We start from the raw sequence: 230,686 nt of genomic DNA on the forward strand, positions 1-230,686 counted from the left end.
GCAAGGTCCACATCGAGGTCCGCACCGCCGGTGACGCGACCACCTGCACCGCCTCGCTCGCCTCCTACCTGGCGCACGGCGCCACCTTCGCCTCCTCCGGTGAGCAGGTCTTCGTCGACTTCGACACGGTGACGGTCAAGCCCGGCACGACCGATTCCCTCGACATCGCCGTCCCGGACAAGGGCTGCTTCGCGCAGATCGACCTCTACCGGGGCGCCGTGAAGTTCGACGGCAAGCTGGACGCGAACGACGGCTTCGAGCACGGTGAGCTGCCGAAGGGGCCGGACCGTCCGGTCATCAAGGACAAGCTGATCGCGGCCTGGAACGGCGGCACGAGGGACTGCACCGCCGACACCCCGGCCGAGGAGCCGGCCCCCGAGCCGTCCACCTCCGCCCCGGAGCCGTCGGAGCCGTCGGAGCCGTCAGAGCCCGCCGAGGACACCGCTCCGCCGTCCTCCGAGACGCCGGGCGGGCCGTCCACGACGCCCGGCGCCGACGCGCCCGACCAGTCCCCCTCCGAGCCGGCCACCGAACCGGGCGCCTCGCCGAACGGCGGCAGCGACAACCTCGCGGAGACCGGCGCCGACAGCAACACCGGCCCGTTCGCGATCGGCGCGGCGGTTCTGCTGGCGGGCGGCGCGGCGCTCGTCGTGGTCACCCGCCGCAAGCGCACCGGCGCCGGCACCGACAGCCGGTAACCGGTAGCGCCCGCATACACGCCCGGCCCGTTCCCCCGCGGGCCGGGCGTTCGGGTCCGGGGCGGACAGCGGGCCTACCGCTGCGCTCCGGACCCTCCTCCCGCCACGGTCGCCAGATAGAGCCGCACGTAGCGCCGTACGTCCACGTCCAGCCCGACGTCCACCAGGCACTGCGCGCGCGTGCCCTCGTGCAGTTCGGACTCGCCGATCCGGGGGCGGCGGTCGACCACGGTCTGGCCGCGGGCCGGGCCGGGGCCCAGGGAGACCTCGACGGGGAGCCGGTGGGTGGTCAGGCCCTCCGGATCGACGACCGCGCACAGCGCACCCGCGTCGCCGAGCCCGCCCGCGTCCTCGGTGGGGTCGTCGGGGACGCTGCCGGGTGTCGCGGGCCGGTGGGCCAGCAGGTCACCGGCCAGCCGGGCGCCCGGTTCGGTACTCGCGCGCAGCCCGCGCACCTCGGCCGCCGGGACGACGACCCGGTGGAACACGTCCAGGCCGTACATCGTGATCGGCACCCCCGCGGTGAGCAGGATCGCGGCGGCCTCCGGATCGTGCCAGACGTTGAACTCGGCCACCGGGGTGGCGTTGCCGGCGCCCGCCGCGCCGCCCATGAACACGATCCGCTCGATGTTGCGGGTGACCTCGGGATGCGTCCGCAGCAGCAGCGCGATGTTGGTCAGCGGGGCGGTGGGCACCAGGGTGACCGGGCGCGGGGAGGCGAGGATCTCGCGGCGCAGCAGGGCCACCGCGCCCACGTCCGCCGGGAGGCGCCGCGGGGCGGGCAGGCCGAGGTCGCCCATACCGTCGTGGCCGTGGACGTGACGTGCGGAACGCGGCGCCTCGATCAGCGGGCGCTCGGCGCCCCGGGCGACCGGAATACCGGGCGCGCCCGCCTGTTCCAGCACGGTGAGCGTGTTGCGGACGACGCCGTCCACGTCCGTGTTGCCGGCCACACAGGTCACCGCGCGCAGGTCGATCCCCGGATGGCGGACGGCGAACAGCAGGGCCAGGGCGTCGTCGACACCCGTGTCGCAGTCGATGATCACCGGGATGGGCAGACGGTTCGGCACGGCGCGTACTCCTTCGGGGCGGGGCGGGGCGGAGAAAAGCCAGGAGCGGGGACCAGGGGCAGGAACCACGGACGGGGACCACGGACAGGAACCACGGACGGGAACCACGGACGAGAAGGGAACACAAAGGTGACACAGCGGAGCCGCGAAGGGGGCGGGGACGGCTTCCCCCGCGCGCTCACCCGGACGGACCGCCGCGCTGGTGGGGCGGGCGGCTCGGTGGTGCCGTAAGAGCACGTCCCGACCCTGGGCGAGCAGAACACAGCCGCAGCCCGGCTCCACCAGGAGGCACCCCCGATGACGCACGCCCAGGCCGCCGCCCGTGCCCTTCTCGCCTCCGCGCTGTCGGTGTCCGCGCTGCTGACCACGGCCGCCTGTTCCGTCGGCGGGCAGGACGGGACGGTGGTGCCGTCGGCCGTCTCCACCCCGGCTCCGGCCTCGCCGTCCTCCGCCGCGCCGGCCGTCGAGCAGCCCTCCGCGTCACCGCCCGACGCCGGGCTGAGCGAGGAACAGGTCCGGGCCGCACTGATCACGGAGACGGACCTGGGACAGCCCTGGGTGCCGACGCGGGGCGCGGCGACCTGGCGGGACGGGCTGCTCAAGGCGAGCACGAAGAACGCCGACTGCCGGCGTCTGCTCGACGTCCTCTACACGGAGGAGCTGTTCGGCACGCCGACCGGACCGCGGGCCGTGGTCACCCTGGACGACGCCTACAACGGCGCCCAACTGCGCTACCAGGTCGCCGCGTACCGGCCCGCCGACGTGGACCGCACACTGAAGTGGCTCGGCGGACTGCCCGAGAAGTGCGGGGAGTTCAAGGCGACGACCAAGCGGGACGGCGTGCAGGAGGCCGAGGTCGACGCGCTGCGGCTGCCGGAGATCGGGGACGCCCGGCAGGCGTTGCGGGTCAGCATGACCGGCAAGGCGCCCGACGGGGAGTCGACACATCTCACCCTGGACGTCGCGGTGGTCCGCATCGGCGAGGACACCATCACCCTCACCAACGGCGGCTTCGGCGAGGTTCTTTCCGAACTCACCCAGGTGATCGCGGAGTTCGGGGCGGACCGGCTGGCGGAGATCAGGAAGCAGGGGCGCGCGGAGGTCTGACCGCGTTCCGGTCACCCCGTTCCGGTCACCCGGTTCCGCTCAGCCCAGACGGTCCACGGCCTCCTTGGCCTCGGCCAGGCCCGCTCCGGTGGCCTCGCGGTAGGCCTTGACCGCCTGGATCCTCTTGCCCTCCCGCACGAGCGCGACGATCTCCTCCCGGCGCGGGACCTCCTCGTGCAGGTCCAGGTGCTCGAGTACGAGGTCGAGCTTGCGCTCGAGACGGGCGGCACGGCGGTCGGCCCGGGAGATCTCGACCTTGATGGTCAGAATGCCGAGGAACACTATGAGGAAGGCGACCATGTCCATTCCGGCAGCTTAGGCAACCGGGGCGGCACTTTCCGAAGGGTTTCGGCTTCTGCGCTTCCGCTCAGACCGGGGGCTGGGCGGGGGCCGACCCCAGGGTCGTGGTGCCCGGGGCCGCGCGGTGGCCGAGACCGGTGCGATAGGCGTCCAGGGCGGCCTCGACGCGGCCGGTGCGGCGGAGCAGGTCGCCGAGGAGGCGGCACAGGTCGGCCAGGTCGCCGGCCGCCCCCGCACGCTCCAGCAGGCCCATCGCGCGGACGTAGTGCTCCTCGGCCTGCTCGGTGTCGCGCACGTCCTCGGCGATGATGCCGAGCAGCCGGTGCGCCGCCGCCGCGTGCACCGCGCCCCGTTCGGGGGAGAGACCGCCGAGCACGTCCCGCAGCAGGCCGGCCGCCTCCCGCGAACTGCCGCGCCGGTGCAGTACGTCGGCCAGCTCCACGGTGACCTGACTGCTGTAGAGGACGGCACGGGTGGCCGACAGCATCTCCAACGCCTGACGCAACTCGCCTTCCGCCAGATCGAGTTCGCCGTTCTGCGCATACACGTACCCGCGCATCCAGTGGCAGTTGGCGAGCTCCGTACGCAGGCGCAGTCCGCGGTACAGCTCGGCCGCCTTGGCCAGCGAGGCGTCGGCCTCGGCGATCCGGCCCTCGGCGAGCAGGGTGCGGGCGACCGACCGGTGCATGCGCGCCACCAGCGCCGGGTCACCGGCCTGCGGGGCGAGCGTCAGTGCGAGCTCCGCCGCCTGGGCGGCACGCGCGTGTGCACCCATGTCCATGTACGGGCCGATCACGCTGGCGTAGAGCAGCAGCAGCGCGTCCGGGTCGTGCAGCCCGGACCGGTTCAGCTCGTCGATGGTGGACTCCAGCAGGTAGACCGCGTACCGGAGTTCGCCCGCGAGGTAGTGCGCGACGGCCCGTCCGCGCAGCGCCGGCACCCGGGCCGGCAGCGGGGCGTCGGCGAGACGTTTCTCTGCCCGTTCGAAGTACTCGCGGCCGGGCTCCAGTTCACCGGCCTCCAGCGCGCACTCACCGAGCCCGAGCAGCGCGGCGGCCTGCTCCTCGGCGAGGTCCTGCGCCTCGGCCTCGGCGAACAGCCCGGAGTACTGCCGCACCGCCGCCGCGGCCTCACCCAGGGCGAGGGAGCGCTGGGCCTCGGTCAGCCGGAGCCGTAACTCGGTGACGAGCCGCGCCGAACGCCCGGTCGCCAGTTCGTCGAACGTGACTCCGAGCCGGTCGGCGAGATGCCGCAGGGCGTCGTCGGAGGGCCGCACCCGTCCGGCCTCCAGCGTGGAGACGTAAGCAGGGGTGTACACCGGCTCGGCCAGCTGTTTCTGGGTCAGCCCGCACTGCACGCGCAGCCGCTGCACCCGGCGCCCGATGACGTCCGGATCGTCACGCTCCCCCACCGCCAACTCCCCCTGTGCCTCTTGCCGTTCGAGACCGACAACCCCTAGGTTAAACCGCGGATTAAACCCGCTTAACCCGTCGCTGTTGCGAGGTCGCCGTGCTGGAACGCATTCGCACCACCAGGCGTTACGCCAGAGGCTTCGTCGCGGCCGTCGCCGCGGTCGTCGCACTGGTCCTGGCAGCCAACGCGGGCCCGTCCAAGGCCACCCACGCCGAGGAGTCGGAGCAGCGCACCACGGCCCCGGTGGAGGCCGCCGTCCGCTAGGGTCCGTCAGCTCTACGTCTGCAACTGGCTCAGCTGCCGCCATACGTGCTCCAGGGCCCCCTGCTGCCGTCCGGGCACGCGGGCGCGCAACTCCGCCAGCAGTAAGCCGAGTTCACGGGCCCGTACCGGATCCTCGATCCGGCCCCACTGGTGGTGCGCCCGGTCCACGGCCGTCTCGACGACGGAGGCGTCCACCGCCTGGCCGGTGTTCAGCCGTGCGGCGGCCACCGTCAGCCAGGTACGGCAGCTGAGCGCCGCGTCCCCGGCCAGCATCGCCAGATCGGCACGGACCTCGGCCCAGTGCAGCGCCTCCTCGGAGGCGGGTCCGTACGCGAGGACGGCACTGTGCTCGTGCCGCGCGGCGAGCGCGTCGGCGTCCGCGTGGCGGCCGGACCGCACGGCCGCCGTGATGGCCGCGTGCGGGTCCCCCGGGGCGGGCCCGGACCCGCATCGCGCCAGGACGAGACCGGGGTGCGCGCTCTCCGCGGCGACCCGGGTCAGCGCCTGCTGGTGCAGTTCCTCGTTCGACGGACGCCGTCCGCTGCGCAGCAGCGTCGCGACCGCCTTCATGTACGCCGGCACCGCGACCGTACGACGGGAGGGCGGCGGCGCGACGCGGCCGTACACGGCGGTGTCACGGCCGGAGTCGAGCACGAACGACGTCGGCGGGGCCGGCACCGGGGTCTGCGGGAGGGGCTGCTGGTGGGGCAACAGCCGGGGTGTCCGCGGGGAGCACAGTGCCTGCCAGGTCTCCGGGTCCGCGTACAGGTCGAGTATCAACGTCGTGGCGCCCGGGGGCCGCAGCCGCAGCTCCTCCCGGAACCAGTGCCACGGGAACGCCGTGTAGCGCGCGGTCGACGCGGTGGTGCGGGCCAGCGCCAGATGGGGCAGGCGCTGGCGGCGGTCGAGCAGCAACTGTCCGGCGACGTACACGGTGAGCGGGCCGGGAGCGGTCGCGGCGGCGCGCAGCCGGGTCAGGACGGCCTGCGGCTCGAGCGGGTCGGCGAGTTCGACGACGTTCGCGGTGTCCGTGCCGGACAGCACCGCGGGCGGTACGGCCGCGAGGACGGGAAGCACCGACGCCGCGTCCACCAGCCGCCCCCGTCCCAGCGGCGAGGCCGCCAGCAGCAGCACGGTCCCGGGCGTGGTCCCTGACACGGTTCCCTCCCTCTGTCGATCACCCGGTCGATCGGCCTGTCGATCGCCCCGTCGATCACCCAGACCAGCACCGTAACCGCTGTGGCTCCCGCCGGGGGGCTCAGATCCGTGAACGTCCCCCTTCGGGACGTCCGCCCGCGGGCGCGCGGATTCGGCGGACGGCGAAGACGGTCGTGTCGTCGGTCAGCCGGCCGCCGGTGTGCCGGAGCGTCCCCTCCCTCACGAAGGCGGTCAGCCGGTCCGGTTCGGCGAGGCCCGGGTCCCGCGTGACCGCCCGCGCCACCTCCTCGGCGAGCCGGTAGAACGCCCCGTGGGCGTCCCGCGCCTCGGTCACCCCGTCGGTGACCATCAGCAGCGTCTCGTCGGCGGCCAGCGGCAGCCGGTGCACACGCACCGGAGCGGGGTCCAGCTCGCGCAGACCCAGCGGAAGACCACCGGTCACGGCCAGCGACCGTACGCTGCCGGGCCCCACGACCAGCGGTGGTTCGTGGCCGAAGACGACGGCCTCCACCGTGTCGGAGGGGGCCGTGGGGAAGCCCAGCAGCACGGCGGTGGCGAAGCGGTCGACCTCGGCCCGGCCGAGGGCCCTGGTGTAGTCCCGGTGAGACCGCATCCGCTCCTCCAGCCGCTCGGCGACGGTCGTCAGCCGCGGCTCGTGGCAGCCCGCCTCGCGGAACGTGCCGAGCAGCACCGACGCCGTCTCGACCGCGCCCAGCCCCTTGCCCTGGACGTCCCCGACGAGGACCCGGGTGCCGTACGGGCCCGGCTGGATGTCGTAGAAGTCACCGCCGACCCGGGCGCCGACCTCCGGGCTGAGGTAGACACCCGCGTGCTCCAGGCCGCCCCAGAGCGGCGGCAGGGGGCGCAGCACCGTACGGCGGACCGTGTCGGCCACGTCCCGCATGTACAGCGCGCGCCGTTCACCACGCACCCGGACCGCGCACGCCAGCGTCGCCAGGGCACCGCCGACGGTGACGAGGATGAAATCGGGCAGCCCCGTCTGGAACTGGTGCGGCCAGGCGCTGTCGACGACCGAGAAGGTGCCGATCGCGAGCGCCGCGAGCACGATCGTGCCCCACACCCCGCAGATCGCGGCGGCGATGCCCGGCACCAGCACGATCCAGGAGATGATCCGGAACTCTCCACCGGTGTGGTAGTCGGCCACCGCGATGACGACCAGCAGCAGGAGCGGCGGCACCCAGGCGACACCGCGTCCTCGTACCCGCAGCATTTCGTACCGGTGCACGGCGTCCCCGCGACCGGCCCGGGAGTACCGGTCGTCTCCCTTGCTGCCCTGGTGCACCGCCCCAGCGAAGCACGCGGCCGTACGGCACGCATCCGGTCGGTACGCCGACTTGCCGACGGCCCCGTACCGGTGTGCTCTGGAGGAGCAAGCGAGGAGAAGCCCGTCCAGGGGAAGCTGAGAGAGGAGCACTCTCATGGCTCATGCGGCACCCGGACCCAGGACCGTGAGCAGGCGGCCCGGCACGATCCACCTCTTCAGCGACCGGACCCACCGCGTCGCCAAGCTGGCGGTGCCCGTCGTCCTCGGGCTCGTCTACGGCTACTGGGCGGCGGCCAACGCCCGCTACGGCGGGCCCATCACCGGTTGGAACGTCCTGTTCGGGTTCCTCACCGCGCTGGTGTTCGCCGTCCTGTACGCGGCCCTGCTGAGCGTCGCACCGAAGCTGCGCCGCGAAGCGCACGCGGTGTTGTGGGGCGCCTTCTCCGGCATCGCGGTCGGCTTCCTCGTCAACCAGTCCCACACGAGCGTGCTGCGGTCGGCGGCGCTGGGGGTGGCGACCGCGGTGGTCGTCTTCGCGTTCCTGTTCTACCGCTACTACACGCACGAGGACGCGAAGGGCCACCGCATCGAGTGACACGGCCTCGTCCGCCCCGGCGGCCTCCTTCGCGGCGGCCGTCGGCTCCTTCGCCGCTGTCTCCGGTCCGGCGTCGGGGGCGTCCGGCACGGGGGCGGGTGATCCGGGCACTCCTGGCATCCGGGTACTCCGGATGCCAGGAGTGCTCGCGCGTCCGGCCGTCGACACCTTGGCTGGAGAGATGTCTCCCGCCGCCGAACCGCCCCGCCGCGAGCCGGCCCCCGCACGCCTGCGCAACGCCCTGTCGGCGGTGCTCGTCGCCCTGGCGTGCCTGCTCGTGCCCTGCGGCGCGCTCGCGGCCTGGGCGGCGTACGGGCTGGCCGACACCGGGCGGTACGTCGACACGATGGCACCGCTGGCCGCCGACCCCGGTGTACGCGACGCGGTCGCCGAGGCCGTCGGGGACGAGGTCCTGCGGGAGCTGGACCCGGGGCCGACGCGCAGCACGTTCGAGCCGTTCGTACGGGAGGCGGTCCGCTCGTTCACCCGCACCGAGGCGTTCGCCACGGCGTGGGAGGCGGGGAACCGGGCCGTCCACGACGCCGTCCTGCGCGCCCTGCGCGACGAGCGGGCGGTCCCGGGCCCGGTCACCGTCGACCTCGCGCCCGTCACCGCCCGGGTGAAGCAGCGACTCGTCGCCGATCACATGCCGTGGGCCGAGCGCATTCCGGTCCGGCACACCGAGGTCGCGGTGGTGCCGGCGGGGGAGGTGGCCGGGCTCCGGCAGGGGTACCGCGTCCTGGACGCCGCCGCCCTCCGGCTGCCGCCGACGGCCGTCGTCCTGGACGCCGTCGGGATCGCCGTCGCCGTCCGCCGCCGCCGCGCGGTCACCACGACCGGGCTCGGCATCGCGCTGGGCGGCGGTCTGCTCGCCGTCGCCGTCGTCATCGGCCGCCACCTCACCCTGGCCGACCTGCCCGAGCGGGCCCACCGGCCCGCGGCGGGCGCGGTGTACGACGCCCTCACCGCCGCGTTGCGCACCGCGTCCTGGCTGTTGCTCGCGCTGGGCCTGGCGGTGGCCCTCGGCTCCTGGCTGACCGGGCTCCGCGGTCGTCGCACCGCCCGGCACGGCAGCCGTGCCCTGCGACGCGGCGGAACGACGGCGTCTCCCACGGCCGCCCCGCCCCGGGCGCGGGTCTGAGCACGGATCGCCGCAACCTCCCGTCGTGCGCCCTCGTCCTTGAGGGAGGATCTCCGTGCATCCCGGTGCATCCCACCCGCGAGCGGAAGGCCGGACGTTGGACACTGCGACTGCCGAGTGGGCGGCCACCGAGGACGGCGCCGGACGCCACGGCGGCGGGCGGCGGTTCGGCGCGTGGTGTGCGGCGCTGCTCTTCGCCGGGGTGAGCGTCGTCGTCGGCTGCCGGACCGTCGGCACCGACGGCATCACCCCGGTGCCCCAACTGCTCGCGTTCCTGCCCTGGCTGCTCGTACCCACCGCCGCCGGGCTGCTGTGCACCGTGCTCGCCCGGTGGTGGACCGGCGCGGTGTGGGGCGTCGCCCTGCTCGGGCTGCTGGCCTGGTTCATCGAGCCGTACGGGAAGACCGGCGAGCCCGTCGGGCCCCCCGTCGCCGAACTGCGGGTCATGACTTCCAACGTCGAGTTCGGCCGGGCCGCCGAAGGGCTGGTCGACGCCGTGCTCCGGGAGAAACCCGACCTGGTGTTCGTCCAGGAGTGCGAGTACACCTGCGACGCGGTGCTGAAGCGGGAGCTGACGGCCGCCTATCCGCACCGGCGGGCCGTGGCGGGCGGCGGCTCCGAGGGCTCCGTCATCCTCAGCCGCTTCCCGCTCGAGGGCACCGACGGCGTCCCCGGCACCATGGGCATGCCCGGCGCCGTCGCCGACGTCGACGGGCACGCGGTACGGCTCCAGCTCGCCCACCCCATGCCGCCGCTCCCCGGCCAGGTGGACGTCTGGCAGCGCGAGCTCGGCAGGCTGCGCGACGCGGCCGCCGCGGACCGGACGACCCCGACGGTGCTCGCCGGGGACTTCAACGCCTCCCAGGACCACGCCGCCTTCCGGCGCATCCTCGACACCGGCCTCAGCGACGCCGCCCGGCTGGACGGCTCGTACCGGATTCCGACCTGGCCGGCCAGGACCACTCCGACGTTCGGCGCCCAGATCGACCACGTGCTGGTGTCCGAGCGGTTCGCCGCGGACCGGGCCCGCTTCCTCGACCTCGCCGACACCGACCACCGGGCGCTGGTCGTCGACCTGACGCTGCACCGCGGCGGCTGACCCGGACCCGGCCCCCACCGCGCCCGGAGACGGCCGGGGTGCGGGCCCCCACGGGGGCCCGCACCCCGGCCGTGTGCGTACCGGTGTCCGCCGACCCGGTGTCCGCCGGCGACGGCGTCAGACGCCGATGTCCTGCCCGTCGGCACGCCACACGGCGACCACGGACGGCCGGACGTACGTGCCGGGTCCGTCGGGCCAGCTGCTGCCCGGGTTGTCGACCGACGCCCCGTCCACCTCGCCCGGGTGCTGCACGGCGATCAGCACCCGCCGGTCCTGGATGATCGGGCCGCAGGTCTCCGCGCCCCTCGGCACGGTCAGGAACTGCTTCAGCTCACCGCGCCGCTCCCCGCGCGTGGCGACGCCGAAGAGCCCGTCGTGCGAACCGAGGGCGGCGCCGTCGGTGGAGATCCACAGGTTGCCGTGGTCGTCGAAGGCGACGTTGTCCGGGCAGGAGATGGGGCTGACGGAGTCCTTGGGGAAACCGGCGAAGTACGTCGCCGGGTCCTGCGGGTCGCCCGCCACCAGGAACAGCGACCAGGCGAACTTCGTGCTCTCCGGCCGGTTCCAGCGCTCGGTCAGCTCCAGGACGTGGCCGTGCTTGTTGGCGTTGCGGGGGTTGGCCTCGTCCGCCTTGGGGTTGGCGTCGACACCGCGCCGGGAGTTGTTGGTGAGGGCCACGTACACCTTGCCGGTGACCGGGTTGGGCTCGACGTCCTCGGGCCGGTCCATCTTGGTGGCGCCCACCTTGTCGCCGGCGAGGCGCGTGAAGACGAAGACCTCCTCGGCCGTCATGCCCTCGACGTGCGAGACGGCGCCGTCGGCGGTGGCGGTGGCCAGCGGGATCCACTGGCCGCTGCCGTCGAACTCGCCGTCCTTCGGAAGCTTGCCGGTGCCGTCGATCTCGATGGCCGGCGAGTCACCGGTCAGCTTGGCGACGTACAGGGTGCCCTCGTCGAGCAGCGTGAGGTTGTGCTCGCGCGCGGCCCGGCTGTCGCCGTTCCTCATCGGCTTGCTGCCGACGAACTTGTAGATGTAGTCGAACCGCTCGTCGTCACCGGAGTAGATGACCGGCCGACCGTCGTGCGTCAGCCGCACGGTCGCGGCCTCGTGCTTGAACCGGCCGAGCGCGGTGCGCTTGCGCGGGGTGGAGTCCGGGTCGTACGGGTCGAGTTCGACGACGTACCCGAAGCGGTGCACCTCGTTGGGCTCCTGCGCGAGGTCGAAGCGCTTGTCGAAACGCTCCCACTTGCGGTCGGTGGCACCGGTGCCGACCCCGTACCGCTTGTCGGTGGCGCTGCTGCCGTTGGCGAAGTACTGGTTGAAGTTCTCCTCGGCGTGCAGCGTGGTGCCCCACGGGGTCGTGCCGCCGGCGCAGTTGTTGAGGGTGCCGAGCACCTTGGTGCCGCTCGGGTCGACGGAGGTCTTCACCAGGTCGGACCCGGCGACGGGACCGGTCAGGCGGAACTCCGAGGTGGCCGTGAGACGCCGGTTGAGGTGGTGCCGGGTGACGGGCGTCAGCTTGCCGCTCTTCTTGTCCTCCTCGACGACGACCACCACGAGCCCGTGCGCGGCCCAGGCGATCTCCACCTGCTCACGGGTGGGGTTCTCGGAGTCGTAGTCGCGGAACATGAGGATCTCGTCGGTGTACTCGTGGTTGGCCACGAGCACCTGCCGTCCGCGCTCACCCTTGAGGGGGAGCAGCGCGAGGAAGTCGACGTTGTATCCGAACTGCCCGGCCTGCGCCGCGGCGGTCTGGTTCTCGGGATCGAAGGCGGGCGCTCCGCGCAGGATGGGCTCGCCCCAGCGGATGACGACGTTCTGGTCGTAGCCCGCCGGGACGGTGACGGTGTCTGCGGTGTTGGGCGGGACCGGCGTGAACCGCAGACCGCGGGCACCCTTCGCCTTGTTGTTGCCGTGGCCGTGGCCCTTCCCGGCCGCGGGCGCAGCCTGGGCCTCGGGGGCACCGGCGAGGCTGACGGCGCCGGCACCGGCCGCGACGACCGTGACGGCGGCGGCGGCCCGCATCATCGAACGGCGGCTGAGGGCGTCGGAGATGACGTCACCGACGTACTCGTTGGAGCTGGTGTTGGGCACCTCGTGGAAGCAGGCGTCACCACACCGGAAACGACAGGTCATGGCGGACCGGCCGCCGGGATGCGAACCGGACGGCGTTCCGATCAACGGCAGCAGCTTGCGCACGTGTTCTCTCCTTGGAAACCCGGGGTGTCAGCGTGACCATAGGGACACATATGTGCGGTAGCCGGGCGCCGGAGTGAACGGAGAGTGAACCTGCGGCAGCATGAAGGGAGTTGCCGGAATCACGGCACGATGGCCCGCTCGGGCCGGATGCCGCCCTTGACAAGTGCGACGCCCGACACCCGACCCTACCCAAGATCACCCACAAGGGCCGCTAACCTTACGTGTCCGTCCTGGCCAGGGATTGACGGGCTACAACTCATGCGAAGGGTTGCGCACATGGGCATTCTCACTCTCCTGCGGAACGCGTTCGGTCGGTCACGCAGGGCGAGCACCGCAGAGGCGGAGGGTGCGACGCCGGTCGCCGGAACGGACGGTGCGGAACAGCCCGCCCGTGCGGACGAGGCGACCGCGGCCACCCCGACGCCGCCCGATCGGACCGACGAGCCTGCCGCGGCCGCGTCAGCGGCCCCGAGGCTTCCGTCCCCCTCCCCCGAACCGACACCCACGCCGACGCCGACGCCGAAGGCCGAAGTCTCCGTCCCGGAACCCCGCACCGACGAACACGACCTCGTCTCGGCGGCCTTCGACAACGTGACGCCCCCGACCCCCACCGCCCCGGCCCCCGAGCCCGAAGCGGAGGTCGAGGCCGAGGCAGCCGAGCCCGAGGCCAAGCCCGAGCCCGAGGCCAAGACCGAGCCCGAGGCGAAGACCGAAGCCAAGCCCGAGCCCGAGGCCAAGACCGAGGCCAAGACCGAGCCCAAGGCGGAGGTCGAGCCCGAGCCTGAGGCGGAGGCGGAGGTCGAGCCCGAGCCTGAGGTCACCCCCGAGGCGAAGACCGAGGTCAAGCCCGAGGCCGAGGTCACACCCGAAGCCAAGGTCAAGCCCGAGCCCGAGGTCACACCCGAAGCCAAGGTCAAGCCCGAGCCCGAGGTCACACCCGAAGCCAAGGTCGAGCCCGAGCCCGAGGTCGAGCCCGAGGCGGAGGTCACCCCGGAGGCGAAGACCGAGGTCGAAGCGGAGGCCGAGGTCGGACCCAAGGCGGAGGCCAAGCCCGAAGCCAAGCCCGCACCCGCACCCGAGCCCGAAGCTGAGGCCGCACCCGCACCCGCACCCGCAGCTGAGGCAGCACCCGAGGGCGCGGCCGAGGCAGAGAGCGCGCCCGAGGCCCCCGAGGCCGAGGTCACGGCGGCACCCGTAGCCGAGCCGGCGCCTCAGCCCGAGGTCACGGCAGAGCCGGAAGCGAAGCCCGAGCCCGAAACCGAGCCGGAACCTGCGACGGCCGCCGCCCCGGAAGCACAGCCGGAACCGGAGCCCGCACCCGCCGACGGCGAGGACACCCCGCAGGGGCCACTCGCACCCGACGACGAAAGCCGCACGGGTGGTGCGGGTGGGAACCACACCGAGGCCGAAGCCGAGGCCGAGCCGACCACCCCCTCGCTGCCGCAGGCACTCACCACCGCCCACACCGCCGCCGCCACCACCCTCGCGGAGCACGACCTCACCGGCACCCGCGCCGCCGTCTACCTCGTGCTCGACCGCTCCGCGTCCATGCGCCCGTACTACAAGGACGGCTCCGCACAGGCCCTCGCCGAGCAGACCCTCGCCCTCGCCGCCCACCTCACCAGCGACCCCGAGACCACCACGGTCAAGGTCGTCTTCTTCTCGACCGAGGTCGACGGCACCGGCGAGCTCACCCTCACCGACCACGAGAACAAGATCGACACCCTGCACGCCTCCCTCGGCCGCATGGGCCGGACCAGCTACCACGCGGCCGTGGCCGAGGTCCTCGCCCTGCACGACAAGGCCGCCCCCGCGGGCACCCCCGCCCTGGTGGTCTTCCAGACGGACGGCGCCCCCGACGCGAAGACCCCCGCCACCCAGGCCCTCACCGAGGCGGCGAAGACCCACCCCGCGGTCTTCTTCTCCTTCGTCGCCTTCGGCGACCCGGAGAACAAGGCCTTCGACTACCTCCGCAAGCTCAAGACGCCGAACACTGCCCACTTCCTGGCCGGCCCGTCCCCCCTGGAACTCACCGACAAGGAGCTCTACGAGGCCGTCCTGAAGTCCTGGCGCCCGTAGCCCCACGGGGGACACCCCCGGCACGTCCCGCGCCGCCCGCTTCTCAGCACGTAGAACGAGAAGCGGGCGGCGCACCCGTGTCGGCTACGATTTGAAGGTTCCGTACGTTTCGACCTGGGAGCAGCCACCGATGGCTCGACACCTCATCACCAGCGCCCTTCCCTACATCAACGGGATCAAGCACCTGGGCAACATGGTGGGGTCCATGCTCCCGGCGGACGTCTACTCCCGTTACATGCGCCAGCGCGGCCACGAGGTCCTGTACATCTGCGCGACCGACGAGCACGGCACCCCCGCCGAACTGGCGGCGAAGGAGCAGGGCCTCCCGGTCGACACGTTCTGCGCGCAGGCTCACGACGCGCAGAAGGCGGTCTACGACGGCTTCAACCTCGCCTTCGACCACTTCGGCCGCAGCTCGTCGCCGCAGAACGTCGAGATCACCCAGCACTTCGCCCGCCGTCTGAACGAGAACGGTTTCATCGAGGAGCGCTCGATCCGGCAGGTCTACAGCCCGGCCGACGGCCGCTTCCTCCCGGACCGCTATGTGGAGGGCACCTGCCCCCACTGCGGCTACGACAAGGCCCGCGGCGACCAGTGCGAGAACTGCACGCGCGTCCTGGACCCGACCGACCTGCTCGACCCGCGTTCGGCGATCTCCGGCTCCACGGACCTGGAGGTCCGCGAGACCAAGCACCTCTTCCTCCTCCAGTCGAAGCTCCAGCACGAGGTCGAGGAGTGGGTCGCCCGGCACGAGGAGGAGTGGCCCCATCTGGCGGCCTCCATCGCCCGCAAGTGGCTGACCGAGGGCCTGCACGACCGTTCGATCACCCGCGACCTGGACTGGGGCGTCCCGGTGCCGGCCGACACCTGGCCGGAGCTGGCGGCCGAGGGCAAGGTCTTCTACGTCTGGTTCGACGCCCCGATCGAGTACATCGCCGCGACGAAGGAGTGGGCGGACTCCGCGCCCGAGGGCGAGACGCGGGACTGGAAGTCCTGGTGGTACGAGGCGGACGACACCGTCCGTTACACGGAGTTCATGGCGAAGGACAACGTCCCCTTCCACACGGTGATGTTCCCGGCCACCCAGCTGGGAGTCCGCGAGCCGTGGAAGAAGGTCGACTACGTCAAGGCCTTCAACTGGCTGACGTACTACGGCGGCAAGTTCTCCACCTCCCAGAAGCGGGGCGTCTTCACCGACCAGGCGCTGGACATCCTCCCGGCGGACTACTGGCGGTACTTCCTCATCGCCAACGCGCCCGAGTCGGACGACTCGTCCTTCACCTGGGAGCACTTCACCGCCACGGTGAACAAGGACCTGGCCGACACCCTCGGCAACTTCGTCAACCGTGTCCTGTCCTTCTCCAAGAAGCGCTTCGGCGAGGAGGTCCCGGCGGGCGGCGAGCCCGGCGAGGCGGAGACCCGGCTCGGTGAGGAGATCGCGGGGCTCCTCGCGGAGTACGAGTCCCAGATGGAGGCGAAGCAGTTCCGCAAGGCGGCGGCCTCGCTGCGCGCCCTGTGGTCCGCGGGCAACTCCTACCTGGAGGAGAAGGCCCCCTGGCTGGAGATCAAGACCGACCAGGACGCCGCCGCCCTCACCCTGCGTACGGCGATGAACCTGATCCGCCTGTACGCGGTGGTGTCGGAGCCGTTCATCCCGACGACGGCGGCGGCGATGCGCCAGACGTTCTCCCTCGCCGACGACACGGCGACCTGGGTCACCGCCGAGGAGGCCCGCGCTCTCACCTCGGTCCCCGCCGGCACCCCCTTCACCGTCCCGCCGGTTCTCTTCGCCAAGCTGACGGACGAGGACCTGGAGGCGTACAAGGAGCGCTTCGGCGGCGAGCCGGAGTCCGCGTAACGACCGCGCACCACCGACGTCAGGGCCCGGGAACAAAGGTTCCCGGGCCCTGACGCGTCCGTTAGCGTCGCGGGTACGACCACTCACGCAGGGGGAGCGCCCATGGCACTGTTCGGCAACGCGCACAGCATCGACCCGGCGTCGGCTCAGCAGGACTACGCCCGCCTCCTCGGCCACGGCGAGCAGGTGCACGCTGCCTACCTGCTGATCCGCGACACCATCCTCTTCACCGACCGACGCCTCATCCTGATCGACAAGCAGGGCATCACCGGCAAGAAGACCGAGTACCACTCGATCCCGTACCGCAGCATCACCCACTTCGCCGTCGAGACCGCCGGCCACTTCGACCTCGACGCCGAGCTGAAGATCTGGATCTCCGGCACCCCGGCCCCGGTGGAGAAGACCTTCACCAAGGGCGTCGACATCTACGAGGTCCAGGCCATCCTCACCCAGTTCGTGGCCCGCTGACCCGAGCATCCGGGAGCAGGTCAACACCCCGCCTCCCTGGAACGTTTCTCCAGCTCCCGAACGGGTGAATGCCTCTGCATATGCCCCACGCCGGGATCATGGGCCCGCCAGGCTCACTCCCATGGTCACATCGACACATGAGGTCTCCCACCGGCTCTTCCAAGAGCACCCGGAAGCCCTCACACCCGTCTTCGAGGCGCTGCGGCTTCCCCCACCCGTGCGGGAGGACTTCGGCGAAGTCTCCACCGACGCCACGGAGATCCGGCCCCTCGAGCGCCGCATCGACACGGTGCTCAAGTTCGAGCCCGACATGGGGGAGAGCTTCCTGCTCGCCGTCGAGTCCCAGACCAAGGTGGACCCGGACAAGGCGAGAAGCTGGTCCTACTACGTCGCCTACCTGAGCGCGAAGTTCGACATGCCGGTGCTGCTGGTAACCGTCTGCCGGGACCGGGCCACGGCATCCTGGGCGACGGGTCCCTTCGAATGCGCCGTGGGTCCGTGGTCGACCCAGACCACACGCCCGTTCGTCCTGGGACCGCAGACCGTCCCGAAGGTCACCGACGAGTCGGTGGTGGCCCGCCAGCCGGCCCTGTCGGCGCTCTCGGCCATCGTCCACAGCGAGGACCGCAGGGCGGACGCCATACTGGAAACGGTGGCCCGCGGATTGGCGTCCTTCCCGTCGAGCATCATGGCGTACTGGTTCGAGCTGGTGGAAATCGGTCTGGAGAACACTCCGTCCAAGAAGAAATGGAGAGAGCTGATGGGCGTCGGCACCCAATTCCCGGGAAGCGGAACCCTGATCGAGGAGTCGTACCTGGGAGGCAAGGCCGAAGGCAGGGCCGAGGGAAGGGCCGAAGGCAGGGCCGAGGGAAGGGCCGAGGGAAGGGCCGAAGGCAGGGCCGAGGGAAGGGCCGAAGGCAGGGCCGAGGGAAGGGCTGAGGGAAGAGCTGAGGCCATCCTGCGTGTGCTGGAGGTGCGTGGGATCACGGTCTCCGACAGCGTCCACGAACGCATCACCACCTGCACCGACCTCGACACGCTCACCGCCTGGTTCGATCGCTCCTTGACGGCCACCACGGTCGAGGACGTCCTCACCGAGAGCCCGAACGCGTCGGCAGACACCTCCGAACAGCAATGAAGACGTGCCGCGTGATGCAGGACCCGGAACTGAAGGCGGAGTTCTGGGACGTCTGTACCGCCCTGTTCAAAGCCGTGATCAGGGGACTTCCCACGGATGCCGCCAGAACGATCTTCCGTGAAAGGTTCACGGATATCGGTGGCCGCGCGGGCATGCCCCCCGAAGAAATCGATCACATGTGCCATCTCTTCAAGCTCTGGCTCCAGAGGTGCATGGACGAGTACGCAAAGAAGTACCCAGAGGAAAACGTGAAAACGTCAGAAACAGCCTGAACCCGTCCTGAACGACGGCGAGGGCCCGGAACCTGATGTCGGACATCGGTTCCGGGCCCTCGCCGCTGTGGACTACTTCGGCTGCGGCTTGCGCACCGAAAGGTGGAGTTCCTTCAGGCGGGCCTCGTCCAGTTCCGTCGGCGCGCCCATCATCAGGTCCTGGGCGTTGCCGTTGAGCGGGAAGGCGATGGTCTCGCGGATGTTGGGCTCGTCGGCGAGGAGCATCACGATGCGGTCGACGCCGGGCGCGATGCCGCCGTGCGGCGGGGCGCCGAAGCGGAACGCGCGCAGCATGCCGGCGAACTGCTCCTCGACGGTGTCGCGGTCGTAGCCCGCGATCTCGAAGGCCTTGAGCATGATCTCCGGCTCGTGGTTCCGGATCGCGCCGGAGGACAGTTCGACGCCGTTGCAGACGATGTCGTACTGCCAGCCCAGGATGTCCAGCGGGTCCTGGGTCTCCAGGGCCTCCAGACCGCCCTGCGGCATGGAGAAGGGGTTGTGGGAGAAGTCGATCTTCCCTGTGTCCTCGTCCTTCTCGTACATCGGGAAGTCGACGATCCAGCAGAAGCGGAAGACGTCCTCCTCGAAGTGGCCGGCCCGCTTGGCGGCCTCCACCCGGACCGCGCCCATGATCTTGGAGACCTCGTCGAACTCACCCGCGCCGAAGAACACCGCGTGCCCGGCAGTGAGCCCCAGCCGCTTGGTCAGCTCCGCGACGTTCGCCTCGGTCAGGAACTTCGCGATCGGGCCGGTCAGTGAACCGTCCTCGGTCACCCGCACCCACGCCAGGCCCTTCGCGCCCTGCGCGACGGCGTAGTCGCCGAGCTGGTCGAAGAACTTGCGCGGCTGAGCGGAGACGTCCGGCACCGGCAGCGCACGGACGTGCTTGCCGGCGAACGCCTTGAACTCCGAGCCCTCGAAGACGTCGGTGATGTCGACGAGCTCCAGCTTGGCGCGCAGGTCCGGCTTGTCGGAGCCGTACTTCAGCATCGCCTCGCGGAACGGGATCCGCGGGAACGGCGAGGTCACGTGCCGTCCGTTGCCGAACTCCTCGAAGAGCTCGGTCATGAGCTTCTCGATGGGCTGGAAGACGTCCTCCTGCTCGACGAACGACATCTCCACGTCGAGCTGGTAGAACTCGCCCGGCGAGCGGTCCGCGCGGGCGTCCTCGTCGCGGAAGCAGGGCGCGATCTGGAAGTAGCGGTCGAAGCCGGAGATCATCAGCAGCTGCTTGAACTGCTGCGGGGCCTGCGGCAGCGCGTAGAACTTGCCCGGGTTGAGACGCGACGGGACGACGAAGTCGCGGGCACCCTCGGGGGAGGTGGCGCTGAGGATCGGCGTCGCCATCTCGTTGAAGCCCAGTGCCGTCATCTTGTGGCGGATGGCCGAGATCACCGACGTGCGCAGCAGGATGTTGCGGTGCATGCGCTCGCGGCGCAGGTCCAGGAAGCGGTACTCCAGGCGCCGCTCCTCGTTGACCCCGTCCTCGGTGTTGATCGTGAAGGGGAGGGGGGCCGCCGCGCCCAGCACCTCGACCTCGCCGACCTCGACCTCGACCTCACCGGTCGGCAGCTCGGCGTTGACGTTCTCCGTGCCACGGGAGACGACCTTGCCGTCGATCCGGACGACGGTTTCCTTGGAGAGCCGGTCGAGGGTCTCGTAGGAGGGCGTGCCCGGGCGGGCCACGAGCTGCGTGATGCCGTAGTGATCGCGCAGATCGATGAACAGGATGCCGCCCAGGTCGCGCCGATTGTGCAGCCAGCCGCTCAACCGGACGTCGGTGCCGACGTCAGTGGCGCGGAGCTCGCCGCAGGTGTGGGACCTGTACCGATGCATCGTCGTTCATCCAGCCTTCGCGGATCGGGGTCTTGGTGTCGGGGTCTTTGTTTCACGTGAAACTCCCCCAAGCCTACCGGCCACCCCAAGATCACTTGCCCCGGACGATCCGCCGGTCACACAAACAGCGCCGGTGGCGCTTTTCCATCGAATATTCATAAAGTGGGGCAATGCGAACAGGCGAGCCCTTGCCGCCCATGGCGGATGTCCTCGCCCTCCTCGACACCGGCAGGTGGCACTGGGACACGGCAACCGGACTGGTCGTGGTCGACGGGGTGGCGGCGCGACTGCTGGGGCTGCCCGCCGAGGAGACCACCCTCACTGAGCCCCAGGTCCGGTCCCGGCTGCACCCGGTCGACTGGAACGAGATCACCGGGGTGGTCCAGCTCGCCGTCACCGAGGGCACGCTCGCCGAGGTGCGCATCCGGGTCATGGACGACCAGGGGCAGGTCGTGCGGGTGGTGCGCAGCCGCTCCAAGCCGACCTTCGACCCCCTGCGCAAGGCGTACGTACTGACCGGCACCCTTCAGGAGGTCACCGAGCCGACGCCGGGCACCCCCGCGGGACGCAGGACGGTCATCGGTGAGTGGCGCCGGTCACGGGAGGCGTTCCTGCTGGACGCCGGCCGGGCACTGGCCGAGGCGCGCTCGACACAGGAGGTACTGCGGGTCGCGGCCAACCTGGCGATGCCGGGCTTCTCACCGGACGGGTCCGCGTTGTTCGGCGTCGCGGGCGACCAGCTCACCGTCATCGGCCACCACGGGCACGAACCCGGCGCCGAGGGCTCGTTCCACATGCCGCTGGACACCGCCTACCCGGCCGCCGAGGTGATACGGACGGGCCGCGCCGTCTATCTGTCCAGCCCGGAACAGTACAAAGCCCACTACCCCCTCACCTGGCCGCTCGCCGAGCGCTTCGGCCGTCAGTCCTGGGCGTTCCTGCCACTGGTCGTGTCCGGCCGCACGATGGGCACCTGGCTGGCGGCCTTCGCCCACCCGGTCGCCTTCACCCCCGACGAGCGGTCGGTGCTGACCACCGTGGCGCGGATGCTGGCCCAGGCACTGTCCCGCGCGGGCACCGCCGAGAGCGAGCGGGCCCTCACCGACGGCCTGCAGCGCTCGATGCTGCCGAAGCTCGGCCCGCAGCGCATCCCGGGAATGAGCGTCGCCGCCCGGTACGTCCCCACCGGCGGCGGCCTTCAGGTCGGCGGCGACTGGTACGACGTCATCCCGCTGCCGAGCGGACGGTTCGCCCTGGTCATCGGGGATGTGCAGGGCCATGACGTCCAGGCGGCCGGGATCATGGGACAGCTGCGCACAGCCCTGCGGGCGTACGCCGCCGAGGGGCACCGCCCCGACGCCGTGCTCTCCCGCGCCTCCCGCTTCCTGTACGGGATCGGCGAGGCCGATCCCTACGAGCTGCGCTTCGCGACCTGCCTGTACGTCGAGGTCGACCCCGTCGGCGGGGTGCTGGAAATCGCCCGCGCGGGCCACCCCGACCCGGCGGTCCGCATGCCCGACGCGACCGTGCTGACCCGGCCGACGGCCGGCGGGCTCCCGCTGGGCATCGACCCGGACGCCGACTACCCCACCACCCGCATCGTCCTGGAACCCGGCGAGACCATGCTGGTCTGCACGGACGGTCTGATCGAGACCGGCGGCCATGACCTGGACACCGGCTGGCAGCGGCTGCGCGACATCCTCGAACACCACCGGGGCGGCCTGGAGGAGCTGGCCGACGCCCTGGTGCAGGCCGTCCACGGCCCCTCCTCGCACCACACCACCGGCCCCCTGATCGACCGCCGCGAGGACGACATCGCCCTGCTGCTGCTCTCCCGACAGAGCCACGGCACCGAACAGGACCCGGTGGGGCCGCCGTGGGTGCGCCGCACCATGCTGACGGTGGAGCAGGCCGAGCCGGAACGGGTCTCGGAGGCCCGGCAGCACCTGCGCGAGCTGCTGCACGACTGGTGCTCACCGGACCAGGTCGACTCGGCGGTACTGCTGCTGTCGGAGATGCTCACCAACGTCCTCGTGCACACCGACACCGACGCGCTGCTCGTCGCCGAGGTCGTCGACGGGCGGGAGGGACGCCGGATGCGGATCGAGGTCACCGACGCGGGCGACGACCTCCCGCACCGGCGCACACCCGGCGAGCTGGCGTCGTCCGGCCGCGGCCTCCTCCTGATCGAACTCCTGGCCCACACCTGGGGCGTCGATCCCCGGGGCAAGGGGAAGAGCATCTGGTTCGAACTGCACGAGCCGCACGAGCCGCACGCCGAGCCGGACACCGCCGCTCAGCGGAGGGCCGGGCCCTCACGGTGACACCGGCGGCGGAGCCTGCTCCCCCGGTGCGGTGTGGCGCCGGCGCAGTTCGCTCAGGACGCCGACGGCCGCCGCCGTCAGCGGCACCGCCATCAGCATGCCGACGATCCCGGCGACCGAGGCACCCGCGGTGATGGCGAGCATCACGACCGCCGGATGCATCTGCACGGTGCGGCTCTGGATCATCGGCTGGAGCACGTGCCCCTCCAGCAACTGCACCGCGAGCACCACGCCGAGCACCCACAGGGCGATGACGAACCCCCGGTCGGCCAGCGCCACCAGCACGGCCACCGTCCCGGAGATGAACGCCCCCAGGTAGGGGATGTACGCCCCGACGAAGACCAGCGCGCCCAGTCCGACGGCGCCCGGCACCTTGAGGACGAGCAGCCCGACGGTGATGCAGAGTGCGTCGATGAGCGCGATGAAGGTGGTCCCGCGCATGAACCCCTCGACCGCCTGGAAGGCCCGGCGGGCCATGGCCATCACCGTCTCCCCGGAGCCGGGCGGCACCAGCCCGCGCAGTGTGTCGGCGGCGCGGTCGGAATCACGCAGGAAGAAGAACACCAGCAGCAGCGCGAGCACCGCCATGGCGATCGCCTGGCCCACCACGCTGACCCCGCTGAGGACACCCGACGCGGCCGTACCGCCGAACTTGGACAGCAGTTCGCGCGCGTTCCCCGCGATGTCGTCCAGCGAGGTACCGGCCGCCCCGAAGTGCCGGGTGAGATCCCGCGCCGCGATCCTGAGCGAGGCGATGATCTGGTCCCCGGAGTCGATCAGCGCGGACACGACGATGTACACCGCGCCGCCGACCACGGCGACGACCGCGACACACGTGAGCCCCGCCGACAGGGACCGCTGCACCCCGGCCCGCACCAGCCGCCGGTGCAGGGGCAGCAACAGCGCCGTACCGAGGAGGGCCAGCAGTACGGGGATCACGGCCGCCCGGAACTGCACGCACAGCAGGATCCCGACGTAGCCGACCCCGGAGACGAGCAGGGCGACGGCACACCAGGCGGCGAGACGCCGGACGGATTCGGGCAGCAGCGGAGGCGGAGAGGAGTCCTGCACACCCCCACACGATCACGCCCGGCACCCCCTGTCCAACTCCGTTCCCGCCCGGCCCCCGCCCCGGGAACGGAGAGTGGCCCCGCCCGGAATCGGACGGGGCCACCCCACGCACTCGGCCGGTCAGGACTCCCGCGGTCCCGAGCCCTCCATCCCGTGCACCGCCGGGATCGTGCCCAGACGGCCCTTCTGGAAGTCCTCGAACGCCTGCTGGAGCTCCTCGCGGGTGTTCATCACGAACGGGCCGTAGTGCGCCATCGGCTCACGGATCGGCCGGCCGCCGAGGAGGACGACCTCCAGGTCCGGCGTGTTCGAGTCCTGCTTCTCGTCCGCGCGGACGGTCAGCGTGCCACCGGCGCCGAAGACCGCAGTCTGGCCCAGGTGGATCGGCCGGCGCTCGGTGCCGACCGCGCCGCGCCCGGCCATGACGTACGCCAGCCCGTTGAAGTCCTCGCGCCACGGCAGGGTCAGCTCCGCGCCCGGCGCGAGCGTCGCGTGGATCATCGTGATCGGCGTGTGCGTGATGCCGGGGCCCTCGTGGCCGTCCAGCTCACCGGCGATGACGCGCAGCAGCGCGCCGCCGTCGGGGGAGGTGAGCAGCTGGACGCTGCCGCCGCGGATGTCCTGGTAGCGCGGCGCCATCATCTTGTCCTTGGCCGGGAGGTTCACCCACAGCTGCAGGCCGTGGAAGAGACCGCCCGACATGACCAGCTGCTCCGGCGGCGCCTCGATGTGCAGCAGACCCGCACCGGCCGTCATCCACTGGGTGTCACCGTTGGTGATGGAGCCGCCGCCACCGTTGGAGTCCTGGTGGTCGAAGGCGCCGTCGATGATGTAGGTGACGGTCTCGAATCCGCGGTGCGGATGCCAGGGGGTGCCCTTGGGCTCACCCGGCGCGTAGTCCACCTCACCCATCTGATCCATCATGATGAACGGGTCGAGATGGCGGTAGTTGATCCCGGCGAACGCCCGGCGCACCGGGAAGCCCTCACCCTCGAAACCGCTCGGCGCGGTCGTGACGGTGAGCACGGGTCGTGCCACGGCGTCGGCGGGCGCGGCCACACGGGGCAGCGTCAGCGGGTTCTCGACGGTCACTGCAGGCATGTCGGTACCTCCTCTTGTACGGCCATCTTAGTTGAACGTTGAACTTCCCGCCACTCCCAACGGAGAAAGCCCGGAGGGCATTCCCTCCGGGCTGCAGAGATTCCGGGGCGGGCGGGGGTCACCCGCCCGGCACGTGACGACGGCGGTCACGGTGGCGATCACAGCGATCACGGCGCCGACGGCTACGACCGCGGCGTTCAGCCATACATGCGTCGCATCGCGAACTCGACCATCTGCTCGACGGCCTTCGCGTCGAACACCATCCGGTGCTCACCCTCCATGTCGAGCACGAAGCCGTAGCCGGTGGGCAGCAGGTCGATCACCTCGGCGCCGGTGATCACGAAGTACTTGGACTCCTTGCCCGCGTACCGCCGCAGCTCCTTCAGCGAGGTGAACATCGGGATCACCGGCTGCTGGGTGTTGTGCAGGGCGAGGAACCCGGGATTGTCGCCGCGCGGGCAGTACACCTTGGACGTCGCGAAGACCTGCTGGAAGTCCTCGGCGGCCACCTGGCCCGTGGTGAACGCGCGCACCGCGTCCGCGAGCGAGGGCGGGGACGGCTCCGGGTACAGCGGCGGCTGCTGCCCGTAGCCGCCCGGCATCTGCTGCTGCTGTTGCGGCGGGACGTACCCCTGCTGTGCCCCTACGTTCTGGTCGTAGCCGTACATGCGCGCAAGCGTACCGAGAGCACCGGAGCCCCGGGCCGGTACGGGCGGGTACGGGCCCACCGAAGGCACTTCGGCGTCTCGCGACGCCGGTGCGGGCCGCCCGCCGGCCACCGCCGGAGCGCGTAACGCGTCACAGATGACCGGATCAGGCTTGCTTCTTATTACCGGCGGGTAGCATAGTCGTAGCTACTTGCTGGTATGCAAACCCGTGCGAGGAACGAAGTGCCTCGCCGATCTCTCTACGGAGCCGGGAGCCGTCACCATGGGGCACTACAAGTCCAATCTCCGCGACATCGAGTTCAACCTCTTCGAAGTGCTCGGACGCGACAAGCTGTACGGCACCGGGCCGTTCGAGGAGATGGACGTCGAGACCGCCAAGAGCGTCCTCGAGGAGCTGACCCGCCTCTCGGAGAACGAGCTGGCCGAGTCCTTCACCGACGCCGACCGCAACCCGCCGGTCTTCGACCCGGAGACCAACACCGCACCGGTTCCCGCGTCCTTCAAGAAGAGCTACCAGGCCTTCATGGACTCCGAGTACTGGCGGCTCGGCGTGCCCGAGGCCGTCGGCGGCACCACGGCGCCCCCGACGCTGATCTGGGCGTACGCCGAGCTGATCCTGGGCGCCAACCCCGCCGTGTGGATGTACTCGTCCGGTCCCGCCTTCGCCGGGGTCCTGCACGACGAGGGCAACGACACCCAGAAGAAGATCGCCCGGATCGCCGTCGAGAAGCAGTGGGGCTCCACCATGGTCCTCACCGAGCCGGACGCCGGCTCGGACGTGGGCGCCGGCCGCACCAAGGCCGTGCAGCAGGAGGACGGCTCCTGGCACATCGAGGGCGTGAAGCGCTTCATCACCTCGGGCGAGCACGACATGTCGGAGAACATCCTCCACTACGTGCTCGCGCGTCCCGAGGGCGCCGGACCCGGCACCAAGGGCCTGTCGCTCTTCCTCGTCCCGAAGTACCTCTTCGACTTCGAGACCGGCGAGCTGGGCGAGCGCAACGGCGTCTACGCCACCAACGTCGAGCACAAGATGGGCCTGAAGGCGTCCAACACCTGCGAGATGACGTTCGGCGACCGGCACCCCGCCAAGGGCTGGCTGATCGGCGACAAGCACGACGGCATCCGCCAGATGTTCCGCATCATCGAGTTCGCCCGCATGATGGTCGGCACGAAGGCGATCTCCACCCTCTCCACCGGCTACCTCAACGCGCTGGAGTACGCCAAGGAGCGCGTCCAGGGCCCGGACCTCGCCGACTTCATGGACAAGGCCGCGCCCAAGGTCACCATCACCCACCACCCCGACGTGCGCCGCTCGCTGATGACGCAGAAGGCGTACGCGGAGGGCATGCGCGCGCTCGTCCTCCACACCGCCTCGGTGCAGGACACCATCGCGATCAAGGAGGCGGCGGGCGAGGACGTGTCGGTGGAGCACGCGCTCAACGACCTCCTCCTGCCCATCGTCAAGGGCTACGGCTCCGAGAAGGGCTACGAGCAGCTCGCCCAGTCGCTGCAGACCTTCGGCGGCTCCGGCTTCCTGCAGGAGTACCCGATCGAGCAGTACATCCGCGACTCCAAGATCGACACCCTGTACGAGGGCACCACGGCGATCCAGGGCCAGGACTTCTTCTTCCGGAAGATCGTCCGCAACCAGGGCGCGGCCCTGAACTCGCTCGCCGAGGACATCAAGCAGTTCCTCGCCCTCGGCACCGGCGGCGAGCAGCTGGCGGGCGCCCGCGAGCACCTGGCCAAGGCCGCCGTCGAGCTGGAGGCCATCGTCGGCCTGATGCTCACGGACCTCGCGGCCACCGAGAAGGACGTCAAGAACATCTACAAGGTGGGCCTGAACACCACCCGCCTGCTGATGGCCTCCGGTGACGTGATCGTCGGCTACCTGCTGCTCAAGGGTGCCGCGGTCGCCGCCGACAAGCTCCAGACGGCCTCCGCCAAGGATGTCGCCTTCTACACCGGCAAGATCGCCGCGGCGAGGTTCTTCGCGGCCGAGGTCCTGCCCGGCGTCACGCTGGCCCGCAAGGTCGCCGAGGGCGTGGACCTGGACCTGATGGAACTGGACGAGGCCGCCTTCTAGGGCCGCCTGCAAAGATCCTGCGACAGACCGCGCGAGCCCGAACGGGATCGAACGAGCCCGAACGGGATCGCCCGCGTCCGCACGTGACCGCCGGAGCCCGTCCGAGGGCCCGCTTCCACACCGGGGAAGCGGGCCCTCGCCCTCGTTAAGGTGAACCCATGAGCGAACCCTCCCCCTTCGGCCGCGGCCACACCGACGACCTCATGTCCTTCCTCGCCGCCTCCCCCACGCCGTACCACGCGGTGGCGAACGCCGCCGAGCAACTGGAGAAGGCAGGCTTCCGGCAGGTCGCGGAGACGGACGCCTGGGACGGGACGTCGGGCGGCAAGTACGTGCTGCGCGGCGGCGCCATCGTCGCCTGGTACGTCCCCGAGGGCGCGGACCCGCACACCCCGTTCCGGATCGTCGGCGCCCACACCGACTCCCCCAACCTGCGGGTGAAGCCGCGGCCCGACAGCGGGGCGCACGGCTGGCGCCAGGTGGCCGTGGAGATCTACGGCGGTCCGCTGCTCAACTCCTGGCTCGACCGCGACCTGGGTCTGGCCGGCCGGCTGTCCCTGCGGGACGGCTCCACCCGGCTGGTGAACGTCGACCGGCCGCTGCTGCGCGTCCCGCAGCTCGCCATCCACCTGGACCGCTCGGTCAACGCCGACGGCCTCAAGCTCGACAAGCAGCGCCACATGCAGCCCGTCTGGGGCCTGGGCGACGACGTGCGCGACGGCGACCTCATCGCCTTCCTCGAGGAGACCGCGGGCATCCCCTCCGGCGAGGTCACCGGCTGGGACCTGATGGTGCACTCCGTGGAGCCGCCGGCGTACCTGGGCCGCGACAAGGAGTTGCTGGCCGGCCCCCGCATGGACAACCTGCTGTCCGTGCACGCCGGTACGGCCGCACTGACGGCGGCCGCGGCGGCCGGGGCCGGACCGTCCGGACTTTCCCATATCCCCGTCCTCGCCGCCTTCGACCACGAGGAGAACGGCTCCCAGTCCGACACCGGCGCGGACGGACCGCTGCTCGGCAGCGTGCTGGAGCGCTCGGTGTTCGCCCGCGGCGGCTCGTACGAGGACCGGGCGCGCGCCTTCGCCGGCACCGTCTGCCTCTCCTCGGACACCGGTCACGCCGTCCACCCCAACTACGCGGAGCGGCACGACCCGACGCACCACCCGCGTGTCGACGGCGGCCCCATCCTCAAGGTCAACGTCAACAACCGCTACGCCACCGACGGTTCGGGCCGGGCGGTGTTCGCCGCCGCCTGCGAGAAGGCGGGCGTGCCCTTCCAGTCGTTCGTCTCCAACAACGCCATGCCGTGCGGCACCACCATCGGCCCGATCACCGCGGCCCGGCACGGCATCCGGACGGTCGACATCGGCGTGGCCATCCTGTCGATGCACAGCGCGCGCGAACTGTGCGGCGCCCAGGACCCGTTCCTGCTGGCGAACGCGCTGGTGGCGTTCCTGGAGTCGTAGCCGCGGGCGGCCGACGGTCGGTCGACCCGCCGGTGCTGCATGAGTGACGGCCGACCGGGTACCCGGGTGCAACCGGAAGGACCGGGCAGGAAGGCGGCACTCATGGGCCTCGGCGGATGCATCATCCTCATCGCCGTGGGAGCGATTCTCACGTTCGCGACCGACTGGGACATGCAGGGCGTCAACGTGAACCTGGTCGGCGTCATCTTCATGGTCGTCGGGCTGATCGGTGTGGCGGTCTTCAGCAGCATCGCCCGGCGTCGGCGGGTCGTCGTACCGCCCGCCACACCGGTCGTCGACGACACCCGCCCGCACGGCCGCGACGGCTACAGCGACGGGTACGGAGTCTGACGGGGCGTCGGCGGCCGGCTCCGGCAATCGGCCCAGCGGCCGCGTCGGAGAACGGGAGAGAGGGCACCCCTGGTGTCATGAGATTCCTCGTACGCGACCGGATCCTCGGGATCGGTGACGACTACTGGATCGAGGACGACCGGGGCAACAGGGTCTTCCTCGTCGACGGCAAGGCCATGCGGCTGCGGGACACCTTCGAGCTGAAGGACGTCCAGGGCCGCGTCCTCATCGACATCCGCGAGAAGATGTTCGCCCTGCGGGACACGATGGTGATCGAGCGGGACGGTGAGGCGCTGGCGACGGTCCGGCGCAAGCGGCTGTCCCTGCTGCGCAACCACTACCGGGTCGCCCTGGCCGACGGCTCCGAGCTGGACGTCAGCGGCAAAATCCTCGACCGTGAGTTCGCCGTCGAGTACGACGGCGAACTGCTCGCCGTGGTCTCGCGGCGTTGGCTGCACGTCCGGGAGACCTACGGCGTCGACGTCGTGCGCGAGGACGCGGACCCGGCCCTGCTGATCGCGGTGGCGGTGTGCGTGATCCACCTGGCGGAGAAGGAGCGCGAGGACCGCGTGGGCTGAGGACCGGACCCCGCTGCCGTTCGGGTCAAGGTCGCGGGGCCGGGGCCGGCAGCCCCAGCACCCGGTCCTTCAGGGCCGGGAACTGCTCGCGGGTCTTCGCGACCCTCGCCGGGTCGAAGTCGACCGTGAGGACCTGCTCGTCGGGACCGGCCTCCGCGAGGACCTCGCCCCACGGATCGACCACGATCGAGTGACCCGCCTGCGGGACCCCGGCGTGCGTCCCGGCCGTTCCGCACCCGAGGACGAACGCCTGGTTCTCCACGGCTCGCGCCCGGGCCAGCAGCGTCCAGTGGGAGCGGCGGCGGTCCGGCCAGCCCGCCGGGACGACGAGCGTCTCGGCACCGGCGTCGACGAGCGAGCGGAAGAGTTCGGGGAAACGGAGGTCGTAGCAGGTCGCCAGCCCGAGCGTGGTGTGCGGCAGCGGCACCGTCACCAGTGCGTCGCCCGCGCTCATCAGCACGGCCTCGCCCCTGTCGAAGCCGAAGCGGTGGATCTTGCGGTAGACGGCGGCCAGCTCACCGGAGGGGGAGAAGACGAGCGAGGTGTTGTAGAGCGGCCCGTCGTCCGCGTCGGAGCGGCCGTCGGGGGCACCGCGCTCGGGGACGGAGCCCGCGTGCAGCCATACACCGGCGTCGCGCGCGGCCTCGGCCATCGCCTGGCGGGTCGGCCCGTCGAGGGGTTCCGCCGCGCGCCCGAAGTCCTCGTGGGCGAACGCGCCCGTCGTCCACAACTCCGGCAGGACGACGAGATCGGCTCCGGCCTGTTCCCGTACCAGAGCGGCGACCCGACGACGACGCGATTCGACCGATTCATCCCCGTTCACGGCGACTTGGAGCAAAGAAGCGCGCACAATACCACCGTCCTGGCATTCGACTTGTCGGCACGGCCTACGATCGTCACACGAAAGCACTGCCGGGGTGCCTCACGACAGCGTAACTTGGGGCCCTCCCGGTTCGAGCGAAGCCGAGAACCTGGGGAGTCCCGAGACGCCCGCCGAGTGCAGCCACCACCCACTGGCACCGCCGCCGCCACCTGCCCGTGTACCGACCGCCGAGGGGTCCCGTTCCGTGAGCCTGCATCCCACCCTCCAGCCCTACGCCGACGCCTGGAACCACTCCGTCGAGGCGATATCCGAGCTGGTGCAGCCGCTCGTGGAGGCCGACTGGAACCGGCGGACGCCGTGCCCGGGGTGGTCGGTCCGTGACGTGGTCTCCCACGTCATCGGGCTGGACTCCGAGATGCTGGGCGACCCCCGCCCCATCCACACGCTGCCGCGCGACCTGTTCCACGTCACCAACGAGCAGCAGCGCTACACGGAGATGCAGGTCGACGTGCGCCGCCACCACACGGCGCCGGAGATGACCTCCGAGCTGGAATACATGATCATCCGCCGCAACCGCCAGCTGCGGAACGAGTCGCGGGACCCGGCCGCGAAGGTGCGCGGCCCGTTCGGCACGGAACTCACGCTGGAGGAGTCCATGCGCCGGCACGCGTGCGACGTGTGGGTGCACGAGCAGGACCTGCGCGCGGCCCTCGGCCGCCCCGGCAACCTCGACTCCCCCGGCGCGCACGTCGCCCGCGACGAGCTGCTCGCCGAGCTGCCCCGGGTGGTGGCCGATCTGGCGCAGGCGCCGCGCAGCTCGGCCGTGGTCATCGACGTCCACGGACCCGTGGAGTTCCTGCGCACCATCCGCGTCGACATCCAGGGCCGCGGCACGCTGGAGACCGCCCCGGCGCTCGGCCCCGCCGTCACCCTCACCCTCGACTGGGAGACGTACGTCCGCATGGCCTGCGGCCGGGTGACGCCGGAGGCGGTGTCGGACCGGGTGAAGGCGGAGGGCGACCCGGACCTGGCGGCGGCGATCCTGCGGCACTTCGCGGTGACTCCGTAGGGTCCCGCGCAGACACGGCGTGCCGGGCCCGGAATGCCGTTCCCCGGACCCTGCACGCCGTCCACAGCCGCACGCGGCCTCACACCGGCACGTGCACGCTCTCCACCCGGCCGGCGACGAGCCGCTCCCGCTCCCTGTGCGCCGCCTGCCCGCGCAGCCGCAGGATCTGGACGAGCCCGAGGGCCTGGAGGACGAAGACGGCGGAGAAGGCGACGGCGTAGTCGCCGCCGGTGGCGTCCAGCAGGACGCCGACGGCCAACAGAGTCGTGATCGAAGCGGTGAAACCGCCCATGTTGGTGATGCCGGCCGCGGTCCCCTGCCGCTCCGGCGGATTCACCGGGCGGGAGAAGTCGAAGCCGACCATCGAGGCCGGACCGCAGGCACCCAGCCCCGTGCACAGCACCACCAGCAGCCACATCGGCGCCGTCTCGGCGGGATGGAACAGCACGGCCGCCCACAGCAGCGCCGTCGCGCCCACGGTGATGAGCACCAGCGGCAGCCGCGCACCGTGGTTCCGGGCGATGACCTGGCCGTAGACCACCCCGAGGACCATGTTGGACAGCACCACGAGGGTGAGGAGTTCACCGGCCGTGGCCCGGGACAGCCCCTGTGCCTCGACGAGGAACGGCATGCCCCACAGCAGCAGGAACACCATCCCCGGGAACTGGGTGGAGAAGTGCACCCACATCCCGAGCCGGGTCCCCGGTTCCCGCCAGGAGGCCGCGATCTGACGGCGCACATAGGCGGCGCCCTGGTGCGGGGCGGGCTCCGGCTCGTGGCCCTCGGGATGGTCCTTGAGGAACAGCACGAGCAGTACGAGCACCACGACCCCGGCGAGCGCACTGCCCGCGAAGGCGGCCGTCCAGCCGATGCCGTGCAGCAGCCGGGCCAGGACCAGCGTGGAGACGAGGTTGCCCGCCATCCCGGCCAGCGCGGCGAACTGCGCGACCAGCGGACCGCGCCGGGCCGGGAACCACCGGCTGCCCAGCCGCAGCACGCTGATGAACGTCATGGCGTCCCCGCAGCCGAGCAGGGCGCGGGAGGCGAGCGCCATGCCGTACGTCGGGGAGAGCGCGAACCCGACCTGCCCGACCGTGAACAGCACGGCGCCGATGCCCAGCACCTTCTTGGTGCCGAGCCGGTCGACCAGCAGGCCGACGGGTATCTGCATGCCCGCGTAGACCAGCAGCTGGAGGATGGAGAAGGTGGACAGGGCGGAGGCGTTGACGTCGAAGCGGTCGGCCGCGTCGAGACCGGCCACGCCCAGGGACGTACGGAAGATGACCGCGACGAAGTAGACCGCCACACCCACCCCCCACACCGCGAGGGCGCGTCGTCCGCCCTGGGGGTCCCCGGGCGGACGGGCGCTCGGGGCGACGTTGTCCGCGCGGGTCATCGCACTTCTCCCCGGGCCAGGTGGGAGAACCAGCCGACATGCCGGTTGACCACGCCGGCGGCCGCCTCCGGGTCCCCCGAGCGCAGCGCGTCGAGGATCTCCTGGTGCTCGGCGAGGGTCTTGGCGACGCGGTCGGGGTGCGACTGCATGACGGCGACGCCCATGCGCAGTTGGCGGTCGCGGAGCTGGTCGTAGAGGCGGGAGAGGATCTCGTTGCCGCCGCTGCGGACGATCTCCGCGTGGAAGCAGCGGTCGGTGACGGACGCGGCGGCGAAGTCACCGGCGGCGGCCTGTTCCCGCTGCCGGGCGAGCAGCCCCTCCAGTCGCTCGATGAGCCCGGGGGGCGCGGGCACGGCCTTGCGCACCGCGTGTTCCTCGACGAGCAGCCGGGTCTCGACGACGTCGGCGATCTCCTGCGCGGAGACGGGCAGGACGAGGGCGCCCTTCTTCGGGTAGAGCCGGATCAGCCCTTCGGCCTCCAGCCGCAGCAACGCCTCCCGCACCGGTGTGCGCGAGACCCCGACGGCCTCGGCCAGCTCACCCTCGGTCAGGAGCGTGCCGCCCTCGTAACGGCGGTCGAGGACGCCCTGCTTGACGTGGGTGTAGACGCGATCGGCGGCAGGGGGTTGCTTCACAGGGGCCAGACTCATGCCGACAGGATAGATACAACACGTACCCATGGAAGCATTCGTCCACGATGCGGATCCCGAAGTCACCCGCCCCCCAGGGCCTGCCCGACGGATCGCGCCGGACGGGCCCTCGCGCACAACCATCCACGCCAGGTGTGCGTCAGAGATGTGCGGCCCCTGTCGGCCGCGCCTCAACTCGGCCGCACCACTAGGGCATTCAACGCAATCGGGGTACCTTACTTGAATACCGTCATTCAGGGCATCCGTATCCGCAGAGCCGTCGGCGTCGTCGTGACCACTGGCGCCGTGCTGGCCTCCGGAGCCCTCCACGCGGCGCCCGCGCAGGCCGCCGCCGCGCCCACGATCGCCGCCAAGGGCGGCTACGTGATGAACAACGGGACCGGCAAGTCCCTCTACACCAAGGCCGCCGACACCCGCCTCTCGACCGGCTCCACGACGAAGATCATGACCGCGAAGGTCGTGCTCGCGCAGAAGAACCTGAACCTCGACGCCAAGGTCACGATCCAGATGGCGTACAGCGACTACATCGTGGCGAACAACGCGTCGTCCGCCCGGCTGATCGTCGGCGACAAGGTCACCGTGCGCCAGCTGCTGTACGGGCTGATGCTGCCGTCCGGCTGCGACGCCGCGTACGCCCTGGCGGACAAGTTCGGCACCGGCTCGACGCGGGCCGCGCGCGTGAAGTCCTTCATCGGCAAGATGAACGCCGACGCGAAGAACCTGGGTCTGAAGAACACCCACTTCGACTCGTTCGACGGCATCGGCAAGGGCAACAACTACTCCACGCCGCGCGATCTGACGAAGATCGCGAGCAGCGCGATGAAGAACGCCAACTTCCGCGCGATCGTCAAGACGAAGAAGTACACGGCGAAGACCACCACGAAGACGGGCAGCACCCGCACGATGGCGCCGTGGACCAACACCAACGGTCTGCTCAGCAGCTACAGCGGCACGATCGGCGTGAAGACCGGCTCGGGTGCGGTGGCCAAGTACTGCCTGGTCTTCGCCGCGACGCGGAACGGCAAGACCGTCATCGGCACGGTCCTCGCCTCCACCTCGTCCACCCAGCGCGAGACGGACGCCAAGAAGCTCCTGGGCTACGGCTTCAGCAAGGCCTGACCCGCGCCGAAGCACGCACACGGACGCACGCGGGGGCTCACCCACGCCGGGTGAGCCCCCGTCACATGCGGGTTCACGGGGAGGAAACCAGGATCCGCGGGTCGGGTGAGCCGCCGACGGACTCCTCGGCTTCCCGGGCGAGGCGGCACAGTTCGTCGGCCAGGACCTCGATCCGGGATCCGGAGACCGGTGGGATCCGGCACAGCCGGATCATGAGTTCGCATCGCCCGTGCCTGTTCCGGATGGGGGCCACCAGGCTTGCGCCCTGGTACCGCCCCTCCGGTTCGAGGTCCACCGGCCGGAGATCCTCCCCCGCGGCCCGGAACATCGCCTGGATCTCACGTTGCCTCGCCGGCGTGACCCCCTCCACTCCGTACTCTGTCAGCGCGGGAAAGAGCAGCGTGTCCCGGGTGTCCCCGGCGTAGGAGCCGGCCCAGCCGTGCTCGCGCGCATGGTCCAGACGCTCCCGGGACGTGCGCAGCAGCTCCTCGCCCGCGGACCTCGCCCTGTTCATCCACTGCTCGACCTCCGCTTCGGGAGCGCCGATCAGGAACACCTCGCCGAAGGGGGGCGTGAGCGGCCACTTCGAACCGAGGAGCGTGGACGTCGGCACGTCCGGGCCGGCGACCGTCGCCACGGCCACCGCGTGGTCGGCGACCTTGGCGTAGACGGTCACCTCCCCGTGGGCCGTGTGCGCGAGGCGCCGCATGCCGTCGCGGATGTGCTGCACGGTCTGCACGCTCTCGGCCACGATCGCGTCGCTCGGCGCGACGAAGGACCCCGGGACGAAGCCGCCGAACCCGCCTTGGAAGAACAGCAGCGGGGCGACCGGACGGTGGACCTCCAGACTCTCGACCAGGCCGGTCACGAAGTAGTGGTCCCCTGCCGGGGTGCAGGCCTCGAGACTGCAGTCGATGCTGCACACCACGTCCGGCAGGACCGGCGACCCGTTGCCGGAAGGCGACCACGCCAGTCCCTCGAACCTCTTGCCCGCGGGCCGGGACAACGCCCTGCAGACGTCTTCCTGGTCGTGGGCGAGGATGTTGACGGTGAAGCGCCCCGACTCCCTGATCGCGGCGAAGCTCGCGGAGTCCCGCGCGGGCAGGAAGCCGACCAGGGGCGGATCGAGGGACACCGAGTTGAACGTGCCCACGATCATCCCGAGGGGTTTCCCGTCCGCGTCGGTACTGGATATCAGGGCCACCCCCGTGGGGTGGTGCCCGAGGGCCTGCCGGAAGGCGGCGGAGTCCACCGCGCCGCCGCTCACGGGTGACTCGCTTCGAGTTCGGGGGTCGCGGCCAACGCGCGGATCTCCTGGGGCCAGGGCGTGGCCTCCCCGCTGGAGCGGTCGGTCAGCACGAAGACGGATCGCGACGACGCGACCAGCCGCGTGCCCACCAGCATGCGCTGCGCGAGTCCCAGCGAACTGCGACCGACGCGGTCGAGACGGGTCTCGGTGGTGATCGTCGCGGGGTGGTGGACCTGGCCCTTGAAGTCCACCTCAAGCCGGACCAGCGCGATGATCGGCTCGAATCCCACCGCCGGCCTCACCTGCTCGTTCATGAACGCGTAGCGCGCATTGGCGAGGATCTCGGTGAACGCGGTGTTGCCCATGTGGCGTTGGAAGTCGAGGTCGCTCACCCGGAGCGTGTCCTTGACGATGTGTGCACGGGGCTCCGAGCGCCCGGTGCTCGACTGATCGGTCATCGGTATCCTCAGCCGGCCTTCGCGGCCTTGACGGAGGCGCCGAACTCCTTCAGCGCCTCGGCACGGTACTCACGCATCTCTTCGTTCGCCTCCCGGCCCCGCACGAGGCCCTCGGCCAGCGGGAGGTCCGCGACCGCGTGGAACAGCCGCTTGGTGGCCTGGAGCGACATGGGCACCTGTCCCGCCAGGGTCTCGGCGGTCTTCACGGCCTCGGCGAACTCCTCGCCCTTCGGGACGACTCGCGTGACCATGCCCATCCGCTCGGCTTCCTCGGCGTCGACCAGGCGCCCGCTGGCCACCAGCTCGAAACCCGCCTTGCGGCCGAGCTGCTTGGTCAGGTTGGCCATCACCACGGCTGCGACGAGACCGTGCTTGATCTCGGGGTAGCCCATGCGCACGTCGGCCGACGCGATGGTGATGTCGCAGGCCAGGGCCAGCCCGCAGCCGCCGCCGACGGCGTAGCCGTGAATGGCGGCGATCACCGGCTTGGAGATCTCGGGAATGGTCTTGTGCAGACCGTAGGTGAGTCCGGCGCGGTACTCGACGCGTTCGGTGTTGTCGGGCGTGAGCTCGGCGAACTCACCGGTGTCGGCACCCGTGCAGAAGGACGTTCCCGCCCCGCGCACGACCACCGCACGGATCTCGTCGTCCCGGTCGGCTCCCCGGAGCTCCTCGATCAGGCGCTCGTAGAGCGCGCTGTCCATGGCGTTGAGCTTCCTGGGACGGTTGAGGGTGAGCACCAGCACATGGCCCAGGCGCTCGACAATGAGGTTGTCTTCCATGGTTCAGCCTCGTTCGTGCTCTAGTCGATGGAGAAGAAGACGGACTCGCGCTCGCCCTGCAGTCGGATGTCGTACCGCAGGTGCCGCTCGACGTCGGTCCGCTGTGCGATCAGGTGGGGCCGCCTGGCCTCCGGGACCTGCCGCAGGATCGCGTCGGACCGGTTGGCCTGTTCCTCGTCGGGGAAGTACACCTTCGTCGCCAGCGGCCCGGCCAGGCCGCGTGTGAAGAGGAAGATGCTCAGGTGCGGCGCCAACCGGTTGCCGTCGGGCAGCGTCACCGGTTCCGGCTTCCGCACGACGGCGCGGAAGCGGCCCTCGAGGGTGCGGACACGGCATGCCTGCTCCCGGCTCCAGAGCTCGAGGAACGCGCCGTAGCCGACGTGGTCCCCTTGACCGTCCAGGACCGTGCCCTCGATCACGACGGCACTCGGATCGTCCTCGGCGACGGTCTGGGTGATGCCGGGCGGGGTCATGGCGAAGCCGAACAGGGGGCCGCAGGTCTGCGCGGGGGTGAGAATCATGACCATCCCTCACTCGAACGGGGTCGCGGCCGAGCCGCGGAGCACGATGTCGAACCGGTACGCCAGCGCCGAGGGGTTCCTGGTCAGCAGGGCGCCGGGGTCGGTCCGCTCCGGCGGGGGGACGACCGCGCCGCTGCCGTCGACGGTGGCCAGCGTGCGCTGGGGACCGAACGACTGAGCGATGGAGTTCTCCTCGTCGAGCCTGGCGATCAGGCGTTCCTGGCCTCGTCGGTCCGGGACGGCGTTGATCATGCGGTCCATGCGGATCAGCGGGTCGCCCTCGAAGTACATCTGCGTGACGAGCCGGCCGGCAGCCCCGGCGCCCAGCACGGAGAAGTGGATGTGGGACGCCCGCCAAGCACGCGCGCCGTCCTTGAACATCGCCGGGTACGGGCCCGGACGGATCGTCACGAAGCGGTAGGCGCCGCGGCTGTCGGTCAGGCAGCGGCCCGCGCCGTAGAAGTTGGCGTCGAGCGGGAAGCCCGACACGTCCATCGAGTCGCGGTAGCCGCCGGCGGCGTTGGCCTGCCAGATCTCGACCAGGGCGTTCTTGACCGGGATGCCGCCGCTGTCGGTGACGGTTCCGTGCACGATGACCCGGGTGCCGATGGGGTCCGAGACGCCCTGCACCGTGAGGTCGTGGTCGAAGGCGCCGAGCTTCAACTGCCCGAAGGCGGGGCCCGGCAGGTGGTGGAACCACTCCTTGTCCAGGTGGACCGGTGCCGCCAACGGCACGCGCAACGTGCTGACGCTCGAGTTGGAGTCCGCCAACGGCGGATCGAACGATTCGATCATGAGGTTGCCCTCCCCAGTGCTTGTGCGGCGATGGCCCGGATGCTGACGCTCTCGTCCGTCAGGTGGTGACGCGCGGGACTGGTTCCGCGGTCCAGCAGCCTCCTGGCCGTCAGGAAGGCGCCGGGGTCGTTCAGTGCCTCGACGGCCCTCAGGTCGTCCCCGCGGTAGTGCCACAGCGAGAAGCCCGCACCGTCCTCCGCGGTTCTCCTGATGACGTGGTCGCCGTCGCCGGTCAGGCCGACGATCTGCAGTCGGACGTCGTACTGGTCCGACCAGAACCAGGGCGCCGGCCGCGGGGGCACCGTGCGACCGGCGATGTGGGCCGCCGCCGCCTTGGCCATGTACTCCGCGTTCTGGACCGACTCCAGGCGGAGTCTGCCGCCCTGCCAGGCGAAGTTGGCGCAGTCGCCCACCGCGTACACCGACGGGGCGCTGGTCCGGCCGAGTTCGTCGACGGTGATGCCGTTGTCGACCGTGATGCCGGCCTGAGCGGCGAGTTCGGCCTCCGGTTCGGCGCCGATCCCCAGCAGGACGAGGTCGGCGTCGATCCGCGTCCCGTCGGTGAGCACGCCGGCGACCACGCGGCCGTTCTCTCCGTCCAGCGACCTCAGTTCGCGGCCTTCCAGGATCTCGACCCCGTTGCGCAGGTGCTCCGAGCGGAGATGGTCGGCGGCCTGCTCGCTGACGACTCGCTGGAGCAGCCGGTCACGCTCGACCACGGTGACGTGACGTCCGAGGCGGGCCGCCACCGAGGCGAACTCGAGACCGATGAAACCGCCACCGAGAACGAGTACCGACTTCGCCTCGTCGAGTGCCCCGGACAGGGCGTCGGCGTCGGCGAGTGTGCGCAGCACGTGCACACCCTGAACTCCGTCGAGCAGCGAGTCGGGCAGTCGTCGGGCCCGCGCACCCGTCGCCAGGACCAGGTTGTCGTAGCGAAGAGTGCTGCCGTCCGCCCGGACCACGATCTGCCGGGCGACGTCGATCCGGGCCACCCGTTCGCCGGTGCGCAGGTCGACCTCGGGCTTCGCGCGGCCGGCGGGTGTGCCCAGCGTGAGGTGCTCCTGCCCGATCTCTCGCAGCAGGTAGCGCTTGGACAGGGGCGGGCGCTGGTAGGGGACGGCTGCTTCGGCGCCGATCAGGGTGATCGGCGCGTCATAGCCCGCGGCGCGCAGGTGCATGGCCGTGGTGTGGCCGGCCTGTCCGGCGCCGATGATCGCGGTTCCGTGTGTCATGGCGCGGCGTCACCAGGCCGGCGGTACTTCGACGGTGATTCCGTCCAGCTCGGGCCGGGCGGAGATCTGGCAGCTCAGACGGCTGCCGTCGCGTCGAGGAGCGTCGGCGAAGTCCAGCAGGTCGGCCTCGATCGGGCCGGGCTCGCCGGTCCGGTGGTCGGACTCGACGTAGACGTGGCAGGTGGCGCACATCATCCCGCCACCGCATTCACCGACGATGCCGGGCACGCCGTTGGCCACGGCCGCCTCCATCAGGTTGACGCCGTCGCCGACCTCGGCGGTGATGCGCTCGCCGTCGGCGGTGATCCAGGTCACCTCAGCCATGGTCAGAACCTCCAAGCCGGACCAGCAGACTCTGCGGACCGCGGTGGGCCATCGTCTTCGTCCATGCGGGTCGTTGTTCCTTCACCAGCTCCATGCCGGGGAAGGCGTTGATGAGTTCTTCCAGCACGATCTTCATTTCGATGCGTGCCAGAGGGGCGCCCATGCACACGTGGATGCCGTATCCGAAGGACAGGTGACCTCGTGCGTCGGGGCGGTGGATGTCGAAGTCCGACGGCCGTTCGTACCGGTCCTCGTCGTGGTTCGCCGATGCCAGGCTCAGCAGGACCTTGCCTCCTGCGGGGATGGTCACGCCGCTGAGTTCGACGTCCTCGAGTGCCCTGCGCCGCCAGGTCATGACCGGGGTGCTGTGCCGGAGGACTTCCTCGATCGCACGCGGGATCAGTGCCGGGTCCGCGACCAGTTCCTCCCAGGCCCCGCGGTTCTCCAGCAGCGTGAGGATGCTGATGGTCAAGCCGTTGGTCACGGCCTCGTGACCGGCCAGCAGCAGCGCGAACACCAGACAGACGATCTCGTTCTCGGTCAGTACCGAGTCGTCGCCCCCGCGGAGTTCCAGCAGCTTGCTGGGGTAGTCGTCGCGCGGTGCCCGCTTGCGGTCCTCGACGATCTCCCGGCAGAAGTGGAAGAAGTCGTTCAGCTCATGGCCGGCATCGATCATTTCCTGCCGGGTCGGCTTGCCCCAGATCATCGTGGCGCGGTTGAGCGCCCAACGCTTGATCATCAGAGGGTCCACGTCGTCGACACCGAGGAGCATGAACACCACGCGCGCTGGCATCTCGTGGGTCAGTTCGGCGACGATGTCGACCTCGTCCTTGCCGCGCAGGCCGGTCACGTACTCCTGCACCAGCGCGCGGATCCGCGGCTCGTACTCGCGATAGCGCTTGGGGTTGAGGAACTGGCCGGCGCTCTGCCGGATCCGGGTGTGCCGGGGCCGGTCCGTGTTGGACTGCACCGGTTCGACGGTGAAGTCGTTGTCGGTGAGGAACCGGGTCAGTTCCTCGGGGTAGCCCTCCAGCGAGTCCAGGACGTTCGAGGCGGAGAACCGCTCGGGGTCCTTGAACACCGAGAGGACGTCCTCCCGTTTCGTGACGACCCAGTAGTCGGTCTCCTCGTTGTAGAACACCGGCGCCTCGCGACGGGCCGTCGAGAAGAACTCGTAGGTGCCGTCGTGGTCGAACGGCCTGAAACCACTGGTCACGGGGCATCGTGCGGCCGCCGGTCGCTGATCCACCACCGCCATCCGTCTCCACCCTCCCTCAGCGGCCGCGACGGCCGCTTGTTGTTTCGTCAACAGGCGGCCGAGTCTGTCCCGGCGCTTGATGATTTGTCAACGGATCTCGGTGGCCGAGGCGACCACAGGGCCCGGTCGCCGCACGATCGCGCCGGTCAGGAGGCTGCCGCAGCCCGCCGACCGGCCACGGGCGAGACCCGCGGAAGCCCTGACGCGCTCCGGCCCGCGGACGGATGGCCCTTTTCCGGCAGTTGTCAAATTGACTCTTGACAAGTCAAGGGCGGGGGGAGAGCGTGTGCCCTTGATCACTCAACACCTTGCTGAGCCGCGCTGTCCCGTGTCCGGAACGAGCCTTCTCGTGTCGCGGCTCATCGTCGGTTCGGGGGCGGCACTTCCGTAGCGGTATCCAGTCGAGAGAGGACGTCATGGGAGCGAATCAGACCGCTGAGCCCAAAGCGTCGGTCGCCCCGGCGGCCGGCCCCGCTCCGGGGGGCGAGGAGAAGCAGCGCCGCCGGGTCGTCTACGCCACGCTGGCGGGTACCACCATCGAGTGGTACGACTTCCTGGTCTACGCGCAGGTCGCGGCCCTGCTCTTCGGTGACCTCTTCTTCAGCGGGCTCGGCCAGTGGAGCCAGCTCACCGCCCTGGCGACCGCCGGGGTGAGCTTCTTCTTCCGGCCGCTCGGCGCCATCGTCTCGGGCTATCTGGGTGACCGGTTCGGCCGTCGCATCGTCCTGGTGCTGACGCTCGGGCTGATGGGCGTGTCGACCACACTGGTCGGCCTGCTGCCGACGACCGCGGCCATCGGGATCGCGGCCCCGGTCCTGCTCATCCTCCTGCGCTGCCTCCAGGGGCTCTCCGCCGGTGGCGAGTGGGGCGGCGCGGCCATGCTCGCCGTGGAACACGCCAGGACCGGCCACCGCGGGCGGATGGGATCCTTCCCGCAGATGGGCGTGCCGCTCGGGATGATGCTCGCCATCGTCGTGATGGGCTCCTTCAACGCCCTGCTCGGCAAGGAGGCCTTCGACGCGTGGGGCTGGCGCCTGCCGTTCCTCTTCTCCGTCGTGCTGGTCGTGGTGGGACAGTACGTGCGGTCCCAGGTCGCCGAGTCGCCGGTCTTCACCGAACTCGAGGAGTCGAAGGCCAAGGCGAAGACGCCCCTGCGCGAGCTGCTGAGCGCCCACGGCACCAAGGTGCTGAAGGCCGCCGCCACGATGGTGGGCAACATCGCCGCCGGCTACATGATCGTCGGCGGCTTCGCGCTGGCCTACGTGACCAGCGCCCACGACCTTCCTCGCGCTCAGGTGCTGCTGTGGCTCTTCGCGGCCAGCGCCGTGTGGATCGCGTTCACCTACGTCGGCGCGCGGTGGAGTGACCTCTCCGGCCGACCGGTCGTCTACAAGGTCGGCTACTCAATACTGTTCGTGCTGCTCCTCCCCCAGTTCTGGCTGCTCAGCCAGGGCGCCGGGCTGGGCGTCGGCGTGGCCCTGCTGACCCTGGCGGTGCCGCTGGGCCTGACCTACGGCCCCCAGTCGGCACTCTTCGCGGAGATGTTCCCGGCCAGGATCCGGCTCTCCGGGGTGTCGCTCGCCTACGCCGTCGGAGCCGTCCTCGGCGGCGCGTTCGCGCCGATGATCGCCGAGGCGCTGACGCAGGGATTCGGCACGGTCATCGCGGTCGCGCCGTACTTGATGGGAATGGCGCTGATCAGTCTGGTGACGGCCTTCTTCCTCACCGACCGCTCCGCGGAGCCGCAGGAGTCGATGGCCGACCACTGAGCCACAGCCGCTGCCGCGGGCATCCGGGGCGCTCCTCCGCATCGGAATTCCGTACCGGGATCCGAGCGGTCCACGGAGCGCCCCGGATTGCTGTTGACAACACAACAAGATGACCTGAGGATGTTGTTGACACCACAACAACTTGATTGGTTCGCGCCGGGTTCTCCAGTGCCCGGGCCCAAGCCGCTAGGAGAAAGCTGTGGGAGTTCGGGGAAACGAGGGAGCGGGTAAGCCGCTCGGAATGCTTCCGGGCCTGAAGGTCGTCGAGATGGGCCAGAACCTGGCCGCCCCGTACGCCTCGTTGATTCTCGGTGACCTCGGTGCCGAGGTCATCAAGGTCGAGAAGCCCGGCGGAGACGACGCGCGCGGCTGGGGCCCGCCGTTCGTGGGCGACAGTTCGGTCAGTTTCCACATGATGAACCGGAACAAGCGGTCCGTCGTGCTGTCGCTGGACGACGAGGCCGACTACAAGGTCTTCCTCGACCTCATCCGCGACGCCGACGTCTTCATCCACAACCTGCGTCCGGGCGTCGAGAACAAGCTCGGGGCCGACGCCGAGACGCTCAGGGCGGTGAACCCCCGGCTGATCTACTGCTCGATGTCGGCGTTCGGTCACACCGGTCCGATGGCGAACCGTCCCGGCTACGAGCCGCTGCTGCAGGCGTTCTCCGGCCTGATCGCCATCAACGGGGACCCGAGCGGTCCGCCCTCCCGGGTGGGTCCGTCGGTCGTCGACCTCGGCACGGGCATGTGGACCGTGATCGGCGTGCTCGCCGCGGTCCTGGAACGCCGGTCGACGGGGGTCGGCGGTGAGGTGAGGACCTCATTGCTGGAGACGGCAGTCAGCTGGGCGGGACGGCACATCGCGGACTACGGGGCGACCGGCGCCATCCCGCCTCGGGTCGGCACCGGCCACAACTCGTTGACTCCCTATGGTGCGTTCGAGGCAGCGGACGGCCCGTTCATCATCGCCGCGGGCAACGACCGCCTGTTCGCCAAGCTGGCCGCGGCCCTGGAGAGGCCCGAGTGGGCGAGCGACCCCCGCTTCGCCACGAACGCCGCGCGCAACGAGAACAGGGCCACACTGCTTCCGCTCATCTCCGAACTCGTCGGCCGCAGCACCGTCGCCGACTGGATCGCGTGTCTGGAGCGCGCCGGCGTCCCGTGCGCACCCATCCATTCGATCCCGCAGGTGCTGGAGCACCCCCAGACCGAGGCCATGGACATCATCCTGGACAACGCCGACGACCGGCTCAAGCTCACCGGACTGCCCCTGAGCATCAACGGCGTGCGAGCGGGCTTCGGCACCACTGCGCCCGCGCTCGACGAGTACCACGACGAACTGGTCGACTCCGCGTCGGCACCGGAGTCAGGAAGCGCACAGTGACCGGCAGCCGCACCCACATCGCGACCTCCGACGCGACCTCGATCACCGTCCGCGGGAAGGACCTGTGCGAGGACCTCATCGGCCGGCACAGCTTCACGGACATGATCTACTTCCTGTCCGTCGGCCGGATGCCCACGCCGCCCGAGGCACGGGTTCTCGACGCCTGCCTGGTCACGCTCATGGAACACGGATGGACCCCGACGTCGATCATCACCAGGCTGGCGGCCGACAGTGTGCCCGACGACGTGCAGGTGGCGATCGCCGCGGGGCTGCTCTCGGTCGGGCCGGTGTTCGCCGGGACCATGGAGGGCTGCGCCGAGCTGCTGGTGGAGGGTGTCGAGAGCGGCGAGGACCCGGACACCTACTGCAAGCGCGTGGCGCAGGAGTACGTGAGCGCCAAGCGGCCCGTTCCGGGATTCGGGCACCGCTTGCACAAGCCGGACGACCCGCGCGCGGTCACCCTCCTCGAGGTGGCCGAGAAGAACGGGATCACCGGCCGCTACGTCGACCTGCTGCGGCGGCTGAGCCGCGAGGTGGACGCGGCCCGGGGCGGCCGTCACCTCACCATCAACGCCACGGGTGCCATCGCCGCGCTGTTCCTGGAGATCGGGATCCCGCTGAAGGCCGGTCGCGGACTCGCCGTGGTGTCCCGGGCCGGCGGCTTGCTCGGCCATGTGGTGGAGGAGTTCGCCCAGCCCTCCGCCCGCACCATCTGGCAGCTCACCAGGGAGGGCATCCCGTACTCGGATCCCCAGGAGACCACGCATGACTGACGAGTTGGGCGATCGGTACACCTCGGCCGAGGTGCTCGCTCTCTACCGGGAGCACGATGGCACCCTGACCGACCTGGTGGCCGGCCGGGCCGCGGCGGATCCGGACCGTCCGATGCTGGTGTGCGGTGAGCGTTCATGGACGTGGGCCGAAGCCACCGACGCGGCGCGCCGGCTTGCCGGTCATCTCCGGCACAGGGGGGTGGAGGCCGGGGACCGGGTGCTCGTCATGGGCCGCAACAGCGACTGGCATGTACTCGCCCTGCTGGCCGCTGCCGGGCTGGGTGCGGTGTTCGTACCCGTCAACCCCGACTTCAAGGTGGAGGAAGCGGCCTACGTGCTCCGTCAGTCGGGTGCCCGGGCGATCCTCTGCGACGAGGCCGCCGAACCGGTCGCCGAGGCCGCACGCGACGACGCCGACAGCTCCGCCTGGATCCAGCGGCTCGACGGCGGGCTCCTCGACGCCGAACCGATCGAGCCGGTCGGCGGTGACCGGCAGGCTCCCTGCGTCATGATCTACACCTCGGGTACCACCGGTTTCCCGAAGGGCGTCCTGCACAGCCAGCAGAGCGTGATCGCCGCCGGAGAGAGCTTCGTGGAGCGGGTGCGACTGCAGCCGCACGACCGGGTGCTCACCGTCCTTCCGCTGTTCCACGTCAACGGTCTGCTCTATTCCGTGGCCGGAGCGCTCGCCGCCGGTGCCACCCTCCTGCTGGAACCGCGTTTCTCCGCCTCGCGCTTCTGGCCCACGGTCAAGCGGCTCGGTGCGACGCAGGTCAACATGATCGAGGCGATCAGCGCGATCCTGCTCAGCCGGCCCGGCGACGAGTACGTGCCCGACCACGGTCTGCGCAAGATCTACGGGATCCGGCAGGCGAGCACGCGGGCGTTCCGGGAGCGGTTCGAGGTACCCCACCTGGTGGGCGGGTACGGCATGACCGAGATCCCCGGCATCCTGAGCACGCCGTACGACGCGGAGGCCAGGCCGGGCAGCATGGGCCGGCTCTGCCGGCACCCTGATCCCGCACGGCCGTGGGCGCAGTGCCGCATCGTGGACGAAGCCGGTGCGGACGTTCCCGACGGCGAGACCGGGGAGCTCTGGGTACGGACGCCCATCGTGATGCTGGGGTACTTCCGCGAACCCGGACAGACGGCCGACGCCTTCGAGGGCGACTGGTTCAGGACCGGCGATCTGGTGCGACGGGACGAGGACGGCTGGTACTACTTCGTCGCGCGGAAGAAGGACATCATCCGCCGGCGGGGCGAGAACGTCTCCGGGGCCGAGCTCGACAGGGTGGTCGCCGAGCATCCGGAGGTGGTGCTGGCGGCCGCGGTCGGAGTGCCGTCCGAGATGGGCGACGAAGACATCCTGCTGGTCGCCACGCCCCGTGCGGACTCCCTCCTGACCGAGCAGGAGGTCGCCGACTTCTGCGGCGCCCGGCTGGCCCGGATCAAGCGGCCCCGCTACGTCCTTCTCACCCGGAACATGCCGCTCACACCGACCGGGAAGGTCGCCAAACACCTCCTGAGGGCGGACGCCACTCTGCGCGACCGGGCCCGCGAGGTCGACGTCCCCGCCGATCAGCAGCCGGCCCGGCCCGGGCCCAGGTGAACCCCTCACACGTCCCGTCAGTGGACCTGCCACAGCAGCCTCGCACGACCGCGGAAAGGAACGCCCCATGACCGAGCTCCTCGCGCTGCACCCCGACCGGTTGACCGGTGACGTCGAACCAACCGGAGACATCCACGCGTTCCTCCTGGGCGACTTCAGCACCTCGCCGATGGTGCGGCGGGCCCGGGACCTGGTCCCGGTCCTCAAGGAGCGAGCGGCGCGGCAGTCCCGGCAGGACCGGCTGCTGCCCGAGACGATCGCGGACATGCAGCGGGCCGGCTTCTTCCAGATGCTGCAGCCCCGCGCCCACGGCGGGTACGAGCTCACTCCCATCGAGTCCTTCGAGGTGACCTCCATCCTCGCCGAGGGCGACCCCTCGGTGGGGTGGGTCCTGGGCGTGGTCGGCATTCACCACTTCCACCTGGGTTTCTTCGACGAGCGCGCACAGTCCGACGTCTGGTCCTCGGACACGACCACCCTGATCAGCTCGCCGTACGCACCCCAGACGGCCAGGCGGGTGGACGGCGGATACCGCCTGTCCGGACGGTGGTCCTTCTCCTCCGGCAGCGACTACTGCGACTGGGCGCTGCTCGGGGCCAACATCGAGGGCGAACCGACCCCCGGACCGGGGCCGGTCGGCAGCCACGTGCTGCTGCTCCCGCGCGAGGACTACGAGATCGTCCACAACTGGGACGTGTCCGGTCTGCGGGCCACCGGCAGCAACGACATCGTGGTCGAGGACGCGTTCGTTCCCGACCACCGGAGCCTGACCTGGACCGAGGTGCACCAGAGAACCGCACCGGGCCTGGCGCTCAACACGGGGCTGCTGTTCAGGCTCCCGTTCTTCCAGGTCTTCTCACGGGCCACCCAGGCACCGACGGCGCTCGGCGCCCTGAAGGGCATGGCGGACGCCCTGGTGGAGTTCAACAGGGGCAAGCGCCGGCCCAGGGTCGACCCGGCCACCGCCCTCGCGCTGGCCGAGGCCTACTCCTTCGTCTCTGAGGCGAAGGGGCGGCTGTACGCCAACTACGCCGCGATGATCTCCGAGGCCGGCGGAGGCGCCGAGGTCAGCGACGAGCGACTGGAGGAGTTCCGCTTCCAGTCCGCGCACATCCCCGCACGCGCGGCCCGGTACGGCACCGAGCTGTACCGCGTCGCGGGCGGCACCGGCATCTACAACGCACAGCCGTTCGGGCGTTATCTGACGGACCTCATGGCGACGCAGACCCACGCGATCAACAACTACCAGGCCCGGGCGACGGACTGGATCGGCCCACTCCTCGACACCACGGGGACCGTCGTGCCGACACCGCTGGGCGTGGTCAAGGACCAGCAACGTCCCGCCTGAGGCGGTGTTCCGGCCGGGGCCGGTGCCATTCCCGTGGCACCGGCCCCGGCTTGCCGTCACTCCGGCAGGTTCTCGGCGTTCTCGCCGAAGAGCCTGAGCATCTCGTTGAACTTCTCCACGTCCTGGGGAGTGAATCCGGCGAGCACCTGCTTGTGGCGTTCCAGAGCCGACCTGAGGATCCGGTCGTGGAGTTCGTACCCTGCGGGCGTGAGGTGCCACAGCCGGTTGCGCGGGTTGTTGCCTAGGACCTTGGCTTCCGCCAGGCCGAGCTTGGCGAGCTTGCTCAGGGACCGGCTGACCGCGCCCTTGTCGTAGCCCACGGCAGGGCTGGCGGCGGTCACCGGGACGTCCGGTTCCTTGCAGAGCATCACCAGCATCCGCCACTCCATCGCGCTGATGCCGAACTCGTTCTGGTAATGCCGGGAGAAGCTCCGGTTGAACCGGTTGGCGGCCCACACCAGGAGGACTGTCGGGTTGTCGGCCAGGTTCAGAGTCTTGGACTTCTCCCCGTCGCCCCCCTCGACCTCCTCGACAAAGAACTCATCGAGCTCGTCGCCCATGGGGTGGCCTCCCGGAGTCTTGTCGATGCGAGACGGCTGTCTCACATCCGTGGCTGCGCGGTCTCTCCTGCTCGGGAAACAGTCTAGGCAGGCCATGCGGCCTGCCCCGCTTCCCCATTGTGATGATCATGCCGCTCCTGAGGTGACCGTGGGAAGGGCTCGGTCGTGACCGGCGCGCCGGGTCTCCTGGCCGACGGTGCCGAGCACGCCCGGGGCGGTGGGCCGGCGAAGAGGGCGGTGCCGGACCTCGCCGGCTCAGATCCGCCCCGTCACGGCCTGACACAACGACAGGAAGTCCGTGCGGAATCGCTCCGCACGGACTTCCTCCTCGGTCACGCCGCACGTTCCTCGATCACGCCGCACGACTCCCGGGAGTCGCCAGTGGCACCGCGCTCGGACTGATCAACGCGGACACGACGGCACGGATGTCCTGGACCGCGGCGAGGTCCGAGGTCATCCTCTTCAGGTCCCGCACCTGTTCGGGCTGCAGGCCCCAGGGGGCGTAACCCACACAGTCGTCGAACCCTCGCGCGTGGTCCTCGGGAGTGAGCGGGTTGCCCGGATACCCCGGACCGATCTCCAGGGTCCTGACCCATCGGCCCCCGTCAGCGGTGCGCAGCTCGAACCGCGACGCCGAATGACCGGTGAGTGCGGGGTCGAAGTGCACGTGGATCCGCGAGATCATGGCGGACGCGCCCAGTTCGGCGACCTGTTCGGGTTCGAAGTGCTCGATCGACGACGTTCCCCGCTCCAGAGCGTTCGCAGCGCAGTACTGCGCACTGAACTGGGCGTTGACCCGCGGGTTGGTACCGGCTTCGAAGGGTTTGCCGATGAGCTTGAAGGCGAAGTCGGGCAGGAAGACGTCCACCCGCTCGATCTCCCGCGTGTTCACCGAGTCGTCGCTCAGCGCCAGGAGGGCCGACTCGGTGATTCCCTGGGTGAGCCCGCAGCTCGGGTACTTCTTGAAGAAGATCCCCTCCAGGTCGTAGTGACGACCGATCCGGTCGGCGAACGACTCCGGGGAGCGCTCGCCCCGTGCGTACAGTCGCGCGTACCCGAACGGGCCGGAGATGAAGTGCCGGGGCCCGGTCAGTCCGGCCTGGGCGAACTGCACGCTCTGAACGGCCGAGGCCGCGGTCCATCCCTGGATGAGCCGCACCGCCAGGGACGCGTCGACATTGCTCTGGAAACTCGCCGAACAGCGGTTGAAGGAGAACGCCAACGCGTGCAGCGTGTGCTCCGCGTCGAGACCGGCGGCCCGCGCCGCGGCAGCGGTGGCTCCCATCAGGCCGGCGACGCCCGTCGGATCCAGCCCCCCGTACTGCTCCTCGGTGAGGTTGAACCGCACACCTGCCTCGAGACCCACGGCCAGCGCGGCCAGGAGCTCGGCCCCGGTGCAGCCTCCACGCAGCTCCGCGGCGGCGAGCGCCGCGGGCACGACCGAGGACCCGAGGTGCAGTCCGGGCACCATGGTGTCGCAGTAGTCCAGCGCACGCGCCATGGAGCCGTTGAGCAGCGCGGCGCTCTGGGCCGTCAGGTGGTCTCCGTGGACGAAGGACCTGGCCTCCGCTCGCCCCCCTTGGGTGACGACCAGCTGCCGGAGTTCGGCGATCCCGTCCTGCGCGGCTCCCGCGACCGCGGTGCCGCACACGGTCCTCAGGACCTGGTGGGTGACGTCGAGCACCTCCGCGGGGATGTCGGCGGCTTGCGTGTGAGCCACGAAGCGGGCGATCCGCTCCTCGGGATCGAGGGTGGAGTCAGGCGGTGCGATGTGGTTGTTCGCCGTGGTGTTGCCCATGGGTTTCCCCTCTCCCTCAGAGGTGCGGAAGTGACTTGGATGCGGTCCGTCCCACCGAGGCGACGCTGAGCAGGCCGATCAGGGCGACCAGGATGATCCAGCCCGCGGGGCTGGTGTCGTACCCGGTGCTCTGCACGAGGCTCTCGGCGATGAACGGCGCGGTTCCGCCGGCGACGATCGCCCCGAGGTTGTATCCCAGCGCGATGCCGGTGAAGCGGACCTTCGTCGGGAAGAGTTCGGCCACCAGCGCCCAGGTGGGCACCTGCACCCATCCGCTGAAGAACATGAAGACGAAGTAGACGAGGCCGATCGCCAGCAGGCTGCTCGTGTGGGACAGGACGAGGAACGCGGGCCAGGCGATCACCATGAACGCGAGGTATGCGGTGACCAGGACGGGCTTCCGGTCGAACCTGTCCGAGAGCAGGCCGGGCAACGGGTAGGTCATGGCCGCGAGCGCGATGCCCGCCGCGGCGGTCCAGGACACCGCGGTGGGCGAGACGTTGCCCTTCAGCTCCAGGAAGATCCCGAAGTAGGTGAGCCCGATGTAGACGGTTCCGTTCAGGGCGACCGAGAGGCCGAGCACGCGCAGCACCGAGACCGGGTGGTCCCGGATCACCGACATGAGCGGGCGCTTCTCCACGGCCGCTCCGTCGCGACGCTCCTCGAGTTCCTTGAACTTCGGGCTGTCCTCGATGCGCAGCCGCGCCCACATGGCCAGGACGGCGAAGACGGCCGACAGCAGGAACGGAACCCGCCACCCCCAGGACGCCATCTGCTCCGGGCTGAAACCGAGGCGGACCGCTCCCACCACGGCCGCGGCCACGGCGAAGCCGAGCGTCGCCCCGATCGCGGTCGAGCTGCCGTACAGGCCGCGGCGGCCGGGAGGCGCGAGCTCGGCGACATAGGTGGCGGCGCCGCCGATCTCGCCGCCGGCGGCGAATCCCTGCACCAGACGCACCAGGACGATCGCCACCGTCGCCGCGATACCGATGTCGGCGTGCGTGGGCAGCAGGCCCATCGCGACGCAGGCAACGGACATGATCAGGACGGTCGCCACGAGCGAGAAGCGCCGGCCCCGCTTGTCGCCGAGGATGCCGAAGAACCATCCGCCGACCGGCCGCACCACGTAGGACGAGGCGAACAGGGCCAGCGCCGCCAACGTCGCCGTGGCCGGGTCCTGCTGGGGGAAGAACAGCGGTGCCAGGGTCAGCGCGAGGAAGCCGTACACGCTGAAGTCGTAGTACTCGATCACCGTGCCGACACCGCCGGCGACGGCGGCTCGCCGAGCCATGCTCGGATCGCCGGCTTCGGTTCTGCGCTGTTCCTCGAGGTTCGAGGTGATGGTCATGGGCTCTCCTCGCCAGTCCGCGCTGACCACGGGATGGTTCGTTTCAATCACCTGACGGTTCTGTGGCGCGTGTCACGGATGGAATCACGAGGAACTCGCCACGTCAATGGATATTCAATCCACCAGATGGTTTACATGAACCATCTGGTGGACCTATGCTGGCGGCATGACATTGCCCTCAGCGGCCGCCGCAGCCGACGGCGGCGTACGCAGCGTGACGCGCGCCTTCGACCTTCTGAGAGCGTTCGACGGCGAGCACAGGGTCCGCTCACTGCGTGAACTCGTCGAGTTCACCGGGCTGCCCAAGTCGACGGTCGTCCGTCTGCTCAGCACGCTCAGCGCTCCGGGGATCATCACCAGCCCCGGCGAATCGACCTACAGCGTCGGCCCCGCGTTCCTGCGGTGGGTCAAGCTGGCCGAGGCGATGTGGGAGGTGGGCGCCGAGGCCCGGCAGGTGATGACGGCCCTGCGCGACGAGTGCGGCGAGACGGTGAACATCTACATCCGCCAGGACCTGCACCGCATCTGCGTGGCCCAGGTCGAGGGCACCACGACCGTACGGAGCGTGGTGCGGGTCGGTGAGCCGTACCCCATGACCGGGGGTGCAGCGGCCAGAGTGCTTCTCGGTGGCTGCCCGGACACCGTGCTGGACGCCCTGTCCGAACAGGACGCACGCGTCGACGCGAGGGACCTGCGCACCGGGGCCGCGAGCACCCGCGAGGCCGGCTTCGCCATCACGCACGGCGATCGCGAACTGGGCGCCTCCGCGGTGGCGGCTCCGATCACGGCCGCCGACGGTCGTCTTCTCGCCGCGCTCTCCATGAGCGGCCCCACCTCGCGGTTCACCGCTGACCGAGTCACCCAGTACGTCGACGCCGCAACCAAAGCAGCCCGGCAGATCAGCGCCGTCGGGCTCGGCACCGTGGAGGCCTTCCTGTGACCGCAGACCTGCTCGAGGGCGTTCGAGTCCTGGACATGACCAACGTGCTCGCCGGACCGTTCGCCGGTTATCAACTCGCCCTGCTCGGCGCCGACGTGATCAAGGTGGAGACACCCGGGAGCGGTGACCTGGCCCGCCAGCTCGGCGCCGACCCCGAACTGAGCGCCGCGCGGATGGGCGTGTCCTTCCTCGCTCAGAACTCCCAGAAACGGTCCGTGACGGTCAACCTCAAGACCGACGGCGGCAAGAAGGTGTTCGAGCAGCTGCTGGCCGATGCCGACGTGCTCCTGGAGAACTTCCGCCCAGGGGTCCTCGAGCGCCTCGGCTTCGGCTGGGAGCGACTGCGGGAACTGAACCCCCGCCTGGTCTACTGCGCCGTCTCCGGCTTCGGCGCCACCGGGCCGATGCGCGGTCGCCCGGCGTACGACCAGGTGATCCAGGGCCTCTCCGGCATCATGAGCGTGACCGGTGACACCCGGTCCGCGCCCTTGCGCGTCGGCTACCCGGTGTGCGACAGCTTCGGTGGCCTCGCCGCCGCCATGGCCGTGTGCGCCGCTGTCGTCAGGCAGCGGCAGACGGGGCAGGGCGCCTGTCTCGACACCTCCATGCTGGACGCGGCCATCACCTCCATGGGCTGGGTCGTCTCCAACCACCTGGTGACCGGCCAGGAGCCCGTACCCATGGGCAACGAGAACATGACCTCGGCGCCGTCGGGCAGTTTCGCCACCGCTGGCGGCATGCTCAACATCGCGGCCAACAAGCAGGAACAGTTCGAGACGCTGTGCAAGGTCCTCCACCGCGAGGAACTCATCGCCGATCCCCGCTTCGTCACCCGCGAGGACCGCAAGCGCAACCGTGAACTCCTGCGCGACGAGCTCGAGATCTCGCTCAAGGAGAAGACCGCCGTCGAATGGGACGAGGTCCTGCTCGACACGGGTGTTCCGGCCGCTCCGGTGATGTCGGTCCCCGAAACGCTCACCTCGGCACAGGTCGAGCACCGGGAACTGGTCTCCGAGGTGCCGATGCCCGTCGCACCGGCCGGAACCGTCCAGGTCCTGGGACTGCCCACCCATGTCGACGGTCAAGCGGTGAGGCCCTCATCACCACCACCCGCACTCGGCGAGCACACCGAGGAGATCCTGCTCGAGATCGGGTTCACCACCGAACAGATAGAGGACTTCCGCAAGGAGGGAGCCGTATGAGAACCCGACCGGACACCACCGACAGCGCAGGCGCGGGCCGCAACGAGCCCGTGGACCGGACCTCGCCGGCCCGCGCCGCGGCACTCGACGCCGTGACCTCCCGCAAGGTGGCCGACTGGTGGACCACCGAGGTGTCGGACATCGAGCCCGGCGTCATCCGGTTCCGCGGATACCCGGTCCAGGACCTCATCCGCCGGGCCAGCTTCGTGGAGACCATCTGGACCATGGTCCGCGGCTCGATGCCGTCCCCCGCCCAGGCGGCCCTTCTGGAGAAGGCACTCGTGGCCGCGGTGGACCACGGACCCCAGGCGCCCTCCATCGCGGCGGCCCGTATGGCCGCCACGTGCGGTGTGGGGTTGCACGGCGCGATGTCCACCGGTGTCGGACTGCTCGGGGACGTCCACGGGGGCGCCGGGCAGCAATGTGTCGAACTGCTGCAGCGCCTGGTCGCCGCCAGTGGAGGCGGCGAGGGCGCCGACGGCGGTGCCTCCCCCGCCGTGGTCTCCCTTCAGAAGGCCGTTGCCGCCGAGGTCGCCGCCCACCGCGAACGCCGGGCCTACATCCCCGGGTTCGGCCACCGGTTCCACCCCCGCGACCCGCGCCGGGACCCGCTCCTCGAGTTCGTCCAGGAAGCCGTCGACGCCGGGGTCGTCGCCGGTCGTCACCTCGCCGCGGCCCAGGAGTTGGAAGCCCAGCTGTCGGTCGGCCGGGAGCGCCCCGTCCCGATGAACATCGACGGCGCCACCGCCGTGATCTACGCCGAACTCGGCTTCACCGCCGAACTCGCCCGGGGACTCTTCATCCTGTCGAGGTCCGTCGGCGTGCTGGCCCACAGCTGGGAGGAGTCCCAGAGCGGCCGCCGCATCAAGGGCCCGATGCCTCCGCCACTCCTCCCGACGTACACCGGCCACGCGGAACGGGCGTGGGCCGCCGGGACCGCCGAGACCACGGACACGCCGTGAGCACGCCGTCCACCGCGCCGGACGCGTTCGGGTGCCTCAGGGAACTGCCGGTCGAGGGCGCACCCGGGGTTCCCCTGCGGTACTACAGTCTGGCCGACGCCGAGGCCAACGGCGCCGGACCCCTCGGTGACCTGCCCTGGTCGCTGAGGACGTTGGTGGAGGGCGTCCTGCGCCACCAGGGGCATCCGCAGGTGCTCCCCGAGCATGTACGTGCGATCACTCGACGTGACGCGTCCGCGGCGGTTCCGTTCTTCCCCGGCCGTGTCCTCCTGCAGGACGCGTCCGGCATTCCGGTCCTGGCCGACCTGATCACCCTGCTCGAGCGGGCCGCCGCCGACGGCCTGGACGGCTCGGCGCTCGAACCGGTGCTGCCGCTCGACCTGGTCGTCGACCACGCCCTGGAGGTGGACGAGTACGCGAGCGGGGCCGCGGCGCCACGGAACATCGACCTGGAGTACGCGCGGCACCACGATCGCTACCGGTTCCTGCGGTGGGCCCAGGAGCGGCTTCCCGGACTTCGGGTCGTGCCTCCCGGCGTGGGCATCTGCCACCAGCTGAACCTCGAGGTCCTCGCCCCGGTGGTGACCACCGAGGAATCCGGCGGCACGCGGATCGCCGCGCTCGACGCACTGGTCGGAACCGACTCGCACACCACGATGATCAACGCGCTGGGCGTCACCGGGTGGGGGGTGGGAGGCATCGAGGCCACCGCCGCCGCGCTCGGTCAGGCCATCATGATCCGCGTGCCGCGCGTCGTCGGTGTGGAGCTCACCGGCAGACTCGCCCCGGGGGTCTTCGCCTCCGACCTGGCCCTGACCTTGGCCGAACGGCTGCGTGAGCTGAACGTCGTGGGGTCCATCGTGGAGTTCCACGGCCCGGGCCTGTCCTCCTTGTCGGTGCCCGACCGCGCGACGGTCGCCAACATGGCTCCGGAGTACGGCGCGACCATGGCGTGGTTCCCGGCCGACCGCCGCACCATCGCGTACCTGGCGACCACCGGTCGTTCGCCCGAACAGGTCCACCTGACCGAGCAGTACTTGAAGGCACAGGGCCTGCTGCACGGTCCGACCGCCCCGGTCCCGCGCTACGACACCGAGGTGACCGTCGCACTGGACTCGATCTCGACCACCCTCGCAGGTCCCGCGCGGCCACACGAAGCACTCAGCCTGGCCGAGGTCCCCGCATCCCGTGGCGCCGCCGGACCTCAGGACGGCGACGTGGCCATCGCGGCGATCACGAGCTGCACCAACACCTCGAACCCGCGCTCCCTGCTCGCCGCGGGCCTCCTGGCGCGCAACGCGGTCGAGGCGGGTCTCCGACCGCCGGCATGGACGAAGACCTCACTGACGCCGGGCTCCAGGTCGGCGGCGGACCTCCTGGCTTCGGCCGGTCTGCAGAAGTACCTCGACGAACTCGGCTTCCACGTCGCGGGATTCGGGTGCGGCACCTGCATGGGCAACTCCGGGCCCCTGAGTCCGGCACTCGACGCGACGGCGCGGGCCGAGGACACCGCCCTGGCCGCGGTCCTCTCCGGAAACCGCAACTTCACCGGCCGCATCCACCCCGAGGTCGCGCACGCCTACCTCGCCTCGCCTGCCATGGTCGTGGCCTACGCGCTGGCGGGCAATGTACGGACGAACCTGGAAGTCGACCCCCTCGGTCATGCCGCCGACGGCTCACCGATCGTGCTCGCCGACCTCTGGCCGGACGAGGATGAGATCGACGAGCTGCTGTCCGCCCATGAGGCCGCTTCGCTGGGTCGTGGAGCCCTCCGGCCCCTGACCACCGAGCGATGGCTGGCGCTCGACCATCCACGGGACGACACCTACCCCTGGGACGGCGAAGCCGGCAGCATCCGACGGCCCCCGTTCACCGACGCGGACCTGACCAGGCCGGCGGTCGACGGGGAGTTGCTCGGCGCCCGTCCGTTGCTGGTGCTCGGCGACGCGGTGACCACCGACCACATCTCGCCGGTCGCGCGGATTCTGCCCGACTCCGCCGCGGGCCGATGGCTGATCGAGCGAGAAGTCGACGAGCGGGCCCTGGGCACCTTCAGCTCCCGCCGCCTCAACCACGACGTCATGATCAGGGGCGGCTTCGCGAATCCGCGCCTGGCCAACCACCTGGCCCCCGACCGGGAAGGCGGCTGGACCCGTACCGCACCCGACGAGCCGCCGGTACCGATCCACGTCGCAGCCGAGTACCACCGCCGTCGGGGCACCCCGCTCGTCGTCGTGGCGGGCGACCTGTACGGAGCGGGCTCCGCACGCGACTGGGCGGCCAAGGTCACTCGGCTCCTCGGCGTGCGCGCGGTGCTGGCACGGAGCTTCGAACGCATCCACCGCACCAACCTGGTCGCCCTCGGCGTCCTGCCGGTCCAATGGGACGGCCCGTCCCCCGACCTGTTCGACGGCACCGAGGAGATCGACCTCCTCGGCATCGACGACCTCGCCTCCTCGACGAACGCCACCGTCCGGGTCCGTCGCGGCAACCACGTGCTGTGGCACGGCGCCGTCACCTGTCGCATCGACACCCCTTTGGAACTGGACTGGCTCCGCGCCGGCGGACTGTTCGGACACCTGCTGTCCACGCAGTCGCACAGCAGGGACGTCTCCGCGTAAACGGCCCACGCACAAGGGGCCCACCCCTTCCGGTGGGCCCCTTTCCCCTGCCTCACCTTGCCGTCCGCCATGCACACTCCTGTCGGCCGGAACAGCGGTTTCGATCATCTTCGCTCGCAGTCGTGAACATCCTCGAAGTGGCTGGCATATTCACTCCGCCCCGCTCTACGTTCCGCAGCGGAGGTGGTTCAGATGAACGAACCCAGCAAACGACCGAAGCATGCCGAGCGGCATGAGGCGATCGACGTCAGCGACTTCGTGTACGCGGCTACCGGCGCCCGGGTGCGGAGGCTGACCATGCCGGACGGGACGCACTGGTTTCCGGCGGTGGATGTCTGCAAGCAGTTGGGCTACACCACGCCCCGAAAGGCGCTCCTCGACCATGTCCCGGAGGAGCATCGAGACAATCTCGAGACAGTGACTGGAAGTCACTGTCTCAGCATTCCCGCAGGTAGGAGCTGGCGACGAGACCTGCAACTCATCGATCTCCAAGGTCTGATCCTGCTCGTCAACGCCTGCACCAAACCGGCCTGCGCGCCCTTCAAGCAGTGGGTCGCCGAAGTCATCGAGACCGTGCAGCGCGAGGGGTCCTACTCTCTCGACGAGGCCGAGGTGCAGTCACCCGAGCCGGGTGCCCCCATCGCCTACGCCATGCCGGAACAGGTCGCCGAGGCCATCGTCCGGCTGGAAGCGCACAACCTTCAGCTGGATGAGGAGCTGGCCGACGGGCAGCGCGAATCGATCGCTTTGCACAAGGAGACGCTGGCCCTGCAGAGGGAGATGCTGGCCGCACAGCAGGGCACGCTCGCCGTACAACAGGCGACTCTCGCCGTGCAGCAGTCGACCCTGGCCGTGCAGCAGGCCATGGTCCGGGCGATGGAACGGATCGCGGACCGGTTCGACACCCTCGTTCTCGACCGCCGGCCGCCCGAGGTCCACCTCACCGCGCTGCCCACCACCGAAACGGTCCTGGCCGACTGGCGGCAGCGGCTGTCCGTGACGGAGGACGTGTGGACGGTGGCCGTGGTCATCGCCCCGGTACTCGTCGAGAAGGGTGAACTGCGCGAGCCGCTGGAGTCGATCGCCGCCCGTACGGGACTTTCCGTGCACCGCGTCAATGAATTCCTCCGGCTGCTGCGCAAGCACGCCTGCATCCACTCGCGGGGCGGGACCGAGGACGGGGCTCCGGTGTACGTGCTCCATCAGGTCTGAGAGACCGGTACGGCAGGAGGGGCGTCGCAATCCGAAGTTGCGGCGCCCCTCCTGTGATGAACCTAGTGGTTCGTGGGCGTCACGCCCAGCTGATCAACCGTTTCGGCTGTTCCAGGATCGCGGCCACGTCGGCCAGGAACTTGGAGCCGAGTTCGCCGTCGATCAGGCGGTGGTCGAAGCTCAGGGCCAGGGTGGTGACCTGACGGGGCTTTACCTTGCCCTTGTGGACCCACGGCTGGAGCTTGATCGCCCCGACGGCGAGGATCGCGGACTCGCCGGGGTTGAGGATCGGCGTGCCCGTGTCGACGCCGAAGACGCCGACGTTGGTGATCGTCACGGTGCCGTTCTGCATCGCGGACGGGGAGGTCCTGCCCTCCCGTGCCGTGGACACCAGCTCGCCCAGGGACTCGGCGAGCTGGGGCAGCGTCTTGGCGTGGGCGTCCTTGATGTTCGGGACGATCAGGCCGCGCGGAGTGGCCGCCGCGATGCCCAGGTTGACGTAGTGCTTGACCACGATCTCCTGGGCCGCCTCGTCCCACGAGGCGTTGACCTCGGGGTTGCGCCTGATCGCGACCAGCAGGGCCTTGGCGATCAGCAGCAGGGGGCTCACCCGCAGGCCGGTGAACTCCTTGTCCTGCTTGAGCTCCTCGACCAGCTTCATCGTGCGCGTCACGTCGACCGTCACGAACTCCGTGACATGCGGCGCCGTGAACGCCGAGCCGACCATCGCCGCCGCCGTCGCCTTGCGGACGCCCTTGACCGGGATGCGGGTCTCGCGCGCCGTGTCGTACGACACCGGGGCCGGGGCGGCCTGGACGGCAGCCGGGACCTCGGGTGTCGGCACTGCGGATGCCGGGGTCGCGGCCACCGCCGCGTGGACGTCCTCGCGGGTGATGATGCCGTCCGGACCGGTCGGGGTGACCGTCGCCAGGTCGACGCCGAGGTCCTTCGCCAGCTTGCGTACCGGCGGCTTGGCCAGCGGGCGTTCCCGAGGGGCGGTGGGGGCGCCGTAGCCGTTCAGTTCCACCTGGACGGACGCCACCGCCTGCTGGGCAGCGGCGTCCGGGGCCGCCTTGCGCAGGCGGCGGCGCGTCGAGGACGTCGCCACGCCGTAGCCGACCAGGACCGGCTGCCGGCCGCCCGAACCCTCGGCCTTCGGCTCCTCCGGCACCGGCTCGGCGACCGGGGCGGGTGCCTCCTCCGCCGCCGGTGCCGCACCGCCCTGGACGTCCACCGCGATGATGGACGTGCCCACGTCCACCGTGGTGCCCTCGGGGAAGTGCAGCTCGCGGACCACGCCGGTGTAGGGGATGGGGAGTTCGACGGCGGCCTTCGCCGTCTCGACCTCGCACACCACCTGGCCGTCGGTGACCGTGTCACCGGGCTGGACGTACCACTTGAGGATCTCGGCCTCGGTCAGTCCTTCGCCCACGTCCGGCATCTTGAACTCGCGTACGGACGCGTTCGTCATCGTCGTCACGACCCTCTCCCTCAGTACGCCAGCGAGCGGTCGACGGCGTCCAGCACCCGGTCCAGGTCCGGGAGGTAGGACTCCTCCAGGCGGGCCGGCGGGTACGGGGCGTGGTAGCCGCCCACCCGCAGGACCGGGGCCTCCAGGTGGTAGAAGCAGCGCTCCGTGATCCGCGCGGCGATCTCCGCGCCCGAACCGAAGAACACCGGTGCCTCGTGGACGACGACCAGACGGCGGGTCTTCTCCACCGACGCCTGGATCGAGTCGAAGTCGAGCGGGGAGACCGAGCGCAGGTCCAGCACCTCCAGGGAGCGGCCCTCCTCGGCGGCGGCGTCCGCGACCTCCCGGCAGAGCTTCACCATCGGCCCGTAGGCCGCCAGCGTCAGGTCGGTGCCCTCACGGACCACGCGCGCGGTGTGCAGCGGTCCGGGGATCGCCTCGGTGTTGACCTCGGCCTTGTCCCAGTAGCGCCGCTTGGGCTCGAAGAAGATCACCGGGTCGTCGCTCTGGATGGCCTGCTGCATCATCCAGTACGCGTCCGAGGCGTCGGACGGGGAGACCACCTTCAGGCCCGCCACATGGGCGAACAGCGCCTCCGGGGACTCGGAGTGGTGCTCGACCGCGCCGATGCCGCCGCCGTAGGGGATGCGCACGACGACCGGGAGCTTCACCTTGCCCAGCGAACGGGCGTGCATCTTCGCCAGCTGCGTGACGATCTGGTCGTACGCCGGGAAGACGAAACCGTCGAACTGGATCTCGACCACCGGGCGGTAGCCGCGCAGGGCGAGGCCGATCGCCGTGCCGACGATGCCCGACTCGGCGAGCGGGGTGTCGATGACGCGGCTCTCGCCGAAGTCCTTCTGCAACCCGTCCGTCACCCGGAACACGCCGCCGAGCTTGCCGACGTCCTCGCCCATGACGAGGACCTTGGGGTCGGTGTCCAGGGCACGGCGCAACGACTCGTTGATCGCCTTGGCCAGGGCCATGTTCTTGGACGTCACGGTCTCCGCCATGTCACTTACCCCCGTCCGTGTCGTCGAACGACGCCTGGTAGGCGGCGAACTGTGCCCGCTCCTCGTCGACGAGGGCGTGTCCGTCCGCATACGCGTTCTCGAAGATGGCGAAGTGGTCCGGGTCCGGCATGGCGCGGACCACTTCGCGCACTCGTTTGCCCAACGTCTCGCTCTCGCTCTCCAGTTCCGCGAAGAATCCCTCGTCCGCGTGGGGTGCGGACTCCAGGTAGCGGCGGAGGCGCAGGATCGGGTCCTTGGCCTCCCAGGCGGCCCGCTCGTCGTCGTGACGGTAGCGGGTGGGGTCGTCGGAGGTGGTGTGGGCGCCCATGCGGTAGGTGAACGCCTCGATCAGCGTCGGCCCCTCACCGCTGCGGGCCCGCTCCAGGGCCCACCGGGTGACGGCGAGGCTCGCCAGCACGTCGTTGCCGTCCACCCGCACGCCCGGGAAGCCGAAGCCCTGCGCGCGCTGGTACAGCGGGACGCGGGACTGCTTCTCGGTCGGCTCGGAGATCGCCCACTGGTTGTTCTGGCAGAAGAACACCACCGGGGCGTTGTAGACCGCGGAGAAGGTGAACGCCTCGGCCACGTCGCCCTGGCTGGAGGCGCCGTCGCCGAAGTAGGCGATCACCGCGCTGTCCGCTCCGTCCTTGGCGACGCCCATCGCGTAGCCCGTGGCGTGCAGCGCCTGGGAGCCGATGACGATCGTGTACAGGTGGAAGTTGTTGCCGTTCGGGTCCCAGCCACCGTTGTTGACGCCGCGGAACATGCCGAGCAGGTTGGTCGGGTCCACCCCTCGGCACCAGGCGACGCCGTGCTCGCGGTAGGTGGGGAAGACGTAGTCGTCGTCGCGCAGCGCCCGGCCGGAGCCGATCTGCGCCGCCTCCTGGCCCAGCAGCGAGGCCCACAGGCCCAGCTCGCCCTGGCGCTGCAGCGAGGTCGCCTCGGCGTCGAAGCGGCGGGTGAGCACCATGTCGCGGTACAGGCCGCGGAGGTCCTCGGCGGTGATGCCCTCGACGTACTGGTCGAACTCGGCGTTCTCGACGCGCTCGCCCTCGGGCGTCAGCAGTTGCACGAGGTGGGGCTCGGCGCTCTTCACCGCGCCGCCGGCCTTCTTCGCGGCGGTGGCCTTCTTGGCCGTGGCGGGCTTCTTGGCCGTGGTGGCCTTCTTTGCCGCGGCGGTCTTCCTGCCAGTGGTGCTGGTGGTGCGTTTGGTGCCGGTGGCGCCGGCGTTGCTTCCGGCGCTGCGTCGCGATGCGTGCGCGGCAGTGCTCTCCACGGTCACGTGTGCTCCTCCGTCGGTCCGACCCCCGGGGTTGCCGGTAGGTCTGGGGTCCTCCTCCAGCTCGTCAAGGCCTGGGGGAGGCTCACCTCTTCTCGACCACGGGCACGGGGTGGGTGCCGCTCGGCCGGGAACAGGCGTGACAGGTGCCCCGGCGAGCGACCTGCAACAAGCACGTTACCCAGTGCGCCACATTTCTGTGAAACCCTTCCTGACCTGGGATTTTGCTTGGATTTCCAAGTAAATCGGAAAGACCGGGAAGGCGCGCTGGTCACAGCCTTGCAGGAGGCCGGAGCAACGGCACGTTATCCCGGGGACCCCGGGCTCGGGAAGGGTTGAGTGTCGCACCCCGCTCCAGAATGAGCATGTAATGCGACTAATAGGCACCAAGCGAGACGATCCCCAGCTCACAGGGGTGTGTGAGGGTCGGCCGTCCGGCGGGGTGTCGCGCTTACGTGGACCGCCCCGCGCTTCACGCGCCCCCCACTGGGCGCAGCGGCACGCCGAGCGGCGTCCGCCGCGCGGGGCACGCGGGGTGTGCGCGGTGGCGTCCACCCGTTCAGCCTGCTCGGTCGGGGCGGGGCGCGGACCCACTGCGGTGCGCCGCGTGGGGTGGGGCCGCCTCAACGGCCACCGGAGGCACTCACGGGGCGGGGCGGGCACGAGGCCCGCCCTCGGTCAGCCGCCGGTGGTGACGCCCGCGTCCGTGCCGCCGTCGGCGCCACCGTCGGCACCTCCGTCGACGCCGCCCGCCCCCGGGTCGGTCTCCGGCGGTGGCGGCGGTTCCTCGTTCGTCTCCGTCTCCGTCGGCGTGGTCGGGGCGTCCGTCGGGTCGTCCGTCGGGGTCTCAGGCTGCGACTGATCCTGCGACGGTGTCGGGTTGTACGACGGGGGCCAGTTGTTGTTGCCGCCGGACCCGTTGCCGTAGCCGTTGCCGGTGCCGGTGTCCGTGTTGCCCGGCGCCTGCGGCTCCTCGGTGGCGTCGTCGCTCGGCGACTCGCTGGGCTTCTTCTCCTTCTCCTCGCCGGACTGCGAGGAGCTCGGGGACTTGGTCGGCAGGTCGGATTCCTTGTCCGCGCCATCGTTGTTCAGCGCCAGTGCGACACCCGCCGTGATGGCGATCACCGCGAGCACCGCGAGGATCCACAGCTTGCCGCGGCCGCTGCCCCGGTTGCCGCCGCCCTCGAAGCCGCCGTCGTCCCCACCGCCGTACCGGTTGGGCAGGATCGGCTGCGGGATGGCCGCGGTGCCGGTGGCGTCCGGGTGCGGCATCGCCGTCGTACCGGCGAAACCTGCCGACGGGGTGTGCCGGCCGTCGTGCATGTCCACCACGCCGGTGTTCCAGGTGCCGGTGTGGCCGCCCTGGTCGTAGAGCATCTGCAGCCCGTACTGGACCAGCCCGCGCATCTCCTCGGCCGTCTGGAAACGGTCGTCCGGCTCCTTGGCGAGTGAGCGCATGACAAGCCCGTCGAGCTCCGGCGGGCTGGCGTCCGAGACCTCCGACGGGGGCGTGGGGATGTCCTGGACATGCTGGTAGACCACGGACAGCGGCGTCTCACCGGTGAACGGGGGCCGCAGCGCCAGGAGTTCGTACAGCATGCAGCCGGTCGCGTACAGGTCGGACCGGTGGTCGACGGCCTTGCCGAGCGCCTGCTCCGGCGAGAGGTACTGCGGGGTGCCCATGACCATGCCGGTCTGCGTCATCGTCGTGGACGCGCCGTGCATCGCGCGGGCGATGCCGAAGTCCATCACCTTCACGGCGCCGTTGTTGGTGATGATGACGTTGGCGGGCTTGATGTCGCGGTGCACGATGCCGTGCTGGTGCGAGTAGGCCAGCGCCTCCAGCACACCGGAGACGATGATCAGCGCCTGTTCGGGGCCGGGCGCCTCGGCGTTGAGCAGGAGATCGCGGATCGTGCGGCCCTCGACGATCTCCATGACGATGTACGGCACGGCCTGGCCGCCCACCGTGTCCTCACCGGAGTCGTACACGGCGACGATCGCATGGTGGTTGAGACCGGCCACCGACTGCGCCTCGCGCGTGAAACGCGCTTTGGCGATCGGGTCCTCGGCGAGATCGGCACGCATCAGTTTGACCGCGACCGTACGTCCGAGGCGCACGTCCTCGGCGGCGAACACCTCGGCCATGCCACCCCGGCCTAGTCGGTGCGTCAGCCGGTAACGGCCATCGCCGATGAGCCCGCCGTTACCCCAGTTGTCCGGCGCGTCCGACATTCCGCCGCCAGTCGCCTCGGGGTCGGACGGGCCCTGAGCGCGCTGCTGCTGTGCCATCGGTCCTCGCCGTCGTTTCTGCCCGCGGTGCGCGCGGTGTTGTCACGGTCTCCGTCGGCCACGCTACAGCCTCTGCGGGGGCCTCCGGTCCGAGACGGGTTGCCAGGACCAGCACGAGACGGACCGGCCATGAAACCCGTTCTCCGTATCGTCATGCAAATTCTGGGTACCAGGTGGTGCTTCGGCCACACCTCCCCGGTAACGCTTCCGCGACGCTTCTTTTCCGTACCGTCACGGAACGGGCCCCCTGCTTGACGTGTCAGTGGCCTGCGGCAGACTTGGCCGGGAATAGCGCATTCGATCTACTGAGATCCACGAGGCATCGGTCGACGACGGCAGCGCCGGAGAGGCTACGGGGGACGCGGAACATGAGCCAGGACGGCGCACAGGGCCACAACGCGGGGCGGGCGCTCGCCGGCGGCCGCTACCAACTGCGGGACCTGCTCGGCCAGGGCGGCATGGCCTCGGTCCACCTCGCGTACGACAGCGTGCTCGACCGCCAGGTGGCCATCAAGACCTTGCACACGGAACTCGGCCGGGAGCAGGCCTTCCGCGAGCGCTTCCGCCGCGAGGCCCAAGCCGTGGCGAAGCTCACGCACACCAACATCGTCTCGGTCTTCGACACCGGCGAGGACGAAGTGGACGGCATGACGACGCCGTACATCGTCATGGAGTACGTCGAGGGCCGCCCGCTCGGCTCCGTGCTCGACGAGGACGTACGGCAGCAGGGCGCGATGCCCGCCGACAAGGCGTTGAAGATCACCGCCGACGTGCTGGCCGCCCTGGAGATCAGCCACGAGAAGGGCCTGGTCCACCGGGACATCAAGCCGGGCAACGTGATGACGACCAAGCGCGGCGTGGTCAAGGTGATGGACTTCGGCATCGCCCGCGCCATGCAGTCCGGCGTGACGTCGATGACGCAGACCGGCATGGTCGTCGGCACCCCGCAGTACCTGTCGCCCGAGCAGGCGCTCGGCCGGGGCGTCGACGCGCGCTCCGACCTGTACTCGGTCGGCATCATGCTCTTCCAACTGGTCACCGGGCGGCTCCCGTTCGACGCGGACTCGCCGCTGGCCATCGCGTACGCGCACGTGCAGGAGGAGCCACCGCTCGCCTCCTCGGTCAACCGCGCGCTGCCCCCGGCCGTCGACGCGCTGATCGCCCGCGCGCTGAAGAAGAATCCGAACGAGCGTTTCCCCAGCGCCGAGGCCATGCGCGGCGAGTGCCTGCGGGTGAGCCAGTCCTTCCAGGCGGCCCCGCCGAGCATCGTCCCCGGTACCCACGGGCAGAGCGGCTCGGGCGTCGGCTCCGCGGTGTTCCCGCCGGTCGACCAGTCGTCGGCGCCGGGGGCCCAGGGCAGCGTCCAGACTCCGTACCAGCCGGCCCCGCACCCGAACCCGTACGGCACTCCGGCCCCCGCGCCGTCCGCGCCGTCTGTGGGGTACGGCTATCCGCAGCAGGGCGGCTACCAGACGCCCCACCCGTCGCCGTACGCCCCGCAGCAGGGCGGCCCGTCGACCCCGCCGCCGTACAACCTGACACACCAGAACCCGGCTCCGGGCGGTTCGGGCCGCGGCAGGAACAACAAGCCGGTGATCATCGGCTCGATCGTCGTGTCCGTGCTCGCCGTCGGCGGCCTGGTCGCGGCGCTGCTCTCCAACGGCGGGGGGAACGGCGACGACCGGGGCGGCGGGGGCAGCACCCCGTCGGCGTCCGCGTCCGCCGAGAAGGCGGCCGACTACCGGGGGCCCGATCCGTCCAGGACGATCGACCCGGACGAGTGCACGGAGCCGAAGGAGTCGTACAACGACCCCGACAAGATCAAGATCCCGAACCTGAAGTTCAAGTACATCAAGTCGGTCAAGGAGTGCTTCCAGGAAGCCGGCTGGGACCTGGACGTGCGCGACGTCGACGAGAACACCTACGGCGAAGGAGCGGTCATGAACCAGTTCCCCGCCGCCGGCACGGACGTCGACCCCGATGACATGCCCAAGATCCAGCTCTACGTCTCCACGGGCAACCCGCCGTCCGCCTGACCGGGTACCCCCGGGTACGGCTCAGGTGAAAGGGGCCCGGCTTCCGGGCCGGACCCCTTTTGTGTTCATGGGCTGTGTTCATGTATCGCGGAGTTCATGTATCGCGGGGTTCGTGTGCCGCGTGGATCCATGTACCGCGCCGGGCGACTACAGGTACGGACCACCCGCGCGGCCGCCCATCGGGGGTTCCTCCTGGCCGCCGTCGCCCATGCCCGGCGGGAGGGCGCGGCGCATCTGCTCCAGCTGGGCACGCGCGGCCATCTGCTGGGCGAAGAGCGTGGTCTGAATGCCGTGGAAAAGGCCCTCCAGCCAGCCCACCAGCTGGGCCTGCGCGATCCGCAGTTCGGCGTCGCTCGGGGTCGCCTCGTCCGTGAAGGGCAGGGAGAGCCGCTCCAGCTCCTCGACCAGTTGCGGCGCGAGCCCGTCCTCCAGCTCCTTCACCGAGCTGGCGTGGATCTCCTTGAGCCGCGCCCGGCTGGCCTCGTCCAGAGGAGCCGCGCGTACCTCCTCCAGCAACTGCTTGATCATGCTGCCGATCCGCATGACCTTCGCCGGCTGCTCCACCTGCTCCGTCACCGGAACCTCGCGGGAGTCCTCGTCCCCGGTGCCGCCACCGAGCGCCATGCCGTCCTGGCCGACGACCAGTACCTGCGGATTGTCCGGCGACCGTTCGTTCCTCGGCATCTCCATACGGCCATTCTCTCGCACGTCCACCGCACGCTTCCGGGCCCCCCTGACGGAGGTATCCGTAATGCCGGGTGCGCGGAGGAATGGGAACCTGTGGGAGTCCATCCGGCCCATCTAGCCGGCGGTGCGAACGGGCACCGGCCCGGCGCGGGAGGTCACGGCCGTGACTCCATGGCTGCGTGTAGTGGGGGCAAGGGTCGCCCTGCGAGCGGGCGTCGTGCTCGGAGTGGCGGCAGGGGCGGGGGTGGTGATGCCGTACGGCCCCGCCCCGGCGCCCTTCGGTACGACTGCGGCTTTCGGGGCCGAGAGGGCGGGCACCGAAAGCCAGGAGGCACCGGACGAGCACACGAACGTGCCGTCCCTCGAGCCCTTGCCCTCTCCTTTCCACGGACCCCTCTCACCGCTCTCACCCCTCTCGTCTCTCTCGTCCTTCTCTCCCTTCTCACCTTTCTCGCCCCTGTCACCCCTGTCGCCCCTGTCGCCTCCCTCGTCTGCGGATTCGCCGTCGTCGGCGCCCTCCGCCAAGCCCTCCAGGGCAGGAAGCCGGCCGGGGGAAGGACGGAAGCGGCCGGGGCGGGAGGTGCCCCAGACCGCGGAGACGAGCGAGGAGACGGGGAAGGCCGGCGAGCACAGGGAACCCGGGAAATCCGGGAAATCCGAAGAATCCCGGAGGCCCGGAGAGGCGGATCCGCGTGGCGGACACGACGGCGGACCACGTGACAGCGGAGGCGAGGCCGACCGCGGCGGTGTGAGCGCGGTGCCGGAGTCCTCCGGCCTCGGGGAGGGCGCGCGCGCCGGGGAGCCGAAGGAGGCAGGCATCGGCGTTCTGCCCGAAGCGTCGGACGCCGCGGATGCCGCACGCGTGCCCGAGGAAGGCGGCGTCGGCGCCACCCGTCGGGCGCCGGAGTCGGGGGAGGCCGTTCCGGTGCCCTCCGGGACGTCGCGGAGTCCCGCGTCGAACACCGCCACCGGCGCCGAGCCCATGGTGCGCATCCTGCCGATGGGGAGTGGGCTGGTCCTCATGGGGCTCGGTCTGGGGCTGGCGTTCGTGGGCCTGAGACTCCGGCGGAGCTGAAGCCCCGGGCCCACGAATCCAGTGGTCCGGCGGCTCTACGGCGCGACCAGCAGCACCTTGCCGACGTGGCCGCTCTCCTCCACGACACGGTGGGCGTCGGCCGCCTCCGACATCGGGAGCTCGCGGTCGACGACGGGGCGGACATGACCGTCGGCGATCAGGGGCCACACGTGTTCCCGGACGGCCGCGACGATTGCCGTCTTCTCCTCCAGCGGCCGGGCGCGCAGGGACGTCGCGCTGATCGCGGCGCGCTTGCGCAGGAGGGCGCCGATGTTCAGTTCGCCCTTGACGCCGCCCTGCATGCCGATGATCGCGAGCCGGCCGTTGACCGCGAGGGCCTGGACGTTACGGTCCAGGTACTTGGCGCCCATGATGTCGAGGATGACGTCCGCGCCCGCGCCGTCGGTCGCCTCCTTCAGCTCGGCGACGAAGTCCTGTTCGCGGTAGTTGATCAGGATGTCGGCACCCAGTTCGGCGCAGTGGTCCAGCTTCTCCTTGGTTCCGGCGGTGACGGCGACCTTGGCACCGACGGCCTTGGCGAGCTGGATGGCCATGGTGCCGATGCCGCTGGACCCACCGTGCACGAGCAGGGTCTCGCCGGGGCGGAGGTGGGCCACCATGAAGACGTTCGACCAGACCGTGCAGACGACCTCCGGGAGCGCCGCCGCCTGCTTGACGTCGAGCCCCTCCGGGACGGGGAGCAACTGTCCGACCGGCACGGCGACCTGCTGGGCGTAGCCGCCACCGGCGAGCAGCGCGCAGACCTCGTCACCGACCGCCCACCCGGTCACACCGGGTCCGAGTGCGGTGATCCGCCCGGAACACTCCAGGCCGGGGTAGAGGGAGGCACCGGGCGGGGGGTCGTAGAAGCCCTGCCGCTGCATGATGTCGGCGCGGTTGACGGCACCGGCCACCACCTCGACAAGCACCTCGCCCGGGCCGGGGACGGGATCAGGGACCTGCCCCCACACCAGCGCCTCGGGCCCACCGGGTTCGGGAATCGTGATCGCATACATGGGGGCGACGGTACTCCCCGGCCTGCTCCACCCGCGCCGCCCGCGCACCATCGGCCGGTCGGCTCGGGTCGATGGGCGGAGGCAGATCCGTCGTTGGACCGGTTCTCGGGAAAACCATGTGCGGGAGCGATGAATTCGCGCGACGGTGATGGTCTCTCCATGCGTAGCCCAAGCATGCGGAAGGACCCCAGCATGAGCACGCAGACGTCCGACCTGGCGATCGAGACCGCCGGCCTGGTCAAGACCTTCGGTGAGACACGGGCCGTGGACGGGGTCGACCTCGCCGTACCGGCCGGCACGGTGTACGGCGTCCTCGGACCGAACGGCGCCGGCAAGACCACCACCGTGAAAGTGCTCGCCACCCTCCTGCGACCGGACGGCGGCGACGCGCATGTCTTCGGTCACGACGTCGTGCGCGAGGCCGACACGGTACGCGGCCTGGTGAGCCTCACCGGACAGTACGCGTCCGTGGACGAGGACCTCACCGGAGCGGAGAACCTGATCCTGCTGGCCCGGCTCCTCGGCCACCGCAAACCGGCCGCCCGCACCCGCGCCGACCGGCTCCTGGAGGCCTTCGGCCTGACGGACGCGGCGGCCAAGCAGGTCAAGCACTACTCGGGCGGCATGCGGCGGCGTATCGACATCGCCGCGTCCATCCTCAACACCCCCGACCTGCTGTTCCTCGACGAACCGACGACCGGCCTGGACCCGCGCAGCCGCAACCAGGTGTGGGACATCGTGCGCGCGGTGGTCGCCCAGGGCACCACCGTGCTGCTGACCACGCAGTACCTGGACGAGGCCGACCAACTGGCGTCCCGGATCGCCGTCATCGACCGCGGGAAGGTGATCGCCGAGGGCACCAAGGGCGAGCTGAAGGCGTCCGTCGGCACCGGCTCCGTACATCTGCGGCTGCGCGATCCGGACCACCGGCCCCGCGCGGCGGACCTGCTGCGCCGGGCACTCGACGCACAGGTGCAGCTCGAACCCGACCCGGTGACGCTCACCGCCCGCCTGGGGGCGGCCGCGCACCACGACACCGCCGCCGAACAGGCCGCTCGCGCGCTGAGCGAACTGGCCGCGGCCGGCATCACCGTCGACAACTTCTCGCTCGGCCAGCCCAGCCTGGACGAGGTATTCCTCGCCCTCACCGGCCATGACACCCACGCGTCCGGATCGGGCTCGGGCCCCGGCTCGGGGCGGGGACCGAGCTCCGGATCGGGCTCGGGCTCCGGTGGCGACCACTCCCACAACCCGAAGGACGAGGTGGCGGTATGAGTACCGCGACGACGGCCACCGAGAGCGCGGAACTCGCCCCGGTCCGCACCGACTCCCTGGCCGAGCTGCTGGTCGCCGAGGAGCGCCCGCCGCGGCCCAGCGCGTGGTCGGCCTCACTGACCTTCGGCTGGCGCGCGATCCTCAAGATCAAGCATGTGCCGGAGCAGTTGTTCGACGTCACCGCGTTCCCGATCATGATGGTGCTGATGTACACGTACCTCTTCGGCGGGGCGCTGGCCGGCTCGCCCAAGGAGTACATCCAGTTCCTGCTGCCCGGCATCCTGGTGATGTCGGTCGTGATGATCACGATGTACACCGGTGTCTCGGTCAACACGGACATCGAGAAGGGTGTGTTCGACCGGTTCCGCACCCTGCCGATCTGGCGTCCGTCGACGATGGTCGGCTATCTGCTCGGCGACGCCCTGCGGTACACCATCGCGTCGGTCGTGATGCTCACCGTGGGCGTGATCCTCGGCTACCGCCCGGACGGCGGGGTGGCCGGCGTGCTCGCGGGGATCGTGCTGCTGGTGGCCTTCGCGTTCGCGTTCTCGTGGATCTGGACGATGTTCGGGCTGATGCTGCGCACCGAGAAGTCGGTCATGGGCGTCAGCATGATGGTGATCTTCCCGCTCACCTTCCTGTCCAACGTCTTCGTCGACCCGCGCACCATGCCGGGCTGGCTCCAGGCGTTCGTCAACAACAGTCCCGTCACGCACCTGGCGTCCGCGGTGCGCGGGCTGATGGCGGGTGACTGGCCGGCCGACGAGATCGCCTGGTCACTGGGCTGGTCCGCCCTGTTCGTCCTGGTCTTCGGACCCATCACGATGCGGCTCTACAACCGCAAGTGACGCGGGCTCCGCGGACGGTCCGGGTCCCGGGGCCCACACCGTCCGCGGGGCACGCGCTCAGTCCCGGGGGAGCGGGCGCATGTCGGGCGCCACCTGCCTTGCCGGGGTCACCCGCACGATCGTGATCAGCCGGTCCGTCAGCTCGAGCGTCCCGACGTTCTCGTCGTCGTAGCCGAGCACCCGGTGTCCGCGCAGGACGCTCACCACCAGATCGTCGATCTCCCGCGGCGTCCTGCCCACCTCGGCCTTTATGACCGGCCGTTCGACCATGTCGAGCCCCGTGCCCTGCTGGATGAGGTCCTCCATCACCATGCCGGCCGCGGGACTGAGCACCGACAGACCGAGCAACCGGCCTGCCGCGCTGGCGCTGGTGATGACCGCGTCGGCGCCGGACTGTTTCAGCAGCGGAGCGTTCTCCTCCTCCCGCACCGCGACCACGATCTTCGCGCCGCGGTTGAGCTGTCGGGCCGTCAGCGTCACCAGTACGGCCGTGTCGTCGCGCTGCGTGGCGATGATGATCTGTTTCGCCCGGTACACCTCGGCCCGCTTCAGCACCTCGCTGCGCGTCGCGTCCCCTATGACGCCCGCGTATCCGTCGGCCGCGGCGGCTTCGATCGCCTTGCCGCTGGGGTCGACCACCACGACCTGCTCCTTGCGGAGCCCCGTCGCGCAGATGGTCCGTATCGCGGACCTGCCCTTGGTGCCGAATCCGACGACAACGGTGTGATCACGCAACGTGGACCTCCAGCGGTTCAGTCGCCACTCCTCCCGGGTGCGTTCGGTGAGGGCTTCGAGGGTGGTACCGACCAGGATGATCAGGAACATCACGCGCAACGGCGTGATGACGAAGATATTGGTCAGCCGGGCGCTGTCGCTGACCGGCGTGATGTCGCCGTATCCCGTGGTGGAGAGGGTGACGGTCGCGTAGTAGAAGGCATCGAGGAAGTCGAGGGTGCCGTCGGCGTTGTCGTTGTAGCCGTCGCGGTCGAGGTACACGATCAGCGCCGTCAGCACGAGGAGGAGCAAGGCGATGGACAGCCGTTTGGCGACCTGGCGGATCGGGTGCTCGACCACCTTCCTCGGCAGTTTCACCCGATGCGTCACCAAGTGCTCGTCCGCCTGGCGGGCGATGACGTCCTGACCCGGAAGTTTCACGTGAAACACACCCCGACTCCCCCGGACGCCCAGGGGAGGTCGAGCAGTTCCGTCTCCTGCCGGGGCCGTGTGCCGCCCGGCGGTACGACGGCGAGGGCATCGGCCGCCGCGATGCCGCGCAGCATGGCGGGACCGTTGTAGAGCAGCGGCAGGGCGATGTCCCCGCGCAGCACGACGGGGATGAGCCGGGTGTCGTGCGGATGTCCGTGGACCGCGTCCCGCAGCGGCATCGTGTACGACTCGGGAGCCGGGCGGGCCGCGAGGGTACGCAGCAGGGGTTCGGCGAGCGTGAGCAGTCCGGAGACGGCGGCAAGGGGGTTGCCGGGCAGACCGACGAGGTGCTGGTTCTCCTTGGTGCGGGCCAGGAGCATGGGGTGGCCGGGGCGCACCTCGACCCCGTCCACGAGGAGTTCGGCCCCGATGCGGCTCAGCGTCGGGTGGACGTGGTCGACCGGGCCCGCGGCAGTGCCTCCGGTGGTGACGACGACATCGGCGTCGGACCTTGTGATCGCCTTGTGCAGCGTGTGCGCGTCGTCGCGGACCCGGCGGACCGCGGTGACCTCGGCGCCGAGCGCGCGGAGCCAGGGCGGCAGCATCGGGCCGAGTGCGTCCCGGATCAGCCCGTCGTGCGGAAGGCCTTCCGTGAGCAGCTCGTCGCCGAGGACGAGGACCTCGACGCGGGGCCGGGGGAATGTGCTGAGCGTGTCGTATCCGGCGGCCGCGGCGAGGCCCAGCACGGCGGGCGTCACCAGGGTGCCGACGGACAGCAGCTGGTCGCCGCTGCGGCATTCCTGGCCGCGGGGACGGATGTCCTGACCGTGCGCCACCGTGGCGGGGGGCCCGGCCTGGGCCGCGCTGCCGCCCCGGGTCGCGGTGGCGTGCAGGCGGCCCTTGGCGTCGGTGCGGCCGTGTTCGCTGCGGAGGACGGCGGTGGTGTCCGGGGGGACACGGGCGCCGGTGGCGATACGGACGGCTTCGCCGTCGGTGAGCGGCGTGTGCGCGGCGTGCCCGGCGAGGACGCCTTCCTCCCGCACGGTCCAGGGCCCCGGGCCGGAGACCGCCCAGCCGTCCATGGCCGAGGTGTCGAAGGAGGGCAGGTCGGTGAGGGCCGCGAGGGGGGCGGCCAGGGTGAGGCCGAGGGCGGCGTCGAGCGGCACGGAGGCCGGGGCGCGGTGGGTGGCACGGCCTCCGGTGCCGGGGCGGGCGGTGCCGTTGCGGCCGGCGCGCTCGGCGATGGCGCGGGCGTCGGTCCAGGGGACGCCGTGGCGGCGCGGGCGGCGCGTGGAGGGGGTGTGCCCGGAGGCACCGGGGGTGCGGCCGGAAGCTTCGTTCACGAGGGCGAGAGCCTCCTCGACGTCGAGGTCATCGGCGTCCTCGCCGTTCTCGGCGTTCTCGGTGTCCTCGTCGGCTCGGGCGTCGGGCGCGGTCATCGGGTGTCCGGGCTCGCGCCGGGGGCGGCGTCGGGGGTCTCCTCGGCGGCCCAGCGGGTGGCGAGGGCTGCGGCCTTGCGGACGGCCTCGGCCACGGCTTCCCGGTCACCGCCCGCGCGGGCCGCCGCGTAACCGACGAGGAAGGTGGTCAGCGGCGCCGCCGGCCTGGCCACGCCGTGGGCGGCGTCACGGGCGAGGTCGAGGAGTGCGCCGGTGTCGACGTCCAGATCGATGCCCAGCTCATCCTTGACTGCGGTAATCCATTCTTCCAACACGTGTCCATGCTCCCTGATGCGTGCTCTGGCGGCGGCGATGTCGTCCCAGGTGTCGCAGTCGAAGGACGCCACCGGGCCGAAGATCCGGGTGAGGTCGAGCGAGCCGGTCAGCCGGCGCAGCGGCAGTCCGGCCAGTCGGCCGTGCCGTTCGCCGAGCGCGGCGAGTTCGCGGCGCAGGGCCGCCGTGCGGTACGCGGCCACGAGTGGCTGGTCCCGGCCGTCGGCGTCAGTCAGTACGACCCCGTCGGCCGGGCTCGTCCGGAGGGTGGTCAGCAGTTCGTCGACCGTGCGGCCGTCGAGGAACGGCAGGTCGGCGGAGAGCAGCACGACGTACTCCGCGGTGCTGAGCCGGATCCCGGCGTCGAGCGCGGCGAGCGGTCCGCCGCCCGGCGGCTCCTCGCGCGCCCAGAGCACAGGCCGGAGGACGGGGCGGGGTTCGGCCACGACCACGGTGGTGCGGGCGTCGGCGCAGGCCGCGAGCACCCGGTCGAGCAGCGCCCGACCGCCCACCCGCACGCCGGGCTTGTCCGCGCCCCCGAGCCGTCGGGCACCGCCACCGGCGAGCACGAGGGCGTCGTACGCGGCGGGCTCGAGCGGCGCCGCACCCGGTGCGGGGTCCCGGTCCCGGTCCCAGTCCCGGTCCCGGTCTCGGTCTCCAACGGCATCGGGTCCGGCACCGGGAGCACCCGGGAGCTCGTACTCGGTCACCCCTCGAGTATGCGTGCCCCCGCGATCACAGGGAACGCGGGGGCACGATGTCCGGGAACGGGCTCGGTGGGGAGAACCGGACCTCACAGCGTCCGCAGCAGCACCGCCGGTTGCTCCACACAGTCCGCCACGTAGCGCAGGAAACCGCCCGCCGTGCCGCCGTCGCAGACCCGGTGGTCGAAGGTGAGCGAGAGCTGCACGACCTGTCGCACCGCCAACTCGCCCTCATGGACCCAGGGCTTGGGGACGATGCGGCCGACGCCGAGCATGGCGGCCTCGGGGTGGTTGATGATCGGGGTGGAGCCGTCGACGCCGAAGACGCCGTAATTGTTCAACGTGAAGGTTCCGCCCGTGAGTTCCGCGGGCGTCAGCGCCCCGGACCGGGCCACCTCGGTCAGCCGGGCGAACTCCGCCGTGAGCGACTCCGCGTCCCGCGTGTGCGCGTCCCGGACGACGGGGACGACGAGTCCCCGCTCGGTCTGCGCGGCGAAGCCCAGATGCACGGCCGCGTACCGGACGACCTCCCTGGCCTCCGTGTCCACGGAGGAGTTGAGCTCGGGGAAGCGGGCCAGCGCGGCGGTGCAGATCCGGGCCAGCAGGGCGAGCACGGAGATCTTCGGACCGCCCGAGGCGTTCATCGCGGCCCGCGTCCGCATCAACTCGGTCGCGTCGGCGTCCACCCAGCAGGTCGCGTCCGGTATCTCGGTGCGGCTGCGGGAGAGCTTGTCGGCCACGGCACCGCGGACGCCCTTGAGGGGGACGCGGACGACATCCGGGACCGCGGTACCGGCGGCCGGCATGTGGGCCTGCACCGCAAGCGCGTGCGGCTCGGTGGCGGCCGTCCGGTCCTTGCGGACCTGCTGCGTGCCGGCGGCCCGGAGCGCGTGCTCCACGTCCGCCCGCAGGATCAGCCCCTCGGGCCCGGAACCCGTCATCCCCCGCAGGTCCAGGCCGTTCTGTCGGGCCAGTCTGCGCACCAGGGGTGAGATCACGGGGACCGGCCCGTCCAGCGCCCCCGCCGTGGACGCGGTAGGCGTGGCGGACGCGGTACGCGTGGCGGGCACCGGCTGTCCCGGCCGCACCCTGCGGCGCCGGGCCGGAGCCTCCGAGGTGCCGTACCCCACCAGGACGTTGCCGGAGGCCTCGCTCGGGGCGGCGGACGGGCGGTCCTCACCCGGCGGCCGGTCGGCGTCCGGTCCGCCCACGGCCACCGTGAGCAGCGGCGCGCCCACCGGCAGCTCGGTGCCCTCCTCGCCGAAGCGGGCGGTGACCACGCCCCCGTACGGGCAGGGCACGTCCACCATCGCCTTGGCCGTCTCGACCTCGACGACCGGCTGGTCGACGGTGACGACATCGCCCACCTCGACCAGCCAGCGCACGATCTCCGCCCCGGTGAGCCCCTCACCGAGGTCGGGGAGCTTGAACTCCAGCACCTGTGCCATCAGCTCTCGGCCTCCCACTGCAGACGCCCCACGGCGTCCAGGATCCGGTCCACGCCGGGCAGGTGGTGGCGCTCCAGCATCGGCGGCGGATACGGGAGGTCGAACCCGGCCACCCGCAGCACCGGTGCCTCCAGATGGTGGAAGCAGTGCTCCGTGACCCGGGCCGCGATCTCCCCTCCGGGACCGCCGAAGCCGCCCGACTCATGGACGACGACCGCGCGCCCCGTCCGCCGCACCGAGGCGCACACCGTCTCGTCGTCGAACGGCACCAGGGAGCGCAGATCGACGACTTCGAGGTCCCAGCCCTCGGCCCGGGCCGCCTCGGCCGCCTCCAGGCAGACGGGAACGGACGGCCCGTACGTGATGAGCGTGGCGCTCCGGCCGGAGCGCCGCACCACCGCACGGCCCATCGGTTCGACGGATGCAGGCCGCTCCGGGTCCCAGGAGTCCTTCGACCAGTACAGCCGCTTGGGCTCGAGCAGGACGACCGGGTCGTCGGAGGCGATGGCGGCGCGCAGCAGCCCGTAGGCGTCCGGGACGGTCGCGGGCGTGACCACATGGAGCCCCGGAGTCGCCATGTAGTACGCCTCGGAGGAGTCGCTGTGGTGCTCGACGCCGCCGATGCCACCCCCGTAGGGGATACGGATGGTGAGCGGCAGGGGCATCCTGCCGCGCGTGCGGTTGCGCATTCTGGCGACGTGCGACACCAGCTGCTCGAACGCCGGGTAGGCGAACGCGTCGAACTGCATCTCCACGACCGGCCGCAGGCCGTACATCGCCATGCCGACGGCCGTGCCGAGGATGCCCGCCTCGGCCAACGGGGTGTCCGTGCAACGGTCCTCGCCGAACTCCTCGGCGAGTCCGTCGGTGATACGGAAGACACCGCCGAGGGTGCCGACGTCCTCGCCCAGGACGTGCACGGACGGGTCCTCGGCCATGGCGTCGCGCAGCGCGCGGGTGAGCGCCTGCGCCATGGTGGCCGGCTTGGCGGCGACGGTGGTCATCGCTGCGCCCCTTCCGGCTCGGCCCCGGCCTCGGCCGCCAGCTCGGCCCGCAGCTGCTCCCGCTGCTCCAGCAGCTGGGGGGTGGGCTCGGCGTAGACGTGGGCGAACAGGTCCATGGGGTCGAGCTCGGGATCCTGGTTCATGCGTTCCCGCAGGTCGGCGGCCATGGTTTCGGCGTCCTGGCGGGCGGCGGCGACGCGGTCGTCGTCGAGGAGACCGCGCCGGGTCAGCTCCTGTTCCAGAAGTACGACGGGGTCGTGCTTCTTCCAGGCCTCCACCTCGGCGTCACCGCGGTAGCGGGTCGCGTCGTCGGCGTTGGTGTGGGCCTCCACGCGGTAGGTGATCGCCTCGACCAGGGTCGGGCCGCCGCCCGCACGCGCGTGGCGTACGGCGTCGGCCAGGACCTCGTGGACGGCGGCGGCGTCGTTGCCGTCGACCAGCCGGCCGGGCATGCCGTAGCCGACGGCCTTGTGGGCCAGCGACGGGGCCGCGGTCTGCTTGGCGAGCGGTACGGAGATCGCGAAGCCGTTGTTCTGGACGAGGAAGACGACCGGGGCCCGCCACACGGCGGCGAAGTTCAGCGCCTCGTGGAAGTCGCCCTCGCTGGTGCCGCCGTCGCCGACCATGGCCAGCGCGACCACGTCGTCGCCCTTGAGGCGGGCGGCGTGCGCGAGCCCGACGGCGTGCGGCAGCTGGGTGGCGAGCGGAGTGCTCAGCGGCGCGACCCGGTGCTCGTAGGGGTCGTAACCGGTGTGCCAGTCGCCGCGCAGCAGGGTGAGCGCCTGCACGGGGTCCACTCCGCGTGCGACGACGGCGAGCGTGTCGCGGTAGCTCGGGAAGAGCCAGTCCTGCTCCTTCAGGACCAGCGCGGCGGCGACCTCGCAGGCCTCCTGGCCGGTGCTGGAGGGGTAGACCGCGAGACGGCCCTGCTTGGTGAGGGCGGTGGCCTGCGCGTTGTAGCGGCGGCCCCTCACCAGTTCCGCGTACAGCCGGCGCAGCAGCTCCGGATCGGCCCGGTCGGCCTCCTCGGTGCCGAGCACCCGGTACGGCTCCGCGTCGGGCAGCAGCGGCGCGGGGTCGGTACGGGGCTGCCAGGCGGGCGGCGGGGTCGGCCGATAAGCGCCCCGCTGCTCCATGACCGTCATGACGGCACCTCCTCGTGGGAGCGGCTGTGGAGGCGCGGCGTCTGTGACGCGCCTCACCAACCGATTGTTCGGTCGCCGATGCATTTTGGCTACGGGTGGTACCAGGCTGTGGACAAACGGTTCTCCACAGCCTGAGATGGACGCAGTACGTCCATGACGGAGAGGCGGGGCGCGTGTCGTCTGAACAAATGGCCGAAGGACCGGGGGGCACCGGAGCACTGCCGCCCGCACGCCCCCTGGACGCCATAGACCAGAACATCCTGCGCATGCTCCAGGCGGACGGCCGGGCCTCGGTCCGGTCGGTCGCCGAACGGGTCCACGTCTCGCGCGCCAACGCCTACGCCCGGATCAACCGGCTCGTGGAGGACGGCGTCATCCGCGGCTTCGGGGCCCGCGTCGACCACGAACGCGCCGGCCACGGCACGTCCGCGTACATCACCCTGAAAATCGTCCAGAACACCTGGCGCACGGTCCGCGAGCAGCTCAGACAGCTCCCCGGCGCCTCCCACATCGCCCTGGTGGGCGGCGACTTCGACGTGCTGCTCCTGGTGCACACGCCGGACAACCGGACGTTGCGCGAGCTGGTGCTGACCCGGCTCCAGGCGATCCCCGAGGTGCTCAGCACACGCACCCTGCTGGTGTTCGAGGAGGAGGACCTGGAACCGCAGGGCTGAAGCGGGGGCGGCCGCAGGACGCCGTCCCGGTCAGGCCTCCCTGCGCAGTCCTGAGAAGGCGAGCTGAACCACCGCGTCGGCCACTTCGCGCTCGCTGGTGCCGCGTCCGTCGGGCCGGTACCACTCGACGAGCGAGTTGACCATCCCGAAGACCAGCCGGGTCGCCAGGCGCACCTCTATGTCGCCGCGCACGTCCCCTTCCGCCGCCGCGGCCTTCAGCAGGGCCGCCACCCGGTGGTCGAACTCGCGCCGCCGCTCCAGGGCCCACCGCTCGGTGTCCGTGTTGCCGCGCACCCGCAGCAGCAGCGTCACGTACGGCAGCTCCGCGATCAGGACCTCGACCATGCGCCGTACGACGTACTCCAGCCGCTCGGCGGCCCGCCCCACGCGCGCGTGCTCCTCGTCGAGGATGCCGAAGAGACCGTCCAGCGCCCGGCTCACCGCACGCCGCAGCAGTTCCTCCTTGCCCGCCACGTGGTGGTATATCGACGACTTGGAGATGCCCGCCGCCCTGGAGAGGTGCTCCATCGAGGTGCCGTCGTAGCCACGCTCGTTGAACACCCGCACGGCGACGGACAGCAGGGTCTCCGGGGTGTACGTGTCGCGCCTGGCGGTGGTCATGAGGTGCCCTCCCGCTTGTCCGAGGTGTAGGCGTGGCGGTACAGCGCGAGTGACGGCGCGTAGCGGCCGGACGGGTCGCACTCGTGCAGGTTGTCCAGCACGGAGCAGGCCCAGGTGCCACCGAGCCGCCGACTCCACTCCAACGGCCCCAGCGGGTAGTTGACGCCCAGGCGCATCGCGGTGTCGATGTCCTCCTCGGTGGCCACGCCCTTGGCGACGGCCTCGTGCGCCAGGTCGATGATCCGCGCCACCGTGCGCGCGACGATCATGCCGGGGACGTCGCCGATGACGCTGACCTTCTTGCCGAGCGCCTGGAACAGGCCGGTGGCCTCGGCGACGGTCTGCGGGGAGGTGTCCTGGGAGTGGGAGAGGGCGATCCGGCCGGCCTCGCGGTAGTCGAGGGCGAGATCGAAGTAGACGACGTCGCGGAACTCCACCGACGTCTGACCGTCCGCGAGCACCAGCTGACCACCGCCGGGCAGCACCAGCCGGGTGCCGTTGTCCTCGTCCTCCGCGCGGACCTGGATGCCCGCCTCCCGGATCAGTGCGAGCAGGTCCGAGGCGGGGCCCAGATCTCCCTCGGCCACCACGTACGCGGGTGGCGCCGCCTGCTCCGCGGTGTGCGGCTCGAAACGCCCGGCGCCGTCCGTGCGGTCGGAATCGGAGCCGGAGCCGGAGCCGGAGCGGGCAGAGTGATCGGAGTGATCGGAGTAGTCGTACCATCCCCGGCCGCTCTTGCGACCGAGACGGCCGGACTCGACCAGCCGGCGCTGGGCCAGGGAGGGCGTGAAGCGCACGTCCTGGAAGAAGGCCTGCCACACCGAGTGGGTGACGGACTCGTTGACGTCCTGCCCGATGAGATCGGTCAGCTCGAAGGCGCCCATGCGGAAGCCTCCGGACTCGCGCAGCACCGCATCGATCGTGGCCGGGTCGGCCCCCTGGGACTCGTACACCGCGAAGGCCTCGGCGTAGAAGGGCCGGGCGATCCGGTTGACGATGAAGCCGGGGGTGTCGGCGCAGGCGACCGGCGTCTTGCCCCAGGCGCGGGCCGTCTCGTACGCGCGCGTGGCGTGCGCGACCTCGGTGGCGAAGCCGGAGACGACCTCGACGAGCGGCAGCAGCGGGGCCGGGTTGAAGAAGTGCAGGCCCACGAAGCGCCCGGGGACCCTCAGTGCGCCACCGATGGCGGTGACCGACAGGGACGAGGTGTTGGTGGCGAGCAGGCAGTCGTCGCCGACGACGTCCTCCAGCGCGCGGAACAGCTCCTGCTTGACGTCCAGACGCTCCAGGACGGCCTCGACCACCAGGGCACAGTCCGCGAGTCCCGCGAGGTCGTCGACGGGCCGCAGGCGGGCCCGGGCCGCGTCCCGGTCGGCGGCGGTGAGCCGCTCCTTGGCCACCAGCCGGTCGAGCCGGGCCACGATCCCGTCGGCCGCCTCCCGGGCCCGGCCGGGAACGGCGTCGTACAACCGCACGGGATGACCCGCGACCAGTGCTACCTGGGCGATGCCCTGGCCCATGGTGCCGGTGCCGACGACGGCCACGGGGCTGCTGAGGTCGAGTGCTGTCATGTGCGCGATCCTCCCGCACGAACCGGTCCACAGATGCGGCGGACCCCTTGTCCCGACCGATCGTTCGGTTACTCTAACCCTGACCGCCCGTGTTCCGACATCCCCCGCCCATGCTTGGGCCCGGCCCACGAACTCGACGAGGAGTTGGTCCCCGATGGCCGCCGAACTCACCGCGCAGCAGCTGATCACCCAGCACCGGCCCACCCTGGACCGGGCGCTGGAGGCGATCCGCACCCGCGCGTACTGGTCCCCGCACCCCGAGCACCCCAAGGCCTACGGGGAGCACGGCAGCCTGGACCCGGCGGCGGGCAAGGCCGCCTTCGACGCCCTGCTCGGCACCCGTCTCGACCTCGGCCAGCCCGGCACGGACGACTGGGTGGGCGGCGAGACCTCCCCGTACGGCGTCGAGCTGGGCGTGAGCTACCCGCACGCGGACCCCGACGTGCTGCTGCCCGCCATGCGGGCCGGGATGCGGGCCTGGCGGGACGCGGGCGCCGAGACCCGGGCGGTGGTCTGCCTCGAGATCCTCAAACGGATCAGCGACCGGACGATGGAGTTCGCCCACGCGGTCATGCACACCTCCGGCCAGGCGTTCATGATGGCGTTCCAGGCCGGCGGCCCGCACGCGCAGGACCGCGGCATGGAGGCGGTGGCGTACGCGTACGCCGAGCAGACGCGCACCCCCGACACCGCGGAGTGGACCAAGCCGCAGGGCAAGCGCGACCCGCTGACGCTGACCAAGCGGTTCACCCCGGTCCCGCGCGGCATCGGCCTGGTCATCGGCTGCAACACCTTCCCGACGTGGAACGGCTACCCCGGCCTGTTCGCCTCCCTCGCCACCGGCAACGCGGTCCTGGTCAAGCCGCACCCGCGCGCGGTGCTGCCCCTCGCGCTCACCGTCCAGGTCGCGCGCCAGGTGCTCACCGAGGCCGGTTTCGACCCGAACCTGGTGGCCCTGGCCGCCGAAAGGCCCGGCGAGGGCGTCGCCAGGACGCTCGCCACGCGCCCGGAGATCCGGATCATCGACTACACCGGCTCCACGGAGTTCGGCGACTGGCTGGAGGCCAACGCCCGCCAGGCGCAGGTCCACACCGAGAAGGCCGGCGTCAACACGGTGATCGTGGAGTCGACCGACGACTACCAGGGCATGCTCGCCAACCTGGCGTTCTCCCTCTCGCTCTACAGCGGCCAGATGTGCACCACCCCGCAGAACCTGCTGATCCCGCGCGACGGCATCACCACCGACCAGGGCCCCAAGTCCTTCGACGAGCTCGCCGCCGATCTGGCGAAGGCGGTCGACGGCCTGCTCGGCGACGACGCGCGCGCGAACGCGCTGCTCGGCGCGATCGTCAACCCCGGCGTCAAGGCCCGCCTGGAGGCCGCCGCCGGTCTCGGCGAGGTCGCCCTCGCCTCCCGGGAGATCGCCCATCCGGAGTTCCCGGACGCGGTGGTCCGCACCCCCGTGATCGTGAAGCTGGACGGCTCGAAGCCGGACGCCGAGGCCGCCTACATGAGCGAGTGCTTCGGACCGGTCTCCTTCGCCGTCGCGGTCGACTCCGCCTCGGACGCGGCGGAGCTCCTGCGGCGCACCGTCCGCGAGAAGGGCGCGATGACCGTCGGCGCGTACACGACCTCCCCCGAGGTCGAGGAGGCCGTGCGAGAGGTGTGCCTGGAGGAGGCGGCCCAGCTCTCCCTCAACCTCACCGGCGGGGTGTACGTCAACCAGACGGCCGCGTTCTCCGACTTCCACGGCTCCGGCGGCAACCCGGCGGCCAACGCGGCCCTCACCGACGCGGCGTTCGTGGCCAACCGCTTCCGGGTGATCGAGGTACGCCGGGAGGCGTGACGGACGGTGCGGCGACCGCGGGCGCGCGGACCCCGCCCGGACAGGCCCTAAGCGGGTGCGCCCCCGGTGGCGCTCCAGTGGTACAGCGTCATGGCCACACTGGTCGCGAGGTTGTAGCTGGAGACCTGGGGGCGCATCGGGAGCGCCACCAGGTGGTCGGCCCGCGCGCGCAGTTCCGCCGAGAGCCCGCTGCGCTCCGAGCCGAAGGCGAGCAGTGCGTCGTCCGGCAGTTTCAGCGCGCGGATGTCGTCACCCTCCGGGTCGAGCGCGAACACCGGGCCGGCGGGCAGTTCGTCGACGGGCAGCCGCTCCACGGCGGTCGCGAAGTGCAGTCCGGCCCCGCCCCGCACGACCGTGGGGTGCCAGGGGTCGAGGGTGCCGGTGGTGACGACACCGGTCGCCCCGAAACCGGCGGCCAGCCGGATCACGGCCCCCGCGTTGCCCAGGTTGCGCGGGAGGTCCAGGACCACCACGGGGGCGGTGCGCGGGGTGTGCGCCAGCCTCTCGAGGTTGCCCGCGCGGGAGGGCCGTACGGCGAGGGCGGCGACGGCGGTGGGATGCGGGCGCGGGACGAGCGAGGCGTACGTCTCGTACGGCACCTCGGCCAGCAGCGCCGCCAGCGCGTCCCGGACGTCCGGGGCCAGCTCGTCCGCGAGGGCGAGCGCGGCGGCCCGGTCCGCGGTGACCGCCACCTCGACCTCCGCCCCGAAGCGCACGGCGTGCTTGAGGGCGTGGAAGCCGTCGAGCAGGACGGCGGTACCGCTCCGCCGGTGCCAGCGGGTCACGGGACCGGCGTCCCGGTCGGGGGCGTGGGTCCCGGGGGCGGAGGCGGGGTCGGGGGCGGTCATGACGTGCAGCCTACGTGCGGGGGCCGGGTGCCTTCCCCGGCGCGGGGGTGGCCGGCCGGTCGGCCACCCGCTTTTCCGAGTCGGCGGACCGGGGCCCCGGGACAGACGGACCGCCCGCGCGGGTGCGGGGCCGCCGTCCGCGGGCCCTCGCCCACTCGTACGCGCGGGTGGAGCCGTCGCCCAGGCGGCGCAGGAACGTCGTCGGCAGGAAGACGGCGTCGGCCGCGATCATCGCCAGGGAGAAGAAGGGCAGTCCCAGGACGACGGCGATCACGGCGTGCTCAGTGATCACGAGGACCAGGAACACGTTCTTGACCCGCCGGTTGAACAGGGTGAACGGGAAGGCGACCTGCACGGCGACCGTCCCGTACGTCACCAGCATCACCAGGGTGCCGCTGGCGGTCAGCAGGTCGCCGAGGGCCGGCCAGGGGGAGAAGTACTCCAGGTGGAGCGGGTAGTGGACCGCGGTGCCGTCCTGCCAGCGGGAGCCCTGGATCTTGTACCAGCCGGCCGTGGCGTAGATCAGACAGGCCTCGGCCATGATCACCAGCAGGGCCCCGTTGTGCACGACGTTGGCGACGACGTCCAGCAGGATGCGCGGCTGCGGGGTCCTCGCGCGCCGCCCCACCAGCCACCACAGCGCCTGCACCACCCAGACGGCCCACAGCAGCGCCGGTATGAACCAGTCCCCGTCCATCCGGCCGGCCAGGGTCGCCACGAGCAGCAGGAAGCCCAGCACACCCCACAGCGCGGGGCCCACCCGGTCCCGCGGCCGCTCCCCACACGCGCGTGCCCGCTCCTCGCGCCGGGCGCGCCGCGCGTCCAGCGACCACACCTGGCCGCAGCGGGTGAACACGAGGTAGATCGACATCAGGTGCAGGACGTTGTCGCCGCCGTCACCCATGAAGACACTGCGGTTCTGCAGCGACAGCACGCCCACCATGAACAGCACCGACATGGTGCGGGTGCGCCAGCCCAGCAGCAGCAGCGCGCTCCACACCACCGCGAGCGCGTAGCCCGCCTCGAACCAGCCCTGGCCGTCCGACCACAGCAGCGCGGTGAAGGCGCCGTTGGACCCGACCAGCTGATCGGCGAGATCCCAGTTCCACGGGCCGTCGGGACCGTACAGCTCCTGGCGGTGGGGGAACTCCCGGAGCAGGAACAGCAGCCAGGTCGCACTGAAGCCGATCCGGATCACGGCGGTCTGGTACGGGCCGAGGGCGGCGTCGGTGACCCGTGCGACGGCCCCGGGGGCCATGGGGGAGAAGCGGTTCACCCGATGCCTCCCCGGGCCTCGTCCTCCGGCACCGGCCACCAGGGCAGGGTGCGGTGCACCGGCTTCGTCGAGACCTGCTCCTCGCTCCACCGGGGCGGCGGCACGGCGGCGGTGCGGGAGCGCACCTGGATCCGGTCGACGACGTCGCCCGGCCCGGCCGCGTCCGACCGTCCGAGCCGCATCACCATGATCCGGCGCAGATACGACTCGGCCAGCGCGCCCCGCATGCCCACCGGACGATCCTCGTCGTCGTGCGTGGCGACGAAGAAGTCCCAGGCGCGGCGCAGCTCGTTCTGCTGGGTGTGGCTGGGCAGGAGGTTGCCGTCGATGGCCCGGCCGTCCTGGGCGGACAGGTCGTACCAGCCGGTGGTCCGCACTCCCCCGTCCGCCGTCAGGATCTCGGCGCGGACCTGGACGGAGATGTTCTGCTGCAGCGGATTGGGCGCGAACAGCTTCCAGTTCTGCTCGAACTCCGGGTAGATCCAGTCCTCGATCGCCGTGCCGTGCTCCTTGGAGACCGTGTTCGCGGGCGCGACGTGCAGGAACGTCATGCCGAGATGCACGCAGACCACGATCGCGACGACCCCGAGGGCCACCGCGGCGGCGATCCGGTGACGCAGGGAGAGGGCGGCCACGCCGGTGGCCGGCTCGGACGGCGGGGTGGGGCCGCCCGGTTCCGTCGGTCCGTCCGGCCCCTCCGGCCCGGCCCGGCCCTGCCGGGCGTGCGAGCCCTCGTCGTACGCGTTCATCCCGCCCCGTTCCCACATTCCCGGTCCGTGTCCCGGTCGCGGCGCCGTCGTACCGCCCGCACACCGCTTCGCGGCTTCACCGTGTCGCACGGGAACGGTACTCAGCACCGGCCGCCGGAGCACAGCCCCGGAGGTCATCCACAGCTGTTGACACCTTGCGGCGGCCGTCTCACCATGGAATCGCACGAACCGAACGATCGGTCGGGAGCGTGTTCCGGGAAGAGCCCAGGTCGAGAAGAAGCCAGGTCGAGAAGAACCAAGGTCGAGGGGGACCTCATGGCGACAGCAGCCGCTCGCGGCACGGTCGGCGGCCGTACGCACGACGCACCGGACGGCGCCGGTGACGGCGCCGGTGATCCGCTCGTCGGCAGCGCGGGACACGAGCGTGCCTTCGACGCGGCCGTCGCCGCCGACGAGAGGATCGAACCGCGCGACTGGATGCCCGACGCCTACCGCGCCACGCTCGTCCGGCAGATCGCCCAGCACGCGCACTCCGAGATCATCGGCATGCAGCCGGAGGCCAACTGGATCACCCGCGCGCCGTCGCTGCGCCGCAAGGCGATCCTGATGGCCAAGGTGCAGGACGAGGCCGGACACGGCCTGTACCTCTACAGCGCCGCCGAGACCCTCGGCACCAGCCGTGAGGAGCTGCTGGACAAGCTGCACTCCGGCCGCCAGAAGTACTCCTCGATCTTCAACTACCCCACGCTGACCTGGGCCGACGTCGGTGCGATCGGCTGGCTGGTGGACGGCGCCGCGATCACCAACCAGGTGCCCCTGTGCCGCTGCTCGTACGGCCCGTACGCGCGCGCCATGGTGCGCATCTGCAAGGAGGAGTCCTTCCACCAGCGCCAGGGCTACGAGCTGCTGCTGGCCCTGAGCCGCGGCACCCCCGAGCAGCACGCGATGGCCCAGGACGCGGTGGACCGCTGGTGGTGGCCGTCCCTGATGATGTTCGGCCCGCCCGACGACGAGTCGCAGCACTCCGCGCAGTCGATGGCCTGGAAGATCAAGCGGCACTCCAACGACGAGCTGCGCCAGCGCTTCGTCGACATCTGCGTCCCCCAGGCCGAGTCGCTCGGCCTCACCCTCCCCGACCCGGACCTGCGGTGGAACGAGGAGCGGGGGCACCACGACTTCGGCCCGATCGACTGGGCCGAGTTCCGGGACGTCCTCAAGGGCAACGGCCCGTGCAACGAGGAGCGGCTGAGCCGGCGCAGGCGCTCCCATGAGGAGGGCGCCTGGGTCAGGGAGGCGGCAGCGGCCCACGCGGCCAAGCACGCGAACGGCGAGACAGGAGCGACCCGTACATGACCGACACCGACTGGCCCCTGTGGGAGGTCTTCGTGCGCTCCCGCCGGGGGCTCTCCCACACCCACGCCGGCAGCCTGCACGCCCCGGACGCGGAGCTCGCCCTGCGCAATGCCCGCGATCTGTACACCCGCCGCGGTGAGGGCGTCTCGATCTGGGTCGTACCGTCGTCCGCGGTCACCGCCTCCTCCCCGGACGAGAAGGACCCGTTCTTCGAACCGGCCGCCGACAAGCCCTACCGGCACCCGACGTTCTACGAGATCCCCGAGGGGGTGCGGCACCTGTGACGACGCCACCCAGCGCCCCCGCACAGACAGCCTCCGAGGACACCGCCCGCACGACGGCCGCGCTCGCCCTCGGCGACGACGCCCTGGTGCTCTCCCACCGCCTGGGCGAGTGGGCGGGCAACGCCCCGGTGCTGGAGGAGGAGGTAGCCCTCGCCAACATCGCGCTGGACCTGCTGGGCCAGGCCCGGGTGCTGCTGTCGACGGCCGGCGACGAGGACGAGCTGGCGTTCCTCCGCGAGGAACGCGCCTTCCGCAACCTCCAGTTGGTGGAACAGCCGAACGGCGACTTCGCCCACACCATCGTCCGCCAGCTGTACTTCTCCACCTACCAGCATCTCCTGCACACCGAGCTCGCCGCGGGGGACGGCCCGTTCGCGCCGCTGGCCGGCAAGGCCGTCAAGGAGGTCTCCTACCACCGCGACCACGCCGAGCAGTGGACCCTGCGGCTCGGCGACGGCACGGACACCAGCCGGGCCCGGACCCAGCGGGCCGTGGACGCCCTGTGGCGGTACACCGGTGAGATGTTCCAGCCGGTCGAGGGCCTCGACATCGACTGGCCGGCCCTGGAGACGGCCTGGCTGGAGCGGATCGCCCGGGTACTGCTCCGGGCCACCCTCACCGTGCCCGAGGGACCGCGCGTCGGGGCCTGGGCGGCCGGTGCCGGCCGCCAGGGACTGCACACCGAGTCCTTCGGCCGGATGCTCGCCGAGATGCAGCACCTGCACCGCAGCCACCCGGGGGCGACATGGTGACCACGGCGCCCACCACCCCGCTGGAGGCCGAACTCCTGGAACTGGCCGGTTCGGTGCCCGACCCCGAACTGCCCGTGCTGACCCTGCGCGAGCTGGGCGTGGTGCGCGCGGTGCACGCGCGCGGAACGGACGCCGTCGAGGTCGAGCTGACCCCCACGTACACGGGGTGCCCGGCCGTCGAGGCGATGTCGGCGGACATAGAGCGGGTCCTGCGCAGACACGGCGTGCGTGAGGTCACCGTCCGCAGGGTGCTCGCGCCCGCCTGGTCGACCGACGACATCACCGAGGAGGGGCGGCGCAAGCTGCGGGAGTTCGGCATCGCCCCGCCTCGTGTACGGCCGCCGTCCGGCGCGGTCCCGGTGGGCCTCGGGCCGACCCGCACCCGCGACCCGCTGGCCGGCGCCCCGCCGGCCGGCGAGGCGTCCGCCGCTCCGGAGCCGGTGCGGTGCCCGTACTGCGGCTCCGCCGACACCGAACTGCTCAGCCGTTTCTCGTCCACGGCGTGCAAGGCGCTGCGCCGGTGCCTGGCCTGCCTCGAACCGTTCGACCACTTCAAGGAGTTGTGATGGCGCGCTTCCACCGGCTCCGGGTGGCCGCGGTAGAGCGGCTCACCGACGACTCCGTGGCCCTCACCCTCACCGTCCCCCCGGAACTGCGCGAGCAGTACCGCCACGCCCCGGGCCAGCACCTCACCCTGCGGCGCAGGGCCGACGGCGAGGACATCCGGCGCACCTACTCCATCTGCTCCCCGGCGCCCGACGGCCAAGGGCCCGGCACACTGCGGGTGGGGGTGCGGCTGGTCGACGGCGGGGCCTTCTCGACGTACGCCCTGAAGGAGATCGGCGTCGGGGACGAGCTGGAGGTGATGACCCCGGCGGGCCGGTTCACCCTCCGGCCCGCGCCCGGCCGGTACGCGGCGATCGTCGGCGGAAGCGGCATCACGCCGGTGCTGTCCATCGTCTCGACCCTGCTGAGACGCGAGCCCGAGGCCCGGTTCTGCCTGATCCGCAGTGACCGCACGGCCGCCTCGACGATGTTCCTGGAGGAGGTGGCCGACCTGAAGGACCGCTACACCGAACGGCTCCAGCTGGTGACGGTGCTGTCCCGGGAGGAGCAGCAGGCAGGGCTGCCGTCCGGGCGGCTCGACCAGGAGCGGCTTACCGCGCTGCTGCCGGCGCTGCTGCCCGTGGAGCAGGTGGACGGCTGGTTCCTGTGTGGCCCGTACGGGCTGGTGGAGGGGGCGGAGCGGGCTCTGCGCGGCCTGGGTGTGGCCCGCTCCCGCATCCACGAAGAGATCTTCCACGTGGACACCGGCACACCGGTCGCCCCCGCGGCACCGGCCCCCGCCCACAGCACGGTCACCGCCCTGCTCGACGGGCGCGGCGGCACCTGGCCCGTCCAGGACGGCGAGTCCCTGCTGGAAACGGTGCTGCGCAACCGCCCCGACGCCCCCTACGCCTGCAAGGGCGGGGTGTGCGGAACCTGCCGTGCCTTTCTCGTCTCGGGCGAGGTGCGGATGAACCGCAACTTCGCGCTGGAGTCGGAGGAGACCGAGGCGGGCTACGTACTGGCCTGTCAGTCGCATCCGGTGACGGAGAGGGTGGAGCTGGACTTCGACCGCTGACGCCCGTCGCCCGCTTCCGGAGCCTGTTCCGGCATCCGGACTACAGGACGTGTCCGGGCTGCCCGTCATCCGTGACCACGGAGCGCCCCGACGACTCCCACACCTGCATCCCGCCCGCCACGTTCACGGCGTCGATGCCCTGCTGGACCAGATACATGGTGACCTGGGCGGAGCGCCCGCCGGAACGGCAGATGACATGCACCCGGCCGTCCTGCGGGGCCGCCTCGGTCAGCTCGCCGTACCGGGCGACGAACTCGCTGATCGGGATGTGCAGCGCCCCTTCGGCATGGCCGGACTTCCACTCGTCGTCCTCACGGACGTCCAACAGGAAATCGCCGTCCTCGAGGTCCGTGACCCCGACCGTGGGCACCCCAGTCGCAAAACTCATGCCCCCGACGCTACCGGAAGCAACCGAGCCGGACTTCACACCGCGGGGCGGCCGGGGTTCCGGCCGCTCCACATCTCAGCCCTGCAGGGCCGCCAGCTCCGCCTCGCGTTCGGTCACCTGGGCGCGCAGCTGCTCGGCTATCTCCTCCAGGAGACCGTCCGGGTCGTCCGGGGCCAGTCGGAGCATCGAGCCGATGGCGCCCTCCTCGAGTTCCTTCGCGACCAGCGTGAGCAGTTCCTTGCGCTGGGCGAGCCACTCGAGCCGGGCGTAGAGCTCGTCGACGGCACTCGGGGCCTGCTCCTTCGGCTTCGGGCCCGCGGCCCATTCCTCGGTGAGCTCGCGCAGCTCCGCCTCGCTGCCGCGGGCGTAGGCGGCGTTGACACGGGTGATGAACTCCTCGCGGCGGCGGCGTTCCGGCTCCTCCTGCGCCAGGTCCGGATGCGCCTTGCGGGCGAGGTCGCGGTAGAGCTTGCGGGCCTCCTCGCTGGGCCGCACCCGCTCCGGGGTCCGGACCGGCTGGTCCGTGAGCATGGCTGCGGCCTCCGGGAAGAGACCGTCGCCGTCCATCCAGCCGTTCAGCAGCTGCTCCACACTGGGGATCGGCAGCAACCGGGAGCGCGCGTCCTCGGCCAGCCGACGGTCCTCGGGATCACCGGTGCGGTCCGCCTTGGCCTCCAGGATCCGGGCATCCAGTTCCTCGAGGCGCAGATACATGGGGCCGAGCCGCTGCTCGTGCAGCCGGGAGAAGTTCTCGACCTCGATGCGGAAGGTGTCCACCGCGATCTCGAACTCGATCAGCGCCTGCTCGGCGGCTCGCACGGCCTGCTCCAGCCTCGCCTCGGGCCGCTGCGCACCACCTTCGGCCGTCACCTGCTGCTCCGCACCGGCGCCGCCACCACCCTGCTCACCCTCCGAGGTCGTCACCCGCACAGCGTAGGCCACCACCGCCGCCCCCGGAGCCCACCCGGCCCGCTCCCGGCACCGGCCCGGCCCGCCGAACCGCAGGCCGGATCACCTGCCAGCCCCCCCTGTCGACCCACCGACGGGGCATCGGAAACGGAACGCGGACACCCGGTCCTGCCCCACGCCGCCCCGCTGCTCAGACCCCCGTCTCCGCCGCGATCCGACCCGACCGCACCGCCGCCACCAGGTCCGCGTGGTCGGCCTCCGTACGGTCGGCGTAGCGGAGCGCGAAGTCGGCCATCGCCTCGTCGAGCTCGTCGTTCTTGCCGCAGTAGCCGGCGATCCGGCGGGGGTCGGCGCTGTGGGAGTGGGCACGGGCCAGGAGGGCGCCGGTCATGCGGGCGTAGTCGTCGACCTGGTCGGCGGCCAGGGCCGTCGGGTCGACGCTGCCCTTGCGGTTGCGGAACTGCCGGACCTGGAAGGGCCGCCCCTCGACGGTCGTCCAGCCCAGCAGGTTGTCGCTGACCACCTGCATCCTCTTCTGGCCCAGGACCACGCGCCGGCCCTCGTGGTCGGCGTCGGGGACGTCGAAGCCGGCCGTCAGCAGATGCGGGACCAGCGCCGAGGCGCGGGCCTCCTTCACCTGGAGGACCAGGGGCTCGCCCCGGTGGTCCAGGAGCAGCACGACATACGAGCGGGTGCCCACGCTGCCCGTGCCGACCACGCGGAACGCCACGTCCTGCACCGCGTGCCGGGCCAGCAGCGGAAGCCGGTCCGGCTGGAGGGTGCCGACGTACTCCTCCAGGGAGTGGGCCACCGCGGCGGCCTCGGCGTCGTCGACGCGCCGCAGTACCGGCGGGGCGTCGACGAAACGACGTCCGCCGTCCGCCGTCGCCTCGGTGGACTTGGCCGCGAAACGGCCGCTGGTGTTGGCGCGGGCCTTCGCGTAGACCCGCTCCAGGGTGCCCAGCAGATCGTGCGCGTCGGTGTGGGAGACCAGCTCCTCGTCGGCGATGGCGTTCCAGGCGTCCAGCACCGGCAGCTTGGCCAGCAGCCGCATCGTGCGGCGGTAGGCGCCCACCACGTCACGGGCGGCCTTGCGGCAGGTGTCCTCGTCCGCGCCGACCTCCCGTCCCGCGAGCACCAGCGAGGTGGCGAGCCGCTTGACGTCCCACTCCCAGGGGCCCCACGCCGTCTCGTCGAAGTCGTTCAGATCGATGACCAGTCCGCCGCGCGCGTCGCCGTACAGGCCGAAGTTGGCCGCGTGCGCGTCGCCGCATATCTGCGCGCGGATCCGCGTCATGGGGGTGCGGGCCAGGTCGTGGCCCATGAGGCCCGCCGCGCCGCGCAGGAAGGCGAACGGTGTCGCCGCCATCCTGCCCACACGTATCGGCGTCAGCTCGGGCAGCCGGCCGCGGCTGGACTCCTCGACCGCGCTCACCGCGTCGGGGCGGGAGGGGTCCAGGTCGAGAGCGGCGTGGGCGCTGCGGGGGACCAGCCGGCGCAGGGCCTTGCCGTCCTCCTTGGCCGAGCCCTGGGGCGGCCATGCGGCGAAGCCCCGTACACGCGGCAGCCGCCGCACCTCACCGGCCGCCCGGCCGTCCGGTCCCGTCCGCGCAGGCATCCCTTCCGTACCGGTCCCACCGTCAACGATCTCGGTCACAGCAACCGCCTCCCCCGTACGCCCACACGTACGCCCGTACACACGCTCGACCACGCGCACGCATCGACAACCGACACGAACGACCGTCGGCCCTGCGTCGACACAGGAATCGGCGCAGGCCAAGAGATCAACCGTGCCGACCGTACAACTCCATGGGCGAAACGCGTCAGGTCCTGTGGACGACTCCGGGGCTGTGGACGACCCCCTCACCCACACGCGCCCCTGCGACTGCCCGCCACAACTGCCGACCTCGGCCTCACCGTGCCCACGCCCACGCCCGCCTACCCCGCCTCGGCGACATCTCCCCCGACCGGTTCCAGCCGTCCCTCCGCGAGGGCCCGCTGGGCGCGGTCCACCGAGATGTCCAGCCGGGCCAGCACCGCCGGGACCGCGATGCCCGGCAGCATGTGCTGGAACAGCACGACGACCCGGTGCTCCAGATCCTGCCGCTGGCAGCGCAGTTGCGAGAGGAGCTGCACCCCCGAGTAACTCGCGACCAACAACTCCGCCGTCTCCGTCGCTTCGACGTGCGGCAGCAGTTCACCCCCCGCCTTCGCCTCGGCCAGGGTCCGGGTGGTCTGGTCGATCCACATACGGAACGCCGGGGTCCGGTCCAGGCCCAACGCCCCTTGGTCCAGGGCCAGTCCGACACTGGCCCGCACCAGCGGATCGGTCCGCAGCCGCAGGGCCAGCACCAGACCGGAGTCGACGAGTTCCTGGAGCTTGCTCGACTGGGGCGGCAGGGTGACCGCCAATTGCTCCTCGAAGATGCCGAGCGCCAGCTCCTCCTTGGAGCCGAAGTGGAAGTACAGGGCGCCCTTGGTCACCCCGGCCCGGTCCAGGATCTCCCCGATGGTCGCGGAGGTGTAGCCGCGTTCGTCGAAGACGGCCGCGGCCGCGGCCAGAATGGTCCGCCGTGTGCGGATCGCGCGCTCCTGTCGCGCCATCGGGTGCCTCCTGATCTCCGTGGATCTCATGGATCGCCGTGAAGTCGCCGCGCGGGCGCCGTGCATGATGCCGTGCGGGCGCGTGGGCTCGTCTCCAACGGTATGGATCACCCTTGAAAAAAACCGGCTCGTCCGTATCTTAGTGCGAAAGTCGACCGGATCCAGGCCGTCCAGCCGTCCAGCCGAGGGGTTGCCATGCCGCAGTCAGGTCCCTCAAGTACGACCACGGAGGATCAGACCGAACAGGGGGGCGAGCCCGCAAACGCGGCCGGCCGGGCTGCCGGTGCCCACACCGGCCCCGGCACCACCAGGGTCACCGAGCGACTCGCGCACCGCACCCGCGCGGCGGACGTCTTCCCCACGGACTGGATACGCCTCTCCGACCTCGCCTTCCGCGTCACCGCGCACTGGCCCGCCGACCACTCCTTCTTCGGCCCGGCCGACGACCGCCACCAGGACCCGATGATCATCGGCGAGACCCTGCGCCAGACCACGATGGCCCTCGCCCACGCCGAGTTCGGCACCCCACTCGACACACACTTCGTCATGTGGGATCTGTCGGTCACCGCGGACCCCTCCGGACTGTTGCTCGCGGACGCCGCCGAGCCGGTCGCCATCGACGTCGTCTGCTCCGAGGTGCGCCGCCGAGGACGCGGTCTGAGCAGCATGCGGACCACCATGGATTTCCGCCGCGCGGGAGGGCTCGTCGCCCGGGGCACCGGCAGCACCGGCTGCACCTCACCGGCCGCCTACCGGCGCCTGCGGGCCCGGCAGTTGGACGCCATGGACAGCGCGATACCCCTGCCGCCCCCCGTCGCCCCCGAACTGGTCGGCCGCGACCGTGCGCAGGACGTCGTCCTCGCCCCCGCCGACCGCCCCGGCACCTGGCTCCTGCGGGTCGACACCGGCCACCCCGTGCTCTTCTCCCGGCCCAACGACCACGTCCCCGGCATGGTCCTGTTCGAGGCGGCCCGCCAGGCCGCGACCGCGGCATCCGGCAGGCGGTCCTTCCTGCCGACCGACATGGCCGTCTCCTTCAGCCGCTACGCCGAACTGGACAGCCCCTGCCTGCTCGAAGCCGAAGTCCTCGACAAGGACAAGGCCGACGCCGACGCCGACGCCGACGCCGACGCCGAGAACGGCGAGGTGACCGTACAGGTCTCCGGCCGGCAGGACGACATGCCCGTCTTCACCGCCACCCTCACCTCAGCACCTCACGGCCGCACCCCGGACCACGCCCCGGTACGTTCGCCGCTGTGACGCTGAGAACGGTGAACCTTCTGATCACGGGCGGCACCGGCTTCATCGGCAGCCGGGTCGCGGCGGCCGCACACCGACGCCCGGACACCCACGTCCGTCTGCTGTCTCGCCGAACCCTCAGCACACCCGTCGAGACCGTACCCGGCGATCTCGCCGATCCCGCGTCCCTGTACGGCAGTTGCACCGGCGTCGACGTACTCGTCCACTGCGCCTCACGCGTGAGCGGCGACCCGGAATCGCTCGCGGCGGTCAACGACCGGGGCACGAGAGCCCTGGTGGAGGAAGCGGTGCGCAGCGGGGTGCGCCGCATCCTCCACGTGAGCACCGCCGCCGTCCACGGCCGGGGCCCCTTCCACGGCGTACGGCCGGGCGAGGCCCCCGTCGCCCCCGCCTCCGCCACCAGCCGCACCCGTGCCGCCGCCGAGCGGCACGTCCTCGACGCGGGCGGCCTGGTGCTGCGACCCCACCTGGTGTACGGCGAGGGCGACCGCTGGATGGTGCCCGGAGTGGTCGAACTCCTGCGGGAGCTGTCGGCGACCGTGACGGGCTGCGAAGCCCTGCACTCGATGATCGACGTGGGCACCCTGGGCCGCGCCGCCGTCACCGCGGCGCTCTCCCCGGCCCTCGAGCCCGGTGTCCACTACGTCAACCATCCGGAGCCCGTATCCGCGTCGGCCCTGCTCGCGGCCGTGTGCGCCCAGGTGGAACAGCCCGCCGAGGGGGCCACGGTGGACGTCACGACCGCCTACGCGCGAGCCGCCGACTCGCCGCGCGCCCTGCACCACCTCGGCATGCTCACCGTCGACCACTGGTTCAGGGACGACACCTTCTGGAGCACCCTGAACTGCTCCCCGGGCGACGCCTTCGCCCACGCCTTTCCCCGTGCGGCCTCTTGGTACCGGTCGTTCGTCGGCGCTCCCTGACCGGCTCCCCCGCGGGCCGGCCCGCGCTCGTGCCCGTCCGTCACCCCGTCGTCGAACCAATCCGTCGGTTTGTCGACCGGGACAAGAATTCGCATCACGCCTGCTGCCGCAACCGCAGTCACGGGCTCAGACGTGATGGAGCGCCCTGGCTTCTGTGGATCCTGGTACGCGTCAAGCCGATTCCCGACGCGGAGTGCCATGAGATTTCCCTCACAGGTTCTGGACCGCATCCCACCGCGCCCGCGCCCGGTCGTGTTCGCCGAGATCCCTCAGCGGGCGTGACAGCAGGACCGCCACGGCCTCCTCGCCGCAGCGGTCCGCCGGCCACAGTGAACCAGCCGCCGATCACCCTGCCCGTCAGCTCAGGTCGGCTCGGTTCGCGTCGAGGGCCGGTACCAACAGCGTGCCGCTCGGTTCCTGCTCCTGCTGGTGGAGGAAGGCCGTGTCGGCGAGAGCGTTGACGGCGGTGTTGAACCGCTCCATCGAGGTGGGCTGGTCGGGACCGAGGACGTACTCCTTGAGCGTGTGCCGGTCGAGTGCCATCGGGTCATGGCGTGGCTCTCGCACCGACCGCAGGATCTCCGGCAGTCGGGTGCAGGCCCGGTCGAGGAGATAGGCGCCGCCCGCAGTGGTGTAGGCGGCACGGAATTCCTCGTCGGGCAGATCATTGGCGTTGGTCAGGACGTACGGCTTGAGACTCGCGACGAAGTCGGCGACGACGGATGAGACGTCGCTGATGAGGATGTCCGCCTGGTTGAAGCACTCGTACAGGGTGGGCAGTTGACCGGTGATCACCTGGTGGCGGAGGGGGCCGGTGCGGCTCCAGAAGAGGTGGTGCCATTCAGCTTCCAGTGCGTGCCACTCGTCGGAGCCGGTGTGGTCCGGCAACCGCGCGTCACGCGTCTGCTGGGCGTCGTCGCCGGTTCGGTTGCGGCCGGCGAGTTCGTTGAGCCGTTCCCTGATCTCCCGCATCCGCGGCTCCGGCTCGGCGTCGAGGTCGGGCAGGGCGTCGGCGGACTGGCGTCGGCGGTTGTCGGCGTCGAGCATCTCACGGATGGCCTGGTCGGCGGCTGCGGCTTCGGCGGAGCGCTTGCCGGTCAACGGATGCGGTTTGTACAGGACCCGCACGCCCTCGTCGAGCAGGGCACTGACCAGGTCCGTACCCATGGGGATCAGGGAGGTGTGGCAGTCGTCGTCGCTCCAGCCTTCCCAGGTCGGCGCGTACAGCACGGTGGGCAGCGGACCGGGTACGTGCTCGGCGTGCAGTCGGATCGGGGCCAGCTGGGGACGGCCGACCTCCACGATCGCGGCGTCGTCGATGGCGTGCCGGATCCGCTGGTAGCGGTCGCGGCCTGCGCGTCCGGCCACCCAGATCTCGTCGTACACCTTGCTGACCCGGTTGCTGCTGGCGAGCTTGTCGCTGTCGCCGTGGCCGATGAAGACGTGCTTGGCCTCGGCGACGCGCAGCATGTGGACGTTCTTGCCCGCGTTGCCCGGGTACAGCACCACCTTCAGTTCGGGCAGGTCGAGTTGGGCCAGGTCGTCGGCCCTGGGCACGCACACGACCGGGAGGCGGGTGCGGCTGAGGTAGGAGAAGGAGGCACGTTCCCGCAGGATGATCAGCGGACGGCGGTCGAGGTTCTCCAGGGTTTCGATCCACATGTTGACCTGGTACATGAAGTCCCGGGAGACCGCGGCGAAGCTGAAGTACAGGGCCACCTCCGGCCGGTAGTCGGCCAGCTGCCGGTTGAGTGTGGCGATGATCTCCTCCCGCTGCGGCGTCCGGCGGGCCGTTCGCACCTGTGCGGCCAGTGCCAGCAGCAGGAGAGCGGACAGGCCGAGGCTCACCGCGTATCCGGCCTTGGTGAAGGACCAGCCGGCGGTCGCCAGACCGGCGAGCAGCCCCGCGTGCATCGGCAGGTCGAGGTGGAGCATCCGGCGCAGGTAGCGGCGGAACAGCAGGGGCGGCGGAGCCTTGGGGATGCCCGCGTCGCTCATGTCCATGTTGCGCACGGCGACCGGGAGCGTCCGCTCCCGGCGGACGATGCGGTGCAGCGCGGTGTAGAACACGAGTATCCCGAACTGGGCACCCACCACGAACAGTCCGGCGGCCAGCACGGACTCGGGCGCCTCCATGCGTACCGCCAGCATGAGAAGCAGCACGTCACGGGCCAGGAAGCGCGTGACCCGGTCCACCCTGAGCGCGGCCAGCCGACGGATGAAAGCGGGCTCGACGCGGTGCAGCCACGCGTCCGCGACATAGCTGACGGCTGACGCGGCGATGAACCCCCACAGATGAGGGAGCAGAGCGAACAACGGTAGCGCCGCATAGCTCGCCCCGAGCAGAAGCGCCAGCGCAAATCCGCCCCATGTGTGTATGCGCAGCGCGGCACGCAGCGGTTGGAGCATGGTTGCTCGATGTCCCTTCCAGGATGCGGCTCGGAAGCCGGCCGAGAGTTGGGTAATACATGTGTTCGACATGTAGATGGGGTGAATGGTTGCGTAACGAGAGGTAACTTTCTCGGCACGTGAATCGGGCGGACCCGACGCACCCGCTTCAGGACCTGCGTGACGCTCGGTCGACCGTCATGCGTACGCCCCCGTGTCCATCGCCTGCGGTCGGATTCGACGGCGCGCGGGCCCGCGGTGCGGGAGTCGGGGGATGCGGCGCCCGCGTCCATTGGATTGCCGTGATCACCGCGCCACCACGGCCGGATCCCGGAGAACCCGGAGAACCCGGAGAAAAGGACACGAGGCGCGGGCACCCGAAGTCGCGTCGGACGCCTGAAGGGGTGGCCTGCGCGGCAGCTGTGCACCGGGCGGGATCCGTGTACCGGCATCGGGCGGGGAAGGGCCCCCACGCCCTCAGGTCGGCGAGGAAGGGCCGAACAGCGGCACAAGCCAGGAGTGCCGTGGCCGAGAAGCCGGTCCGGGCGAGCGGGACGAGCATGGTCACGGGAAAGGCCACGAGGCTGACCAGGCCTCGCCGCCGACGCGTACGGCTGTGGTCCACCATGATCCGGGCGCAGGGGAGACCGACCTCACGTCGGGTCTCGACCGGCTGCCGGAGTCGGTTCGCGCCGGGCCGCGCACCGGGCGGTTGGCCGCCCTGGAGCACGGCGGGACACCGCTGGGCGGGTGCGTGCGGCCCGCTCCCACGCGTCCGGCAGGCGTCGAAAGGCGAAGCAGGTGCGGGGGCTGCCCTCGAGCGAGAGCGAGGACGCGGCCGCGAGCCGGGCGAACACCGACGAACCACGGCCAGACGAAGCAGGGGCCCCGCCCGTGAGATACCTCACGGGCGGGGCCCCTGCTTCAACCAGGCTGCGCCTCGCCCCACAACCCTCAGCCAACGAGAAACGGGCCCCTGCCGTGACTTCCGTCACCTGCAGCGACCCGTTCCGCCGTTTTCTCGTTGTGCGCGAGGGGGGAGTTGAACCCCCACGCCCTTGCGGGCACTGGAACCTGAATCCAGCGCGTCTGCCTATTCCGCCACCCGCGCATTGGGTGTGTCCTCGGCCCCGCCCTGTAGTGGTTCGGCGCCTTCCGACACCAGAACATTAGCACGCTGATCGAGGTGGATTCACATCCCTTTCCACCCGCCCCGGACCCCACCCGCCCGAGCAGCACCGCCGCGCGGTGACGTCACACCTCGAACAGAAACGGTGCCGCGTCCCGGACACGCACGCATGGACAGGTGTCAATGGGTATGGATGGGCATGGATGCGCATGGAACTGTCCCCATCCCCTCCAGCAGAACCACTTCACGTATCAACCTCGTACCGGTAGCCCCCGTCTCCCCAGGTGCCGGACGGAGTGCACAGCCGCGTGCGGGACACTGGTCCACAGTCCCCTCTACGATCCATGGCAGGGCGGCTCGCACGAGCACGGCCGAAGGAGTTCGAAGGGGCCCCCGGAGGGAACTCCGAGGGAGCTCCGTCAGGCGTCGACACCGGCCGGCCGGGCAAGCAGGGGGAACCAGCCGATCGACCGGGGCGTGGATACGATCAGTAAGCAGTACCAGGTAGACGGTGCACGGACCGGCGCACCGGGCAGTAGACGCAGTGGACAGGGCAGTACACAGGACGGCGACGACGGAGGAGGTGCCCCATGGGAGTCCTGAAGAAATTCGAGCAGCGGCTCGAAGGCCTGGTCAACGGCACCTTCGCCAAGGTGTTCAAGTCCGAGGTGCAGCCCGTGGAGATCGCGGGAGCACTCCAGCGGGAGTGCGACAACAACGCGACCATCTGGAACCGCGACCGCACCGTCGTCCCCAACGACTTCATCGTCGAACTGAGCACCCCCGACTACGAGCGGCTCAGCCCGTACTCCGGGCAGCTCGGTGACGAACTCGCCGGCATGGTGCGCGACTACGCCAAGCAGCAGCGCTACACCTTCATGGGCCCCATCAAGGTGCACCTGGAGAAGGCGGAGGACCTCGACACCGGCCTGTACCGGGTGCGCAGCCGTACGCTCGCCTCCTCCAGCAGCCAGGCGGGCCCCACCGGCCCCGGCCCCGCGGGCCCCGGCACGGGCTCCCCGCCCACCGGCCGCCCCGGCGGCTACGGCTACCCGCCGGTCGCTCCCGCGGGAGCCCCGCCCATGCCGGCCGCGCCGCCGCCCGGCGGCCGCCCCGGCGGCTACGGCTACCCGCCGGCCGCGGGCGGCCAGCGGCCCCCCGCCGCACCCCCGTCCGCCGGCCGCACCCGCTACTGGATCGAGATCAACGGCAACCGCCACCAGATCTCCGACGCGACGCTGGTACTGGGCCGCAGCACCGAGGCCGACGTACGGATCGACGACCCCGGCGTCTCCCGTCGGCACTGCGAGATCCGGACCGGAACGCCCTCGACGATCCAGGATCTCGGGTCCACCAACGGCATCGTGGTGGACGGACAGCACACCACCCGCGCTACGCTCCGCGACGGCTCGCGGATCGTCGTGGGCAGCACCACCATCATTTACCGGCAAGCCGAAGGGTGAAGCGGGGGCAATGTCAGAGCTGACCCTCACGGTCATGCGGCTGGGTTTCCTGGCCGTACTGTGGCTGTTCGTGATCGTGGCCGTGCAGGTCATCCGCAGTGACCTCTTCGGTACGCGGGTCACCCAGCGCGGAGCACGCCGGGAGGCCACCCGGCCGCAACAGAGCGCCCGGCAGGCACCGCCGCCGCAGCGCCAGCAGTCCGGGGGCGGCCGCCGCGGCCGCAACGCCCCCACCAAGCTGGTCGTGACCGAGGGCACCCTCACCGGCACCACCGTCGCGCTCCAGGGCCAGACCATCACGCTGGGCCGGGCGCACGACAGCACGATCGTGCTGGACGACGACTACGCCTCCAGCCGCCATGCCAGGATCTACCCGGACCGCGACGGCCAGTGGATCGTCGAGGACCTGGGCTCCACGAACGGCACGTACCTGGACCGGTCCCGGCTGACGACACCCACACCGATTGGACCGGGTGCGCCGATCCGCATCGGCAAGACCGTCATCGAGCTGCGGAAGTAGTGCTACACCAATGACAGAACGCGAGCGGAGCGAGCACGCGGTGGGGGTCCCGACCCAGGGCCCCGGCGCGCTCCCGACCGGAGGGTGGGCAGTGTGGCTCGACACGACCGGCTGTACCCGGAGCCGACGGGCGAGGTGCGCATGAGCCTGTCCCTGCGCTTCGCCGCCGGATCACACAAGGGGATGATCCGGGAGGGCAACGAGGACTCCGGTTACGCCGGTCCCCGCCTGCTCGCCATCGCCGACGGCATGGGCGGCGCCGCGGCCGGCGAGGTCGCCTCCTCCGAGGCCATCTCCACCATCGTCGCGCTCGACGACGACGTTCCCGGCTCCGATCTGCTCACCTCCCTCGGTACGGCGGTGCAGCGCGCCAACGACCAGCTGCGCATGATGGTCGAGGAGGACCCCCAGCTCGAGGGCATGGGCACCACCCTGACCGCCCTGCTGTGGACCGGCCAGCGCCTCGGCATGGTGCACGTCGGCGACTCCCGGGCCTACCTCCTGCGCGACGGCGTCCTCACCCAGATCACCCAGGACCACACCTGGGTGCAGCGGCTGGTGGACGAGGGCCGGATCACCGAGGAGGAGGCGACCACCCACCCGCAGCGGTCCCTGCTCATGCGGGCCCTCGGCAGCGGCGAACACGTCGAACCCGACCTCTCCATCCGCGAGGTCCGGGCCGGCGACCGGTACCTGATCTGCTCCGACGGCCTGTCCGGCGTGGTCTCCCACCAGACCCTGGAGGAGGCCCTGGCGGGCTACCAGGGTCCCGAGGACACCGTGCAGACCCTGATCGAGCTGGCGCTGCGCGGCGGCGGCCCGGACAACATCACCGTGATCGTCGCCGACGTCCTCGACCTCGACACCGGTGACACCCTGGCCGGCCAGCTGTCCGACACCCCGGTCGTGGTCGGCGCCGTCGCCGAGAACCAGAACCAGCCGCACGACGGCAGCGCCATGCAGACCCCGGCCGGCCGCGCCGCCGGTCTCGGCCGCCGGCGCGGCCAGGGCGGCGGCGGGGGCGAGTTCGGCCCGCCCGGCAGCGGCGACGTCACCGGCTTCATCCAGACCGACGGCTTCGGCTACGACGAGAACGACTTCGTCAAGCCCCGCAAGAGCCGAAAGTGGATCAAGCGCTCCTTCTTCAGCCTGCTCACCCTCGCCGTCCTCGGCGGCGGCGTGTACGGCGGCTGGCGCTGGACGCAGACCCAGTACTACGTCGGCACCAACGGCGAGCACGTCGCGCTCTACCAGGGCATCAGCCAGGACCTGGCCTGGGTCTCGCTGTCGAAGGTCGAGAAGGACCACCCCGAGATCGAACTCAAGTACCTGCCGCCCTACCAGCGGAAGCTGGTCGAGGCGACCATCGCCGAGGGCGACCTGCACGGCGCCCGGTCGAAGATCGACGAACTCGCGGTACAGGCCTCCGCGTGCAGGAAGGAGGCCGAGCGACGCGCCGCCGAGAGCGAGAACAACGCGAAGACCGGCGAGGGCGAGGCCGGAGGCACCACGGGAACCACACCCGCTTCCTTCACGTCCAACACGCCGACGCCGAACCCCTCGGGTTCGACCGAGGCTCCGCAGAAGTCCACGCCCCAGTCCACGACCGCACCTACTCCCAGCCCCGGCCCCAGCCTCTCGGAGGAAGAGCAGAAGGTCGTCTCGCTGTGCGGTAAGCAGTAGGCAAGCCGTGAGAGGCCCTGTCACACGATGAGCAGTACTACCAACCCATCGGCGCAGCACACGTCCACGATCGGCGCGATCGGGGCGCCGAGCCGGCGCAACACCGAGCTCGCGCTGCTGGCGTTCGCCGTCGTCATCCCGGTCTTCGCCTACGCCAACGTCGGACTGGCCCTCAACGACGAGGTCCCGACGGGCCTGCTGGGCTACGGCCTCGGCCTCGGCCTGCTGGCGGGCATCGGCCACCTCGTCGTACGGAAGTTCGCGCCGTACGCGGACCCGCTGCTGCTGCCGCTGGCCACCCTGCTCAACGGACTCGGGCTCGTCGCCATCTGGCGGCTGGACCAGTCGGAACTGCTGCAGCGGATCCACCAGGCGGGCACCGCCGCCCCCAGACAGCTGATCTACACCGCCATGGGCATCGCGCTGTTCGTCGCGGTGCTGATCTTCCTCAAGGACCACCGCGTCCTGCAGCGCTACACCTACATCTCCATGCTCGGCGCGCTGGTCCTGCTCCTGCTGCCGCTGGTGCCCGGCCTCGGCCAGAACATCTACGGCGCGAAGATCTGGATCAAGATCGGCAGCTTCACCATCCAGCCCGGTGAGTTCGCCAAGATCGTCCTGGCGATCTTCTTCGCCGGCTACTTGATGGTGAAGCGCGACGCGCTCGCCCTGGCCAGCCGCCGCTTCATGGGCCTCTACCTGCCCCGCGGACGCGACCTCGGCCCGATCCTCGTCGTCTGGGCGATCTCGATCCTCATCCTGGTCTTCGAGACCGACCTCGGCACCTCGCTGCTGTTCTTCGGCATGTTCGTGATCATGCTGTACGTCGCCACCGAGCGGACCAGCTGGATCGTCTTCGGCCTGCTGATGTCCGGCGCCGGCGCCGTCGGCGTGGCCAGCTTCGAACCGCACGTCCAGCAGCGTGTCCAGGCCTGGCTCGACCCGATGAAGGAGTACACCCTCAGCCGGGCGGGCCAGGGGGGCCACTCCGAACAGGCCATGCAGGCCCTGTGGGCCTTCGGCTCCGGCGGCACCCTCGGCACCGGCTGGGGCCAGGGCCACTCCGACCTCATCCGCTTCGCCGCCAACTCCGACTTCATCCTCGCCACCTTCGGCGAGGAACTGGGCCTGGCCGGCATCATGGCGCTGCTGCTGCTCTACGCGCTGATCGTGGAACGCGGCGTGCGCACCGCCCTCGCCGCCCGCGACCCGTTCGGCAAGCTGCTCGCCATCGGCCTGTCCGGCGCCTTCGCACTCCAGGTCTTCGTCGTCGCCGGCGGCGTCATGGGCCTGATCCCGCTGACCGGTATGACGATGCCCTTCCTGGCGTACGGCGGTTCGTCCGTCATCGCCAACTGGGCACTGATCGGCATCCTGCTCAGGATCAGCGACACCGCCAGGCGCCCGGCCCCCGCACCCGCCACCAACCCCGACGTCGAGATGACCCAGGTGGTCCGCCCGTGAACAAGCCCCTGCGCCGAATCGCGATCTTCTGCGGCCTCCTCGTCCTCACCCTCCTCATCCGCGACAACTGGCTGCAGTACGTCAAGGCGGACGAGCTGAGGACCGACGAGCACAACCGCCGGGTCGCCATCGAGCGGTACGCGTCCCCGCGCGGCGACATCATCGTCGGCGGCGAGCCGATCACCGGACACGCCACCACCAAGGGCGACTTCAAGTACAAGCGCACCTACAAGGACGGCGCCATGTGGGCGCCGGTCACCGGTTTCGTCTCGCAGGCCTTCGGCGCCAACCAGCTGGAGTCCATCGAGGACGGCATCCTCACCGGAAACGACGACCGCCTGTTCTTCCGCAACACGCTCGACATGCTGACGGGCAAGAACAAGGAGGGCGGCAACGTCGTCACCACCCTCAACGCCGACGCGCAGAAGGCCGCTTACCAGGGCCTGAAGAAGCAGGGCGGCAAAGGTTCGGTCGTCGCCCTCGAACCGTCCACCGGCAAGATCCTGGCGCTGGCCTCCTTCCCGTCGTACGACCCGTCCGTGATCGCCGGCGACGGCAACTCCGACGCCGAGGCGTGGCAGAAGCTGCAGAAGAAGAACAACCCCGCCGACCCGATGCTGAACCGGGCGCTGCGCGAGGTCTACCCGCCCGGCTCCACCTTCAAGGTCCTCACCGCCGCCGCCGCCCTGGAGGAGGGGCTGTACAAGAGCGCGGACGAGAAGACCGACACGCCGCTGCCCTGGGTCATGACGGGCACCACGACCGAGCTGAAGAACGACGGCGACCTCCCCTGCGAGGACGCCACCCTGCGCGAGGCGCTCCGGGTCTCCTGCAACACCGTCTTCGGCAAGATCGGCGCGGACCTCGGCAACGACACGATGCTCGAGTACGCCAAGAAGTTCGGCTTCACCGAGGAGCAGTTCGTCCCGGTCCGCTCCAGCGCCTCGGTCTTCTCCGACGACATGGAGCCGTCGCAGACCGCGCTCTCCTCCATCGGCCAGTTCAACACCGCCGCCACCCCGCTGCAGATGGCCATGGTCACCGCCGCCATCGCCAACAACGGCACCCTGATGAAGCCGTACATGGTCGACGAACTCCAGGCCCCGAGCCTCGACACCATCGAGAAGACGGACCCGGAGAAGCTGAGCGAGCCGATGTCGGCGGAGAACGCGCAGATACTCCAGTCGATGATGGAGACCGTCGTCTCCGAGGGCACCGGCAGCAACGCGAAGATCGAGGGCGTCACCGTCGGCGGCAAGACGGGTACCGCCCAGCACGGAGTGGACAACAGCGAGAACCCCTACGCGTGGTTCATCTCCTACGCCAAGGGCGAGGACGGCAGCTCGCCGGTGGCCGTGGCCGTGATCATCGAGGACGACGACGCCGTGCGCGGCGACATCTCCGGCGGCGGCCTCGCGGCCCCGATCGCGAAGAGCGTGATGGAGGCGGTCGTCAAGGGCAAGCAGTGACCCCGGTCACGTCTGCTTCACATCGGTGCACGTTGCGGTACCGGTCCTGTATCGGCTGACGTACTTGGCCAGGTCACACAAAGCGAGCCGGGTACGGTAGGGCCCGGACGGCAGCCACCGGCCGCACGAACGTGCCGACCGGGACCGACGGAGAGGGCTGGTAGTTAGCTATGGAAGAGCCGCGTCGCCTCGGCGGCCGGTACGAACTGGGCCACGTGCTCGGCCGCGGTGGCATGGCGGAGGTCTACCTCGCGCATGACACCCGCCTCGGCCGCACCGTTGCTGTGAAGACGCTACGCGCCGACCTCGCGCGCGACCCGTCCTTCCAGGCCCGGTTCCGCCGGGAGGCCCAGTCGGCCGCCTCGCTCAACCATCCCGCGATCGTCGCGGTCTACGACACGGGCGAGGACTACATCGACGGGGTCTCCATCCCGTACATCGTCATGGAGTACGTCGACGGCTCCACGCTCCGGGAACTCCTGCACAGCGGACGCAAGCTGCTGCCGGAGCGGACGCTGGAGATGACCATCGGCATCCTCCAGGCACTGGAGTACTCGCACCGGGCCGGCATCGTCCACCGCGACATCAAGCCGGCGAACGTCATGCTGACGCGCAACGGCCAGGTCAAGGTCATGGACTTCGGCATCGCCCGCGCGATGGGCGACTCCGGCATGACGATGACCCAGACCTCCGCGGTCATCGGCACCGCGCAGTACCTCTCGCCCGAGCAGGCCAAAGGCGAACAGGTCGACGCCCGCTCCGACCTCTACTCCACCGGCTGCCTGCTGTACGAACTGCTGACCGTCCGTCCCCCGTTCGTCGGCGACTCCCCCGTCGCGGTCGCCTACCAGCACGTCCGCGAGGAACCACAGGCACCGAGCGTCTTCGACCCCGAGGTCACGCCCGAGATAGACGCGATCACGCTGAAGGCGCTCGTCAAGGACCCCGACTACCGCTACCAGTCGGCCGACGAGATGCGCGCCGACATCGAGGCCTACCTCGACGGCCAGCCGGTCGCGGCCACCGCGGCGATGGGCGCGGTCGGCTACGGCGGCTACCCCGACAGCCAGGCGACGACGGCTCTGCGCACGGACGCCGGCGCCGCCACCTCGATGCTGCCGCCCATGAACCCGGACGACGGCGGCTACGGCTACGACGAGCGTCCCGGCAGGCGCCGCCAGCAGCAGAAGAAGAACAACAACACCTCGACGATACTGCTGGTCGCGGCGGGCGTCCTGGTCCTGATCGGCGCGATCCTGCTCGGCCGCTCGATCTTCAGCGGCAACGGCGGCGTGGGCAACGATGACGTCCCGGTCCCGAACTTCATCGGCAAGACGGAGACCGAAGCGGAGAAGCTGGCCACCAACTCCGAGCTTGTCCTCGAGTTCACCTCGAAACCCTGCGAGAACCAGACCAAGGGCAAGATCTGCTCGCAGGACCCCGAGAAGAACACGGACGTCAAGAAGGGGGACACCGTCAACCTGGTGGTGTCCACCGGGGCGCCCAAGGTGGTGGTGCCGAGTGTCCTCGGCGACACCATCGACGACGCCAAGACGGAGCTCGAGGGCGACAAGTACGAGTTCGTCGTGGAGACGAAGGAGAAGGAGGCCCCGGAGAACCCGGGCACCGTCCTCGCGCAGGACCCGCCTCTCGGCGAAGAGGTGGAGAAGGGCACCACCATCACCCTCACCGTCGCCAAGGCGGTCGCCAGGTCGACCGTCCCGGACGTCCTCGGCCAGACGTGCGACCAGGCCAGGGCGCAGGTGACCGCCAACGAGCTGGTGCCGAGCAGCTGCACCGAGCAGGAGGTCGACGACCCGAACCAGGTTGGCAAGGTCATCCAGACCACGCCGCAGAAGGGCCAGCAGGTCGACAAGAACTCCCAGGTGCAGATCGTCGTCGGCAAGGCCAAGGAGGCCGAGAAGGTCGCCGTCCCGAACGTCAACGGCCAGTCCCTCAAGGACGCCCAGAAGATGCTCCAGGACGCCGGGCTGGCGGTCGGTGAGATCAAGGGCTCGCCGGACCCCAACTCCTTCGTTCTCGGCGCCGACCCCAGCCAGGGCAATCCGGTCGACAAGGGAACGGCGGTCACCCTGATCACCGTGGATCGGGGCGGCAACAACGGCGGCAACAACGGCGGCCCCGGCGGCATCTTCGGCGGGCTCACCGGCGGCAACAGGGACGACTGACCCCTCCCGGACCGGCCCCGAACACGCCGGAGCCCCGGCGCCCTCTCCGGAGGGCGCCGGGGCTCCGGCTTACCACGTATGGGTATGTACAGAACTGACCCCCTTCAAGAAGGTCAGTGGGATCCAGTGAGGCTCCCGAGCCTCCCTCTGCGGTGCCCTCAACGCGCTGAACTGCGGCAATCCGGAAGTGACAACGCGTCACCCCCGTCGGCCAGTTGCCCACAAGCCCACCGGAGCCCCCTCTCACCCACCCACAGCGGAGTCCCGGCCCTTGAACGCACGTCCTCACCCCGCTCGTGCCTTCGCGTGTCACAGCTCGTTGATCGGGTGGGGTGGCGCACTGAGTTCCGCCCCGACCACGAGACCCGAAGGGGCAGGCGATGATCAAGGAATCCGTACTGCTGGAATCGCCGTCGCTGCGCAGCAGCGTGCTGGACCGCACGGGCGTGCTCGACAGGGTCAAAGCCCTCTCGCTACTGCCGGACGGCATGCACGTGACAACGGCGATGGTGGCGGCGTACTTCGGTGTCACCACTGAGGTGATCCGGCAGCTCAAGGCACGGCATCGCGGGGAACTCTCATGCAACGGAATGACGACGCTCCAAGGCCCTGAGCTCGCACGATTTAAGCGTGACGTCCTGTCACTCTTTCCTGGAAGTTATCCACAGCCTCGGTCGAGCCTCACTCTCTACTCCCGGCGAGCCGTGCTCAATGTCGCGATGCTTCTCCGCGACAGCCATGTCGCCCGTCAGGTGCGTGCGTATCTCCTGGACATGGAGCACCTGGCCCATACACAGCCTGTGGACAACCCGGTCCCGACAGAACCCGTCAGCCTCGATGACCGCATCGACCAGCGCATCACCCACATCCTCGGCAGGACGGTCGTGCCGATGTTCAACACCTTGATCGCCACGTCCGGTGAGCACCGCCGCGAGCTCCTCGAACTCCGCGAGGACATCGAGAACGTCGAACGCAGGCTGTGCTGGCACCACAAGCGCCTCGCCACCCTGGAAGGGGAGGCCCCCGCGGAGAATGTCAGGTCGACACTCAAGGCGATGACCTGGCAGGCGTTCGAACAGCATGTCGCCGACCTGCTGCGGCGCGACGGCTGCACCGATGTCGTCGTACGGCAGGCCCGCAGCGACAGGGGCATCGACATCACCGGCCGCACCGCGGACGGGCGGACCGTGGCCGTCCGGTGCAAGAACCGGTCCGGCCGTTGGACCGTGCCCAGTGCCGACATGCAGAAGTTCGCGGGCGCGACGTGTGCCATCGACCGTGTGGATCTCGCGCTCTTCGTCGCCACCTGCAACTTCAGCCACGAGTCCCAGGCGATCGCCGATCTGACCGGAGTCGTCACGGTCAATCGGGAAGAAGTGGAAGTCTGGACCGCCGGAGTGCGTCTCAAGGCCCTGCGGTAACGACGAATCACGGAGGCCCGAAGCCGCAAAGGCAAGTTGCGGCTTCGGGCCTCCGTCATGTTAGGGGACTGAGGTCCTGCAGAACCTCAGTCAGCGCAGTTCCTTCGGCGGGGTCCGGTCCTTGTCGACCTTCTCCGTCCGGACCAGTTCGCCCCAGACGATGTAGCGGTACGTGCTGGTGTACACCGGGGTGCAGGTCGTCAGGGTGATGTAGTGGCCGGCCTTCTTGCGGCCGGACTCCTCGGGGATCTTGGAGAGGACCTCGATGTTGTACTTCGAGGTCTCGGGAAGGATCGCGTAGGTCTTGTAGACGTACCACGTGTCCTTCGTCTCGAAGACGATCGGGTCGCCTTCCTTGATCTTGTGGATGTCGTGGAACTTGGCCCCGTGACCGTCCCGGTGCGCGGCCAGCGAGAAGTTGCCCTTCTTGCCGGACGTCGGCAGGGTCGCCTTCACCGGGTCGGTGTAGTAGCCGGCGACACCGTCGTTGAGCACCTCCATCGTGGTGCCCTTCTCGATCAGGATGTCGTTGCCCATCGCGGGCACGTGCAGGAAGCCGATCCCGTCCTTGCTGTCGTAGGAGGCGGGGTCGGCGCCGGTGCCGGCACCGGGCCCCTGGGCCCAGTTGTCACGCACCTTGTCCGCCTGCTGGCCCGCCGCGCGGTCGGCGAGCACGTTCGTCCACCACAGCGAGTAGACGACGAACAGGCCGAGCAGCAGGCCCACGGTGATGAGAAGTTCCCCGAGCGCGCCCACCACGATCGCGACCGGTCCCATGCGGCGGCGCGCCGGAGGCGACGGCGACGCGGACATGGCGGTGTGCTCTTCGGTGTCGTCGGCGGTCACTGCCACGTTTCCTCTGCCCTTAACTGACGAGCGCATCCGGCTTGCCCTTGCTGCGCGGCCGTTCCTCGTCCATCTTGCCCCAGACGATCATGCGGTACTTGCTGGTGAACTCCGGCGTACAGGTGGTCAGCGTGATGTAGCGGCCGGGTTCCTTGAAGCCCGATTCCTTCGGGACCGGTTCGAGCACGCTGATGTTGCTCGGCGAGGTCACCGGCAGGATCGACGCCATCTTGTAGACGAAGTATGTGTCCTGCGTCTCCACCACGATCGGGTCGCCCGGCTCCAGCCGGTTGATGTACCGGAACGGCTCCCCGTGCGTGTTGCGGTGGCCCGCGACCCCGAAGTTGCCCTCCTTCGCGTCGGGCATCGCCGTCTTCAGGGCGCCCTCCGCGTAGTGGCCCACCATGCCCCGGTCGAGCACCTTCTTGCTGTCGATCCCCTCGGCGATCGGCACGACCACGTCCAGCCGCGGAATGTGCAGCAGCGCGAAACCCTTACCCGGTTCGAACGCCCCCGGGCTGCGCTTGCCGCTGGCCCAGTCGCTCTGGAGGTCGCTCGCCTCCTGGCCGGCCTGTGCCTGCGCGCGCACATTCGTCCACCACAGCTGGTAGGTGACGAACAGCAGCATCAACACGCCGCAGGTGATGAACACCTCGCCGATCCCCCGGCTCGCGACGACGGCGGCACTCGGTTTCCGCTCCCGGGCCCGCCGCCGCGCCTCCACCCGCGAGAGCGGCGCCTGTGGCGCGTCATGGCCGTGGGGTGCGTCCAGGGCCTCGGCGGGCCGATTCGCGCCGCCACGGCGCGCCTGACGCTTCTTGGCGGCCTTCCTGCGCGCCGCCCGGCCCCCGGGAGCCGCGGAAGCCGCCGAGGACTCCCCGCCCGAGCCGTGCGTCGTGGACCCCGTGACCGCGTCGTGCTCCGCACCCGCGTCGTACTCCGCGCGCTCCGGTGGATCGGGGATCCGCAGCGCCACCGTCTCCTCGTCGACGGGCGGCAGGTACGCGGTGCCGTCGTCGGCCCCGGCAGCACCGCCCCCGACCGCGCCCGCGCCGCCGTAGGAGTAGGCGCCCTGCTGAGTGGTGTCGTACCAGCCGCCGTCCCCGAACGTGCCGGGCGCCCCGTACGGCTGCTGCCCGTACGGGGTCCCCTGCTCGCCGCCGGCACCGTACGAGGAACCGTCCGTGAAGGACTGCCCGTATCCGGCACCGGACTCGCGCTCGGGGCGCAGCGCGGTCACGCCGACGACCTGCCCACCACCGGGGCCAGCCCCGCCGACCTCGCCACCGCCCCGTCGTCCCCGCACTCCGCCAGCCAGTTGGCGAGCATCCGGTGCCCGTGCTCGGTGAGCACCGACTCGGGATGGAACTGCACTCCCTCGACGAGCAGTTGACGGTGGCGCAGACCCATCACGATGCCGTCCGGCGTCCGGGCCGTCACCTCCAGCTCCGCCGGTACGGTGGCCGGCTCGGCCGCCAGGGAGTGGTAGCGCGTCGCTGTGAACGGTGAGGGCAGACCCGCGAAAACGCCCTTGCCCTCGTGCTCGACCGGCGAGGTCTTCCCGTGCAGCAACTCGGGCGCACGGTCCACCACACCGCCGTAGGCCACCTGCATGGCCTGCATACCGAGGCAGACGCCGAAGACGGGCACTCCGGCCGACGCGCAGTGCCGCACCATGTCCACACAGACACCGGCCTGTTCGGGAGTACCCGGCCCCGGGGACAGCAGCACGCCGTCGAAGTTCTCCTGCGCGTGCGCCGTCGACACCTCGTCGTTGCGCAGGACCTCGCACTCGGCACCCAGCTGGTACAGGTACTGGACCAGGTTGAAGACGAAGCTGTCGTAGTTGTCGACGACGAGAATGCGCGCGCTCACTGGTTGTCCACCGTCACATCGTTGAAGGGCAGCAGCGGCTCGGCCCAGGGGAAGACGTACTGGAAGAGGACATAGACCACAGCGATGACCAGCACGAGTGAGATGAGCGCCTTCGCCCACCCGTTCCCCGGCAGATGCCGCCAGATCCAGCTGTACATGCCGTCCCTTCCGTCGCACCACGGCACCGGACCCACGCCGTTCGTCACCAGACTAACGGCGTAATGCCTCAGGTTTCCCGGCCTCCACAGGCTGCGTGAGGTCCGGATGCGCCCGGACGGTCAGCCGATGGCCGCGCCCCCGTCCCGGTTCGCGCGTCGTCAGCGTCGGACGGCGGCCGGAACACGTGCATCCGGAAGTACGTGGCGCAGGGTCGATCACCTCGATGTCCGCGGCACGGTTTTGCACGGACGGGGCTCACCGGCGGCTCCCGGAGCCCGCTCCGGGAGCCCGTCCGGTCCGGGGCCCGACCCCGTGGGCTCTACTGCACGGGCTTCGCGTGGTGCAGGTCCACTGTGCCCGAGTAGCCGGGCAGGGTCACCGACCCCTCGTCCTCGACCTTCCAGCCGAGCCCGTAGACGTTGACGTACACCATGTAGTTCTGGATCGACGGGGAGGCCGCGAGCGCGTTCTTCAGCTTCTCCGGATCGCCGACCGCCGTGATCTTGTACGGCGGTGAGTAGACGCGGCCCTGGAGGATCAGGGTGTTGCCCACACAGCGCACCGCACTGGTGGAGATCAGCCGCTGGTCCATGACCTTGATGCCCTCGGCGCCGCCCTGCCACATCGCGTTCACCACGGCCTGGAGGTCCTGCTGATGGATGACCAGGTAGTCGGGCTGCGGCTCGGGGTATCCGGGAAGCTTGGCGGTGGCGTTCGGTGGGGCGTCGTCGAGCGTGACCGTGATGGCCTCGCCCTTGAGTTCCCGCGTGCCCGCGCGGTGCTCCAGCTCGGCGAGCTGGTCGTCCTCCGCCTCGGTCCTGCCGTCGTCACGCTCGGCGAGGGACTCGATGTCTCCCCGGAGCGCCCCGTTGGTCTCCTCCAGCACGCCGTTCTTGTGGCTGCGCTCATGAATGAGGTCGGACAGCTTCAGCAGGGAGTCGTCCGTGCGGATGTTGGTGCCCTTCGCCGTGTTGAAGCTGGTGAAGAAGAGGAGACCCGCGAGGGCGAACACACCCGCGGTGAGCATCCGGACGGGCCGGAAGCCGCGTCGGCGGACAGGACTGGATTCCGTCCCTGGGGAGTCGGCAGAATTGCTCAACGTACCCTTATCTCCTTCGGCGCCACGGAAGCACTACGCTAACTGACGCCCGGGGGAGCGCTCGGAGTCCCCTTGCAACCGCCCCGAGCACGACCCAGTTCCCTGCGCGGCCACGCAGCGCATCGACAGGAGAGACCCTCGTGCCGAAGTCACGTATCCGCAAGAAGGCCGACTACACGCCCCCGCCGGCGAGGCAGACGACCGATCTCAAGCTGACCAGCAGCTCCTGGGTCGCCCCGGTGATGCTGGCCCTGTTCCTGATCGGCCTGGCCTGGATCGTCGTGTTCTACGTCACCGACGGCAAGCTGCCCGTCGACGCGCTGGGCAACTGGAACATCGTGGTGGGCTTCGGATTCATCGCCGCCGGCTTCGGCGTCTCGACGCAGTGGAAGTAGCGCCGAGCAGTACGGCCCTGCCTCAGCCCTGCCCTGGACCGCCCGGCGGTTCAGGGCAGAGTTGTCCACCGGCTCCGGGCAGGACTGTCCACCGAGTTATCCACAGGCGCGTCCACAGCATGGGGAAAAGAAACGACGATCTGTGGATAACCTGCCGGAGATTGACGCCGGTATGACAGAAGCACCAACCACCAAAAGTGCGTTCACGCGTCGCTGACCTGCGAAAACACGAGTCAGTGACAGTAGGCACAGATGTTCCTGCACACTGTGCACAAGATCCGGCACAGACTGTGGACAACCGGTGCTCAGGCGAGCTGGGCCGTCCTCAGCAGGGTCATCAACACGACCACGGCAAGAACCAGTGCACAGGTTCCATACTGGATCAGAGCCCGCCGCTCGCGCGAGGCGTGGACCATGGCGTACCCGATCACCACACCGGCGACGAGCCCTCCGACATGGGCCTGCCAGGCGATGTCGAAGCCCGGGCTGAAGGTGAAGACCAGGTTGATCACCAGCAGGGCGATGATCGGCCGTATGTCGTAGTCGAGTCGGCGCATCAGGACGGCCATCGCACCGAACAGCCCGAAAATGGCACCGGAGGCACCGAGTGAGGCCGTGGTCCCCGGGGCCAGCAGATAGGTCAGCGCACTGCCCGCCAGGCCCGAGATCAGGTACAGCGCGAGATAACGGGCCCGGCCCAGAGCCTGCTCGAGCGGGCCGCCGAGCCACCACAGACCGAGCATGTTGAAGCCCAGGTGCCAGATCGCCTCGTGCGTGAACATCGAGGTGACCAGGCGGTACCACTCACCCTCGGCGACGCCCTCGACGGGGCCGAGCGGCGGCCAGGTCCCGATCAGCACGAGGCGGTCCGACAGCGACGGCCAGGCATGCACCGCGATGAACACCGCGATGTTGATCCCGAGCAGGATCTTGGTGATCAGCCGGGGGTCCCCGGCGACGGTGCCGCCGGCGATCGTGCGGGGCATCGAGGCGGTGGGCGCGTGCCCTGCGCCCGGGCCTCTCCCACGGACGCATTCGGGGCACTGGAAACCGACCGAGGCGCTGACCATGCACTCGGGGCAGATCGGGCGCTCGCAGCGGGTGCAGCGAATGCCGGTCTCGCGGTCCGGGTGGCGATAGCAGACCGGGAGACTGCGGGCGTCCTGCGGGCTGCCTGCAGCCTGGTCGTCCATGGGGTCCCCTCGGTCGTGTGGAAAAGCCCCGCCCCGCCCATCCTTACGGATGAGCGGGGCGATTGGTTCCCTCTGGCGGCTTTCGCGCTCCTGGGAGCAAGGCCGTACTCGGCCCTTGCGGTGTTCTCAGCCCTCGCGGATCTCGACCGACTCGATGACGACGTCGTTGACCGGACGGTCGGTCCGGGGGTTGGTCTGCGTAGCCGCGATGGTGTCGATCACCTTCTGGCTCGCGGCGTCGGTGACCTCGCCGAAGATGGTGTGCTTGCGGTTCAGCCACGCCGTCGGGGAGACGGTGATGAAGAACTGCGAACCGTTGGTGCCCGGACCCGCGTTGGCCATGGCCAGCAGGTAGGGCTTGTCGAAGCGCAGGTCCGGGTGGAACTCGTCCTCGAACTGGTAGCCGGGACCGCCGGTGCCGTTGCCCAGCGGGTCACCGCCCTGGATCATGAAGCCGCTGATCACCCGGTGGAAGACCGTGCCGTCGTAGAGCTTGTCCGTGGACTTGGCGCCCGTCTCCGGGTGAGTCCACTCCCGCTCGCCCTTGGCGAGCTCGACGAAGTTCTTGACGGTGATCGGCGCCTGGTTCGGGAAGAGCCGGACCTCGATGTCACCGTTGTTGGTCTTCAGGGTGGCGTAGAGCTGATCAGCCACGATGTGCCTTCCGTTGTCTTTCCGTAACCCCCCGATCCTCGCACGGACGGGGCGCCCAGTCGCCCGACGCCCGTTCACGGACGGGCAACGGGGTCGAACCACTTGCAGAAAACCGGGTGAGTCCTTCCGTGTCGGGGGCACTCGGGAACGGTCCGTGGCATTGTCGACGACAAGCTCCCGTTCTCCCGCATTCATCCGCTATTGCAGTCGATCACTGCCATCGGCACCCGTATGCCCCTCCGCGCATGCCCGGCGGCGAGGTGGCAGGCATGATCCGTAAATGGGTGGACAGTCGAAAAACGTACGCCACCGAGGAGGAGGAACCGTGACCCGCATCGATAGCGTGCGCGCCGCGACTGATTCGGCGAAGGACAGCGTGCTGCATGCCGCGGAAGTGGTGGCGCCCTACGCCGACACGGCCAAGGTGAAGGCCGCGCACTACGCACAGGAGGCGCGCGTACGGCTGGCGCCCAAGGTGACCCAGGCTGCGGGGCAGGCCCGCGTCCAGTACGGCGCCCATGTGCAGCCGTATCTGGAGCAGGCCCGGAGCCATGTGCCGCCGAAGGTCGATCTGGCTGCTCATGAGGCTGCCGTCCGGGCCCGCAAGGCCGCCCAGCAGGCGGCGGACTACTCCCGGCCGAGGATCGAGCAGGCCAGGGCCGCCGCTGGTCCGGCGCGGGACGAGGCCGCGGCCCGCAGTGCGGCGGTACTGGCCGCACTGCGCGGTCAGGTCTCGGCCAAACAGATCGAGAAGCTCGTCCGCAAGCAGCGGCGGCGCGCGAAGGCCGGCCGGGCCGCGAAGGTGCTCGTGGTCCTGGGCGCCGTCGTCGGCGGCGCGTTCGCCGCCTGGAAGTGGTGGGACAAGCAGGCCAACCCGGACTGGCTGGTGGAACCGCCGGCCGCGACCGATGTCGGGGAGCCGGGCACGCTGTCGTCCGTGGACGGCAGCCGCGGCTCCAGCCTTGATCCCGAGGTCCGGGCGAAGGAGGCCGAGGAGGAGGCCGCCAAGCGCGACGAGCAGCCCTGATGCTCGGGCGGCATCGGAAGATCTCGGTGCCGGCGGTCCACGACATCCCTCGTCTGCGGTACCAACAGCCTGGTGGGGCGGGAGACTTCAGCGTCTTCTGCCGCGCCGGGCTGTTTCACGTGAAACAGCCCGGTGAGCCGGGGCTCCGGTCCTGAAGCCGGGCCCCGAACACTCCCCGGAGCCGTGACGCCGGGCTCCCGGAGCTACTGAGCAAGAACCCCTCCCACCTGCTTTCCGCAGGTGGGAGGGGTTTCCTTGTGGAGCCTAGGGGAGTCGAACCCCTGACATCTGCCATGCAAAGACAGCGCTCTACCAACTGAGCTAAGGCCCCGTGTGTGAAGCGTCCACCAGGAACAAGCACATCCGGGTGGGCGCTCGAAACAAGAGTACCGGGTCCCCCGGGGGGTTCCGCAAAAAGATTGGGGGTCCCCGTGACCAACCACTCTCCGTAAGATGCTCGGCGTGGTTCGCTACAGCGAACCACGGTTCTTGGGGAAGCGATGGGGAGACGCCATGGACGCCGCACAGCAGGAAGCCACCGCAAGAGCGCGGGAACTGCAGCGGAACTGGTACGGGGAGCCGCTGGGGACGCTCTTCCGTAAGCTCATAGACGACCTGGGCCTCAACCAGGCTCGTCTCGCTGGGGTACTGGGACTGTCCGCGCCGATGCTGTCGCAGCTGATGAGCGGTCAGCGGGCGAAGATCGGCAACCCCGCGGTGGTCCAGCGGGTGCAGCTGCTGCAGGACCTGGCGGTCCAGGTCGCGGACGGCAGTGTCAGCGCGGCCGAGGCGACCGAGCGCATGGAGGAGATCAAGAAGTCCCAGGGGGGCTCGGTGCTCAGCAACACCACGCAGACGACGAGCGGTTCGGGCGCACCCACGGTCAAGCGTGTGGTGCGGGAGATCCAGTCACTGCTGCGTTCGGTGGCCGCTGCCGGCGACATCATCGACGCCGCCGACGCCCTCGCCCCGACCCATCCCGAGCTGGCAGAGTTCCTCCGGGTCTACGGCGCCGGCCGCACCTCCGACGCGGTCGCGCACTACCAGTCCCACCAGAACTGATCCCCCGGCCGCAGTCGAGACAGGGGCAGAAGGGGTAAGCAAAGGGGTAAGGCAAGGGGAGACCCCGCTGGGGGAGGAGCGACGCACAGCCATGGGTGAGGTCTTTGCCGGCCGGTACGAACTGGTCGACCCGATCGGACGCGGGGGTGTCGGTGCCGTCTGGCGTGCCTGGGACCACCGCCGTCGCCGCTATGTGGCGGCCAAGGTCCTGTTGCAGAGCGACGCCCACTCCTTGCTCCGTTTCGTGCGCGAGCAGGCTCTGCGGATCGATCACCCCCATGTGCTCGCCCCCAGCAGCTGGGCCGCCGACGACGACCAGGTCCTGTTCACCATGGACCTGGTCGCCGGCGGTTCACTGGTTCACCTCATCGGCGATTACGGTCCCCTGCCGCCGGCGTTCGTCGGTGTCCTGCTCGACCAGCTGCTGGCGGGGCTCACCGCGGTGCACACGGAAGGCGTCGTGCACCGCGACATCAAGCCCGCCAACCTGCTCCTGGAAGCCACCGGTACGGGCAGACCACGGCTGCGGGTGTCCGACTTCGGTATCGCCATGCGGCTCGGTGAACCGCGCCTGACCGAGACCGACCTGGTGGTGGGCACGCCCGGCTATCTCGCGCCGGAGCAGCTGATGGGCTCCGAACCGGACTTCCCCGCGGACCTGTTCGCGGTGGGCCTGGTCGCGCTGTATCTGCTGGAGGGCGCCAAACCGGACGCCAAGGCGCTCATCCAGCACTTCGCCGAGCACGGGACGCCCGGGGCTCCCCAGGGCATCCCCGACCCGCTGTGGCAGGTCGTGGCCACCCTGCTGCAGCCGGACCCGCAGGCACGGTTCCGTACGTCCACGGGGGCGCGCAAGGCCCTGGCCGCGGCCAGGGAACTCCTCCCGGCGCCCGGCCCCGACGACGAGTTGATCGAGATCTTCGACCAACTAGGCCCGCTCCCCCCGGGTTTCGGCCCCGAAGGCCCACTGAAGGCGGCTTCGGGCGTGCGCTCGGCCCCGAACCCTCCGGGAGGGGTGGGACAGCACCCGGAGAGCGGGGAGACGGACCGCCCGCCCGGGGTCGGAGCGGCAGGCGCCCTGCTCGGGGCCTCCGGGCGTGGCGACTCCCCCTCCCGTTCCGAACCGGGCCACGGCGGCACCTCCTCCCACGGCGGCGGGGTCGACCGCCAGGTTCCCGCGAGCCGGCCCACCGCGACCGGTGTCGCCGGCACCGGCCCGGCCCCGGCTGCCCCTCCGCGACAGCCCTCCATGTCGGACACCGGCAGCTTTCATCTGCCACCGCCCCAGGCCACGGTCACGTCCTCTCCCGCGCCCGCTCGACCGCCCCACGCGCACACCCCACCGGATCAGGGGCAGGGACGGGTACCGGAACAAGTGCACGTCCGGGAACAGTCCCAGGGCTCAACACCGTCCCAGCCTCCGCACGACGTGCGGCAGGTGACCCACGCCGACCGCACTCACCCGCTGCGCTCCCCCCTGTTCCCGCCGTCGTTCCCACCGTCGGCTTGTCCCGGTCCCGCGTCGCATCGCGCCGATGCCTCCACTGCCGAGTACACCGCCCGTGTCCCGCAGGCTCCGTCTTCGGGCAGGGCGGTTTCACGGCACGGGGCGACCGGTCGGCGACGACGACGGCGCCGCCCCGGCCCTCCCGCACGGGTGGTCGTCCCTCTCCTGCTCCTGGCGCTGACCTGCTATGCCGTGGGATTCTGGGCCCTCATGCGGATCTGATGCCCGGATCGTCCTGGGAGACGGTTCTTCGTCGAGCGGCCGCCGTCCACACGGCGAGTGCCACCAGCAGTGCGCTGCCGGTTCCGATACCGCCCACCGCGAGGGCCGTCATCGCGGTGCCGCCGCCCGTGGAACGGCCCCGGGTCGCCTCCTCGCGGTCCTGCGCGGTGACCGCGAAGATGTCCGCCGGGGCGGACTCCCCCGCGTACTCCGGCCCGTCCTGTGCCGTCCCGCTGACCCGCACCCGCAGCGTCAGCGGGACGGGTCCGTCACCGAAGTCGTCCGCCACCTCCGCCGTGAGGTGCGCGACGAGGTAGTAGGAGCCTGCGAAGCGCATCGCGTCGACCTGAGCGCCGGTGGCATGGCGATTGGCGTACGCGACGCGGGGGAGCGGGGGGAGGCTGCCCGACTTCTGTCTGCCGTCGTAACCGATGCCCACGTCCGCGACATGCCCGCGTACGGGGTTGTAGAGGTCCAGGTCCAGGGCGGCGGGGACGAACCCGGTGCCGCCCGAGCTCGAACTGCCCAGCTCGGCGGTGGCGTGGAACTGCCGTCCCCAGTCGAGGGGAACCTTGTAGAAGAGCGTCCGGCCGGGCCGGATGTCGTCCCGCCAGACCCCCTCACCGAGCGGGGTGGCCTCGGCGAAACCGACGCCGCCCGCGCGCTGTTCGGCCTCCCCGGTGACGGGCTGGGGCGAGGCGGAGTTCCACTCCTCGGGCGCGGTCGTCACACCGGTCCGTTCCAGCCGCGGTTCCGACGCGGTGGTGAGTTCCAGCTTCCAGGTGTCGGGGGAGGCACCCTTTCCGTCCGGATCGGCGCGTTCGACGGTCACGTAGTACGTGCCGGCTTCCTGGCAGAGGGATTTCCTGGGGGAGATCTCGCGCACGGCCGACGCGGCGACCGGGTGCGGGCTGGCGGCGGCGCCGAAGGTCGCGGTGTCCACGTCACAGGAGCGGCCGTCCGCGTCCTGCACGGACACCTTGACGCCGTCGATGACGGCGGCGCTGCCATCGCCCGGGGGGACGGCGGTGGCGGAGACGTAGACGTTCGAGTCGGCGTCGAGTTCCAGGCGGTAGTGGATCCTGCCGCTCGCCGGCAGAGTGCTCCGGTAGGTCCGACCGGCTTCCAGCCGTACGGCGTCGGCGGTGCTCCCTGCCCCGTCGATCCGTTGCGCACCCTCGGTGAAGGCATACCCCTCAGGAGCTCCAGGAGCCCCGGAAGCAGCGCGGAGGGCCTTGGGAGTCCCGACATTCCCGGAGGCCCGGGAAACCGCCTCGGCGGCCCCGGTCGTCGGGGAAACAGCAGAGGCGCCGGAAACAGCAGGGGCGCCGGAGGCAACAGAGGCGCCCGGCGCCCCCAGCAGCATCACCGACGCGAGCGCCACCACGCCCGCGCGCAGGGCAGCCGGGGTCCGACCACGTCCCACCCGGGCGTGCCGCCCCCACGCCATACACCGCCGTCCCCTCACGCGCCACCCCTCGTCGTCGCCCGGACGTCGCACCGTGCCCCATCCTGCCCCGTGGACAAGGCCCGTCGGCAAGGCCTCACGACACACAAAACCCCGACCGCGAGCGCGGCCGGGGGTCTGTTCAGCGTCGTGTGTCGGTACTCACGAACCCGTGGGCACGGAGTCAGTCGCCTCCGTCCACAGATCCTGCTCGGCGCGATCCGCCTGGATCTGGCGGTACACGAGGAGCCCGCCGATGGCGGCCAGTGCGACCAGGAGAAGCTTCTTCACCGCGCGACCTCGTCTTTCTTGACGTAGGGGACCTCTGGCGCCCGACTATACACACCGGCCGATACCGATCAGTGACCTGTGTCGGCCGCGCAACTCCCCATCTTTACTGTGCAGTAGGAGCGGAACACATCGACCGGGCCAGAGGGTGACCACATCCGCACGGTCGGTGAATTTGACCATCTCCCTCCGCACTCTTTCACTTTTCTCCCCTCTTGCGACCATCCGGGTGGTGTTCATCTGAACATCGACGCGCCACGGACGTTGGTCCACCACTTCGCGGCCCACATACACATCATGAGGAAAGTACGCAAATCGCCCGACCCGAAAGTGAGGGGCCATGGCCCGGAACAAGGTCATGAAGCTGTGGACCGCCATCGTCACCGCCTTCCTCGCGCTGTGCACGGCGCTCGGACTCATCACCACGACCGCCTCCGCCGCGGCGGTATCCCAGACCGAGACGACCCGCAACAGCAAGAGCGCCCCGGACGTGACGGCGCCGGCCGCGTCCGTCCGGCCCTGGACCCATACGAGCGCCCTGCCCCCCACGATGAAACAGCGCATCCGCGCGGAGGCCCACGGAGGATCCCCCAGGTGCCGCCACCGCCCGCTCGCGGGCCCGTCGGCCCCTGACCCGGCATCCGCCCCCTGCTCCGACGACACCACGTCCCCCGCAGCGCCCCGCACCGGCCACCTCCCGCTCCAGCGCTGAGCTGCCGGGCCCGTGGAGGCCCACTGCCTCACCACACCCCCCGTGCCGTTTCCGGCTCCCCGAAGTCCCGGCGAACTCGCGTACAGCCCCAACGGCACGCGAAAGGCCCGGTCGCTCGGCAACGAGCAACCGGGCCTTCCCCATGCCCGCACCCACCGAACGCGCCAGGGCCCGGCCGCCACCACACCCCGCCCCACCGGCGAACGGTCCGGAGGGATCGGAGCCCCGCCCCTCCCCACACCGGCACTCACACCCCGCGCAAGCGCACGGAGCAGACCGGGAGGGACGAGGTGAGGGCCGGCGGGCCGAGACGAGGCACGCCAGGGCGAACGCAAAAGACCCCCGGCCGCACCGGCCGAGGGTCTCATGGTGATGTGGGGCTAACAGGATTTGAACCTGTGGCCTCATCCTTATCAGGGATGCGCTCTAACCAACTGAGCTATAGCCCCGCCGCGCTCTGCGGTGTGTGTTCCGCGCGCTGACTCCTGAAGATTAGCGCACGACCCGGGCAGTCCCAAAATCGGTTGTCGGGGGACCGTCAGAGCAGGCCGGGAAGCCGCCGGGCGCCGCTCACTCGTCCTCGGCCAGCGTGAGCTCGACGCCGCCCACGAAGCCCGCGGAGAGGTTGTAGATGAACGCGCCGAGGGTCGCCAGAGCCGTTGCCAGGACGACGTCGATGACCGCGATGATCGACGTGAAGAGCAGCACGTTGGGCAGCGACAGGAACGACTGGAGGTCGAAGCCGTTCGACTCGTTGGAACCCGTCGCCTCGGAGATCGTGCCGCCGACCGTCGAGAAGACGCCCATCGCGTCCATGACCATCCACAGCACCGCGGACGCGACGATCGTGCAGATGCCCAGGGCGATGGAGAGCAGGAAGCTGACCTTCATCACCGACCAGGGGTCGGCCTTGGCCACCCGCAGGCGCGCCTTGCGCACGCGCGGTGTGGTGCGCGCCCCGGTGCGCGGGCGGCGTACCGCGCCGCCCGGGCCCTCTGCCGTACCTGCCTGCGCCTGGTAGGCCTGCGGCGGGTGGTACGGCCCCGCCTGCTGCTGCGGCTGCCGTTCCCCCGGCAGCGGTGAGGTCGTACGATCAGCGGCGCCCTGCCCGGGCGTGCTCTGCTGTTGACCTCGGGTGTCCGTCACAGTTCCCCCCTGGGATCCATGTCTGTCGGACGAAGGCGAGTCCTTGCCGGGCGACTTGATCGCTTTCAGGTTGGTCGTGTGCGGATCTGTCGCCCGCGTGGCAGAGCCACGGCCACCGCCGTCCGTGCCCGTACTGGTACCGGTCGGCCCGGTGCCCGTGGCTCCGCTCACGCTGACTCACTCCTCGTGCTACTCGGCCGAGGGCGCCTCACCCTCGTCCGTGCCGGTGGTCACGGCACCTTCGTCGGTCTCGTCCACGGCCACGTCGCCGTCGACTTCCTCCGCCTCGCGTCCCGCTTCGGCGTTACGCGCGATGCCGACCACGGCATCGCGCTTGCCCAGATTGATCAGTTGGACGCCCATGGTGTCACGGCCCGTCTCCCTGACTCCGCTGACCTGCGTGCGAATCACACCGCCCGACAGCGTGATGGCGAGGATCTCGTCGGTCTCCTCGACCACCAGCGCGCCGACGAGAGTCCCACGATCCTCAACGATCTTGGCAGCCTTGATGCCGAGACCGCCGCGACCCTGGACGCGGTACTCGTCGACAGCGGTCCGCTTCGCGTACCCGCCGTCTGTGGCAGTGAACACGAACGTACCGGGTCGAACAACATTCATCGAGAGCAGCTCGTCCCCTTCGCGGAAACTCATGCCCTTCACGCCCGAGGTCGCACGGCCCATGGGCCGCAGAGTCTCGTCCGTCGCGGTGAACCTGATCGACTGCGCCTTCTTGCTGATCAGTAGTAGATCATCATCCGCCGAGACGAGTTCAGCCCCGATCAGTTCGTCGTCGGAACCGTCCTCCTGCTCCCGCAAGTTGATCGCGATCACGCCACCCGAGCGGGGTGAATCGTAATCCTTCAGCGACGTCTTCTTGACCAATCCCGCCTTGGTGGCCAGAACCAGGTAGGGCGCCGCCTCGTAGTCGCGGATGGCGAGGATCTCGGCGATCGACTCGTCCGGCTGGAAGGCCAGCAGGTTGGCCACGTGCTGGCCGCGTGCGTCCCGGCCGGCGTCGGGCAGCTCGTACGCCTTCGCCCGGTAGACCCGTCCCTTGTTGGTGAAGAACAGCAGCCAGTGGTGCGTGGTGGACACGAAGAAGTGGTTGACGATGTCGTCTTCCTTGAGCTTCGCTCCGCGTACGCCCTTGCCGCCGCGCTTCTGGGCCCGGTAGTCGTCGGTCTTGGTGCGCTTGATGTAGCCGCCGCGCGTGACCGTGACGACGATGTCCTCCTCGGCGATCAGGTCCTCGATGGACATGTCGCCCTCATAGGGCACCAGCTTGGTCTTGCGGTCGTCACCGTACTTCTCGACGAGCGCGGTCAGCTCCGCGCTGACGATCCCCCGCTGACGGATCGGGGAGGCGAGGATCTCGTTGTACTCGTTGATCTTCGCCTGGAGTTCGTCGTGCTCCTGGACGATCTTCTGACGCTCCAGTGCCGCCAGCCGGCGGAGCTGCATCTCCAGGATCGCGTTGGCCTGGATCTCGTCGATCTCCAGGAGGTCCATCAGGCCCCCGCGCGCGATCTCCACGGTGTCGCTGCGCCGGATCAGCGCGATGACCTCGTCGATGGCGTCCAGGGCCTTCAGCAGGCCGCGCAGGATGTGCGCGCGCTCCTCGGCCTTGCGCAGCCGGAACCGCGTACGGCGGACGATGACCTCGATCTGGTGGTTCACCCAGTGGCGGATGAACGCGTCCAGGGAGAGCGTGCGCGGGACACCGTCGACCAGCGCCAGCATGTTGGCACCGAAGTTGGTCTGCAGCTCGGTGTGCTTGTAGAGGTTGTTCAGGACGACCTTGGCGACCGCGTCCCGCTTGAGCACGATGACCAGGCGCTGGCCGGTGCGGGACGACGTCTCGTCGCGGACGTCCGCGATGCCGCCGATCTTGCCGTCCTTCACCAGGTCGGCGATCTTCTGCGCGAGGTTGTCCGGGTTGACCTGGTAGGGCAGCTCCGTGACCACCAGGCACTGGCGGTTCTGGATCTCCTCGACCTCGACCACCGCGCGCATGGTGATCGAGCCGCGGCCCGTCCGGTACGCCTCCTCGATGCCCTTGCGGCCCACCACCAGGGCGCCGGTCGGGAAGTCAGGGCCCTTGATGCGCTCGATGAGCGCATCGAGCAGCTCCTCGTTCGAGGCCTCGTGGTTCTCCAGGTACCACTGGGCACCGGTGGCGACCTCACGCAGGTTGTGCGGCGGGATGTTGGTCGCCATACCGACCGCGATACCGGCCGATCCGTTGATCAGCAGGTTCGGGAAGCGTGCGGGCAGGACGGTCGGCTCCTGCGAGCGGCCGTCGTAGTTGTCCTTGAAATCGACGGTCTCCTCGTCGATGTCGCGGACCATCTCCATCGACAGCTGCGCCATCTTGCACTCGGTGTACCGCATGGCTGCCGCGGGGTCGTTGCCCGGGGAACCGAAGTTGCCGTTGGAGTCCACCAGCGGCATCCGCATCGACCACGGCTGCGCGAGGCGGACCAGCGCGTCGTAGATCGAGGAGTCGCCGTGCGGGTGGTAGTTGCCCATGACGTCGCCGACGACGCGGGCGCACTTGTAGAAGCCGCGCTCGGGGCGGTAGCCGCCGTCGTACATGGCGTACAGCACACGGCGGTGGACGGGCTTGAGGCCGTCACGGACATCGGGCAGCGCACGCGAGACGATGACGGACATCGCATAGTCGAGGTACGAGCGCTGCATCTCCGTCTCGAGCCCGACGGGCTCGACGCGCATGCCGGTCGCGTCCGCGTCCTCGAGAGGCGTGACAGGAGTGTTCTCGTCGGTCATTGCTGGTGAAGGTCCTTCCTGGTGCGGTCAGCTGAGACCGACTCAGATGTCGAGGAAGCGGACGTCCTTGGCGTTGCGCTGGATGAACGCGCGGCGGGCCTCGACGTCCTCGCCCATCAGGACCGAGAACAGGTCGTCGGCCTGGGCGGCGTCGTCGAGGGTGACCTGGCCGAGGACGCGGTGCTCCTGGTCCATCGTGGTGATGCGCAGTTCCTCGGCGTTCATCTCGCCGAGGCCCTTGAAGCGCTGGACGGAGTCCTCGCGGATGCGCTTGCCGGCCTGGCGGCCCATCTCGATCAGTGCGTCGCGCTCGCGGTCGGAGTACGCGTACTCGAAGTCGTCCCGGCCCCACTTGATCTTGTAGAGCGGAGGACGGGAGAGGTACACGTGTCCCGCCTCGACCAGCGGCCGCATGAACCGGAACAGGAACGTCAGCAGCAGGGTGTTGATGTGCTGGCCGTCGACGTCGGCGTCCGCCATCAGGATGATCTTGTGGTAGCGGAGCTTCTCGATGTCGAAGTCCTCGTGCACACCGGTGCCGAACGCGGAGATCATCGCCTGGATCTCCTGGTTCTGCAGGATCCGGTCGATGCGCGCCTTCTCGACGTTGAGGATCTTGCCCCGGATCGGGAGGATCGCCTGGTACTGCGGGTTCCGGCCGGACTTGGCCGAGCCGCCGGCGGAGTCACCCTCGACGATGAAGATCTCGCACTTGGTGGGGTCGTTGGACTGGCAGTCGGAGAGCTTGCCCGGCAGGGACGCCGACTCCAGCAGGCCCTTGCGGCGGGTCAGGTCGCGGGCCTTGCGGGCCGCCACCCGCGCGGTGGCCGCCGCGATGCCCTTGCGGACGATGTCCGCGGCCTCGTTGGGGTTGCGGTCAAGCCAGTCGTTGAGGTGTTCGTAGACGACCTTCTGAACGAAGGTCTTCACCTCGGTGTTGCCCAGTTTGGTTTTGGTCTGGCCCTCGAACTGGGGCTCGCTCAGCTTGACCGAGATGATCGCGGTCAGTCCCTCGCGGATGTCGTCACCCGTGAGGTTGTCGTCCTTCTCGCGCAGCAGCTTCTTCTCACGCGCGTACTTGTTCACCAGGTTGGTGAGCGCCGCGCGGAAGCCCTCTTCGTGCGTACCGCCCTCGTGGGTGTGGATGATGTTGGCGAAGGAGTACACGCCCTCGGTGTAGCCGCCGTTCCACTGCATGGCGAGCTCGAGGGACAGCTGCTTGTCCTTGTCGTCGGCCTCGAGGTCGATCACGGTGGGGTGCACCGGATCTCCCTTGCGGGAGTTGAGGTACTTCACGAAGTCGACGATGCCGCCCTCGTAGTGGTACGAGACGCTCTTGACCTCGTGCTTCTCGTCCTCACCCGCCTCGTCCGCCCCGGCGGTGGCCTTCGCCGACTCGCGCTCGTCGGCGAGGTTGATCCGCAGCCCCTTGTTGAGGAACGCCATCTCCTGGAAACGCCGGGAGAGCGTCTCGAAGGAGTAGTCGGTGGTCTCGAAGATGTCCGGGTCGGCCCAGAAGGTGACCGTCGTCCCGGTCTCCTCCACCTCCTCGTGCCGGGCCAGCGGGGCCGTGGGGACGCCCATCTTGTAGTCCTGCGTCCAGCGGTGGCCGTCACGCTTGATCTCGACGGAGATCCTGCTCGACAGGGCGTTCACCACGGACACACCGACGCCGTGCAGACCGCCGGAGACCGCGTAACCGCCGCCGCCGAACTTGCCGCCCGCGTGCAGCACGGTCAGCACGACCTCGACGGCCGGCTTGTTCTCCGAGGGGACGATGTCCACCGGAATGCCCCGGCCGTTGTCGACGACCCGGACGCCGCCGTCGGCCAGGATCGTCACATCGATCGTGTCCGCGTGTCCGGCCAGCGCCTCGTCGACGGAGTTGTCGACGACCTCCTGCACCAGGTGGTGCAGACCTCGTTCACCGGTCGAACCGATGTACATGCCGGGTCGCTTGCGGACCGCGTCCAGACCCTCGAGGACGGTGATGGCACTGGCGTCGTACGAGGCGGTGACCTCGCTGTCGAGGGCGGTCGCCTCGCTGTTCACGCCGGTGTCGGTGGACGGGATGTTCTCGTTGGGGTTGCCGGAATCGGCCACGAAGCGCCCTTTCTGGCACACCACGAGCCAGGCTCGGCGGCGGGTTGCCGGAGCGGCTGCGGCATGTTGCGTTGGTAAGCCTTGATCAGCGTTGCTCAGCTTTTCCCGGGCGGTCCCCACGGTCGGGGCGGGATTGCTTCCAGTCTACCGGTAGCTCGGACATTGATGGGGGTTTGCCGGTGCCTGAGTCCGCATGTGCCGCCCTCAACCGGTCTCGTCCGACTCCCGGTATACGGATGGGGGCTCCAAGAGGCTCACGAGGGCACCCAGCGCTTCCGAGCGCCAACCCTTGGCTACTTAGGAGTCAGGTGGCGATTCCGCACCCCGTCCGGCCATACGACGAAAGGGGCACCAGTGGACCGAACGCACTCCCGAAAAGCCCTGATGTGACGTCGATCACCTTGTTGTGGACGGCTTGAAACAGGGCTCCGGGTCACCCGTACGTGTCCCCGGGACCGGTGCTCCCGGGAGCCCGCAGAGGGCCGTAGCGGCGTGCGGGGCCACCCGGTCCATTGACCTTGATCAGCTTCACCGTGCCGTGGCCCAGGTCCTCGTTCAGCCGGGCGACCAGGGTCGGGGCGAGCAGCCGCAGGTTCGTCGCCCAGGCCGTGGAGTCGCAGCGCACGAACAGCACCCGCTCGTCCTCGTCGTAGCGCTCCGGTTCACAGTGCTTGGCCACGTCCGCACCGACGATCTCGGGCCAGCGCCCCATCACACCGCCCACCGCGGCCGGGGCCTCCCAGCCACGCTCGGTGAGCAACCGGTTGATCGCCGCACCGAGCGCCATGGGATCGCGCCGGTCACCGCGCGCGCCGGAGCGCAGGCCACCGCGCCGTGCCTGCTTCTTCTGCTGCGCCGCATCCCCCCGCGCGCGCGCCGCCTCCTTGGCCGCGCGCAACGCCACACGCGCCAGGTCGACCCCCGAGGGCTCAGGAGCCGCCCCGGGCATCCCCGCGGGAGGGCCGTCGGGCCGGCCGGGCTCGCTCATACCCGCCGCACCGCCCCCTCGGCCACGACGAACCGCGTCCCCGACAGCGCATGGGGAACGTCGTCGTCGACGGCCGCGGTCACCAGGACCTGCTCCCCCGGCGCGACGAGCTCGGCGAGGCGCTCGCGGCGGCGTGCGTCCAGCTCGGCGAAGACGTCGTCGAGCACCAGCACCGGCTCGTTGCCCTCGGCACGCAGCAGGTCGTAGGAGGCCAGACGCAGTGCCAGGGCGTAGGACCAGGACTCGCCGTGGGAGGCGTAGCCCTTGGCCGGCAGCTGACCGAGCTTGAGCAGCAGATCGTCCCGATGCGGGCCGACCAGGGTGACGCCCCGGTCGACCTCCTGCTTGCGCGCCTCGGCGAGAGCCGCCGACAGCTGCTCGAACAGGTCCTCGCGTGTGTGCGCCTCACCGGGCGCCGACGGCTTGTACTCCAGGGCGACGGGCCCACCGCCCGGCGCGAGCTGTTCGTACGCCTTGTCGGCGAGTGGCTGGATCGCGGCGATCAGATCCAGACGCTGAGCCAGCAGTTCGGCACCCGCACGCGCGAGATGCTGGTCCCAGACGTCGAGGGTGGACAGATCCATGGTGCGCCCGCCGTGCCGACGGGCCAGCGCGGCCGACTTCAGCAGCGTGTTGCGCTGCTTGAGGACCCGGTCGTAATCGGAACGGACACCCGCCATGCGCGGGGAACGGGCCGTGATCAGATCGTCCAGGAAGCGGCGCCGCTCGCCGGGATCACCCTTCACCAGGGCGAGATCCTCGGGCGCGAACAGCACGGTGCGGACGATCCCCAGCACGTCCCGGGGCCTGACCTGCGAGGATCTGTTGATACGGGCGCGATTGGCGCGACCCGGATTCAGCTCGAGCTCGACGAGCTGCTGCCGCTCGCCCTGCCGGACCTGGGCCCGGATGATCGCGCGGTCGGCACCCATACGAACCAGCGGGGCGTCGGAGGAGACACGGTGGCTGCCGAGTGTGGCGAGATAGCCGACCGCCTCGACGAGATTCGTCTTGCCCTGCCCGTTGGGGCCGACGAACGCCGTCACCCCCGGGTCGAGCGGGACTTCGACCCGGGGATAGGAACGAAAATCGGCCAGCGACAGATGCGTGACGTGCATGGTCGTGCGCCGACCTCCCCCGGCGTTGTGGACCGTCGTACGGTCCTGCGGACGGACAGCCAGGGACGTCCCGTGACTGCTTCTACGGCTGTGCTGTGGCCTCTCTCGGCCGCTCTGTGGATAGTTTTTCGAACCAGCTCTTCGGACCAGCTCTTCGAACTACTTCTTCTCGACCGCGTGACCGCCGAACTGGTTGCGCAGCGCCGCGATCATCTTCATCTGCGGCGAGTCCTCCTGACGGGAGGCGAACCGCGCGAACAACGACGCGGTGATCGCCGGCAGCGGGACCGCGTGGTCGATCGCGGCCTCCACAGTCCAGCGTCCCTCACCGGAGTCCTGTGCATAACCCCGGAGGTTGTCCAGGTGCTCGTCCTCGTGAAGCGCGTTCACCGCGAGATCGAGGAGCCAGGAGCGGATGACGGTGCCCTCCTGCCAGGAACGGAAGACCTCCCGGACGTCGGTCACCGAGTCGACCTTCTCCAGGAGCTCCCAGCCCTCGGCATAGGCCTGCATCATCGCGTACTCGATGCCGTTGTGGACCATCTTGGCGAAGTGGCCCGCGCCGACCTTGCCCGCGTGCACCGAGCCGAAGTCGCCCTCCGGCTTGAGGGCGTCGAAGACCGGCTGCACCTTGGCGACGTTCTCCTTGTCGCCGCCGTACATCAGCGCGTAGCCGTTCTCCAGGCCCCAGACACCGCCGGAGACACCGCAGTCGACGAAACCTATGCCCTTGGCCGCCAGCTCCTCGGCGTGCTTCTCGTCGTCCGTCCAGCGGGAGTTGCCGCCGTCCACGACGACATCACCGGGCTGGAGCAGCTCGGCGAGCTCATCGATGGTCGACTGCGTCGCCTGGCCGGCCGGGACCATCACCCAGACCACACGCGGGCCCTCGAGCTTGCCCACAAGTTCTTCCAGGCTGTGGACATCGGCGAGGTCCGGGTTGCGGTCGTATCCGACGACGGTGTGGCCCGCGCGGCGGATCCGCTCACGCATGTTGCCGCCCATCTTGCCGAGGCCGACGAGACCGAGCTCCATCAGTTGTGTTCCTTAGGTTGCGACGTGGCATGGCGGCACGGACGTGCCGCGGCACTTACGTACCGACACGACCCTAAACCCGGGCGCTCACGCACATCTGTGGGCATACGCGCTCATGCGCACGCCCTCACCTGCGGCTTCGTTCACAGCCACTTCCGGGTCCGGCTCTGACCGGTATCCACGATCCGGTGTCCACCGGACCCGGAAGGACTGTGCACAACTGTGGACTGCCGGAGGCAGCCGCCGACGGGTGGTGCGGCGTCAGCCGCTGAGCCGCACCGGCATGATCAGGTACTTGTAGGCGTCGTCCGCCTCCGCGTCCACCGCAGGCCTGCCGCTGAGCAGCGCGGGCTTGGTGGACGTGGTGAACGACAGCTGCGCCACCGGGGAGTCGATGGCGCTCAGACCGTCCAGCAGGAACGTCGGGTTGAAGGCGATCGAGATGTCATCGCCCTCCAGCTGGGCGTCGACCCTTTCCACAGCCTGTGCGTCGTCACTGGAGCCAGCCTCCAGGATGAGCACGCCCTGCTCGAAGCTGAGCCGCACCGGGGTGTTGCGCTCGGCGACCAGGGCCACGCGCTTGACGGCCTCCACGAAGGGGGCGGTCTCGATGACGGCGACGCTGTTGAACTCGGTCGGGAACAGCGTGCGGTACTTCGGGAGGTCGCCCTCCAGCAGCCGCGTGGTGGTGCGGCGGCCCGCTCCTTCGAAGCCGATCAGGCCCTCGCCCGCGCCCGAGCCGGACAGCGCGAGGATCACCTGGTCGCCGCTGGTCAGCGCCTTGGCGGTGTCCAGGAGCGTCTTCGCGGGCACCAGAGCGACCGCCGAGGCCTCCGGGTCCTCCGGCTTCCACAGGAACTCGCGGACCGCGAAGCGGTAACGGTCGGTGGAGGCCAGCGTCACCGTGTCGCCCTCGATCTCGATGCGTACACCGGTCAGGACGGGCAGGGTGTCGTCCCGGCCGGCCGCGATGGCGACCTGCTGCACGGCGGACGCGAAGACCTCACCGGGGACGGTGCCCGTCGCGTTCGGCATCTGGGGCAGGGCCGGGTACTCCTCCACCGGCAGGGTGTGGAGCGTGAACCGCGAGGAACCGCACACCACCGTCGCCCGTACACCGTCTGTGGAGATCTCCACCGGCCGGTTGGGGAGCGCGCGGGAGATGTCGGCGAGCAGACGGCCCGAGACGAGGACGGTGCCCTCCTCCTCGACCTCCGCCTCCACCGAGACCCGTGCGGAGACCTCGTAGTCGAAGCTGGACAGGCTCAGCTGCCCCTCCTCGGCCTTCAGCAGCAAGCCGGCGAGGACCGGCGCCGGCGGACGGGCCGGGAGGCTGCGCGCAGCCCAGGCCACTGCCTCCGCGAGTACGTCGCGTTCCACCCGGATCTTCACCGTAAGCCGCCTCCTGCTGTTGCCGGCGTTCTCACGCCCTGCTTCGCCTTCGTCGTCTGCCTCGGTGTCGTCGGCCTCTGTGAGGGAAGGACACCGGGGACCAGTCTGACGCACTGCACTGACAGTAGGTGCCTCTCGGGGTCAAGTCGTGACGAGCGGCAGTCGGCGTCGAACCGGCGAGTTGTGCACAGGACCCTCTTCGAAACGGATTCCTCACTCTCTCTAGTTGGGAGTAGTAGTAGGGCCTGTGGATACCGTGGATAACCTTGTTTTCCCAGCTCAGGGCCAAGATTTTGTCCACCGGCCCTGTGGGTGGAGGCGGTGGACAACTCGGGGTTTCTGTGGAGAACAAAAAGTTCTGCACACTCCGTGCACAGGGAGGGGCGGGTTCTCCCCAGCTCCGTCCCCAGGTTTGCCGGTCTTTCCCACAGGCGGCCTCGGCACCTTGCTGTGACGCCTTTCACTCGACCCGGTGAGGAGGCGCGTGGCGTTGCCGAACAGTGGACAAGCGTGTGGAGAAGCGCCTGATCATTGGGGACAACTGGCTTCAGCCTGTGGGTTGCTGGTGGAAAACTTTGTGCACAGGCTGTGGATCATTGCTTCGTCCACAGCCTGTGGAGATCGTTTGTCCACGGATCCACAGGCGGTTGACCTGGCTCGATGGTGCCCCAACAGGCGGGGCTGTGGACAGTTTCGGGACAACTTCACAGTCCCCAGGATGTGGACGGGAGAAAGTTGCCACATCTGTGGAGGACAGCCGTAACCCGGGGCCGAAATCGAACAGTGGACGGGACGCCGAGGGCCGCGAGGGCCGGCCCTCGCCGGTCGGCAGGCGCACGAAGGCCGGTCGGCAGGCGCACGAAGAAGGGCGCCCCCGGATTGTGGTCCGGGGGCGCCCTTCTTCGTGCGCCTGAGGGCGCTCAGCCGGCCTTGATGCGGTTGGTGAGCTCGGTGACCTGGTTGTAGATGGAGCGCCGCTCCGCCATCAGGTTGCGGATCTTGCGGTCCGCGTGCATCACCGTCGTGTGGTCGCGGCCGCCGAACAGCGCGCCGATCTTCGGCAGCGACAGGTCCGTCAGCTCACGGCACAGGTACATCGCGATCTGCCGTGCGGTCACCAGGGCGCGGCCGCGCGAGGTGCCGCACAGGTCCTCGACCGTGAGCCCGAAGTAGTCGGCGGTCGCGCTCATGATGGCCGTCGAGGTGATCTCCGGCGCGGAGTCGTCGCCACCGGGGATCAGATCCTTCAGGACGATCTCCGTCAGCCCGAGGTCCACCGGCTGCCGGTTGAGCGAGGCGAACGCCGTCACCCGGATCAGCGCGCCCTCCAGCTCGCGGATGTTCCGCGAGATCCGGGAGGCGATGAACTCCAACACCTCGGGCGGGGCGTTGAGCTGCTCCTGCACCGCCTTCTTGCGCAGGATCGCGATCCGTGTCTCCAGCTCCGGCGGCTGGACGTCGGTGATCAGACCCCACTCGAAACGGTTCCGCAGCCGGTCCTCCAGCGTCACCAACTGCTTGGGCGGCCGGTCACTGGAGAGCACGATCTGCTTGTTGGCGTTGTGCAGCGTGTTGAAGGTGTGGAAGAACTCCTCCTGCGTCGACTCCTTGTCCGCGAGGAACTGGATGTCGTCGACGAGCAGGATGTCCATCTCCCGGTACCGCTTGCGGAAGCTGTCGCCCTTGCCGTCGCGGATGGAGTTGATGAATTCGTTGGTGAACTCCTCCGAGCTCACGTACCGCACCCGCGTGCCGGGGTAGAGACTGCGCGCGTAGTGGCCGATGGCGTGCAGCAGGTGGGTCTTGCCGAGCCCGGACTCCCCGTAGATGAACAGGGGGTTGTACGCCTTCGCGGGTGCCTCGGCGACCGCCACCGCCGCCGCGTGCGCGAAGCGGTTGGAGGCACCGATGACGAACGTGTCGAAGAGGTACTTCGGGTTCAGCCGCGCGGTCGGCTCACCGGGGCCGGTCGCCGGCGCGGGCTGCGCGGCCAGCGGGCCGGGCGCCCCGCTCGTGGGCAGGTTCGGGCCGACGGGGCCGCCGCGGTGGACGTGCCCCGAGCCGGACGGGGGCTCGGGGAGCTCGCGGCGGGCGGCGTCGCGCTGGTCGTAGTCACCGCGGTCGTAGCCGCCACGGTCGTAGTTGCTGCGGTCGTACTCCGCGCGTGACGTCTCGTAGTCGGAGCGCTGCTGCTCGTAGGAGGAGCGTTCCATCGGCTGCGGACGGTAGTCCTGCGAGGGCGCGCCGCCGTAGCCGTCCTGGGAACCGTAGGCGTTCTGCGAGGGCGAGGCGTACGGGTCGCGGTCGGGGAAGCCGAGGCGCTGTTGCTGCCAGCCGTACTCGTCCTGCCCCGGTCGCGGCCAGGAGCTGGGCTCCGGGCGCTGGTACTCCGAGGGGTAGGCGGGGCGGGCGGTGGGGAGCTGGTCGCCGGGCGGTCCGGGGTCCTGGTCGGTGCGGCGCCGGCCGTAGCCCTCGTACTGCTCGTGCTCCTGGCGGTCCGGTCGCTCCTGCCGGGTGGGAGGGAGCTCGGGCTCCTCGTAGCGCGGCTGAGGGCGGGCGACCGGCGGGGCGGGGGGCTCTCCCGCGGAGTCGTCGACGGTGATGGCGATGCGGATGGGGCGCCCGCACTCGCGGCTCAGGCTTTCGCTGACGATCGGCGCGAGGCGGCCCTCGAGCACGCCCTTGGCGAACTCGTTCGGTACGGCGAGCAGCGCGGTGTCGGCGACCAGCGCCAGCGGCTGGCAGCGCCGGATCCAGTGTTCGTCCTTTCCTTCGACTCCCTGGCCCCGGCCCTCACCGAGCAGCTCTTCCAGTACGCGTGGCCACACTGCGGCAAGATCGGCAGGTACGTCAGCCACAGGGCACGCTCTCTCACAGGTCCCTCGAACGTGTGATTCGGGGACGGGTCGGGGTTGTAAAGGGGGTGGTCGAGGGACAAAGGAACGAATCGGAGTTCCGTCACGGTAGTCAGGGCGGCCGGTGTGGTTCAAGTCGTTGTCCCCAGCCTGTGGACAAGTGTCTCCCCGCGACTGCTGGTTTGACCGAAGGACGCAGCCGCGCGTACCGTGACGAGGTCGAGTTGTCGATGGCTGCTGCCGCCTGCCTCCGATGGGCACAGATCACGCAAGATGATCGGTCAGCGGTGCACTCGGGCGTAACGCGAGCTACTCGTGGGCGCACGGTGACAGCCAGGACGGCACCCCGCAATCAACGACATCTTTCTGGAGCCCCCGAGTGAGCAAGCGCACCTTCCAGCCGAACAACCGTCGTCGCGCGAAGACCCACGGCTTCCGGCTGCGTATGCGCACCCGTGCCGGCCGCGCGATTCTCGCGTCCCGCCGTGGCAAGGGTCGCGCCCGCCTGTCCGCCTGATCCCGATCAGGTCATGACGTCGTGCTGCCCACCGACAACCGGCTGAGGCGGCGCGAGGACTTCGCGACCGCGGTACGACGAGGACGCCGGGCTGGACGCAGGCACCTCGTCGTACACCTTCGCAGCGGTGTCACGGACCCGCATGTGTCTGGGGAGAGCGCTCCCTCGACACGTGCGGGTTTCGTCGTGAGCAAGGCTGTGGGGGGAGCGGTCGTGCGGAACAAGGTGAAGCGCAGACTTCGCCACCTGATGCGCGATCGAGTGGCCCTGCTGCCCCCCGGTAGCCTGGTAGTCGTACGAGCGCTGCCCGGAGCGGGCGACGCCGACCATGCACAACTGGCCCAAGACCTGGATGCCGCTCTGCAGCGGCTGCTGGGAGGGGGCACGCGATGAAGTACCCGCTGCTGGCTCTGATCAAGCTCTATCAGTGGACGATCAGTCCGTTGCTGGGGCCTGTATGCAAGTACTACCCGTCGTGTTCCCACTACGGCTACACGGCCATCGACCGGCACGGTGCCATCAAGGGCACAGCACTCACAGCCTGGCGCATCCTGCGGTGCAATCCGTGGTCGCTGGGTGGTGTGGACCATGTCCCGCCGCGCAAGCGCCCGCGGTGGCACGAAATGCTGCGTGACGCCTGGCGTGCACGCAAGGGCGGGCCTGCCTCCGCCGAACCGGCCACCGAAGGACAGACTTCTTCCGTAAGTCCGACGGGCCCTTCGAGTCCGGCCGCAGAGACCTCGCCCCATGCCCAAGGAGCATGATTAGTGGACACGATTGCCAGCCTCTTCAGCTTCATCACGACACCTGTCTCCTGGGTCATCGTCCAGTTCCACTCCGTGTACGGGGCCATCTTCGGCCCCGACACCGGGTGGGCCTGGGGCCTGTCCATCGTGTCCCTGGTGATCCTGATCCGTATCTGCCTGATCCCGCTCTTCGTGAAGCAGATCAAGGCGACGCGCGCGATGCAGACGCTCCAGCCGGAGATGAAGAAGATCCAGGAGCGCTACAAGAACGACAAGCAGCGTCAGTCCGAAGAGATGATGAAGCTGTACAAGGACGCGGGCACCAACCCGCTCTCCTCGTGCCTTCCCATCCTGGCGCAGTCTCCGTTCTTCTTCGCTCTGTACCACGTGCTCAACAGCATCGCGTCCAACGACACCATCGGCGTGATCAACGAGCGTCTGCTGGAGAGTGCGCAGAAGGCGCACATCTTCGGCGCCCCGCTCGCGGCGAAGTTCACGGACAGCGCGGACAAGGTCGAGGCCCTCAACGCCTCGCTGACCGATGTGCGGATCGTCACGGCCCTGATGATCGTCTTGATGTCGCTGTCGCAGTTCTACACGCAGCGCCAGCTGATGACGAAGAACGTCGACACCACGGTGAAGACGCCGTTCATGCAGCAGCAGAAGATGCTGATGTACGTCTTCCCCGTCATCTTCGCCGTCTTCGGCATCAACTTCCCGGTCGGTGTCCTCGTCTACTGGCTGACCACCAACGTGTGGACCATGGGCCAGCAGATGTACGTCATCCACAACAACCCGACGCCGGGCTCCAAGGCGCAGGCCGCATACCTGGAGCGCCTTGCCAAGCACGTCGCCCACCACGGCAAGACCCGTAATCGCCGTGAGCGCACCATCGTCAAGACCATCATGGCCAAGGGCCGGGACCGCAACGAATACGAGCGCAAGTTCATCAACGGTCTGAGCAAGGCGGGCCTCGTGGCCCAGGCCGATGGCGCGGTGATCAAGGGCGATGCCACGGCCGCCGCGCAGGCCGAGGACGGCTCTCCGGCCACGACCCAGACCGCGAAGCGTCAGCAGCCCAAGCGGCAGACCAAGTCCCAGCGTCAGGGCGGTGCGGCGAAGGCGGCTGGTGAGCCCACCTCGCTGACCAAGACCGAAACGCCCCAGGACGACGTCGACTCCGCCGCCGCTGCCAAGAAGGGCAACGCGAAGTCCGGCGGAAGCACCCGCAGCAGGGCCCAGTCCGGACAGCGCAAGGGCCCGCAGCGGCCCAAGTCCCCGTCCAAGAAGTAAGAAGGAGTCCATCCCGTGACGGAAGGCACCACCTCCACCGCTGCCGAGGGCGCAGACACCCTGACCCGCCTGGAGCAGGAAGGTGAGATCGCAGCGGACTACCTGGAGGGTCTGCTCGACATCGCCGACCTCGACGGTGACATCGACATGGACGTCGAGGCCGACCGTGCCTCCGTCTCGATCATCAGCGACTCGGCCGGCCGTGACCTGCAGAAGCTGGTCGGTCGGGACGGTGAGGTGCTGGAGGCGCTCCAGGAGCTCACGCGTCTGGCCGTGCACCGGGAGACCGGGGACCGCAGTCGGCTCATGCTCGACATCGCGGGGTACCGCGCCAAGAAGCGGGCCGAGTTGTCCGAGCTGGGCGCGAAGGCCGCCGCCGAGGCCAAGAGCAGTGGTGAGCCCGTGAAGCTCGCCCCGATGACGCCGTTCGAGCGCAAGGTCGTGCACGACGCGGTCAAGGCCGCCGGCCTGAACAGTGAGTCCGAGGGCGAGGAGCCGCAGCGCTTCGTCGTCGTGCTTCCCGCCTGAACGGTTCCACGTTCCACCGGCCCCGTCTGTTGCGCAGGCGGGGCCGAATTTTGTCAGCCTGATAGTTCTGTGGTGCCGGCACTCGAGGCCGGCACGCTACGGAAGGACGGTCCCCCGTGACGGAGGCAGCAGAGCTTCCCCCCGCGCCCGAGCAGGCTCGTGAGGTGTTCGGCGATCGCTTCGCGGACGCGGTGCGTTATGCGGAGCTGCTTGCTGAGGCGGGCGTTCAGCGTGGTCTGATCGGCCCGCGGGAGGTGCCGCGCCTGTGGGAGCGGCACCTGCTGAACTGTGCGGTGCTCTCGGAAGTCGTGCCCGAAGGCGTCACGGTGTGCGATGTCGGTTCAGGTGCCGGTCTGCCGGGCATCCCATTGGCGCTGGTCCGTGAGGATCTCAAGATCACGCTGCTGGAACCACTGCTGCGGCGTACCACCTTCCTGACCGAAGTCGTGGAGCTGCTGGGACTGGACCATGTGACGGTCGTGCGTGGCCGGGCCGAGGAGGTCATGGGCACGATGTCTCCGGTGCACGTGGTGACCGCACGAGCCGTGGCGCCGCTCGACCGCCTCGCCACGTGGGGCATCCCCCTCCTTCGGCCGTACGGAGAGATGCTCGCGCTCAAGGGTGACGCCGCCGAGGAGGAGCTGAAGAATGCGACCTCGGCGCTGAGCAAGCTCGGTGCCGTGGCGACATCGGTCGTGCATGTGGGTGAGGGGGTGGTGGATCCGATGTCCACAGTGGTGCGGGTCGAGGTGGGGGAAAGTCCCGGCGGTGTGCGCTTCGCGGCGAAGCGCGCGAAGGCTGCTCGCACCGGGCGTGCGCGGCGCCGACGCGGATAGGGGCGTGGTCTGCCGGGCAGCAGGACATCCGATGGGCAGGCTTACGCCCGGAAGGGGTGGACGTACTCCACACAAGTAGCCGAACCGCCGTGGACCGGAGTGTCGTGGCAGTGCGGCCCCGGCTGCTGTGCATCGTGTTTCACGTGAAACGTCGCTCCCTGCTGCACGGCATCATCAGTCGCGGTCGCGCCGCGGCCGAGCCCCGCGATCGTAAGCCTCTCGGTTCACGCGGAGAGGGTCCTGTTCCCAACGAGACTTCGCCCCCCTCAGGGGGTACGGAGTTGTCCACAGAAGTGGATTTCTCCACAGAACGTCAGGCCTCACTGGTTCACGACCCCGAAGGCATGGGAGGCTCTGTTCATTGCGAGCTTGAAGTCGAGGAGAGTGAATCCACCTTGCGGTCCGACGCCAACATCGCGGGACCGATGACCGACCCGGTCCCCGGTCCCCGTGCCGAATCGATGGGGGCAGATGTTTCACGTGAAACACCGCCTCCTATGGACGACGCTCCCATCGGCCGTGCTGCCCAACTGGCGATGGATGCACTGGGCCGCGCAGGTGAGGGCCTGCCACGGCCCGAGCAGACACGCCTCATGGTGGTCGCCAACCAGAAGGGTGGCGTGGGCAAGACGACGACGACCGTCAACCTCGCCGCGTCACTTGCGCTCCATGGCGCTCGGGTCTTGGTGATCGACCTCGACCCCCAGGGCAACGCCTCTACGGCTCTGGGGATCGACCATCACGCCGAAGTTCCCTCCATCTATGACGTATTGGTCGAGAGCAGGCCGCTGGCAGAGGTTGTCCAGCCGGTCCCCGACGTGGAGGGTCTCTTCTGCGCACCCGCCACGATCGATCTCGCCGGCGCGGAGATCGAGCTGGTGTCGCTGGTGGCGCGGGAGAGCCGACTGCAGCGTGCCATCCATGCCTACGAGCAGCCGCTGGACTACGTCCTCATCGACTGCCCTCCGTCCCTCGGCTTGCTGACGGTCAACGCGATGGTGGCGGGACAGGAGGTCCTGATCCCGATCCAGTGCGAGTACTACGCCCTGGAGGGCTTGGGGCAGCTGCTCCGCAATGTCGATCTGGTGCGGGGCCACCTCAACCCCTCCCTGCACGTGTCGACGATCCTGCTCACCATGTACGACGGCCGGACGCGCCTCGCGTCCCAGGTTGCGGACGAGGTGCGTAGTCACTTCGGCGACGAAGTATTGCGGACAAGCATTCCTCGCTCTGTGCGCATCTCGGAGGCGCCGAGTTATGGGCAGACGGTGCTGACCTACGATCCTGGATCGAGCGGTGCCCTCTCCTACCTTGAGGCGGCACGCGAAATCGCGCTGAGGGGCGTTGGCGTCAGCTATGACGCATCGAACGCACACATCGGTGCACAGCAGAACGATCCGAGCATGGTGGAGGGCGTCCAGTGAGTGAGCGACGGAGGGGGCTGGGCCGTGGTCTTGGCGCACTTATCCCAGCTGCCCCGACAGAGAAGGCGGTCACCCCGACTGTGACGGGAGGTGCAGCTTCTGCCTCTTCCGCTGCGCCTCAGGTGCTGCCGAACGAGCGCGGGGTGGCCGTGGCCAAACTGGCCGCGCTTCCCTCTGTTCCACGTGAAACAGAGGAGTCGTCGACGCCTGGCGCAGCGGAGATGCCCATGCCTCCCCTGGGAGCACACTTCGCGGAGATTCCCCTCGAATCCATCAAGCCGAACCCGCGTCAGCCGCGCGGAGTCTTCGACGAGGATGCGCTGGCAGAACTTGTCACGTCCATCAAGGAGGTCGGCCTCCTCCAGCCCGTCGTCGTGCGGCAGGTCGGGCCCACGCACTACGAGCTCATCATGGGTGAGCGCCGTTGGCGGGCGTGCCGTATCGCGGGGCTCGAAGCCATCCCGGCGATCGTGCGGGCCACGGAGGACGAGAAGCTCCTCCTGGACGCCCTTCTGGAGAATCTGCACCGTGCCCAGCTGAATCCGCTGGAAGAGGCAGCCGCCTACGACCAGCTGCTGAAGGACTTCAACTGCACGCATGATCAGCTGGCGGACCGCATCGGCCGTTCCCGCCCGCAGGTTTCCAATACCCTGCGCCTGCTGAAGCTCTCGCCGAGGGTTCAGAGCCGGGTGGCTGCCGGAGTACTCTCCGCCGGGCACGCGCGGGCCTTGCTCTCCGTGGAGGACTCCGAGGAGCAGGACCGGCTGGCCCATCGGATCGTGGCCGAGGGTCTCTCGGTGCGGGCTGTCGAGGAGATCGTGACCCTGATGGGGTCCGGGCCGCAGAAGTCGCCGCGATCCAAGGGACCGAGGGCGGGTGCCCTGGTGTCTCCGGCGCTGTCCGATCTGGCCACCCGTCTTTCGGATCGTTTCGAGACGCGGGTGAAGGTCGACCTGGGCCAGAAGAAGGGGAAGATCACCGTCGAGTTCGCCTCTATGGAGGACCTCGAGCGCATTCTTGGCACCCTCGCTCCTGATGAGGGGCCGGTTCTGCAGAAGAGTCTTGTGGACGACGACTCCATGGAAGATTCCTGAGGCTTCGGCTCGGTCAGTCGAACAGCCGACCGTGGGCGGATCGTGTCCGGTATATCCCGGAAACGATCCGCCCTTTGCTTTCCGGCGGTATCGGCGGAATCGCTTCATGGATACGATGCGGTGAGACAGGGTGTGTCCACCGCCAGCACCTGAATCTCTGAGCGCAAGGCAGGACCATGCGAATGATGAGCCGCACCGGACGGGTGGGAGCGGGGCTGGCGATTGCCGCCTTCGGAGGGTTCATCGGCAGCCTGCTCAAGGAGCGGCACGCTCTGGCAGTCGCTCGTGAGGCAGCAGGCGGAGGAAGCGAGGAACAGGCTTCATGGGGCGTCGGCTCGTACCGCTCACGCTGGACAACCTTCAAGACCTTCCCCAGCGCTGTCGCTCGTGTGTCTTCTGGGAGCTCGACCCCGTCAGTGGTGAGACAGCAGTAACAGCGGGGACGTCAGCGGTCGAGAAGGAGTCGTGGATCTCGGCTGTGCTGCTGGACTGGGGGTCCTGCGGAAGAGTCGTCTATGTCGATGACATCCCCGTGGGTTTCGTTCTCTACGCCCCGCCTGCCTATGTGCCGCGTGCCATGGCGTTTCCCACGAGCCCTGTGTCGTCCGATGCCGTGCAGCTGATAACCGCGTTTATCGTGCCGCGCTACCAGGGACAGGGCCTGGGGAGAGTGATGGTGCAGACGGTGGCGAAGGACCTGTTGCGTCGAGGAGTCAAGGCGATCGAGGCCTTCGGCGACGCGCGTTGGAAAGAACCGGCCTGTGTTCTACCCGCTGACCACCTCTTGGCCGTGGGGTTCAAGACGGTACGTCAACATCCCGCGTATCCCCGGCTCAGACTGGAGCTGAGGACAACACTGTCGTGGAAGGACGATGTCGAGATGGCGTTGGACCGGTTGCTCGGAGCCGTTCAGAAGGAGCCGGTGTTGCGCCCCCTCTGATGCGTCGCGCGCTGGTGTACGTCATGCGAATGGGCCGACCCAGATGGGTCGGCCCATTCGTGTTTCACGTGAAACGTGCGCCGCCGACGAGACGGCCGACGCTCATTCGCTGATGAATTCTTCGAGGTCGCGGACGATCGCGGCCTTCGGCTTGGCACCGACGATGGTCTTGGCGACCTCGCCACCCTGGTAGACGTTCAGGGTCGGGATGGACATGACGCCGTACTTGGCGGCCGTACCCGGGTTCTCGTCGATGTTCAGCTTGACGACCTCGATCTTGTCCCCGTACTCCGAGGCGATCGCTTCGAGGGAAGGGGCGATCTGGCGGCACGGACCGCACCAGGCGGCCCAGAAGTCCACCAGGACGGGCTTGTCACTCTTGAGGACGTCCTGGTCGAAGGAGTCGTCAGTCACATTCTTCAGGGTGCCGGCCACGGCGGGCTCCTTAACTGGTTGGTGCGTGGTGAGGGTGGAGGTCAGACAGAGGTCTTCTCGGGCTCGGCCTGCTCCCCGTCCGCGAGAGCGGCAAGGAACCTCTCGGCGTCGAGGGCGGCAGCACAGCCCGTACCGGCCGCGGTGATCGCCTGGCGGTAGGTGTGATCGACCACGTCACCGGCACCGAACACTCCGGTGAGGTTCGTACGCGTCGAAGGCGCATCGACCTTCAGGTAGCCCTCTTCGTCCAGCTCCAGCTGACTCTTGAAGAGCTCCGTGCGAGGGTCATGCCCGATCGCGATGAACAGGCCGGTCACCGCCAGGTCCGAGAGTTCGCCGGTCTTGACGTTCCGCAGCTTCAGACCCGAGAGCTTCTGGTCGCCCTGGACCTCTGCGACCTCGCTGTCCCAGACGAACGAGATCTTCGGGTCGGCGATGGCACGCTCCTGCATCGCCTTCGAGGCCCTCAGAGTGTCGCGGCGGTGGACGACCGTGACGGACTTGGCGAACCGCGAGAGGAAGGTGGCCTCCTCCATTGCGGTGTCGCCGCCGCCGATGACGGCGATGTCCTGGTCCTTGAAGAAGAAGCCGTCACACGTGGCACACCACGAGACACCACGGCCGGCGAGGGCATCCTCGTTCGGCAGGCCGAGCTTGCGGTGCTGCGAGCCGGTGGCGACGATGACGGCCTTCGCCTTGTGGACCGTTCCTGCGGTGTCCGTGACGGTCTTGACCTCTCCGGTCAGGTCGACGGCGACCACGTCGTCCGGAATGAGCTCTGCCCCGAAGCGCTCTGCCTGGGCGCGCATGTTGTCCATGAGCTCGGGGCCCATGATGCCGTCCTGGAAGCCGGGGAAGTTTTCGACATCGGTGGTGTTCATCAGCGCACCACCGGCGGTGACGGCGCCCTCGAACACCAGGGGCTTCAGCGACGCACGGGCGGTGTAGAGGGCTGCCGTGTAGCCGGCCGGCCCCGAACCGATGATGATCACGTTACGGACGTCGCTCACGGCTTGTTTCCTCGTCTCTGGTCTGTGTCATCCGACCGGTGGGAGCTTCTGTCGGAACTCTCACCTCACCCAACGGATCCTAAGGGGCGAGCATTCCCGCTGTGCCTGAGCACACCGATGGAGCTGACAGACGCGGTTCCCGAGCGGGCGCGGGCAGGCGCACACCGTACGAGATACCACTCAGGACGGAGACGAAGCGTCGACTGTCAGCCGCGGGTGTAAGAGCTCTTCAGTAGAACCTTCGCCGTGGTGACAGAGGACGGATTGCCGACGCAGGCGGTATCGACGATGTAGGCAGTCACACGGGTGTCGTCGGAGGGGTGGGGAAGCAGTACCAGGAGAGCTTTTCGCCCCTTGTAGATGCCCTGCTCTGTGGCGAGCGCGGCGTCATTGCGACCGATTCCCTCACGGACGCATGCCGGGACCGTGGGTTGCTGGAAAACCCTGGGGCTGGCGGCTTCGGCCTCCGACTCCATTTCCAAGGTCTGCGGCATGCGGGAAGATGCGCCCTTCCGCTGGTTCTGCGTGAGGAGATCGGAGACCTGCTTCCCCAGCTCACCCTCGGAGAATGTGTCCGAGGCCGTCTGATGAACGCCGCCCGGGCCCGTTTCGTCGTTCTGGGACGTCAGGAACAGCGTGCCGAGCCCCAGAGCCGCAACGGTGAACACGGTCCCCAGCACAGCGGCCTTGCGGCGGCCGCGTTGCATGCGGTCCTTGCGACCTGGACCGGTCGTGGAAGGGCGCGGGCGCCCCGCGGGGCGGTCCGTCGGCGTCGATGTTTCACGTGAAACATGCGCGCGGTCCTCATCGGATGGGGAAGGGGAGACGCCGGCTGGCTCTGCGACGTTCTCTGGCCCCGGCGCCCTGGCCTGCAGCAGCGCTTCCGCGGCGAGCGCGGCATCGATACGGCTTGCCACCTCGGCAGGCATACGCGGTGGACCCGGCATCGTGCCAAGCAGTCCCCGGATCTCTTCCAGCGACGCATGGACGTCCGCGCAGAGGTCGCATTCGTCCAGGTGTCGGCGCACAGCGGCGGTTCGAGCGGGTGGCAGGAGCCCTTCGGTGAGGTCGGAGATCTCTGCGATGTCCGGGTGCTCCGTCATGCCTGGTGTCGATGTCACGCTGTTCCACCTCCGCCCTTCACTGCCGCTGGGTCACTCGGCCCCGTCCCCGGTGGATCCGCTCGATGCGGTCCCGCTGCAGGTGGGACGGATGCCTCCTGCGTCCGGTTCCTTTTCCCATCCTGCTTCCTGCTGTCATCGCTCCCGTCCGGCCGTAGATGTTGCAGAAGGGGCAGGAGCCTGGCTCTGCCTCGGGCGCAGCGGCTCTTCACCGTGCCGGTGGGCACATCGAGGATGCGGGCGGCCTCCGCGACGGGGTAGCCCTGCATGTCCACCAGTACGAGAGCCGCCCGCTGATCGGGTGGGAGAGTTCCCATGGCCGCTATGAGCTGACGGTGCAGATCGTTGCGCTCCGCAGGAGCCGAGGCGGACTCGTGGGGCTCCAGTAACTGCTCCAGGCGCTCTGTGTCGTCGACAGGGGAGGTTTTCCGGGATGCGGCCTTGCGCGCACGGTCCAAGCACGCGTTCACCGTGATCCGGTGGAGCCATGTCGTGACGGCCGACTGACCTCGGAAGGTGTGGGCGGCCCGATAGGCGGAGACAAGAGCGTCCTGAACTGCGTCAGCGGCCTCCTCGCGGTCCCCCAGCGTCCGCAGGGCCACCGCCCACAACCGGTCCCGGTGTCGGCGTACCAGTTCGCCGAAAGCTTCGGGATCGCCCTCCACATGGCGGGCGAGGAGGTCCTGATCGCTTGTGTCGCGGTGCGTGGTGCCGTCCGGCATCGGACCCCCCTCCCCTCGCTCGGTGAGACGTCAGCCGGTGAACTTCAGGTCGGTGATGGCCTGCTTGTATCCGGCGCTGCTGTAGCCGTCGGCGGGCGCGTTCGGGACGGCCGTGATCCACAGCAGTACGTACTGCGTCTTCACCGAGTCCGACACCTTCACGTCCAGAGACCCAGTACTGGTCGTGGCGGATCCGAGCTTCTTCATGCCGTCGATCCCGGTCGAAGGGGACAGCGAGTCCGTGGCGTAGAGGTGCACCGTCGTGTGGTTACCGGTGTACCGGAGTCCTATCGACGCCGTCGAGATCTCCTTGGCCGAGCCGAGGTCGTAGACGATGCCCACTCCGGGTTTGTAGGGCGCGAGCGTCGGACCGGCGTTGTACTTCTTGGTCCGCCAGTAGGTCGAGTCGTCGTTGTCGTAGGTCTTGGCGACATCACCGGGGGCCTGGGCCGAACCCGTCGCTACGTACTCCTGAGCGTCTTGGATCGTGAGCGGCTTGGACGGCTTGGGTTTTTGGGGGCTCTTGTCGTTGCCGTCCGTCGTCTGCGTCCTGTTCGTGTCGTCCGCGCTGCCGCCCTGGTCGATCAAGGCGTCTGCGAGCTGCCAGCTGCCCAGGCCGAGCGCGGCGATCAGCAGCGCTGACACGGCCCACTTCAGTGCCTTGCCCGTACGGCTCTGCAGCGGTGGTGGCGGGGCCGGCACCGGTTGGGTGACGCCCAAACCGGGCGCCGGCCGTCCGTAGGAGCCCTGCTGGTACGTCGTGCGCTGATACTCCGGCGGGGTGGTGAAGACAGGTTCCGGCGGGCGGATGCGGGGCATCTCGCCGATCGCCTTCACCAGTTCCTCCGGCGTGGTGCACGGGGACTCGTGGCGGGAGGCGGTGGCGCCGTCGTTGGCCAGCGCCCGCATGGCGAGTTCGGACAGGCCGCGGTGGACACCGGCCCGCACCTGGTCGGGCGGGATCAGACCGATGTCCTTCGGCAACCCTGACAGACCGTATGCGTCGATCTCGTACGGCCAGCGCTGGGTGAGCGCCGCGTACAGCAGGGCACCGATGGATTCGGTGTCGGTGCGCTGCGGGGTGTCGGATTCGATGCCGCGCAGTGCCGCGTTCACGGCGAGGCCCCGAATGCGCCACTGGCCCGTCGAGGTGCGCAGGACCGCATTGGGGTTCAGCCGCAGATGGGCGAGTCCCTCGCGGTGGGCCGCGGCCATGGCGGAGGAGATCTGACTGGCCATCTGGTAGGCGTCGTACACCTTGAGCGGGCCGACCGCCAGGAGCGTGGTCAACTCGGTGGCGTCGGGGAGCCATTCGTGTACGACGTAGACGACGTCGTTCTCCTCGACGGCGTCCAGGACCTGAACGAAGCGGGGGTCGCCCAGCAGGGCGGAGGCGCGGGCCGAGGCCAGGACGGAGCGGGCACGGGAGTGGTCCGCGGGCAGGATGTGCACACCGACGGCGCGGCGGAGCTTCTCGTCCACGGCACGCCAACTGCTGAATCCGTCCAGACGGGTGACGCACTCTTCGAGACGGTAGCGTCTGGCGAGCTTGTGACCGCTGTGCAGTTCGAGCGGCGACGTCGTCCCGGAACCGTCGGTCCCGGTGTTCTCCTGTGCTGCGTCGCTGTCCGTGTCCTGCTCCCGGTTCTTGACCACCCCGTCGGCCGTGGACTGGTCCGCCTGCGCGGTCAGCGGCTGCTCGCCGCTGTTGTCTGCCACGTCGACGGCAGCTGTGCTCCGTTCCGCCACCGTCGTTCCCTGCCTCCCCATCCATCGCGCGTCGGCCGACCGCCCTCGCGCGTTGTCCGACGCCAAAACCAATTGTGCCCACAGTCCGCCGCTATGCACGACACACAAGGGCTGACGATGGTTGTGCGGTTACCCGTGACTCAGCGTCCCAGGCGTCCGCGGACCATACCGACCAGCGAGTTGACCTCCACGATGCGCATCCGGCGGGCGGCGACGAAGAAGACGCCGAGCAGGACGGCCCCACCGGCCAGCAGCGCGGCGAACGAAGCTCCGGCGCCCTGACCGAGACTGTGCCCGATGCCGTAGCAGACCGCACCGCTGAGCAGCGCGGCCGGAACCGAGGCGATGCACAGCCGGGCGTACGTCCGCAGTACCCGGGCACCGTCCAGGTCCCCGCCCAGCCGCTGGCGCAGCCGGCGCCAGGCGACACCGACGCCGGTCACGTAGGCAAGGCCGTACGCGGCGGCCATGCCGACCACGGCCCAGCGGGCCGGGAGAACGAAGAAGCAGACGGCCGAGGCGATCGCGTTGACCGCGGCCACGATGACCGTGTTGTAGAAGGGGGTCCGGGTGTCCTCGTAGGCGTAGAAGGCACGCAGGACGACGTACTGCACGGAGTAGGGGATCAGGCCGAGGCCGAAAGCCATCAGCATGTAACCCATGTTGGTCGCTGCGCTGATGCCCGAGGAACCGAAGATCAGGGTGCACATCGGGATGCCGAGCGAGATGAAGCCGAAGGCGATCGGCACGATCGCGACGGCTGTGGTGCGCAGGCCCTGGGAGATGTCGTCCCGGACGGCGCCGCTGTCGTCCTCTGCCGCCGAGCGGGAGATGCGGGGCAGCAGGGCGGCCATCAGCGAGACGGTGATGATGGCCTGCGGCAGGCCCCAGATCAGCTGGGCGTTGGCGTAGGCGGCGAAGCCGGTGCCCTTGACGCCGGAGTTAAGGAGGGCAGCGGTGGACAACTGGATCACCACCAGCGCGCCCGCCTGGTTGGCGAGCACGAACAGGATGGTCCACTTGGCGAGCCTCGCCGCCTTCCCCAGACCGTGACCCCTCCAGTCGAAGCGCAGACGGATACGGAATCCCGTCTCGCGCAGGTACGGGATCATGGCCAGGGCCTGGACGACAAGGCCGAGCAGGATACCGATGCCGAGGAGACGCTGGCCTTCCGGCGGAATGCTCGTGACGGTCATCTTCGAGTCGGCGGCGGTGCCGTAGACGTAGATGAACGTACCGAGTGTCACGATGATGACGATGTTGTTGAGGACCGGGGTCCACATCATCGCGCCGAACCGACCGCGTGCGTTGAGGATCTGTCCCATCACCACGTGTACGCCCATGAAGAAGATCGAGGGCAGGAAGTAGCGGGTGAAGGTGATGGCGACCTCGTTGGCCGCGGGGTCGGAGGCGACCGGGTTGGACAGTGCACGCACGAGGAGTGGCGCGGCGAGCCACGCGACGACGGTGAGTGCGGCCAGGGCCGCCATCACGAGGGTCAGTAGTCGGTTGGCGTACGCGATGCCACCGTCGGCATCGTCCTTCATGGCGCGGACGAGCTGTGGCACGAAGACGGAGTTGAGGCCGCCGCCGACGGTGAGAATGTAGATCATGGTCGGCAACTGGTATGCGACCTGGAACCCCTCGCCGAGGAGGCCCAGACCGAGTGCCGAGACGATCAGCGCGGAGCGGATGAATCCCGTGAGGCGCGACACCATCGTGCCCGCCGCCATCACGGCACTGGACTTCAGCAGCCCTCCGGCCCGGCCGCCTTTCTTCGTGGGCGGCACGGGAGCCGGTTCCGGTGCGGGAGGCTCGGCGGTAGGCGGTGGTGTGGCTCCCGCGTAGTGGCCGGGCGCCGCGGAGGCCGGGCCGGGTACCGGAACCGACTCGGGGGACTGCCGACCGGCCACCGACTGGTGGCCGGGACGCCCACCGCCGTGCTGTTCGGCGTGGCCGTCCTGCTGCTGATCGCGGAACAGGTGGGCGAAGGCGTCCGGCTCACGGCGCTGGTCTCCGGCCTGGCCGACCAGGTCGTCCACACCCACGAACTGCGTCGTGCGCGGATCATCCCCGTATGGGAGGTATTGGTTCGGAGTGTCCGGTTCCGGCGCCGGGGCCTGAGCCCATACCCGTGGGTCGGGTGCGTGGGGCGATCGGGGAGGCTGCCCGTACAGCGGCTGCTGAGGGGGGTACGTGCCCGGTGGGGGCGGGGGGTGCGCCGCGCGGTCGTACAGGGCTTCCGCGACCGGGTCCTGGGCGGCGATGTCCTGCGCGCGGTAGGGGTCCTGGTCGTAGGCGTCCTGGAGATACGTATCAGCGGGCGGCTGCGGAGCCTGGTCGTGCCCGGGCGGCGGACCCTCGGGCGGGTCCGACTCGGGGTGGCCCGAGTTGCCCGCGGCATGGCCGCGGTCACCGTCGTACGGCGCGTTCATGGTTACCCCACCTCATCGTCCCTGGCCCACCCGGCCACGACATCCTCAACGGTCCACTCTCTCACCCGTGCCGGACGGGTCTGCGCTTTCCGGTGCGGTGTCCGACGCCGGGTCACTCGGCTGCTCCGGGGCGTCCGTTTCCGAACCGTCCTCCTGCTCCTTGGTGAGACGTACCGCGGGGGCGTCCGGGTTCTGCGGACCTTCGGTGCCCCCGTCCAGCGCGGGCTTCTCCTCCTGGACCTCGCGGGCCGCGGCACGTTTGCGCTGGGTGTACATCCTGAAGCCGGCAAGGACGAGCAACAGGACACCGCCGCCGATGACCAGCATCACCGTGGCGGTGATCTCGGTGACCTTGACGTCGAAGGTGACCGGCTCGCCGTACTTCTGGCCGTCCTGCGTGTACAGCTGGGCGATCACCGTTGCCCGGCCGTTGGCGTTGGCGGACGTGGTGAACTTCACCGACTGGCTGTGACCGCCCGAGACGGTGACCGGCTGTTCCTCGTAGGCGGCACCCCTGATCTCGAGGCGGGTCGGGTTGGTCGAGGTGAGCCGCAGAGTCAGGTGCTCGACGCCCTGTACCAGGTTGTTCTGGACGGTCACTGGGATCGTGGCACTGCGGCCGGACAGTTTCGTCTCCGACTTCTCGATCAGCTTCACCTGGTCGAGAAGTCCGTCGAGGTATGCCTCGACCCCGCTGCGGTAGGTTGCCGCCTCGGCGATCCGGCCGCGCCATGAGACGGACATCCCCCGGTTCAGGGCCCGACCGAACGGGGTCACCACCCGGGACGGGTCGGAGAGGATCACCTGGAACTTGTCGAGCTTGGCCTGTGTCCTCGCGATCTGCTCGAACGCCGACTGCGGCAGCTCCTGCTTGCGCAGCGAGGAGGGATACGAGGAGACCGAGGGAACCTCGGTGGTGGCGGCGGGGTCCGGCTTCGCCTTCGCGGCGGCGGTGAGGTCCTGGGACTCCGACCAGTTTCCGTCCTGGACGGCCTTCAGTGCCTCGGCCATCGCCTGGGCCTGGCTCGCGGAGGGAGTGCGCTGCGGGGCCACGACGATGCTGCGCTGCCGACCGGTCTGGAGGCTGAGCGTCAGGCTCTGCGCGAGGAACCGCTGCACCGCGGACGTGGAGGTGGAGGCCTTGGTCATATCGCCCTGGAACAGGGTGGACAACCGGGCGTCCGCGACCACCGCCGTGGTGCCGCCCCCGATGGGGCGTGCGGCCGAAGGCGTGTACGACAGGTCACCGGTCTCCCGGAAACTGTCGCTGCGGGCGATCACTTTGTCGGCACCGGCGGACGTGGCGACCTTGACGATGGAGGGGTCCACCGCGCCGTTGACGGGCCAGGCGAAGTCGGTGGTCGGTTTCACGTGGAGTATCGACCCCACTGTGTCGACGACGACATCCGTGGCCTCCTTGAGATGGCTCAGGGAGCCGGTGACCGACGTGCCGTTGTGGGCGAGGGAGGCGAGATCCGGATCGCCGAAGGGCAACGCGACGACCTCGTTGTCCGCCACCGCGCTCTGCACCTGGGCGAGCCACCTCTTGGCGACAGCCTGGTGACGGCCCGCCGTGGTGGCGTCACCCTCACTTCGGACTTCGTAGCTCTCGGTCATCGCGTCGACGGACGCCAGCAGGTCCGGATCGACCACCCAGGTGACATCGAGGTCCTTGCCCAGTGCCACCATCCGGTCCAGACGGCCACCCGGGGCGATCTCCTTGGCCAGGTCGCCGTCACGGAGGACCGGGGTCTGCTGTTCGTCCGAACCGGTCTCCGCCGTCATGTGGACCGTGGAGATCAGCGGCCACAGAAACGTCGTTCTCGTCTTCTTGTCGGATTCCTCGGGCTGCCACGGCAGGAACGCGCGCCGGACACCGAGGGTCTGTTCCCACGGCTGGGCGGAGGTCTGCCCGGAGAGAGCCACCGCCAGCTGGTAGACGCCGTTCTTTCCGAGGCTCAGCTCGTCCGCCGGCACGGAGATGCTGAAGGGCTGCGAGACGCCCGGAGCGAGGCGTTCGAACTCCTGGGAGTACTTGTCGTCGATCTCCGGGCCGACGGCGCCCTGGACGTCGTCACTGTTCCTGGCGACGGTCTCGATCCCGGAGCGGGTGTCCAGCAGGGGGCCCACACGCAGACCGACGTGGGCGTCGGTGACCGCTTTCCCGCCCTTGTTGGTCACCGTGCCGGACACAGTGACGGTGTCTCCCTCGGTGGGGGTGCTCGGGGTGAGCGAGTTCACGGAGACGGAGACCGAGCCCGCACCGGAGGGAGCCTGCCGGGTGCTCTGCGCGGTGGCGTCCGCCGGAGACGCGGCGGGCAACTGGAGCAGGCCGGCCAGCAGGGGTACTCCGGCGAACAGGGTTCCGGTGCGCCGCAGCCAGCGGCGGGCAGGTGAGGCACTCGTCCCCTGGAAGTCTGCCGCCTCGGCCACGCGCTCGCCCGTCCCTTGTCGTCGTCAGTGGTCGTCGGAATGTACGTCCACGCATGGTAACGAGGAGCGGAGGGGCTGAGTGCCGCGGACCGGTCCGCAAGATCGGGGAGAGTGCCGCCCTGCCCTCTATGTGGCTGTATAAGAGGAGCGCGTCCCGTGCCTCGGGTGCAGGCCTCGTGCGGGTCTCGCCGGAGGTGACCGTGCCTGCCCCAGGGGGAGCCTCCGGCCGTCCGGGCCACGTACCCTTTTCTGTTGTGCCGAACGTCAACGAACAAACCAGTGCCCTGAGCCAGGTGCAGGACCAAGCAGTCAACGAACTGCTGCGGGTCGCCCCTGTCGCCGACGACCTCGCCCGCCGCTTCCAGGAGGCCGGGTTCTCACTCGCCCTGGTCGGCGGTTCGGTCCGGGACGCTCTGCTCGGCCGGCTCGGCAATGACCTCGACTTCACGACCGACGCCCGCCCGCAGGATGTTCTGAAGATCGTCCGCCCGTGGGCGGACGCCGTCTGGGAGGTGGGGATCGCCTTCGGCACCGTCGGAGCCCAGAAGGATGTCCGCGTCGGAGACGTTGACCGAAGCTTTCAGATCGAGGTGACGACCTACCGCTCGGAGGCGTACGACCGCACGTCACGCAAGCCGGAGGTGGCGTACGGCGACTCCATAGAGGAGGACCTCGTCCGCCGTGACTTCACGGTCAACGCGATGGCCCTCGCGCTTCCCGCGAAGGAGTTCATCGACCCGCACGGCGGCCTGGACGATCTCGCGGCCCGTGTGCTGCGCACACCGGGCACCCCTGAGGCGTCCTTCTCGGACGATCCGCTGCGGATGATGCGAGCCGCGCGCTTTGCCGCTCAGCTCGATTTCGAGGTGGCTCCCGAGGTGGTCACGGCCCTGCGGGAGATGGCCGGACGCATCGATATCGTCTCGGCCGAACGGGTCCGGGACGAGCTGAACAAGCTGGTCCTGTCCGCTCACCCCCGCAAGGGGCTGACGCTGCTCGTCGACACCGGGCTCGCCGACCACGTGCTGCCTGAACTGCCGGCCCTGCGTCTGGAGAGCGATGAGCACCACCGGCACAAGGACGTCTATGAGCACACGCTGATCGTCCTGGAGCAGGCGATGGCGCTGGAGGACGCCGGCCCCGACCTGGCACTGCGCCTTGCGGCTCTGCTGCATGACATCGGCAAGCCGCGCACGCGCCGTTTCGAGGGCGACGGCCGGGTCTCGTTCCACCATCACGAGGTCGTGGGCGCGAAGATGACGAAGAAGCGCATGACGGCCCTCAAGTACTCCAACGAACTGGTGAAGGACGTCTCGCGCCTGGTCGAGCTTCATCTGCGTTTCCACGGCTACGGCACGGGAGAATGGACGGACTCCGCCGTCCGTCGCTACGTCCGGGACGCGGGGCCACTTCTGGATCGGCTGCACAAGCTGACCCGCTCGGACTGTACGACGCGTAACCGCCGCAGGGCGGCCGCGCTGTCCCGTGCGTACGACGGCCTGGAGGAGCGCATCGCCAAACTCCAGGAGCAGGAGGAACTGGACTCCATCCGCCCGGACCTCGACGGCAACCAGATCATGGAGATCCTCGGCGTCAAGCCCGGACCGGCGGTCGGCCAGGCGTACAAGCACATGCTGGAGCTTCGTCTGGAGAATGGCCCGATGGAGCGTGACGCGGCGGTGGCGGCCCTCAAGGAGTGGTGGGCCGAGCAGCAGGGCTGAGAGCGGGGGCGGGGGTTGCGTTTCACGTGAAACATAGCCCCGTGGGCATGCGTGGGGGGCGGTGTTTCACGTGAAACACCGCCCCCCATGTGGTCTGAGTGGAGGTGTTACTTCACTTCCTTGAGGCAAAGGACCACGTTGTGGCTGCTGCTGCCCGTCTGGTAGTACGAGATCGTCGCTTCCTCGACGGCTTCGCACTTGCTGTCGTCACTGGTGTTGTCGAACTTTTCGACGACCTTGTACTGAGCATCGCTTGAAGAGCAGTCGACCGTCTTGAGGTCCGGACTCGTTTGTGTGCCCTCGTTGTGCATGCAGCTCCCCACAGACGTGGTCTCTGCGTCCGTCTGCCCGAAGAACCACTTGCCCAGGGCTATGAGGACCGCGACGACGATGAAGCCGACGATGCGCAGCAGCTTCTTGTTGAAGCGCCCGGCGGGAGCCGGCGGGGGAACCGGGGTGCCCTGCGTGGGGAAGCCAGGCTGGCCGGCCTGCTGGGGGAAACCATCCTGGGGCGGGTGCGGAGCCTGGCCCTGGGGCTGGCCGTAGGGCTGCTGCTGACCCTGGGCGAACGGGTTGCCCTGAGGCGGCGGAGTGGTCACTTGGAGGTCCCCCTGGAACGTGAGTGCGTGGCGCGAAAAGCGCGTTGATAAGACGCACGTAAGGTATCGGGTGTCACTGACAACGCCATGCCGTGCTGGAGCTCTGTGGCATTGATGTGACACTTACCGGCGCTCAAAATGGCTGATAGCCACAGCTACTGCTCCGTAGATAACGGCGATCGTTACCACCAGTGGGACCGACCGACCGTCCGGTGGCAGCATCAGGGCGGCCACCGCGGCGGCACCGACGAAAGCCACGTTGAACAGGACGTCGTAGAGGGCAAAGATCCGGCCTCGGAAACCGTCCTCGACGGAGGACTGGACGATGGTGTCCGTGGCGATCTTCGCGCCCTGGGTGGTCAGTCCCAGGACGAACGCCCCGATCAGCAGGGGGCTGGTGGCGAAGGGCAGTCCGAGCGCGGGCTCCAGGACCGCGGCGGCCACCGCGCACAGCATGATCCAGCGGCCGGGCCCGAACCGCCCCGCGGCCCAAGGAGTCACGACGGCCGCAACGAAGAAGCCGGCGCCGGACACACCCAACGCCAGTCCCAGAAGGGCGAGTCCCTCGTCCGTGGTGTCGGTCAGGGCGTACCGGCACAGCATCAGCAGCATGACGAGCATGGCGCCGTAGCAGAACCTCATCAGGGACATCGCGGTGAGTGCCCAGGCTGCCTCCCTGCGCGGAGATGCGGCAAGGTGGCGCAGGCCTGCCACCAGATCGCGAGCGGTGCCGGTGAGCGCCGTGGCGAGCCGTGGATGTACCAGTGCCCGGTCAGGACCGAGCAGTTCCTTCGCGATGCGCAGCGACGCCAGGGCCGCACACAGGTACAGCGCCGCGCCCACGAGCACCACGGCGGCGTCGGAGTCGGCGACGACCAGGCGTACGACGAAGGCCAGACCACCGCCCGCGGTCGCGGCGAGCGTGCCGGCCGTCGGCGAGAGGGAATTGGCGACGACCAGCCGTTCGGAGTCCACCACGCGTGGCAGGGCGGCGGACAGGCCGGCGAGGACGAAGCGGTTGACGGCGGTGACACACAGGGCCGATACGTAGAGAAGCCAGTCCGGGACCTGGCCGAGGATCAGGACGGCGGTCGCCGAGGCCATCAGCGCGCGCAGCAGGTTGCCGTACAGGAAGACCTGACGGCGGCGCCAGCGGTCCAGCAGGACACCGGCGAAAGGGCCGACCAGGGAGTAGGGGAGTAGCAGGACCGCCATCGCGGAGGCGACGGCTGCGGCAGACGTCTGTTTCTCCGGCGAGAAGACCACGTAGGCGGCGAGGGCGACCTGGTAGACGCCGTCGGCGCCCTGAGAGAGCAGCCGGACGGCGAGCAGGCGTCTGAAGCCCTGGAAACGCAGCAGGACGCGCAGGTCACGGACGACGGCCATGAGCCACAGCCTCACATACGGGGAGGGTCCCCGGGTCACACGACCCGGGGACCCTCAACTGCCCACAGAGGGGAGGTTCTAGCGCTCGACCTCGCCCTGGATGAACTTCTCGACCTTGACGCGGGCGTCGTCGTCGAAGTACTGCACCGGAGGGGACTTCATGAAGTACGACGAAGCCGACAGGATCGGGCCGCCGATGCCGCGGTCCTTGGCGATCTTCGCGGCGCGCAGGGCGTCGATGATGACACCCGCGGAGTTCGGGGAGTCCCAGACCTCGAGCTTGTACTCCAGGTTCAGCGGGACATCGCCGAAGGCGCGGCCCTCGAGGCGCACGTAGGCCCACTTGCGGTCGTCCAGCCAGGCGACGTAGTCGGACGGGCCGATGTGCACGTTGTTCTCGCCGAGGTCCCGGTCGGGGATCTGGGAGGTGACGGCCTGCGTCTTGGAGATCTTCTTGGACTCCAGGCGCTCGCGCTCGAGCATGTTCTTGAAGTCCATGTTGCCGCCGACGTTCAGCTGCATCGTGCGGTCCAGGACGACGCCGCGGTCCTCGAACAGCTTCGCCATGACGCGGTGCGTGATGGTGGCGCCGACCTGGGACTTGATGTCGTCACCGACGATCGGCACGCCGGCCTCGGTGAACTTGTCCGCCCACTCCTTGGTGCCGGCGATGAACACCGGGAGGGCGTTGACGAAGGCGACCTTGGCGTCGATGGCGCACTGGGCGTAGAACTTCGCCGCGGCCTCGGAGCCGACGGGCAGGTAGCAGACCAGGACGTCGACCTGCTTGTCCTTGAGGACCTGGACGACGTCGACCGGCTCCTCCGCGGACTCCTCGATGGTGGCCTGGTAGTACTTGCCGAGACCGTCGAGGGTGTGACCGCGCTGGACCGTCACACCGGTGCTGGGGACGTCGCAGATCTTGATGGTGTTGTTCTCGGAGGCGCCGATGGCGTCAGCGAGGTCGAGGCCGACCTTCTTGGCGTCCACGTCGAAAGCGGCGACGAACTCGACGTCGCGGACGTGGTAGTCGCCGAACTGGACGTGCATCAGGCCCGGCACCTTGGACGCCGGGTCGGCGTCCTTGTAGTACTCGACTCCCTGCACCAGCGATGCGGCACAGTTGCCCACGCCGACGATGGCTACGCGAACCGAACCCATTCCGGTTGCTCCCTGTGTATACGAGTGAGGCCCTGAAGGGGGACTCACGTGGCGGTGTCGTCGGGCGAATCCGGCCGGGGGTGGTCCCCGGACCGGGGCAGGTCGCCCGACGTTCCAGATGTGGTGTCCTGTCGAGGAGTCGCCCCGGAGGCGGGACCCTCGGGGTCTCGCCCGGCCCGCTCGCTCTCGATGAGCTCGTTCAGCCAGCGCACTTCCCGCTCCACGGATTCCATCCCGTGACGCTGGAGCTCGAGCGTGTAGTCGTCGAGACGCTCCCGGGTCCGGGCCAGTGAGACCCGCATTTTCTCCAGGCGCTCCTCCAACCGGCTGCGGCGGCCTTCCAGCACACGCATGCGTACGTCGCGTGACGTCTGCCCGAAGAAGGCGAACCGCGCGGCGAAGGTCTCGTCCTCGTACGCGTCGGGGCCCGTCTGGGAGAGCAACTGTTCGAAGCGCTCCTTACCATCGGCCGTCAACCGGTAGACGATCTTGGCGCGACGGCCCGTGAGCGGAGCGGCGAGGGCGTCCTCTGTGGTGTTCCCCGGTTCCTCGATCAACCAGCCGTTGGTGACCAGCGTCTTGAGGCAGGGGTAGAGCGTCCCGTAGCTGAAGGCACGGAACACACCCAGTGACGTATTGAGTCGTTTGCGCAGCTCATAGCCGTGCATCGGAGACTCGCGGAGCAGGCCGAGTACGGCGAACTCGAGGATCCCGGAACGCCGGCTCATCGTCGCCTCCTCTCTGCCGCGGTCGTGCCGTGACGACCTCGTGGCTGGCTCATCGCTGTCTTTATGCCGAGCTGATGTATCGACTCGATACATCACGACGATAGAACGGCGGTCCGGCTGGGACAAGGGGGAGGGTGGTGAACGGGATCACATCACCGATGCAATCCGAGCAAGTTGCCTGATTTGAGACGAACTTCTGCGCTCGACGGGTTTTGACGATGCGTAGTCTGTGCGCCATGCACAACACACCGGGAACCGAGTGACGCCTGGGGGCGTCCTCGTCCCCGGTGCAGTACGGGATGAATGCGGAACCCACCGCATCCGTACTTCGGGGGGACCGGAAACCAGCTGCCGTTTCCAGGCGCGCGAGACGCGCCTGCCCGAGGAGTAGTCGTTCGATGAGCGAGCACCGTCGCAAACCACCGCAGCCGCAGGGTGGCGGACGTGCCGCGGCCCGACGCGGCCAGTCAGGCTCGTCCTCCGGCCGCCGCGCGGCGCCGCGCGGCGCCACCGGGTCTCCGTCCGATTCCTATGGGTCGGACTCCCACGACTCGGGTGGTGAGGGCCACAGTTATGGAAGCCGCGCCGAAGCGCGACGCGCGGCACAGAGAGGCGGGGGCCGCCGGGCCGGTTCCACCGGGCCAGGCCGGGGCCGGGCGGCGCCTCCCGGCAAGAAGCGGATCATCGACTATCCGCGCCACGACAAGTACGGCTGGCGCCGCTGGATGCCGTCCTGGAGGCTCGTCAGCGGTCTGTGTATCGCGTTCTTCGGCAGCATGGTCGCTGCCGCGGGGATCGGGTACGCGATGGTGGGCGTTCCTGACGAGGCCAAGACCGCCAAGGCGCAGAACAACGTCTACTACTGGTCCGACGACTCACAGATGGTCGCCACGGGTGGTGAGCGCAACCGCCAGATCATCAAGCTCGAAGAGATCCCCAGGGCGATGCAGCTCGCGGTCATCTCCCAGGAGAACAAGACGTTCTACGATGACAGCGGCATCGACCCCAGGGGCATTGCTCGCGCCGTGTTCAACATGGCCAGAGGCGGAAATACGCAGGGTGGTTCCACGATCACCCAGCAGTACGTCAAGAACGCCATGCTGGACGACCAGTCGCAGACCCTCTCCCGCAAGGTCAAGGAGATGTTCGTCTCGATCAAGGTGGGCACCACCAAGGAAAAGAAAGACATCCTTGCGGGCTACCTGAACTCGGCGTACTACGGACGTGGGGCCTACGGGATCCAGGCCGCGGCCCAGGCCTACTTCGACAAGAAGGCCATTGATCTCAACGAGGGCGAGTGTGCCTTCCTGTCGGCGGTCCTCAAGGGAGCCACCTACTACGACCCGGCCGGCGCCAGCTCCATCGACCCGGTCAACGCCACCCCTGCGAAGAACAAGAAGCGTGCCCTGCTCCAGATGCAGGACACGCTGAAGAAGATGGTCGAGTACGGGCATCTGGATCCCTCGATCAGGGCCAAGTACACCAAGCTGCCCAAGGTGCAGAACCCCCGGTCGAACACCGCGCTGAGCGGGCAGATCGGTTACCTCGTGGACCTCGCCAAGGCGTACATCGTCAACCACAGTGAGGAAACCGGTATCACCGAAAGGCAACTGGAACAGGGCGGCTACTCGATCTACACGACCTTCGACAAGAAGAAGGTCGCGGCACTCGAGGAGTCGGTCCAGAAGGTCTACAAGAAGAACATCAAGCCCGAGGAGCGCCCCGAGAAGGACACCCACGTCCAGTTCGGCGGGGCCACGGTGGACCCGGCGACCGGCGCGATCGTGGCCATCTACGGCGGTACCGACGCGACCAAGCACTTCACCAACAACGCCGACGAGACCGGTGCCCAGGTCGGCTCGACGTTCAAGCCGTACGTACTGGCGGCCGCCATGAAGTGGGGCGTCCGGGACCCCGACGGGCTCCCGGACCAGGCCCAGGACGAGCGGACGAAGGTGTCCGAGAAGAGCCTGTACAGCGGCAAGAACAGGCTCAAGATCAAGGAGTACGACGGGTCGATCTGGCAGAACGAGAAGGGCGAGCAGTGGGAGCAGGTCAATGACGGCGACCGGACGTACGGCACCGCGCCCGACTACAAGATCGATCTCCGTGAGGCGATGCGGGAGTCGGTGAACTCCTCCTTCGTCCAGCTCGGCGTGGATGTCGGCCTGGACAAGGTGAAGGAGTCCGCGGAGGATTCCGGGCTTCTGGAGAGCAGCCTCGCCGGAACGAACTACCCGTCGTTCTCCCTCGGTACCTCCAGCCCCAGCGCGATCCGGATGGCGGGTTCGTACGCCACCTTCGCGGCCAGTGGCGAGCAGCGTGAGCCGTTCTCCGTCAAGAAGGTGACGAGCAAGGACGGCACGGTCTATACGCACAAGACCCAGACCGAGCGGGCGTTCACCTCTCTGGTCGCGGACAACGTCACGGACGTCCTGAAGACCGTCGTCGAGGAGGGGACCGGCTCCAACGCCCAGCTCGAGGGCCGTGAGGTGGCCGGCAAGACCGGTACCACGGACGGCAACAAGTCCGCCTGGTTCGTCGGCTACACCCCGCAGCTGTCCACCGCGATCAGCATGTTCCGGTACCCCGACGACGAGACCATCAAGAACCGCGAGTTTCTGAAGATGTTCGGCACGGGCGGCCAGAAGAAGATCCACGGTGCCTCGTTCCCGTCCGAGATCTGGGCGGACTACATGGAGGACGCGCTGAAGGGTAAGGAGTCGGTGCCGTTCCCGACGCCGAAGCCCATCGGCGAGATCGTCAACGACACTCCGTCGCCGACCCCCACTCCTTCCCCCACCGAGACCGAGGAGGAGACTCCGTCGCCGTCTCCGTCGACCTCGGAGCCGGAGCCGGAGCCCAGCACCCCCACGCCGAGTGAGACCGACACCTGTAGGCCGTTCGACTTCCGCTGCAAGGAGGAGGACGACACGGGTGGCACCGGACCGGGTGGCGCGGACGTCGGTGGGACGGACGGCGGGGTGACCAGCTCACCGTCGGCCTCGGAATCGGAAGAGGAAGGCAACAACCGCGGCAACGGCAACGGCGGCGGGAACAACGGCGGTCTCTTCGGAGGCCCGGCCGGGTAACCGCCCGCTTGCCCGACTTGGGTGTTTCACGTGAAACAAGGGCCGTCGTACCCATGGGTACGGCGGCCCTCGGCGTAGTCCCGGCACGTACGGCAGGATGTGCGGCATGCCCAGTGGAGAATCGACGCAAGCGAGCGTCCGTGAGCCGGAGCCGGTGGAACCGACCCGGGAGGACAAGGTCGCCGAGGCCGGCAGCGAGCTGATCGGTGGTCCACTCGGGCGGCACGCCCTCCTCGGGACGTCCTGGTGGAGTCCGGTCCGGGTGATCGTGCTCGTGGCGATCGGTTTGTTCACCCTCGGCCTGGTACAGAAGGCGCCCTGCTACAACGGCGCGTGGTTCTTCGGCGCCGGTTCCCAGTACACGCACGCGTGCTACTCGGACATCCCGCACCTCTATCAGGGGCGGGGCTTCGCCGACGGCCTCGTGCCGTACTTCGACCAGCTCCCCGGCGACATGCAGTACCTCGAGTACCCGGTGCTGACCGGTGTGTTCATGGAGGTCGCCTCCTGGCTCACGCCCGGCAGCGGCAGCATCCAGGACCAGGAGCAGTGGTACTGGATGGTCAACGCCGGGATGCTCATGGTGTGCGCGGCCGTCATCGCGGTCTGTGTGACCCGCACGCACACCCGGCGGCCTTGGGACGGTCTCCTGGTCGCTCTGGCGCCCGCCTTCGCCCTGACCGCGACGATCAACTGGGACCTGCTGGCGGTCGCCCTGACGGCCGCAGCGATGCTCATGTGGTCGCGTGGCCGCCCTCTTGCCTTCGGGGTCCTCCTGGGCCTTGCCACGGCCGCCAAGCTCTACCCCGTGCTTCTCCTGGGGCCGCTGCTGGTGCTGTGCTGGCGCGCCGGCCGCTGGCGGGAGTACGGAACCGCCCTGGGCGGTGCGGTCGTCGCCTGGGCCGTGGTGAACGGACCAGTGATGTTCTTCGCTTTTGACGGCTGGTCGAAGTTCTACACGTTCAGCCAGGAACGGGGCGTCGATTTCGGCTCCTTCTGGCTGATCATCGCCCACAACTCGTCCGACCCGCTGAGCACCGACACCGTGAACACACTCGCCACAGCACTGATGGTGCTGTGCTGCGCGGGTATCGCCGCACTCGCCCTCATGGCTCCCCGCCGACCGCGCTTCGCGCAGCTCGCCTTCCTGGTCGTCGCGGCGTTCATCCTCACCAACAAGGTCTACTCGCCTCAGTACGTCCTGTGGTTGGTGCCCTTGGCCGCTCTGGCCCGGCCGAAGTGGCGGGACTTCCTGATCTGGCAGGCTTGTGAGGTGGCCTACTTCCTCGGCATCTGGATGTACCTCGCGTACACGACCAGCGGAGACGACCACAAGGGACTTCCCGCCGACGGTTACCACTGGGCCATCGGCCTGCATCTGCTCGGGACGCTCTATCTGTGCGTCATGATCGTGCGCGACATCCTGCTGCCCGAGCGGGACCCGGTGCGCCGCTCCGGTGACGACGATCCTTCGGGAGGGGTGCTCGACCGAGCCGAGGACGTCTTCGTGCTCGGTCCCGCCGCCCGCCCCGCACGGAATGTCGCACACTTCGACGGGCCACGGGTCAAGTGGGGCGGAGCAGGCGTCACCAGTGGTTCACTCTGAGCGAACGGCTGGTGGTGCTCGCCCTGGGGACAAGCGAGAGGCATGAGAAAGGCCGGGCACGGGAGTACCGTGCCCGGCCTTTCTCGCTGTCCGGACGCCTGCTCAGGCGTCTCTCCCGCGTTCTGCGCTCCTCGTCCACCCACCGTCGCTCAGCGGTCGAGGATTCGGTCGAACTGCGTGGTGGTGTGCCGCAGATGGGCCACCAGTTCCTCGCCGACCTGAGGTTCCGGTGCCTCCGCGGGCACGAACAGGATCGACACCTGCATGTGCGGCGGTTCGGCGAACCAGCGCTGCTTGCCGCCCCAGACGAACGGAGAGAGGTTCCGGTTCACCGTGGCGAGTCCGGCGCGGGCAACGCCCTTGGCGCGCGGCATGACACCGTGCAGGGCCTTGGGGGCCTCCAGACCCACCCCGTGCGACGTACCACCCGCCACGACCACCAGGAAGCCGTCGGACGCGGCCTTCTGCTGGCGGTAGCCGAACCTCTCCCCCTTGGCGATGCGCGTGACGTCCAGGACGGCACCGCGGTACTCGGTGGCCTCGTGGTCCCCCAGCCACAGCCGTGTACCGATACGGGCGCGGAAACGGGTCTGTGGGAACTGTTGCTGCAGCCGGACCAGTTCCTCGGCCTTCAGGTGACTGACGAACATCGTGTGCAGGGGGAGGCGGGCGGCCCGCAGGCGGTCCATCCAGCCGATGACCTCCTCCACGGCGTCCGATCCGTCGGTGCGGTCCAGCGGCAGGTGGATGGCGAAGCCTTCCAGCCGGACGTTCTCTATGGCGGAGTGCAACTGGGGCAGATCCTGCTCGCTGACGCCGTGCCGCTTCATCGAGGACATCACCTCGATGACCACCCGGGCACCGACCAGACCGTACACACCGTCGACCGACGAAACCGAGCGGATCACCCGGTCGGGCAGCGGGACGGGCTCCTCGCCGCGCCGGTACGGCGTCAGCACCAGCAGGTCGCCGCCGAACCAGTCCTTGATCCGGGCGGCCTCGTACGTCGTGCCGACGGCGAGGACGTCCGAGCCCAGCCGGGTGGCCTCCTCGGCCAGCCGCTCGTGACCGAAGCCGTAGCCGTTGCCCTTGCAGACCGGGACGAGCCCCGGGAACTGCTGCTGCACGTGCTTGTGGTGCGCCCGCCAGCGCGCGGTGTCGACGTAGAGCGTGAGCGCCATGGCCGGACCTGGAACCTTTCTGGTGGCTGCGGTGTATCAGAGAGAGGGGAAGTGAGGGATCGAACAGTGCGACGGGGACGGGGTCAACGGCGCGACATGTACATATCGAGCGCCTTGTGGAGCAGCTTGTTCAGCGGGAAGTCCCACTCGCCGAGGTACTCGGCGGCCTGGCCGCCCGTCCCCACCTTGAACTGGATCAGGCCGAAGAGGTGATCCGTCTCGTCCAGCGAGTCGGAGATGCCGCGCAGGTCGTAGACGGTGGCGCCGAGCGCGTAGGCGTCGCGCAGCATCCGCCACTGCATCGCGTTCGAGGGCCGGACTTCACGGCCGATGTTGTCGGAGGCGCCGTAGGAGTACCAGACGTGACCGCCGACGATCAGCATCGTGGCCGCCGACAGGTTCACGCCGTTGTGCCGGGCGAAGTACAGCCGCATGCGGTTGGGGTCCTCGGCGTTGAGGGCGGTCCACATGCGCTGGAAGTACGACAGCGGGCGCGGCCGGAAGCGGTCGCGCACGGCGGTGATCTCGTACAGCCGCTGCCACTCGGGCAGGTCGTCGTAGCCGCCCTGGACGACTTCGACACCGGCCTTCTCGGCCTTCTTGATGTTGCGGCGCCACAACTGGTTGAAGTTCTTGTGGACCTCTTCCAGGGACCGGTTCGCCAGCGGCACCTGGTAGACGTAGCGGGGCTGGACGTCGCCGAAGCCGGCCCCGCCGTCCTCGCCCTGCTGCCATCCCATGCGGCGCAGCTTGTCGGCGACCTCGAAGGCACGGGGCTCGATGAAGTCGGCTTCCAGGTCGCGCAGACGCTTCACGTCCGGATCCTGGATCCCCTTCTTGATGGTCGGCGCCTCCCAGCGCCGGATGACCACCGGCGGGCCCATCTTCACCGAGAACGCGCCCTGCTGCTTCAGGTGCGCGAGCATCGGCTCGATCCACTCCTGAAGATTTGGCGCGAACCAGTTGATGACTGGGCCCTCGGGCAGATAGGCCAGGTAGCGCTTGATCTTGGGCAGTTGCCGGTAGAGGACGAGGCCGGCGCCGACCATCTCACCGGTCCGGTCGTCGAACCAGCCGAGGTTCTCCGCGCGCCACTCCGCCTTGACGTCCGACCAGGCCGGGACCTGCATGTGACTCGCCGACGGCAGGCTCTGGATGTACGCCAGATGCTGCTCTCGGCTGATGGTCCTCAGGGTCAGGGTCATTCGGGGCGCTCCTCGGGCTGGTGTGTCCCCATGGGATCAGGGGCTCCGGCTCTCGCGCGAAGCCTACTGCGCCTTGGGGCCGACCCGGTTGGGCGCACGGACCTTCGCCCCGGCCGGTCGTCGGCCGGGGCGCTCCACGGTATTCAGGAGGGGGTGCCCGGAGTCAGTCGAGGAGCCCGCCGAAGAGGCCGCCGTGGGCCATGCCCAGGAAGAAGCCGACGGCCGATGCGCCCAAGCCCACGATGAGACCGAAGCGCGCCCGTGTCGTCTGCGAGACCCACTGGCCGTACGCGCCGGTGAGGATTCCCACCAGGCCGGTCCAGGAGCTGAGCAGGTGCAGGGGGTGGAACATCGCTGTGATGAAGGATGTGATGCCCAGCACCAGGGTCACCGCGAGCAGGGTGTCCTGGAGTGGGTGGGGCTTTCCGTCCGTGGCGAAAAGACCTCCGGCGGTGTTGGGTCGCAATGCCTGTGCCATGGGCACCTCCTGCGAAAGGCGGCGCATCGTAGCGCCGTACACACCCGATGTGTACAGACTGACGGGCTTCCGGGCCGGATTTCAACCGGAAGCCATTGTGCGGGTACTGTGTACCGTCTGCACCGGTGTCTGTCCGGACAGATCCAGTCAGGATCAGGGCAGGACCACGGTTCGCCCCGGTCGGCCTGGGAAACCGCCGCCCGACATCGATTGTCAGTGGCGGCTGTTCTACTGACAGACATCGTTGCGCAACGCATCACGACCCTCCTGCCACGGAACGACCGTGGCCGCTGAGTCCAAAGGAGGTGGGTTCCACATGCGTCACTACGAGGTGATGGTCATCCTCGACCCCGATCTCGAGGAGCGTGCTGTCTCCCCGCTGATCGAGAACTTCCTTTCTGTCGTCCGTGACGGCGGCGGAAAGGTCGAGAAGGTCGACACCTGGGGCCGTCGTCGTCTCTCGTACGAGATCAAGAAGAAGCCCGAGGGCATCTACTCGGTCATCGACCTGCAGGCCGAGCCTGCGGTCGTCAAGGAGCTCGACCGCCAGATGAACCTGAACGAGTCGGTCCTCCGGACCAAGGTCCTCCGCCCCGAGAACCACTGAGCGTTTCCGCTCAGTCGATCTCGGGATCCGAGTAGCAGTACCAGCAGCCAGCAGCAAACCCGCCGAGAGGTTCCCCCATGGCAGGCGAGACCGTCATCACGGTCGTCGGCAACCTTGTCGATGACCCCGAGCTGCGCTTCACCCCGTCCGGTGCGGCCGTCGCGAAGTTCCGTGTCGCGTCGACTCCCCGCACCTTCGACCGCCAGACGAACGAGTGGAAGGACGGCGAGAGCCTGTTCCTGACCTGCTCGGTCTGGCGTCAGGCGGCGGAGAACGTCGCCGAGTCGCTCCAGCGAGGCATGCGCGTCGTCGTGCAGGGCCGGCTGAAGCAGCGGTCCTACGAGGACCGTGAGGGCGTCAAGCGCACGGTCTACGAACTGGACGTCGAGGAAGTCGGCGCCAGCCTGCGCAACGCCACGGCCAAGATCACCAAGACCACCGGCCGCGGTGGGCAGGGTGGTTACGGCGGAGGCGGTCAGCAGGGCGGCGGCTGGGGCGGAGGCCCCGGTGGCGGCCAGCAGGGCGGCAACGCCCCGGCCGACGATCCTTGGGCGACCGGTGGCGCTCCCGCCGGTGGCAACCAGGGCGGTGGCGGCGGCTGGGGCGGAGGCTCCGGCGGCGGTGGCGGCTACTCGGACGAGCCCCCCTTCTAGGCGGGCCGTACCCACACTTCTTGATCACACAGGAGATACACCATGGCGAAGCCGCCTGTGCGCAAGCCGAAGAAGAAGGTCTGCGCATTCTGCAAGGACAAGGTCACGTACGTGGACTACAAGGACACGAACATGCTGCGGAAGTTCATTTCCGACCGCGGCAAGATCCGTGCCCGCCGCGTGACCGGCAACTGCACGCAGCACCAGCGTGACGTCGCCACGGCCGTCAAGAACAGCCGTGAGATGGCGCTGCTGCCCTACACCTCCACCGCGCGATAAGGGAAGGGTGACCGACTCATGAAGATCATCCTCACCCACGAGGTCTCCGGCCTCGGTGCCGCGGGCGACGTCGTCGACGTCAAGGACGGTTACGCTCGCAACTACCTGGTGCCGCGGAAGCTCGCGATCCGTTGGACCAAGGGTGGCGAGAAGGACGTCGAGCAGATCCGTCGTGCTCGCAAGATCCACGAGATCCAGACCATCGAGCAGGCCAACCAGGTGAAGGCCCAGCTCGAGGGCGTCAAGGTCCGCCTCGCGGTCCGCTCCGGCAACGCCGGTCGTCTCTTCGGTTCCGTCACCCCGGCCGACGTCGCTTCCGCGATCAAGGCTTCCGGCGGTCCCCAGGTCGACAAGCGCCGCATCGAGCTGGGCACCCCGATCAAGACCCTGGGCACCCACGAGACGCACGTGCGTCTGCACCCCGAGGTTGCCGCCAAGGTCGACGTCGAGGTCGTCCCGGAGTAAGTACTGCTCGCTGAAGCAGTGAGGTGGGGGCCGCACCCTTCGGGGTGCGGCCCCCACCGTCGTTTCCCGTGGAACAACCGTCTTCCGCGGAAAACGCGTCAGCGCGTGGCGCCGGTGACGACCCACTGGCCCGAACGGGCACGGACCCACAAGGTCAGCAACCGAATGGTCATCATGAGCGTCATCGTGCCCCAGAGCGCGGTGAGACCACCCCCGAACACGGGGACCAGCAGGGCGACCGGGGTGAAGACCGCCAGGGTGATGAGCATCGCCCAGGCCAGGTACGGCCCGTCGCCCGCGCCCATCAGTACTCCGTCCAGAACGAAGACGATGCCGGAGATCGGCTGGGACAGGGCAACGAGCGCCAGAGCGGGCAGTGCCGCGTCGGTGACCGTGGAGTCGTTGGTGAACAGGGGCAGGAAAACCGGCCGGGAGAGCATCACGAGCACGCCGAGAACGACTCCGACGCCGATGCCCCACTCCACCATGCGACGGCATACCTCACGGGCGCCCTGTGCGTCGCCGGCTCCCAGATAGCGGCCGATGATGGCCTGCCCGGCGATCGCGATGGCATCCAGTGCGAAGGCGAGCAGACTCCACAGGGAGAGGATGATTTGGTGAGCCGCGATGTCGGAGTCGCCGAGTCGGGCGGCGACGGCGGTCGTGATCATGAGGATGGCCCTGAGCGAGAGAGTGCGCACCAGCAGCGGTGCGCCGGCCTGGGCAGAGGCCTTGATCCCCGTGATGTCCGGGCTCAGTGAGGCGCCGTGCCGACGTGCCCCTCTGAGCACCACGATCAGATAGACGGCGGCCATGCCGCACTGGGCGACGACCGTGCCCCAGGCGGAGCCCGCGATACCGAGGCCGGCGCCGTAGACCAGCCCGACGTTGAGGATGCCGTTGGCGACGAAGCCGGCCACGGCGACGTAGAGAGGCGTTTTTGTGTCCTGCAGTCCGCGCAGAACACCGGTCGCGGCGAGCACGATCAGCATGGCCGGTATGCCGAGAGCGGAGATGCGCAGGTAGGTGATCGCGTAGGGGGCCGCTGTGTCCGAGGCGCCGAAGAGGTCCACCAGGGCCGGTGCCGTGGGCAGGACGACAGCGATGACGGCGACACCGAGGAACAGGGCGAGCCAGATCCCGTCCATGCCCTGGCGGATGGCGGCAGGGAGATCGCCGGCGCCGACGCGCCGGGCGACGGCGGCGGTGGTGGCGTAGGCCAGGAAGACAAAGACGCTCACGGCGGTCACCAGAAGGGCCGACGCGATGCCGAGACCGGCAAGCTGTGCGGTGCCGAGATGGCCGACGATGGCGCTGTCGGCCAGGACGAAGAGGGGCTCGGCGACAAGTGCGCCGAAAGCCGGGACGGCCAGCATGACGATCTCGCGGTCGTGCTGCCGTCGGACGGCGCGTGGGCGCGCGGGGGCCTGTGTCATGCGCACCAATCTAATCGTCCACAGGTAAGAGATGCAAAGGTCTATAGACCCTTACTTGGTGGCGCAGGGTGTGTGCATGTGCACAGCGGTCGAAGGGATCTTGGCCCGTCTGGGAAAGTTTTTCTTCTGCACAGGCAGTGGACTATGAAACCCCAGGTCAACGTGTTCATTTCGGCGTCAGGGGTTCCTTGTTCACAGGGCTGTCCACCGGGTCGTGCACAGGTTTGGCGGACTTCTCCACAGCATTGGCCCGGTCGTCCACAGGGCCTGTGGATAACCAGATTGGCTGACGGTGCAGACGGGCCTACGGTGGTCCGGCGCCCGCTCCGTCCGCCGGTTTCCAAATGGCCGCAAATCCGGCGCGCGGCAACCGGAGTCGGGCGTCCTATTTGTCGGCGCCGTGCCGTAGAAAGAGGGCCACGGCTAGGTCCGCTCGGCGGACGGGAGGAGGTGGCTCGGTGAGCATTTCCGAGCCCTTGGACGACCCGTGGGCCGACAGCGGCCCCAGTGATCGTCTGCCTGCCTCCCGCCGCCGTGACGACGGAGGCAGGGGCCGCGAGGATCAGCACGACCGCGGTCGGGACTCCGGAGCGTGGGACGGCGGAGGAGCCGCGTTCGAACGGGTGCCACCGCAGGACCTGGAGGCCGAGCAGTCCGTTCTGGGCGGCATGCTGCTGTCCAAGGACGCCATCGCGGATGTCGTCGAGATCCTCAAGGGCCACGATTTCTACAAACCGGCTCACGAAACCGTCTACACGGCCATCCTCGACGTATATGCGAAGGGCGAGCCGGCCGACCCCATCACGATCGCCGCTGAGCTGACCAAACGCGGTGAGATCAACAAGGTCGGCGGGGCCTCGTATCTGCACACCCTCGTCCAGACGGTGCCCACGGCGGCCAACGCGGCGTACTACGCGGAGATCGTGCACGAGCGCGCCGTGTTGCGCCGCCTGGTCGAAGCCGGTACCCGCATCACCCAGATGGGATACGCGGCCGACGACGACGTAGACGAGATCGTCAACCGCGCGCAGGCCGAGATCTACGCCGTCACCGAACAGCGCACGAGTGAGGACTACCTGCCGCTCGGCGACATCATGGAGGGCGCGCTCGACGAGATCGAGGCGATCGGCTCGCGCAGCGGTGAGATGACCGGTGTGCCCACGGGGTTCACGGACTTCGACTCGCTCACCAATGGGCTGCATCCCGGGCAGATGATCGTCATCGCCGCGCGTCCCGCGATGGGCAAGTCGACGCTCGCGCTGGACTTCGCCCGCGCGGCGTCGATCAGGCACAACCTGCCGAGTGTCGTCTTCTCACTCGAGATGGGGCGCAATGAGATCGCGATGCGCCTGCTGTCCGCCGAGGCCCGGGTCGCCCTGCACCACATGCGGTCCGGCACGATGACCGACGAGGACTGGACCCGCCTGGCGCGTCGGATGCCGGACGTATCGGCGGCGCCGCTCTACATCGACGACTCCCCGAACCTGTCGATGATGGAGATCCGTGCCAAGTGCCGTCGGCTGAAGCAGCGCAACGACCTGAGACTGGTCGTCATCGACTACCTTCAGCTGATGCAGTCCGGCGGTTCCAAGCGAGCGGAGAGCCGTCAGCAGGAGGTCTCGGACATGTCCCGCAACCTCAAGCTGCTCGCCAAGGAACTGGAACTACCGGTCATCGCACTTTCCCAGCTCAACCGTGGTCCCGAGCAGCGCACCGACAAGAAGCCGATGGTCTCCGACCTGCGAGAGTCCGGTTCCATCGAGCAGGACGCCGACATGGTCATCCTGTTGCACCGTGAGGACGCGTACGAGAAGGAGTCCCCGCGTGCGGGTGAGGCCGACCTGATCGTGGCCAAGCACCGAAACGGCCCGACGGCGACGATCACGGTCGCCTTCCAGGGGCATTACTCACGCTTCGTGGACATGGCGCAGACCTGATCGGATTCCTGCTGAACTGAGGGCATGACGACACCTCAGGAAGAACTGCTGGCCGGTACGCGTCGGGCGTTGCTGCGCCGGATCGCCGTCGCCCAGGCCGAAGAGCGGGCCCCGTCTCTCGTCGCGACCGTGGTGCGGGACGGAGAAGCAGTGTGGACGGGTTCACGGACGTCGGTGGAGGGGAACGCGCCGGACGGGGACACGCAGTACCGGATCGGTTCCCTCACCAAGACCTTCACTGCCGTTCTGGTGCTCCGGCTGCGTGACGAGGGGGCGATCGACCTCGGCGAGCCGTTGGAGAAGTACCTGCCGGGTACGGGCGCTGGGGAGGCGACCATCGCCGAACTGCTCGCGCACACCGGTGGTCTGGCGGCTGAGACGCCGGGCCCCTGGTGGGAGCGCACTCCTGGCTCCCTGCGGCCCGACCTCGCTGACGTACTGGGCGAGCGCCCCCTGGTGCACCCGGTCGGCAGGCGGTTCCACTACTCGAACCCCGGATACGCGCTGCTCGGGGCGCTTGTGGAGAAGGTGCGCGGTGCTTCGTGGGAGGCCGTTCTCCGACGTGAAGTGCTCGAGCCCTTGAGTCTGCATCGGACAGATGTGCGCCCGCAGGAACCGTATGCGGATGGCTGGGCGGTACATCCGTGGGCGGACGTGATGCAGCGTGAGCCCGCCGAGGACCTCGGACGGATGGCGCCCGCAGGGCAACTCTGGTCCACCACGAACGACTTGGCACGCTTTGCCGCGTTTCTGGCCCATGGTGACGAGCGGGTGCTGGATATCGGGTCGTTGCGAGAGATGAGGCGGCCGGCGGCACCGGCGGAGGCGGCAGACCTGGCGAGTGGCTATGCGTACGGCTTGGGAATGGAGGTGCGTCACCGGGACGGGCGGGCTCTCATCGGGCACACCGGATCACTGCCGGGCTTCCTCGCCTGTCTTGTGATGAGCGTGGAGGACGACGTAGCCGCGGTGGTCCTGGCCAACTGCACGTCCGGACCGCTGCTGTTCCCGGTCGCCGCCGATCTCGTTCGGATCGTCGCCGAGGCGGAGCCCCGTATCCCCGTGCCCTGGCGGCCGTTGCGGGAGGCGGACTCCGCTGTGCTGGAGCTGGTGGGGCAGTGGTACTGGGGGACGCTCGGCTTTGCCCTGCGGCTGTCGGCCGACGGATTGGTGTCGCTGGAGCCGCTGTCCGGCAAGGGCCGACGCTCGAGCTTCCGGCCGAACGGCGACGGCACCTGGACAGGACTGGAGGGTTACTACGCCGGAGAACTCCTGAAGCCCGTACGGCGGCCGGACGGATCGGTGAGCCATCTGGACCTCGGGTCCTTCGTGTTCAACCGTCGGCCGTATGACGAGGAAGCTTTTGTGCCGGGCGGAGTGGATTCCGAGGGATGGCGGGGGGTCGGATAGGCCCGGTTGCACGGAAGCTTGCGCAAGGGGCCTGTTTCACGTGAAACAGGCCCCTTGTCCGCCTTCACAGTGCGAGCTTGAAACCCACGTGGGAAGCCGAGAAGCCGAGCCGCTCGTAGAAGCGGTGGGCGTCGGTGCGGGTGTTGTCGGAGGTCAGCTGGACCAACTGGCAGCCCTGGTGGCGGGACTCATCGATGGCCCACTCGATGAGCCGGGTCCCGAGGCCGCTGCTGCGCTCGTCGGTGTGGATGCGGACGCCTTCGATGATCGACCTGGTGGAGCCGCGCCGGGACAGCCCGGGGACGATCGTGAGTTGGAGCGTGCCGACGACACGGCCCTGGCGGACCGCGACGACCAGATGTTGGTTCGGATCGGAGCTGAGCCGCTCCAGAGCGGCCAGGTACGGGCGATGGTCGTCCGGCGACTCACGCTGTGCGCCCAAGGCGTCGTCCGCGAGCATGTCGACGATCGCCGGGATGTCGCCGGTGGCCGCGGGGCGTATCTCAAGATCTCCCATGGCCGCACCCTACGCAGACATGCGCCGAGGCGGTTGCCTCATGCGGGTACCGATACCGATGTCTTCAGTGTCTCCACTGCGCGGACCAGTGGGGCGAGGTCGGGGTTCTTCGCCGCCGCGTCGAGAGCCCCGCGCAGCGCGGAGTCATTGGTCGGCCGCGCCTTCTCCAGAAGCGAAAGACCGGCCTGCGTGACGTTGGTGTAGATGCCGCGCCGGTCCGTGGGGCACAGGTAGCGCTCCAGCAGGCCGCGGTTCTCGAGCCGGGTGACCAGACGGGTGGTGGCGCTCTGGCTGAGTACGACCGCGTCGGCCACCTGCTTCATCTGGAGATGCCCCCCGACGCCGTCGTGCTGTCGGCTCAGGACGTCCAGCAGGGAGTACTCCCGCACGCTCAGATCGTGCTGGGTCTGGAGAGCCCGCTCGATATGGGCCTCGATTCTCCCGTGCAGCAACGAGAGCGCGCACCAGCCCTGAGTGAGGGCGGTCAGCGCGGGGTCCGTGGCGGTCATGGGCGTTCCCTCCGTTCAGGAGTTGCTGAGGCCAGGGTAGAGCAAGACCGAAATAGAGCGCGCTTGCAAATAGCCCGCGTATGCAACTATTGTCTTTGCCTGTAAGGCGCACGCGCAATCAGTTGAAAGGTCTGTTTCCCTCATGCCTCTCGCGCTCCTTGCCCTCGCGATCGGGGCCTTCGGGATCGGAACGACGGAGTTCGTGATCATGGGTTTGCTGCCCGAGGTCGCAGGTGACTTCGGTGTCTCCATCCCCACCGCCGGCCATCTGGTGACCGGCTACGCCCTGGGCGTCGTGTTCGGTGCCCCGCTGATGACCGTGTTCGGCACCAAGGTCTCCCGCAAGCGGATGCTGATGCTGCTGATGGGCCTGTTCATCGCCGGGAACCTGCTCTCGGCTCTGGCTCCCGTCTTCGGCGTCATGCTGCTCGGGCGGGTGATCGCCTCGCTGGCCCACGGTGCCTTCTTCGGTATCGGCTCCGTGGTCGCGGCCGACCTGGTCGCCCCCGACAAGAAGGCCGGAGCCATCGCCATGATGTTCACCGGACTGACCGTCGCCAATGTCGTCGGTGTTCCCCTGGGCACTCTCGTCGGCCAGTCCGCCGGCTGGCGCGTCACGTTCGGGATCGTCGCTGCGCTCGGTGCCGTCGGTCTGGTCGGCATCGCCAAGCTCGTTCCCGACCTGTCCCGGCCAGAGGGCGTACGGCTGCGTCATGAACTGGCCGCGTTCAAGAACGTCCAGGTCCTGCTGGCCATGGCGATGACCGTGCTGGGCTTCGGCGGTGTCTTCGCGGCCATCACCTACATCGCGCCGATGATGACGCACGTCGCCGGCTTCGCCGACGGATCCGTCACCTGGCTGCTGGTCCTCTTCGGCCTCGGCATGGTCGGGGGCAACCTCATCGGTGGCAAGTACGCGGATCGCGCCCTGATGCCCATGCTGTACGTGTCCTTGGGCGCTCTCGCCGTCGTTCTGGCGCTCTTCACGCTGACCGCGCACCACAAGGTCCTGGCGGCCGCCACGATCGTCCTGATCGGCGGCCTGGGCTTCGCCACCGTCCCGCCCCTGCAGAAGCGGGTTCTCGACCAGGCTCACGGCGCCCCCACCCTGGCCTCGGCCATGAACATCGGCGCCTTCAACCTCGGCAACGCCCTGGCCGCGTGGCTCGGTGGTTTCGTGATCGCGGCAGGGCTCGGTTACACCGCTCCCAACTGGGTCGGCGCCGTCCTCGCAGCGGGTGCCCTGGTGCTGGCCTTCGTGTCCGCCGCCCTCGAGCACCGGGACAAGGCCTCCAGCGCCCGGGTCGCAGGCCCGGCGCCCACCGGACAGCGGACCTCAGTCCCTCACTGACCCGAACGCCGGTGAGAACGAGCCCGGGGCCGTCCTCACCCTCGTCTTCGGCCGTCACCGGCCGACTTCCTCACCGCTCCCACCGACGTCACCGCTACCACCCGGCATCGCCCGTCCATCAAGGAGTACTTGCTCATGAGCACCACCACCGCTGTCGCCCCGCTCACCACCGCCGACGCCGAAGCCCTGGTCACGGCCGCACACCAGGCTGCCGAGGCCGCCGGGGTCACGGTCAGCGTGACCGTCCTGGACGCAGGAGGGCATCTGCTCGCTTTCCGGCGGGACGACTGCGCCGTGCTGATCTCCGGTGAGACCAGCACCCGCAAGGCATACACCGCACTTCAGCTGGACGCGCCCACCGCGGACCTCGTCGAGGTCGTGCAGCCGGGAGGGCTCTTCCACACCCTGCCCACCGCACTGGACCGACCGCTGCTGTTCATCGCCGGTGGTGTGCCCGTCCGGCGCGGTGGCCGTTTGATCGGAGCGGTCGGCGTCGGCGGCGGTGCGCCGGAGCAGGACCACTCCTTCGCCACGGCTGCCGTGGAGGCCCTCGTCTGACGGGCGGTCCCCCCAAGCACGCCGGTTCCCGGGACCTCCGGGAACCGGCGTCGTGTCCGGAGACCTCAGCCGGCCGCGACCGTCACGGGGGCGAACCTTCGGGTCCAGTCCCCGGGCATTTCCGCGATCCCGTACGTCATGACCGCGTTGAAGGCGATGGACGCCAGACCATGGTCCTTCGCCCAGGCCAGCAACTCTCCATGCCGTACATCGATGTCCGTTCGCAGTGGCCGGTCGGTGTGAGCGGCGAGAGAAGCGAGGAGTGCCATGGCTGTAGGGGTGTCGCGGGCGATCAGCGGGCCCACGACATGGGTGTCCATATTGGGCCACGCGGCCGCATAACCGATGATCCGGCCGTTCTCCTCGGCCACGCGCACCTGGTCGGCGAATGAGGGCAGCCGGGTGACGATGTGCGTGCGGTCCGCCCCGAACACCTCCTCATCCAGATGGAGGAGGGCGGGCAGGTCCGCGGCGGTGGCGGTGCGGGTGAAGGACCCTGGCACCTCTGCCCCGTTCGGGACGAAGTGCCCGCGGAGCATCTCCGCCCGGCCGACGACCTTGAAGCCGAGCTCTTCGTAGAGGGGGAGGCCGTTCGGTGTCGCGTGCAGTGTCAGGGGCGTGGCGCTCATCGCCGACATGACGTGACGCATCAGGCGGCGTCCGATGCCCTGGCGGGCATGCCGTTCGGCGACCAGAACCATACCGATGGCCCCGAGCGCGGGGCGCTCCTGAGGGCCGTACTCGGTGACGACGCAGGCGGTGCCCAGACCACCGTCGGGATCGTCGATCCCGTAGCCCTTCCCCGCGGAGAGAAGGAGCCCCCACTTGTGCTCCTCACGCGGCCACCCGCGATCCTCGGACAGGTCGGCGCAGGCCGAGAGATCGCGGAGGGTGAGGCGACGGATGGGCAGAGAAGCAAGGGAGGTTGTCGACACGCAGGCCAGGCTGTCCGACGGAGGCTGTCGGTGTCCACCTGTTTCCGAGATCTCCGGGAAGCCTACGAGCCGGTGCCCTCCGCGTGACGCCCGTACGTCATCCCAGGTCGGGAGCGTGCATGGCGCGTACGCCCTCGATGTTGCCGTCCAGGTAGTGCCGTAGTGACAACGGGACGAGATGGACGGAGGCGATGCCCACGCGGGTGAAGGGCACGCGGACGATCTGGTACTCGCCGGTGGGCTCGTCGACCTCCGGGCCGTGTCGCAACGACGGATCCATGGACTCCAGACGGCAGACGAAGAAATGCTGCACCTTCACACCGGTGGCGCCACCGTCCTCGCCGATGTGCTCCACCGTGTCGACGAAGCAGGGCACCACGTCGGTGATCTTGGCGCCGAGTTCCTCGTACACCTCTCGGTGCAGAGCGTCGACGACGGTCGGGTCCTCCGGCTCGACTCCTCCACCGGGGGTGACCCAGTAGGGATCCACGCCGGGCTTGGTTCGCTTGATCAGGATCAAGTGGTCACCGTCCAGCAGGACGGCACGGGCGGTGCGCTTGACCACGGGGCGGACGGTCATGGAGGAAATGTGGCCCAGCTTGTTCCACGTGAAACATCGCGACACGCCACCGGCTGGTTTTCTCGGATGAGCCGCGCGGCCGAAGGATCAGCACCAGTCGGTGGCTGTCTGCTGCAACCGCTCATGAGCGCGCGCGACATGCGGCATTGCCAGCGTGCCGTTCCGGACCGCCAGGAAGTACGTGCGCAGCGGTGGCACGGCGGGCTCGTGCAGCGCGATCACCTCTCCGTGTTCGAGTGCGGCCGTACACAGGTACCGGGGCAGTACGGCCAGCCCGGCACCCGCGGCGACGCAGGCCAGCACCGCGCGTAGATCCGGAACGATGACGGTGCCCGGGGCGGTAGGGCGTGAGTCGAAGACAGAGGCCCAGTAGCGGGAGACGAGGGGCAGTGACTCGTGCACCTCGATCACCGGGATCTGTTCCAACGCGGACCCCCCGGCGCGGTGCGGCCTGTCGGAGTCGGCTTGCTGAGCCCAGCGGGGCGCGGCGACCAGGACGTGTTCCTCGTCGCAGAGCGCGGTCGCCGAGAGTAGCGTGCCACGCGGCCGGACCGTGCTGATGACCAGATCATGTCGCCCCGCGGCCAGCCCTTCCAGCGTCTCCTCGGCGGTGCCGAAGGAAGTGCGTAAGGCGAAACCGTGGCCGTTCTCGCGGCTCAGCGCAGTGAGCGCGGGCACCGCCCGCTCGGCAGTGAATTCGAGAGGCCCTGCCAGGTGCAGTGTCCGAGAGGAGGAGTCCTCTTCGAGCCCGGTCTCGGTGATTTCCACCAGGGCGTCGAGATGCGGCGCTGCTCTGTGGGCGAGTTCGTCTCCGATGGTCGTCGGTGTCACGCCGCGGGCCTGCCGCAGGAACAGGGGCCGACCCACCTGCCGTTCCAGGGTCCGTATCTGTGAGGTCACGGCCGGCTGGGAGAGGCCGAGCAGGGCGGCGGCCCGGGTGAAGGAGCCGGCTCGGTGCACGGTCACGAAGGTCCGCAACAAGGCCAGGTCCACAGCACACCCTCCTCTTCGTCAGCCCCGTTGCTGCCCAGGCCCAACTATAAATATGTCGATAGGTCGCTGTCGCTACGGTGATTGGACACTGACACCGAGTCAACTAGCCTTGGTCACGCGGTTCTTCGCACGCAGAACCGCGGACGGTCCGAGCCACGAGGGGGGAGGCTCGGACCGTCCGTCGTCCGGAGCGGGACGCCTGTCACCTGCCCAGACGGACCAGTCAGGCGGCCGCTTCGTCCAGTGCGTGCAGCACGTCCGCCACCAGGTCGGCCGGATCCTCGGCGCCGACGGAGAAACGGATGAAGCCCTCCGGAACCGCGTCCCCGCCCCAGCGGCCGCGTCGCTCGGCCGTGGACCGCACGCCGCCGAAGCTGGTCGCGGCGTCCACGAGCCGCAGCGCGTCGAGGAAACGGTCCGCGTGCGCGCGCGTGGACAGCGTGAAGGACACCACGCACCCGAAGCGCCGCATCTGCTGCGAGGCGACCCGGTGCGAAGGATCGTCCGGCAGTCCCGGATAGCGCAGCCCCGTCACCTCGGGCCGTTCCCGCAGGGCCCGGGCGAGCGTCAGCGCGGTGGCGTTCTGCCGGTCGACCCGCAACTGGAGTGTGGCGATCGAGCGGTGCGCGAGCCATGCCTCCATGGGGCCGGGGATGGCACCGACGATCTTGCGCCAGCGGCGCACGGCGGCCATCGCCTCGGCGTCGCGGCCGGCGACGTATCCCAGGAGGACGTCCCCGTGGCCGGTGAGCTGTTTGGTTCCGCTGGCCACGGCGAAGTCGGCACCGAGCTCCAGCGGGCGCTGGCCGAGCGGTGTCGCGAGAGTGTTGTCGACGGCGACCAGTGCGCCGCGCGCGTGTGCTGCTTCCGCGAGTCGCCGCACGTCGCACACGTCGAGCCCAGGGTTCGACGGTGTCTCGATCCACAGCAGCCGCGCGCCGTCGAGGACGTCGAGCTGGGCGTCGCCGCCGGTCGGCGCGGTACGCACCTCGATGCCGTACGCCTCCAGCTGGGTGCGCACCAGGGGCAGCGCCTGATAGCCGTCGTTCGGCAGGACGACGGTGTCCCCGGTGCGCAGCTGCGAGAAGAGCACCGAGGAGATCGCGGCCATGCCCGAGGCGAACACCAGGGTCTCGGCGTCGTCCTGCCCCGGTGCCTCCAGCTCCCCGATGGCCTGTTCCAGCAGCGTCCAGGTGGGGTTCTCGTCCCGGCCGTAGGTGTAGGGGCCGGTGGGGTCGCCGGGCAGGTGGAAATGAGCGGCGAAGACGGGGCCGGGCAGGGTCGGTTCGTGCTTGACCGACTCGGGCAGCCCGGCCCGCACCGCGCGTGTGCCGTCACCGGGGAAGGGACCCCTCGGGTCCGTCCCGTGGCCGCCGTCCGTCGTGGGATCGCTCATGCCACTCGTCCTTCCGTCTGCTCGCGTACCGCGGTGAGCAGCCCGGTACTCGCTGCCTCCACCATCTCAAGACATGCGACGAAGCCGTCCGCACCTCCGTAGTACGGGTCCGGTACGTCGAGATCGTCGCCCGCCTCGGGGTCGTACGAGCGCAGCAGGCGTACCTTGTCCGCGTCCTGTGGGGTGGGTGCCAGGCGGCGCAGTGCTCCGAGGTGGCTCGTGTCGAGCGCGACGACGAGATCGAGGCGGGCGAACCACGACGGGTCGAACCGCCGGGCCGTGTGGCCCGCGGCGTAGCCGTTCTCCTCCAGAACGGCCACCGCGCGGGGATCGGCGCCGCCGCCCTCGTGCCAGCCGTGGGTGCCGGCGCTGTCCACCTCGACCGCGCCGTCGAGGCCGGCCTCCACGACACGCGTGCGGAAGACCGACTCGGCCATCGGGGAGCGGCAGATATTGCCGGTGCAGACGAAACAGACGCGGTACGTCATGGTGCTCAGTCCCCGTCGGGCAGAACGACGTTGAGGGCCCAGGAGACGACCGAGATGACCAGACCGCCCAGCACGGCCGCCCAGAAGCCCTCCACATGGAAGCTCAGGTCGAACTGGTCGGCCAGCCAGGAGGTGAGCAGCAGCATCAGCGCGTTCACCACCAGTGTGAACAACCCGAGCGTCAGGACGAGCAACGGGAGGCTCAGGAGCTGCACGATCGGCTTGACCAGGAAGTTCACCACGCCGAAGATCAACGCGACGAGTATGAGGGTGCCGATCTCCTTGCCCGTGCTGTCACCTGTGAGGGTGATCTTGTCGATCAGCCACACCGCCACCGCGAGGGCGGCGGCGTTGGCGATCGTCTTGACTACGAAATTCTTCATGTGTCTGATCGTGGCAGACAGGATCGGACATGAGCAGTGAGGCAGGGGCGGACAGGCTATGAAGGCATTCCGGCTGGACGAACTGGAGGCCGAACGCGCCGCCAACGAAGGCGCGTACCTTCAGTTCCTGCGGGAGCGGAACATGTCGGTCGGCCTGTACGCCCTGGACGCGGGCGGGCAGGATCCGCAGCAGCCGCACCACCAGGACGAGGTGTACTTCGTCGTCAGCGGCAGGGCGGCGATCACCGTCGGCATGGAGACCACGCAGGTGGCACGCGGCAGCGTGGTGTACGTGCCGGCGGGTGTCGCGCACAAGTTCCATCACATCAGTGAGGACCTGCGGGTCCTGGTGGTGTTCTCTCCCCCCGAGAGCTGAGCTGCGGTCTCGGGGTTCCCTAGGGGACCGGTCAGGGGAGGACAAGGGATCCGAGGCCCCCGGTGGGCCTCCTGGCGACCTAGCATCGAGTGCAGGACATCATTCACGCGACCCGGCACGAGACGGGCGGAGAGGTAAGGACGAAGGCGATGCGAGAGATCTTCACGGGAATGCCGTGGTGGGTGAAGTGGATCGCGGTGCCGGTCATCGCCCTGGTCGTGTTCGGGGGGCTGATAGCGAGCGTGGTCGGCTTCGTGATCGGGCTGCTCTTCAAGGTGCTGGTGTTCGCCGCCCTGGTCGGCGGACTCATCTACGTCGTACGGAAGTTCACGTCGAGTTCGTCGTCGCGCGGCGACTGGTGAGCCCCATGGGGAGCCGGTGAAGCGGTAACGGGCGACACCGGTTCCCTCGGCCGGGGGAAGTTTCCCGGACGGACCGTCCGCATGCGGTGACAGACGGTTAGAGTCCGGAACGCCACGCGGGGACAATCCCCCGCGAGCGGCGTACACCCCCACCCGTGTTCCCCCGCACGGACTGCCCCCTCGCTTCGGGAGTGCCCCTTGGCCACGGCTGACACCATCACCGCACATCTGCCCGCCGTTCCCTGCCAGCCCCATGCGCGGGCAGTCTCCGAACCGGCGCCCCCCGCCACCCTCATCGGTTCCGTGCAGCGCGCGATGCGTCTGCTCGAATCCGTCGCCGGACATGAGTACGGAGCCCCGGCCAAACAGTTGGCCCGCGAGACCGGGCTGGCCCTTCCCACGACGTACCACCTGCTGCGCACCCTTGTGCACGAGGGCTATCTGCGCCGTGACAAAGGGCTGTTCTTCCTCGGAGCTGCAGCCGACCGGCTGAGCAGCAGTGGGACCCCGCAGAAACGTCGCAGCACGGTCGTCGACGCGCTCGCGCGGTGGCGTGACGCGATCGGGGCTCCCGTGTACTACGCGGTGTACCGCGAGGGCGAGATCGACCTCGTGTGCGTCTCCGACACTCCCGGTAATCCCGCGGTCCAGGAATGGGCGGCCTTCCGGGAGACCGGCCACGCACACGCCATCGGGCAGTGCCTGCTGTCCCAGCTCGGCGAGGCCGCCCGTCGCGACCATCTCGACCGCTTCCCCGTGCAGCCCGTCACGCCGTACACCGTGCGCGACGGACACGGTCTTCTCCGGCGCCTGGAGCGGACCCGGCGCATGGAACCGGTGATCGAGCGCCAGGAATACGCCCTGGGCACGGTGTGCGCAGCCATCCCGATCACGGCCGGTGCCACGGCCGCGACGATCGCCATCTCCCTGCCCGCGGATCAGGCTCACCGGCTGCTCCCCGCCGCGCAGCAACTGCAGGCGGAAGTGGGCCGTCTGCTCGGTCCGTTGGGGCTCTCTATCACTATCTGAAAACTCACTCCTTGTGATTCACCGTGTACGTTGAGCAAGATTCACTCAGTGGTCAGGGGTCCATTCCCGGCTGGTCCGCAGCTAATGACGGGGTAGGCGATGCGCGAGTCCGTACAGGCAGAGGTCATGATGAGCTTTCTCGTGTCGGAGGAGTTGTCCTTCCGCATCCCGGTGGAGCTTCGCTATGACACCTGTGATCCCTACGCCGTGCGGCTGACCTTCCATCTTCCCGGTGACGCGCCTGTGACCTGGGCATTCGGACGAGAGCTGCTGATCGACGGCGTCGGCAGACCGTGCGGCGAGGGTGACGTGCGGGTGTCACCGGTCGAGCCCGACACGCTGGGCGAGGTGCTGATCCGGCTTCAGGTCGGTGGCGACCACGCGCTGTTCCGCTCGTCGACGGCGCCGCTGGTGGCCTTTCTGGACCGCACCGACAAGCTGGTGCCGCTGGGCCAGGAGGGAGCACTCGCCGACTTCGACGCCCATCTCGACGACGCGCTGGACCGCATCCTGGCGGAGCAGAGCGCCGGGTAAGGGGTTCCGCCACTCGGACAGCCGGTGGCGGAACCGTTCCCCGTGTTCCGCCACATCAGTGCAGGAACGCTTTTGCGCCAATGGACGAGCCGCTTCGGTGGACCGGTCACCCGGGGGCGGGGCCGCAGCCGGTCATGCGCCGGCAGGAGGCTCTCCGGCGCCGCGCCGTGACGGGGTCACCGCTTCCGGCGCCTGCCCTTCCCACCCCGCGCCGGAGCCGCCCGGACGCTCTCCCCGGGTGTCTCGGCCGCCGTACGGTCGGCCGAGACCACCAGGGCGGCCAGAGCCGTGGTGACCGGCACCGCGGCCACCAGACCGATCGAGCCGACCAGCGTACGCACGATCTCCTCCGCCACCAGCTCGCTGTTGGCGACCGTTCCCACACTGCTCTGTGCGATGGAGAACAACAGCAGCAACGGCAACGCGGCGCCCGCGTAGGCGAGAACGAGAGTGTTGACCACGGAGGCGATGTGATCGCGGCCGATGCGGATGCCCGCGCGGTACAGCCCCCGCCAGCCCATCGACGGGTTGGCCTCATGCAGTTCCCAGACGGACGATGTCTGGGTGACCGTCACATCGTCGAGCACACCGAGCGAGCCGATGATGACACCGGCCAACAGCAGGCCGCTCATGTCGATGTCGGGGTACAGACCGTGGATCAGACCGGTGTTGTCGTCGGTGTTGCCGGTCAGCGCGGCCCAGTCGATGAAGACCGAGCCCAGAATGCCGATCAGCAGCAGTGAGACCAGAGTGCCGAGCACCGCCACGGATGTGCGCGCCGACAGTCCGTGACAGAGATACAGGGCCTGCAACATGATGGCGCTCGCCCCCACCACCGCCACGGCCAATGGGTTCGACCCCTCCAGAATGGCGGGCAGGATGAAGAAGTTCAGCACCAGGAAGCTGACCGCCAGCGCGATCAGTGCCATCGCACCGCGCAGCCGCCCGACGGCCACGACGGCGACCGCGAAGATGCCGGCGAGCAGGGCCATGGGGAGGCGCCGGTTCACGTCGGTGACCGAGTACTGCAGGTCCTTCGGAGCGGAGGGTTCGTAGGCGACCACGACCTCCTGACCCTCGCTCAGCTGACGGGACTGGTCCGGCTGCACGATTTCGGTGAACGTACGGCCCTGGTCCTTGCCGCTGTCGACCCGGATCGTCGCTCTCTTGCACGTGCCGTCCGCCTGCTGTTGCGCGGAGGAGCCCTCGGCCGTCGAGGTGTCGCCGGTCGGGACGCCTCCGGAAGCGTTGACGGAGGAACAGCTCACCTCGACCACCTTGGTGACCGTGGCCTGCTGCGTCTGCCGGTCGAAACCGACGCCGGTGCGCTCGTGCCCCGGCGCACCGCCCGGCCACAGCACAACGAGGCCGATCAGCACCGCCGCGGTGAACGGGATGAGGACCGCCGCGATGACCTTGCGCAGGTGCTTCGAGACGGGGGCGGCGGGGCCGTGACTGTGGCTGTGCCCGTGTGAGTGGCCGTGCCCGCCGCCGAAGTCCGGGCTGTGATCGTGTCCGTCGCCGCCCGGAGGGGGGCCGCCGTGGCCGCCGCCGCCCGGGCCCCGGTCGGGGTGGTCGCCGTCCGGCTCCGGGCCCCGGCCGTGACCTTGTCCCCGCGCTTGCCCCGTTCCCTGCCTCCGCGGCCCCTGCCCCTGGCTCGGGTGGCCGGTGCCGGGCCCGCGCCCGAACCAGTCTCCGGAACCGGGGCTGTCTCCCTGGCCGTCCCCACGGCCCATGCTGTTGCCGGCTGCGGGCTCTCTGCCACGGCCGCCGCCGTTTCGAGCGCCGGAGCCGAGGGGTGGTTCGGGCGGTGGGTACGGGGGATGTTGCGTCGAGGTCACCGCCCGATCATCGCAAGAACAACGAGGGCCCTCTGGTCACCGCGCCAGAATTGACGCTAGCGTGAGGGCACCTTTTGTACACGCGGGAGCTCGGAGCACCGGGCTGAGAGGGCGCTGACCTCCGTCCCAACGACGTTTCACATGAAACATCACTGCTGTCCGAGTGATGTTCCCCACGGAACGCCGACCGACGGAAACCGCTGCGTCGACCGCTGAACCTGTTACCGGGTAATGCCGGCGTAGGGAGTAGGTCTCATGACCAACAAGGACGCACGCACGCCTGCCTCCACGCAGAACCCGACGGAGACGTCGGAGCAGAAGGAAGCCGGGAAGTCCATCGGCTGGCACAAGGCGTACGTCGAGGGCACGCGCCCCGATCTACGGGTGCCGGTCCGCCAGGTGCACCTCACCAACGGCCAGTCGGTCACGCTGTACGACACATCGGGCCCGTACACCGACCCCCTGGTCGACACCGATGTACGCAGGGGGCTGGCGCCGCTGCGGGAGAACTGGATCATCGCGCGCGGCGACACCGAGGACTACGCGGGCCGTCCCGTCCGCCCCGAGGACGACGGGATCAAGCACACCTCACCGCGCGGCGGCCTGCGCAACCTCGACGCGGTGTTCCCGGGTCGGCCCCGTCAGCCGCGCCGCGGCCGCGCGGGTGAGGCGGTCACGCAGCTGGCGTACGCACGCCGCGGCGAGATCACGCCCGAGATGGAGTACGTGGCCCTCCGGGAGAACGTGTCGCCGGAGGTCGTGCGTGAGGAGATCGCGGCAGGCCGCGCGGTGCTGCCCGCCAACGTCAATCATCCGGAGATCGAGCCGATGATCATCGGCAAGCGGTTCCTGGTGAAGGTCAACGCCAACATCGGGAACTCCGCGGTGACCTCCTCCATCGAGGAGGAGGTGGAGAAGATGACCTGGGCGACCCGCTGGGGCGCCGACACCGTCATGGACCTGTCCACCGGCCGCAATATCCACACCACCCGGGAGTGGGTGCTGCGCAACTCCCCCGTCCCCATCGGCACCGTGCCGCTCTACCAGGCGTTGGAGAAGGTCGACGGCAGGGCCGAGGAGCTGACCTGGGAGATCTACAAGGACACGGTCGTCGAGCAGGCCGAGCAGGGTGTGGACTACATGACGGTTCATGCGGGCGTACGGCTGGCGTATGTGCCGCTGACCGCCAACCGCAAGACGGGCATCGTCTCGCGGGGTGGCTCGATCATGGCGGCGTGGTGTCTGGCGCACCACAAGGAGTCGTTCCTGTACGAGAACTTCGAGGAACTCTGCGAGATCCTCGCGACGTACGACGTCACGTACTCGCTCGGCGACGGGCTTCGGCCGGGGTCGATCGCGGACGCCAACGACCAGGCTCAGTTCGCTGAGTTGCGCACACTCGGGGAACTCAACCGGATCGCGAAGCGTTTGAATGTGCAGACCATGATCGAGGGACCGGGACATGTCCCGATGCACAAGATCAAGGAGAACATCGACCTCCAGCAGGAGATCTGCGAGGAGGCCCCGTTCTATACGCTCGGCCCGCTGACGACGGACGTCGCGCCCGCGTACGACCACATCACCTCCGGTATCGGTGCCGCGATGATCGCCTGGTGGGGTACCGCCATGCTCTGTTACGTCACACCCAAGGAGCATCTCGGCCTGCCCAACCGTGATGACGTCAAGACCGGTGTCATCACCTACAAGATCGCCGCCCATGCCGCCGACCTGGCCAAGGGGCATCCGGGTGCGCAGGAGTGGGACGATGCGTTGTCCGACGCGCGCTTCGAGTTCCGTTGGGAGGACCAGTTCAACCTCGCCCTCGACCCGGACACGGCACGGGAGCTCCACGACGAGACCCTTCCGGCGGAGCCCGCCAAGACCGCACACTTCTGCTCGATGTGCGGGCCGAAGTTCTGTTCCATGAAGATCAGCCAGAGCATCACGGAGCGGTTCGGCGGTGCCTCGCCGGAGGGCGCCTCGGCCGAGGAGATCGCCGAGGGGATGCTGCAGAAGTCGAAGGAGTTCGCGGAGGCGGGCAACCGCGTGTACCTGCCGCTGACGGACTGAACCGACTGAACGGGCGAGGGGGCGGGTCGTTCGGGCCCGCCCCTCTCGCCGCCCGTGGGGACGGATCGGCAGACTGTGTGCCATGACAGCGCAATCAATGAGCAAGGGGTCCAACCTTCCCGTCGATGCCCCGGTGGTGCGCGTCGAGCTTGCTCGAACCGCCGGGGCCGGTGTGCCCGACATCGACGCGTCGGCTCTCCTGCTCACGGCGGCCGGACGGGTGCGGGACGACGGCGACTTCGTCTTCTACAACCAGCCGAGGCACGCCTCCAACGCTGTGACACATCTGGGAAAACGGAGCGCCGTCGGCGCCGCGACCGACACGGTCGAGGTCGACCTGAGCCTGCTGGAACCGGACGTCGAGCGGATCGCGCTGTGTGCGTCGTCCGACGGCGGGACCTTCGGCCAGGTCCCGGGGCTGCTGCTCAGGCTGATCGACGCCGGAGCGGGGACCGAGATCGCCCGGTTCGACATGGTGGCTGACACGGAGACCGCGTTCATCGGTGGCGAGCTGTACCGGCGCCAGGGGAAGTGGAAGTTCCGCGCGGTGGGCCAGGGGTACGCCTCCGGGCTCGCGGGGCTGGCCACCGACTTCGGTATCACCGTGGACGACGCTCCCCCGGCGGCTCCCGCCGCCGTGCCTCCGATCGTCGCGTCCCCCGTCACGCCTGCCGCCTCCGCTCCGGTACCTCCTGCTCCGGCTCCTCCGGTTCCGGCCGCTCCGCGCCTCACCAAGGGAGAGGAGCGGCTGCCCGTGGACATGCGCAAGCGGCTGTCGCTGCGCAAGGAGCAGGTGGCCGTCAGTCTGAGCAAGCACGGGGCCGCCGAGATCACCGCGCGCGTCATCCTCGTACTGGACGCCTCGGGCTCCATGGCACCCCAGTACTCCAGGGGAGTCGTGGCGGACGTCGTCGAGCGCATGGCCGCGGTCGCCGCACAGTTGGACGACGACGGTGAGATGCAGGCCTGGACCTTCGCCTCGCATCCGGCACGGCTGCCGGACCTGCGGCTGGGCGAGCTGCCCGACTGGCTCCGGCTGCACGTGCGGGTGGGGGAGATGAGCCTCTTCCGGCGCGGGCGGAAGAAGGGCCTGGACCCGCGCCAGGTCGACATGCGGGAGGTCGGCATCCAGAACGAGGAACAGAAGGTCATCGCCGAGGTCCGCTCGTTCGTCGGGAACAATCCCGCGGCGGCCCCGACGCTCGTGCTGTTCTTCTCCGACGGCGGGGTCTACCGGAATGCCGAGATCGAGCGGGAGCTCCGCGAAGCGGTGGAGGAACCCGTCTTCTGGCAGTTCGTGGGGCTCGGACGGTCGAACTACGGTGTGCTGGAACGATTCGACACGCTGCCCGGACGCCGCGTCGACAACGTCGGGTTCTTCGCCGTCGACGACATCAGCACCGTGCCGGACCCGGAGTTGTACGACCGTCTGCTGTCCGAGTTCCCGCTGTGGATCACAGCTGCGAGCCGGGCGGGCATTCTACGACCAGGGGCATGACCTGACCCGGGCATGACCTGACCTGGGCACCCGGCACACGCTCCCCGTCGGGGAGCCTCTCGAGAGGGCTCCGCCGGTGAGGACGCGCCGACCGACGACTCCGGACTCGGGCCGGTACTTCGGCCGTTCGATTACTCGGGCTGGTGTTCCGGCCCCCCGAAGTCCGGGCTGCTGTAGTCCGGACTCGAGTAGCTCGGCCGCGGGCCGCGGGTCGGGCCTTGGCCGGGGCTGGTGAATCCCGGCCGGTGGTAGCCGAGGTTCGGGATACGGCCGGTCGGTTCGGACGGTGTCGCGTAGCGCAGTGCGGCTGCCGTGCCGGGATCGGTGAGAGCGTCTCGCAGGAACGGCATGATCCCCCGCTCGAGCAGTGCCTCGTGCCAGGCCTCCCTGGCCAGGGCCAACTCCTTGTCGACTTCCAGGTACGGCCCGCTCCGGGCCGAGGGCTTGTTGCGCAGCGCGGTGAGGAGCAGGCCCACGGCGGCGACCAGGATGGCGACCGCGGTCACGGCGCCGAACGTCCAGCCCGTGGTGAGCATGGTCCGGGCGAAGGCCGCGCTGGGGTCGAGCATGCGCAGGAGGTAGCCGACGAGCAGGAATATCGCGGCCGCCGTTCCGGCCAGGACGGGTGCCAGAACGGCGATGACGGCGACCGCACCCGCGCCGGCGGTCTCGGCGACCTCCCCCATGGCGGCGGCGAGCCCCGCTGCGCCGGGTTCCGGCTCGGAGGGGCCCGACTCGCGCACGGCCGGGGTGGCCGACGCCGACGGCCGGCGCAGTTCCTCGCGGACCTTGATGTAGTGCTGGTACTCGGTCGCCGCGGCCGCCGTGATGATCGCGGTGGCATTGAGCGCCATGGTGCGCAGTTGTTCGGAGTTGAGCCGCTGACCGACAGCGGTCAGTTCCGGGCGGTGTGGTGCGGAGCGCAGCACCTCATCGAGAATCCGCTCGTATTCCTGGCGGTCCTCGGTCAAAAGGTGCTGCGGAACGCTGTTCATGTGCATCCCCCGATGCTCCGTAGGGCTTGTGGCTCGGCATGCTGACGAGCCGTTGGGCAGAAACGGAGGGGAGCCTGCTACGGATAATCCGATGGTAGAGCGCTGACGGTGCGCCGTGACAGGGGGTTTACCGAAATTGGCCGCTGCCCGGTGCGGTCCCGGGCCGGTGACGCTCGGCCCGGTGCCCGTTCACTTGGCGAGTGGCAGCTTCTGGACCAGCAGTTTTCCGGCCATCGTCACGCCGCCGTCCATCGCGATGGCCAGTCCCTCGGCGTAGACGTGCGGACCCTCGACGACGGGACCGCTGTCGTCCCCGCCGTCCTCGGAGCCGACTTCGCCCAGCAGGTACGGAATGGGGCTGTGGCCGTGAACGACCCGGGTGCCACCGTACGTATTCAGCAGGGAGCGCACCGCTTCGGCGCCGCCCTCGTCACGGAAGGAGAACCGCTTGGTGAACTTGCGGAACAGGTCCCAGACCTCGTCGGCGTCGTTGCGGGTGATCGTCTCGCGGACGGTGTCGTTGACCTCTTCGATGGAGCGGCCGTAGTCGAGGTAGGCGGTGGTGTCGGAATGCAGCAGGAGATGGTCGTCGACGGTCTCGACGGCGTCCAGGCGGGCCATCCACTGCAGGTGGTGGTCCTGGAGCCGGTCCATGTCGGCTTTCTGTCCGCCGTTGAGGAGCCAGGCCGCCTGGAAGGTGGCGGTGCCCGCACCGGAGTTGACGGGGGTGTCGCCGAACCGCTTGGCGCCGAGCAGCAGCAGTTCGTGGTTGCCCATCAGGGCCTTGCAGTAGCCGCCGGCCGCGGCGGCCTCGGCGGACAGCCGCATCACGAGATCGATGACGCCGATGCCGTCCGGTCCCCGGTCGGTGAAGTCGCCGAGGAACCACAGCCGTGCGGGGCCGGCGCACCACTGGCCCGCGGAGTCGATGAGGCCCTGCTCCTGGAGGGCGGTGACCAACTCGTCGAGGTACCCGTGGACGTCACCGACCACGTACAGCGGGCCGGGCCCGGTGGGGGGCTGTGGGGCGGAGACGGAGGCGGGGTCGACGATCACCTGCACAGTGTCACCCCGATTGATGACCGGGAGGTCCCGACGCGTGGGTGTGTATCCCTCCGGCAGGCTCTCCGAGGTCGGCGGGGCCGCCGCGTCACCGGGGTGCATGCTGTGGGCGTACGGACCGGTCTCGTGGATGTACGCGGGCACCCGGAAGTCGCGCACCGTCGGTGTGCGCTCCACCCCGGGTCCCTGACCGGCCCCCTGAGTCATCGACCCCTCCACCATCAAGCCGCAACTGCACCGCGTCGGACTGCCTGGTCGCAGCGGCCCGCGGTGTCGTGGGCCCATCATAGGAACGCGGATCGTGCCATGTGATGACCCAGGGGTGGTGAATCGGAGCAAGACGCCGACTCGCCGCGCCTTTCGCCCCATTTGTACAGATCTTCGCCCGCAGTGAGGCCACCCGTCCGCGCCGACTCCTCCTGGGATCGCGTACGTCCGTATTCGGGCAGCGGGCCCACTCCCGTGAGCGGCGGCTCCCGGAGGGGGAGCCGCGGCTTCACTCCTCCGGGAGCCGGGCCCGGTCGCCCTTTCCGAGGACCCGCGGTTTTTCTGCCGGTCAGGCCGGCGACCGCGGCGGGCTGACCGTCGTGCGCGGTGGTCGGCGCTGCGACGAGGTGCGCACGATCAGCTCGGTGGGTATCACCTGCGCCACCGTGTGTTCCGGATCGATCCCCTCGATGGCGTCGATGAGCAGCTGGACCACAGCCGTGCCGATGCGGCGTGGTTTGAGCGAGAGTGTGGTGACGGGCGGCTCGGTGTTGGCGTAGACGGTGGACTCGCTGCAGCAGACGAGCAGCAGGTCGTCCGGGACGCGCAGGCCGTAGCGGCGCGCGGCGGCGAGCAGATCGGTGCCGTTGGGATCGAACAGGCCGTAGACGGCGTCGGGACGGTCGGGGCGGGCGAGCAGCCGGTCGGCGGCGACGGCGCCGGCGCACGGATCGTGTGCCGGATAGGACTCATACACCGGGTCCTGGCCGACGCGCTCGCACCAGTGTAGATACGCGGTGGTCGACAGGTGGGTGTAGGTGTCGGTCGTGGTCCCGGTCAGCAGGCCGATGCGGCGGGCGCCCGCGGCGGCCAGGTGGTCGAGGATGCCGAGCACTGCGGCCTCGTGGTCGTTGTCCACCCAGGCCGTGACCGGGAGCGAACCGGCCGGGCGGCCGTCGGAGACGACAGGTAAACCCTGCCGGACCAGTTCACTGACGACCGGATCCTGGTCCGAGGGATCGATGACGACCGTGCCGTCCAGAGCGACGTTGGACCACACGTCGTGTCGGGAGGTCGCGGGGAGGATCACGAGGGCGTAGCCGCGGGCGAGCGCGGCCGAGGTGGCGGCACGCGCCATCTCGGCGAAGTACGCGAACTCGGTGAAGGTGAAAGGCTCTTCCCCGTATGTCGTCACGGTCAGGCCGATGAGTCCCGACTTGCCGGTACGGAGCGTGCGGGCGGCGGCCGAGGGACGGTAGCCCAGTCTGTCGGCGACCTCGCGGACGTGGCGCCGGGTGGCGTCCGGGAGCCTGCCCTTGCCGTTGAGGGCATCGGAGACGGTCGTGATGGAGACTCCGGCGGCGGCGGCCACGTCCCTGATGCCCGCTCGACCCGGCTTGCTGCCTCGGCGTGAGGTTTCCGCGCGGCTCACCTGGTGCTTCCCTGCTGCTGTCATGGCGAGCCGATAGTAGGGCTCATGCGGTGGGGTAGGGCGGACGCATATGCATGCATTGACAGGCACGTTTCTGCATGATCATTAAAGGGTAAGTTCCTTGCAAAGCAAGGATGTTGAACGTTCCAATGCCAAGACCTGACGTGTCGGCGCATGCGGGCCTGTCGAGGGGGCGATGTTGCGAAGAGGTCTCAACTCACCTGCACGGGGGATGCGCGCCACGGCGCGAGCCACCGGCGCGTAGATATATGTGCGGCGCGCCCCCCGGCCCGGACGCCCTTTGTGTGCCTTCACACGGTGATGCCCCTGTTGCTGAAGGGGCAGATGGTACGGAGGCGACTTCTGCTGCCGCTGCACGCGTACACGCGGCGGCGTTTCCGCGCAGCGGCGTCTCTACTCCGTCGCGTCGAATCCTCATAAGGTGAGCAGTATTGGATGTCGGCGGCGGTCATGGGCCGCCGGTCTTCGGAGGAGGACTGCGGTGAGCGAGACGAGCCCCAGGCTGCGCGCCGAGCTGGAGGGTATCCCTACGTACAAACCGGGCAAGCCGGCGGCGGCCGGTGGTCCGGTGGCCTACAAGCTGTCCTCCAACGAGAACCCGTATCCACCGCTGCCGGGAGTGATGGAGGCCATCGCCTCCGCGGCGTCCTCCTTCAACCGCTACCCCGACATGGCCTGCACGGCCCTGATGGCGGAGCTGGCCGAGCGCTTCGCCGTCCCGGTCTCCCACCTGGCCACCGGCACCGGCTCGGTCGGCATCGCCCAGCAACTGCTGCAGGCCACCTCGGGCCCCGGCGACGAGGTGATCTATGGCTGGCGCTCGTTCGAGGCGTACCCGATCATCACCAGGATCAGTGGTGCCACCCCCGTGCAGGTGCCCCTGACCCCGGGCGATGTACACGATCTCGACGCGATGGCCGAGGCGGTCACCGACCGGACCCGGCTCGTCTTCGTCTGCAACCCCAACAACCCGACCGGCACGGTGGTCCGGCGGGCCGAACTGGAGCGCTTCCTCGACCGGGTGCCCCGCGATGTCTTGGTGGTGCTCGACGAGGCCTACCGTGAGTTCATCCGTGACCCCGAGGTGCCGGACGGCGTGGAGATCTACCGGGAGCGGCCCAATGTCTGTGTGCTGCGGACCTTCTCCAAGGCCTACGGGCTGGCCGGGCTGCGCGTGGGTTTCGCGATCGCCCATGAGCCGGTGGCCGCGGCGCTGCGCAAGACGGCGGTGCCGTTCGGTGTGAGCCAGCTCGCACAGGATGCGGCGATCGCCTCGCTGCGTGCGGAGGACGAGCTCATCGGCCGGGTCGGTTCGCTGGTGTGTGAGCGCAACCGGGTCATGGACGCGCTGCGTGCTCAGGGCTGGAAGGTGCCCGAGAGTCAGGCCAACTTCGTGTGGCTGCGGCTGGGGGAGCGCACGGCGGCGTTCGCGCAGGCGTGCGAGCAGGCGGGCGTGGTCGTCAGGCCGTTCCCTGGGGAAGGGGCGCGAGTGACGGTCGGCGAGACCGAGGCCAACGACATCTTCCTGAAGGTGACGGAGGCCTTCCGCAAGGAGCTGTAGCCGCCCGGGGCATCGGGCCGCCTCAGTCTCGCAGCCGTAGCAGCCGGCCGACGGTCCAGCCGTCGGCCGGCTGTTGATGTTCCTCCCCCTGGCAGCGCGTCGCCTCCATGCCGCCCCCTGTCTCCCCGAAGCGATCCCAAGGGGTTGACGTCACAGAGGACCCCCCTTCCGGATGCGGAAAGGCGTAGGCCATAATTGCTTGTGAATGTGAACGCGTTCACAAGCGCATCCTGTTTCTTCCGAGATGTGGGGGACGAACGGGATCAAGCGGCCGCTGTGACACGGCGATGTAAGGAGCGACGACGTGGACCTGGCTCTGGCGCCGGAGACCCTGGCGCGATGGCAGTTCGGTATCACCACCGTCTACCACTTCCTCTTCGTTCCCCTGACGATCTCGCTGGCCGCCCTCACCGCCGGGCTGCAGACCGCCTGGGTGCGCACAGGGAAGGAGAAGTACCTCAAGGCGACGAAGTTCTGGGGCAAGCTCTTCCTGATCAACATCGCGATGGGCGTGGTCACCGGCATCGTGCAGGAGTTCCAGTTCGGCATGAACTGGTCCGACTACTCGCGGTTCGTCGGTGACGTCTTCGGCGCCCCGCTCGCCTTCGAGACCCTGATCGCCTTCTTCTTCGAGTCCACCTTCATCGGTCTGTGGATCTTCGGCTGGGACAAACTGCCCAAGAAGATCCACCTGGCCTGCATCTGGATGGTCTCCCTCGGCACGCTGCTCTCGGCGTACTTCATCCTGGCGGCCAACTCCTGGATGCAGCACCCGGTCGGCTACCGGATCAACGAGGAGAAGGGCCGGGCCGAGCTCACCGACTTCTGGCTGGTGCTCACCCAGAACACCACGCTCAACCAGGTCTTCCACAGCTTCTCGGCAGCCTTCCTGACGGGTGGCGCCTTCATGGTGGGCATCGCGGCCTTCCACCTGATACGCAAGAAGCACATTCCCGTGATGCGGACGTCGCTCCGGCTCGGCCTGGTCACCATGGCGGTCGGCGGCCTGCTCACCGCGGTCAGCGGGGACACCCTCGGCAAGGTCATGTACGAGCAGCAGCCGATGAAGATGGCCGCCGCGGAGGCACTGTGGGACGGCGAGGGCCCGGCACCGTTCTCCGTGTTCGCGTACGGGGACGTCGACGAGGGACACAACAAGGTCGCGCTGGAGATCCCCGGGCTGCTGTCCTTCCTCGCCCACGGCGACTTCGAGTCGCACGTGCCCGGAATCAACGACACCAATGAGGCCCTGCAGGAACAGTTCGGCCCCGGTGACTACAAGCCCATCGTCCCCGTCGCCTACTGGAGCTTCCGCTGGATGATCGGCTTCGGCATGGCCTCCCTCTCGCTTGCCCTGCTGGGGCTCTGGCTCACGCGGAAGAGGTTCCTGCTGCCCGCCGCCCTGCGCACGGGGGAGGGCGAGGTACCGCACCTGGTGCTGCTGAAGAAGCCGCTGGGCGCGAGGCTCACCCGGCTGTACTGGCGCCTGGCGCTCTGGACCATGGCGTTCCCGCTGATCGCCAACGCCTGGGGCTGGATCTTCACCGAGATGGGCCGGCAGCCCTGGGTCGTCTACGGCGTGCTGCAGACCCGGCACGCGGTCTCACCCGGGGTGTCCCAGGCCGAGGTCATCACCTCGATGAGTGTCTTCACCCTGCTCTACGGCGTCCTGGCCGTCATCGAGGTCAAGCTGCTCGCCAAGTACGTCAAGGCGGGCCCGCCCGAGCTGACCGAGGCCGACCTCAACCCGCCCACGAAGATCGGCGGCGATTCCCGTGACGCCGACAAGCCGATGGCCTTCTCGTACTAGGCCCGAGGGAGCCGCAGAGTCATGGAACTGCACAACATCTGGTTCGTTCTGATCGCCTTCCTGTGGATCGGCTACTTCTTCCTGGAGGGCTTCGACTTCGGGATCGGCATCCTCACCCGGTTGCTCGCCCGTGACCGCGCCGAGAAGCGGGTGCTGATCAACACCATCGGCCCCGTCTGGGACGGCAACGAGGTGTGGCTGCTCACGGCCGGAGCCTCGACCTTCGCGGCCTTCCCCGAGTGGTACGCCACGCTCTTCTCCGGTTTCTACCTGCCGCTGCTGGTCATCCTGGTCTGCCTGATCATCCGCGGTGTCGCCTTCGAGTACCGGGCCAAGCGGCCGGAGGAGCACTGGCAGCGCAACTGGGAGACGGCGATCTTCTGGACCTCGCTCATCCCCGCGTTCCTCTGGGGCGTGGCCTTCGGCAACATCGTGCGCGGGGTGAAGATCGACGCCGAGTTCGAGTATGTGGGCCACGTCTGGGACCTGCTCAACCCGTACGCGTTGCTGGGCGGTCTGGTCACGCTGACGCTCTTCACTTTCCACGGCGCCGTGTTCGCCGCACTCAAGACGGTCGGCGACATCCGGGGCCGGGCCCGGCAGATGGCCCTGCGAGCAGGGCTGCTCACCGCCGTCCTCGCGCTGGTCTTCCTGGGATGGACGCAGGTCGACAGCGGTGACGGCGCGAGCCTGATCGCGATGGTCGTCACGGTCGTCGCACTGGTCGCCGCCCTGGTGGCGAACCAGGCAGGGCGCGAGGGCTGGTCGTTCGCCCTCTCAGGCGCCACCATCGTGGCCGCCGTGACGATGCTCTTCCTGGCGCTCTTCCCGAACGTCATGCCGTCCACGCTGAACGCGGACTGGAGCCTCACCGTCACCAACGCCTCCTCCGGCGACTACACGTTGAAGATCATGACCTGGCTCACGGTGATCGCTCTGCCGTTCGTCATGCTCTACCAGGGCTGGACGTACTGGGTCTTCCGCAAGCGGATCGGCACCCAGCACATCGCCGATCCCGTGCACTGAGGTGTGTTTCACGTGAAACCAATCGACCCGCGACTGCTCCGTTACGCCCGTGCCACACGACTCTTCCTGGTGGCGGTCGTCACCCTGGGCGCTGTAGGCGCGGGGCTGCTGGTCGCTCAGGCCATGCTCATCGCCGAAGTGGTGGTGGGCGCCTTCCAGCACGGCCTGGACCTGGCCGAACTCGGCACTCCCGTGATGCTCCTGGCCTGCGTCGCGGTCGGCCGCGCCCTGGTCGGCTGGCTCACCGAGCTGGCCGCGCACCGGGCGAGCGCGGCGGTCAAGTCGGAGTTGCGGGGCCGACTGCTGGAGCGGGCCACGGCACTCGGTCCGGGATGGCTGACCGGGCAGCGCACCGGTTCGCTGGTCGCCCTGGCGACCCGTGGGGTCGACGCCCTCGACGGTTACTTCTCGCGCTATCTGCCCCAACTGGGGCTCGCGGTGGTCGTTCCGGTGGCGGTGCTGGCGCGGATCGTCACCGAGGACTGGGTCTCGGCGGCGATCATCGTCGTCACACTGCCGCTCATCCCGGTCTTCATGATGCTGATCGGCTGGGTCACCCAGTCCCGGATGGACCGGCAGTGGGAGCTGCTGTCCCGGTTGTCCGGCCACTTCCTCGACGTGGTGGCCGGGCTGCCGACACTGAAGGTCTTCGGGCGGGCCAAGGCACAGGCGGAGTCGATCCGACGGATCACCGCCGAATACCGCAGGGCGACCATGCGGACCCTGCGGATCGCCTTCATCTCCTCCTTCGCGCTGGAACTCCTCGCCACTCTCTCGGTGGCCCTGGTCGCCGTGACGATCGGTATGCGGCTCGTGTACGGCGACATGGACCTGTACATCGGCCTACTCATCCTGATCCTCGCGCCCGAGGCGTATCTGCCGCTGCGGCAGGTCGGCGCGCAGTACCACGCGGCAGCAGAGGGGCTGGCTGCCGCGGAGGAGATCTTCGAGGTCCTGGAGACACCCGTGCCCGCCCCGGGGACCGGGTCGGTGCCGTCGGGCGCCCTGTCCTTCGAGGGCGTGACCGTCCGGTACCCCGGGCGGTCGATGGACGCCGTGTCGGACGTGTCCTTCTCCGTCGAACCCGGCGAGACGGTCGCGCTCGTCGGACCGAGCGGGACGGGCAAGTCGACGCTGCTGAACGTGCTGCTGGGCTTCGTGCGGCCGGCCGAGGGGCGGGTGCGGATCGGGGGAGCGGATCTCACTGGTATCGATCCGGCCCAGTGGCACAACCAGGTGGCCTGGGTGCCGCAGCGACCGCACCTGTACGCCGGGACGGTCGCCGAGAATGTACGCCTGGCCCGGCCCGACGCGGACGACGACGCCGTCCGCCGGGCTCTGCGGGACGCGGGTGCCCTGGAGTTCGTCGATGCGTTGCCCGAGGGCGCCGGTACGGTCCTGGGCGAGGACGGAACCGGACTTTCCGCGGGGCAACGGCAACGGCTCGCGCTGGCCCGTGCGTTTCTCGCGGACCGGCCCGTGCTGCTGCTCGACGAGCCGACGGCCGCGCTGGACGGCGCCACCGAAGCCGAGGTCGTGGCGGCGGTACGGCGCCTGGCAGCAGGCCGGACGGTGCTGCTGGTGGTGCACCGGCCGGCGCTGCTCGCGGTGGCGGACCGTGTGGTGCGGCTGACGGAACCCGCACCCGGTGACCGGCCGGTGCCCGGGCACGGCGACACCGTCCTCGGTGCCGACAGGGAACGGGTGGACGTCCAGCCCACACTCGACTGGGAACGGGTGGAGGAAGCCGAGCCGGCCGACTCCGCGGGTCCGGTGCCGGCCGAGCCGGTCGCGGCGGCCGGACCGGGGGGCGTGCTGGCCCGCGTCCGTGCCATGTCCGGTGCCCGCCGAGGGCGGCTCACGCTCGCACTGCTGCTCGGCAGCCTCGCGCTGGGCAGCGCCGTGGGCCTCATGGCGACGTCCGGGTACCTCATCTCCTGGGCCTCGCAACAGCCGCCCGTGATGTACCTGATGGTCGCCGTCACGGCGACCCGGACCTTCGGCATCGCACGGGCCGTGTTCCGGTACGCCGAGCGCCTCGTGTCGCACGACGCGGTGCTGAGGATGCTGGCCGACACCAGGGTCGCCGTGTACCGGCGGCTGGAGCGGCTGGCACCTGCCGGACTGCGAGGAGCACGCCGGGGCGATCTGCTCTCCCGGTTGGTCGCCGACGTGGACGAACTGCAGGACTACTGGCTGCGCTGGCTGCTTCCGGCGGGTGCGGCGGTGGTGGTCTCGGCTCTGTCCGTCGGCTTCACGGCCTGGCTGCTCCCCGAGGCCGGAGCCGTGCTCGCGGCCGGGCTGCTCGCGGCGGGAGCCGGTGTGCCGGCGATCACGGGCGCCGTGGCCCGGCGTGCGGAGCGCCGACTGGCGCCCGCCCGCGGGGTCCTCGCGACCCGCGTCACCGACCTGCTCACCGGAACCGCGGAGCTGACGGTCGCGGGCGCCCTGCCCACGCGGACCGCACAGACACGGCGGGCCGACGGAGCGCTCACCCGGATCGCCTCGCGCGCGGCCACCGCCACCGCCCTCGGAGACGGACTCACCGCACTGATCTCGGGTCTGACCGTCACGGCCGCGGCTCTCGTCGGCGTGCAGGCGGTGTCCGCCGGCCGGCTGGACGGCGTGGCGCTGGCCGTTGTCGTCCTCACCCCGCTGGCGGCCTTCGAGGCCGTACTCGGACTGCCGCTCGCCATGCAGCACCGTCAGCGAGTGCGCAAGAGCGCCGAGCGCGTGTACGAGGTACTGGACGCCCCGGTGCCCGTACAGGAGCCGGAACGGCCCCGGCAGGCGCCCGCGTCGCCGTTCCCGCTCGTGGTCAAGGGGCTCGAGGCCCGGTACGCCGGGCAGGAACGCGACGCGCTCGCCGGACTGGACCTGAGGCTGGAGCAGGGCCGCAGGATCGCGGTGGTCGGCCCGTCCGGCTCCGGCAAGACGACGCTTGCACAGGTGCTGTTGCGGTTCCTGGACCCGGGGGCGGGCTCGTACACACTGGCCGGGGTGGACGCGTACGCCCTGGACGGCGACGACGTGCGACGACTGGTCGGACTGTGCGCACAGGACGCCCACCTCTTCGACAGCTCGGTGCGCGAGAACCTGCTGCTCGCGAAGCGGGACGCCACCGAGGGCGAACTGCGCGACGCGCTCGCCCGTGCCAGGCTGCTGGAGTGGGCCGACAGCCTGCCCGACGGCCTGGACACCCTCGTCGGCGAGCACGGGGCACGGCTCTCCGGGGGCCAGCGGCAGCGCCTGGCGCTGGCCAGGGCGTTGCTCGCGGACTTCCCCGTGCTGGTGCTGGACGAGCCCGCGGAGCACCTCGACCTGCCGACCGCGGACGCGCTCACCACCGATCTGCTGGCCGCCACCGAGGGCCGCACGACACTGCTCATCACCCACCGGCTGGCCGGACTGGCGGCGGTGGACGAGGTGATCGTGCTGGACGAGGGACGTGTGGTGCAGCGCGGAGCATACGGGGAACTGGCCGCTGTGGCCGGGCCGTTGCGGCGGATGCTGCGACGTGAGGCCGAGTCGGACCGGCTGGCGGTGGTGAACTGACCGGGACGCGGGGTCCGGGCCGCCACAGACGTGACCACGGGGGGCATGCGTGACAGGGTGTCAACCCCGACCGGGCGGGCCCCTTTTCGGCGGTATCGCTGGTCCATCCGGGTCGCACGCTCCCCCAGGCGTACGACATGAACAGGACCGGGTGCCCGAGCGGCGCAAGGATCGCTGTCATGCGCCTCACCCGCCGTCATCCGCTGCTCGTCGCCGTGCCGCTGTGCGCGCTCGCCGTGCTCGCCGCCCGGCCCACCGACGGCGAGGTGCCCCGGGCCCCCGGCCACGGCTCGGAATCCGGTGTCAGCGCACAGGTGGTGCGGCTTTACGAGGAAGCGGCCGCGGCGACCCTGAAGTACGAGGCGGGCAGGCGCGAGGCCGACCGACAGCGGGCCGAGGCACAGCGGCTGGAGAAGCTGCTCGACCGGGAGCGGAAGGAGTCCGCTGTCCTGCGCGGGGATCTGGGCCGGATCGCACGCTCCCAGTACCGCACCGGCGGTGGGGTGCCGCTGACCGCGCACATCCTCCTCGCGGACGATCCCGAGGAGATGATGCGAGGTCAGCGAGCCCTGTGGAAGGCACATGTCGCCCTCGACCACGCGATCGAGAAGAACGCACGAGCCGAGGCACGGGTCGCCCGTGACGAGGCGAAGGCGGCGGGGGCGTGGAAAGCGCTGGAAAAGCGGAACAAGGAACTCGCCGACCTGAAGAACGGCATCGAGCAGAAACTCGAGACGGCGCGGTGGCAGCTGCAGGGGCAGGCGGACGCCTCGGTCACGGCCGGCTCCTGCCGCGGTGCGGTGCGGCTCGGCCAGCCGGAGTTCCGGTTCACCGACTCCTGGGTGTCACCGGTGGAGACCTATGTGCTGTCCGCGTCCTACGGGAGTGGCGGCACACTCTGGGCGAACCGGCACACCGGGCAGGACTTCGCGGTGCCGATCGGCACGCCGGTGCGGTCCGTGGGCGCGGGCAGGGTGGTGAAGGTGTCCTGCGGAGGGGCCTTCGGCATCGAGATCGTGGTCCAGCACACGGGCGGCTACTACACGCAGTACGCCCATCTGGCCGCCGTCACAGTGGACCAGGGCGACCGTGTCTCGCCCGGGCAGTGGATCGGCCAGTCCGGGACCAGCGGCAACTCCACCGGACCGCATCTGCATTTCGAGGTGCGGGTCACGCCGGAGATGGGCTCGGCGGTGGACCCGGTGTCGTGGCTCGCACAACGAGGCCTGACCCTCTGAGCGAGCCCCGGCACTCAGGAGTGTTCCGCAAGCAGCTGTTCGATCACCACGGCCACTCCGTCCTCGTTGTTGGCGACCGTCTGCCCCGAGGCGGCGGCGAGGACGTCCGGGTGGGCATTGCTCATCGCATAGGAACGACCCGCCCAGGTGAGCATCTCGATGTCGTTGGGCATGTCCCCGAACGCCACGACCTGCTCGTGTGAGATTCCGCGTTCGGCGCAGCACAGGGCGAGCGTGCTCGCCTTGGACACGTCGGGACCGCTGATCTCCAGCAGGGCGCTCGGGCTGGAGCGGGTGACGTTGGCACGGGTGCCGATGGCCAGCCGTGCCAGGGTGAGGAAGGCGTCGGGGTCGATTTCGGGGTGGTGGGCGAGGATCTTGAGCACCGGTTCGCCGCCGGCGGGGGCGTCCGGCGCCAGCAGTTCCTCGGCGGGGGCCAGGAGGTCCGGGACCTCCATGTGCAGCTTCGGGTACGCCGGCTCCTGGTTGAAGCCGTAGGTCTGCTCGACGGCGTACACGGTGCCCGGTGCGGCGTCGCGCAGCAGCCGCACCGCGTCCAGCGCGTTCTGCCGGGCGAGCTCCCGCACCTTCACGAAACGGTGGGTGCCGGGGCCGCCGTGCAGGTCGACGACGGCGGCGCCGTTGCCGCAGATGGCGAGCCCGTGGCCGTGGACATGGTCGCTGACGACGTCCATCCAGCGGGCCGGGCGGCCGGTGACGAAGAAAACCTCGATGCCCGCCTCCTCGGCGGCGGCCAGTGCGGCGACCGTGCGGGGGGACACCGACTTGTCGTCGCGCAGCAGGGTGCCGTCGAGGTCGGTGGCGATGAGCCGCGGTGGGGTGACGGGGCTGCCTTCCTGCTCGAGCGAGGTCGAGAACTGGGGAGAGCCCGGGGTGGCGGGCTGTCGGATCGCTGAGGTCACCCGGTCATTGTCCCGTATGCGCCCGCACGACCGTGCGGCACTCCGCACATGTGAGTGGTTACCGCTCTTCGATGCTCCCCGGAGCCCTCGATGAAGCGGTCGCCGTGGGGGCGCGGGCATCGTCCCGCCGGTCGGGCCCCTGCTCAGGACAGCTGCGCCGGCGCCTCCATGGCGATCCGCTCGAAGATCTTCCGGTCCGCTGCGAAGTCCGAGTCCGGGATGGGCCAGTGGAGCACGATCTCGGTGAATCCCAGCTCCGTGTGGCGGCCCGCGAAGTCGACGAACGCGTCGAGGGACCCCAGCGGTCGGCCCCGGTCCGGGGTGAATCCCGTGAGCAGGATCTTGTCCAGCTCGGCCACGTCCCGCCCGCGCTCGGCGCAGGCGTCGGCCAGCTTCTCCACCTGACCGCGAATGGCGTGAACCGACTGTTCGGGCGTGCCGTTCTCGTACAGCTTCGGGTCACCCGTGGTCACCCACGCCTGCCCGTGCCGTGCGGCGAGCCGCAGCCCACGCGGTCCGGTGGCGGCCACGGCGAACGGCAACCGGGGTCGCTGCACACAACCCGGGATGCCACGGGCCTCGTGCGCCGCGTAGAAGTCGCCCTGGTACGACACGGAGTCCTCGGTGAGCAGCCGGTCGAGCAGTGGGACGAACTCCGCGAAGCGGTCGGCCCGCTCGCGCGGTGTCCACGGCTCCTGGCCGAGCGCGGTGGCGTCGAAACCGGTTCCGCCCGCGCCGATACCGAGGGTGACGCGCCCGCCGGAGATGTCGTCGAGGGAGATCAGTTCCTTGGCGAGGGTCACCGGGTGCCGGAAGTTCGGCGAGGTGACGAGCGTGCCGAGCCGGAGCCGTTCGGTGGCCGCCGCGGCGGCGGTGAGCGTGGGGACCGCGCCGAACCAGGGGCCGTCCCGGAAGGTCCGCCAGGACAGGTGGTCGTAGGTGTAGGCGGCGTGGAAGCCGAGCTCCTCGGCGCGCCGCCACTTGTCGCAGCCCCCCTCGTGCCAGCGGTCGATCGGCAGGATCACAGTGCTCAGTCGCATGGGGACGACTTTACGAGAGACCGAGCAGGTGTCGCATCGACTGCGCGGCGCGGACGGCGGCGTCACCGCAGCAGTTGTTGAACAGGACGTGGACCTCCCGAGCCTGCTCGGCCATCTCGCGGACGCGCGGTGTCCACTCGGAGAGTTCTTCGGGCGTGTACGAGTGGCGGAACCTCTCTTCCTTGGTGCCGGTCCCCCACGCGCTGTTGCGGCCGTGGAAGCGCACCAGGGCGAGTTCCGGGGTGGTGACCCGTACGACCGGTGGCACGGAAGCGGGAAGCGTCTGCACCATGTCCACGGCCACGGCGGCCGTGTCCAGCTCCGTCAACAGGGCGGTCGTCGCATCGACCTGTTCCTCGCGCCACCAGCCGGGGTGTCGGAACTCCACGGCCATCGGCCATCCCGCGGCACGCTCACGGCACCGGCGCAGGAATTCCACCGCCGGCCTCCCCGGTACGAGCCGGTGCGGGAACTGGAAAACCAGCGTCCCCAGACGGCCGGACGCGCGCAGTGGTTCGAGGGCCGCGCTGTACCGGTCCCACACCTCGTCGAGCAGCCCGGGATCGACGCCTGCCCGCCCCCGCTGCCGTGCGAGGGCCGGCCGCAGCTCGGCGGGCAGCGCTTCGGGCCGTGTCGGATGTCCGGTGAGCAGGGAGAACGCCTTCACGTCGAACCGGAAGCCCTCAGGGGTGCGCTCGGTCCACAGAAGGCTGTTACGGGCGCTGGGCAGCCCGTAATAGGTGGAGTCCACCTCTGCCACCGGGAACCGTGTGGCGTAGTGCCGCAGTCTGCCCTCCGCGTCACGGTGGCCTGCCGGATACCAGCCGCTGGACACCAGCGCCCGGTCCGTCCACGAGCAGGTTCCGACCCGGATCTCTCCCATTTCGCCCGTCTTCCCCGGACGCGGTGACGGATTCGTCCGGCACGCGGGGCTGTCCGCCCGGCGGTCCGCGACGGGACCCGGTGGTTCGCCGGAGCCGCCGGAGCCGCCGGAGCCGCCGGTCGAACGATCAACGTGAAGCGCTCACCGCACGCGTGCGCTCAGCCGGGGTGTGAGGACGATCATCGGGATGAACTGCTTGTGCGTCCGGTCCCCGGGCAGCGGCACCGTCAGAAAGTGACCCGGCAGGAAGCACCGCCCCCTGACGTGGGAGAGGCCGCCGAACTCGACGTAGGCCTCATGGGGGAGGGAGCCGTCCGGGTCGGTGGTGACTCCCACGCCCGCCGCGGTGCGGCGTGACGCCCGGTCGGCGCCTACGTCATGGGTGACCTTGATCTCGCGGATCTCGCGGATCTCGCGCTCGTACCTCTCGGCGAGGGCCCGGAGGGCGGTGACGGCGGCCTCGGTGGTGGGCAGACGGTCCATACCGCTGATCGTGCGGTGTGGTCGGCCGTCGGGAAAGCGCGACAGCGTCACCCATGCGGAACTCACGGTGGCGGGAGCCGAGGGAACCGCCGGTTCAGTGGCTCTCGGGGAACCGCAGATACCGAGGGGGTACTGCGGCGGTCAGCCATACGCCGTTCGCGCTCACCCGGAAGACGTGGCCGTCGCGGTGCATGGCCGCCGAGTCCACGGAGAGGACCACCGGGCGGCCCCTACGGGCGCCGACGCGGGCCGCCGTCGCACGGTCGGCGGAGAGGTGCACGTCGTGCCGGTCCATGGGCAGCAGACCCTCGGCACGGATGGCGGCCACGTGGCGGCCGACGGTGCCGTGGAAGAGGTACGGCGGTGGGACAGCCGACGGCAGTCCCAGGTCGACCTCGACGCTGTGACCCTGACTGGCGCGGATCCGGGTGCCCTCGATCACGAAGCGCTGTTTGTCGTTGGCGGCGACCACGTGTTCCAGTTCCGCCCGGGTGAACCGGAAACCGTGTGCGGTCGCCGCGGCGATCAGCGTGTCGATCTCGACCCAGCCGGCCTCGTCGAGGGCGAGCCCGATCTCCTCGGGCGTATGGCGCAGATGCCTGGCGAGGTACTTCGACACCTTCACGGTGCGTCTTTCATCCATCCGCCCAGCCTGCCGGGAGAGATGCGCATCACGCGATCAATTTTGCCCAGAATGTTTGATCCACAGCCAAGTGTGGTTATCCACAGCGGAATTGGGTGTCCCTGTGGACAACCGCTGCGGAGTTCCACCAGCCTTCTCAGAAGGACGGCTCCACCCGGGCGCTCCGGCGCACCGCCCATGTCCCGCACCACTCCCCGGCGAGGCCCCCTACGGGCCCGTACGACTCCAGGGGGACTCCAAGACGGCTCTCCGGTCTGACGACTCCCGTGGCGCGGGCCACTAACGTCGGGGGCGTGACTGTGATCGCGACCGAAAGCCTGAGCAAGCGGTTCCCCAGGGTGACCGCGCTTGACCGGCTCTCCATGGAAGTCGGGCCCGGTGTGACCGGACTCGTCGGAGCCAACGGAGCCGGCAAGTCCACACTGATCAAGATCCTTCTGGGTCTGTCCCCCGCCACGGAGGGCCGCGCCGAAGTGCTCGGCCTCGACGTCGCGACCAAGGGTGCCGCCATCCGCGAGCGGGTGGGCTACATGCCGGAGCACGACTGCCTGCCGCCGGACGTCTCGGCCACCGAGTTCGTCGTCCACATGGCCCGCATGTCCGGCCTGCCGCCCACCGCCGCGCGGGAGCGCACCGCGGACACCCTGCGCCACGTCGGCCTGTACGAGGAGCGCTACCGCCCCATGGGCGGCTATTCCACCGGCATGAAGCAGCGTGTGAAGCTCGCACAGGCCCTGGTGCACGACCCGGAACTGGTCTTCCTGGACGAGCCGACCAACGGTCTCGACCCCGTCGGCCGCGACGAGATGCTCGGCCTGATCCGCCGGATCCACACCGACTTCGGCATCTCGGTCCTGGTCACCTCCCACCTGCTGGGCGAACTCGAGCGCACCTGCGACCACGTGGTCGTCGTCGACGGCGGCAAGCTGCTGCGCTCCAGCTCCACCACGGACTTCACCCAGATCACGACGACCCTCGCGATCGAGGTCACCGACACCGACGAGCACCCCGACGGCACCCGCGCGGTGCGTGACGCGCTCCACGCGCGCGGGGTGACCGTGCAGGACGGCAGCGGACTGCCGGGCGCCGGCCACATCCTCCTACTCACGGCGCAGGGCGAGGAGACCTACGACCTGGTGCGGGACGTGATCGCCGACCTCGGGCTCGGCCTGGTGCGCATGGAACAGCGCCGCCACCACATCTCCGAGGTCTTCAAGAACGACACCGACACCGTGGCCGGCCCCGACACCGGCAACGGCACGCAGCGGAAGGAGGCGGTCGGCCATGGCGGTTGAGCAGCCCCTGCGGTCACCCGCACCGGCAGCGGGTGACCAGACCCGCATCCACAACATCGGTTACCGCTCCTACGACGGCCCCCGCCTCGGCCGCTCCTACGCCAGGCTCTCGCTGTTCTCGCAGTCCCTGCGCGGCTCCTACGGCCTCGGCCGCTCGGTGAAGTCCAAGGTGCTGCCGATGCTGCTGTTCGTGGTGATGTGCGTGCCCGCCGCCATCATGGTCGCCGTCGCGGTCGCCACCAAGGCGAAGGAACTGCCCGTCGACTACACGCGCTACGCGATCATCATGCAGGCCGTCATCAGCCTGTACGTCGCCTCGCAGGCACCCCAGTCCGTCTCGCGCGACCTGCGCTTCAAGACCGTGCCGCTGTACTTCTCGCGGCCCATCGAGACCGCCGACTACGTGCGCGCCAAGTTCGCGGCCCTGGCCACGGCCCTGTTCATCCTGACCGCCACTCCCCTGCTGGTGCTCTATGTGGGCGCGCTGCTGGCCGAACTCGACTTCGCCGACCAGACCAAGGGGTTCGCACAGGGACTCGTCTCCGTGGCACTGCTCTCGCTGCTCTTCGGCGGTATCGGCCTGGTCATCGCCGCGGTCACCCCGCGCCGCGGCTTCGGCATCGCCGCCGTGATCGCCGTCCTGACCATCTCCTACGGAGCGGTCTCCACCCTCCAGGCGATCGCCGAGTTCCAGGGCAGTTCCGGGGCGATCGCCTGGATCGGGCTGTTCTCGCCGGTCACTCTCATCGACGGCGTGCAGTCCGCCTTCCTCGGTGCCGGCTCCACCTTCCCGGGCGGAGTGGGCCCGACGAACGGCGAGGGCGTGGTGTACGTCCTCTTCACCCTCGGCCTGATCGCGGCCTGCTACGGCCTCCTGACGCGCCGCTACCGGAAGGTGGGCCTGTGACCACGCTCTCCATCGACCATGTCTCCCGCTGGTTCGGCAACGTGGTCGCCGTCAACGACGTCACCATGACCGTCGGCCCCGGCGTCACCGGCCTGCTCGGCCCCAACGGCGCCGGAAAGTCCACCCTCATCAACATGATGGCCGGCTTCCTCGCCCCCTCCACCGGCACCGTCACCCTCGACGGACAGGCGGTGTGGCGCAACGAGAAGATCTACCGGCACATCGGCATCGTCCCCGAGCGGGAGGCGATGTACGACTTCCTCACCGGCCGCGAGTTCGTCCTCGCCAACGCCGAACTGCACGGACTGGGCGCCAAGGAGGCCCAGCGGGCACTGGCGACGGTCGAGATGGAGTACGCGCAGGACCGCAAGATCGCCACGTACTCCAAGGGCATGCGACAGCGCGTGAAGATGGCCTCCGCGCTGGTCCACGAGCCGTCCCTGCTCCTGCTGGACGAGCCGTTCAACGGAATGGACCCGCGCCAGCGCATGCAGCTGATGGACCTGCTGCGGCGCATGGGCGACGAGGGCCGCACCGTGCTGTTCTCCTCCCACATCCTCGAGGAGGTCGAGCAGCTCGCCTGGCACATCGAGGTCGTCGTCGCCGGCCGGCACGCGGCCAGCGGTGACTTCCGCAAGATCCGCCGGCTGATGACGGACCGCCCGCACCGTTATTCGGTGCGCTCCAGTGACGACCGTGCCCTCGCGGCCGCGCTGATCGCGGACCCGTCCACGTCCGGCATCGAGGTCGACCACGGCGAGGGCGTGCTGCGGATCCAGGCCGTCGACTTCGGCCGCTTCACGTCCCTGCTGCCCAGGGTCGCGAAGGAACACGGCATCCGCCTGCTCACGGTCTCGCCGTCCGACGAGTCCCTCGAGTCCGTCTTCTCGTATCTCGTCGCGGCGTAGGAGGCCGAACACCATGTACGACCCCACAGTCGCCCGGCTCACCTACCGGGCCCTGCTCGGCCGTCGCCGGGCCCTCATCCTGGGTGCCCTGCCGCTGCTGCTGATCGCGATCTCCCTGGCGGTGCGCGTCCTCGCCGGTGCCGACGACCAGACCGCGGCCGACATCCTCGGCGGGCTGGCGCTCGCCACGATGGTGCCGATCATCGGTGTCATCGCGGGTACCGGTGCGATCGGTCCCGAGATCGACGACGGCTCGGTGGTCTACCTGCTGTCCAAGCCGGTCAAGCGACCCACGATCATCTACACCAAGCTGATCGTGGCGATCGCCGTGACGATGGTCTTCTCGGCGGTTCCCACCCTGGTCGCGGGCTTCATCCTGAACGGCAACGGCCAGCAGATCGCCGTCGCCTACACGGTGGCCGCGCTGGTCGCCTCCATCGCGTACGCGGCGCTCTTCCTGCTGCTCGGCACGGTCTCCCGGCACGCGGTGGTGTTCGGTCTGGTCTACGCGCTGGTCTGGGAGGCCCTGTTCGGCTCCCTGGTGCCTGGTGCCCGCACGCTGAGCATCCAGCAGTGGTCGCTGGCGGTCGCCCAGAAGGTCGCCGGCGGTGACCTGGTCACCTCGGACGTCGGCCTGACGACCGCGACGATCCTGCTGGTCGTCGTCACCGTGCTGGCCACCTGGTACGCCGGTCAGAAGCTGCGCACGCTCACGCTCGCAGGCGAGGAGTGAGGGCTTTCGGCCGAGTGGCGGGCGGCGGCCGGGCAGGCGCCGCCCGCCGCGTTCGAATTCGGTGGCGCCGGACCTCCCCCGGCGGGCAGAGTGGTGGTGTCCGCATCGCCGGGAAGGTCCGGCGCCGTCTGCTGGGAGAGGAGCGGGACGATGTCCATGCACGGCAGTACGTCCGGCTCCCGTCAGGGCAGCCCACGGCGGATTCCGGAGTGATCCCTACAACTCCGTCGAGTCCGTCCCGCACGGGGACCTGCCCGGGGCGGCCGCTTCGAGCACGCGCACATCGTCGCGTGGGCCGCCCACCCGGAGGATTGGCCGAGTGGTAAGGCACTGGCTTGGTTCAAGCCATGGTCGGGCCTGGAAAGCCCGCGCACGTTCGATCCGTGCATCCTCCGCCGAACGCCGAACGCCGAACGCCGAACGCCGAACGCCGAACGCCGAACGCCGGGCCTCAGCCCAGCAACCGCTCCACCACCACCGCGATTCCGTCCTCCTCGTTGGAGGACGTCACCTCGTCGGCCACCGACCGCAGATCCTGGTGGGCGTTGGCCATGGCGACGCCCTGCGCGGCCCAGGCGAACATCGGGATGTCGTTCGGCATGTCGCCGAACGCGATCGTCCCCGTGGCCTTCGCCCCCAGCCGACGAGCGGCCAGGGACAGCCCGGTGGCCTTGGACAGACCGAGAGGGAGCAGTTCGACGATGCCCTCGCCCGCCATGGTGACGGTGACGAAACCGCCCGCGGTGCGGGTGGCCGCATCGACGAGTTCGTCGTCGGTGAGGGCCGGATGCTGGATGTACACCTTGTTCAGCGGCGCCGCCCACAGGTCCGACGCGTCCGTGAACGGAATCGCGGGCAGCGGGCCCTGCACTTCGTATCCGGGGCCCACCAGCACCTCGCCGTCCAGCCCGGCGCGGCTCCCGGCCAGGTGAAGCGGGCCGACCTCCGCCTCGATCTTGGCCAGCGCCACGGCGGCCAGTTGCCGGTCCAGCGTCACCGAGGTGAGCAGCCGGTGCGCTCCCGCGTCATACACCTGGGCACCCTGGCCGCAGACGGCGAGCCCCTGGTAGCCGAGGTCGTCGAGGATGGGCCGGGTCCAGGGGACCGCGCGCCCGGTGACGACGATGTGGGCGGCGCCCGCCGCGGTGGCCGCGGCGAGCGCGTCACGGGTGCGGCGGGAGACCGAGTGGTCGTCACGCAGCAGTGTGCCGTCGAGGTCGGTGGCGATGAGCTGATAGGGGAACGGCGTACTCACTTGGTGACCGGCTCCAGGAGCTCCCGGCCACCCAGGTACGGACGCAGCACCTCGGGCACCCGCACCGAGCCGTCCGCCTGCTGGTGGTTCTCCAGGATCGCCACGATGGTGCGCGGCACGGCGCACAGGGTGCCGTTGAGCGTGGCCAGCGGACGCACCGTCTTGCCCTCACGCACCCGGATCTGGAGCCGGCGGGACTGGTACTCGGTGCAGTCCGAGGTCGAGGTCAGCTCGCGGTACTTGCCCTGGGTCGGGATCCACGCCTCGCAGTCGTACTTGCGCGAGGCCGAGGAGCCCAAGTCGCCCGAGGCGACGTCGATCACGCGGAACGGCAGCTCCAGCGACGTCAGCCACTGCTTCTCCCACTCCAGCAGCCGCTGATGCTCCGCCTGTGACTCCTCGGGAGTGACGTAGGAGAACATCTCGACCTTGTCGAACTGGTGCACGCGGAAGATGCCGCGGGTGTCCTTGCCGTGCGAGCCGGCCTCGCGGCGGAAGCAGGGCGAGAAGCCCGCGTAGCGCAGCGGCAGCCGGTCGGCGTTGATGATCTCGTCCATGTGGTACGCGGCGAGCGGTACCTCGGACGTGCCGACCAGGTAGAGGTCGTCCTTCTCGAGGTGGTAGACGTCCTGGGCCGCCTGGCCGAGGAAGCCGGTGCCCGCCATGGACTGGGGGCGGACCAGGGCAGGGGTCAGCATCGGCGTGAAGCCTGCCGCGGTGGCCTGGGCGATCGCGGCGTTCACCAGCGCCAGCTCGAGCAGGGCGCCGACGCCGGTCAGGAAGTAGAAGCGCGAGCCGGAGACCTTGGCGCCGCGCTCGACGTCGATGGCGCCGAGGAGCTGACCGAGCTCCAGGTGGTCCTTGGGCTCGAACCCCTCGGCGCTGAAGTCGCGGGCGGTGCCGTGCGTCTCCAGCGTGACGAAGTCCTCCTCACCGCCGACGGGGACGTCGGGGTGGACGAGATTGCTCAGCCTGCCCAGGAGCTCCTGGGTCTCGGCCGCCGCCGCGTCCCGCTCGGCGTCGGCAGCCTTGACGTCGGCGGCGAGCGTGCCGGCCTTCTTCAGCAGCTCGGCCTTCTCGTCGCCGGTCGCCTTGGGGATGAGCTTGCCGAGCGCCTTCTGCTCGGCGCGCAGCTCGTCGAAGCGGACGCCGGACGACCTCCGCCGTTCGTCGGCGGACAGGAGGGAGTCGACGAGCGCGACGTCCTCTCCACGGGCACGCTGCGAAGCGCGCACACGGTCGGGGTCCTCACGGAGCAGGCGAAGGTCAATCACGCGGTCAAGGCTACCGGTGCGCGGTGACAGCCAACGACTCGCTATTCCGAGGGGATCGATCACATTCCGTTATGGGCGGTGTGCGCGATATGTTCCCGAACCCGTCGGGGCCGACGGGGGCGACGGGTGCTAGACGGGTGGTCAATGCGCGGGGGCCGCTCCCTGGAAAGAGTCAGTCGTTCGGGAGGGCCGTTGACTGGAATTCCTTGCGAGAAACGGGACCTGAGGCCTGGTTGTCCACAGGTGTCCACAGTCTTTCGAAAGTTATCCACAGGGTGTGAAGAAAATCTGTGGACATCGGAATCGATCACTCCGAAACGCGTCGCCGGAGGGAGGATTCCCGGCGCGAACTCCCCTTACCTCCACTTTCGAGGAGGAAGGGGTCGTTCCAAAGGGTTGCCGAAAGGAAAAGAGCGAACGAAGGGCGATCCATGGGCGTGTGAATGCAGTCATGGGTACTAGGGGGATTTGTCGACCGAACGGAGCAATGCTGTCGACTTGTCCCCAGGTCGAGTAGCAGGCCTGTGGATAACTTCTGTGGATAACGAAAATCAGCAGGTAGGACCGGCCCCACCCCGGCTGGGGTCTCTCAGAACCGGCCGTCCTGGCATCGCGCCACCCAGTCCGCCGCGGACACGAACTCGGCGTCCGACGTCCCGGGCAGCGGATCCCGTACCTCCGTCGGCTGTACATCCGCACGCGGGTACGAGCCGAGGAAGCGCACCTGGAGACAGACCCGCTTGAGCCCCGTCAACGTCTCGGCCACCCTGCGGTCCGAGATATGTCCCTCGGCGTCGATGCAGAAACAGTAATTGCCGATACCGGCGCCGGTGGGCCGGGACTGGAGCAGCATCAGGTTGACGCCCCGTGTGGCGAACTCGCCCAGCAGATCGCGCAGGCCACCGGGGTGGTCGTCGCGCTGCCACAGCACGATGGACGTCTTGTCCGCACCCGTGCGTGCGGCGGGTCGGGCCGGGCGTCCGACCAGCACGAAGCGGGTCTGGGCGTTCTCCGCGTCATGGATTCCGGCCTCCAGGGCCTCCAGCCCGTACAGGGCCGCCGCGAACTCGCCGGCGAAAGCCGCGTCGTACCGGCCCTCCTGCACCAGACGGGCCCCGTCCGCGTTGGAGGCGGCCGATTCCCAGGCGGCGTCCGGGAGGTGCTGCTTCAGCCAGTTGCGCACCTGTGGCTGGGCGGCGGGGTGGGCGGTGACCGTCTTGATGTCCGACAGCTTGGTGCCGGGGCGGACGAGCAGCGCGAAGGTGATCGACAGCAGCACCTCGCGGTAGATCATCAGCGGGGTGCCCGCGACCAGTTCGTCGAGGGTGGTGGTGATGCCGCCCTCGACGGAGTTCTCGATGGGGACGAACGCGGCCTCGGCCTCACCGGCGCGTACCGCGTCGAGCGCGGACTGCACGGACACATACGGGATCAGCTCCCGGGTGGCCGACTCCGGAAGGGTGCGCAGGGCCACCTCGGTGAAGGTGCCCTCGGGGCCGAGGTACGCATAGCTCGCTGGCATGGACTCACCCTAATGGGCCCACGCCGACCGCACCTTCGTCTGTGCTCCCAGGAGTGGCGCGAGGCGACTTTCACCCCTCCAGCAACCGCTGTCCCACATACTCGCCCTCCGCCGCGCCGCCCGGCACCGCGAACAGTCCGCTCGCCTCGTGCCGGAGGTACGGCGTCAGCGCGTCCCCCCGGTCCAGCTTGCGCTGTACCGGTACGAAGCCTCGCAGCGGGTCGGCCTGCCAGCAGATGAACAGCAGACCCGCGTCGGGCACGCCGTCCGCGTCCATGCCGTCGTGGTACGAGAGCGGGCGCCGGAGCATCGCCGCGCCGCCGTTCTGGTCGGGGCGGGTGATCCGGGCGTGGGCGTTGATGGGGACCACCAGATTGCCTCCGGAGTCCGTCTTCTCCAGGTCCATCTCGGACGTCTCGGTGCCTCCGGACAACGGTGCCCCGTCGGACTTGCGGCGCCCGATGACGGCCTCCTGCTCCTTGACCGCGAGTTTCTCCCAGTCGTCGAGAAGCATGCGGATGCGCCGTACGACGGCGTAGGAGCCGTTCGCCATCCATGCGGGCTCGCCGTTCTCCGGTACGAAGATCCGCTGGTCGAAGTCCGGGTCGGCCGGCTTCGGATTGCGGGTGCCGTCGACCTGGCCCATCAGGTTGCGGGCGGTCATGGGCCGGGCGGTGGCACCCGGTGTGCGGTTGAAGCCGTTCATCTGCCAGCGCACCCGGGCCGCCGAACCGGCGTCCTTCTGTACGGCGCGCAGGGCGTGGAAGGCGACGAGAGCGTCATGGGCGCCGATCTGCACCCACAGATCACCGTTGCTGCGTGCCTTGTCCAGGTGGTCGGAGGAGAAGTCGGGCAGCGGGTCCAGGGCCACCGGACGCTGTTTCTCCATACCGGTGCGTTCGAAGAAGCTGTGGCCGAAGCCGAAGGTGACGGTCAATGAGGAGGGACCGGCGTCGCGGGCCACACCGGTGTCGCCGTCGGCACTCGGCTCGCCCGCCATCAGCCGCCGGGCCGTCTCCGACCAGCGGCGCAGCAGGGCAGCGGCCTCCTTGCGCCCGGCGCCCGGAGCCAGGTCGAAGGCGACGAGATGGCCGCGGGCCGGGAGTCCCTGGGTGATGCCGGGCTGATGTTTCCCGTGAAACATCGCCTTGCCCTGACCCACCGAGGCCAGCGGAGTCGCCCCGGAGGGCGCGGCGGCGTAGCCCACGGCGCTGCCCGCCGCGCCGAGCACGAGCCCGGTGGCCCCGGCGGTGCCGAGCAGGCGGCGGCGGGAGATGCCCTTCCGGTCGGCCGGTACGGCGACTCCTTCCCGGGGCTCCGGCGCCGCGGGGATGCGGGCCTCCGGAGTGGACTGGTCAGTCATGGTGGTTCAGCCGATCTGCGCGTTCTTGGAGACGGTCACCTGGTCGATGTCGGAGGACCGCACGGTCACCTCGACCGTCCAGTCGCCCGCCATGGGGATCTGCACGCCACTCGCCGACCAGTGCCCGGCGGCGACACGGTCGGGCACGACGGGCAGCGGCCCGATGTCCTTGGCGGAGAGGGTGAAGGCGACCTTCAGTTCGGGGACGTCGAGGGTCTCGCCGTCGGTTCGCTCCACATAGATGTGCATGTCGTTGCCGCCCACGCGCGCGGGGTCCAGGTCGATCGTGACGACGCCCTTGCCCTCCTTGCCGCCGGTGTCGAACGGCATGTTCAGGGTCACCGCGCCGGTGCCCTGGGCGGACGAGGACGAAGGCGACGAGGGGGCGGAGGACGAGGAGGCCGCCTTGGCCTCCTGCTCCGTACGCCCCGGCTCGGTCTGCGTCAGCACGGTGGTGATCGCGAGCAGGACGACGGCGACACCGGCCTCGGCGAGCACCGAGCGACGCAGCCCGAAGCGGTTCGGGTCGGCGTCCCGCAGCCGCTTCTGCCGGGCGGTCTCCACGGCCGCCCGCTGCCGGGCGAGCTGAGCGGCCCGCGCGGAGTCCTCACCGGCCTTCACCGCGGCGCCGGACGCTTCCGCCGTCCGGACCCCGGTCTGTCCCGTGCCGACCGCGGCCGTCGCCCGTTCCACGTCGGTGTCGGTGTCGGTGTCGGCCGCGACTTCGGGCCCGGTCTTCTCCGTCACGGTCCCGGCTTCCCGGACACCGGCCGTCCCGGTACCGGTCTCCCCGGCATCGGTCTTCGCAGTGGACACGGCCGCCACGGGTTCCGTCCCGGCCGTCTCCCGGCGGGCCGCCGACCCGCCCGTCCCGACGAGTCGTGTCGTCCACCGCCGTGAGAAGTACGCCAGCCCGACCATGACCACCACGAGCCCGATCTTGGCGAGCAGCAACTGCCCGTACCGGGTGTCGGTCAACGCCGACCAGGAGCCGAGCTGCCGCCAGCTCTGGTAGATCCCGGTGACGACCAGGGCGACCACGCTGCCGAACGCGAGCCGCGAGAACCGCTGGACGGCGGCCGCGTCGACGGCGGTTTCGGCGGGTGCCCGGTAGAGCGCGACGAGCAGGGCGGTGAGTCCGCCGAGCCAGGCGGCGACGGCCAGCAGGTGGGCGATGTCGACCGGCATCGCGATGCCGGGCTGGAGTCCCTGGGAGGCATGCTCGGACATGGCCCAGCTCGCGGCGAGCCCGGCCGCCACGACCGTCCCCCCGACCGCGAGTCCGAAGGTCAGGTCCCGCTTCTCCGCGTCGTCCCGCTGGTCCTGGGCGGCACCGAAGAGCACCGCGATGAACAGCGCCGCCGCGGCGAGCAGCAGCAGCCGCGACACCAGTGCCGCGCCGGTCTTGGTCTGCAGCACCTCCCCGAGCAGCGACATGTCGAAGATGTCGCCGAGCTTGCCGGAGCGCGTGTAGGAGCCGCGCAGGAGCAGCAGCGCGAGGGTGGCCGCGGTGAGGGTGAGCCACCCGGAGACGACCAGTCGCTGCACCGCCCGTACACCGGCGCCGGGCCGCCAGCAGGCCAGCACGAACGCGGCCCCACCGGTCATGACCACGAACCCGGCGTACGACATGTACCGCCCGAAGCCGTACAGCCAGCCCACCGGCCCGTCGTCGGACGCCTGGGTGGAGGCCTGGACGGAGGTCTCGGAGGGGGCGCCGATGGAGAAGGTGAAGGCGCCGGCGACGGGGTGGCTGTCCGCGGACACCACTTGGTAGGTGACGGTGTAGGTGCCGTCGGGCAGTCCGCTGAGCAGTTGCACGGTGTACGTCGTGCCGCTCGGGTTGGCGGGGGCGCCCTTGTCGGCCCGCTTGCCCTTGGGGTCGAGGACGCGCAGGGAGTCGTCGCTCACCGCGATCGGTTCGGAGAAGGTGAGCGAGACCTGGGTGGGGGCCTTGTCGACCACCGTCCCCTGCCGGGGATCGCTGCCGGTCAGCGCGGCGTGCGCGGACGCGGGAGCGGCCCCGGCGAGGAGCGCGCCGGTGACGGCCAGCAACAGCAGCAGCAGGATCCGGGCGCGGGGGGCGATGGTCTGGGTCACGGGGGTGTCTCCCTCAGTGTCCGTGCTTCGGGGTGTAGGTGGCCGACTTCACCGGTATCTCGACCGTGACGGGGTCGGAATGGGCGAAACGCAGCTCGACGGAGACCTTCTGACCCTGCTTCGGCTTCCGCTTCAGCTGCTCGAACATCAGGTGGTTGCCGCCGCTCTCGAGCACGAGGCTGCCGCGGGCCGGGATGTCGAGTCCGTCGGCCTCCCGCATGGAGCCGTCGACGGTCTCGTGCACGGTGACGCGGTCGGCGATGTCACTGCTGACCGAGGTCAGCCGGTCGTCCGCGCCGCCCTTGTTGCTGATGACGAGGAAGCCGGCCGCCAGGTCCGACACCGGCTGCGGCATGTACGCGGAGTCGACGGACAGTTCGGCCGTGTCGCTGCTGGAGTCCGAGCCGCCGCAGCCGGCCAGGGTCAGCGCCCCGGCGACGGCCACCGCGGCGAGCGCGAGACGACGCCTCACGGGTTCTCACCCTCGATGATGCGGGGGAGGTCCTTGGTGTAGTCCTCGACGGTGGCGTCCTCGCCGTACAGGAGGTAGCCGCCGTCGGTCTTCGGGGAGAAGGCTATGACCTGGGTGCCGTGCTCGGAGACGACCTGACCCTTGTCGTCCTTGCGCGGCGCGTTGAACGAGATGCCGAGGGTGCGGGCGCCTGCCTGGATCGTGTCGAAGTCGCCGGTCAGGCCGACGACCTGGTCGTCGATGCCCTTGAGCCACTTGCCGAGTGCGGCGGAGGTGTCCCGCTCGGGGTCGGTGGTGACGAACACGATCCGCAGCTCGTCCTGCTGCTCCTGGGGCAGTTGCTTCTTGGCCACCGCGAGGTTGTTCATGGTCAGCGGGCAGACGTCGGGGCAGTGCGTGTAGCCGAAGTAGATCAGCGTGGGCTTGCCCGCGGTCTCCTCGCGGAAGTCGTACTCCTTGCCCTGCGTGTCGGTGAGGACGAGGTCCGGTTTCTCGAACGGCTTGTCGAGGACCGTGGCCGCCTTCTCCGCGCCGGCCTCCTCGGAGACCACGGCGACGGGCTTGCCGCTGTCGCCGTCGCCGCTGCCGCAGGCGGAGAGAGTCAGGGTGGCGGCGGCGAGCAGGGCCGCCGCGGTGAAGGTCTTCTTGCGCATGATGCTTTCCAGGGGTGTGAGTTCTCCGGTGTGCACCGGGGCTCCACGGGATCGTGGGGCCCCGGTGCACACCGTCCAGCGGGTAGGGGTCAGGCGGAGGTGCGCCGACGCCCGGCGAGCACGCCGTAGGCGACGCCCGCGGCGCCGACGACGATGCCGACGATGCCCAGGACGCGGGCGGTGGTGTCGGTGCCGCCGGAGTCACCGGAGTCGGCGGCCGCGGTGGTTTCCGCGGCTGCCTTCTCGGTGTCCCCGGCGGACTTCGTGTCGTCGTCCGACGCACCGTGCGAGTGGCCGTCGGCGGAGGCCTCGGACAGGGCGAGGACGGGAGCCGGGTAGTCGGGCTCGTCCTTGCCCTCCTGCGGCACCTCGATCCAGCGGACGACCTCCTTGTTGGAGTACGTCTGCAGGGCCTTGAAGACCAGCTCGTCGGCGTCCTCCGGCAGGGTGCCGACGGACACCGGGAACTTCTGGAAGAAGCCCGGCTCGATGCCGTCGTCGTCGGCGGTCCAGGTGACCTTGGTGACGGCCTCGTCGATCTTCTTGCCGTGCATCTCCAGCGGCTTGTCCAGCTTGGACTTGGTGACCTTGACGTCCCAGCCGTCGACCGGCTGCGGCATCACGGAGGCCAGCGGGTGGTCGGTGGGGAAGGTCACCTCGAGCTTGGTCGTCGACGCGTCGTCACGCTCGTTGGGGACCTTGAAGTTCACCACCGCGTAACCGCCCTTGGCGGCCTCGCCCTCGGGCTGCACGCTGACGTGAGCGAAGGCGGGGGCGGACAGGGTGAGGACGGCGACACCGGCGACGGCGCCGGCGGCGGCGATACGGGAAGCCTTCATGACAGAAGCACTCCGCTTCAGTTGGGTTTCGCTGACGGTGAGGGATACGCGTACGGGCGAGCACTTGTGCAGGTGAGCACCTGTGGCGGTGAGCACCTGTGCCGGTGACGGCTCTGTCGCCCGGCCGCCGGGTCGTCGACCGCGGGGCCGTGACGCCTGGGTCACCGAGCGCTGTCCGCGACGGTTCGGTCGCCGACGGCTCGTCGTACGCGGGAAACGGACGCACCCGCGCGTGCCGCGCGCCGGCGCCCCTCTCCTCCTCCGGTCGTCCGGTGGTGGCGGAGTGTGGCCCGGTCGCGTCAGGCGGCGAGGGCGAGTGCGGTGCCGGCCGGCGGGCCTCGGCGGATCACCGTGTGCTGGAGTGCGGCGGTACGGGGGACGGGTGGCGCGGGCGGTGCGGTGCGCACCGGACACGGGGCGACCTGCGGAGTCCCCGGGAGGCCCGCGCGCAGGGCGAGCACCAGAGCGAGCGCCGCGCGCAGCGACCGTACGAGGGCGCCTTCGGCGACGCCGTGTGCCGACAGCTCGGCCAGCCGCAGCAACGCCAGGTCACCGCGGCGCAGCAGCCAGCCCGTGGCGAGCGCCACGAGGACGTGCGCGAGCAGCATCGGCAGGGTCGGCAGCAGTGCCGGCACCGACGAGTCCACCGCGGCCGAGGACAGTGTGTCCCCCTGGGCGTGCGCGTGGGTGCCGCCGGTCGCGTCGGGGTGGACCCGCGCGTCGATGAGGATGCGCTGCGCCTGTGCGGGACTGATGGCCGCCGCGGTGGTGCCGCACACCAGTCGTGCGGCCTGCTCGATCAGCGAGGCGTCGGAAAGGGGCGACGCCGTGTCCGCGGGGGCCGCCGCGCCGTGCTGGCCGATGCCGAACACGATGTGCAGGGCGGTCTGACCGGCCGCGAGCATGGCCGCGATCCCCGGCAGGGAACGCACGCGTCCGGCGAGTGGCGCCGCGACCGCGACCGTCCCGAGGAATCCTGCGCCCAGCGTCCACAGGGGAACGGCGGCGTGGGAGGCGAGCGTGTGGCCTGCCCCGGCCAGCACGACACAGACCGCGGCGAACACCGCGGCCCGCAGGATCCGGAGCCCGTGTCCGGAGCGCGTCGTGCGCAGGTGGGGGGCAGTCATGGCGGGCTCATCATCGCACTGGCCCCGTCGCCTCCGTACGGCAGGTCCGCAAGATGTGGCATGACCGGAAGATCACCTCTGTCATCAGTCGTCCCACATACACCGTTCGGCTCCACGGCGCACCCGCCGTATGGGGGGTGTCACGTCAGCTGCACGCTTACAACCGAGCACGCAGGGCAATACGTAACGGTATGTCGAGCCGCGGCCGGGAGGCTGGAGCATGAGCATCTGGTGGTCACTCCATCTGCGGCGCGACGCTGCGAGCGTGCCGCTCGCCCGGCGTCTGCTGGTCGGCGCCATGGAGACCGCGGGCGTCGACCCCGACATTTCCTACGACCTCTCCGTGGCCCTCAGCGAGGCCTGCGCGAACGCCGTCGAGCACGGTGGGGACGCCGTCCGGGGCGGTGCCTCGGAGGCGTACCGGGTGACCGCCTACCTCGACGGTGAGAAGTGCCGCATCGAGGTCGCCGACGCGGGACCCGGCTTTCCCGCCGGAACCGGAGGCCGCGCACGCCCGGCGGCCCGCCCCGTGCCGTCCGACGCGGAACACGGCCGCGGCCTCTGCCTCATCCAGGAACTCGCCGACCACGTCCACATCGGCAACAAACCGGGGCTGGACGGCGCCGTGGTGAGCTTCGACAAGATCCTCAAATGGCGGAAGGACGCGCCGCTGATGGCGGTCTGACCGCACCAGCGGACCTCCGAACACGCTCGCGGTCGTACCCCTGAGCGCACGTCGGCCGGGTACCGCGAGTGGTACCCGGCCGACGTGCGTGCGTCAGCTCTTGAGGGCGGCCATCCACGCCTCGACCTCGTCCGACCGCCTGGGCAGCGCGGCGGACAGGTTCCGGTTGCCGTCCTCGGTGACCAGGATGTCGTCCTCGATGCGGACGCCGATGCCCCGGTACTCCTCGGGCACGGTCAGGTCGTCGGCCTGGAAGTACAGGCCCGGCTCGACCGTGAGCACCATGCCCGGCTCCAGCGTGCCGTCGACGTAGGTCTCGGTGCGCGCGGCCGCGCAGTCGTGGACGTCCATGCCGAGCATGTGCCCGGTGCCGTGCAGCGTCCAGCGGCGCTGCAGACCCAGCTCCAGCACCCGCTCGACCGGCCCCTCGACCAGACCCCACTCGACGAGCCGCTCGGCCAGCACCCGCTGCGCGGCGTCGTGGAAGTCCCGGTACTTGGCGCCCGGCTTGACCGCCGCGATACCGGCCTCCTGGGCGTCGTACACGGCGTCGTAGATCTTCTTCTGCAGCTCGCTGTAGCGGCCGTCGACCGGCAGCGTGCGGGTGATGTCGGCGGTGTAGTAGGTGTGCGTCTCCACGCCCGCGTCGAGCAGCAGCAGGTCGCCGGAGCGGACCGGGCCGTCGTTGCGCACCCAGTGCAGGGTGGTGGCGTGCGGGCCGGCGGCGCAGATGGAGCCGTAGCCGACGTCGTTGCCCTCCACCCGCGCACGCAGGAAGAACGTGCCCTCGATGTAGCGCTCGCTGGTGGCCTCGGCCTTGTCGAGGACCTTCACGACGTCCTCGAAACCGCGTGCGGTGGAATCGACGGCCTTCTGCAGCTCACCGATCTCGAAGGCGTCCTTGACCAGCCGTGCCTCGGAGAGGAAGACGCGCAGCTCCTCGTCGCGCTCGGCGGTGACCTTGTCGGTCAGCGCCGCCTCGATCCCGGCGTCGTACCCGCGCACGACCCGTACGGGGCCGGTGGCCTCGCGCAGCGCGCCGGCCAGCTCGCGGACGTCGGAGGCGGGGATGCCGTACAGCTGCTCGGCCTCGGTGAGGGAGTGGCGGCGGCCGACCCACAGTTCGCCCTGGCCGTCCAGCCAGAACTCGCCGTTCTCGCGGTTCGAGCGCGGCAGAAGGTAGATCGTCTCCTTGTGGCCGTCCTCCGTCGGCTCCATGACGAGGACGCCGTCCTCGGTCTGGTTGCCGGTGAGGTAGGCGTACTCGACCGACGCGCGGAAGGCGTACTCGGTGTCGTTGGACCGCGTCTTCAGGTTGCCCGCGGGGACGACCAGGCGCTCACCCGGGAAGCGGGCGGACAGTGTGGCGCGGCGGGCGGCCGTCTCGGCGGCTTGGGGGATCGGCTCCAGGTCGCGCAGCTCGGTGTCGGCCCAGCCGCTCTTCATGTTCTCGGCCAGCTCGTCGGACACGCCGGGGTAGAGGCCGTTCTTGCGCTGCTTGACGGGCGCTTCCTCGGCAGTCTCCGGGCCTTCCGCGGCTTCCGGGGCCGCTGCGTCAGCAGCCTGGTCGAACGCGGTCGGGAGCTCTTCTGCCACAGCGGTCATCCTCCTTGGTAAGGCTTTGGACTCCCCCGAGCTTGCGGCTTCGTCCGAGCAGGGGGGACCACCACCATCGTACGGTCGTCGGCGAAACAGTCGCGGAGCGGAAGGACCCGTTACCGAGGGCATGCGCAGGATGACGTCCCGGACCGGTCGCCGGGCGCTTCGGAGTCGCTACTCGAACCGCGCGGCCAGCAGGACGACGTCCTCCGCGGAGTCCGTCGCGGCGGTCGGGGTCGTCAAGGTCGTCGGGTTCGTCGGGGCTGTCGCTTTCGACGCGGCCGCGCCCTCGGGCAGCACGGTGCGCAGGATGTGGTCGGCGATCGCACCGGGGTCGCGGCGCAGCGCCTGCGGCACCCCTGCCGCCGCCGCGTGCAGCCGCGCGAAGGCGCGGTCGGTGGGGTCGCCGGTGCGGTGCAGCAGCCCGTCGGTGTAGAGCAGAACCGTCTCGCCCGGCTCCGGGTACACCTCCACGCTCGGTGCCTCCCAGCAGGCGAGCATGCCCAGGGGGGCCGAGACGGACGTCTCCACGAACTCGGTGCGGCGCTCGCCGATCAGCAGCGGCGGGCTGTGCCCTGCACCGGCCAGCGTGATCTTGCGCAGCGTGGGTTCGCAGTAGCCGAACAGGGCGGTGGCCGACCGGGCCGGTTCGGTGAGCCTCAGCAGCAGTTCCAGGTCGGACAGGACGGCGACCGGATCCTCGCCCTCCATCACGGCGTACGCGCGCAGGGACGCCCGTAGCCGGCCCATCGCGGCGACCGCGCTGGGCCCCGTCCCGGTGACGGATCCCACAGCGAGGCCGAGGGCGGCGTCCGGCAGCGGCAGCGCGTCGTACCAGTCGCCGCCGCCGTGCGGGGAGGTGCGGTACCGGGCGGCGAGCTGGACGCCGGGGGTCCGGGGGAGGCGCGAGGGGAGCAGCTCTTCGGACATGGTGGCCATGGACGCGCGCGTGCGCTCGAGTTCCAGCAGGCGGGCGAGATGCTCGGCGGCGTACCGGGCGTACAGGCCGACGAGATGGCGCTGCCGTTCCGACGGCTCGGCCGGTTCGTCGTAGAGCCACACCGCCGCGCCCAGGCGCGGCCCGGGCCCCGCGGTACGCGGGGCGCCCGGGAACTGTGAGGTCTCCAGGGGCTCCGGCGTGAGGGGCAGGGTGTAGCTGGCGGCGTAGCCGAGGCGGGCGGCGACCTCGCGGTGCCTGGGGTCGAGCCCCTTCTCGGCGAGCAGGTCGGGCTCGGCGATGCCGTCGTCGGCCCCGGGCAGCCCGTCCAGGATCCTGCCGTAGGGCAGGGAACTGCGCGGGACGGTCTCGATGTGACCGAGGTCCGCGCGGGCCAGGCCGAGGCCGATCATGTTGGCCGGGCCGAGACCGTCGGCGGGTTCCAGGGCGACGAGACCGCGCCGGGCGCCCACCAGGGCGGCGCCGGCGCGCAGCATTTCCCGGAGTGCTTCGTCGAGGGCGCGCGTACGGGCCAGGCGTTCGGTCAGCTCGTGGAGGGTGGTGAGGTCGGAGACCCATCCCGCGAGACGGTCCTGGAGCAGCGCGCCCGGGGCGTTCTGGGGGGTTGCCGGGGCGGCCGGGGAGGTACCCGTGGCAACGGACGCGACAGTGTGCGCGGGTGCGGGAACCGTTGAATCGATTCCGGCCACTTTCGAAGGATGAGGGGCGGTCATGGCATCCGGCTTTCCGGCCGGTACTTACTGCTCAAAAGCATCGCAAACCCCCATGTCGTTCTGCGTCGCCGGCAGTGTCTCCACATGTACACGTACTCGTGAGGAGATGTCCAGCATTGTCCTGCTGGGATTCCTGGTGTCCGTGGGTCTGAAGGGAACTCACTCCCGACCTCTTGTCGAAAAGCGAACTTGGCTTGAAACTGCCTCAGGGGAAGGCTGATTGCGGTCGACTGGGCTTGCTCGACGGAGCGTCACAGCGGTCGTGATGGGTACGTACTCGGTGAAGGCCGGGGGTGGTGGGGAATCACCCGGGAACCTGGCGACGGACCCGGGCGTCTTAACCACCGACGACCGTGCCCCATCCTCCCGTGGCGGAGGCGGAGAGAAACAAGCGCGACGGTAAACGCCAGACTTCGCCACCCCACGCCATCCCCGTGCTTCTGCTCGACGCAGTATGGGTGGTACGGCCGTGGAGGCAGCCCTTGCTCGGCCTCGGCCCGTAGGGGCTCCCCTTGCCCGGTGCGGGGGTGTGATGCGCCAACAGGTACGCACAGTAGGTACGCACAGTGCAGTGATCGACTCATGTTGTGACGTGGACCACGGTGTTGCCAGGCGTGCAACGGAAAGGAACGAGCGCTCATGCGCGAGATCCTCGGAAGGCGACGCAGGCTCCTGTCCCAGGACGGCGACAGCGGGCCCGAACTGATCGAAGCGGCCCTGACCTTCGCCTCGGACTGGCGGTGGCCGGTACTCCCGGGTGTGGCGGCGGATCCGCAGGGCCGGTCCCGCTGCGGCTGCCCCGATCCCGAATGCACGGTGCCGGGTGCCCATCCCTTCGACCCCGGCCTGCTCGCCGCGACCACCGACGCGCGCATGGTGCGCTGGTGGTGGGGCAACCGGCCCACGGCTCCCGTCATCCTGGCCACCGGGGGCAGGGCACCCTGCGCGGTCTCCCTGCCCGCGGTACCGGCCGCCCGCGCCCTGGGCGCCCTCGACCGCCTCGGCATGCGGCTCGGCCCGGTCGTCGCCGCACCGGACCGCTGGTCGATCCTGGTCAAGCCGTACTCCCTGGAACAACTGGGCGAGTTGCTCCACGCCAAGGACTTCGTCCCCGGCTCCCTCCGCTTCCACGGTGAGGGCGGCTACCTCGCCCTGCCCCCGTCCGGTACCGGACGGGGCGGTGTCCGCTGGGAGCGTGCGCCACTGCCCGGCTCCGCCTCGCCGTGGGTGCCCGATGTCGAGGCCGTGGTGGACGCCGTGGTCGAGGCCCTCACCCGTACGGGTGTGAGCGCGCCCGAGCTGTAGCGGCTCGGCGCGCGAGCCGCGCCCGGCGCCCGCCGCTGAAGCGCGTACCTTCCCGGGGCCGCACCGTCGCACCGGGCCGCGCCGGGGGTCCTGGAAGAGTCCGTTCGCCCCCGCCCCGCCCGCGTCGACGCGGTGACCGTCTGCGGGGTCGCTCTGCCGCCGGCGGGGCGTCCAACCGGGGGCAACTCACCGGTGGGAACCGCCGGTTGGTATACGACTGCGCTCTGTCAGCAACGGCGGTCACGCAAAGACCCGGTTGCTGGCGACGGGGGATGCACCAGCAACCGGGCTACTGGAACGGTAACAAGAGATCGGCTGTTAGCAAATTCGAACTCAGCTTTTCCGGTCACCGACTGGCTTGTCCATGCAGGAAGTTGTGAAGGAAGTTGGTGGTTCCGGTGGCACGGGCGTGGGCCCCGGTCGCGCCGGCGCGACCGGGGCCCACGCCCGTGCCGACACGCCTCGCGGCGTGCCTCAGCTGAGGGTGACCTGCCGGTTGGTCAGCCCGCCGCGGGCGCGGCGCTCGTCGGCGGTGAGCGGAGCCTCGGTGGCCAGGGCGGCGGCGAGACGCTCGGCGAACTCGGCCGCCGGCTTCTCCACATCCTCGGCGCCGACCCCGCTGGGCAGGTCCCAGACCGGGACCGTGAGCCCGTGAGCACGGAAGGAGCCCACGAGACGGGTGCCCTCGCCGAGGGAGGACCGGTCCGCCGCGTGCAGTCGCGCCAAAGCGTCCAGAAGCTGCTCCTCGGGGTGCGGCATGACCCACCGCAGATGGTTCTTCTCCGGCGTCTCGCACCAGTACGCGGCGTCCACGCCCGAGAGCTTGACGGTCGGGATGGCCGCCGCGTTGGCCCGCTCCAGGGAGGCGGTCACGTCCGGCGTGGTGTTCTCCGGGTCGGGGACCCAGAACTCGAAGCCGGTGTGCACCACCGGCTCGAACGCGCCCTCGAGGTCCAGCAGATCCTGCAGGCGGGGTCCCTCGGCCGGAGCGCGGCGGGCCTGCACCGGGGTGCCCGGGGCGGCGGTGAGCGCACGCTGGAGGGTGTCGGCGAGGTCGCGGCTGATGTCCCCGGACGACGTGTCGTTCTGCAGGCCGAGGAGGACCGAGCCGTCGTCACGGCGCAGCGCGGGCCAGGCCATCGGCAGCACCGTGGCCAGGGTGACCGACGGGACACCCTCGGGCAGGCCGCCCTTGAGGGGCAGCTTGACGGTGGCCGCAGGCACCAGCTCGCGCAGTGCCACCCAGTCGCACTCGCCCGGCAGGCCCTCGAAGGGACGGTGTACCAGCTCGGTCACGGCGTGGGCGGCGGCACGGCCGTGGCAGGCCTTGTAGCGGCGGCCGCTGCCGCAGGGACAGGGCTCACGGGCGCCGACGACCGGGATCTCTCCCTCGGTGAGCTGGGGGCGCTTGGCCTTCGTCTGGGGGCGCTTCTTGGCCATCGTGGGTGTCTCCCGGTTACGGCTCGTCTCGTACGGGCGGGAGCCTAGCCGTTCACGACGCGACCGACGGGACCCTGTGGACGACGTGCCGCCCGCGGACGGCAGCTCGTGACGCGCGAGCCGTACGGGTCCGGGAGCGACCGACCCGCACAGAACCGCGCGGGCGGCCGGGGAGACCGTGGGACCACCGCACGGCTGCGTGGTCAGTCGAAGGTGTCGAAGGCCTCCGCGAACTCCAGCCCCGGTATCTCGGACACGGCGGGGGCCGTCACCCGTGTGGCGAAGTCGTCGCGCCGGTGTCCGGCGTCCGGGTCGTACACGTCGTCGTGGACGACGACCCACACCGTGACCTCGCCGGGTACCTCGTCGCGTACGCCCCAGTCGTCGGCCAGCGCCGTGATGATGCTCAGCCCCCGGCCGCCGTGCGCCGTGACCGACGGGGTGGCCGGCGCCGGGCGGGTCGGGCCGCCACCGTCGGTCACCTCCACGACCAGCCGGCCGCAGGGGTGCACGTGCCAGGCCGCACGGACGGCGCCGTCCCCGGCCAGGGCACCGCCCAGGGGCCGGCCGTGTTTGCATGCATTGCTCAGCAATTCGGAAAGGATCAGTACGGCATCGTCGATGACCGCGTCCGCCACTCCGCCGTCACGCAATTGCAGGCGCATACGGCGCCTCGCCTTCCCCACGCCCGCAGGGCCGTGGGGAACGGCCATGCTCGACGACGTGGGCACTTCCTGTGCCACCACCAACGCCACCCCCGAGACCTCCTTCGCCCCACGCCACGGTGTGAATGCCCCACGGGCCTGAACCGGAAACCGGCCAATCCGTGTGCGGTGACGCACTTGAACGATCGGGCACGCACCGAATGCGCCGGAGCACTCCCTGTGACCAGGTGGCTGGATTTCGTCGATGTGGCCGAGACGCGAGGATGCGCCGGGAGGGGCGCCCGGTCAAGAGCCCTGCACGAACCGCATGAGCCACACGAACCCCGCAGGCCCCGGGAGCCGGGTGGCCCGCACGGGTCAGCGGCCGAGCCGGTCGAGCACCGCGCGGGGGCGGTTGGTGATGATGGCGTTCACTCCGAGGCCGACACAGGCGTCCACGTCCTCCGGGTCGTTCACGGTCCACACGTGCACCTGGTGGCCGGACTGTTTCAGTCGCTCGATGTACGCGGGGTGGCTGCGCACGATCCGGATCGAGGGGCCCGCGATGTCCACGCCCTCCGGCAGCCGTCCGTCGCGCAGGCGGGGCGAGACGAACTGCTGGAGGTAGACCGTCGGCAGTGTCGGCGAGGCGGCGCGCACGCGGTGCAGTGACCGCGCGGAGAAGCTCATCACGCGTACCGGGGACTCCTCGGCGGCGCCGGGGGCGTCCAGGCCGAACCGCTTCAGCAGGAGCAGCAGCCGCTCCTCCACCTGTCCCGCCCACCGCGTGGGGTGCTTGGTCTCGATCGCCAGCTCCACCCGGCGGTCGGCGTCGACGACGAGCTCGAGCAGCCTTTCCAGGGTGAGGACGGAGGTCGCCTCCCTGTCCTCCGGCCGGTGCACCCAGTCGGGCTCCTCCACGCGCCCCCCGAGCGGGTGGCGGGTCTTCCAGGAGCCGAAGTCCAGGGCGGACAGATCGGAGAGCTCCAGCGCCGAAACCGCACCGCGGCCGTTGGACGTACGGTTGACGCGACGGTCGTGGACGCAGACCAGGTGACCGTCGGCGGTCAGGCGTACATCGCATTCGAGCGCGTCCGCACCGTCCGCGATCGCCTTGCGGTACGCGGCCAGGGTGTGCTCGGGAGCGTCCTCGGAGGCTCCGCGATGGGCGACGACTTGGGTCGGGCGCTGACGTGCAGGGGTCACCGCGTCATGGTGCCACCGCACGGGGGTACATGTGCGGTCGTCCGGGCGTCGACGGTGCGGACGCTGCGGTCGTCTGATCGGAGGCATCGAGATGGTGCACCCTTGGTGAGTAATGCCCTATATGAAGAATGGTCTCGCACCCACAGGAACGGCTTATGGTGCCCTGACGGCCCATGGGAAAAACTGACGTCATACAAAAAGACACGCACAGCTGAAGCGCGCCGGACTCGTCGCCATGCGTGAACGAGCGTGAACGGGCGAGACCGAGTGTGACCGATACAACAGCCGTGGATCGAGGAGAGAGAGCTGTGAGCACCGAGAACGAGGGCACCAACGAGGGCGCATCGGTACCCCCGGCCCCGTCCGTACCGCCCACGCCGGTGGATGCTCCCGCAGCTCCGGCACATCAGGAGCGTCCGGCTCCGGAAGGGGCCGGCCCGACGACCCCCATGCCCCCGGTCCCGCCGACCGCTCCGGGAACGGCACAGGGCCACGGCACGCCGGGACACCCCGGATACGGCGATCACGCCGGATACGGAGGCCACGCCGGATACGGAGGCCACGGCGCCCGGGAACAGACCCCCGCCGGCCCTCCGTCCGGAGCCCCTTCGGGAACCCCGGCGGGCGCCTCTTCCGCTCCCGACCCGTCCTGGCCCCCGCCCCCGGGACCGGGCATCCCGTCGTACGACGGCGGCGCCGGTCACGGCGCGGGCGGCTGGGGCTCGTACCAGCAGCCCGCGCCGAAGAACGGCGGGGGCAAGCGCGGTCGCCTGGCCGCCGCGGTCCTGGTGGCCGCGCTGGTCGCGGGTGGCCTGGGCGGAGGCCTCGGATACACGCTGGCCAAGAACAACGACGGCAACGGCTCGACGACGGTCTCCTCGTCCACCAGCGGCGGCAACGTCAAGCGCGACCCGGGCACGGTCGCCGCAGTGGCCGCCAAGGCGCTGCCGAGCACGGTCACCATCGAGGCCCAGGGCAGCAGCGGTGAGGGCGGCACCGGCACGGGATTCGTGTTCGACACACAGGGGCACATCGTCACCAACAACCACGTGGTGGCGGAAGCCGTCGAGGGCGGCAAGGTCGCGGTGACCTTCCCGGACGGCAAGAAGTACGACGCCGAGGTGGTCGGCCATGCCCAGGGCTACGACGTCGCGGTCATCAAGCTGAAGAACGCCCCCTCGAACCTGAAACCCCTCACGCTGGGCAACTCCGACGAGGTCGCCGTCGGCGACTCGACGATCGCCATCGGCGCGCCCTTCGGCCTGTCCAACACGGTGACGACCGGAATCATCAGCGCGAAGAACCGTCCGGTGGCCTCCAGCGACGGCACCGGCAGCCAGGCCTCGTACATGAGTGCCCTGCAGACCGACGCCTCGATCAACCCGGGCAACTCCGGTGGGCCGCTGCTGGACGCGCAGGGCAACGTCATCGGCATCAACTCCGCGATTCAGTCGACCAGCAACGGTGGCTTCGGCACCGGGCAGGCCGGCTCCATCGGCCTGGGCTTCGCCATCCCGATCAACCAGGCCAAGTACGTCGCCCAGGAACTGATCAAGACGGGCAAGCCGGTGTACGCCAAGATCGGCGCCTCGGTCTCCCTGGAGGAGGGGGCGGGCGGCGCGAAGATCACCGATCAGGGTGCCGGCGGCTCCGAGGCGGTCGACCCCGGCGGCCCCGCCGACCAGGCGGGCCTGCGCCCCGGTGACGTCATCACCAAGCTCGACGACCGTGTCATCGACTCCGGCCCGACCCTGATCGGCGAGATCTGGACCCACAAGCCGGGCGACAAGGTCACGCTCACCTACGAACGCGGCGGCAAGGAGCAGACCACGGAACTCACCCTGGGTTCCCGCATCGGCGACAGCTGACCCCACCCCACCCGCACCGACCCGTTAC

200 protein-coding genes, 4 tRNA genes, 1 pseudogene and 1 riboswitch (1 of these 206 only partly in view) are annotated in these 230,686 nt (G+C 69.8%); of the genes and pseudogenes, 92 read left to right on the forward strand and 113 right to left on the reverse strand.

Translation table 11 applies throughout. The features are described from left to right. Nucleotides 1–698 carry the 3' portion of an LAETG motif-containing sortase-dependent surface protein gene (locus JL475_RS02700; RefSeq protein ID WP_202274744.1) on the forward strand. Its footprint begins 271 nt before the window's first position, so the window shows 698 of its 969 coding nt (coding positions 272–969); the start codon falls outside the window, past its left edge; the stop codon is at nt 696–698. Between the two features lie 74 nt (nt 699–772). Here the strand turns inward: JL475_RS02700 and JL475_RS02705 are convergent, their stop codons facing one another. Continuing rightward, nucleotides 773–1,768: a nucleoside hydrolase gene (locus JL475_RS02705; RefSeq protein ID WP_202274745.1), complete on the reverse strand. Its 996-nt coding sequence runs from the start codon at nt 1,766–1,768 to the stop codon at nt 773–775. Between the two features lie 297 nt (nt 1,769–2,065). On the opposite strand from JL475_RS02705, the gene JL475_RS02710 reads away from it, so the two are divergent. After that, a complete protein-coding gene (locus JL475_RS02710; protein ID WP_202274746.1) occupies nt 2,066–2,875 on the forward strand; it encodes a hypothetical protein in 810 nt (269 codons plus the stop codon). Nucleotides 2,876–2,914: 39 nt separating this feature from the next. Here the strand turns inward: JL475_RS02710 and JL475_RS02715 are convergent, their stop codons facing one another. Beyond that, entirely contained in the window at nt 2,915–3,181 is a 267-nt protein-coding gene (locus tag JL475_RS02715; protein ID WP_202274748.1) for a hypothetical protein, read from the reverse strand. A gap of 61 nt (nt 3,182–3,242) precedes the next feature. Further along, nucleotides 3,243–4,586 carry a helix-turn-helix transcriptional regulator gene (locus JL475_RS02720; protein ID WP_202274750.1) on the reverse strand — a complete coding sequence of 448 codons (1,344 nt, stop codon included), beginning with the start codon at nt 4,584–4,586 and terminating at the stop codon, nt 3,243–3,245. 98 nt (nt 4,587–4,684) lie between these two features. Here JL475_RS02720 and JL475_RS02725 point away from each other — a divergent pair, with 98 nt between their 5' ends. After that, nucleotides 4,685–4,852 carry a hypothetical protein gene (locus tag JL475_RS02725; RefSeq protein WP_202274752.1) on the forward strand — a complete coding sequence of 56 codons (168 nt, stop codon included), beginning with the start codon at nt 4,685–4,687 and terminating at the stop codon, nt 4,850–4,852. A 12-nt stretch (nt 4,853–4,864) separates the two neighbouring features. On the opposite strand, the gene JL475_RS02730 is transcribed toward JL475_RS02725, so the two are convergent. Then, a complete protein-coding gene (locus tag JL475_RS02730; RefSeq protein ID WP_202274754.1) occupies nt 4,865–6,010 on the reverse strand; it encodes a hypothetical protein in 1,146 nt (381 codons plus the stop codon). A 100-nt stretch (nt 6,011–6,110) separates the two neighbouring features. Beyond that, the gene (locus tag JL475_RS02735; RefSeq protein WP_202275351.1) at nt 6,111–7,241 is read right to left on the reverse strand and encodes a PP2C family protein-serine/threonine phosphatase; all 1,131 of its coding nucleotides are present in this window, start codon (nt 7,239–7,241) and stop codon (nt 6,111–6,113) included. A gap of 208 nt (nt 7,242–7,449) precedes the next feature. Between JL475_RS02735 and JL475_RS02740 the strand changes: the two genes are divergently transcribed. From JL475_RS02740 to JL475_RS02750, 3 genes are all read left to right on the forward strand, one after another. Further along, complete coding sequence (locus JL475_RS02740) at nt 7,450–7,890, forward strand: hypothetical protein (RefSeq protein WP_202274756.1); 441 nt, start codon at nt 7,450–7,452, stop codon at nt 7,888–7,890. Nucleotides 7,891–8,071: 181 nt separating this feature from the next. Continuing rightward, nucleotides 8,072–9,031 (forward strand): hypothetical protein, encoded by a 960-nt coding sequence (locus JL475_RS02745; protein WP_237406100.1) that lies wholly within the window; start codon nt 8,072–8,074, stop codon nt 9,029–9,031. 97 nt (nt 9,032–9,128) lie between these two features. Further along, nucleotides 9,129–10,130 (forward strand): endonuclease/exonuclease/phosphatase family protein, encoded by a 1,002-nt coding sequence (locus tag JL475_RS02750; protein WP_202274758.1) that lies wholly within the window; start codon nt 9,129–9,131, stop codon nt 10,128–10,130. A gap of 117 nt (nt 10,131–10,247) precedes the next feature. On the opposite strand, the gene JL475_RS02755 is transcribed toward JL475_RS02750, so the two are convergent. Beyond that, nucleotides 10,248–12,329 carry a PhoX family phosphatase gene (locus JL475_RS02755; protein ID WP_202274760.1) on the reverse strand — a complete coding sequence of 694 codons (2,082 nt, stop codon included), beginning with the start codon at nt 12,327–12,329 and terminating at the stop codon, nt 10,248–10,250. 276 nt (nt 12,330–12,605) lie between these two features. Between JL475_RS02755 and JL475_RS02760 the strand changes: the two genes are divergently transcribed. From JL475_RS02760 to JL475_RS02780, 5 genes are all read left to right on the forward strand, one after another. After that, nucleotides 12,606–14,408, forward strand: coding sequence for a VWA domain-containing protein (locus JL475_RS02760; protein WP_202274761.1), 1,803 nt, complete (start codon nt 12,606–12,608; stop codon nt 14,406–14,408). 130 nt (nt 14,409–14,538) lie between these two features. Then, the gene (gene metG / locus JL475_RS02765) at nt 14,539–16,266 is read left to right on the forward strand and encodes a methionine--tRNA ligase (protein WP_202274763.1); all 1,728 of its coding nucleotides are present in this window, start codon (nt 14,539–14,541) and stop codon (nt 16,264–16,266) included. 102 nt (nt 16,267–16,368) lie between these two features. Continuing rightward, nucleotides 16,369–16,734: a PH domain-containing protein gene (locus JL475_RS02770; protein WP_202274765.1), complete on the forward strand. Its 366-nt coding sequence runs from the start codon at nt 16,369–16,371 to the stop codon at nt 16,732–16,734. Between the two features lie 121 nt (nt 16,735–16,855). Continuing rightward, nucleotides 16,856–17,872 (forward strand): hypothetical protein, encoded by a 1,017-nt coding sequence (locus tag JL475_RS02775; protein WP_202274767.1) that lies wholly within the window; start codon nt 16,856–16,858, stop codon nt 17,870–17,872. Between the two features lie 11 nt (nt 17,873–17,883). Beyond that, the gene (locus JL475_RS02780) at nt 17,884–18,144 is read left to right on the forward strand and encodes a hypothetical protein (protein ID WP_202274769.1); all 261 of its coding nucleotides are present in this window, start codon (nt 17,884–17,886) and stop codon (nt 18,142–18,144) included. 72 nt (nt 18,145–18,216) lie between these two features. Here JL475_RS02780 and aspS read toward each other — a convergent pair whose 3' ends face one another. Further along, the gene (gene aspS / locus JL475_RS02785; protein WP_202274780.1) at nt 18,217–19,980 is read right to left on the reverse strand and encodes an aspartate--tRNA ligase; all 1,764 of its coding nucleotides are present in this window, start codon (nt 19,978–19,980) and stop codon (nt 18,217–18,219) included. A 170-nt stretch (nt 19,981–20,150) separates the two neighbouring features. Here aspS and JL475_RS02790 point away from each other — a divergent pair, with 170 nt between their 5' ends. Then, nucleotides 20,151–22,304, forward strand: coding sequence for a SpoIIE family protein phosphatase (locus tag JL475_RS02790; RefSeq protein ID WP_202274782.1), 2,154 nt, complete (start codon nt 20,151–20,153; stop codon nt 22,302–22,304). On the opposite strand, the gene JL475_RS02795 is transcribed toward JL475_RS02790, so the two are convergent. The 3 genes from JL475_RS02795 to JL475_RS02805 all read right to left on the reverse strand — a co-directional run bounded on the left by JL475_RS02795 (nt 22,296) and on the right by JL475_RS02805 (nt 25,144). Next, nucleotides 22,296–23,375: an AI-2E family transporter gene (locus JL475_RS02795; protein ID WP_202274784.1), complete on the reverse strand. Its 1,080-nt coding sequence runs from the start codon at nt 23,373–23,375 to the stop codon at nt 22,296–22,298. The two genes, JL475_RS02790 and JL475_RS02795, sit on opposite strands and share 9 nt — an antisense overlap. A gap of 120 nt (nt 23,376–23,495) precedes the next feature. Next, nucleotides 23,496–24,476, reverse strand: a complete 981-nt coding sequence (locus tag JL475_RS02800; RefSeq protein ID WP_202274786.1) for a pirin family protein — start codon at nt 24,474–24,476, stop codon at nt 23,496–23,498. 197 nt (nt 24,477–24,673) lie between these two features. Then, the gene (locus JL475_RS02805) at nt 24,674–25,144 is read right to left on the reverse strand and encodes an SseB family protein (RefSeq protein ID WP_202274788.1); all 471 of its coding nucleotides are present in this window, start codon (nt 25,142–25,144) and stop codon (nt 24,674–24,676) included. A gap of 262 nt (nt 25,145–25,406) precedes the next feature. Between JL475_RS02805 and JL475_RS02810 the strand changes: the two genes are divergently transcribed. From JL475_RS02810 to JL475_RS02825, 4 genes are all read left to right on the forward strand, one after another. After that, nucleotides 25,407–27,233, forward strand: a complete 1,827-nt coding sequence (locus JL475_RS02810; RefSeq protein ID WP_202274790.1) for an acyl-CoA dehydrogenase — start codon at nt 25,407–25,409, stop codon at nt 27,231–27,233. 158 nt (nt 27,234–27,391) lie between these two features. Continuing rightward, nucleotides 27,392–28,699 carry a M18 family aminopeptidase gene (locus JL475_RS02815; protein ID WP_202274792.1) on the forward strand — a complete coding sequence of 436 codons (1,308 nt, stop codon included), beginning with the start codon at nt 27,392–27,394 and terminating at the stop codon, nt 28,697–28,699. A 102-nt stretch (nt 28,700–28,801) separates the two neighbouring features. Continuing rightward, nucleotides 28,802–29,050, forward strand: coding sequence for a DUF6458 family protein (locus JL475_RS02820; RefSeq protein ID WP_109381478.1), 249 nt, complete (start codon nt 28,802–28,804; stop codon nt 29,048–29,050). Between the two features lie 77 nt (nt 29,051–29,127). Further along, entirely contained in the window at nt 29,128–29,628 is a 501-nt protein-coding gene (locus tag JL475_RS02825) for an LURP-one-related/scramblase family protein (RefSeq protein WP_202274802.1), read from the forward strand. A 25-nt stretch (nt 29,629–29,653) separates the two neighbouring features. Here JL475_RS02825 and JL475_RS02830 read toward each other — a convergent pair whose 3' ends face one another. Then, complete coding sequence (locus tag JL475_RS02830) at nt 29,654–30,478, reverse strand: carbon-nitrogen family hydrolase (RefSeq protein WP_202274804.1); 825 nt, start codon at nt 30,476–30,478, stop codon at nt 29,654–29,656. Between the two features lie 217 nt (nt 30,479–30,695). On the opposite strand from JL475_RS02830, the gene JL475_RS02835 reads away from it, so the two are divergent. Further along, entirely contained in the window at nt 30,696–31,520 is an 825-nt protein-coding gene (locus JL475_RS02835; protein WP_202274806.1) for a maleylpyruvate isomerase family mycothiol-dependent enzyme, read from the forward strand. Nucleotides 31,521–31,599: 79 nt separating this feature from the next. On the opposite strand, the gene JL475_RS02840 is transcribed toward JL475_RS02835, so the two are convergent. Next, on the reverse strand, nt 31,600–32,916 hold the full coding sequence (locus JL475_RS02840; protein ID WP_202274808.1) for a nitrate/nitrite transporter: 1,317 nt from the start codon (nt 32,914–32,916) through the stop codon (nt 31,600–31,602). After that, nucleotides 32,913–33,566, reverse strand: a complete 654-nt coding sequence (locus tag JL475_RS02845; RefSeq protein ID WP_202274811.1) for a GntR family transcriptional regulator — start codon at nt 33,564–33,566, stop codon at nt 32,913–32,915. The genes JL475_RS02840 and JL475_RS02845 overlap by 4 nt, the downstream gene beginning before the upstream one ends. A gap of 219 nt (nt 33,567–33,785) precedes the next feature. On the opposite strand from JL475_RS02845, the gene JL475_RS02850 reads away from it, so the two are divergent. Then, the gene (locus JL475_RS02850; RefSeq protein WP_202274822.1) at nt 33,786–34,685 is read left to right on the forward strand and encodes a D-alanyl-D-alanine carboxypeptidase family protein; all 900 of its coding nucleotides are present in this window, start codon (nt 33,786–33,788) and stop codon (nt 34,683–34,685) included. Nucleotides 34,686–34,758: 73 nt separating this feature from the next. Here JL475_RS02850 and JL475_RS39725 read toward each other — a convergent pair whose 3' ends face one another. From JL475_RS39725 to JL475_RS41420, 8 genes are read right to left on the reverse strand one after another with little or no spacing between them, the layout of a single operon-like run. Further along, nucleotides 34,759–35,952, reverse strand: coding sequence for a flavin reductase family protein (locus JL475_RS39725; RefSeq protein ID WP_307824959.1), 1,194 nt, complete (start codon nt 35,950–35,952; stop codon nt 34,759–34,761). After that, on the reverse strand, nt 35,949–36,392 hold the full coding sequence (locus tag JL475_RS02860) for a thioesterase family protein (RefSeq protein ID WP_202274824.1): 444 nt from the start codon (nt 36,390–36,392) through the stop codon (nt 35,949–35,951). Before JL475_RS02860 ends, JL475_RS39725 begins: the two co-directional genes overlap by 4 nt. 8 nt (nt 36,393–36,400) lie before the next feature. Beyond that, nucleotides 36,401–37,174, reverse strand: coding sequence for an enoyl-CoA hydratase/isomerase family protein (locus JL475_RS02865; RefSeq protein ID WP_237406054.1), 774 nt, complete (start codon nt 37,172–37,174; stop codon nt 36,401–36,403). Nucleotides 37,175–37,194: 20 nt separating this feature from the next. Continuing rightward, nucleotides 37,195–37,695: a hypothetical protein gene (locus JL475_RS02870; RefSeq protein WP_202274826.1), complete on the reverse strand. Its 501-nt coding sequence runs from the start codon at nt 37,693–37,695 to the stop codon at nt 37,195–37,197. A gap of 9 nt (nt 37,696–37,704) precedes the next feature. Next, nucleotides 37,705–38,490, reverse strand: coding sequence for a protocatechuate 3,4-dioxygenase subunit beta (locus JL475_RS02875; protein WP_202274828.1), 786 nt, complete (start codon nt 38,488–38,490; stop codon nt 37,705–37,707). After that, complete coding sequence (locus tag JL475_RS02880; protein WP_202274839.1) at nt 38,487–39,725, reverse strand: NAD(P)/FAD-dependent oxidoreductase; 1,239 nt, start codon at nt 39,723–39,725, stop codon at nt 38,487–38,489. Before JL475_RS02880 ends, JL475_RS02875 begins: the two co-directional genes overlap by 4 nt. 9 nt (nt 39,726–39,734) lie before the next feature. After that, the gene (locus JL475_RS02885) at nt 39,735–40,049 is read right to left on the reverse strand and encodes a 2Fe-2S iron-sulfur cluster-binding protein (RefSeq protein WP_181383740.1); all 315 of its coding nucleotides are present in this window, start codon (nt 40,047–40,049) and stop codon (nt 39,735–39,737) included. Then, on the reverse strand, nt 40,042–41,265 hold the full coding sequence (locus tag JL475_RS41420) for a cytochrome P450 (RefSeq protein WP_202274849.1): 1,224 nt from the start codon (nt 41,263–41,265) through the stop codon (nt 40,042–40,044). The genes JL475_RS02885 and JL475_RS41420 overlap by 8 nt, the downstream gene beginning before the upstream one ends. A gap of 458 nt (nt 41,266–41,723) precedes the next feature. Here JL475_RS41420 and JL475_RS02895 point away from each other — a divergent pair, with 458 nt between their 5' ends. The 5 genes from JL475_RS02895 (at nt 41,724) to JL475_RS02915 (ending at nt 48,193) form a co-directional block, all read left to right on the forward strand. Further along, entirely contained in the window at nt 41,724–43,076 is a 1,353-nt protein-coding gene (locus JL475_RS02895) for an MFS transporter (RefSeq protein WP_202274851.1), read from the forward strand. A gap of 241 nt (nt 43,077–43,317) precedes the next feature. After that, a complete protein-coding gene (locus JL475_RS02900; RefSeq protein WP_202274853.1) occupies nt 43,318–44,463 on the forward strand; it encodes a CaiB/BaiF CoA-transferase family protein in 1,146 nt (381 codons plus the stop codon). Next, nucleotides 44,460–45,236: a citryl-CoA lyase gene (locus JL475_RS02905; protein WP_202274855.1), complete on the forward strand. Its 777-nt coding sequence runs from the start codon at nt 44,460–44,462 to the stop codon at nt 45,234–45,236. Before JL475_RS02900 ends, JL475_RS02905 begins: the two co-directional genes overlap by 4 nt. After that, nucleotides 45,229–46,845 (forward strand): class I adenylate-forming enzyme family protein, encoded by a 1,617-nt coding sequence (locus JL475_RS02910; RefSeq protein WP_202274860.1) that lies wholly within the window; start codon nt 45,229–45,231, stop codon nt 46,843–46,845. The genes JL475_RS02905 and JL475_RS02910 overlap by 8 nt, the downstream gene beginning before the upstream one ends. 67 nt (nt 46,846–46,912) lie before the next feature. After that, nucleotides 46,913–48,193 carry an acyl-CoA dehydrogenase gene (locus tag JL475_RS02915; protein ID WP_237406055.1) on the forward strand — a complete coding sequence of 427 codons (1,281 nt, stop codon included), beginning with the start codon at nt 46,913–46,915 and terminating at the stop codon, nt 48,191–48,193. Nucleotides 48,194–48,249: 56 nt separating this feature from the next. Here JL475_RS02915 and JL475_RS02920 read toward each other — a convergent pair whose 3' ends face one another. The 3 genes from JL475_RS02920 to JL475_RS02930 all read right to left on the reverse strand — a co-directional run bounded on the left by JL475_RS02920 (nt 48,250) and on the right by JL475_RS02930 (nt 51,899). Beyond that, a complete protein-coding gene (locus JL475_RS02920) occupies nt 48,250–48,753 on the reverse strand; it encodes a MarR family winged helix-turn-helix transcriptional regulator (protein ID WP_202274861.1) in 504 nt (167 codons plus the stop codon). 352 nt (nt 48,754–49,105) lie between these two features. Beyond that, entirely contained in the window at nt 49,106–50,551 is a 1,446-nt protein-coding gene (locus tag JL475_RS02925) for an MmgE/PrpD family protein (RefSeq protein WP_202274862.1), read from the reverse strand. A gap of 16 nt (nt 50,552–50,567) precedes the next feature. After that, nucleotides 50,568–51,899 carry an MFS transporter gene (locus JL475_RS02930; RefSeq protein WP_202274863.1) on the reverse strand — a complete coding sequence of 444 codons (1,332 nt, stop codon included), beginning with the start codon at nt 51,897–51,899 and terminating at the stop codon, nt 50,568–50,570. A 166-nt stretch (nt 51,900–52,065) separates the two neighbouring features. Between JL475_RS02930 and JL475_RS02935 the strand changes: the two genes are divergently transcribed. From JL475_RS02935 to JL475_RS02955, 5 genes are all read left to right on the forward strand, one after another. Further along, complete coding sequence (locus JL475_RS02935; RefSeq protein WP_202274874.1) at nt 52,066–52,839, forward strand: IclR family transcriptional regulator; 774 nt, start codon at nt 52,066–52,068, stop codon at nt 52,837–52,839. Further along, on the forward strand, nt 52,836–54,041 hold the full coding sequence (locus JL475_RS02940; RefSeq protein ID WP_202274876.1) for a CaiB/BaiF CoA-transferase family protein: 1,206 nt from the start codon (nt 52,836–52,838) through the stop codon (nt 54,039–54,041). Before JL475_RS02935 ends, JL475_RS02940 begins: the two co-directional genes overlap by 4 nt. Further along, nucleotides 54,038–55,003 (forward strand): citryl-CoA lyase, encoded by a 966-nt coding sequence (locus tag JL475_RS02945; RefSeq protein WP_237406056.1) that lies wholly within the window; start codon nt 54,038–54,040, stop codon nt 55,001–55,003. The genes JL475_RS02940 and JL475_RS02945 overlap by 4 nt, the downstream gene beginning before the upstream one ends. Continuing rightward, nucleotides 55,000–57,624 (forward strand): aconitate hydratase AcnA, encoded by a 2,625-nt coding sequence (locus JL475_RS02950; protein ID WP_307824960.1) that lies wholly within the window; start codon nt 55,000–55,002, stop codon nt 57,622–57,624. The genes JL475_RS02945 and JL475_RS02950 overlap by 4 nt, the downstream gene beginning before the upstream one ends. A 192-nt stretch (nt 57,625–57,816) precedes the next feature. Continuing rightward, nucleotides 57,817–58,836, forward strand: coding sequence for a Bro-N domain-containing protein (locus tag JL475_RS02955; protein WP_202274878.1), 1,020 nt, complete (start codon nt 57,817–57,819; stop codon nt 58,834–58,836). A 79-nt stretch (nt 58,837–58,915) separates the two neighbouring features. Here JL475_RS02955 and JL475_RS02960 read toward each other — a convergent pair whose 3' ends face one another. The 4 genes from JL475_RS02960 to JL475_RS02975 all read right to left on the reverse strand — a co-directional run bounded on the left by JL475_RS02960 (nt 58,916) and on the right by JL475_RS02975 (nt 64,891). Then, nucleotides 58,916–60,316, reverse strand: a complete 1,401-nt coding sequence (locus JL475_RS02960; RefSeq protein WP_202274880.1) for a dihydrolipoamide acetyltransferase family protein — start codon at nt 60,314–60,316, stop codon at nt 58,916–58,918. 11 nt (nt 60,317–60,327) lie between these two features. After that, complete coding sequence (locus tag JL475_RS02965; RefSeq protein ID WP_202274881.1) at nt 60,328–61,320, reverse strand: alpha-ketoacid dehydrogenase subunit beta; 993 nt, start codon at nt 61,318–61,320, stop codon at nt 60,328–60,330. Nucleotide 61,321: 1 nt separating this feature from the next. Then, a complete protein-coding gene (gene pdhA / locus JL475_RS02970; RefSeq protein ID WP_202274882.1) occupies nt 61,322–62,602 on the reverse strand; it encodes a pyruvate dehydrogenase (acetyl-transferring) E1 component subunit alpha in 1,281 nt (426 codons plus the stop codon). 675 nt (nt 62,603–63,277) lie between these two features. Further along, nucleotides 63,278–64,891: a protein kinase gene (locus tag JL475_RS02975; RefSeq protein WP_202274886.1), complete on the reverse strand. Its 1,614-nt coding sequence runs from the start codon at nt 64,889–64,891 to the stop codon at nt 63,278–63,280. Nucleotides 64,892–65,259: 368 nt separating this feature from the next. Here JL475_RS02975 and JL475_RS02980 point away from each other — a divergent pair, with 368 nt between their 5' ends. Next, nucleotides 65,260–66,927 (forward strand): protein kinase, encoded by a 1,668-nt coding sequence (locus tag JL475_RS02980; protein ID WP_202274897.1) that lies wholly within the window; start codon nt 65,260–65,262, stop codon nt 66,925–66,927. A gap of 147 nt (nt 66,928–67,074) precedes the next feature. Here the strand turns inward: JL475_RS02980 and JL475_RS02985 are convergent, their stop codons facing one another. Continuing rightward, nucleotides 67,075–67,617, reverse strand: a complete 543-nt coding sequence (locus JL475_RS02985) for a bacterial proteasome activator family protein (protein WP_202274899.1) — start codon at nt 67,615–67,617, stop codon at nt 67,075–67,077. 745 nt (nt 67,618–68,362) lie between these two features. On the opposite strand from JL475_RS02985, the gene JL475_RS02990 reads away from it, so the two are divergent. Then, nucleotides 68,363–68,689: a hypothetical protein gene (locus JL475_RS02990; protein WP_237406057.1), complete on the forward strand. Its 327-nt coding sequence runs from the start codon at nt 68,363–68,365 to the stop codon at nt 68,687–68,689. A 35-nt stretch (nt 68,690–68,724) separates the two neighbouring features. Here the strand turns inward: JL475_RS02990 and JL475_RS02995 are convergent, their stop codons facing one another. After that, a complete protein-coding gene (locus tag JL475_RS02995) occupies nt 68,725–69,705 on the reverse strand; it encodes an NAD(P)H-quinone oxidoreductase (RefSeq protein ID WP_202274901.1) in 981 nt (326 codons plus the stop codon). Nucleotides 69,706–69,897: 192 nt separating this feature from the next. Here JL475_RS02995 and JL475_RS03000 point away from each other — a divergent pair, with 192 nt between their 5' ends. Both JL475_RS03000 and JL475_RS03005 read left to right on the forward strand, forming a co-directional pair. Further along, nucleotides 69,898–70,980 (forward strand): ATP-binding cassette domain-containing protein, encoded by a 1,083-nt coding sequence (locus JL475_RS03000; RefSeq protein WP_202274912.1) that lies wholly within the window; start codon nt 69,898–69,900, stop codon nt 70,978–70,980. Continuing rightward, complete coding sequence (locus tag JL475_RS03005; protein ID WP_202274914.1) at nt 70,977–71,828, forward strand: ABC transporter permease; 852 nt, start codon at nt 70,977–70,979, stop codon at nt 71,826–71,828. The genes JL475_RS03000 and JL475_RS03005 overlap by 4 nt, the downstream gene beginning before the upstream one ends. A gap of 57 nt (nt 71,829–71,885) precedes the next feature. On the opposite strand, the gene JL475_RS03010 is transcribed toward JL475_RS03005, so the two are convergent. From JL475_RS03010 to pdhA (JL475_RS03035), 6 genes are all read right to left on the reverse strand, one after another. After that, a complete protein-coding gene (locus JL475_RS03010) occupies nt 71,886–72,983 on the reverse strand; it encodes a TrkA family potassium uptake protein (protein WP_202274916.1) in 1,098 nt (365 codons plus the stop codon). Continuing rightward, on the reverse strand, nt 72,980–74,413 hold the full coding sequence (locus JL475_RS03015; protein WP_202274918.1) for a molybdopterin molybdotransferase MoeA: 1,434 nt from the start codon (nt 74,411–74,413) through the stop codon (nt 72,980–72,982). The genes JL475_RS03010 and JL475_RS03015 overlap by 4 nt, the downstream gene beginning before the upstream one ends. Then, the gene (locus tag JL475_RS03020) at nt 74,410–75,255 is read right to left on the reverse strand and encodes a DUF6457 domain-containing protein (RefSeq protein ID WP_307824968.1); all 846 of its coding nucleotides are present in this window, start codon (nt 75,253–75,255) and stop codon (nt 74,410–74,412) included. Before JL475_RS03020 ends, JL475_RS03015 begins: the two co-directional genes overlap by 4 nt. A 224-nt stretch (nt 75,256–75,479) precedes the next feature. Continuing rightward, nucleotides 75,480–76,838: a dihydrolipoamide acetyltransferase family protein gene (locus tag JL475_RS03025; RefSeq protein WP_202274922.1), complete on the reverse strand. Its 1,359-nt coding sequence runs from the start codon at nt 76,836–76,838 to the stop codon at nt 75,480–75,482. Continuing rightward, nucleotides 76,838–77,842, reverse strand: coding sequence for an alpha-ketoacid dehydrogenase subunit beta (locus JL475_RS03030; RefSeq protein ID WP_202274924.1), 1,005 nt, complete (start codon nt 77,840–77,842; stop codon nt 76,838–76,840). Before JL475_RS03030 ends, JL475_RS03025 begins: the two co-directional genes overlap by 1 nt. Further along, nucleotides 77,839–78,987, reverse strand: coding sequence for a pyruvate dehydrogenase (acetyl-transferring) E1 component subunit alpha (gene pdhA, locus JL475_RS03035; RefSeq protein WP_202274926.1), 1,149 nt, complete (start codon nt 78,985–78,987; stop codon nt 77,839–77,841). The genes JL475_RS03030 and pdhA (JL475_RS03035) overlap by 4 nt, the downstream gene beginning before the upstream one ends. Before the next feature lie 188 nt (nt 78,988–79,175). Here pdhA (JL475_RS03035) and JL475_RS03040 point away from each other — a divergent pair, with 188 nt between their 5' ends. Next, nucleotides 79,176–79,661, forward strand: a complete 486-nt coding sequence (locus JL475_RS03040; protein ID WP_202274928.1) for an Lrp/AsnC family transcriptional regulator — start codon at nt 79,176–79,178, stop codon at nt 79,659–79,661. A 30-nt stretch (nt 79,662–79,691) separates the two neighbouring features. Here JL475_RS03040 and JL475_RS03045 read toward each other — a convergent pair whose 3' ends face one another. Then, nucleotides 79,692–80,282 carry a TetR/AcrR family transcriptional regulator gene (locus JL475_RS03045; protein WP_202274930.1) on the reverse strand — a complete coding sequence of 197 codons (591 nt, stop codon included), beginning with the start codon at nt 80,280–80,282 and terminating at the stop codon, nt 79,692–79,694. Then, the gene (locus tag JL475_RS03050; RefSeq protein ID WP_202274932.1) at nt 80,279–81,853 is read right to left on the reverse strand and encodes a 3-hydroxyacyl-CoA dehydrogenase; all 1,575 of its coding nucleotides are present in this window, start codon (nt 81,851–81,853) and stop codon (nt 80,279–80,281) included. Before JL475_RS03050 ends, JL475_RS03045 begins: the two co-directional genes overlap by 4 nt. Nucleotides 81,854–82,007: 154 nt before the next feature. On the opposite strand from JL475_RS03050, the gene paaN reads away from it, so the two are divergent. Further along, a complete protein-coding gene (gene paaN / locus JL475_RS03055) occupies nt 82,008–83,699 on the forward strand; it encodes a phenylacetic acid degradation protein PaaN (RefSeq protein WP_202274934.1) in 1,692 nt (563 codons plus the stop codon). Nucleotides 83,700–83,746: 47 nt separating this feature from the next. Here paaN and JL475_RS03060 read toward each other — a convergent pair whose 3' ends face one another. From JL475_RS03060 to JL475_RS03070, 3 genes are read right to left on the reverse strand one after another with little or no spacing between them, the layout of a single operon-like run. Beyond that, entirely contained in the window at nt 83,747–84,547 is an 801-nt protein-coding gene (locus JL475_RS03060) for an RNA methyltransferase (RefSeq protein ID WP_237406058.1), read from the reverse strand. A 10-nt stretch (nt 84,548–84,557) separates the two neighbouring features. After that, nucleotides 84,558–85,805, reverse strand: coding sequence for an HTTM domain-containing protein (locus JL475_RS03065; RefSeq protein ID WP_202275366.1), 1,248 nt, complete (start codon nt 85,803–85,805; stop codon nt 84,558–84,560). 14 nt (nt 85,806–85,819) lie between these two features. Continuing rightward, the gene (locus tag JL475_RS03070; protein ID WP_202274936.1) at nt 85,820–86,572 is read right to left on the reverse strand and encodes a DUF5819 family protein; all 753 of its coding nucleotides are present in this window, start codon (nt 86,570–86,572) and stop codon (nt 85,820–85,822) included. 276 nt (nt 86,573–86,848) lie between these two features. Here JL475_RS03070 and paaA point away from each other — a divergent pair, with 276 nt between their 5' ends. From paaA to JL475_RS03095, 5 genes are read left to right on the forward strand one after another with little or no spacing between them, the layout of a single operon-like run. After that, a complete protein-coding gene (gene paaA / locus JL475_RS03075) occupies nt 86,849–87,886 on the forward strand; it encodes a 1,2-phenylacetyl-CoA epoxidase subunit PaaA (RefSeq protein WP_202274938.1) in 1,038 nt (345 codons plus the stop codon). Continuing rightward, nucleotides 87,883–88,170 carry a 1,2-phenylacetyl-CoA epoxidase subunit PaaB gene (gene paaB, locus JL475_RS03080; protein WP_055574617.1) on the forward strand — a complete coding sequence of 96 codons (288 nt, stop codon included), beginning with the start codon at nt 87,883–87,885 and terminating at the stop codon, nt 88,168–88,170. The genes paaA and paaB overlap by 4 nt, the downstream gene beginning before the upstream one ends. Then, nucleotides 88,167–88,922: a 1,2-phenylacetyl-CoA epoxidase subunit PaaC gene (paaC, locus tag JL475_RS03085; protein ID WP_202274950.1), complete on the forward strand. Its 756-nt coding sequence runs from the start codon at nt 88,167–88,169 to the stop codon at nt 88,920–88,922. The genes paaB and paaC overlap by 4 nt, the downstream gene beginning before the upstream one ends. Next, nucleotides 88,916–89,488, forward strand: a complete 573-nt coding sequence (paaD, locus tag JL475_RS03090) for a 1,2-phenylacetyl-CoA epoxidase subunit PaaD (protein WP_202274961.1) — start codon at nt 88,916–88,918, stop codon at nt 89,486–89,488. The genes paaC and paaD overlap by 7 nt, the downstream gene beginning before the upstream one ends. Continuing rightward, a complete protein-coding gene (locus JL475_RS03095; protein ID WP_202274963.1) occupies nt 89,488–90,546 on the forward strand; it encodes a 2Fe-2S iron-sulfur cluster-binding protein in 1,059 nt (352 codons plus the stop codon). The genes paaD and JL475_RS03095 overlap by 1 nt, the downstream gene beginning before the upstream one ends. 40 nt (nt 90,547–90,586) lie before the next feature. Here the strand turns inward: JL475_RS03095 and JL475_RS03100 are convergent, their stop codons facing one another. The 4 genes from JL475_RS03100 to JL475_RS03115 all read right to left on the reverse strand — a co-directional run bounded on the left by JL475_RS03100 (nt 90,587) and on the right by JL475_RS03115 (nt 94,447). Continuing rightward, a complete protein-coding gene (locus JL475_RS03100) occupies nt 90,587–90,916 on the reverse strand; it encodes a rhodanese-like domain-containing protein (RefSeq protein ID WP_202275368.1) in 330 nt (109 codons plus the stop codon). A gap of 93 nt (nt 90,917–91,009) precedes the next feature. Next, nucleotides 91,010–91,858, reverse strand: a complete 849-nt coding sequence (locus tag JL475_RS03105) for a hypothetical protein (protein WP_202274965.1) — start codon at nt 91,856–91,858, stop codon at nt 91,010–91,012. Between the two features lie 175 nt (nt 91,859–92,033). Beyond that, a complete protein-coding gene (locus tag JL475_RS03110) occupies nt 92,034–93,461 on the reverse strand; it encodes a DUF2252 domain-containing protein (protein ID WP_202275370.1) in 1,428 nt (475 codons plus the stop codon). A gap of 320 nt (nt 93,462–93,781) precedes the next feature. Next, nucleotides 93,782–94,447: a ScbR family autoregulator-binding transcription factor gene (locus JL475_RS03115; protein ID WP_202274966.1), complete on the reverse strand. Its 666-nt coding sequence runs from the start codon at nt 94,445–94,447 to the stop codon at nt 93,782–93,784. Between the two features lie 195 nt (nt 94,448–94,642). Here JL475_RS03115 and JL475_RS03120 point away from each other — a divergent pair, with 195 nt between their 5' ends. Next, the gene (locus tag JL475_RS03120; protein WP_202274967.1) at nt 94,643–95,707 is read left to right on the forward strand and encodes a ScbA/BarX family gamma-butyrolactone biosynthesis protein; all 1,065 of its coding nucleotides are present in this window, start codon (nt 94,643–94,645) and stop codon (nt 95,705–95,707) included. An 11-nt stretch (nt 95,708–95,718) separates the two neighbouring features. Then, complete coding sequence (locus tag JL475_RS03125; protein WP_307824961.1) at nt 95,719–96,630, forward strand: NAD-dependent epimerase/dehydratase family protein; 912 nt, start codon at nt 95,719–95,721, stop codon at nt 96,628–96,630. Between the two features lie 357 nt (nt 96,631–96,987). Here the strand turns inward: JL475_RS03125 and JL475_RS03130 are convergent, their stop codons facing one another. Both JL475_RS03130 and JL475_RS03135 read right to left on the reverse strand, forming a co-directional pair. Beyond that, nucleotides 96,988–99,039, reverse strand: coding sequence for a hypothetical protein (locus tag JL475_RS03130; protein ID WP_202274968.1), 2,052 nt, complete (start codon nt 99,037–99,039; stop codon nt 96,988–96,990). Nucleotides 99,040–100,045: 1,006 nt separating this feature from the next. Then, nucleotides 100,046–100,129, reverse strand: a tRNA-Leu gene (locus JL475_RS03135). Between the two features lie 608 nt (nt 100,130–100,737). Here JL475_RS03135 and JL475_RS03140 point away from each other — a divergent pair. The 7 genes from JL475_RS03140 (at nt 100,738) to JL475_RS03170 (ending at nt 110,356) form a co-directional block, all read left to right on the forward strand. Beyond that, on the forward strand, nt 100,738–101,610 hold the full coding sequence (locus tag JL475_RS03140; RefSeq protein WP_202274969.1) for a DUF3662 and FHA domain-containing protein: 873 nt from the start codon (nt 100,738–100,740) through the stop codon (nt 101,608–101,610). Between the two features lie 10 nt (nt 101,611–101,620). Beyond that, nucleotides 101,621–102,130, forward strand: coding sequence for an FHA domain-containing protein (locus JL475_RS03145; protein WP_109376622.1), 510 nt, complete (start codon nt 101,621–101,623; stop codon nt 102,128–102,130). 141 nt (nt 102,131–102,271) lie between these two features. After that, nucleotides 102,272–103,813 carry a Stp1/IreP family PP2C-type Ser/Thr phosphatase gene (locus JL475_RS03150; RefSeq protein ID WP_202275374.1) on the forward strand — a complete coding sequence of 514 codons (1,542 nt, stop codon included), beginning with the start codon at nt 102,272–102,274 and terminating at the stop codon, nt 103,811–103,813. A gap of 27 nt (nt 103,814–103,840) precedes the next feature. Next, nucleotides 103,841–105,277: an FtsW/RodA/SpoVE family cell cycle protein gene (locus JL475_RS03155; RefSeq protein WP_202274970.1), complete on the forward strand. Its 1,437-nt coding sequence runs from the start codon at nt 103,841–103,843 to the stop codon at nt 105,275–105,277. Further along, nucleotides 105,274–106,746 (forward strand): penicillin-binding protein 2, encoded by a 1,473-nt coding sequence (locus tag JL475_RS03160; RefSeq protein WP_202274971.1) that lies wholly within the window; start codon nt 105,274–105,276, stop codon nt 106,744–106,746. Before JL475_RS03155 ends, JL475_RS03160 begins: the two co-directional genes overlap by 4 nt. Before the next feature lie 170 nt (nt 106,747–106,916). Beyond that, a complete protein-coding gene (pknB, locus tag JL475_RS03165) occupies nt 106,917–108,935 on the forward strand; it encodes a Stk1 family PASTA domain-containing Ser/Thr kinase (protein WP_202274973.1) in 2,019 nt (672 codons plus the stop codon). A 380-nt stretch (nt 108,936–109,315) separates the two neighbouring features. Further along, a complete protein-coding gene (locus JL475_RS03170) occupies nt 109,316–110,356 on the forward strand; it encodes a restriction endonuclease (RefSeq protein ID WP_202274975.1) in 1,041 nt (346 codons plus the stop codon). A 90-nt stretch (nt 110,357–110,446) separates the two neighbouring features. Here JL475_RS03170 and JL475_RS03175 read toward each other — a convergent pair whose 3' ends face one another. The 6 genes and pseudogenes from JL475_RS03175 to JL475_RS03195 all read right to left on the reverse strand — a co-directional run bounded on the left by JL475_RS03175 (nt 110,447) and on the right by JL475_RS03195 (nt 114,335). Next, nucleotides 110,447–111,208, reverse strand: a complete 762-nt coding sequence (locus JL475_RS03175; protein WP_202274977.1) for a class E sortase — start codon at nt 111,206–111,208, stop codon at nt 110,447–110,449. A 13-nt stretch (nt 111,209–111,221) separates the two neighbouring features. Beyond that, on the reverse strand, nt 111,222–112,442 hold the full coding sequence (locus tag JL475_RS03180) for a class E sortase (protein ID WP_202274979.1): 1,221 nt from the start codon (nt 112,440–112,442) through the stop codon (nt 111,222–111,224). Continuing rightward, the gene (locus tag JL475_RS03185) at nt 112,439–113,077 is read right to left on the reverse strand and encodes an aminodeoxychorismate/anthranilate synthase component II (protein ID WP_202274981.1); all 639 of its coding nucleotides are present in this window, start codon (nt 113,075–113,077) and stop codon (nt 112,439–112,441) included. Before JL475_RS03185 ends, JL475_RS03180 begins: the two co-directional genes overlap by 4 nt. Next, a complete protein-coding gene (locus JL475_RS03190; RefSeq protein WP_202274983.1) occupies nt 113,074–113,235 on the reverse strand; it encodes a hypothetical protein in 162 nt (53 codons plus the stop codon). Before JL475_RS03190 ends, JL475_RS03185 begins: the two co-directional genes overlap by 4 nt. Before the next feature lie 52 nt (nt 113,236–113,287). After that, nucleotides 113,288–113,484 (reverse strand): annotated as a pseudogene (locus tag JL475_RS39735) (class E sortase); the annotation flags it as partial. A gap of 71 nt (nt 113,485–113,555) precedes the next feature. Beyond that, the gene (locus JL475_RS03195) at nt 113,556–114,335 is read right to left on the reverse strand and encodes a DUF881 domain-containing protein (protein ID WP_202274985.1); all 780 of its coding nucleotides are present in this window, start codon (nt 114,333–114,335) and stop codon (nt 113,556–113,558) included. 140 nt (nt 114,336–114,475) lie between these two features. On the opposite strand from JL475_RS03195, the gene crgA reads away from it, so the two are divergent. Further along, nucleotides 114,476–114,730, forward strand: a complete 255-nt coding sequence (gene crgA, locus JL475_RS03200) for a cell division protein CrgA (protein WP_202274986.1) — start codon at nt 114,476–114,478, stop codon at nt 114,728–114,730. A gap of 305 nt (nt 114,731–115,035) precedes the next feature. Here the strand turns inward: crgA and JL475_RS03205 are convergent, their stop codons facing one another. Both JL475_RS03205 and JL475_RS03210 read right to left on the reverse strand, forming a co-directional pair. After that, a complete protein-coding gene (locus tag JL475_RS03205; RefSeq protein ID WP_202274987.1) occupies nt 115,036–115,923 on the reverse strand; it encodes a rhomboid family intramembrane serine protease in 888 nt (295 codons plus the stop codon). A 126-nt stretch (nt 115,924–116,049) separates the two neighbouring features. Next, complete coding sequence (locus JL475_RS03210) at nt 116,050–116,577, reverse strand: peptidylprolyl isomerase (protein WP_109376611.1); 528 nt, start codon at nt 116,575–116,577, stop codon at nt 116,050–116,052. Nucleotides 116,578–116,902: 325 nt separating this feature from the next. Here JL475_RS03210 and JL475_RS03215 point away from each other — a divergent pair, with 325 nt between their 5' ends. Next, entirely contained in the window at nt 116,903–117,604 is a 702-nt protein-coding gene (locus JL475_RS03215; protein ID WP_202274989.1) for a DUF5324 family protein, read from the forward strand. A gap of 258 nt (nt 117,605–117,862) precedes the next feature. Here JL475_RS03215 and JL475_RS03220 read toward each other — a convergent pair. Beyond that, nucleotides 117,863–117,935, reverse strand: a tRNA-Ala gene (locus tag JL475_RS03220). 182 nt (nt 117,936–118,117) lie between these two features. On the opposite strand from JL475_RS03220, the gene JL475_RS03225 reads away from it, so the two are divergent. After that, nucleotides 118,118–118,666, forward strand: coding sequence for a DNA-binding protein (locus JL475_RS03225; RefSeq protein WP_202274990.1), 549 nt, complete (start codon nt 118,118–118,120; stop codon nt 118,664–118,666). A gap of 91 nt (nt 118,667–118,757) precedes the next feature. Continuing rightward, nucleotides 118,758–120,395 carry a serine/threonine-protein kinase gene (locus JL475_RS03230; RefSeq protein ID WP_202274991.1) on the forward strand — a complete coding sequence of 546 codons (1,638 nt, stop codon included), beginning with the start codon at nt 118,758–118,760 and terminating at the stop codon, nt 120,393–120,395. Here the strand turns inward: JL475_RS03230 and JL475_RS03235 are convergent. Both JL475_RS03235 and JL475_RS39740 read right to left on the reverse strand, forming a co-directional pair. Then, nucleotides 120,382–121,821 (reverse strand): hypothetical protein, encoded by a 1,440-nt coding sequence (locus tag JL475_RS03235; protein ID WP_307824962.1) that lies wholly within the window; start codon nt 121,819–121,821, stop codon nt 120,382–120,384. The genes JL475_RS03230 and JL475_RS03235 overlap by 14 nt on opposite strands. A gap of 183 nt (nt 121,822–122,004) precedes the next feature. Beyond that, a complete protein-coding gene (locus JL475_RS39740; RefSeq protein ID WP_003999697.1) occupies nt 122,005–122,133 on the reverse strand; it encodes a DLW-39 family protein in 129 nt (42 codons plus the stop codon). A 337-nt stretch (nt 122,134–122,470) separates the two neighbouring features. Between JL475_RS39740 and JL475_RS03245 the strand changes: the two genes are divergently transcribed. Continuing rightward, a complete protein-coding gene (locus tag JL475_RS03245) occupies nt 122,471–122,842 on the forward strand; it encodes a DUF6344 domain-containing protein (protein ID WP_202274993.1) in 372 nt (123 codons plus the stop codon). 375 nt (nt 122,843–123,217) lie between these two features. Here JL475_RS03245 and JL475_RS03250 read toward each other — a convergent pair. The 9 genes from JL475_RS03250 to dnaA all read right to left on the reverse strand — a co-directional run bounded on the left by JL475_RS03250 (nt 123,218) and on the right by dnaA (nt 136,269). Continuing rightward, nucleotides 123,218–123,291 (reverse strand) — tRNA-Ile (locus tag JL475_RS03250). Nucleotides 123,292–123,412: 121 nt separating this feature from the next. After that, complete coding sequence (locus JL475_RS03255; protein WP_202274994.1) at nt 123,413–124,159, reverse strand: DUF3566 domain-containing protein; 747 nt, start codon at nt 124,157–124,159, stop codon at nt 123,413–123,415. An 18-nt stretch (nt 124,160–124,177) separates the two neighbouring features. Continuing rightward, nucleotides 124,178–126,775: a DNA gyrase subunit A gene (gyrA, locus tag JL475_RS03260; protein WP_202274995.1), complete on the reverse strand. Its 2,598-nt coding sequence runs from the start codon at nt 126,773–126,775 to the stop codon at nt 124,178–124,180. A gap of 42 nt (nt 126,776–126,817) precedes the next feature. Beyond that, nucleotides 126,818–128,878, reverse strand: a complete 2,061-nt coding sequence (gyrB, locus tag JL475_RS03265) for a DNA topoisomerase (ATP-hydrolyzing) subunit B (RefSeq protein WP_202274996.1) — start codon at nt 128,876–128,878, stop codon at nt 126,818–126,820. A 433-nt stretch (nt 128,879–129,311) separates the two neighbouring features. Beyond that, complete coding sequence (locus JL475_RS03270; RefSeq protein WP_202274997.1) at nt 129,312–129,866, reverse strand: DUF721 domain-containing protein; 555 nt, start codon at nt 129,864–129,866, stop codon at nt 129,312–129,314. After that, the gene (recF, locus tag JL475_RS03275) at nt 129,863–130,984 is read right to left on the reverse strand and encodes a DNA replication/repair protein RecF (RefSeq protein ID WP_202274999.1); all 1,122 of its coding nucleotides are present in this window, start codon (nt 130,982–130,984) and stop codon (nt 129,863–129,865) included. The genes JL475_RS03270 and recF overlap by 4 nt, the downstream gene beginning before the upstream one ends. A gap of 159 nt (nt 130,985–131,143) precedes the next feature. Beyond that, nucleotides 131,144–132,019, reverse strand: a complete 876-nt coding sequence (gene gnd, locus JL475_RS03280) for a phosphogluconate dehydrogenase (NAD(+)-dependent, decarboxylating) (protein WP_109376587.1) — start codon at nt 132,017–132,019, stop codon at nt 131,144–131,146. A 261-nt stretch (nt 132,020–132,280) separates the two neighbouring features. Further along, nucleotides 132,281–133,411 (reverse strand): DNA polymerase III subunit beta, encoded by a 1,131-nt coding sequence (gene dnaN / locus JL475_RS03285; RefSeq protein ID WP_109376586.1) that lies wholly within the window; start codon nt 133,409–133,411, stop codon nt 132,281–132,283. A gap of 920 nt (nt 133,412–134,331) precedes the next feature. Beyond that, nucleotides 134,332–136,269 carry a chromosomal replication initiator protein DnaA gene (gene dnaA / locus JL475_RS03290; RefSeq protein ID WP_202275001.1) on the reverse strand — a complete coding sequence of 646 codons (1,938 nt, stop codon included), beginning with the start codon at nt 136,267–136,269 and terminating at the stop codon, nt 134,332–134,334. Between the two features lie 376 nt (nt 136,270–136,645). On the opposite strand from dnaA, the gene rpmH reads away from it, so the two are divergent. The 9 genes from rpmH (at nt 136,646) to JL475_RS03335 (ending at nt 143,644) form a co-directional block, all read left to right on the forward strand. Continuing rightward, complete coding sequence (gene rpmH / locus JL475_RS03295) at nt 136,646–136,783, forward strand: 50S ribosomal protein L34 (RefSeq protein ID WP_003949374.1); 138 nt, start codon at nt 136,646–136,648, stop codon at nt 136,781–136,783. A gap of 21 nt (nt 136,784–136,804) precedes the next feature. Beyond that, entirely contained in the window at nt 136,805–137,176 is a 372-nt protein-coding gene (gene rnpA / locus JL475_RS03300) for a ribonuclease P protein component (RefSeq protein WP_202275003.1), read from the forward strand. Further along, nucleotides 137,173–137,547 carry a membrane protein insertion efficiency factor YidD gene (gene yidD / locus JL475_RS03305; RefSeq protein WP_202275005.1) on the forward strand — a complete coding sequence of 125 codons (375 nt, stop codon included), beginning with the start codon at nt 137,173–137,175 and terminating at the stop codon, nt 137,545–137,547. The genes rnpA and yidD overlap by 4 nt, the downstream gene beginning before the upstream one ends. A 3-nt stretch (nt 137,548–137,550) precedes the next feature. Further along, nucleotides 137,551–138,822, forward strand: coding sequence for a membrane protein insertase YidC (yidC, locus tag JL475_RS03310; RefSeq protein ID WP_202275007.1), 1,272 nt, complete (start codon nt 137,551–137,553; stop codon nt 138,820–138,822). Nucleotides 138,823–138,837: 15 nt separating this feature from the next. Further along, nucleotides 138,838–139,350, forward strand: a complete 513-nt coding sequence (locus JL475_RS03315; RefSeq protein ID WP_202275009.1) for a R3H domain-containing nucleic acid-binding protein — start codon at nt 138,838–138,840, stop codon at nt 139,348–139,350. Nucleotides 139,351–139,466: 116 nt separating this feature from the next. Then, nucleotides 139,467–140,186, forward strand: coding sequence for a 16S rRNA (guanine(527)-N(7))-methyltransferase RsmG (rsmG, locus tag JL475_RS03320; protein ID WP_202275011.1), 720 nt, complete (start codon nt 139,467–139,469; stop codon nt 140,184–140,186). Nucleotides 140,187–140,530: 344 nt separating this feature from the next. Continuing rightward, entirely contained in the window at nt 140,531–141,610 is a 1,080-nt protein-coding gene (locus JL475_RS03325; RefSeq protein WP_202275376.1) for a ParA family protein, read from the forward strand. Further along, complete coding sequence (locus JL475_RS03330; RefSeq protein WP_202275013.1) at nt 141,607–142,704, forward strand: ParB/RepB/Spo0J family partition protein; 1,098 nt, start codon at nt 141,607–141,609, stop codon at nt 142,702–142,704. Before JL475_RS03325 ends, JL475_RS03330 begins: the two co-directional genes overlap by 4 nt. Nucleotides 142,705–143,026: 322 nt before the next feature. Then, nucleotides 143,027–143,644: a GNAT family N-acetyltransferase gene (locus tag JL475_RS03335; RefSeq protein WP_202275014.1), complete on the forward strand. Its 618-nt coding sequence runs from the start codon at nt 143,027–143,029 to the stop codon at nt 143,642–143,644. A 102-nt stretch (nt 143,645–143,746) separates the two neighbouring features. Here the strand turns inward: JL475_RS03335 and trxA are convergent, their stop codons facing one another. From trxA to JL475_RS03370, 7 genes are all read right to left on the reverse strand, one after another. Then, nucleotides 143,747–144,079, reverse strand: a complete 333-nt coding sequence (trxA, locus tag JL475_RS03340; RefSeq protein ID WP_202275015.1) for a thioredoxin — start codon at nt 144,077–144,079, stop codon at nt 143,747–143,749. Nucleotides 144,080–144,120: 41 nt separating this feature from the next. Further along, nucleotides 144,121–145,089 carry a thioredoxin-disulfide reductase gene (gene trxB / locus JL475_RS03345; protein WP_202275016.1) on the reverse strand — a complete coding sequence of 323 codons (969 nt, stop codon included), beginning with the start codon at nt 145,087–145,089 and terminating at the stop codon, nt 144,121–144,123. A 206-nt stretch (nt 145,090–145,295) separates the two neighbouring features. Beyond that, entirely contained in the window at nt 145,296–146,210 is a 915-nt protein-coding gene (locus JL475_RS03350) for an anti-sigma factor (RefSeq protein WP_202275017.1), read from the reverse strand. Further along, entirely contained in the window at nt 146,207–146,932 is a 726-nt protein-coding gene (sigM, locus tag JL475_RS03355; protein WP_202275018.1) for an RNA polymerase sigma factor SigM, read from the reverse strand. The genes JL475_RS03350 and sigM overlap by 4 nt, the downstream gene beginning before the upstream one ends. Before the next feature lie 30 nt (nt 146,933–146,962). Next, complete coding sequence (locus tag JL475_RS03360; protein WP_202275019.1) at nt 146,963–148,681, reverse strand: protein kinase family protein; 1,719 nt, start codon at nt 148,679–148,681, stop codon at nt 146,963–146,965. A gap of 140 nt (nt 148,682–148,821) precedes the next feature. Further along, the gene (gene murJ / locus JL475_RS03365) at nt 148,822–151,116 is read right to left on the reverse strand and encodes a murein biosynthesis integral membrane protein MurJ (RefSeq protein ID WP_202275020.1); all 2,295 of its coding nucleotides are present in this window, start codon (nt 151,114–151,116) and stop codon (nt 148,822–148,824) included. A gap of 45 nt (nt 151,117–151,161) precedes the next feature. Continuing rightward, on the reverse strand, nt 151,162–153,549 hold the full coding sequence (locus JL475_RS03370; RefSeq protein ID WP_202275021.1) for a DUF6049 family protein: 2,388 nt from the start codon (nt 153,547–153,549) through the stop codon (nt 151,162–151,164). A gap of 254 nt (nt 153,550–153,803) precedes the next feature. On the opposite strand from JL475_RS03370, the gene JL475_RS03375 reads away from it, so the two are divergent. After that, on the forward strand, nt 153,804–155,270 hold the full coding sequence (locus JL475_RS03375) for a CCA tRNA nucleotidyltransferase (protein WP_202275031.1): 1,467 nt from the start codon (nt 153,804–153,806) through the stop codon (nt 155,268–155,270). Between the two features lie 107 nt (nt 155,271–155,377). Here JL475_RS03375 and JL475_RS03380 read toward each other — a convergent pair whose 3' ends face one another. From JL475_RS03380 to JL475_RS03395, 4 genes are all read right to left on the reverse strand, one after another. Then, entirely contained in the window at nt 155,378–155,869 is a 492-nt protein-coding gene (locus JL475_RS03380) for a hypothetical protein (RefSeq protein WP_202275033.1), read from the reverse strand. A 123-nt stretch (nt 155,870–155,992) separates the two neighbouring features. Next, nucleotides 155,993–157,255, reverse strand: a complete 1,263-nt coding sequence (locus JL475_RS03385) for an MFS transporter (protein WP_202275035.1) — start codon at nt 157,253–157,255, stop codon at nt 155,993–155,995. Between the two features lie 78 nt (nt 157,256–157,333). Further along, nucleotides 157,334–158,416, reverse strand: coding sequence for an inositol-3-phosphate synthase (locus JL475_RS03390; protein WP_202275046.1), 1,083 nt, complete (start codon nt 158,414–158,416; stop codon nt 157,334–157,336). Nucleotides 158,417–158,460: 44 nt separating this feature from the next. Then, on the reverse strand, nt 158,461–159,144 hold the full coding sequence (locus JL475_RS03395) for a PadR family transcriptional regulator (RefSeq protein ID WP_202275048.1): 684 nt from the start codon (nt 159,142–159,144) through the stop codon (nt 158,461–158,463). A 398-nt stretch (nt 159,145–159,542) separates the two neighbouring features. On the opposite strand from JL475_RS03395, the gene JL475_RS03400 reads away from it, so the two are divergent. Then, the gene (locus JL475_RS03400; RefSeq protein WP_202275050.1) at nt 159,543–162,236 is read left to right on the forward strand and encodes a transglycosylase domain-containing protein; all 2,694 of its coding nucleotides are present in this window, start codon (nt 159,543–159,545) and stop codon (nt 162,234–162,236) included. Between the two features lie 97 nt (nt 162,237–162,333). Beyond that, a complete protein-coding gene (locus tag JL475_RS03405) occupies nt 162,334–163,842 on the forward strand; it encodes a glycosyltransferase family 87 protein (protein ID WP_202275060.1) in 1,509 nt (502 codons plus the stop codon). A gap of 149 nt (nt 163,843–163,991) precedes the next feature. Here the strand turns inward: JL475_RS03405 and JL475_RS03410 are convergent, their stop codons facing one another. The 3 genes from JL475_RS03410 to JL475_RS03420 form a co-directional block, all read right to left on the reverse strand. Further along, complete coding sequence (locus tag JL475_RS03410; protein ID WP_202275062.1) at nt 163,992–165,023, reverse strand: alanine racemase; 1,032 nt, start codon at nt 165,021–165,023, stop codon at nt 163,992–163,994. Nucleotides 165,024–165,106: 83 nt separating this feature from the next. Beyond that, on the reverse strand, nt 165,107–166,228 hold the full coding sequence (locus tag JL475_RS03415; protein WP_202275075.1) for a peptidoglycan bridge formation glycyltransferase FemA/FemB family protein: 1,122 nt from the start codon (nt 166,226–166,228) through the stop codon (nt 165,107–165,109). A 163-nt stretch (nt 166,229–166,391) separates the two neighbouring features. Further along, nucleotides 166,392–166,706 carry a hypothetical protein gene (locus JL475_RS03420; RefSeq protein WP_202275077.1) on the reverse strand — a complete coding sequence of 105 codons (315 nt, stop codon included), beginning with the start codon at nt 166,704–166,706 and terminating at the stop codon, nt 166,392–166,394. Nucleotides 166,707–167,022: 316 nt separating this feature from the next. On the opposite strand from JL475_RS03420, the gene rpsF reads away from it, so the two are divergent. From rpsF to rplI, 4 genes are all read left to right on the forward strand, one after another. Further along, a complete protein-coding gene (gene rpsF / locus JL475_RS03425; protein ID WP_062188887.1) occupies nt 167,023–167,313 on the forward strand; it encodes a 30S ribosomal protein S6 in 291 nt (96 codons plus the stop codon). A gap of 77 nt (nt 167,314–167,390) precedes the next feature. After that, nucleotides 167,391–167,966 carry a single-stranded DNA-binding protein gene (locus tag JL475_RS03430; RefSeq protein WP_202275079.1) on the forward strand — a complete coding sequence of 192 codons (576 nt, stop codon included), beginning with the start codon at nt 167,391–167,393 and terminating at the stop codon, nt 167,964–167,966. A gap of 42 nt (nt 167,967–168,008) precedes the next feature. Beyond that, the gene (gene rpsR, locus JL475_RS03435) at nt 168,009–168,245 is read left to right on the forward strand and encodes a 30S ribosomal protein S18 (protein WP_003949403.1); all 237 of its coding nucleotides are present in this window, start codon (nt 168,009–168,011) and stop codon (nt 168,243–168,245) included. Between the two features lie 18 nt (nt 168,246–168,263). Beyond that, nucleotides 168,264–168,710 (forward strand): 50S ribosomal protein L9, encoded by a 447-nt coding sequence (gene rplI, locus JL475_RS03440; protein WP_202275081.1) that lies wholly within the window; start codon nt 168,264–168,266, stop codon nt 168,708–168,710. Between the two features lie 98 nt (nt 168,711–168,808). Here rplI and JL475_RS03445 read toward each other — a convergent pair whose 3' ends face one another. After that, on the reverse strand, nt 168,809–170,146 hold the full coding sequence (locus JL475_RS03445; protein ID WP_202275083.1) for an MATE family efflux transporter: 1,338 nt from the start codon (nt 170,144–170,146) through the stop codon (nt 168,809–168,811). Between the two features lie 458 nt (nt 170,147–170,604). Between JL475_RS03445 and dnaB the strand changes: the two genes are divergently transcribed. Both dnaB and JL475_RS03455 read left to right on the forward strand, forming a co-directional pair. Further along, nucleotides 170,605–172,083, forward strand: a complete 1,479-nt coding sequence (gene dnaB / locus JL475_RS03450) for a replicative DNA helicase (RefSeq protein ID WP_202275085.1) — start codon at nt 170,605–170,607, stop codon at nt 172,081–172,083. Nucleotides 172,084–172,107: 24 nt separating this feature from the next. Continuing rightward, nucleotides 172,108–173,493 carry a serine hydrolase gene (locus tag JL475_RS03455; RefSeq protein ID WP_202275087.1) on the forward strand — a complete coding sequence of 462 codons (1,386 nt, stop codon included), beginning with the start codon at nt 172,108–172,110 and terminating at the stop codon, nt 173,491–173,493. 64 nt (nt 173,494–173,557) lie between these two features. Here JL475_RS03455 and JL475_RS03460 read toward each other — a convergent pair whose 3' ends face one another. Both JL475_RS03460 and JL475_RS03465 read right to left on the reverse strand, forming a co-directional pair. After that, nucleotides 173,558–174,010, reverse strand: a complete 453-nt coding sequence (locus tag JL475_RS03460) for a GNAT family N-acetyltransferase (protein WP_202275089.1) — start codon at nt 174,008–174,010, stop codon at nt 173,558–173,560. 38 nt (nt 174,011–174,048) lie between these two features. Next, nucleotides 174,049–174,519, reverse strand: coding sequence for a MarR family winged helix-turn-helix transcriptional regulator (locus tag JL475_RS03465; RefSeq protein WP_202275098.1), 471 nt, complete (start codon nt 174,517–174,519; stop codon nt 174,049–174,051). 142 nt (nt 174,520–174,661) lie between these two features. On the opposite strand from JL475_RS03465, the gene JL475_RS03470 reads away from it, so the two are divergent. Both JL475_RS03470 and JL475_RS03475 read left to right on the forward strand, forming a co-directional pair. Further along, a complete protein-coding gene (locus JL475_RS03470) occupies nt 174,662–175,870 on the forward strand; it encodes an MFS transporter (protein WP_202275099.1) in 1,209 nt (402 codons plus the stop codon). A 135-nt stretch (nt 175,871–176,005) separates the two neighbouring features. Beyond that, nucleotides 176,006–176,428: a heme-binding protein gene (locus tag JL475_RS03475; protein ID WP_202275100.1), complete on the forward strand. Its 423-nt coding sequence runs from the start codon at nt 176,006–176,008 to the stop codon at nt 176,426–176,428. 65 nt (nt 176,429–176,493) lie between these two features. On the opposite strand, the gene JL475_RS03480 is transcribed toward JL475_RS03475, so the two are convergent. The 6 genes from JL475_RS03480 to JL475_RS03505 form a co-directional block, all read right to left on the reverse strand. Beyond that, nucleotides 176,494–177,363: a GNAT family N-acetyltransferase gene (locus JL475_RS03480; RefSeq protein WP_202275101.1), complete on the reverse strand. Its 870-nt coding sequence runs from the start codon at nt 177,361–177,363 to the stop codon at nt 176,494–176,496. A 97-nt stretch (nt 177,364–177,460) separates the two neighbouring features. Next, a complete protein-coding gene (locus tag JL475_RS03485) occupies nt 177,461–177,943 on the reverse strand; it encodes an NUDIX domain-containing protein (protein ID WP_109376553.1) in 483 nt (160 codons plus the stop codon). 87 nt (nt 177,944–178,030) lie between these two features. Next, complete coding sequence (locus JL475_RS03490; protein ID WP_202275102.1) at nt 178,031–178,936, reverse strand: LysR family transcriptional regulator; 906 nt, start codon at nt 178,934–178,936, stop codon at nt 178,031–178,033. A gap of 223 nt (nt 178,937–179,159) precedes the next feature. Beyond that, complete coding sequence (locus JL475_RS03495) at nt 179,160–180,332, reverse strand: cystathionine gamma-lyase (RefSeq protein ID WP_202275103.1); 1,173 nt, start codon at nt 180,330–180,332, stop codon at nt 179,160–179,162. Then, nucleotides 180,329–180,820: a low molecular weight protein-tyrosine-phosphatase gene (locus JL475_RS03500; protein WP_202275104.1), complete on the reverse strand. Its 492-nt coding sequence runs from the start codon at nt 180,818–180,820 to the stop codon at nt 180,329–180,331. Before JL475_RS03500 ends, JL475_RS03495 begins: the two co-directional genes overlap by 4 nt. A gap of 5 nt (nt 180,821–180,825) precedes the next feature. Continuing rightward, nucleotides 180,826–181,203 (reverse strand): phage holin family protein, encoded by a 378-nt coding sequence (locus JL475_RS03505; protein ID WP_202275105.1) that lies wholly within the window; start codon nt 181,201–181,203, stop codon nt 180,826–180,828. A 58-nt stretch (nt 181,204–181,261) separates the two neighbouring features. Here JL475_RS03505 and JL475_RS03510 point away from each other — a divergent pair, with 58 nt between their 5' ends. The 4 genes from JL475_RS03510 to JL475_RS03525 all read left to right on the forward strand — a co-directional run bounded on the left by JL475_RS03510 (nt 181,262) and on the right by JL475_RS03525 (nt 183,504). After that, the gene (locus JL475_RS03510; RefSeq protein ID WP_202275106.1) at nt 181,262–181,579 is read left to right on the forward strand and encodes a cupin domain-containing protein; all 318 of its coding nucleotides are present in this window, start codon (nt 181,262–181,264) and stop codon (nt 181,577–181,579) included. A 149-nt stretch (nt 181,580–181,728) separates the two neighbouring features. Next, on the forward strand, nt 181,729–181,941 hold the full coding sequence (locus tag JL475_RS03515) for a DUF5326 family protein (protein WP_202275107.1): 213 nt from the start codon (nt 181,729–181,731) through the stop codon (nt 181,939–181,941). Between the two features lie 303 nt (nt 181,942–182,244). Continuing rightward, nucleotides 182,245–182,970, forward strand: coding sequence for an IclR family transcriptional regulator C-terminal domain-containing protein (locus JL475_RS03520; RefSeq protein WP_307824969.1), 726 nt, complete (start codon nt 182,245–182,247; stop codon nt 182,968–182,970). Between the two features lie 99 nt (nt 182,971–183,069). After that, complete coding sequence (locus JL475_RS03525) at nt 183,070–183,504, forward strand: SsgA family sporulation/cell division regulator (RefSeq protein ID WP_202275109.1); 435 nt, start codon at nt 183,070–183,072, stop codon at nt 183,502–183,504. Nucleotides 183,505–183,680: 176 nt separating this feature from the next. Here JL475_RS03525 and JL475_RS03530 read toward each other — a convergent pair whose 3' ends face one another. Continuing rightward, complete coding sequence (locus tag JL475_RS03530; protein ID WP_237406067.1) at nt 183,681–185,240, reverse strand: YibE/F family protein; 1,560 nt, start codon at nt 185,238–185,240, stop codon at nt 183,681–183,683. 177 nt (nt 185,241–185,417) lie between these two features. After that, nucleotides 185,418–185,608, forward strand: a riboswitch (TPP riboswitch). Between JL475_RS03530 and thiC the strand changes: the two genes are divergently transcribed. Further along, on the forward strand, nt 185,601–187,415 hold the full coding sequence (gene thiC, locus JL475_RS03535) for a phosphomethylpyrimidine synthase ThiC (protein ID WP_202275113.1): 1,815 nt from the start codon (nt 185,601–185,603) through the stop codon (nt 187,413–187,415). It overlaps the preceding riboswitch by 8 nt. An 82-nt stretch (nt 187,416–187,497) precedes the next feature. After that, nucleotides 187,498–188,913, forward strand: coding sequence for a VWA domain-containing protein (locus JL475_RS03540; protein ID WP_202275115.1), 1,416 nt, complete (start codon nt 187,498–187,500; stop codon nt 188,911–188,913). Between the two features lie 131 nt (nt 188,914–189,044). On the opposite strand, the gene JL475_RS03545 is transcribed toward JL475_RS03540, so the two are convergent. The 3 genes from JL475_RS03545 to JL475_RS03555 form a co-directional block, all read right to left on the reverse strand. Beyond that, entirely contained in the window at nt 189,045–189,914 is an 870-nt protein-coding gene (locus tag JL475_RS03545; RefSeq protein WP_202275117.1) for a hypothetical protein, read from the reverse strand. 183 nt (nt 189,915–190,097) lie between these two features. Continuing rightward, on the reverse strand, nt 190,098–191,192 hold the full coding sequence (locus JL475_RS03550; RefSeq protein WP_272932894.1) for a metallophosphoesterase: 1,095 nt from the start codon (nt 191,190–191,192) through the stop codon (nt 190,098–190,100). A gap of 334 nt (nt 191,193–191,526) precedes the next feature. Then, nucleotides 191,527–192,633, reverse strand: coding sequence for a LacI family DNA-binding transcriptional regulator (locus JL475_RS03555; protein WP_202275121.1), 1,107 nt, complete (start codon nt 192,631–192,633; stop codon nt 191,527–191,529). Between the two features lie 478 nt (nt 192,634–193,111). Between JL475_RS03555 and hisC the strand changes: the two genes are divergently transcribed. The 5 genes from hisC (at nt 193,112) to JL475_RS03580 (ending at nt 201,820) form a co-directional block, all read left to right on the forward strand. Next, the gene (hisC, locus tag JL475_RS03560; RefSeq protein WP_202275123.1) at nt 193,112–194,191 is read left to right on the forward strand and encodes a histidinol-phosphate transaminase; all 1,080 of its coding nucleotides are present in this window, start codon (nt 193,112–193,114) and stop codon (nt 194,189–194,191) included. A gap of 304 nt (nt 194,192–194,495) precedes the next feature. Beyond that, nucleotides 194,496–196,001 carry a cytochrome ubiquinol oxidase subunit I gene (locus tag JL475_RS03565; RefSeq protein WP_202275125.1) on the forward strand — a complete coding sequence of 502 codons (1,506 nt, stop codon included), beginning with the start codon at nt 194,496–194,498 and terminating at the stop codon, nt 195,999–196,001. A 21-nt stretch (nt 196,002–196,022) separates the two neighbouring features. Beyond that, the gene (gene cydB, locus JL475_RS03570) at nt 196,023–197,027 is read left to right on the forward strand and encodes a cytochrome d ubiquinol oxidase subunit II (RefSeq protein WP_202275127.1); all 1,005 of its coding nucleotides are present in this window, start codon (nt 196,023–196,025) and stop codon (nt 197,025–197,027) included. A gap of 12 nt (nt 197,028–197,039) precedes the next feature. Continuing rightward, complete coding sequence (gene cydD, locus JL475_RS03575; RefSeq protein ID WP_202275138.1) at nt 197,040–200,582, forward strand: thiol reductant ABC exporter subunit CydD; 3,543 nt, start codon at nt 197,040–197,042, stop codon at nt 200,580–200,582. Between the two features lie 179 nt (nt 200,583–200,761). Continuing rightward, entirely contained in the window at nt 200,762–201,820 is a 1,059-nt protein-coding gene (locus tag JL475_RS03580; RefSeq protein ID WP_202275139.1) for a M23 family metallopeptidase, read from the forward strand. Nucleotides 201,821–201,834: 14 nt separating this feature from the next. Here JL475_RS03580 and JL475_RS03585 read toward each other — a convergent pair whose 3' ends face one another. The 5 genes from JL475_RS03585 to JL475_RS03605 form a co-directional block, all read right to left on the reverse strand. Continuing rightward, on the reverse strand, nt 201,835–202,761 hold the full coding sequence (locus tag JL475_RS03585) for an HAD family hydrolase (RefSeq protein ID WP_202275380.1): 927 nt from the start codon (nt 202,759–202,761) through the stop codon (nt 201,835–201,837). Nucleotides 202,762–202,886: 125 nt separating this feature from the next. Then, nucleotides 202,887–203,783, reverse strand: coding sequence for an LLM class flavin-dependent oxidoreductase (locus JL475_RS03590; protein WP_202275140.1), 897 nt, complete (start codon nt 203,781–203,783; stop codon nt 202,887–202,889). A gap of 10 nt (nt 203,784–203,793) precedes the next feature. Further along, entirely contained in the window at nt 203,794–204,666 is an 873-nt protein-coding gene (locus JL475_RS03595) for a DUF72 domain-containing protein (protein ID WP_202275141.1), read from the reverse strand. A gap of 141 nt (nt 204,667–204,807) precedes the next feature. Further along, nucleotides 204,808–205,149 (reverse strand): hypothetical protein, encoded by a 342-nt coding sequence (locus tag JL475_RS03600; protein ID WP_202275142.1) that lies wholly within the window; start codon nt 205,147–205,149, stop codon nt 204,808–204,810. A 94-nt stretch (nt 205,150–205,243) separates the two neighbouring features. Then, on the reverse strand, nt 205,244–205,792 hold the full coding sequence (locus tag JL475_RS03605) for an RNA 2'-phosphotransferase (RefSeq protein WP_202275143.1): 549 nt from the start codon (nt 205,790–205,792) through the stop codon (nt 205,244–205,246). 299 nt (nt 205,793–206,091) lie between these two features. On the opposite strand from JL475_RS03605, the gene JL475_RS03610 reads away from it, so the two are divergent. The 5 genes from JL475_RS03610 (at nt 206,092) to JL475_RS03630 (ending at nt 210,030) form a co-directional block, all read left to right on the forward strand. Continuing rightward, nucleotides 206,092–207,087, forward strand: coding sequence for an ABC transporter ATP-binding protein (locus JL475_RS03610; protein WP_202275382.1), 996 nt, complete (start codon nt 206,092–206,094; stop codon nt 207,085–207,087). Then, nucleotides 207,077–207,994 carry an ABC transporter permease subunit gene (locus tag JL475_RS03615; protein WP_202275144.1) on the forward strand — a complete coding sequence of 306 codons (918 nt, stop codon included), beginning with the start codon at nt 207,077–207,079 and terminating at the stop codon, nt 207,992–207,994. The genes JL475_RS03610 and JL475_RS03615 overlap by 11 nt, the downstream gene beginning before the upstream one ends. Next, complete coding sequence (locus JL475_RS03620) at nt 207,991–208,902, forward strand: ABC transporter ATP-binding protein (RefSeq protein WP_202275145.1); 912 nt, start codon at nt 207,991–207,993, stop codon at nt 208,900–208,902. The genes JL475_RS03615 and JL475_RS03620 overlap by 4 nt, the downstream gene beginning before the upstream one ends. Nucleotides 208,903–208,915: 13 nt before the next feature. After that, a complete protein-coding gene (locus JL475_RS03625; RefSeq protein ID WP_202275146.1) occupies nt 208,916–209,635 on the forward strand; it encodes an ABC transporter permease subunit in 720 nt (239 codons plus the stop codon). A gap of 305 nt (nt 209,636–209,940) precedes the next feature. Continuing rightward, a tRNA-OTHER gene (locus JL475_RS03630) sits at nt 209,941–210,030 on the forward strand. Between the two features lie 56 nt (nt 210,031–210,086). Here JL475_RS03630 and JL475_RS03635 read toward each other — a convergent pair. From JL475_RS03635 to JL475_RS03675, 9 genes are all read right to left on the reverse strand, one after another. Further along, nucleotides 210,087–210,890 carry an HAD family hydrolase gene (locus tag JL475_RS03635; RefSeq protein WP_202275147.1) on the reverse strand — a complete coding sequence of 268 codons (804 nt, stop codon included), beginning with the start codon at nt 210,888–210,890 and terminating at the stop codon, nt 210,087–210,089. After that, a complete protein-coding gene (gene serS, locus JL475_RS03640; protein WP_202275148.1) occupies nt 210,887–212,164 on the reverse strand; it encodes a serine--tRNA ligase in 1,278 nt (425 codons plus the stop codon). Before serS ends, JL475_RS03635 begins: the two co-directional genes overlap by 4 nt. Nucleotides 212,165–212,753: 589 nt before the next feature. Further along, nucleotides 212,754–213,686, reverse strand: coding sequence for a prephenate dehydratase (gene pheA, locus JL475_RS03645; RefSeq protein ID WP_202275150.1), 933 nt, complete (start codon nt 213,684–213,686; stop codon nt 212,754–212,756). A gap of 70 nt (nt 213,687–213,756) precedes the next feature. Further along, on the reverse strand, nt 213,757–215,049 hold the full coding sequence (gene efeB / locus JL475_RS03650) for an iron uptake transporter deferrochelatase/peroxidase subunit (RefSeq protein ID WP_202275152.1): 1,293 nt from the start codon (nt 215,047–215,049) through the stop codon (nt 213,757–213,759). A gap of 6 nt (nt 215,050–215,055) precedes the next feature. After that, nucleotides 215,056–217,149, reverse strand: coding sequence for a copper resistance protein CopC (locus JL475_RS03655; protein ID WP_202275154.1), 2,094 nt, complete (start codon nt 217,147–217,149; stop codon nt 215,056–215,058). Nucleotides 217,150–217,162: 13 nt separating this feature from the next. Further along, a complete protein-coding gene (locus tag JL475_RS03660; RefSeq protein WP_202275156.1) occupies nt 217,163–217,621 on the reverse strand; it encodes a copper chaperone PCu(A)C in 459 nt (152 codons plus the stop codon). After that, a complete protein-coding gene (locus JL475_RS03665) occupies nt 217,618–218,274 on the reverse strand; it encodes an SCO family protein (protein WP_202275158.1) in 657 nt (218 codons plus the stop codon). Before JL475_RS03665 ends, JL475_RS03660 begins: the two co-directional genes overlap by 4 nt. Before the next feature lie 89 nt (nt 218,275–218,363). Further along, nucleotides 218,364–219,113, reverse strand: coding sequence for a YcnI family protein (locus tag JL475_RS03670; protein WP_202275160.1), 750 nt, complete (start codon nt 219,111–219,113; stop codon nt 218,364–218,366). A gap of 299 nt (nt 219,114–219,412) precedes the next feature. Then, complete coding sequence (locus JL475_RS03675; RefSeq protein ID WP_202275170.1) at nt 219,413–220,240, reverse strand: hypothetical protein; 828 nt, start codon at nt 220,238–220,240, stop codon at nt 219,413–219,415. A 220-nt stretch (nt 220,241–220,460) separates the two neighbouring features. Between JL475_RS03675 and JL475_RS03680 the strand changes: the two genes are divergently transcribed. Further along, the gene (locus JL475_RS03680) at nt 220,461–220,925 is read left to right on the forward strand and encodes an ATP-binding protein (RefSeq protein ID WP_202275172.1); all 465 of its coding nucleotides are present in this window, start codon (nt 220,461–220,463) and stop codon (nt 220,923–220,925) included. A gap of 93 nt (nt 220,926–221,018) precedes the next feature. On the opposite strand, the gene JL475_RS03685 is transcribed toward JL475_RS03680, so the two are convergent. Both JL475_RS03685 and JL475_RS03690 read right to left on the reverse strand, forming a co-directional pair. Beyond that, nucleotides 221,019–222,521: an aminopeptidase P family protein gene (locus tag JL475_RS03685; protein WP_202275174.1), complete on the reverse strand. Its 1,503-nt coding sequence runs from the start codon at nt 222,519–222,521 to the stop codon at nt 221,019–221,021. A gap of 177 nt (nt 222,522–222,698) precedes the next feature. After that, the gene (locus tag JL475_RS03690) at nt 222,699–224,195 is read right to left on the reverse strand and encodes a PP2C family protein-serine/threonine phosphatase (RefSeq protein WP_202275176.1); all 1,497 of its coding nucleotides are present in this window, start codon (nt 224,193–224,195) and stop codon (nt 222,699–222,701) included. 639 nt (nt 224,196–224,834) lie between these two features. Between JL475_RS03690 and JL475_RS03695 the strand changes: the two genes are divergently transcribed. After that, on the forward strand, nt 224,835–225,500 hold the full coding sequence (locus tag JL475_RS03695) for a bifunctional DNA primase/polymerase (protein ID WP_202275178.1): 666 nt from the start codon (nt 224,835–224,837) through the stop codon (nt 225,498–225,500). A 474-nt stretch (nt 225,501–225,974) separates the two neighbouring features. Here JL475_RS03695 and JL475_RS03700 read toward each other — a convergent pair whose 3' ends face one another. From JL475_RS03700 to JL475_RS03710, 3 genes are all read right to left on the reverse strand, one after another. Next, entirely contained in the window at nt 225,975–226,940 is a 966-nt protein-coding gene (locus JL475_RS03700) for a DUF5926 family protein (RefSeq protein WP_202275180.1), read from the reverse strand. 203 nt (nt 226,941–227,143) lie between these two features. After that, nucleotides 227,144–227,782, reverse strand: a complete 639-nt coding sequence (locus JL475_RS03705) for an ATP-binding protein (RefSeq protein WP_202275182.1) — start codon at nt 227,780–227,782, stop codon at nt 227,144–227,146. Nucleotides 227,783–227,962: 180 nt separating this feature from the next. After that, entirely contained in the window at nt 227,963–228,790 is an 828-nt protein-coding gene (locus JL475_RS03710) for a glycerophosphodiester phosphodiesterase (protein ID WP_202275184.1), read from the reverse strand. A gap of 308 nt (nt 228,791–229,098) precedes the next feature. Here JL475_RS03710 and JL475_RS03715 point away from each other — a divergent pair, with 308 nt between their 5' ends. Beyond that, complete coding sequence (locus tag JL475_RS03715) at nt 229,099–230,658, forward strand: S1C family serine protease (protein WP_202275186.1); 1,560 nt, start codon at nt 229,099–229,101, stop codon at nt 230,656–230,658. The last annotated feature ends 28 nt before the right edge of the window (nt 230,659–230,686 follow it).

It is taken from the genome of Streptomyces sp. M2CJ-2 (genome assembly GCF_016757295.1).
GTDB lineage: Bacteria > Actinomycetota > Actinomycetes > Streptomycetales > Streptomycetaceae > Streptomyces.

Coding starts and splice junctions, on each gene's coding strand:
- JL475_RS02710 (WP_202274746.1), top strand. CDS start 2,066: ATGACGCACGCCCAGGCCGCCGCCCGTGCCCTTCTCGCCTCCGCGCTG.
- JL475_RS02715 (WP_202274748.1), bottom strand. CDS start 3,181: ATGGACATGGTCGCCTTCCTCATAGTGTTCCTCGGCATTCTGACCATC.
- JL475_RS02735 (WP_202275351.1), bottom strand. CDS start 7,241: ATGCTGCGGGTACGAGGACGCGGTGTCGCCTGGGTGCCGCCGCTCCTG.
- JL475_RS02740 (WP_202274756.1), top strand. CDS start 7,450: ATGGCTCATGCGGCACCCGGACCCAGGACCGTGAGCAGGCGGCCCGGC.
- JL475_RS02745 (WP_237406100.1), top strand. CDS start 8,072: ATGTCTCCCGCCGCCGAACCGCCCCGCCGCGAGCCGGCCCCCGCACGC.
- JL475_RS02760 (WP_202274761.1), top strand. CDS start 12,606: ATGGGCATTCTCACTCTCCTGCGGAACGCGTTCGGTCGGTCACGCAGG.
- metG (WP_202274763.1), top strand. CDS start 14,539: ATGGCTCGACACCTCATCACCAGCGCCCTTCCCTACATCAACGGGATC.
- JL475_RS02770 (WP_202274765.1), top strand. CDS start 16,369: ATGGCACTGTTCGGCAACGCGCACAGCATCGACCCGGCGTCGGCTCAG.
- JL475_RS02775 (WP_202274767.1), top strand. CDS start 16,856: ATGGTCACATCGACACATGAGGTCTCCCACCGGCTCTTCCAAGAGCAC.
- aspS (WP_202274780.1), bottom strand. CDS start 19,980: ATGCATCGGTACAGGTCCCACACCTGCGGCGAGCTCCGCGCCACTGAC.
- JL475_RS02790 (WP_202274782.1), top strand. CDS start 20,151: ATGCGAACAGGCGAGCCCTTGCCGCCCATGGCGGATGTCCTCGCCCTC.
- JL475_RS02800 (WP_202274786.1), bottom strand. CDS start 24,476: ATGCCTGCAGTGACCGTCGAGAACCCGCTGACGCTGCCCCGTGTGGCC.
- JL475_RS02805 (WP_202274788.1), bottom strand. CDS start 25,144: ATGTACGGCTACGACCAGAACGTAGGGGCACAGCAGGGGTACGTCCCG.
- JL475_RS02810 (WP_202274790.1), top strand. CDS start 25,407: ATGGGGCACTACAAGTCCAATCTCCGCGACATCGAGTTCAACCTCTTC.
- JL475_RS02815 (WP_202274792.1), top strand. CDS start 27,392: ATGAGCGAACCCTCCCCCTTCGGCCGCGGCCACACCGACGACCTCATG.
- JL475_RS02820 (WP_109381478.1), top strand. CDS start 28,802: ATGGGCCTCGGCGGATGCATCATCCTCATCGCCGTGGGAGCGATTCTC.
- JL475_RS02825 (WP_202274802.1), top strand. CDS start 29,128: ATGAGATTCCTCGTACGCGACCGGATCCTCGGGATCGGTGACGACTAC.
- JL475_RS02840 (WP_202274808.1), bottom strand. CDS start 32,916: ATGACCCGCGCGGACAACGTCGCCCCGAGCGCCCGTCCGCCCGGGGAC.
- JL475_RS02845 (WP_202274811.1), bottom strand. CDS start 33,566: ATGAGTCTGGCCCCTGTGAAGCAACCCCCTGCCGCCGATCGCGTCTAC.
- JL475_RS02860 (WP_202274824.1), bottom strand. CDS start 36,392: ATGACCGATCAGTCGAGCACCGGGCGCTCGGAGCCCCGTGCACACATC.
- JL475_RS02865 (WP_237406054.1), bottom strand. CDS start 37,174: ATGGAAGACAACCTCATTGTCGAGCGCCTGGGCCATGTGCTGGTGCTC.
- JL475_RS02870 (WP_202274826.1), bottom strand. CDS start 37,695: ATGATTCTCACCCCCGCGCAGACCTGCGGCCCCCTGTTCGGCTTCGCC.
- JL475_RS02875 (WP_202274828.1), bottom strand. CDS start 38,490: ATGATCGAATCGTTCGATCCGCCGTTGGCGGACTCCAACTCGAGCGTC.
- JL475_RS02880 (WP_202274839.1), bottom strand. CDS start 39,725: ATGACACACGGAACCGCGATCATCGGCGCCGGACAGGCCGGCCACACC.
- JL475_RS02885 (WP_181383740.1), bottom strand. CDS start 40,049: ATGGCTGAGGTGACCTGGATCACCGCCGACGGCGAGCGCATCACCGCC.
- JL475_RS02895 (WP_202274851.1), top strand. CDS start 41,724: ATGGGAGCGAATCAGACCGCTGAGCCCAAAGCGTCGGTCGCCCCGGCG.
- JL475_RS02900 (WP_202274853.1), top strand. CDS start 43,318: ATGCTTCCGGGCCTGAAGGTCGTCGAGATGGGCCAGAACCTGGCCGCC.
- JL475_RS02910 (WP_202274860.1), top strand. CDS start 45,229: ATGACTGACGAGTTGGGCGATCGGTACACCTCGGCCGAGGTGCTCGCT.
- JL475_RS02915 (WP_237406055.1), top strand. CDS start 46,913: ATGACCGAGCTCCTCGCGCTGCACCCCGACCGGTTGACCGGTGACGTC.
- JL475_RS02920 (WP_202274861.1), bottom strand. CDS start 48,753: ATGGGCGACGAGCTCGATGAGTTCTTTGTCGAGGAGGTCGAGGGGGGC.
- JL475_RS02925 (WP_202274862.1), bottom strand. CDS start 50,551: ATGGGCAACACCACGGCGAACAACCACATCGCACCGCCTGACTCCACC.
- JL475_RS02930 (WP_202274863.1), bottom strand. CDS start 51,899: ATGACCATCACCTCGAACCTCGAGGAACAGCGCAGAACCGAAGCCGGC.
- JL475_RS02935 (WP_202274874.1), top strand. CDS start 52,066: ATGACATTGCCCTCAGCGGCCGCCGCAGCCGACGGCGGCGTACGCAGC.
- JL475_RS02945 (WP_237406056.1), top strand. CDS start 54,038: ATGAGAACCCGACCGGACACCACCGACAGCGCAGGCGCGGGCCGCAAC.
- JL475_RS02955 (WP_202274878.1), top strand. CDS start 57,817: ATGAACGAACCCAGCAAACGACCGAAGCATGCCGAGCGGCATGAGGCG.
- JL475_RS02965 (WP_202274881.1), bottom strand. CDS start 61,320: ATGGCGGAGACCGTGACGTCCAAGAACATGGCCCTGGCCAAGGCGATC.
- JL475_RS02975 (WP_202274886.1), bottom strand. CDS start 64,891: ATGGCACAGCAGCAGCGCGCTCAGGGCCCGTCCGACCCCGAGGCGACT.
- JL475_RS02980 (WP_202274897.1), top strand. CDS start 65,260: ATGAGCCAGGACGGCGCACAGGGCCACAACGCGGGGCGGGCGCTCGCC.
- JL475_RS02985 (WP_202274899.1), bottom strand. CDS start 67,617: ATGGAGATGCCGAGGAACGAACGGTCGCCGGACAATCCGCAGGTACTG.
- JL475_RS02995 (WP_202274901.1), bottom strand. CDS start 69,705: ATGTATGCGATCACGATTCCCGAACCCGGTGGGCCCGAGGCGCTGGTG.
- JL475_RS03000 (WP_202274912.1), top strand. CDS start 69,898: ATGAGCACGCAGACGTCCGACCTGGCGATCGAGACCGCCGGCCTGGTC.
- JL475_RS03005 (WP_202274914.1), top strand. CDS start 70,977: ATGAGTACCGCGACGACGGCCACCGAGAGCGCGGAACTCGCCCCGGTC.
- JL475_RS03015 (WP_202274918.1), bottom strand. CDS start 74,413: ATGACCGCGCCCGACGCCCGAGCCGACGAGGACACCGAGAACGCCGAG.
- JL475_RS03025 (WP_202274922.1), bottom strand. CDS start 76,838: ATGGCACAGGTGCTGGAGTTCAAGCTCCCCGACCTCGGTGAGGGGCTC.
- JL475_RS03030 (WP_202274924.1), bottom strand. CDS start 77,842: ATGACCACCGTCGCCGCCAAGCCGGCCACCATGGCGCAGGCGCTCACC.
- pdhA (WP_202274926.1), bottom strand. CDS start 78,987: ATGACGGTCATGGAGCAGCGGGGCGCTTATCGGCCGACCCCGCCGCCC.
- JL475_RS03040 (WP_202274928.1), top strand. CDS start 79,176: ATGGCCGAAGGACCGGGGGGCACCGGAGCACTGCCGCCCGCACGCCCC.
- JL475_RS03045 (WP_202274930.1), bottom strand. CDS start 80,282: ATGACCACCGCCAGGCGCGACACGTACACCCCGGAGACCCTGCTGTCC.
- JL475_RS03050 (WP_202274932.1), bottom strand. CDS start 81,853: ATGACAGCACTCGACCTCAGCAGCCCCGTGGCCGTCGTCGGCACCGGC.
- paaN (WP_202274934.1), top strand. CDS start 82,008: ATGGCCGCCGAACTCACCGCGCAGCAGCTGATCACCCAGCACCGGCCC.
- JL475_RS03060 (WP_237406058.1), bottom strand. CDS start 84,547: ATGACCGCCCCCGACCCCGCCTCCGCCCCCGGGACCCACGCCCCCGAC.
- JL475_RS03065 (WP_202275366.1), bottom strand. CDS start 85,805: ATGGCCCCCGGGGCCGTCGCACGGGTCACCGACGCCGCCCTCGGCCCG.
- JL475_RS03070 (WP_202274936.1), bottom strand. CDS start 86,572: ATGAACGCGTACGACGAGGGCTCGCACGCCCGGCAGGGCCGGGCCGGG.
- paaA (WP_202274938.1), top strand. CDS start 86,849: ATGGCGACAGCAGCCGCTCGCGGCACGGTCGGCGGCCGTACGCACGAC.
- paaB (WP_055574617.1), top strand. CDS start 87,883: ATGACCGACACCGACTGGCCCCTGTGGGAGGTCTTCGTGCGCTCCCGC.
- paaD (WP_202274961.1), top strand. CDS start 88,916: ATGGTGACCACGGCGCCCACCACCCCGCTGGAGGCCGAACTCCTGGAA.
- JL475_RS03095 (WP_202274963.1), top strand. CDS start 89,488: ATGGCGCGCTTCCACCGGCTCCGGGTGGCCGCGGTAGAGCGGCTCACC.
- JL475_RS03110 (WP_202275370.1), bottom strand. CDS start 93,461: ATGCCTGCGCGGACGGGACCGGACGGCCGGGCGGCCGGTGAGGTGCGG.
- JL475_RS03115 (WP_202274966.1), bottom strand. CDS start 94,447: ATGGCGCGACAGGAGCGCGCGATCCGCACACGGCGGACCATTCTGGCC.
- JL475_RS03120 (WP_202274967.1), top strand. CDS start 94,643: ATGCCGCAGTCAGGTCCCTCAAGTACGACCACGGAGGATCAGACCGAA.
- JL475_RS03130 (WP_202274968.1), bottom strand. CDS start 99,039: ATGCTCCAACCGCTGCGTGCCGCGCTGCGCATACACACATGGGGCGGA.
- JL475_RS03140 (WP_202274969.1), top strand. CDS start 100,738: ATGGGAGTCCTGAAGAAATTCGAGCAGCGGCTCGAAGGCCTGGTCAAC.
- JL475_RS03145 (WP_109376622.1), top strand. CDS start 101,621: ATGTCAGAGCTGACCCTCACGGTCATGCGGCTGGGTTTCCTGGCCGTA.
- JL475_RS03150 (WP_202275374.1), top strand. CDS start 102,272: ATGAGCCTGTCCCTGCGCTTCGCCGCCGGATCACACAAGGGGATGATC.
- JL475_RS03155 (WP_202274970.1), top strand. CDS start 103,841: ATGAGCAGTACTACCAACCCATCGGCGCAGCACACGTCCACGATCGGC.
- pknB (WP_202274973.1), top strand. CDS start 106,917: ATGGAAGAGCCGCGTCGCCTCGGCGGCCGGTACGAACTGGGCCACGTG.
- JL475_RS03170 (WP_202274975.1), top strand. CDS start 109,316: ATGATCAAGGAATCCGTACTGCTGGAATCGCCGTCGCTGCGCAGCAGC.
- JL475_RS03190 (WP_202274983.1), bottom strand. CDS start 113,235: ATGTACAGCTGGATCTGGCGGCATCTGCCGGGGAACGGGTGGGCGAAG.
- JL475_RS03205 (WP_202274987.1), bottom strand. CDS start 115,923: ATGGACGACCAGGCTGCAGGCAGCCCGCAGGACGCCCGCAGTCTCCCG.
- JL475_RS03225 (WP_202274990.1), top strand. CDS start 118,118: ATGGACGCCGCACAGCAGGAAGCCACCGCAAGAGCGCGGGAACTGCAG.
- JL475_RS03230 (WP_202274991.1), top strand. CDS start 118,758: ATGGGTGAGGTCTTTGCCGGCCGGTACGAACTGGTCGACCCGATCGGA.
- JL475_RS03245 (WP_202274993.1), top strand. CDS start 122,471: ATGGCCCGGAACAAGGTCATGAAGCTGTGGACCGCCATCGTCACCGCC.
- gyrA (WP_202274995.1), bottom strand. CDS start 126,775: ATGACCGACGAGAACACTCCTGTCACGCCTCTCGAGGACGCGGACGCG.
- JL475_RS03270 (WP_202274997.1), bottom strand. CDS start 129,866: ATGAGCGAGCCCGGCCGGCCCGACGGCCCTCCCGCGGGGATGCCCGGG.
- recF (WP_202274999.1), bottom strand. CDS start 130,984: ATGCACGTCACGCATCTGTCGCTGGCCGATTTTCGTTCCTATCCCCGG.
- gnd (WP_109376587.1), bottom strand. CDS start 132,019: ATGGAGCTCGGTCTCGTCGGCCTCGGCAAGATGGGCGGCAACATGCGT.
- yidD (WP_202275005.1), top strand. CDS start 137,173: ATGAAGTACCCGCTGCTGGCTCTGATCAAGCTCTATCAGTGGACGATC.
- JL475_RS03325 (WP_202275376.1), top strand. CDS start 140,531: ATGGGAGGCTCTGTTCATTGCGAGCTTGAAGTCGAGGAGAGTGAATCC.
- JL475_RS03335 (WP_202275014.1), top strand. CDS start 143,027: ATGGGGCGTCGGCTCGTACCGCTCACGCTGGACAACCTTCAAGACCTT.
- sigM (WP_202275018.1), bottom strand. CDS start 146,932: ATGCCGGACGGCACCACGCACCGCGACACAAGCGATCAGGACCTCCTC.
- murJ (WP_202275020.1), bottom strand. CDS start 151,116: ATGAACGCGCCGTACGACGGTGACCGCGGCCATGCCGCGGGCAACTCG.
- JL475_RS03385 (WP_202275035.1), bottom strand. CDS start 157,255: ATGGCCGTCGTCCGTGACCTGCGCGTCCTGCTGCGTTTCCAGGGCTTC.
- JL475_RS03390 (WP_202275046.1), bottom strand. CDS start 158,416: ATGGGTTCGGTTCGCGTAGCCATCGTCGGCGTGGGCAACTGTGCCGCA.
- JL475_RS03395 (WP_202275048.1), bottom strand. CDS start 159,144: ATGAGCCGGCGTTCCGGGATCCTCGAGTTCGCCGTACTCGGCCTGCTC.
- JL475_RS03400 (WP_202275050.1), top strand. CDS start 159,543: ATGAGCGAGCACCGTCGCAAACCACCGCAGCCGCAGGGTGGCGGACGT.
- JL475_RS03405 (WP_202275060.1), top strand. CDS start 162,334: ATGTGCGGCATGCCCAGTGGAGAATCGACGCAAGCGAGCGTCCGTGAG.
- JL475_RS03410 (WP_202275062.1), bottom strand. CDS start 165,023: ATGGCGCTCACGCTCTACGTCGACACCGCGCGCTGGCGGGCGCACCAC.
- JL475_RS03415 (WP_202275075.1), bottom strand. CDS start 166,228: ATGACCCTGACCCTGAGGACCATCAGCCGAGAGCAGCATCTGGCGTAC.
- JL475_RS03420 (WP_202275077.1), bottom strand. CDS start 166,706: ATGGCACAGGCATTGCGACCCAACACCGCCGGAGGTCTTTTCGCCACG.
- rpsF (WP_062188887.1), top strand. CDS start 167,023: ATGCGTCACTACGAGGTGATGGTCATCCTCGACCCCGATCTCGAGGAG.
- JL475_RS03430 (WP_202275079.1), top strand. CDS start 167,391: ATGGCAGGCGAGACCGTCATCACGGTCGTCGGCAACCTTGTCGATGAC.
- rpsR (WP_003949403.1), top strand. CDS start 168,009: ATGGCGAAGCCGCCTGTGCGCAAGCCGAAGAAGAAGGTCTGCGCATTC.
- rplI (WP_202275081.1), top strand. CDS start 168,264: ATGAAGATCATCCTCACCCACGAGGTCTCCGGCCTCGGTGCCGCGGGC.
- JL475_RS03445 (WP_202275083.1), bottom strand. CDS start 170,146: ATGACACAGGCCCCCGCGCGCCCACGCGCCGTCCGACGGCAGCACGAC.
- JL475_RS03455 (WP_202275087.1), top strand. CDS start 172,108: ATGACGACACCTCAGGAAGAACTGCTGGCCGGTACGCGTCGGGCGTTG.
- JL475_RS03460 (WP_202275089.1), bottom strand. CDS start 174,010: ATGGGAGATCTTGAGATACGCCCCGCGGCCACCGGCGACATCCCGGCG.
- JL475_RS03465 (WP_202275098.1), bottom strand. CDS start 174,519: ATGACCGCCACGGACCCCGCGCTGACCGCCCTCACTCAGGGCTGGTGC.
- JL475_RS03470 (WP_202275099.1), top strand. CDS start 174,662: ATGCCTCTCGCGCTCCTTGCCCTCGCGATCGGGGCCTTCGGGATCGGA.
- JL475_RS03475 (WP_202275100.1), top strand. CDS start 176,006: ATGAGCACCACCACCGCTGTCGCCCCGCTCACCACCGCCGACGCCGAA.
- JL475_RS03485 (WP_109376553.1), bottom strand. CDS start 177,943: ATGACCGTCCGCCCCGTGGTCAAGCGCACCGCCCGTGCCGTCCTGCTG.
- JL475_RS03495 (WP_202275103.1), bottom strand. CDS start 180,332: ATGAGCGATCCCACGACGGACGGCGGCCACGGGACGGACCCGAGGGGT.
- JL475_RS03500 (WP_202275104.1), bottom strand. CDS start 180,820: ATGACGTACCGCGTCTGTTTCGTCTGCACCGGCAATATCTGCCGCTCC.
- JL475_RS03505 (WP_202275105.1), bottom strand. CDS start 181,203: ATGAAGAATTTCGTAGTCAAGACGATCGCCAACGCCGCCGCCCTCGCG.
- JL475_RS03510 (WP_202275106.1), top strand. CDS start 181,262: ATGAAGGCATTCCGGCTGGACGAACTGGAGGCCGAACGCGCCGCCAAC.
- JL475_RS03515 (WP_202275107.1), top strand. CDS start 181,729: ATGCGAGAGATCTTCACGGGAATGCCGTGGTGGGTGAAGTGGATCGCG.
- JL475_RS03525 (WP_202275109.1), top strand. CDS start 183,070: ATGCGCGAGTCCGTACAGGCAGAGGTCATGATGAGCTTTCTCGTGTCG.
- JL475_RS03530 (WP_237406067.1), bottom strand. CDS start 185,240: ATGGGCCGTGGGGACGGCCAGGGAGACAGCCCCGGTTCCGGAGACTGG.
- thiC (WP_202275113.1), top strand. CDS start 185,601: ATGACCAACAAGGACGCACGCACGCCTGCCTCCACGCAGAACCCGACG.
- JL475_RS03540 (WP_202275115.1), top strand. CDS start 187,498: ATGACAGCGCAATCAATGAGCAAGGGGTCCAACCTTCCCGTCGATGCC.
- JL475_RS03545 (WP_202275117.1), bottom strand. CDS start 189,914: ATGCACATGAACAGCGTTCCGCAGCACCTTTTGACCGAGGACCGCCAG.
- JL475_RS03550 (WP_272932894.1), bottom strand. CDS start 191,192: ATGGTGGAGGGGTCGATGACTCAGGGGGCCGGTCAGGGACCCGGGGTG.
- JL475_RS03555 (WP_202275121.1), bottom strand. CDS start 192,633: ATGACAGCAGCAGGGAAGCACCAGGTGAGCCGCGCGGAAACCTCACGC.
- cydB (WP_202275127.1), top strand. CDS start 196,023: ATGGAACTGCACAACATCTGGTTCGTTCTGATCGCCTTCCTGTGGATC.
- JL475_RS03580 (WP_202275139.1), top strand. CDS start 200,762: ATGCGCCTCACCCGCCGTCATCCGCTGCTCGTCGCCGTGCCGCTGTGC.
- JL475_RS03590 (WP_202275140.1), bottom strand. CDS start 203,783: ATGCGACTGAGCACTGTGATCCTGCCGATCGACCGCTGGCACGAGGGG.
- JL475_RS03595 (WP_202275141.1), bottom strand. CDS start 204,666: ATGGGAGAGATCCGGGTCGGAACCTGCTCGTGGACGGACCGGGCGCTG.
- JL475_RS03600 (WP_202275142.1), bottom strand. CDS start 205,149: ATGGACCGTCTGCCCACCACCGAGGCCGCCGTCACCGCCCTCCGGGCC.
- JL475_RS03605 (WP_202275143.1), bottom strand. CDS start 205,792: ATGGATGAAAGACGCACCGTGAAGGTGTCGAAGTACCTCGCCAGGCAT.
- JL475_RS03615 (WP_202275144.1), top strand. CDS start 207,077: ATGGCGGTTGAGCAGCCCCTGCGGTCACCCGCACCGGCAGCGGGTGAC.
- JL475_RS03625 (WP_202275146.1), top strand. CDS start 208,916: ATGTACGACCCCACAGTCGCCCGGCTCACCTACCGGGCCCTGCTCGGC.
- pheA (WP_202275150.1), bottom strand. CDS start 213,686: ATGCCAGCGAGCTATGCGTACCTCGGCCCCGAGGGCACCTTCACCGAG.
- efeB (WP_202275152.1), bottom strand. CDS start 215,049: ATGACTGACCAGTCCACTCCGGAGGCCCGCATCCCCGCGGCGCCGGAG.
- JL475_RS03665 (WP_202275158.1), bottom strand. CDS start 218,274: ATGCGCAAGAAGACCTTCACCGCGGCGGCCCTGCTCGCCGCCGCCACC.
- JL475_RS03670 (WP_202275160.1), bottom strand. CDS start 219,113: ATGAAGGCTTCCCGTATCGCCGCCGCCGGCGCCGTCGCCGGTGTCGCC.
- JL475_RS03675 (WP_202275170.1), bottom strand. CDS start 220,240: ATGACTGCCCCCCACCTGCGCACGACGCGCTCCGGACACGGGCTCCGG.
- JL475_RS03680 (WP_202275172.1), top strand. CDS start 220,461: ATGAGCATCTGGTGGTCACTCCATCTGCGGCGCGACGCTGCGAGCGTG.
- JL475_RS03690 (WP_202275176.1), bottom strand. CDS start 224,195: ATGACCGCCCCTCATCCTTCGAAAGTGGCCGGAATCGATTCAACGGTT.
- JL475_RS03695 (WP_202275178.1), top strand. CDS start 224,835: ATGCGCGAGATCCTCGGAAGGCGACGCAGGCTCCTGTCCCAGGACGGC.
- JL475_RS03700 (WP_202275180.1), bottom strand. CDS start 226,940: ATGGCCAAGAAGCGCCCCCAGACGAAGGCCAAGCGCCCCCAGCTCACC.